The 184,542-nt window shown below is 42.5% G+C and carries 171 protein-coding genes, 1 rRNA gene, 5 pseudogenes and 4 riboswitches (1 of these 181 running past the window's edge); of the genes and pseudogenes, 52 read left to right on the forward strand and 125 right to left on the reverse strand.

All coding sequences use genetic code 11. The features are described from left to right. The 7 genes and pseudogenes from ACIQXR_RS10295 to ACIQXR_RS10325 form a co-directional block, all read left to right on the forward strand. A protein-coding gene (locus ACIQXR_RS10295) for a cation:proton antiporter regulatory subunit (protein ID WP_402871825.1) crosses the window boundary here: on the forward strand, positions 1 to 456 show its 3' portion. Its footprint begins 42 nt before the window's first position; only the last 456 of its 498 coding nucleotides appear in the window; its start codon lies off the left edge, out of view; its stop codon occupies positions 454 to 456. Between the two features lie 6 nt (positions 457 to 462). After that, complete coding sequence (locus ACIQXR_RS10300; RefSeq protein WP_402871828.1) at positions 463 to 1,686, forward strand: cation:proton antiporter; 1,224 nt, start codon at positions 463 to 465, stop codon at positions 1,684 to 1,686. 253 nt (positions 1,687 to 1,939) lie between these two features. Further along, a complete protein-coding gene (locus tag ACIQXR_RS10305; protein ID WP_402871831.1) occupies positions 1,940 to 2,806 on the forward strand; it encodes a YihY/virulence factor BrkB family protein in 867 nt (288 codons plus the stop codon). A gap of 206 nt (positions 2,807 to 3,012) precedes the next feature. Continuing rightward, positions 3,013 to 3,563: pseudogene (locus ACIQXR_RS10310) on the forward strand (IS3 family transposase); the annotation flags it as partial. Positions 3,564 to 3,650: 87 nt separating this feature from the next. Then, on the forward strand, positions 3,651 to 3,824 hold the full coding sequence (locus tag ACIQXR_RS10315) for a nuclear transport factor 2-like protein (protein ID WP_403079921.1): 174 nt from the start codon (positions 3,651 to 3,653) through the stop codon (positions 3,822 to 3,824). 24 nt (positions 3,825 to 3,848) lie between these two features. Then, complete coding sequence (locus ACIQXR_RS10320) at positions 3,849 to 4,046, forward strand: hypothetical protein (protein ID WP_403079922.1); 198 nt, start codon at positions 3,849 to 3,851, stop codon at positions 4,044 to 4,046. A gap of 48 nt (positions 4,047 to 4,094) precedes the next feature. Beyond that, positions 4,095 to 4,973 carry an NmrA family NAD(P)-binding protein gene (locus ACIQXR_RS10325; protein ID WP_403079924.1) on the forward strand — a complete coding sequence of 293 codons (879 nt, stop codon included), beginning with the start codon at positions 4,095 to 4,097 and terminating at the stop codon, positions 4,971 to 4,973. A 76-nt stretch (positions 4,974 to 5,049) separates the two neighbouring features. Here ACIQXR_RS10325 and ACIQXR_RS10330 read toward each other — a convergent pair whose 3' ends face one another. Then, positions 5,050 to 5,664, reverse strand: coding sequence for a TetR/AcrR family transcriptional regulator (locus tag ACIQXR_RS10330; protein WP_402958894.1), 615 nt, complete (start codon positions 5,662 to 5,664; stop codon positions 5,050 to 5,052). Between the two features lie 584 nt (positions 5,665 to 6,248). Continuing rightward, on the reverse strand, positions 6,249 to 6,977 hold the full coding sequence (locus ACIQXR_RS10335; RefSeq protein ID WP_402871841.1) for an SDR family oxidoreductase: 729 nt from the start codon (positions 6,975 to 6,977) through the stop codon (positions 6,249 to 6,251). 198 nt (positions 6,978 to 7,175) lie between these two features. Between ACIQXR_RS10335 and ACIQXR_RS10340 the strand changes: the two genes are divergently transcribed. Then, on the forward strand, positions 7,176 to 7,520 hold the full coding sequence (locus ACIQXR_RS10340) for a winged helix-turn-helix transcriptional regulator (protein WP_402871844.1): 345 nt from the start codon (positions 7,176 to 7,178) through the stop codon (positions 7,518 to 7,520). A 571-nt stretch (positions 7,521 to 8,091) separates the two neighbouring features. Further along, on the forward strand, positions 8,092 to 8,421 hold the full coding sequence (gene csaA, locus ACIQXR_RS10345) for a chaperone CsaA (RefSeq protein WP_402871847.1): 330 nt from the start codon (positions 8,092 to 8,094) through the stop codon (positions 8,419 to 8,421). A gap of 359 nt (positions 8,422 to 8,780) precedes the next feature. On the opposite strand, the pseudogene ACIQXR_RS10350 reads toward csaA, so the two are convergent. Continuing rightward, positions 8,781 to 9,065 (reverse strand): annotated as a pseudogene (locus ACIQXR_RS10350) (IS110 family transposase); the annotation flags it as partial. A 696-nt stretch (positions 9,066 to 9,761) separates the two neighbouring features. Further along, a complete protein-coding gene (locus tag ACIQXR_RS10355; protein WP_403079927.1) occupies positions 9,762 to 10,616 on the reverse strand; it encodes an alpha/beta fold hydrolase in 855 nt (284 codons plus the stop codon). Positions 10,617 to 10,803: 187 nt separating this feature from the next. On the opposite strand from ACIQXR_RS10355, the gene ACIQXR_RS10360 reads away from it, so the two are divergent. Next, positions 10,804 to 11,253: a MarR family winged helix-turn-helix transcriptional regulator gene (locus tag ACIQXR_RS10360; RefSeq protein WP_403079929.1), complete on the forward strand. Its 450-nt coding sequence runs from the start codon at positions 10,804 to 10,806 to the stop codon at positions 11,251 to 11,253. A gap of 167 nt (positions 11,254 to 11,420) precedes the next feature. After that, a complete protein-coding gene (locus ACIQXR_RS10365) occupies positions 11,421 to 12,023 on the forward strand; it encodes a hypothetical protein (protein ID WP_403079932.1) in 603 nt (200 codons plus the stop codon). A 252-nt stretch (positions 12,024 to 12,275) separates the two neighbouring features. On the opposite strand, the gene ACIQXR_RS10370 is transcribed toward ACIQXR_RS10365, so the two are convergent. After that, on the reverse strand, positions 12,276 to 12,581 hold the full coding sequence (locus tag ACIQXR_RS10370) for a hypothetical protein (RefSeq protein ID WP_403079934.1): 306 nt from the start codon (positions 12,579 to 12,581) through the stop codon (positions 12,276 to 12,278). A gap of 59 nt (positions 12,582 to 12,640) precedes the next feature. Here ACIQXR_RS10370 and ACIQXR_RS10375 point away from each other — a divergent pair. Continuing rightward, positions 12,641 to 12,862, forward strand: a pseudogene (locus tag ACIQXR_RS10375) (tyrosine-type recombinase/integrase); the annotation flags it as partial. Here ACIQXR_RS10375 and ACIQXR_RS10380 read toward each other — a convergent pair. From ACIQXR_RS10380 to ACIQXR_RS10410, 7 genes are all read right to left on the reverse strand, one after another. Then, complete coding sequence (locus ACIQXR_RS10380; RefSeq protein WP_403079936.1) at positions 12,863 to 13,030, reverse strand: aspartyl-phosphate phosphatase Spo0E family protein; 168 nt, start codon at positions 13,028 to 13,030, stop codon at positions 12,863 to 12,865. A gap of 320 nt (positions 13,031 to 13,350) precedes the next feature. Further along, on the reverse strand, positions 13,351 to 13,740 hold the full coding sequence (locus ACIQXR_RS10385; protein ID WP_403079938.1) for a YhfM domain-containing protein: 390 nt from the start codon (positions 13,738 to 13,740) through the stop codon (positions 13,351 to 13,353). A 744-nt stretch (positions 13,741 to 14,484) separates the two neighbouring features. Then, complete coding sequence (locus tag ACIQXR_RS10390) at positions 14,485 to 15,459, reverse strand: FecCD family ABC transporter permease (protein WP_402989409.1); 975 nt, start codon at positions 15,457 to 15,459, stop codon at positions 14,485 to 14,487. Positions 15,460 to 15,478: 19 nt separating this feature from the next. Next, on the reverse strand, positions 15,479 to 16,477 hold the full coding sequence (locus ACIQXR_RS10395) for a FecCD family ABC transporter permease (RefSeq protein WP_403079940.1): 999 nt from the start codon (positions 16,475 to 16,477) through the stop codon (positions 15,479 to 15,481). Between the two features lie 11 nt (positions 16,478 to 16,488). Next, positions 16,489 to 17,421, reverse strand: coding sequence for an ABC transporter substrate-binding protein (locus ACIQXR_RS10400; RefSeq protein WP_403079942.1), 933 nt, complete (start codon positions 17,419 to 17,421; stop codon positions 16,489 to 16,491). 2 nt (positions 17,422 to 17,423) lie between these two features. Continuing rightward, a complete protein-coding gene (locus ACIQXR_RS10405; RefSeq protein ID WP_402871873.1) occupies positions 17,424 to 18,212 on the reverse strand; it encodes an ABC transporter ATP-binding protein in 789 nt (262 codons plus the stop codon). 191 nt (positions 18,213 to 18,403) lie between these two features. Then, on the reverse strand, positions 18,404 to 19,573 hold the full coding sequence (locus tag ACIQXR_RS10410; protein ID WP_402958458.1) for a DHH family phosphoesterase: 1,170 nt from the start codon (positions 19,571 to 19,573) through the stop codon (positions 18,404 to 18,406). A gap of 224 nt (positions 19,574 to 19,797) precedes the next feature. Here ACIQXR_RS10410 and ACIQXR_RS10415 point away from each other — a divergent pair, with 224 nt between their 5' ends. Continuing rightward, on the forward strand, positions 19,798 to 21,303 hold the full coding sequence (locus tag ACIQXR_RS10415) for a methyl-accepting chemotaxis protein (protein ID WP_403079945.1): 1,506 nt from the start codon (positions 19,798 to 19,800) through the stop codon (positions 21,301 to 21,303). A gap of 58 nt (positions 21,304 to 21,361) precedes the next feature. On the opposite strand, the gene ribH is transcribed toward ACIQXR_RS10415, so the two are convergent. The 3 genes and pseudogenes from ribH to ribE all read right to left on the reverse strand — a co-directional run bounded on the left by ribH (position 21,362) and on the right by ribE (position 23,155). After that, on the reverse strand, positions 21,362 to 21,832 hold the full coding sequence (ribH, locus tag ACIQXR_RS10420) for a 6,7-dimethyl-8-ribityllumazine synthase (RefSeq protein ID WP_402871881.1): 471 nt from the start codon (positions 21,830 to 21,832) through the stop codon (positions 21,362 to 21,364). 63 nt (positions 21,833 to 21,895) lie between these two features. Continuing rightward, positions 21,896 to 22,498 (reverse strand): annotated as a pseudogene (ribB, locus tag ACIQXR_RS10425) (3,4-dihydroxy-2-butanone-4-phosphate synthase); the annotation flags it as partial. A gap of 18 nt (positions 22,499 to 22,516) precedes the next feature. Beyond that, positions 22,517 to 23,155, reverse strand: a complete 639-nt coding sequence (gene ribE, locus ACIQXR_RS10430; RefSeq protein WP_402989155.1) for a riboflavin synthase — start codon at positions 23,153 to 23,155, stop codon at positions 22,517 to 22,519. 148 nt (positions 23,156 to 23,303) lie between these two features. Further along, a riboswitch (FMN riboswitch) is annotated at positions 23,304 to 23,434 on the reverse strand. A gap of 288 nt (positions 23,435 to 23,722) precedes the next feature. Between ribE and ACIQXR_RS10435 the strand changes: the two genes are divergently transcribed. Beyond that, entirely contained in the window at positions 23,723 to 24,313 is a 591-nt protein-coding gene (locus ACIQXR_RS10435) for a GNAT family N-acetyltransferase (RefSeq protein ID WP_402871885.1), read from the forward strand. A gap of 224 nt (positions 24,314 to 24,537) precedes the next feature. Further along, entirely contained in the window at positions 24,538 to 25,266 is a 729-nt protein-coding gene (locus ACIQXR_RS10440) for a tryptophan-rich sensory protein (RefSeq protein WP_403079948.1), read from the forward strand. Positions 25,267 to 25,292: 26 nt separating this feature from the next. On the opposite strand, the gene megL is transcribed toward ACIQXR_RS10440, so the two are convergent. The 4 genes from megL to putP all read right to left on the reverse strand — a co-directional run bounded on the left by megL (position 25,293) and on the right by putP (position 30,822). Next, the gene (gene megL / locus ACIQXR_RS10445) at positions 25,293 to 26,468 is read right to left on the reverse strand and encodes a methionine gamma-lyase (RefSeq protein WP_402871894.1); all 1,176 of its coding nucleotides are present in this window, start codon (positions 26,466 to 26,468) and stop codon (positions 25,293 to 25,295) included. A gap of 264 nt (positions 26,469 to 26,732) precedes the next feature. Continuing rightward, positions 26,733 to 27,869 carry a DEAD/DEAH box helicase gene (locus tag ACIQXR_RS10450; RefSeq protein WP_402871896.1) on the reverse strand — a complete coding sequence of 379 codons (1,137 nt, stop codon included), beginning with the start codon at positions 27,867 to 27,869 and terminating at the stop codon, positions 26,733 to 26,735. Between the two features lie 51 nt (positions 27,870 to 27,920). Then, positions 27,921 to 29,195, reverse strand: coding sequence for an ATP-binding protein (locus ACIQXR_RS10455; RefSeq protein WP_402871898.1), 1,275 nt, complete (start codon positions 29,193 to 29,195; stop codon positions 27,921 to 27,923). 154 nt (positions 29,196 to 29,349) lie between these two features. Further along, positions 29,350 to 30,822 (reverse strand): sodium/proline symporter PutP, encoded by a 1,473-nt coding sequence (gene putP, locus ACIQXR_RS10460; RefSeq protein WP_402871901.1) that lies wholly within the window; start codon positions 30,820 to 30,822, stop codon positions 29,350 to 29,352. Positions 30,823 to 30,997: 175 nt separating this feature from the next. On the opposite strand from putP, the gene ACIQXR_RS10465 reads away from it, so the two are divergent. Beyond that, positions 30,998 to 33,040: a molybdopterin oxidoreductase family protein gene (locus ACIQXR_RS10465; protein WP_402871904.1), complete on the forward strand. Its 2,043-nt coding sequence runs from the start codon at positions 30,998 to 31,000 to the stop codon at positions 33,038 to 33,040. Between the two features lie 180 nt (positions 33,041 to 33,220). Here the strand turns inward: ACIQXR_RS10465 and ACIQXR_RS10470 are convergent, their stop codons facing one another. The 4 genes from ACIQXR_RS10470 to ACIQXR_RS10485 all read right to left on the reverse strand — a co-directional run bounded on the left by ACIQXR_RS10470 (position 33,221) and on the right by ACIQXR_RS10485 (position 37,867). Beyond that, positions 33,221 to 34,546 carry an aminotransferase family protein gene (locus tag ACIQXR_RS10470; protein ID WP_402871909.1) on the reverse strand — a complete coding sequence of 442 codons (1,326 nt, stop codon included), beginning with the start codon at positions 34,544 to 34,546 and terminating at the stop codon, positions 33,221 to 33,223. Positions 34,547 to 34,940: 394 nt separating this feature from the next. Next, positions 34,941 to 36,374 (reverse strand): NAD(P)H-hydrate dehydratase, encoded by a 1,434-nt coding sequence (locus ACIQXR_RS10475; protein WP_402871913.1) that lies wholly within the window; start codon positions 36,372 to 36,374, stop codon positions 34,941 to 34,943. 37 nt (positions 36,375 to 36,411) lie between these two features. Continuing rightward, complete coding sequence (gene bluB / locus ACIQXR_RS10480; protein WP_402871915.1) at positions 36,412 to 37,053, reverse strand: 5,6-dimethylbenzimidazole synthase; 642 nt, start codon at positions 37,051 to 37,053, stop codon at positions 36,412 to 36,414. 208 nt (positions 37,054 to 37,261) lie between these two features. Continuing rightward, positions 37,262 to 37,867, reverse strand: a complete 606-nt coding sequence (locus ACIQXR_RS10485; RefSeq protein WP_402871917.1) for a uridine kinase family protein — start codon at positions 37,865 to 37,867, stop codon at positions 37,262 to 37,264. An 88-nt stretch (positions 37,868 to 37,955) separates the two neighbouring features. On the opposite strand from ACIQXR_RS10485, the gene ACIQXR_RS10490 reads away from it, so the two are divergent. Then, positions 37,956 to 38,636 carry an HAD-IA family hydrolase gene (locus tag ACIQXR_RS10490; protein ID WP_402958474.1) on the forward strand — a complete coding sequence of 227 codons (681 nt, stop codon included), beginning with the start codon at positions 37,956 to 37,958 and terminating at the stop codon, positions 38,634 to 38,636. Here ACIQXR_RS10490 and dacB read toward each other — a convergent pair. Then, positions 38,619 to 40,040 (reverse strand): D-alanyl-D-alanine carboxypeptidase/D-alanyl-D-alanine endopeptidase, encoded by a 1,422-nt coding sequence (gene dacB / locus ACIQXR_RS10495; protein ID WP_403079950.1) that lies wholly within the window; start codon positions 40,038 to 40,040, stop codon positions 38,619 to 38,621. The two genes, ACIQXR_RS10490 and dacB, sit on opposite strands and share 18 nt — an antisense overlap. A 237-nt stretch (positions 40,041 to 40,277) precedes the next feature. On the opposite strand from dacB, the gene ACIQXR_RS10500 reads away from it, so the two are divergent. After that, positions 40,278 to 40,772, forward strand: coding sequence for a PH domain-containing protein (locus ACIQXR_RS10500; protein WP_402871923.1), 495 nt, complete (start codon positions 40,278 to 40,280; stop codon positions 40,770 to 40,772). Position 40,773: 1 nt separating this feature from the next. Next, positions 40,774 to 42,234, forward strand: a complete 1,461-nt coding sequence (locus tag ACIQXR_RS10505; protein WP_402871926.1) for a PH domain-containing protein — start codon at positions 40,774 to 40,776, stop codon at positions 42,232 to 42,234. Between the two features lie 31 nt (positions 42,235 to 42,265). Here the strand turns inward: ACIQXR_RS10505 and ACIQXR_RS10510 are convergent, their stop codons facing one another. Beyond that, entirely contained in the window at positions 42,266 to 42,937 is a 672-nt protein-coding gene (locus ACIQXR_RS10510) for an aspartate/glutamate racemase family protein (protein ID WP_403079953.1), read from the reverse strand. A gap of 202 nt (positions 42,938 to 43,139) precedes the next feature. Between ACIQXR_RS10510 and ACIQXR_RS10515 the strand changes: the two genes are divergently transcribed. Continuing rightward, on the forward strand, positions 43,140 to 45,131 hold the full coding sequence (locus ACIQXR_RS10515; protein WP_403079955.1) for a methyl-accepting chemotaxis protein: 1,992 nt from the start codon (positions 43,140 to 43,142) through the stop codon (positions 45,129 to 45,131). A 52-nt stretch (positions 45,132 to 45,183) separates the two neighbouring features. Here the strand turns inward: ACIQXR_RS10515 and ACIQXR_RS10520 are convergent, their stop codons facing one another. Beyond that, the gene (locus tag ACIQXR_RS10520; protein ID WP_402871935.1) at positions 45,184 to 45,690 is read right to left on the reverse strand and encodes a YflT domain-containing protein; all 507 of its coding nucleotides are present in this window, start codon (positions 45,688 to 45,690) and stop codon (positions 45,184 to 45,186) included. Positions 45,691 to 45,853: 163 nt separating this feature from the next. On the opposite strand from ACIQXR_RS10520, the gene ACIQXR_RS10525 reads away from it, so the two are divergent. The 5 genes from ACIQXR_RS10525 (at position 45,854) to ACIQXR_RS10545 (ending at position 52,111) form a co-directional block, all read left to right on the forward strand. Further along, the gene (locus ACIQXR_RS10525; RefSeq protein ID WP_403079958.1) at positions 45,854 to 46,921 is read left to right on the forward strand and encodes a M20 family metallopeptidase; all 1,068 of its coding nucleotides are present in this window, start codon (positions 45,854 to 45,856) and stop codon (positions 46,919 to 46,921) included. A gap of 431 nt (positions 46,922 to 47,352) precedes the next feature. Next, positions 47,353 to 47,904 (forward strand): 3D domain-containing protein, encoded by a 552-nt coding sequence (locus ACIQXR_RS10530; RefSeq protein WP_402871940.1) that lies wholly within the window; start codon positions 47,353 to 47,355, stop codon positions 47,902 to 47,904. A 137-nt stretch (positions 47,905 to 48,041) separates the two neighbouring features. Further along, the gene (locus ACIQXR_RS10535) at positions 48,042 to 48,953 is read left to right on the forward strand and encodes a ketopantoate reductase family protein (RefSeq protein ID WP_403079960.1); all 912 of its coding nucleotides are present in this window, start codon (positions 48,042 to 48,044) and stop codon (positions 48,951 to 48,953) included. 186 nt (positions 48,954 to 49,139) lie between these two features. Continuing rightward, positions 49,140 to 50,408 carry a dicarboxylate/amino acid:cation symporter gene (locus ACIQXR_RS10540; RefSeq protein ID WP_402871946.1) on the forward strand — a complete coding sequence of 423 codons (1,269 nt, stop codon included), beginning with the start codon at positions 49,140 to 49,142 and terminating at the stop codon, positions 50,406 to 50,408. Positions 50,409 to 50,692: 284 nt separating this feature from the next. Further along, a complete protein-coding gene (locus tag ACIQXR_RS10545) occupies positions 50,693 to 52,111 on the forward strand; it encodes an NAD-dependent succinate-semialdehyde dehydrogenase (protein ID WP_402871949.1) in 1,419 nt (472 codons plus the stop codon). 56 nt (positions 52,112 to 52,167) lie between these two features. Here the strand turns inward: ACIQXR_RS10545 and ACIQXR_RS10550 are convergent, their stop codons facing one another. From ACIQXR_RS10550 to ACIQXR_RS10585, 8 genes are all read right to left on the reverse strand, one after another. Beyond that, positions 52,168 to 53,274 carry an AI-2E family transporter gene (locus tag ACIQXR_RS10550; RefSeq protein ID WP_402871952.1) on the reverse strand — a complete coding sequence of 369 codons (1,107 nt, stop codon included), beginning with the start codon at positions 53,272 to 53,274 and terminating at the stop codon, positions 52,168 to 52,170. A gap of 361 nt (positions 53,275 to 53,635) precedes the next feature. Then, the gene (gene scpC, locus ACIQXR_RS10555) at positions 53,636 to 55,162 is read right to left on the reverse strand and encodes a succinyl-CoA:acetate CoA-transferase ScpC (protein ID WP_402871954.1); all 1,527 of its coding nucleotides are present in this window, start codon (positions 55,160 to 55,162) and stop codon (positions 53,636 to 53,638) included. A 130-nt stretch (positions 55,163 to 55,292) separates the two neighbouring features. Beyond that, positions 55,293 to 55,943 (reverse strand): LytTR family DNA-binding domain-containing protein, encoded by a 651-nt coding sequence (locus ACIQXR_RS10560; RefSeq protein WP_402871957.1) that lies wholly within the window; start codon positions 55,941 to 55,943, stop codon positions 55,293 to 55,295. Between the two features lie 336 nt (positions 55,944 to 56,279). Then, positions 56,280 to 56,456: a hypothetical protein gene (locus tag ACIQXR_RS10565; protein ID WP_402871960.1), complete on the reverse strand. Its 177-nt coding sequence runs from the start codon at positions 56,454 to 56,456 to the stop codon at positions 56,280 to 56,282. A 24-nt stretch (positions 56,457 to 56,480) separates the two neighbouring features. After that, complete coding sequence (locus ACIQXR_RS10570; protein WP_402871963.1) at positions 56,481 to 56,840, reverse strand: P-II family nitrogen regulator; 360 nt, start codon at positions 56,838 to 56,840, stop codon at positions 56,481 to 56,483. Positions 56,841 to 56,854: 14 nt separating this feature from the next. Then, complete coding sequence (locus ACIQXR_RS10575) at positions 56,855 to 58,069, reverse strand: ammonium transporter (protein WP_402871966.1); 1,215 nt, start codon at positions 58,067 to 58,069, stop codon at positions 56,855 to 56,857. Positions 58,070 to 58,322: 253 nt separating this feature from the next. Beyond that, on the reverse strand, positions 58,323 to 58,526 hold the full coding sequence (locus ACIQXR_RS10580) for a YbdD/YjiX family protein (RefSeq protein WP_402871969.1): 204 nt from the start codon (positions 58,524 to 58,526) through the stop codon (positions 58,323 to 58,325). 19 nt (positions 58,527 to 58,545) lie between these two features. Continuing rightward, a complete protein-coding gene (locus tag ACIQXR_RS10585; RefSeq protein WP_402871971.1) occupies positions 58,546 to 60,594 on the reverse strand; it encodes a carbon starvation CstA family protein in 2,049 nt (682 codons plus the stop codon). Positions 60,595 to 60,936: 342 nt separating this feature from the next. Here ACIQXR_RS10585 and ACIQXR_RS10590 point away from each other — a divergent pair, with 342 nt between their 5' ends. Beyond that, a complete protein-coding gene (locus tag ACIQXR_RS10590; protein ID WP_402871974.1) occupies positions 60,937 to 61,665 on the forward strand; it encodes a MerR family transcriptional regulator in 729 nt (242 codons plus the stop codon). A 57-nt stretch (positions 61,666 to 61,722) separates the two neighbouring features. Here the strand turns inward: ACIQXR_RS10590 and ACIQXR_RS10595 are convergent, their stop codons facing one another. Together ACIQXR_RS10595 and ACIQXR_RS10600 are read right to left on the reverse strand one after the other, a co-directional pair. Then, the gene (locus ACIQXR_RS10595; RefSeq protein ID WP_403079962.1) at positions 61,723 to 63,504 is read right to left on the reverse strand and encodes an ABC transporter ATP-binding protein; all 1,782 of its coding nucleotides are present in this window, start codon (positions 63,502 to 63,504) and stop codon (positions 61,723 to 61,725) included. Further along, on the reverse strand, positions 63,479 to 65,227 hold the full coding sequence (locus ACIQXR_RS10600) for an ABC transporter ATP-binding protein (RefSeq protein WP_403079964.1): 1,749 nt from the start codon (positions 65,225 to 65,227) through the stop codon (positions 63,479 to 63,481). The genes ACIQXR_RS10595 and ACIQXR_RS10600 overlap by 26 nt, the downstream gene beginning before the upstream one ends. A 456-nt stretch (positions 65,228 to 65,683) precedes the next feature. Between ACIQXR_RS10600 and ACIQXR_RS10605 the strand changes: the two genes are divergently transcribed. Then, positions 65,684 to 66,244 (forward strand): nitroreductase family protein, encoded by a 561-nt coding sequence (locus ACIQXR_RS10605; RefSeq protein ID WP_402958494.1) that lies wholly within the window; start codon positions 65,684 to 65,686, stop codon positions 66,242 to 66,244. Between the two features lie 148 nt (positions 66,245 to 66,392). Here the strand turns inward: ACIQXR_RS10605 and fosB are convergent, their stop codons facing one another. Genes fosB through ACIQXR_RS10620 form a run of 3 tightly spaced genes read right to left on the reverse strand, consistent with a single transcriptional unit; the run spans position 66,393 to position 68,532 of the window. Next, positions 66,393 to 66,821, reverse strand: a complete 429-nt coding sequence (fosB, locus tag ACIQXR_RS10610; RefSeq protein WP_403079966.1) for a metallothiol transferase FosB — start codon at positions 66,819 to 66,821, stop codon at positions 66,393 to 66,395. A gap of 28 nt (positions 66,822 to 66,849) precedes the next feature. Continuing rightward, positions 66,850 to 67,821, reverse strand: a complete 972-nt coding sequence (locus ACIQXR_RS10615) for a sensor histidine kinase (protein WP_403079969.1) — start codon at positions 67,819 to 67,821, stop codon at positions 66,850 to 66,852. A 12-nt stretch (positions 67,822 to 67,833) separates the two neighbouring features. Continuing rightward, positions 67,834 to 68,532, reverse strand: a complete 699-nt coding sequence (locus tag ACIQXR_RS10620) for a LytR/AlgR family response regulator transcription factor (protein ID WP_403079971.1) — start codon at positions 68,530 to 68,532, stop codon at positions 67,834 to 67,836. A gap of 161 nt (positions 68,533 to 68,693) precedes the next feature. Here ACIQXR_RS10620 and ACIQXR_RS10625 point away from each other — a divergent pair, with 161 nt between their 5' ends. Both ACIQXR_RS10625 and ACIQXR_RS10630 read left to right on the forward strand, forming a co-directional pair. Continuing rightward, on the forward strand, positions 68,694 to 69,446 hold the full coding sequence (locus ACIQXR_RS10625; RefSeq protein ID WP_402871994.1) for an ATP-binding cassette domain-containing protein: 753 nt from the start codon (positions 68,694 to 68,696) through the stop codon (positions 69,444 to 69,446). Then, positions 69,436 to 70,602 carry an ABC transporter permease gene (locus ACIQXR_RS10630; RefSeq protein ID WP_403079973.1) on the forward strand — a complete coding sequence of 389 codons (1,167 nt, stop codon included), beginning with the start codon at positions 69,436 to 69,438 and terminating at the stop codon, positions 70,600 to 70,602. The genes ACIQXR_RS10625 and ACIQXR_RS10630 overlap by 11 nt, the downstream gene beginning before the upstream one ends. Before the next feature lie 34 nt (positions 70,603 to 70,636). Here ACIQXR_RS10630 and ACIQXR_RS10635 read toward each other — a convergent pair whose 3' ends face one another. From ACIQXR_RS10635 to queF, 7 genes are all read right to left on the reverse strand, one after another. After that, a complete protein-coding gene (locus tag ACIQXR_RS10635) occupies positions 70,637 to 71,785 on the reverse strand; it encodes an ABC transporter permease (RefSeq protein WP_403079975.1) in 1,149 nt (382 codons plus the stop codon). Beyond that, positions 71,782 to 72,975: an ABC transporter permease gene (locus tag ACIQXR_RS10640; protein ID WP_403079978.1), complete on the reverse strand. Its 1,194-nt coding sequence runs from the start codon at positions 72,973 to 72,975 to the stop codon at positions 71,782 to 71,784. The genes ACIQXR_RS10635 and ACIQXR_RS10640 overlap by 4 nt, the downstream gene beginning before the upstream one ends. A 12-nt stretch (positions 72,976 to 72,987) precedes the next feature. After that, positions 72,988 to 73,923, reverse strand: coding sequence for an ABC transporter ATP-binding protein (locus ACIQXR_RS10645; RefSeq protein WP_402958505.1), 936 nt, complete (start codon positions 73,921 to 73,923; stop codon positions 72,988 to 72,990). Between the two features lie 141 nt (positions 73,924 to 74,064). After that, on the reverse strand, positions 74,065 to 74,724 hold the full coding sequence (locus tag ACIQXR_RS10650; RefSeq protein ID WP_402872008.1) for a response regulator: 660 nt from the start codon (positions 74,722 to 74,724) through the stop codon (positions 74,065 to 74,067). Beyond that, the gene (locus tag ACIQXR_RS10655; RefSeq protein ID WP_403079982.1) at positions 74,724 to 75,911 is read right to left on the reverse strand and encodes a histidine kinase; all 1,188 of its coding nucleotides are present in this window, start codon (positions 75,909 to 75,911) and stop codon (positions 74,724 to 74,726) included. The genes ACIQXR_RS10650 and ACIQXR_RS10655 overlap by 1 nt, the downstream gene beginning before the upstream one ends. 123 nt (positions 75,912 to 76,034) lie before the next feature. Next, complete coding sequence (locus ACIQXR_RS10660; protein ID WP_402872014.1) at positions 76,035 to 77,381, reverse strand: aspartate kinase; 1,347 nt, start codon at positions 77,379 to 77,381, stop codon at positions 76,035 to 76,037. 244 nt (positions 77,382 to 77,625) lie between these two features. Next, on the reverse strand, positions 77,626 to 78,123 hold the full coding sequence (gene queF / locus ACIQXR_RS10665; protein ID WP_402872017.1) for a preQ(1) synthase: 498 nt from the start codon (positions 78,121 to 78,123) through the stop codon (positions 77,626 to 77,628). A 267-nt stretch (positions 78,124 to 78,390) separates the two neighbouring features. Here queF and ACIQXR_RS10670 point away from each other — a divergent pair, with 267 nt between their 5' ends. After that, on the forward strand, positions 78,391 to 79,248 hold the full coding sequence (locus tag ACIQXR_RS10670) for an EamA family transporter (protein ID WP_402872020.1): 858 nt from the start codon (positions 78,391 to 78,393) through the stop codon (positions 79,246 to 79,248). 278 nt (positions 79,249 to 79,526) lie between these two features. Next, positions 79,527 to 79,661 carry a BA3454 family stress response protein gene (locus ACIQXR_RS10675; RefSeq protein ID WP_402872021.1) on the forward strand — a complete coding sequence of 45 codons (135 nt, stop codon included), beginning with the start codon at positions 79,527 to 79,529 and terminating at the stop codon, positions 79,659 to 79,661. 156 nt (positions 79,662 to 79,817) lie between these two features. On the opposite strand, the gene qoxD is transcribed toward ACIQXR_RS10675, so the two are convergent. From qoxD to ACIQXR_RS10710, 7 genes are all read right to left on the reverse strand, one after another. Further along, positions 79,818 to 80,102, reverse strand: a complete 285-nt coding sequence (gene qoxD, locus ACIQXR_RS10680) for a cytochrome aa3 quinol oxidase subunit IV (protein WP_402989226.1) — start codon at positions 80,100 to 80,102, stop codon at positions 79,818 to 79,820. Beyond that, the gene (gene qoxC, locus ACIQXR_RS10685; protein WP_402989229.1) at positions 80,102 to 80,698 is read right to left on the reverse strand and encodes a cytochrome aa3 quinol oxidase subunit III; all 597 of its coding nucleotides are present in this window, start codon (positions 80,696 to 80,698) and stop codon (positions 80,102 to 80,104) included. The genes qoxD and qoxC overlap by 1 nt, the downstream gene beginning before the upstream one ends. After that, on the reverse strand, positions 80,698 to 82,644 hold the full coding sequence (gene qoxB, locus ACIQXR_RS10690) for a cytochrome aa3 quinol oxidase subunit I (protein WP_402872029.1): 1,947 nt from the start codon (positions 82,642 to 82,644) through the stop codon (positions 80,698 to 80,700). The genes qoxC and qoxB overlap by 1 nt, the downstream gene beginning before the upstream one ends. A 69-nt stretch (positions 82,645 to 82,713) precedes the next feature. Next, the gene (gene qoxA, locus ACIQXR_RS10695) at positions 82,714 to 83,652 is read right to left on the reverse strand and encodes a cytochrome aa3 quinol oxidase subunit II (protein ID WP_403079985.1); all 939 of its coding nucleotides are present in this window, start codon (positions 83,650 to 83,652) and stop codon (positions 82,714 to 82,716) included. A gap of 597 nt (positions 83,653 to 84,249) precedes the next feature. Next, complete coding sequence (locus ACIQXR_RS10700) at positions 84,250 to 84,549, reverse strand: hypothetical protein (RefSeq protein WP_402872035.1); 300 nt, start codon at positions 84,547 to 84,549, stop codon at positions 84,250 to 84,252. Positions 84,550 to 84,768: 219 nt separating this feature from the next. Continuing rightward, positions 84,769 to 85,980 (reverse strand): S1C family serine protease, encoded by a 1,212-nt coding sequence (locus tag ACIQXR_RS10705; protein ID WP_403079987.1) that lies wholly within the window; start codon positions 85,978 to 85,980, stop codon positions 84,769 to 84,771. 219 nt (positions 85,981 to 86,199) lie between these two features. Beyond that, the gene (locus ACIQXR_RS10710) at positions 86,200 to 86,979 is read right to left on the reverse strand and encodes a COG3014 family protein (RefSeq protein ID WP_403079989.1); all 780 of its coding nucleotides are present in this window, start codon (positions 86,977 to 86,979) and stop codon (positions 86,200 to 86,202) included. A 190-nt stretch (positions 86,980 to 87,169) separates the two neighbouring features. Between ACIQXR_RS10710 and ACIQXR_RS10715 the strand changes: the two genes are divergently transcribed. Together ACIQXR_RS10715 and ACIQXR_RS10720 are read left to right on the forward strand one after the other, a co-directional pair. Continuing rightward, entirely contained in the window at positions 87,170 to 87,526 is a 357-nt protein-coding gene (locus tag ACIQXR_RS10715) for a hydrolase (RefSeq protein WP_403079991.1), read from the forward strand. 66 nt (positions 87,527 to 87,592) lie between these two features. Beyond that, the gene (locus tag ACIQXR_RS10720; RefSeq protein ID WP_402872047.1) at positions 87,593 to 87,973 is read left to right on the forward strand and encodes a hypothetical protein; all 381 of its coding nucleotides are present in this window, start codon (positions 87,593 to 87,595) and stop codon (positions 87,971 to 87,973) included. A 60-nt stretch (positions 87,974 to 88,033) separates the two neighbouring features. Here the strand turns inward: ACIQXR_RS10720 and ACIQXR_RS10725 are convergent, their stop codons facing one another. From ACIQXR_RS10725 to ACIQXR_RS10745, 5 genes are all read right to left on the reverse strand, one after another. Next, on the reverse strand, positions 88,034 to 89,047 hold the full coding sequence (locus ACIQXR_RS10725) for an ABC transporter permease (protein ID WP_402872050.1): 1,014 nt from the start codon (positions 89,045 to 89,047) through the stop codon (positions 88,034 to 88,036). A gap of 1 nt (position 89,048) precedes the next feature. Next, positions 89,049 to 90,551: a sugar ABC transporter ATP-binding protein gene (locus ACIQXR_RS10730; protein WP_402872053.1), complete on the reverse strand. Its 1,503-nt coding sequence runs from the start codon at positions 90,549 to 90,551 to the stop codon at positions 89,049 to 89,051. 67 nt (positions 90,552 to 90,618) lie between these two features. After that, positions 90,619 to 91,734 (reverse strand): sugar ABC transporter substrate-binding protein, encoded by a 1,116-nt coding sequence (locus ACIQXR_RS10735; RefSeq protein ID WP_402872056.1) that lies wholly within the window; start codon positions 91,732 to 91,734, stop codon positions 90,619 to 90,621. Between the two features lie 113 nt (positions 91,735 to 91,847). Further along, positions 91,848 to 91,954, reverse strand: a riboswitch (SAM riboswitch). Positions 91,955 to 92,043: 89 nt separating this feature from the next. Further along, positions 92,044 to 94,785 carry a GTP-binding protein gene (locus ACIQXR_RS10740; RefSeq protein WP_402872059.1) on the reverse strand — a complete coding sequence of 914 codons (2,742 nt, stop codon included), beginning with the start codon at positions 94,783 to 94,785 and terminating at the stop codon, positions 92,044 to 92,046. Between the two features lie 400 nt (positions 94,786 to 95,185). Then, positions 95,186 to 95,359, reverse strand: a complete 174-nt coding sequence (locus tag ACIQXR_RS10745; protein ID WP_402872063.1) for a hypothetical protein — start codon at positions 95,357 to 95,359, stop codon at positions 95,186 to 95,188. A 462-nt stretch (positions 95,360 to 95,821) separates the two neighbouring features. Here ACIQXR_RS10745 and brnQ point away from each other — a divergent pair, with 462 nt between their 5' ends. The 4 genes from brnQ to rluF all read left to right on the forward strand — a co-directional run bounded on the left by brnQ (position 95,822) and on the right by rluF (position 100,083). Next, positions 95,822 to 97,147 (forward strand): branched-chain amino acid transport system II carrier protein, encoded by a 1,326-nt coding sequence (gene brnQ, locus ACIQXR_RS10750; protein ID WP_402872068.1) that lies wholly within the window; start codon positions 95,822 to 95,824, stop codon positions 97,145 to 97,147. A 113-nt stretch (positions 97,148 to 97,260) separates the two neighbouring features. Continuing rightward, on the forward strand, positions 97,261 to 98,193 hold the full coding sequence (locus ACIQXR_RS10755) for an aldo/keto reductase (protein WP_402872073.1): 933 nt from the start codon (positions 97,261 to 97,263) through the stop codon (positions 98,191 to 98,193). Positions 98,194 to 98,394: 201 nt separating this feature from the next. Beyond that, on the forward strand, positions 98,395 to 99,288 hold the full coding sequence (locus tag ACIQXR_RS10760; RefSeq protein WP_402872077.1) for a DMT family transporter: 894 nt from the start codon (positions 98,395 to 98,397) through the stop codon (positions 99,286 to 99,288). Positions 99,289 to 99,375: 87 nt separating this feature from the next. Then, positions 99,376 to 100,083, forward strand: coding sequence for a 23S rRNA pseudouridine(2604) synthase RluF (gene rluF, locus ACIQXR_RS10765; protein WP_402872080.1), 708 nt, complete (start codon positions 99,376 to 99,378; stop codon positions 100,081 to 100,083). Positions 100,084 to 100,283: 200 nt separating this feature from the next. Here rluF and ACIQXR_RS10770 read toward each other — a convergent pair whose 3' ends face one another. The 18 genes from ACIQXR_RS10770 to ACIQXR_RS10855 all read right to left on the reverse strand — a co-directional run bounded on the left by ACIQXR_RS10770 (position 100,284) and on the right by ACIQXR_RS10855 (position 118,831). Next, a complete protein-coding gene (locus ACIQXR_RS10770) occupies positions 100,284 to 101,252 on the reverse strand; it encodes a sugar phosphate isomerase/epimerase family protein (RefSeq protein WP_402872082.1) in 969 nt (322 codons plus the stop codon). A 21-nt stretch (positions 101,253 to 101,273) separates the two neighbouring features. Then, positions 101,274 to 102,314: a Gfo/Idh/MocA family protein gene (locus ACIQXR_RS10775; RefSeq protein ID WP_402872084.1), complete on the reverse strand. Its 1,041-nt coding sequence runs from the start codon at positions 102,312 to 102,314 to the stop codon at positions 101,274 to 101,276. An 18-nt stretch (positions 102,315 to 102,332) separates the two neighbouring features. Then, positions 102,333 to 103,355 (reverse strand): Gfo/Idh/MocA family protein, encoded by a 1,023-nt coding sequence (locus ACIQXR_RS10780; RefSeq protein WP_402872086.1) that lies wholly within the window; start codon positions 103,353 to 103,355, stop codon positions 102,333 to 102,335. An 18-nt stretch (positions 103,356 to 103,373) separates the two neighbouring features. Next, positions 103,374 to 104,096 (reverse strand): ThuA domain-containing protein, encoded by a 723-nt coding sequence (locus tag ACIQXR_RS10785; protein ID WP_402872089.1) that lies wholly within the window; start codon positions 104,094 to 104,096, stop codon positions 103,374 to 103,376. Positions 104,097 to 104,285: 189 nt separating this feature from the next. Beyond that, on the reverse strand, positions 104,286 to 105,329 hold the full coding sequence (locus tag ACIQXR_RS10790; RefSeq protein ID WP_402872092.1) for a LacI family DNA-binding transcriptional regulator: 1,044 nt from the start codon (positions 105,327 to 105,329) through the stop codon (positions 104,286 to 104,288). A gap of 54 nt (positions 105,330 to 105,383) precedes the next feature. Continuing rightward, positions 105,384 to 106,205, reverse strand: coding sequence for a carbohydrate ABC transporter permease (locus ACIQXR_RS10795; protein ID WP_402872094.1), 822 nt, complete (start codon positions 106,203 to 106,205; stop codon positions 105,384 to 105,386). After that, positions 106,202 to 107,062, reverse strand: coding sequence for a carbohydrate ABC transporter permease (locus ACIQXR_RS10800; RefSeq protein WP_402872097.1), 861 nt, complete (start codon positions 107,060 to 107,062; stop codon positions 106,202 to 106,204). The genes ACIQXR_RS10795 and ACIQXR_RS10800 overlap by 4 nt, the downstream gene beginning before the upstream one ends. A gap of 110 nt (positions 107,063 to 107,172) precedes the next feature. Continuing rightward, positions 107,173 to 108,468 (reverse strand): ABC transporter substrate-binding protein, encoded by a 1,296-nt coding sequence (locus tag ACIQXR_RS10805; RefSeq protein WP_402872101.1) that lies wholly within the window; start codon positions 108,466 to 108,468, stop codon positions 107,173 to 107,175. 388 nt (positions 108,469 to 108,856) lie between these two features. Then, positions 108,857 to 109,042, reverse strand: a complete 186-nt coding sequence (locus ACIQXR_RS10810; RefSeq protein ID WP_402872104.1) for a hypothetical protein — start codon at positions 109,040 to 109,042, stop codon at positions 108,857 to 108,859. 197 nt (positions 109,043 to 109,239) lie between these two features. After that, entirely contained in the window at positions 109,240 to 110,079 is an 840-nt protein-coding gene (locus tag ACIQXR_RS10815; RefSeq protein ID WP_402872314.1) for a YitT family protein, read from the reverse strand. Between the two features lie 175 nt (positions 110,080 to 110,254). Next, complete coding sequence (locus ACIQXR_RS10820) at positions 110,255 to 110,932, reverse strand: ABC transporter ATP-binding protein (RefSeq protein ID WP_402872105.1); 678 nt, start codon at positions 110,930 to 110,932, stop codon at positions 110,255 to 110,257. Next, a complete protein-coding gene (locus ACIQXR_RS10825) occupies positions 110,929 to 112,017 on the reverse strand; it encodes an ABC transporter permease (protein ID WP_402872107.1) in 1,089 nt (362 codons plus the stop codon). Before ACIQXR_RS10825 ends, ACIQXR_RS10820 begins: the two co-directional genes overlap by 4 nt. 108 nt (positions 112,018 to 112,125) lie before the next feature. Next, the gene (locus tag ACIQXR_RS10830) at positions 112,126 to 113,505 is read right to left on the reverse strand and encodes a sensor histidine kinase (RefSeq protein ID WP_402872109.1); all 1,380 of its coding nucleotides are present in this window, start codon (positions 113,503 to 113,505) and stop codon (positions 112,126 to 112,128) included. Beyond that, positions 113,505 to 114,176 (reverse strand): response regulator transcription factor, encoded by a 672-nt coding sequence (locus tag ACIQXR_RS10835; protein WP_402872112.1) that lies wholly within the window; start codon positions 114,174 to 114,176, stop codon positions 113,505 to 113,507. The genes ACIQXR_RS10830 and ACIQXR_RS10835 overlap by 1 nt, the downstream gene beginning before the upstream one ends. Positions 114,177 to 114,861: 685 nt before the next feature. Then, positions 114,862 to 115,236, reverse strand: a complete 375-nt coding sequence (locus tag ACIQXR_RS10840; protein ID WP_402872115.1) for an immunity 22 family protein — start codon at positions 115,234 to 115,236, stop codon at positions 114,862 to 114,864. A gap of 12 nt (positions 115,237 to 115,248) precedes the next feature. Next, positions 115,249 to 116,772 (reverse strand): T7SS effector LXG polymorphic toxin, encoded by a 1,524-nt coding sequence (locus tag ACIQXR_RS10845; RefSeq protein ID WP_402872118.1) that lies wholly within the window; start codon positions 116,770 to 116,772, stop codon positions 115,249 to 115,251. After that, a complete protein-coding gene (locus ACIQXR_RS10850) occupies positions 116,769 to 117,056 on the reverse strand; it encodes a YwqI/YxiC family protein (RefSeq protein WP_402872120.1) in 288 nt (95 codons plus the stop codon). Before ACIQXR_RS10850 ends, ACIQXR_RS10845 begins: the two co-directional genes overlap by 4 nt. 368 nt (positions 117,057 to 117,424) lie before the next feature. Then, positions 117,425 to 118,831, reverse strand: a complete 1,407-nt coding sequence (locus tag ACIQXR_RS10855) for a M28 family peptidase (protein WP_402872122.1) — start codon at positions 118,829 to 118,831, stop codon at positions 117,425 to 117,427. 254 nt (positions 118,832 to 119,085) lie between these two features. On the opposite strand from ACIQXR_RS10855, the gene ACIQXR_RS10860 reads away from it, so the two are divergent. Genes ACIQXR_RS10860 through ACIQXR_RS10870 form a run of 3 tightly spaced genes read left to right on the forward strand, consistent with a single transcriptional unit; the run spans position 119,086 to position 123,273 of the window. Continuing rightward, entirely contained in the window at positions 119,086 to 120,234 is a 1,149-nt protein-coding gene (locus tag ACIQXR_RS10860) for an iron-containing alcohol dehydrogenase (protein ID WP_402872125.1), read from the forward strand. 11 nt (positions 120,235 to 120,245) lie between these two features. Then, complete coding sequence (locus tag ACIQXR_RS10865) at positions 120,246 to 121,841, forward strand: sensor histidine kinase (protein ID WP_402872128.1); 1,596 nt, start codon at positions 120,246 to 120,248, stop codon at positions 121,839 to 121,841. A gap of 1 nt (position 121,842) precedes the next feature. Further along, positions 121,843 to 123,273, forward strand: coding sequence for a sigma-54-dependent transcriptional regulator (locus ACIQXR_RS10870; protein WP_402872131.1), 1,431 nt, complete (start codon positions 121,843 to 121,845; stop codon positions 123,271 to 123,273). 52 nt (positions 123,274 to 123,325) lie between these two features. Here ACIQXR_RS10870 and adhP read toward each other — a convergent pair whose 3' ends face one another. Beyond that, positions 123,326 to 124,339, reverse strand: coding sequence for an alcohol dehydrogenase AdhP (gene adhP, locus ACIQXR_RS10875; RefSeq protein WP_402872317.1), 1,014 nt, complete (start codon positions 124,337 to 124,339; stop codon positions 123,326 to 123,328). A gap of 274 nt (positions 124,340 to 124,613) precedes the next feature. Here adhP and ACIQXR_RS10880 point away from each other — a divergent pair, with 274 nt between their 5' ends. After that, positions 124,614 to 124,910: a DUF3892 domain-containing protein gene (locus ACIQXR_RS10880; RefSeq protein WP_402872134.1), complete on the forward strand. Its 297-nt coding sequence runs from the start codon at positions 124,614 to 124,616 to the stop codon at positions 124,908 to 124,910. 158 nt (positions 124,911 to 125,068) lie between these two features. Here ACIQXR_RS10880 and ACIQXR_RS10885 read toward each other — a convergent pair whose 3' ends face one another. Together ACIQXR_RS10885 and ACIQXR_RS10890 are read right to left on the reverse strand one after the other, a co-directional pair. Beyond that, positions 125,069 to 125,884: a hypothetical protein gene (locus ACIQXR_RS10885; RefSeq protein WP_402872137.1), complete on the reverse strand. Its 816-nt coding sequence runs from the start codon at positions 125,882 to 125,884 to the stop codon at positions 125,069 to 125,071. A gap of 159 nt (positions 125,885 to 126,043) precedes the next feature. After that, the gene (locus ACIQXR_RS10890) at positions 126,044 to 126,553 is read right to left on the reverse strand and encodes a YbaK/EbsC family protein (protein ID WP_402872140.1); all 510 of its coding nucleotides are present in this window, start codon (positions 126,551 to 126,553) and stop codon (positions 126,044 to 126,046) included. Positions 126,554 to 126,716: 163 nt separating this feature from the next. Continuing rightward, positions 126,717 to 126,761, forward strand: a riboswitch (PreQ1 riboswitch). Between the two features lie 6 nt (positions 126,762 to 126,767). Here ACIQXR_RS10890 and ACIQXR_RS10895 point away from each other — a divergent pair. From ACIQXR_RS10895 to ACIQXR_RS10915, 5 genes are all read left to right on the forward strand, one after another. Continuing rightward, a complete protein-coding gene (locus ACIQXR_RS10895) occupies positions 126,768 to 127,253 on the forward strand; it encodes a QueT transporter family protein (protein ID WP_402872143.1) in 486 nt (161 codons plus the stop codon). A 112-nt stretch (positions 127,254 to 127,365) separates the two neighbouring features. Further along, positions 127,366 to 128,025 (forward strand): TVP38/TMEM64 family protein, encoded by a 660-nt coding sequence (locus ACIQXR_RS10900; RefSeq protein WP_402872146.1) that lies wholly within the window; start codon positions 127,366 to 127,368, stop codon positions 128,023 to 128,025. A gap of 107 nt (positions 128,026 to 128,132) precedes the next feature. Beyond that, positions 128,133 to 129,764 (forward strand): ATP-binding protein, encoded by a 1,632-nt coding sequence (locus ACIQXR_RS10905; protein WP_402872149.1) that lies wholly within the window; start codon positions 128,133 to 128,135, stop codon positions 129,762 to 129,764. Positions 129,765 to 130,089: 325 nt separating this feature from the next. Further along, a complete protein-coding gene (locus tag ACIQXR_RS10910) occupies positions 130,090 to 131,718 on the forward strand; it encodes a copper resistance protein CopC (RefSeq protein WP_402872152.1) in 1,629 nt (542 codons plus the stop codon). 20 nt (positions 131,719 to 131,738) lie between these two features. Beyond that, positions 131,739 to 132,401: a YcnI family copper-binding membrane protein gene (locus ACIQXR_RS10915; RefSeq protein ID WP_402872155.1), complete on the forward strand. Its 663-nt coding sequence runs from the start codon at positions 131,739 to 131,741 to the stop codon at positions 132,399 to 132,401. A gap of 46 nt (positions 132,402 to 132,447) precedes the next feature. On the opposite strand, the gene ACIQXR_RS10920 is transcribed toward ACIQXR_RS10915, so the two are convergent. The 6 genes from ACIQXR_RS10920 to ACIQXR_RS10945 all read right to left on the reverse strand — a co-directional run bounded on the left by ACIQXR_RS10920 (position 132,448) and on the right by ACIQXR_RS10945 (position 137,640). Beyond that, the gene (locus ACIQXR_RS10920; RefSeq protein ID WP_402872157.1) at positions 132,448 to 133,425 is read right to left on the reverse strand and encodes a S8 family peptidase; all 978 of its coding nucleotides are present in this window, start codon (positions 133,423 to 133,425) and stop codon (positions 132,448 to 132,450) included. Between the two features lie 296 nt (positions 133,426 to 133,721). Then, positions 133,722 to 134,228 carry an SEC-C metal-binding domain-containing protein gene (locus ACIQXR_RS10925; protein ID WP_402872160.1) on the reverse strand — a complete coding sequence of 169 codons (507 nt, stop codon included), beginning with the start codon at positions 134,226 to 134,228 and terminating at the stop codon, positions 133,722 to 133,724. A gap of 181 nt (positions 134,229 to 134,409) precedes the next feature. Next, positions 134,410 to 135,030 (reverse strand): AmiS/UreI family transporter, encoded by a 621-nt coding sequence (locus ACIQXR_RS10930; protein ID WP_402872163.1) that lies wholly within the window; start codon positions 135,028 to 135,030, stop codon positions 134,410 to 134,412. 204 nt (positions 135,031 to 135,234) lie between these two features. Next, a complete protein-coding gene (locus tag ACIQXR_RS10935; protein WP_402872166.1) occupies positions 135,235 to 135,804 on the reverse strand; it encodes a nitroreductase family protein in 570 nt (189 codons plus the stop codon). Between the two features lie 13 nt (positions 135,805 to 135,817). Next, positions 135,818 to 136,990: a toxic anion resistance protein gene (locus tag ACIQXR_RS10940; RefSeq protein WP_402872169.1), complete on the reverse strand. Its 1,173-nt coding sequence runs from the start codon at positions 136,988 to 136,990 to the stop codon at positions 135,818 to 135,820. Continuing rightward, the gene (locus ACIQXR_RS10945) at positions 136,987 to 137,640 is read right to left on the reverse strand and encodes a 5-bromo-4-chloroindolyl phosphate hydrolysis family protein (RefSeq protein ID WP_402872172.1); all 654 of its coding nucleotides are present in this window, start codon (positions 137,638 to 137,640) and stop codon (positions 136,987 to 136,989) included. Before ACIQXR_RS10945 ends, ACIQXR_RS10940 begins: the two co-directional genes overlap by 4 nt. Before the next feature lie 261 nt (positions 137,641 to 137,901). Between ACIQXR_RS10945 and ACIQXR_RS10950 the strand changes: the two genes are divergently transcribed. Continuing rightward, the gene (locus ACIQXR_RS10950; RefSeq protein WP_402872175.1) at positions 137,902 to 138,219 is read left to right on the forward strand and encodes a hypothetical protein; all 318 of its coding nucleotides are present in this window, start codon (positions 137,902 to 137,904) and stop codon (positions 138,217 to 138,219) included. A gap of 33 nt (positions 138,220 to 138,252) precedes the next feature. On the opposite strand, the pseudogene ACIQXR_RS10955 reads toward ACIQXR_RS10950, so the two are convergent. The 8 genes and pseudogenes from ACIQXR_RS10955 to ACIQXR_RS10990 all read right to left on the reverse strand — a co-directional run bounded on the left by ACIQXR_RS10955 (position 138,253) and on the right by ACIQXR_RS10990 (position 147,126). Beyond that, positions 138,253 to 138,683 (reverse strand): annotated as a pseudogene (locus ACIQXR_RS10955) (DUF6933 domain-containing protein). Between the two features lie 165 nt (positions 138,684 to 138,848). Beyond that, positions 138,849 to 139,592 carry an ABC transporter ATP-binding protein gene (locus tag ACIQXR_RS10960; protein ID WP_402872178.1) on the reverse strand — a complete coding sequence of 248 codons (744 nt, stop codon included), beginning with the start codon at positions 139,590 to 139,592 and terminating at the stop codon, positions 138,849 to 138,851. Then, on the reverse strand, positions 139,589 to 140,740 hold the full coding sequence (locus ACIQXR_RS10965; protein WP_402872180.1) for an ABC transporter permease: 1,152 nt from the start codon (positions 140,738 to 140,740) through the stop codon (positions 139,589 to 139,591). Before ACIQXR_RS10965 ends, ACIQXR_RS10960 begins: the two co-directional genes overlap by 4 nt. Then, positions 140,740 to 141,957, reverse strand: coding sequence for an ABC transporter permease (locus ACIQXR_RS10970; RefSeq protein ID WP_402872183.1), 1,218 nt, complete (start codon positions 141,955 to 141,957; stop codon positions 140,740 to 140,742). Before ACIQXR_RS10970 ends, ACIQXR_RS10965 begins: the two co-directional genes overlap by 1 nt. 16 nt (positions 141,958 to 141,973) lie before the next feature. After that, positions 141,974 to 143,851, reverse strand: a complete 1,878-nt coding sequence (locus ACIQXR_RS10975; RefSeq protein ID WP_402872186.1) for a zinc-ribbon domain-containing protein — start codon at positions 143,849 to 143,851, stop codon at positions 141,974 to 141,976. Between the two features lie 332 nt (positions 143,852 to 144,183). Further along, positions 144,184 to 144,411, reverse strand: a complete 228-nt coding sequence (locus ACIQXR_RS10980) for a hypothetical protein (RefSeq protein WP_402989338.1) — start codon at positions 144,409 to 144,411, stop codon at positions 144,184 to 144,186. Positions 144,412 to 144,583: 172 nt separating this feature from the next. Then, positions 144,584 to 145,294 carry a GDSL-type esterase/lipase family protein gene (locus ACIQXR_RS10985; RefSeq protein ID WP_402872192.1) on the reverse strand — a complete coding sequence of 237 codons (711 nt, stop codon included), beginning with the start codon at positions 145,292 to 145,294 and terminating at the stop codon, positions 144,584 to 144,586. Between the two features lie 140 nt (positions 145,295 to 145,434). Next, positions 145,435 to 147,126 (reverse strand): methyl-accepting chemotaxis protein, encoded by a 1,692-nt coding sequence (locus ACIQXR_RS10990; RefSeq protein WP_402872195.1) that lies wholly within the window; start codon positions 147,124 to 147,126, stop codon positions 145,435 to 145,437. 234 nt (positions 147,127 to 147,360) lie between these two features. Here ACIQXR_RS10990 and ACIQXR_RS10995 point away from each other — a divergent pair, with 234 nt between their 5' ends. From ACIQXR_RS10995 to ACIQXR_RS11010, 4 genes are all read left to right on the forward strand, one after another. Next, positions 147,361 to 147,564: a DUF1657 domain-containing protein gene (locus tag ACIQXR_RS10995; RefSeq protein WP_402872198.1), complete on the forward strand. Its 204-nt coding sequence runs from the start codon at positions 147,361 to 147,363 to the stop codon at positions 147,562 to 147,564. Between the two features lie 116 nt (positions 147,565 to 147,680). Then, positions 147,681 to 148,700, forward strand: coding sequence for a stage V sporulation protein AD (gene spoVAD, locus ACIQXR_RS11000; protein WP_402872202.1), 1,020 nt, complete (start codon positions 147,681 to 147,683; stop codon positions 148,698 to 148,700). Between the two features lie 66 nt (positions 148,701 to 148,766). Continuing rightward, a complete protein-coding gene (locus tag ACIQXR_RS11005; RefSeq protein WP_402872205.1) occupies positions 148,767 to 148,973 on the forward strand; it encodes a DUF1657 domain-containing protein in 207 nt (68 codons plus the stop codon). A gap of 29 nt (positions 148,974 to 149,002) precedes the next feature. Beyond that, positions 149,003 to 149,863: a DUF421 domain-containing protein gene (locus tag ACIQXR_RS11010; RefSeq protein WP_402872208.1), complete on the forward strand. Its 861-nt coding sequence runs from the start codon at positions 149,003 to 149,005 to the stop codon at positions 149,861 to 149,863. 26 nt (positions 149,864 to 149,889) lie between these two features. On the opposite strand, the gene ACIQXR_RS11015 is transcribed toward ACIQXR_RS11010, so the two are convergent. The 18 genes from ACIQXR_RS11015 to ACIQXR_RS11100 all read right to left on the reverse strand — a co-directional run bounded on the left by ACIQXR_RS11015 (position 149,890) and on the right by ACIQXR_RS11100 (position 170,452). Beyond that, a complete protein-coding gene (locus ACIQXR_RS11015) occupies positions 149,890 to 150,432 on the reverse strand; it encodes a YitT family protein (RefSeq protein ID WP_403079996.1) in 543 nt (180 codons plus the stop codon). Between the two features lie 171 nt (positions 150,433 to 150,603). Further along, positions 150,604 to 151,974 carry a 23S rRNA (uracil(1939)-C(5))-methyltransferase RlmD gene (gene rlmD, locus ACIQXR_RS11020; RefSeq protein ID WP_402872214.1) on the reverse strand — a complete coding sequence of 457 codons (1,371 nt, stop codon included), beginning with the start codon at positions 151,972 to 151,974 and terminating at the stop codon, positions 150,604 to 150,606. A gap of 446 nt (positions 151,975 to 152,420) precedes the next feature. After that, positions 152,421 to 152,996: a GNAT family N-acetyltransferase gene (locus ACIQXR_RS11025; RefSeq protein WP_402872217.1), complete on the reverse strand. Its 576-nt coding sequence runs from the start codon at positions 152,994 to 152,996 to the stop codon at positions 152,421 to 152,423. Between the two features lie 64 nt (positions 152,997 to 153,060). Further along, positions 153,061 to 153,975: a diacylglycerol kinase gene (locus ACIQXR_RS11030; protein WP_402872220.1), complete on the reverse strand. Its 915-nt coding sequence runs from the start codon at positions 153,973 to 153,975 to the stop codon at positions 153,061 to 153,063. Positions 153,976 to 154,155: 180 nt separating this feature from the next. After that, positions 154,156 to 155,079: a LiaI-LiaF-like domain-containing protein gene (locus ACIQXR_RS11035; RefSeq protein ID WP_402872223.1), complete on the reverse strand. Its 924-nt coding sequence runs from the start codon at positions 155,077 to 155,079 to the stop codon at positions 154,156 to 154,158. Beyond that, positions 155,076 to 156,149, reverse strand: coding sequence for an NINE protein (locus tag ACIQXR_RS11040; RefSeq protein ID WP_402872225.1), 1,074 nt, complete (start codon positions 156,147 to 156,149; stop codon positions 155,076 to 155,078). The genes ACIQXR_RS11035 and ACIQXR_RS11040 overlap by 4 nt, the downstream gene beginning before the upstream one ends. Next, positions 156,142 to 156,606 (reverse strand): anti-sigma factor, encoded by a 465-nt coding sequence (locus ACIQXR_RS11045; RefSeq protein ID WP_402872228.1) that lies wholly within the window; start codon positions 156,604 to 156,606, stop codon positions 156,142 to 156,144. Before ACIQXR_RS11045 ends, ACIQXR_RS11040 begins: the two co-directional genes overlap by 8 nt. After that, a complete protein-coding gene (locus tag ACIQXR_RS11050; RefSeq protein WP_402872231.1) occupies positions 156,603 to 157,145 on the reverse strand; it encodes a sigma-70 family RNA polymerase sigma factor in 543 nt (180 codons plus the stop codon). Before ACIQXR_RS11050 ends, ACIQXR_RS11045 begins: the two co-directional genes overlap by 4 nt. A 146-nt stretch (positions 157,146 to 157,291) precedes the next feature. Next, on the reverse strand, positions 157,292 to 158,719 hold the full coding sequence (gatB, locus tag ACIQXR_RS11055; protein WP_402872234.1) for an Asp-tRNA(Asn)/Glu-tRNA(Gln) amidotransferase subunit GatB: 1,428 nt from the start codon (positions 158,717 to 158,719) through the stop codon (positions 157,292 to 157,294). Between the two features lie 12 nt (positions 158,720 to 158,731). After that, positions 158,732 to 160,192 (reverse strand): Asp-tRNA(Asn)/Glu-tRNA(Gln) amidotransferase subunit GatA, encoded by a 1,461-nt coding sequence (gatA, locus tag ACIQXR_RS11060; protein WP_402872237.1) that lies wholly within the window; start codon positions 160,190 to 160,192, stop codon positions 158,732 to 158,734. A 12-nt stretch (positions 160,193 to 160,204) separates the two neighbouring features. After that, positions 160,205 to 160,495, reverse strand: a complete 291-nt coding sequence (gene gatC / locus ACIQXR_RS11065) for an Asp-tRNA(Asn)/Glu-tRNA(Gln) amidotransferase subunit GatC (RefSeq protein ID WP_402872241.1) — start codon at positions 160,493 to 160,495, stop codon at positions 160,205 to 160,207. A gap of 278 nt (positions 160,496 to 160,773) precedes the next feature. Continuing rightward, positions 160,774 to 161,943 (reverse strand): CamS family sex pheromone protein, encoded by a 1,170-nt coding sequence (locus ACIQXR_RS11070; RefSeq protein WP_402872244.1) that lies wholly within the window; start codon positions 161,941 to 161,943, stop codon positions 160,774 to 160,776. A 12-nt stretch (positions 161,944 to 161,955) separates the two neighbouring features. Beyond that, positions 161,956 to 163,962: an NAD-dependent DNA ligase LigA gene (gene ligA / locus ACIQXR_RS11075; RefSeq protein WP_402872249.1), complete on the reverse strand. Its 2,007-nt coding sequence runs from the start codon at positions 163,960 to 163,962 to the stop codon at positions 161,956 to 161,958. A 100-nt stretch (positions 163,963 to 164,062) separates the two neighbouring features. Then, positions 164,063 to 166,312, reverse strand: coding sequence for a DNA helicase PcrA (pcrA, locus tag ACIQXR_RS11080; protein ID WP_402872252.1), 2,250 nt, complete (start codon positions 166,310 to 166,312; stop codon positions 164,063 to 164,065). Between the two features lie 66 nt (positions 166,313 to 166,378). Then, positions 166,379 to 167,062, reverse strand: coding sequence for a heptaprenylglyceryl phosphate synthase (gene pcrB / locus ACIQXR_RS11085; RefSeq protein WP_402872255.1), 684 nt, complete (start codon positions 167,060 to 167,062; stop codon positions 166,379 to 166,381). A 232-nt stretch (positions 167,063 to 167,294) separates the two neighbouring features. Next, a complete protein-coding gene (locus ACIQXR_RS11090) occupies positions 167,295 to 167,609 on the reverse strand; it encodes a YerC/YecD family TrpR-related protein (protein WP_402872258.1) in 315 nt (104 codons plus the stop codon). Positions 167,610 to 167,621: 12 nt separating this feature from the next. Further along, entirely contained in the window at positions 167,622 to 168,650 is a 1,029-nt protein-coding gene (locus ACIQXR_RS11095) for a DUF3048 domain-containing protein (RefSeq protein WP_402872261.1), read from the reverse strand. A 56-nt stretch (positions 168,651 to 168,706) separates the two neighbouring features. After that, positions 168,707 to 170,452, reverse strand: coding sequence for an adenine deaminase C-terminal domain-containing protein (locus ACIQXR_RS11100; protein ID WP_402872263.1), 1,746 nt, complete (start codon positions 170,450 to 170,452; stop codon positions 168,707 to 168,709). Positions 170,453 to 170,594: 142 nt separating this feature from the next. On the opposite strand from ACIQXR_RS11100, the gene ACIQXR_RS11105 reads away from it, so the two are divergent. Beyond that, positions 170,595 to 170,852, forward strand: a complete 258-nt coding sequence (locus tag ACIQXR_RS11105) for a YgaP-like transmembrane domain (RefSeq protein WP_402872266.1) — start codon at positions 170,595 to 170,597, stop codon at positions 170,850 to 170,852. Between the two features lie 60 nt (positions 170,853 to 170,912). On the opposite strand, the gene purD is transcribed toward ACIQXR_RS11105, so the two are convergent. The 14 genes from purD to rrf form a co-directional block, all read right to left on the reverse strand. Continuing rightward, on the reverse strand, positions 170,913 to 172,172 hold the full coding sequence (gene purD / locus ACIQXR_RS11110; RefSeq protein WP_402872269.1) for a phosphoribosylamine--glycine ligase: 1,260 nt from the start codon (positions 172,170 to 172,172) through the stop codon (positions 170,913 to 170,915). Positions 172,173 to 172,191: 19 nt separating this feature from the next. Continuing rightward, positions 172,192 to 173,727, reverse strand: a complete 1,536-nt coding sequence (gene purH / locus ACIQXR_RS11115) for a bifunctional phosphoribosylaminoimidazolecarboxamide formyltransferase/IMP cyclohydrolase (RefSeq protein WP_402872271.1) — start codon at positions 173,725 to 173,727, stop codon at positions 172,192 to 172,194. Positions 173,728 to 173,745: 18 nt separating this feature from the next. Continuing rightward, the gene (gene purN, locus ACIQXR_RS11120) at positions 173,746 to 174,324 is read right to left on the reverse strand and encodes a phosphoribosylglycinamide formyltransferase (RefSeq protein ID WP_402872273.1); all 579 of its coding nucleotides are present in this window, start codon (positions 174,322 to 174,324) and stop codon (positions 173,746 to 173,748) included. Further along, positions 174,321 to 175,349: a phosphoribosylformylglycinamidine cyclo-ligase gene (gene purM, locus ACIQXR_RS11125; protein ID WP_402872275.1), complete on the reverse strand. Its 1,029-nt coding sequence runs from the start codon at positions 175,347 to 175,349 to the stop codon at positions 174,321 to 174,323. Before purM ends, purN begins: the two co-directional genes overlap by 4 nt. Before the next feature lie 44 nt (positions 175,350 to 175,393). Beyond that, positions 175,394 to 176,809, reverse strand: coding sequence for an amidophosphoribosyltransferase (gene purF / locus ACIQXR_RS11130; RefSeq protein ID WP_402872278.1), 1,416 nt, complete (start codon positions 176,807 to 176,809; stop codon positions 175,394 to 175,396). Continuing rightward, a complete protein-coding gene (gene purL, locus ACIQXR_RS11135; protein ID WP_402872279.1) occupies positions 176,794 to 179,016 on the reverse strand; it encodes a phosphoribosylformylglycinamidine synthase subunit PurL in 2,223 nt (740 codons plus the stop codon). The genes purF and purL overlap by 16 nt, the downstream gene beginning before the upstream one ends. Continuing rightward, the gene (purQ, locus tag ACIQXR_RS11140; protein ID WP_402872282.1) at positions 179,000 to 179,686 is read right to left on the reverse strand and encodes a phosphoribosylformylglycinamidine synthase subunit PurQ; all 687 of its coding nucleotides are present in this window, start codon (positions 179,684 to 179,686) and stop codon (positions 179,000 to 179,002) included. The genes purL and purQ overlap by 17 nt, the downstream gene beginning before the upstream one ends. Then, on the reverse strand, positions 179,683 to 179,937 hold the full coding sequence (purS, locus tag ACIQXR_RS11145; RefSeq protein ID WP_402872285.1) for a phosphoribosylformylglycinamidine synthase subunit PurS: 255 nt from the start codon (positions 179,935 to 179,937) through the stop codon (positions 179,683 to 179,685). The genes purQ and purS overlap by 4 nt, the downstream gene beginning before the upstream one ends. Beyond that, positions 179,930 to 180,649, reverse strand: a complete 720-nt coding sequence (gene purC, locus ACIQXR_RS11150) for a phosphoribosylaminoimidazolesuccinocarboxamide synthase (RefSeq protein WP_402872287.1) — start codon at positions 180,647 to 180,649, stop codon at positions 179,930 to 179,932. The genes purS and purC overlap by 8 nt, the downstream gene beginning before the upstream one ends. A 101-nt stretch (positions 180,650 to 180,750) precedes the next feature. Next, complete coding sequence (purB, locus tag ACIQXR_RS11155; protein WP_402872289.1) at positions 180,751 to 182,043, reverse strand: adenylosuccinate lyase; 1,293 nt, start codon at positions 182,041 to 182,043, stop codon at positions 180,751 to 180,753. Continuing rightward, a complete protein-coding gene (gene purK / locus ACIQXR_RS11160; protein WP_402872291.1) occupies positions 182,040 to 183,197 on the reverse strand; it encodes a 5-(carboxyamino)imidazole ribonucleotide synthase in 1,158 nt (385 codons plus the stop codon). The genes purB and purK overlap by 4 nt, the downstream gene beginning before the upstream one ends. Next, complete coding sequence (gene purE, locus ACIQXR_RS11165; RefSeq protein ID WP_402872294.1) at positions 183,181 to 183,669, reverse strand: 5-(carboxyamino)imidazole ribonucleotide mutase; 489 nt, start codon at positions 183,667 to 183,669, stop codon at positions 183,181 to 183,183. The genes purK and purE overlap by 17 nt, the downstream gene beginning before the upstream one ends. 131 nt (positions 183,670 to 183,800) lie before the next feature. Then, positions 183,801 to 183,902, reverse strand: a riboswitch (purine riboswitch). Between the two features lie 56 nt (positions 183,903 to 183,958). After that, positions 183,959 to 184,177 (reverse strand): NETI motif-containing protein, encoded by a 219-nt coding sequence (locus tag ACIQXR_RS11170; RefSeq protein ID WP_403079998.1) that lies wholly within the window; start codon positions 184,175 to 184,177, stop codon positions 183,959 to 183,961. A 261-nt stretch (positions 184,178 to 184,438) separates the two neighbouring features. Further along, a 5S ribosomal RNA gene (gene rrf / locus ACIQXR_RS11175) occupies positions 184,439 to 184,542 on the reverse strand; the annotation flags it as partial.

Here is a 184,542-nt window from a genome sequence, read left to right on the forward strand (position 1 = left end):
TTCGAGATTATCACGAGAAATGATGAAAAATTAGTGATTGTCATTCACGATGATGGCCGTAGGGAGTTATACCACTTTGATACCGATCATGAGGATGTTATTTCAAGCATCACACTCAATGATCAGGAAGCGCGTCAAATGGCGTCCATCATCGGCGGTATGATTTATAAACCACAGGCACTCGAAACAATCGAAATGTCATTAGGTGACTTGGTCATCGAATGGTTCAAAGTGGAACCAGGTTCCAAAGCGATTAACCAAACGATTGGTGACATTGACATTCGTAACAATTACAACGTGACGGTTATCGCCCATTCGAAAAAAGGGAAAAAACAACTGAATAACCCAGGTCCTGATTCAATCATTGCTGCAGGCGACACGCTGGTCATCTCTGGTGAAAGAAAAGACATCAAAAATCTGATTAGAGAATTACTGACCGACGAAAGGAGTGACTAAGTACATATGGATCACTTAGTCTTCGAAGTAGGAACGGCCCTATTATTGGTTGCAGCCGCAGCTCTCATAGCAGGGAAATTCAAAATATCGAATGTACCCATCTTAATTATCGTCGGCATGTTGGTAGGACCTCATGCCCCGCATTTTGGAATGATCGATTTACGCTTCATCGAAAGTGAAGAGATCATTGCCTTCCTCGGAAGAGTCGGTATTCTTTTCCTTCTATTCTATTTAGGACTTGAATTTTCTGTAAAAAAATTGATGAAATCCGGAAAGAACATCGTGACAGGCGGATCCATCTATATTGTCATAAACGTTGGTTTAGCGATGGCTTATGGTTTCCTCATGGGTCTTCCACTGAAAGAAGTCCTCATTTTAACCGGGATCATCAGCTTTTCATCAAGTGCCATAGTAGCCAAAGTACTTGTTGATTTAAGAAGGACCGGTAATAACGAAACGGAACTTATCCTGGGAATCATCATGTTTGAAGATATATTCCTTGCCGTTTATTTATCCGTCGTATCAGGATTGGTATTAAGCTCATCCGGTTCAGTCTGGGGAACATTATTATCTACGTTTATCGCAATCGGATATATGCTATTATTTTTCGTCATCGCTCGAAAAGCATCCGGTTTCCTCAACAAATTATTCAATATTACCTCTGATGAGATTTTCATCATTGTCGTATTCGCCTTACTGTTCTTTATCGCAGGTTTCTCTGAAACGATTCATGTTGCAGAAGCAATCGGCGCATTACTGCTCGGACTCGTCTTTTCTGAAACGGAACATAGTGACCGCATCGAAAAACTTGTCATTCCTTTCAGGGACTTCTTTGGAGCCATATTCTTCTTCAGCTTTGGATTGAGTATCGATCCGACAACGCTAGGTGGAGCAGTCTGGATGGTACTTGGAGCCGTCATCATTACCATTATCGGTAACTTCGTTGCTGGTATGATTGCTGGACGTAAATCCGGTTTGTCCCATAAAGCCTCAGCCAATATCGGCTTGACGATCGTTTCACGCGGTGAATTCTCCATCATTCTCGCAAACCTAGGCATTGCTGGCGGTTTGATGCCTATCCTAACCCCGTTTGCGGCATTATATGTGCTGACATTAGCGATTCTTGGACCAGTCCTTACGAAAGAATCCAAGCATATATATAATATCCTCAATAAAATCTTCAAATGGACGCCGCCAAAAGTCCAAAAAGAACAACAAAAAGAAGGCTAATCAAAAAGGTCCAGACACCTACGTCTGGACCTTTTTCGATATTCTCTGAGTTTCTTAGATTGATAGCCTGCTATATGTGTCTCCTTCCACCCAGTCATCCCTTCTTATTTTCCATCCCATCGACATGTTGGAAGAGATTTTCGAATAGTAAATGGGTAACTGCTTTACAATATTTCCTCTCAGGAGGGTTAAGGCACCCGATCTGAGGGAAAAGAATCAGATAAACGAAGAAACTTTTCAGGAGTGATGCCGATTGAATAAGTCGATTGATTTTAGCAAGAAACTCATCAAGGAAGTCAAGGAGGATCGTGTCACAGGATTGGCAGCTGAACAAGCATACTATTACCTCCTCGCACTATTCCCTTTGCTCATTTTATTGCTGTCGATTTTGCCATACTTGAACATCGATACGCAAACAGCTTTGGATACGTTAAAGACATTCATGCCATCGGAAACGATGAAAACCATCGAAGAGAATATCATCAAGATATTGAATGAACGGAATGGCGGCTTGCTGACCTTTGGTATCCTTGGTACCATCTGGTCCGCTTCGAATGGAATGAATGCATTTATTCATTCGATGAACATTGCCTATGATGTGGAAGAAACGCGCAGCTTCATCAAGGCTCGCCTCATTTCCATCCTGTTAACATTAGGATTGGTCTTTGCATTTATCGTGATGCTGGTTCTTCCCGTCTTTGGGAAAGTACTCATCGATTTAATGGAACAAGTCGTGTCCCTTCCAGAAGAAACACAAAGTCTATTCAGTATATTGCGATGGGTGATCGCCGTTGCGGTTATCTCTTTCGTGCTAGCCATTCTATACCGTTACGCACCGAATAAGAACTTCCCGTTCAAACACGTCATTCCGGGTGCAATTACGGCCACAATACTCTGGTTTGTCATCTCCATCGGTTTTTCCTTTTATGTCAGCAATTTCGCTAATTATTCGTCCACGTACGGCAGTTTAGGGGGCGTCATCGTTTTAATGTTATGGCTGTACCTGACCGGTTTGATCTTAATGCTCGGCGGCGAAATCAATGCGATTCTACACCGTCAAAATACCACACCTCAAAAGAAGTCTCGAACACTCGTACATCCCGTACCTTTAAAACGATAAAGAAAAAACCAGGTTCCTATAATGGTAGAATGTACCCTATAGAGTAGACACTTAAAAAAAGTCTCTCTGTAGGGTACTTTTATGTATAAAGAAGATACATGGGATTGGAGATACATCAAAATGAGTAACAAGACTTTTACAGAATAAGAAATGAAGGCCTTATCAAAGAATCCTTATGTTAAGGGGATTAGCCGAAAGGGGATTAGATCCGAAGAATAATGAAGAAGTATGGGATTGTCTGCCCCATTAGAAAAGCAAATCCCTATCGGAGAATGATGAAAGCAACCCAAGAACATAGGGTCATGCCAAACCTATTAAAGCGACAATTTAAGCAAGATATCCCCGGAAAAGTACTCCTAACCGATATCATATATTTATTTTACGGAACGGGCCACAAAGCCTATTTATCTACCATTAAAGATGGCTCGACCAATGAAATCTTGGCCTACCACGTATCAGACCAAATCACCATGGATTTAGCTATAGACACCCTTCTGAAGCTAAAGAAGAATCGATGATATAAAAAAGCAGAAAGTGCCTTATTACACTCGGATCAAGGTACCCACTACACACACCCCGACTTTCAAAAGTTAGTGAAGAAATTAGGATTACATCAATCGATGTCTAGACGAGGAAACGGTTGGGATAATGCCCCTCAGGAGGCCTTCTTTGGCCACTTTAAGGATGAAGCTTACATTACTATAGACACCAATGGAACCTAAAAAAGATGACCCCTGTTCGGTCCGAATATATTTGATTGTTCGGTCCGAAAAGTGATATAGTACTCTTAGAAATTCCACCATTTTCCATCCATCCATTCTCTCAAGAAAGCGAGGCAACTGAAATGAGTACCTTGTCTTATGATCAAGTTGAGCAGCTCATTCAACTTTTCTCAGACCGTTATATTCGTAAGGAGTATGCTACATTTCTAGATTTGTTTGCTGCCGATATCGTCTTCGAATTTCCTTATGCCCAGGAAACAAATCCAAAACGACTGGATGGGAAGGCGGTGCTGTAGCAATATCTGGAAGAATTAGAGGATGTGCTTAAAATCACTTCATTCACCACACCGGTCATTCATATAGCAGCCGATGCCCCCGTGTTCTTCGCTCAGTTCAAAGCAAGTGGAAAAATCCTAGTCACAGGCGGATCTTACGAACAAAGCTATATATCCGTAGTCGAAGTTCAGAAGTTCAAAATGGTAGGATTATCCGCTATCAGGACTACTGGAAACCATTAGCAGTCAACTTAAAACATGACATAAATAAGAACTAAAGGAGATAATCGTATGCAAAATCAATCCTCTACTCGTATTCTACTAACCGGAGGACAGGGCAAGACCTCCTCCCGCATTGCACAGTTGCTACAAGATCAAGACTATCTGATTCGGAGAGCCGGACGCAGTTTTCCCAAGCCCGGGGATGAACAAGTCGGTGAACACATACCATTCGACTGGTTCGATGACTCTAACCATGATGACGTCCTGCAGGACGTCCATGCCGTATATTTGGTTGCACCTGCAAGTCTGCATCCTGAAGAAGCCATGATTCCTTTTATCCGCAGAGCACTTGACGCTTCAGTTAGGCGCTTCGTCCTGTTATCCAGTGCCTCGATTCCGGAGGATGGCCCCGTCTTCGGGGGAGTTCACCGTTACCTGCATGACCATGCCCCCGAATGGGCCGTCCTGCGCCCTTCCTATTTCATGCAGAACTTCACGGAGCCCAGCCATGGTCACGGGCACTCCTTACGCCACAGCGGGCACATCTATACTGCTGCAGGAGACGGCAAGGTAGGCTTCGTCGACGCAGATGATATTGCAGCTGTCGGCTTTCATGCCCTGACCGACAAGGAGCCCCATAACCGGGAGCATATCATTACTGGCCCAGAATCCCTCACTTATGATGATGTGGCCGGAGTGATCCGCAGCGTTACCGGCCTGGAAGCCAAGCATATTCGTGTTACACCGGAGCAACTTACAGAGAGGCATAAGGCAGCCGGCTTGCCGGATAACTATGCCGAATACCTAGCCGGAATGGATGTTCGTATTTGTCTCGAAGGAATGGAGAATCAGATAACAGACACGGTATTTCGAGTAGCCGGCCGAGAGCCGCGTTACCTAGAGCAATTCATTTTGCAGCATAAACATGGTTTCCGTCTAATTAACTAAGAGGTACTTTAAGATAAAAGGCTCTCCAGTCATCACCGTTTAAGATGACCATAGGAGAGCCTTTTGATGTCCACATTTATATGAAATCTTTCGCTTGGCTGCCCTGTATAGTCCGAAAGACCGTTAGTACCATATTTGAGATGGCAAACAGCCTCGGCTCATCCATTCCCAACTTGGCTGACGTGATCAGGGCGATTCGCTCATGTACCAGGAACCGGGCCAGATCTCGGATATTCACCTCCGGGCCTATTGCCCCTTCTTTCACCGCGCGTTCCAGCATATTGTAAAAGATTTGCTCCGACAGTTCGGTGTTCGTCTGCAGATAAGCTGCCAGCTCCTCATTGTGAGGCGCCTGCTCAATAGCGCTGCTAATAATGAAGCACTCTAGACGCAGCTCAGGGTCTATAAGGACTTTAACAATTGTAGTAAATACTAGTTCTACCTTGTCAACTACCGTTCCCGGCCCATCGCAAAGTCTCTTCAACTCTTGATTTTTCTGTTCCATATAATGTTGGACAGCTGTAAAAAACAGATCCCATTTCGTTCCATAAGTATCATATATACTTTGGCGGGCAATGCCCAGCCCATTGATTAAATCAGGCAACGAGGTGCCTTCATAGCCACGATTCCCGAAGATATACATGGCTTTATGCAGAATCTCTTTCGTATCAAAGGCCTTCGTTCTTGCCACTGTAAGCGCCCCTTTCCAATTATTCATATAAGTAATTATACTATGCTATGGGCGAACCCGCTTTGACGTATTTCCCCGAAATCCATCCGTTTCTTTAAGAAACCGACCACTTGGGGACTGTTCCACCATATGGTTTATTCGCCCAATTACTCCTGATTCACATATTCCGTATCCGAACCAAAATCTGATACTTGTTGTTGCTAAATAGATAGTCAAAACGCTGAATAGCTTTGGTCAGAACTCCTCACACGGTAGGTCGTCAGGAAAAGTGGATTATGGCGATCTACATGTAACAATTGATTAAAATGAACGTAAATCTTGGGGTCTATAAAGAAAAAAACAAGTATAATAAATCTTAAAGAGAATACGAAAGGGGATTATCAACTCATCTATGAGGTTGAAAAACAAGAGTGTAGGGAAGTGTAAGAAGTAACAGAGTTAGCAGTTATATCCATAGAAAATGGATATAACTGCTAAAATATATAGTAGTATTTCACTCGTGCAGAAAATGGATAAGATAATGTATGAGGAAATATTTTTTATCCAGATGCTTTGGACATTAAAGCTAACTTATTCCTTCAGTTTTACCAAGGCACAACTCCATTGTCATCAAAAAAGCCACCAGTTGGACCATCACTATTTATTGTGGCAAGCTTCACTACAATGGAAGCTGCTTGTTCGACTGAACGATAGCCACTATTACCATTTAAATCGGTAGCTGTAAATCCAGGGCAAACTGAGTTGATTTTAATAGGAGAATTGTTTAATTCTTTAGCAAAGAAAACAGTTAAAGCATTCACAGCCGTTTTGGAGCTATTGTAGGCGAGCGAATTCACATTATAAAATTCCGAAGCTGGGTCTGAATTCAAGGTTAAGGAACCTAATCCGCTGGAAAGATTAACAATTCTTCCAGAAGAAGAATTTCTGAGCAATGGAAGCATTGCTTTAGTAACAGAAAATACGCCGAAAACGTTTGTTTCATATGTGCTCTTTAGAACGGACAGTTCCAGTTCACTTGGAGGTATGTTACCTTCCGAAAACACGCCTGCATTATTAATCAAGATATCAAGCAATCCATATTCTTGTTCAATCCAATCTGCTGCGGAGAGAAGAGAGCTGGGGTTCGTGACATCAAGAAGCACTGTTTTAGCTTTAATTTTCTCCGTTTCCAATAACGTTACGGCCTCATGTCCCTTTTTTTCGTTTCTTGCTCCTATTAAAATCTCATACCCCATGTTTCCCAATTGTCTTGCTGTCTCAAAACCAATACCTTTGTTTCCACCTGTAATTAATACGATCTTGGATTTATTCATAAAATTGCCTCCCTAGTCTATTTTTCTAAAACCTGTACTTACGAGTACATATTTACTTCTTATCTTTGTCCCGGCCTTTTATATGTACATGTAATCATGATATGAACCTCCTTTCATTTTTGATATAATTAATATAATGGAAAAAATTGATAATTGTAAGTAGGCACATTTTTGTAACTTAAAGAATGGAGTGGAAATATGGGATATGGATTAAAAAATTATGGCGATTGTAGTGAAGAGGTTATAAGGGCCTGCCCTGTTGAAATAGTTTTACATATGATAGGAGGCAAATGGAAGGGAATCATTATCGACATTCTATCCAAAAAATCGGTCAGATTTAATGAATTTAGACGCTTAATACCGGGGATTTCACAACGAATGCTGACATTACAGCTCAGGGAACTCGAGGCGGATGGAATTGTGAAGAGGGTGGTAGATGACACTGTGCCACCCAAAACAGAATACTTCCTCACTGAACAAGGAAATAAATTGTCGAGCATCATCGATTCTATAAGAGTATGGGGAAAAGAGTTTCTATCCTAAGTCTGCGATTGGGAAGTCTTAGCGTGTCGTGGATGCTCTTTTTCAATCTCCGGTAAATCAGAACTATGAATCGATAATGACAGAACACGTTTTGGACCGACCGGTTTTAAAACATTGAACTGACTATAAAGGTTGCGCAGTCCGTCTATGCTCCTCTGCCTGTGGGCCAACTGATCCATAACTATTGCTGAAGGAATGAACCATGGTTATGATGAAATGGATTGGACGGCTTTAATCCGTTGTCTGGAGCATTCTTCTTAAAAATTTTATTCGACCCGATTCTCTTGCTGGGCGTGGAATATCCGCGGCTCGAAATCATAGAGTGGGGGCAAAAAAATCGCCGCATACCGGGCGCGTTCGGGTTGTCGGGCACAATTTGAAGAGCGTGAGTGGGCAAGTAGGTTAGTTGCAAACGGAGACGCTGCTTCACGTAAAACGTATATTTTTCAGGGTCCTCCCTTATAAGGGTCCATTTTTTCATGTAACGCATCGCTCATTGATCTGGAGAAAAATGGTATAATATTTATTATTTAAAACAATTTGGTATGAACAATTGAAACGGGGGATTACTGTGACAACAATTGAAGATTTTTTGAAGTTGGACATTCGGGTCGGTACTGTAATAACGGCAGAACCGTTTCCGGAAGCTCGAAAACCTGCATTAAAGTTAGAGATTGATTTTGGCGAGATGGGCATCAAACGCTCTTCCGCTCAAATTACGAGAAGGTATGAACCTCAGCAGCTTATCGGCCGTCAAGTTGCTGCAGTAATAAACTTTCCCGTTCGGCGAATCGCTGGTTTTGAATCAGAAGTATTGGTAATCGGAGGTGTGCCGGAAGAAGGCGATGTCGTGCTTTTAAAACCGGATGAAACTGTCAAAAATGGAACGCCGATTGCCTGATCGGATCTGTATCGCATGCCACGATATTTACTTTGCCGTGGCTTCAATGCCATAAGTAATGGAACCGGTGCAAAAAGCACTAAAGGAAGATCATTTGATAAAGAATAATCGTTCCTAAAACAATTAATAAGAAAATCCTGATAACGGTATTTGCTAAGAAAAGTAGTGGAACAAAACCAGCACGCTGGGGCTAGAACTGATTAACATGAGTTTTTCCGTTTTCTTTTTATGCTAAGAGAAATAGCCAAAATTTTCACAACCCAACGAGTACCTGAATAGCTATTTAACTGATACATACAAAACATACTAACATCAGTAGTACAAACCTAGGCCATGGTTTGTGCTACTTTTTTTTATAGTAGCAGTGAAGAAAAGCTGACCTGCCTCTGGAACCCTTTGTGAGTCCGTATATCATCGTGCTGTCTCATCAGATTACGCAAGTTCAAAAGCTGGATTCCACGCTTTTTATAGGGTTATAAATCCTCTTTATAATATAGCTCGCAGAGAAGGCGGGCATCAGTTATGTCTGCTTTGACTTTGCGTAAACTTGAACTTTTCGCTTTGTAAGAAATGAGTGGATTCATAATGATTAACAGATATCCTCTTTTCTCGAAATACTGAACGATAGGCAGATGATAATGTCCCATAGATGTAGATTTGAAATAAACTTCCGATGTTTATAAAAAAATTCGATAAAAATCCTTTGTTGATATATAGGATATTTTTATTACACAAACGGGCCATTTAATGGAGTAACTTTTTAAGGTAAGCAAATATTAAAGCATAGATAACATTGTGGTGGATTGTACTTAAACTACTAAAGGACAGTCAGTTGAAGAAGATTTTAATGATTAAATATAAGACGAAAAGTTGGAGTGTTAGTAATCTCTGAAAATACGTCATCCTCTTACATTCTTTAATGACCTCTTCTAACGAAACATCCCATTGGGTTTTAAATAAAGATGATAACTTGCTTTTCAATTCTTTATCATTCAAATCCAGAATTTCCATATGTCTATAATCTTTTCTTATTACATCCAGTAAGGGCTCACGCCTCTATCAAGTAATATTAGGTTATAAGTGGCAAGAATTTCGTAAATAACACTACGAATCTCTTCATTTATGTTAGAAATATCTATAAAGCTCATAGAAACAACCAATCTGCTGATTTAATTGCATAATATACAGCGTTAGCAATCATTTGTTGAGTACCTTTATTTTCTTAATACAATATGTAAATAAAAAAGGATAATTAGCCCTCAGAATGGACTAACTATCCTATGATTTAATATCTTAATTTAACAATTGGGTGCCTTCCTTGTTTGCTTTAAGAATAGCAGTTATATAGAATCTGATTCAGTAGTATTCAAGAATTGAATGAGTTCCGCGTTGAACTCCTCGGCATGCGTCACATTAAATCCATGCGGACCACCTTTAATCACCACAAGCTGGCTGTTAGGAATGCGCTCATGTGCCTTCTGGCCACTGATTTCGACCGGAACGATTGCATCCGCATCCCCATGAAGAATAAGTGTCGGCAAGTCGAACTTATCTAGATCACCTCGGAAATCTGTTTGACTAAACGCTGAGATACAGTCAAGCGTGCCCTTTGGAGACGCGAATGCTGCAATGTCACGATTGTATAACCGGAATTCTTCGCTCACTAGATCCGTTCTGTCCCCGGAGGCGAAGAAGTTAGTTGTAAACGTATCGAGGAACGAAAGTCGATCCGCCTTAACCCCATCTTGTAAGCCTTTGATCACTGCATCATCAAATCCTCCATCGGGGTTATCTGTAGCCTTGTAAAGGTATGGTGGAACTGCCCCCGCTAACACAGCCTTCGATACACGATCCGTTCCGTAGGTGCCAATGTAACGAGCCACCTCACCGCCACCCATTGAGAATCCAACCAAAGTCACGTCATGAAGATCAAGATGCTCCAGCAGTTTGTGCAGATCAGCCGCAAACGTATTGTACTCATAACCATTCCAGGGCTGAGAAGAATGTCCGAACCCTCGTCGATCATACGTAATAACTCGGTGACCAGCCTCCACAAGTGCAGGAACTTGTTTTTCCCAAGATCTTCCACTTAGTGGCCAACCATGAATCAACACGACCGGCTTTCCAGATCCTACATCCTCGTAGTGAAGCTCAATAGGTGCACCATTTTCAAATCCAACTGTAATATTACTCATTATAAATTCCTCCATTATCAGTATTTTATATTTTGCAAAATTGTATTTTGCAAAATATAATTTGTGAATTTATCTTAGTCTATTTACAAAATATTGTCAACAATTTAATTTTGCAAAACATTTTTTATTGTCCACGAGTTATGTTAAAATATTAATGAAGAAAATACTGATTATTCGAGGTGCAACCATGGAGACTAACCCGCATAATCTTAACTTAGAGGATCACTTATGTTTCTCGTTGTATGCCTGTTCAAGGGCTATATTACGACTTTATCGCCCTTACCTAGATGAACTTCAACTCACTTACCCTCAATATCTGGTCTTAGTTACGTTGTGGGAGAAGCAACAAAGCACAATTAAAGAGCTAGGTGAAGCGCTTAATCTTGATACCGGTACACTGACTCCTCTACTCAAACGTATGGAAGCTGCCGGTCTCATCGAGCGTCGCCGTGACACAGTGGACGAACGCGTCGTGAACATTCTCATTACTAAAACAGGCAAAGCTCTACAGGAGAAGGCATCGTACGTTCCTCAATCCTTATTCGACGCTTCTGGTATGAGTAAAAAGGAACTGGGTGAAATAAACAAGACAATAATGCGTCTGTTACACCTGCTGAATGTAAAAGACGAGAAATAGATGCATACGAAAAATCCACTCTATTACCTAAGAGTGGATTTTTCGTATGCATCGGTTAATAACTATTCGGGGACCCGTTGTGTTGTAAATAGGTTGGTTATTATTGAAATCCTTGTTGAGCTAAAGCCCCATATTGGACACTGAATATGAATATTGGGGGATTTTTAATGAGTAAAAAATTGATGTATTTAATTAGTTTTGTTTTACTGGTTTCATTTGTATCTTTTGGATTTAATGGTTTTAAAGTTTCAGCTGCAACAAACAATGAAGATACTATGTCTGAAATCGAGGATATTATTGAAAATAACAATTTAGAACTAGTTGATCCTAATTTCATTCCTGAAAATCAAAGATTGAATTTTGATACAATAGAAGAATTTGAAAAATTCATTCAGGAAGATCCAAGTACTTTTGAAGATGAAAATGTTATGATTGAGGATGAAACTAACAAAATTTCTTTATTTGCAACTACCGAGACGTTAACAAATAGTTACGTAGAAAAAAGTGGTTTTGGTAAAATTACATCTTATGTTAGGTTTACAAAAAATAAGTCTACTAAAAAAGTATCTGGCGTGAAGATATGGAGTGAGCAAACAGGCGTTCTCATGGGGATTACATATATTCCTAATGATAATGCTTCTTATTATGAAATGAATTCAACTAAAACAGGTGGAAAAGCTTATGCAAAGGGTTCAAAGTTATATGGAGTAAATGTTGTTGGACAACCTGTTGGTTATCAAAAGTCAGTAACATACACTATTAAATATTAGCATTAAGAAAGGGGAATTAGTATGGGTACCACAGAGTCTAGTATTAATTGGTTTGATACGGTATATCAAATTGGTTTTGTAGCTCTTGTAGTTGCAATAGGATTTCTTATATACAAAATCATCAAAATTAAGAGAATGAATAAGCGTACTAAATATTTTTTTTATTAAAACCTCTTCTCCGGTTTTAGTAACGGTTAGTTTTAAGACAAGGGTGTTCGTGGTGACGCGGAGGTCTAAACTGAGTTTCTTTGTTCACTTTCCGAAAAGTCGAGCAAAGAAGCCCTTTTTTTGTTTATCCAGGTTAGTATCCGGATTTTCATTGGCTGCTGCTATTAATTGTTTAGCTTCCTTTGCTGCCCTATTGGATTCATCCAGTTCTTTATCTCGTTCTATACTTCCTCTAATGCTAGATACTTCACCTTTTATTTGTTGGATACCTGGGATAACAAACTCTTTATTAAAAGTTTCTTGGTTATCCAACTGTTCTTTCATTTGTTTATTTTCTTTCCTAAGTGCCGCCATTTCTTCACGTATGGTTTTTAATTCTTCCGCAATCAATTCCCCGGCTTTCTTTTCTGGTTCTGGCTTAAATGATTCCCCTCCAGTAGCAAAGTACCTATAGGCAGCTAAACAAGGCGGCAGAGTTCGCTGGAGTGGAGCATGTCGGCAATCATACGTTACGGAAAACGTTTGGCTACTGGTTTTACAAAGCAACGAAGGACATTGCCATGTTGCAGCGAATCCTACATCATTCTCACCCTTCTGTCACCCTGCGTTATATCGGCATTACGGAAGAAGAAACGAATAACGTATTGAAAACATTTAGTGTCTTTCACTAATTATTGCTTACTTATTAGAAATTGTTTCAAAATCAACTTGTCCAGCCTTTGACTACATGTCAGTGTTTCCCTATGATTTAGACCTTTTTGAACACCAGTTTCAATAAGGATATTTCTAAGATGTTTTATTTTTAGTTCTAAATCTCTATATAATTTAATTTCGCACAAAGTAAGTTGCTCCTTTATAGTTAAATAGTACCTATTTTAAGAAGTATATTACATTTATGTAATTATATAAACTTGCAAAATAAGGTATTTATTGTGAGTCAGAGTTAGTTCGTGGATAAAATTCAATGCTACTTCAAAAGTAAACAGCTAGTTCACATAAACCTCTATTATCGGTATTATCGAAGAAGAAACGCATAATGTCTTGAGAACCTTTAGTGTCTTTCACTAAGACTCAAATTCATTCATGTTGTTCGTTAACAAAGAAAAAAGGACCACTTTTTGGACCTTTAAGATGTCTCCTTGTTGAACTAACGCCCCCGTTAGTTCAACAAGAGTTCTAATATTTTTTGCGTTTGTTTATCATTTATTTCGTAATAACCATTCTTATTACTACTTAGAAGAGTCTTGTTCTTACCAAATTCTTCGATGACGTCAATAACCTCCGTAGATTTATCTTTGTAGGTTAGTTGAATCTTGTATCTTGGTTCAGTTGCAATTTTGTACTCAGCATTTAGGTGATTTGCTTTATTCAAGATACCTCTAATAGTAGCTATCTCTCCTTTATCAGTTGTAGATTTTCCATCTTCAAATGCTTCATCATATTTTTGTATTGTCATACTTTCAATTTTCGAAAACCCATTATAAAACATATTAAATCCTATAACGAATATAAAAACTAACATTATCAATATCAATATCTTTTTTTTCATATTACTCCCCCCCTCTTTAGAATTGACCTCAACGTTATATTCTATCGTCTTCTACAACTAACCTGCCCCGTTAGTGGAAGAGAGGGCAAAATGACCGTCTAGTTAACATAATTCAACTTATCGGTTTATGTATTCTTGAATTTTAAGGTCATTTATATCGCTGCAATACATTTGCAAGCATGCTTGCAAATGTATTGCACGTAAGGGAAAAGTGTATTACAAATGTATTGCTTGTGTATTGCTTGTGTATTGCAAACGTATTGCACATGCGATTTTCGTGCTATCACGGTTTTGTTAGGCTTTGCCTAACCTAGCACCCTCGGTGATAGCAAAAATCCCTTATGCTCTTCAGTTTTTCTTCAAGGTATCCATCGGAGAGATTACTTTTGAAAAATCACAAAAGCCGTTATCTTTTTAGATACACAATATCTGGATCATGAACGAGCCCAATATCTTCATCCTCCATATCTAACTGTTGAACAATAAAAGAGTCGAGATCCATGCCAGTAAACTTCCCTTTAGTCGATAATTCCTTCATTCTAGATCACAGTTAGCACTTATAGTTGTTCAAATTGAGGAGTTATGCTTAGAGGAATTTCAATACAAATCGTACCAATGGAGCTAAATTTAGAATGACTCCTGCACAATACAGGAGTCATCGTTTAGCTGTTTAAACTATAGGTATTTTTTTAGACTGTCCATTTTATGGGGCACAGTTCATGGAAACCTGGTTTTTTAATCCGATCAAGCTGTCTTCCTTAATAAATATAGGAAGTAAGGAGCTCCGATAATAGCGACGATGATTCCGGCTGGAATGGTTTGTTCACTATAAATGATGCGGCCTATTGTATCAGCGAAAACTAAGATGGCTGCACCAATTATGGGAGATAAGAATAAAAAGCTCTGATGCTTGGAACCGACCAGCTGTTTGGCGATATGAGGAGCAATCAATCCAATGAAACTAATACTCCCAACGACCGAAACCGCCGAGGCCGCTAATGCTACCGCAATGATCAGCAAAAGGGCCCGATCCCGGTTCAGGGAAACGCCCAGCCCTTTCGCCACCGTTTCATTAAGAGCGAGAAGATTCATTGCCTTTTGCTTCCAAAGTAAAAACGGTATCGCCACCAGTAGCCAGGGAAGAAGCGCTAGAATAAAGGGCCAATCGGCTCCCCATATATTCCCTGCAAGCCATTTGGAGATGAATTGGACATCCTCCTGTTTAGCGCCTGAAACCAAGATGATCATTAATCCCGATAATGCCGAGGCAAACCCGACCCCCATCAGCACGAGCTTGATCGGCTGGATACCGTTTTTCCTGTCCAACGTGAAGAGGACGATCAGCCCGGCTGTAATGATCCCACCTAAGAAACCTACTGCCGGTAACTGATAGGTATAGGAGTCTAAATTGGCGTCAACGAACAAGTAAAATAAGGTAATTGCAACCCCTGCTCCAGCATTTATACCGATAATACCTGGATCAGCTAAATCATTTTTGGTCAATGTCTGTAAAATGGCACCAGATAATGCCAGCGACATCCCTGCTAAAGTTAGGACCAGGACGCGAGGAAACCGAACGGAAAAGAGAATGAATTCCTCTTTGAATGTCCCATCCCCCAATATCGTCGGAATGATTTGAGAGATACCGACTGAGGAAGGTCCTAAGCTGATGCCGGCAAGGATACTTATGATCAGTAATAGGGTCGTTAAGCTATACATCCATCGTACATTACTTTTTTTACGCAAAGAAAGTTCGACCTCCTTTCTTTACCAAGACCAGGAAGAATAGGAACCCGATTAATGAGACCAATGCAACAATGGGGATTTCCAATGGAGCAATTACGATTCTACTAATGAAATCTGTTAGAACCATAAAGGATCCGCCGATTATAATCGACATCGGGATGATCAAACGGTAATCCGCCCCCACGATCTTCCGGACGATATGTGGAATGAATAAGCCCACGAACGACAAATTCCCTATCAGGGCTACTGCCGTTCCTGCTAAAACGATGACCACGAACATCAAAATCACTTTGATCTTCTTCGTCTTCTGTCCAAGCCCTTTCGCCACTTCTTCATTTAAGCTAAGGACGGTCAATGGTTTGCTATAGACAGTCGCCAACACTAAACCAAAGATGATGAAGGGGACAATGATCAAAGCATCCCATGTTGTGCTGATCAACCCTCCAGCCGTCCATGTACTGACATTTTTCGATACATTGAAAAGAATGGCTATACCACTTGAAATGGCCTGTAAAAAGAGAGAAACGGCCGCTCCCGCTAAAACGAGCTTTAGCGGAGATAAACCGTTTCTAGACGTGATACCTATTCCAAATACAAGTAGCATACCAATCATTGCACCTATAAAAGAACTGAACATAAGCATTAAGAAGGTGATTCCGGGAATGAAGGCCAATGCCAGGGTAAGAGCTAAAGTAGCACCTGAAGTCAGACCGAGTAGACCCGGATCGGCAAGAGGATTCCTTGTCATCCCTTGCATGATGGCCCCGGCAACTGCCAACGCGGCTCCCACGAAGAATGCTGCGATGACACGAGGAAGACGAATTTCTCTTAGCACATCATAATAGGGTCCACCGCTTCTTCCGATAACAGCTTCATATAAATCTTGAAAACTCGTATTTGCTGCACCATACCCTAACGCCAAGACCACGACCACCATCAAAACAACGAACGATAAAACCATTTTGCTTATAATAGAATAGGAGACTTTCATCGAATCTCCCCTTATTTACCTAGAAAAGATTCTTCGAAGAAGTCTAGTTGTTTATCGAAAGAATGGGCATCGGCGAAATAGAATGCAGAGCCTTCCGCATAAAATACCTTTTTATCTTTAACCGCCGGTATTTTGTTGTACCAAGTTGAGTCCATGAATGAAGTATCTTGTCCTTCTTTCACTAAATTAAGGACTAAATAATCCCCAACATAGTCACCTAATACTTCTTCGGAAATTCCAAAATATCCAGGCTCAAGGGCAACATCTTTAACAGCCTTTGGCATGTTCAATCCCATTTCCTGATACAGGATTTCCGTTCCACGTCCCCAGTTATCGCCAAATAAATAGATTTGCTTATCAGAGTTACCAGCAACCGTTATAGTAGCATCTTCCCCGATTTTATCTTTGATTTTGTCTCCTACTACTTTCGAACGTGCTTGGAAATCTTTAACCCACTTAGTCATTTCCTCTTCTTTATTGACTACTTTACCCACTTCGATACGTTGGTCGATGTAATTCAAAGCACCGTATGTGAAGATTACGGTTGGCGCAATCTCTTGTAATTTTTTAACGTCTTCCACATCATTAGAACCGATGATCAAATCTGGATCAAGTTCAATGATTTTCTCATAATCCGTGCTCGCTACCACTTCAGCATCCGGATATTTTTTGGCGAAATCCGGGTTATCTTTTGACCATGAATCCATTCCGACTACGTTGACACCCATTTCCATTAAATCTCCCACGAATAACGATAAAACGACTACGCGTTTTGGATCGGCGGGAACTTTAACCGTACCGTTTTCCGATTTATAGCTGATCGTACCCGATTTTTTTGCATCATCCTTGCCTTGCGATGTTTCTTTAGTCGATGATTCATCATTTCCACAAGCCGTTAAAATAACCATTAATGCTGCAACTAAGAATAAAAGCCATTTTTTCATGTTCATTCTCCTTTTATTAGATCGTATGTGATGCAAACTGGTTTACCTGTACGGGGGTCTTTACTGATTTCCGCGTCAATTTTAAACACTTTCTTCAGTACATCTGGACTCATCACTTCTTCTGGTGTGCCCGCTTTTATTAAATTCCCACTCTCAAGAGCGATCATGAAATGTGAAAACCGGGCTGCATGATTCAAATCATGTAGAACCATCACAATGGTCCGATTTTCCTTTTCATTCAAGTTCTGCAAAAGCTCCAATACTTCAAGTTGATGGGCCATGTCCAGATAGGTTGTAGGCTCATCCAAAAAAATGATGTCCGTGTTTTGCGCAAGTGCCAAGGCAATCCACACCCGCTGTTTTTGACCTCCGGAAAGTTCATCTACAGAGTTGTGTCTAAATTCATATGTATTAGTAGACTTCATGGCCCAATCAATGATTTCTTTGTCTTCTTTTTTTAGGCCACCGAACCCTGATTGATATGGAAAACGACCATATGAAACCAGTTCCTCGACTAAAAGTCCTACTGCACTATCCTGTGTTTGTGGCAAGATCGACAGTTCCCTCGCCAATTCTTTCGTATTCTTTTTTTGTATTTCTGCTCCATCAAGAAAGACCTGTCCATTTTGATAGGGAATGATTCTTGTTAAAGCTTTTAATAACGTTGATTTTCCACACCCATTAGATCCTATGATTGTAGTAATTTGACCATCGGGAATTTCAATCGTCAAGCCGTTAACGATCACTTTTTTATCGTATCCAACTTCAACGTTACTAACGTTCATTCGCATGTAATCATTACCTCCCCTTTCACGCTGAAATTGATAATCGTTATCAACTACTTAACAATAAGATTATTCAGTATAATCGAATCTTTGTCAAGCGTTTTTAGGAGAAAAGAACTAAGGTACTACCCTCGTTTTTTTCCCTCCATATAACAACTGCAAATAACAGCCGCCCAAATTTGGACAGCTGCATTGCCTTACCCTCTATTCACAAACTCTTCGTATCTTTCATCGTTCGCAAGCCAGGCTACATATTTACGTTTCGTGTATTTTTCCGCTTCCTCGAACGTATCAAACGATTTCTTTATCAGTTTTCCATTCACTTCAATGATCCACTCTTCTTCTTCATCATTTTCATAAATGAAGATATCCTGTTTATCTCTCGTTGAATATAGGCAACCTTCTGGTGAATTCTTCACATTCAATTGGTTCTTATGAGCGTCGCGCTTAATCGGTTCAGAGAAGAATGTCTTCTCGACGAATTGGCTGTATGCTTTTTCCGACATCGTACAACCTGCGGCTTTTTGATGGCCGCCCCCATCATATTTCCCTGCAACCTCAGCTACATCTATCTCATCATGGATGGTGCGGAAACTGATTCTTTTGCTTCCGACCATAAGGATCGCAATATAATCCAGATGGGAAAATTCTTTTGATAGCTCATTACCCAATTCCGAATGGTAAGACTCGGCATGGACCACCCCAACTGTATGAGGACCGACCGTAGCCTGATACACTTCTCTTTTTTTCCTATTTATGTACCGATCCACACGACTCTCTTCCACTCCCAAAAGAGTCTGTTCCACTTCATCAAACGCGAAGTTTTCAGCTGATGAGAGCTTATGTGCAATCTTCGTTTCGAATTCTTCAATCGGAATCATGAAGAATAAGTCATTCAACCGTTTGGCCGTTACATTATTATTGGCCTGCCATTCCCATGTATCATATTGTCGAACCAATTCAACGAATTCAGAGAAAATCCGGGAAGGCTCCAGCCACTTTTGATCCACCGCATATTGATAGAATAAAGAAGTGGCTGCCGTTTGTTTGCCGTCTTCCTGTTCAACCGTAACAGATGCCCAGTCATGTTCATTCAAATGCAGTGCCGACTTATGATGGTCGATTAAAAGTGCATGTCCTCCATCCTCAACGAATTGCGTAATCATTTTTTCATTATCTTCATTTACCGAAAGATCGGTAACAATCAATGTATCCTCGATATTCGCCTGCTCAAGAAATGCTTCGACATTCTGATTAAGGCGGCCGATTGAATTATAGCTAACTACCACGTCTTCCCCGAATGCAAGCTTCGCGACGATTCCGCAGCCGACCCCGTCTAAATCATTATGTGTAAAAAGATAGTACACATAAACCCCTCCTAAAAACTAATATATTTACTTTTCCCTAAGAAATGATTTTCAATTGCAATCTTTACAATTGTAGCATAATCACATCCGACTATTTTAACACGGTTCCACCCAAAACCGCTTTGAACGTAAAAAAAAATCGACCACCTTCAATTTTTTTCTTTATTTTGTAATATTTACATCGTAATATAGATGAGTTACTAAATAGAAATCGAGGTATGACAATGTATCAGTTCAGATCAGATCGTGCATCAAGAGAAATAATAAATAACTCAAGACACTCGGCCATCATCATCTATACACTATTCACGATTGCTGCCGGCCTCCTATTTTCATTCACAGTCGGCATACCGACTCTAAACATTGGAATCATTGCCCTTTTTAGCATCATCCCCGCCGTTGTGGCCTCCATTTTGATCAAGCAAAAAAAATGGACACTCGGGGTGCCCTATCTTATCGGCATCACGATCAACCTTTTATTCGCTTCGATCATCATCCAGTCCAGTAGCCCTTTGTCATTGGTCCTGTTATATCTAGGGCTTCTTTTTGCGTCCATTTATTACGATTATTATCATGTCATCTTGTCGATCGTCCTATATTCAGGGTTCCTGATTTACCTGATTTTATGGTCAGAACCTTTTTCCATGGTTTTATCTGAAAAGGGCGTCACTGTACTTGGTATCATTCTTTTATTTATTTTAACTGCCATTTTATCCGTCTTTTTCAGTTTAATCGGTAGTGCTTCGATTAATGTCGCTTTGGTCGAGCTTGCTAAGAGCCGACAAACGGAAATCAAGACCAAGGATATGCTTGACGAAATCACCAAATCCGTTCATGGATTGACCGACTTTTACAATGAGCTGCAAGCCAATGTCCAAGTCACTGGAAATATCTCCAAGGAAATCACGAATGCCTTTATAGAAGTCACAAGGAATATTGAATCCCAGGCATTAAGCGCCAATGAAGTGAAAGATTCCATCGATTCATTCGATGTAGAAGTTCAACAGGCCACCCTTGCATCCGATAAAATGAAAGTCCATACGGTAGAAAATGAATCAAGCACCAAAGATGGACGTCAGGCGATGATCATCCTTGCCCAAGATATTATATCCGTGGGGGAAAAGGCTAAACAGACCGCCTTCTTAATGGAAGAATTGAATCAACAAAATAAGCAGATCCAAACGATTCTGGCAACAATCGAAGACATCTCGGACCAAACGAACTTAATTTCCTTGAATGCCTCCATCGAGGCGGCACGAGCGGGGGAACATGGGAAGAGCTTTGCCGTGGTTGCGGATGAGATCAGGAAGCTTGCTATAAACAGCCGACAGGCGACCAATCAAATCCAGCAAATCTTACATCATATCTCCATCAAGTCTAATGAGGTGACAGATGGCGTGAATCAGAGCTTGGATGTTGCAGGCATGATAAAGAAAAACTCCGAAGATGTCGAACACGTTTTCAAAGAGATGGAAGGAAACACGCTCCAAGTCATGGAACAATCGATCAAACTTCAAACCATGCTTCAAGCTTTGACGCAAAACTCGAGTACGGCAACGAATGAAGTGACCAATATTGCCAGCATCGTACAGGAAAATGCCGCTTCCCTGGAGGAAGTCGCCGCGAGCGTGGTCGATCAGAATACCCTCATTACCCAAATGGAAAGTAACTTCTCCAGTTTTGAAGACCTTTTAAGAAGCCTGGAAAAGCTGACAGTCAGCGAGAAGTAATTTGTTTGTTCAAGAAGAAAGCCGCGGATGGTTGCCCTTCCGCGGCTTTCTATCTAATTTATTGTTCAATCAGTTTTCCAAGGTTCGCCATTTCTATGGCACTGACCGCTGCTTCATATCCTTTATTTCCCGATTTCGTGCCGGCCCGTTCAATGGCCTGCTCGATATTTTCCGTCGTCAATAATCCGAAGATGACCGGAACGCCGGTATCCAAAGCAACGGAGGCCATTCCTTTCGCTGCTTCATTGCAGACATAATCATAATGCGAAGTAGAACCTCTGATGACCGTCCCTAATCCAATCACTGCGTCGTATTTCCCCGTGTTCACAAGTTTCTTGGCAATGAGCGGCAATTCAAATGCTCCTGGCACCCAAGCGATGTCCACGTCATCCTCGTCAACACCGTGGCGTTTCAGACCATCCAATGCTCCGCCCAATAGCTTGCTTGTAATGAACTCATTGAACCTTCCAACCACGATTCCCACTTTCAGTCCCGATCCGATTAATTGTGCTTCGATAATTTTCCCCATGTCTATTTCCTCCTCATTTTAAAAACATCATGCATTTTGAATGTATACCTGTTCTTGCGATGATTCCTTTTGCTTACGGTATTGTACCAAGTCCGCAATCGTAATGAATTTCAGGTTGAATTTATCCGCAATTAGTTCCAAGTCGGATACACGTGCCATGCTTCCATCTTCATTCATGATTTCACAAATGACACCTGCTGGAGCAGCCCCACATAACTTGGCCAAGTCGACGGAGGCTTCCGTATGTCCCGTGCGGCTTAACACGCCCCCTGCCTTGGCTATCAACGGAAAAGTGTGCCCCGGGCGTTGAAAGTCCTCGGCAACCGAATCTTCCTTCAAAAGCTCAAGGATGGTAATGGACCGCTCGAACGCACTGATTCCGGTAGACGTGCTTTTATGATCGATACTTACGGTGAAGGCCGTCCCATGATGATCGGTGTTATCATTGACCATCGGATGCAAGTTCAGCTTTTTCGCCAACTGTTCGGTAATCGTCGTACAAATCAACCCACGGCCATGCGTCGCCATAAAGTTAATGGCTTCGGGTGTCGCCTTTTCTGCAAGCACCACGAAATCCCCTTCATTTTCGCGGTCTTCATCATCGGAAATGATGATTACTTTCCCAGCTTTCAAATCTTCAATCGCTTCTTCAATGGTATGGAACATCCTGTACACCTCCATTTATTAGAATCCATGCTTAGACAAGAATGCTAAATCCAGTCCTGGTTTTGATTCGCTGTTTTTCATTTGATGTATGATATATTTCCCTAACATGTCGTTTTCAATGTTTACGATATCGCCTGCCGCCTTCCTGCCCAAAATGGTATCCTGATGGGTCAAGGGAATGAGTGATACAGTCAGCAAATTTCCCTCGATGCCGAATATCGTCAAGCTTGTCCCATCGATGGCAACAGATCCTTTTGGCATACAGTATGTACTGAGCCCTTCTTCCAGCTGAATCACATAATAGACGGCATTTTCTTTTCGTTCTTTTTTCATGATGGTGCCCGTTCCATCAATATGACCTGAAACGAAATGGCCGCCGAAACGTCCATTAGCACTCATCGCACGTTCAAGATTCACTTCTGAACCTGGTTTCAATGTCCGGATCGATGAAGCTTTCACCGTTTCCGGCATCACATCGACCGTAAATAAAGTCTGTGTGAAGGAAGTCACCGTCAAACAGACCCCGTTAACGGAAATGCTGTCTCCAAGATGAACATCTTCCAGTACTTTCTTAGAGGAAATGGCCAGTTCCATGCTGCTTCTTCCCTTTTTCATGGAATGAACCGTGCCGATCTCCTCAATGATTCCGGTAAACATAGTTTCTCCCCCTTTTATACACATATAAAAAACCCCTTAGGATTGCCTAAGGAGTTAGCAGGAGAAATGAGTGAAAAAAATGGTATACCTAATAAACCCATCATTTCATATTCTGAAAAAATAGGCGTACGTATACACTTGGATTTCACACGTCCTTCTCCCATCCAGACTGTACTGTCGGCTTTGGATTCTCACCAAATCCTGCCTTTATCAGGCTCGCGGGCTTAGAATTGCTTCATCACCGCCGGTTGGGATTTTCACCCGACCCCGAAGGACTAACTATTTTTTTGAATCTTCTATTATTTTAACACTCTAAAGTACGGATGTAAAACATCTATCCTAAAATGAATCGATAGTTGCAAGCAAATCCTATAAGAAAAGGGAGGAATCCATCCTATGTAAGCGACTATAGCCGTGGTGCTTACATATCAATAGATCCCTGCCATCATACGAATCTCGTATACACGATCCAAGAGAGATGCTAGAATTTTATTCCATTATTTTCTTATTAAATGTACTGAATTATGCTATAATAATTGGAAAATCAAGAATAAATGGGGAATTCAAATGGGAAAGACAAACCTTTTAATGGTTCAGCACAATCATATCGAAAGTGAGCGTATCATCTTACGTCCGGTTTCGCTTGATGATGCTGAGGATATGTATGAATATACATCTGATGAAGAAACGACACGTTACCTTTACGACAAACATAAAGATTTGGACCAGACTAAGAACTTCATAGCGAACTATTTCTTGGAAGAGCCTATCGGCAAATATGCACTCGTGTTAAAGGAAGACAACAAAATGATTGGGGCTATCGAATTCAGAGTGCATGAATCGAACAAATGTGGAGAACTGGGTTATACTTTAAACCGGAATTTCTGGGGTAAAGGCTATATGACCGAAGCGGGAAAATCAATACTGGAATTAGCCTTCAATGTTTTGGATTTGGAGCGAGTATTTGCTGAATGTGATGTGATAAATGCCGCATCCGGGAAAGTATTGGATCGCTTAGGCATGAAGTGTGAAGGGATTCACCGTAAAAGCCACATGACGAAGGGTACATTATTAGACAGCGCCTATTATTCCATATTAAAAGAAGAATATGTAACCCCCGAAAAAAAGGATGAAACGGTTGTTAACGCTAAATCCTAATTTCATTAATTAATTAAACACCTTTAAAGGACCTTGCTGCAATAAAAGTAGCAAGGTCCTTATTTTTTAGACGTGTTGTACCTTTATCCCTTTACAGACAATTGAATACCATCTTTTCTCCACTAAGTAAGAATCCTTCCTTCCGATGTGCTAAAAAAGGTTATCTCTCCAATTTAAAAGGAATAAGATAATATGTCCCAATCTCATTCAAAGGAGGAAGACACATGCTAATTGTTCTTATCAACCTTGTTGCCTATCTGTTCGTCATCACGATGAACTTCCTGGCTAATTACCTTCCCTTCAACGGCCAAACCTCAGGGGAAGTTTCCGGGAAACTGGACGTTCTTTTTACCCCAGCCGGCTATGTATTCTCGATATGGGGATTGATTTATTTTCTTCTTGCCATCTGGGTAGCCAGACAGTTTATGGGGAAACATAAAACAAGTCCCGCATATATGGTCTCTTTCCCATGGTTCGCCTTAAGCTGTATATTTAACGGAGCCTGGCTATTAGCTTGGCATTACGAATTCTTCCTGTTATCCGTCATCATCATCATTACACTTTTATTGACCTTGATTGTCATTTACACAAACATTATAAAAGTGAGGCATGCCTTTCTCGACTTGATGCCCTTTTCCGTCTATCTAGGATGGGTGAGCGTCGCGACCATTGCTAACATTTCCTACTATCTGACCTATATCGGCTGGAATGGTTTCGGGATTTCCGATGTAGCATGGACGATCGCCCTCTTACTCGTAGCCACGGCTCTGGCATTCATCTTTGCCATCAAAAACAAGGACTGGTGCTACCCACTCGTCTTCGTCTGGGCCATCATCGGAATCGGCGTAAGGAACAGCACGCCCCATCCGACAATCACCACCACATCCTATATCCTGGCCACCCTCATCCTCATCCTATCCATAACCGTCCTGATCAGGAACCTCAGGAAATAATTCAGGAAATAAAAGGGGTCAGACCCCTAAAACGCCTGTTCAAGGTCAGACCAGATGTCATGCCAGGATTCTAGGCCGACGGAGAGCCGTATGAGTTGGTCGGTGATGCCCATCTGCGTTCTTGATTCTTTTGGGATGGACGAGTGTGTCATCGTAGCGGGATGCTGGATCAAGGATTCAGCGTCTCCTAGGCTGACCGCGATTTTTATAAGCTTCAAGTTATTGAGGAATCGTTGGGCATCCTGTTTTGTCCCCTCCAGTTCAAAGGAAATCATGCCTCCACCGGATTTCATCTGTTTTTCCATGATCCGATAATCCCCTGATTCTGCGTCGCCTGGATAATAGACGGCCTTAACCCGTTGATGCTGTTTCAGCATGCGAAAGATCTCCGTTGCATTAGAAGCGTGACGATCCATCCTGACTGGCAACGTCTTCAATCCCCGCAACAGCAACCATGCATCAAATGGCGAAATAATCCCTCCGATATCCTTCTGTGTTGTCATGGCCACCTGATTGATAAACTCCTTCTTTCCGACAATCAGACCCGCCACAACGTCCCCATGTCCACAAAGATACTTCGTAGCACTATGAAGGACGACATCACATCCAAATTCCAGTGGCTTCTGTAAATATGGAGTGGAAAACGTATTATCGACCACAACAGGCACATTATTCTCCTTGGCGACTTTCATGACCAATGCTAAATCGATCATTTTCATCGTCGGATTAATCGGCGTCTCAACATAGATGCAGGTCGTATTCGGACGGATCATGCTCCTTAGCTGGTCCTCCGTTTCCATATCGCAAAAATCGTGGGTGATCCGGTATTTTTCCTCCATCAGTTGAAGAAGGCCGAAAGTACATCCATACAACCCTTTTGAACAAACGATATGGTCATCGGCTTTGGTCAAAGCAAAAAGGACCGCAGACACGGCAGCCATCCCTGAACTAAACGCAAGTCCCGCTTCCCCGCCTTCCAAGGCCGCAATCTTCTCTTCCAGCACCCGAACCGTCGGATTTCCCAGCCTCGAGTAAATATATCCATCTTCTAAACCAGCAAACCGGTTTTCCCCTTGTTCGGCCGTATCGAACGTAAATGTCGAGGTTTGAAACAAAGGTGTGGTCAAGCTTCCTAAATGCTCCTTCGAATCATATCCTTCATGAATCACAGCTGTTTCAATATGCTTATATTTCTCTCCCATTCTAACTCCCCCTATCCAAATAGCTATATCTATCATATGTTAAAAAAACATATTTTGGAAGCGTTTTCAATGTAAGTCGCCTGGGCATTCGTACAGGATCAGTCCTGTTGCCCTTGTTAATCATCCACAAAGCTTGTGAAGCGGCCAGTTTTCCTTTAAAAAGCTTGCAATCTATCAAATAGGAACGTCAAATGAGGATAGCCGGATTACGCTACAGAACATAAAAAAAGAGACAGCCTTCATGGCCATCTCCATTCTTCAAGCCTATTCTTCTTCTACGATATTCCCACCATAGAAAGTGACTTTCGTTAAGGGGATTTCAAGTTCGCGAGCCATTTTCTTCAACTCACGCTCTTCTCTTTCCGTCACGATCGAGATGACCGTGCCATCCGCTCCGGCACGTCCCGTTCTACCAGACCGATGAATATATTGGTCAATGTTTTCAGCCATATCAATATGAACGACGGCTGTCAGTCCTTTAATATCAAGTCCACGGGCCGCCACATCGGTTGCAATCAACATCGGTGACTTTCCAGAACGAAGCTTACGCAACGCTTTTTCACGATCGACTTTATTCGACTCCCCGTGAAGTACGCCCATTTCGATGCCTTTAAACTTAAGCTTCTCATGTAACACGCTAAGCTCGGCAATATCGTTCAAAAAGGCCAATGCCTTCACATCTTTCAATCTTGTGATTTTCTCCAAGATTTTGGACTTTTCGCGTCTTTCGACTACAAAATAAAGATGATCGACCTTCGAATCCATTTTTTCACTTTTATCAACCTTGATCAATTCTGGTTCATTCATGAATCCTCGGGCCACTTTTTCCGTTTCTTCGGGAAGGGTCGCCGAGAACACCATGATTTGGCGGTCCTTAAGCGTCGTTTTGATAATATTGTTGATTGTTTGCATATGCTCGGGAATGATCAATTGATCTCCTTCATCGAGTACGATCGTTTTCACTTCATGCATCTTCAACTTCTTTTGGGCAATCAATTCATAGACACGGCCTGGTGTTCCCGCAATCACTTGTGGATGCTTCTTCAGTTTGTCCAACTGACGCTTCACATTGGCACCACCAATGAAGGCTGCTCCAGAAATACCGCTACCTTCCGACCAAATCCGAATCTCTTCATTGATCTGCATCACCAATTCCCGTGATGAAGCCAAGATTAAAGCTTGGGGGGATTTTTTTTCAGGATCTATTTTTTCAAGCAATGGCAGTAAATAAGCAAGTGTCTTTCCCGTCCCCGTTGGAGATTCGGCCATGACGTCTTTTCCTTGTGCAATGACAGGAATCGTTTTCGTTTGTACCGGCGTAAGTTGTGCAAAGCCTGACTTTTTCCAGACTTCCTGGATAAATGGCTTTCTATCGTTCAGTAATACAGGTAATTCGCTCATATCGTTCTCCTTTAATAAAAAAACTTTTCATATCCTTTATAGTACCATTTGTTATAGGGTAGTAGCCAACGGAATCCGAATTGTCACCGTCGTCCCTTTATGTTTCTCACTTTCAAATCGCATCTCACCATTCAATCGATGGACAATTTTCTGACAGATGGTAAGCCCGATTCCCGTTCCCTTTTCTTTTATCGAATAAAACGGTTCACCAATTCGCTCCAACCGCTCCGGCTCCATCCCGATCCCATTATCACTGACCATGACTATAGCATGATCATCGATGATTTGCAGGGATATGTCAATTTTTCCATTCTCACCAACAGCCTCGATGCCATTCTTGATGAGATTGATGAATAGCTGTTTAAGCTCGATCGAATCGGCCATGACTAAAACGGGGTCTGCCCCTTTCACTTCAATGGCCATCTCAATATTGTTCAGGTTCGATTCAGCTTTCATGAGTGTATACACTTGATGCAGGCAGTCCCCAAGGTCCAGCTTACGGAAGGTGACATCCTGTTTCTTGCCAAGGACGAGCAACTCGCTCGAAATGATATTGATGCGTTCAATTTCCTTTAACATGATGTCAGTATGCAACGGGTCGACTTCCTTGGTCATATCCATTAATTGCACGAACCCTTTTAATGATGTTAACGGATTTCTTATTTCATGTGCCACTGCTGCCGAGAGATGCCCGATGACGGAGAGCTTTTCAGACATGACCATCAATTCCTCTTCACGCCGGACCTTGGTAATGTCCCGGACGATGGCATAGATTCCAAGTAACTCCTTGTGGACAATGATGGGCAAAAAGGTGACACGCATGATTCGCTTTTCGTCATCCATCCTCTGGATATTCGTTTCGAAGTGTACAGCTTCTCCCTCCAAAGACTTGATAAAATAATCAGATGCTTTTTCATTTTCGATCAAATCGATGAAGTATCCCGCTTGTTTTGCTTTTAATGCCTCACCTCGGACCCCGAGGAACTTTTCGGCTTTTGGATTAACCGACATGATCCTGCCTTCAAGATCCAATTGTAGAACACTATCTGGATTGTGCTTAAACAAGGATTGATACTGCTCATCCTTCAAGTTGAATTCCTGTTGGGACCGCAACATTTTCCCTGTCCAATACCGGATGATGACATAGAGAATGATCCCGGTTATGAATATATAGATCCACCCCTTCGAATGCTGGAACATCGCATAGGTGTGAACATTCTCTTTTGCGCGGGACATCGAGATGTAATCGGTAACAAAAATCCATAAGGCCCCAATGATCATATATATAATAGCTACTTTACCTGCAATTTTATGTGAATGGTTCATCCCGTATCCTTTATATTTATTTTTTGGCTTATTATTCCCAACTCACTCAAAAAAAAGTCCTCATGCACTACACATAAGGACTTTACAGCTATTGTACCATGTTTTTGCTAATGATTGAAAAGAGAGTGCCATCCATTCAATTGAACAGCGCATTCTATTTAGTTAGGTTTTTAACAGCCTGATCAAAATCTTCGTCTATTTCTTTAGAAGGTTTCGCCGATAACAGACTGAAAATCACGACGGCAAGCGTACCTGCGATAAAGCCAGGTATGATTTCGTAGACTTCCGCGAACTTGTCGATGGATTCCCATACGATCACGGTTACCGTACCGATGATCATTCCAGCCAGGGCTCCCCATTTTGTCATTCTTCTCCAGAAAAGGCTCAGTAATATGACCGGTCCGAATGCCGAGCCGAAACCTGCCCAAGCATACCCAACCAATTTTAAAATGGTCCCGCTCGGGTTGAACGCCAAAACAAGGGCAATCACGGATATCGCCAATACGCCCAACCGTCCAACCAGCACTAATTCCTTATCGGAAGCATTTGGACGAACGAACTGTTTATAGAAGTCATCCGTCAACGCACTTGCCGACACCAATAATTGAGAAGCGATCGTGCTCATGACTGCGGATAGAATCGCCGCCAGCAAGAATCCCGTAATTAGAGACGGGAACAACTCTTTAGAAAGGAGGATGAATACTGATTCTGCATTCGCTTCCCCCAAAGGCGCATTCGCCTTGCTAAAGTAAGAAATCCCGACCAATCCTGTGAACATGGCACCTACAATGGCGAACACCATCCAGCCCATACCGATGCGACGGGCACTTTTCAATTCTTTCACGGAAGATATCGCCATGAATCGGACGATGATATGCGGTTGGCCAAAATAACCAAGTCCCCATGCCAGCAACGAAATGATCCCAATCGTCGACATTCCTTCAAACGCATGCAAAAGGGTCGGATCAATTGATTTTATTTCCGTAAATGTTGGAGTCCAGCCTCCTATATTTACAATGGTGACGACAGGTACTAGAATTAAGGCAATGAACATGATGGTTCCTTGAACAAAATCCGTCCAACTCACGGCAAGGAAGCCACCGAATAACGTGTAAAGAATGACGACACTTGCCGTCAGCCAGATTCCATATCGGTAATCCAGGTTAAAGGCCGTCCGGAAAAGCTCCCCGCCTGCTACCATACCGGAAGAGGTGTAGAAAGTAAAAAAGATTAAAATGACTAAAGCGGATACCACTTTTAAAATTCGGGAGGTATCTTTAAACCGATTCCCCAAATAGTCTGGTATAGTAATAGAATTATTCGCGATCTCCGTATATGTACGAAGCCTTGGCGCCACGAATAACCAGTTTAGATAAGCGCCTACTGACAGACCGATGACGATCCACCCGGCACTTAAGCCATTCAAGTACATGGCTCCAGGAAGGCCCATCAGCAACCATCCGCTCATGTCGGAAGCACCGGCACTTAAAGCGGTTACAGCCGGACCCAAGTTTCTTCCTCCGAGCATGTAATCCGTCAGGTTAGCGGTCCTTCGATAAGCAAGGTACCCGATTAGCAGCATACCTGCCATGTATATGACAATTGAAACGATTGCTCCATATTCCAAAAATTCTTCCTCCATTACTTACGAACCTTTCGATAGAGAAGGCTCATTTTATTAAAATAAGCTTATCAGAAAAAAAAACATAAGTTAAGTAGTTCTTTCTAATACCCAATATATTAAAATATACAATTAATAGACTATTCAAAAAAGCGTTCCAAAAAACAAGGAGGACAAAGTCATGCAACCCTATTTCAAACAACAGGATGGAATCTTCCCATCGGTTTGCTCACTTGATTGCCCCGATCAATGCGGTTTACTCCTTCACAAAAAAGACGGAAAAATCGTGAAAGTCCAGGGGGATCCCAAACACCCGGTCACAAAGGGAAATATCTGCAACAAGGTCCGGAATATGACAGCCCGTCTATATGATCCGCATCGTCTTTCGCAACCGCTTATACGAATCGGTCCAAAAGGAAAAGGGCAATTCGCCCCCATTAGTTGGGACGAAGCGATCGGGATGATCACGTCAAAATGGAAGGCCTTGATAGACCAGCATGGACCGGAATGCATCCTCCCCTACAGTTTTTATGGAAACATGGGAAACCTCAGTGCTGAAGGCATGGATCGTCGCTTCTTCCACAAACTTGGGGCAAGTAGGCTGGAGCGATCCATTTGTAACTCTGCCGGTTCGGTTGGCTACAGTTATACCATGGGCGGTTCGTTCGGAATCGATCCGGAGGAAACAATCGACACAAAGCTTTTCATCATGTGGGGGATTAATGCCGTGAGTACCAATATGCACCAAGTGACAATTGCCCAGCAGGCCCGGAAAAATGGCGCCAAGGTTGTGGTGATCGACGTCCATAAAAACCAGACCGGGAAGTGGGCTGATTGGTTCATCCCCATCCTGCCTGGTACGGATAGTGCACTTGCCCTTGGCATCATGCATATTTTATATGCCGAAAATATGGTCAATCAGCCTTTCCTAGACGCCTATACGGTCGGTTCTGACGAATTGCGTGAGCATGTCCGCCAATATGACCCGGCGACCGTCTCCACGATCACGGGCGTTCCAATCGAAGACCTTTATACATTAGCCCGGATGTATGGACAGACCAAACCATCATTCGTTCGAATCGGTAATGGCCTGCAACATCACGATAACGGCGGAATGGCTGTAAGGACCATCGCCTGCCTTCCCGCCCTTACCGGACAGTGGCTTGTTAAAGGCGGTGGGGCGATGAAAGGGAACTCCGGTTATTTGGCATTTAACAAAGATGCCTTACAACGCCCTGAGCTTTTGCGAAACAAGACTACTCGCATCGTCAACATGAATCAAATCGGAGAAGCCCTTTTAGATAAGGAGAACCCGATTCGTTCCTTATTTGTATACAGCTCCAATCCTGCCCTTGTCGCTCCCAATGCAAACAAGGTTAAGGAAGGACTTATGCAAGAAGACCTATTCACGGTCGTCCATGATTTATTCTTAACTGAAACGGCGCAGTATGCCGACCTGGTCCTTCCCGCCTCTTCATCCTATGAAACGGAGGATTTTTATACTTCCTACTGGCATAATTACATACAAATTCAAAAGCCAGTCATGGAGAAATATGGAGAGTCCAAATCAAATGTGGAATTGTTCAAGCTGTTGGCTGCTAACATGGGATTCGAGGACCAAGCTTTTCAAGACTCTGAGGAAGACATGATCCGTCAAGCACTCGACTTCCCCGAGAATCCTTATTTAGGAAACATCAACTATGAAGCTCTTTCTGAACATCAGTTTGTAAAAGCCGAGATGCGACCACTCTTCCCAGGGAAACTGCCGACACCGAGCGGCAAAATCGAACTCTATTCCGAACGGATGAAACAGCATGGGTACGAACCATTGCCTACCTATACACCCATCGCGAAAGACAGCGACCTGCCGTTCTTATTCATACCGGCGCCGAACCATAATTTCCTGAATTCGACTTTTTCCAATAACGAGAAACATATATCGATGGAAAAAGAACCAAAACTGCATATGAATACGGAAGACGCAGTAAAACGAGGGATAACAGACGGCGATATGGTCCGTATCTGGAATGCACGAGGCGAATGTGTATTAAAAGCCGTCATAGGAGAAAATGTCCTGGCCGGTGTCCTAGTCAGCCAAGGCATATGGCCAAATACACCTGGCAGAAAGCAGCATATCAATGCCCTCACGCCAGACCGGCTCTCCGATATGGGAAATGGTGCCGTCTTCTTTTCCGGCCGTGTTGATGTGGAAAAAGCAGTGTAAATGATGATTTTATTTCTCGCATTCACTCGTTTCCCGGGAAATATCCTCGATTCTTGTAATATATTGACTCAAATTCTGGATTCATTCGCTCCACAAAAAAAGGCTGTTCCCTCTGGGGAAGCAGCCTTTTTCGTGGCATCCGAACCATCCTGTTGTTTCGAATGCCATCCTCTTCACGTCTTATATACCTTCTTTTTCGATAGCCGTAAATGTATCGTCCAAGATTTCGATCAACTTCCCTACCTCTGCTTTAGTGATGATCAAAGGTGGTGCAAACACTAGCGTATCTTGATCGAATGTAACAGATCGGCAGATTAAACCATTTTTAGCGGCCTCCGAAACGATCCGTGGAGCCAAAGGGGTTTCGAATTTTTCCCCCGTTTGTTTGTCTTTGACGATCGATATACCACCAATCAGTCCTAGCGCCCTTACATCCCCGATTATGGAATGTTTAGCTTGAAGCTTGTTAAAGCCTGCAAGCAATTCCACTCCACGTTGTTTCGAGTTTTCAATTAAGTTTTCCCGTTCAATGATTTCGATATTTTTCAACGCAACGGCACAAGCCATCGGATGGCCACTGTAAGTGTAGCCATGTAAAAGCGTCCCTTTAGAAAGGGCTATGAAATCCTGATACATCCTATCATTCAGGACAACACCGCCCAATTGGGCATATCCACTCGTCACGCCTTTGGCAAAGCACATCATGTCTGGTATGACCCCGAAGTGCTCGATTCCGAAATACGCACCCGTTCTGCCAAAACCGGTAATGACTTCGTCCGTCACCAACAAAATGCCGTACTCATCACAAATCTCCCTGACTTCCTTGAAGTAGCCTTCAGGAGGCATATTCACGCCACCAGCCCCTTGTATCGGTTCCGTTATGAAAGCAGCGATAGTTTCCGGTCCTTCCTGTACAATGGTCTTGCGCAATTCCTCAATGGAGGAACCATCCACATAATAGAAATCCGGCGCAAGGGAATTCGTGAAGTCGCGGAAAGGCTTCAATCCCGTGGCACTAGTCGCTCCCATCGCCACCCCGTGATAGGACTTCGAACGGGAAATGATTTTTTGCCGGTTGGGCTGGCCTTTTAAGATCCAATAGTGACGCGCAAGCTTGATCGCCGTATCACTCGATTCCGACCCTCCGGACGTAAAGAACACGGCATTCAAATTTCCGGGTGCGATGGAAGCGATTTTGGCAGCCAACCGAATGGCTGGTTCATTACTGAAGGTGGCAAAATTAGAGGTGAACGCCAATTTCTCCATCTGTTCCTTCGCCACTTTGGCAATTTCGTCCTGCCCATGCCCGATATTCACATTCCAAAGGGAAGACATCCCATCGATAACCGTCCTGCCCATGATGTCCGTTAGGTAAATCCCCTTACCCTCGGTAAAAATGAAACTCGGTCCATCTTGCTGCTGTTGTTCGATCGCTGTTGTCGGATGGATAAAATGCTTTTTATCCCAATCAATCAATTGCTGAATATCCGTCTTTTCTTTCACCATGTAGAAACACCCTTCTCTACTGATATTTTTAATACAGAGATATGTATTCTGTAACAAGATGCATGCCGAGGTACTGTGTTCTAACATAACCTTCAGGAAATAATCAGGAGATAAGTCAACCTCTCTATCTAGTTAATTTTCTGAAATATTTCATTTAACATTGTATTATTCTTGTATTTTTTTTATCCCATAAACTTCGAAAATCTTTAGCCAGGATATCGCTACATGCCATGAAGACCTGCATACCGGGACCCACTAAAAGGCGGGGACACGAGCAAAAAAAAAACTAGCTGCTAAGATGACAGCTAGTTTTTGATTCCCTACCTTTTCATGGTACTTTCTTTTTATTTTATTGTTATCGAGCACTCACTTCATGTCGTCCATCAGCGAGTGCCTATTCGAATTCCTTCAACACATAGGCCAAGTTTTCACTCACATCACTTGCGAGCAGACTGCTCTTCGCCCTCGTTTCACTCCATTGCTCCGCGCTTACCCCGTGACAGTATACAGCATTGGCCACGGCCGCTTTCTTATCTTCATAGAATGAGATAAATGCAAGGATCATCCCAGTCAAGGTATCACCTGTCCCGCCTTTGGCAAGTCCATCATTGCCGGTCGAATTCACCCATACATCGCCATCGGGAAACGCCATCACCGTATTTCTTCCTTTGAGTACAACGGTCACCTTATTCGAGATCGCATATTCAGATGCGAGGCGCAGGCGGTCTTTCTGGATTTCCTTCGTCGGAAGACCCGTCATTTTACTGAACTCACCAGGATGGGGCGTGACGATCGTCATCGCTTCACGCATGGGATAGTCGCGTTTCTTAAGGGCTCCTGCATCGATAATGATCGGCAGGTCCCTTTTCATTACTTCATGTAACGCCCGTTCGATTTTTTCCTCATTATCCAATCCTGGGCCGATTGCCACTCCCCTTATCCCTTTAGGCACCGCTCCAGCCGCTACCTTTTCCAGTCCATCATGTAAAAATGTACATTCCGGCACCCGGCTCGCGATAATTGCTGAAGCGAACCTTGTTGTCGCCACAGTCAGTTTCCCGATTCCACTCCGCATCGCGGCAAGGCTCGCCAGCATGGCACTTCCCGGCATTTCATCCGTACCCGCTATCAACAGTCCCGTCCCGAATGTCCCCTTATGCGAGGCACCATTTCGCTTCGGGAAGCTTGCGGCAACATCCCCTTTGGTCCATACTTGCCAATTGGATGTCTGTGGCAAGCCAATATCGAGCACTTCGGTCTGACCATAATACTCGACACTTCCTTCGAGAAACGCCGATGGTTTGTACCCGTGGAGCGTGAATGTTCGGTCAGCCTTTATAGCCTTTTCCACTTCACCGGTATCCGCCAAAACGCCTGTCGGAATATCGATTGCCATCCGAACGGCCTCTTGCTCATTCATCCAATCAATCAGCTGTTCGATATCATTACGGAGTGGCAACCTCGCTCCGACCCCAAGCAGCGCATCTATCAACACATCATAATCCTCACTGATTTCCGATACCTCAAATCCGCAGTGGAGATAATAGCGGTAGTGGCGCTCTGCAGTCTCAGAAACAGGTTCCCCTAGTGGGATAGCGAGCTCACATATGAAACCATGTTGCTTTAAATAACGGGCGAGAACCACTCCATCTCCGCCATTGTTCCCTTTTCCCGCAAGAATCAAGATTCGCTGCGATTTGCTCACATTTTTGACAATGGCTTCAAATAAAGCCCGTCCCGCATTTTCCATCAGCGTAAACGTTTCAAGTCCATGATCCGCTGCAGTTCGATCGATTCTTTTTATTTCCTCTCCTCGATAGATATACAAAACGAAACACCAGCTTTCTACAAGATCCTTACAAGGTCTAGTTTTGGCCCCACTTATCTTTAAAAATCAAATCATCCATCGACCGTCTCTTTTCCCAATTGGCCGTTTCAAGAATCGGTTTATCGGGATATTGATCGGTATAGCCAACAGACATGAGCGCGACAGGCTCCACGTGTGGAGGGATATCCAAAATGTCCCGGATATCATTCTTCTTGTAAAAACTGACCCAGCCCATCGCCAACCCTTCCGCACAGGCGGCTAACCACATATTCTGAATGGCACAGGCCGTCGATAAAATATCCGTTTCAGGAATGGAGTTGCGTCCAAGCACATGAGATCCACCCCGCGTCGGATCACAGGTCACACAAATCGTATAGGGGGCTTCCTTCAAGCCTTCTACTTTCAAACTAAGAAACTTGTTTTCTTTTTCCCCTTCATAATGAACCGCAAGCGCCCTTCTTTCCTTATCCGCGGCCCAGGCCAACCGCTCTTTAATCTCCTGGTCCGAAACGACAATGAAACTCCAAGGTTGCATGAACCCAACAGACGGTGCATGATGTCCCGCCTCCAAAATCTTATGCAAGGTATCCTTTGAGATGGGATCGGGTAAAAAACTCCGGATATCCCTCCGGCTATAAATCGCTTTATATACACCAGCTTGTTCATCATTAGTAAACATACTTCTCCTCCATTATCTCTATCTCTTAGAGAAATTTATCTAAATATTAATATTCAATATGAATTTTACAGGTAAACCCTTACAATGAAAAGCAGCCTCATCCTTCCTATTCTATGACAAAAACCGGAATCGATGAAGGATAGCTAGGGGAAATGGACGCGGGGTACAAGACCTTCATCCGCGAGAAAGGAAAGGAACGAGACTCTATTCATCTCGTTCCATCCACAATCAGGTTGACCCTATCTCGTGGAAGATGTGCATCGACATAGAGATCTTCATAGACCATCCAGTTATCTTCCCACATGGAACGCATCTCTTCCCCATCACGCTCAATTCCACGGTCTAATCGTTTCTCCCGGGGGCACTCCACCCAAATGGTAAAATTATAGAAGGCAGCCAATTCATAGCGAGTGGAGTATGTGCCTTCAATGATGACAGTCCCACCCACTGGGATGGTATGCCACTCAGCCATTGCATCCGATTCCCAATCATAACGTTGGTAGACCGCTTCTTTCCCTGAGGTAAGCGGTTCCAAAACTTGACTGAAGACACGGGACCAATCGTAGTTCACACCAATCAAATTCCCGACTGGAGGCAACTGGGCCCTTTGAGAAGAAGGAAAATAGAAATCATCCATATGAACAATTGTGACATCCTGACAATGAGCTTTTATATAGGCAGCAAGGGTACTTTTCCCCGAACCACCGCGACCATCTATGGCAACTAAATATGGCCTTCGGTTTCCAGGGGAATTCTGGATTTCAGCAATAAGTTGGGAAATCGTGTGCTGGCCACGAATTGTTGGGAAATTCATCAAACCCCTCCTCTTCCTATATATTTCTCTACACCCTCCCAAGAAACCCTCCTTGGGTGCGCAAAAAAATTGAAAGAAGGTACAAAATATGAATTCCATTCCCTTTGCCGTCATCTTCGACATGGACGGCACCCTGTTTCAAACCAATAGGATTTTAGGTTCATCACTTGAAAGAACGTTCAAAGTCCTTCGGTCAGAAGGAAATTGGCAGGGAGAAGCCCCTCTTGCCACATACCAAAAAATCATGGGGGTTCCACTAAAGGTCGTATGGGAAACCTTATTGCCAAATCACGCCGAGTCTATTCGGAATCAAGCCGACCGACTCTTTCTTGAATGTTTGAATCAAGAGATCAAAGAAGGAAAAGGTCAGCTTTACCCAAACGTCATCGAGACCTTGTCAGTCTTTAAACAACAAGGTATTCCAATATTCATAGCCAGCAACGGACTTGAAAAGTATTTGGAAGAAATCTGTACATATTTTCATCTGCATGAATACCTTACGGACATTTACAGTATCGAAAGGTCATTGAAAGGCTCGAAAACGGATTTAGTTCACATGTTGTTGAGAAACTATAACATTGAAGAAGCCATCCTGGTTGGCGACCGAAAGTCCGATATCGAAGCTGCAAAGGAAAATGGATTAGTGGCCGTCAGCTGTCCATTTGGTTTTGCGACTGTCAATGAATTGGTGGAAGCAGATCTTCTCATCGCGGATTTTTTTGAATTACAAGCATATGTTTTTAAACGAATATCAACGCTCTCTTTCTAACAGATCTTCCTGTTCCGCTAGCCATACCACTATTTTATCTTGGATGTCCCTGATTCCCTTTTCCTCCACGAAGTTGTTCAAAAGAATTGAAAAGATGATGCCTTCCCCACTTTTGGTGGTCACATATCCAGACAAAGTGCTCGTAGCGGAAATCGTCCCCGTTTTAGCGCGGACATTTCCCACGGCCGCCGTCTTTTCCATCCTATTCCTTAATGTACCGCCTATCATCTTTTCTTTAACCCCAGCAACCGGCAGTGCATTGAGATAGGAAGGAAACCATGTTTTTTCCCGAACGGAATAAAGGAGTTTGGTCAATTCGTTCGCTGAGATCAGATTGACCTGGCTAATCCCTGAACCATCCCGCATCATGGTCGATTGCGTGTCCATCCCCATCAGCTCGAGCTTACTTTCTGCTATCTTCAATCCATTCTCCCAACTGCCTTCCCCCTTCGCTGCCTTCCCCATTTCCTTCACCAAAACTTCAGCATGTGTGTTATTGCTCAGTTTCATGAAGGGAACCAGCAATTGTGAAAGGGTCATCGAATCATGGCTGGCAATTTTCCTAGCTTGCGCGGGTGTTTTTCCTTGTTTGGTCGTACCTAACACCTTGATGCCTTGCCGTTCCATCGATTGTTCAAATAATCTTAGGGCATATTTGGTAGGATCAATCACCGCCATATATTCTTTTGTCGGCAAGCCATGTTCCGGCATAGTCCCCGTTACCGTCAAGACATTTCGCTCATGATCGCGTTCGACCTTGATTTTCTGCTTTCTGTCCGGTGCTACGGTTATCGCTTCATTAACGACTGTTACATAGTCCGTTTCCGGTTGCATCGTCACGGTTGCTTTTTTTCCAGCCCTTTTCCCTGGTGATATCTCCAGAAGGACAGTCCCGGTATCATACTCCTCATCGGGTGCGGCGGTTAAGGCTGAAACGGCCGCCCCGTAGTACTCTTGCTCATCACTTCGTATTAAATCAGGCGAATGGCGTTCATCGTCATACCATGTATCATCGCCGATAAGATCTCCATGAACATAGTGGATTCGATGTTGCTTCAACACCTTCGCCAAACCATCAAAGTCCTTTTCAAGAAGGGTTGGGTCTCCTTTTCCCTTCAAATAGACATCCCCCTGAAGGACGTTCGCGACCTGAATGCCTTTTATGTATAGTTCCGTTTGGAAGACATGCTCCTCCCCTAACGTTTCAAGTGCCGCTGCCGCTGTCAGAAGTTTCATGTTCGATGCCGGTCTCATCCTTATATCCGCATCATGCTCATACACCAATTCCCCTGTATCTGCCGAACGGATTGAAATTCCGGCTAAGGCCCCGGTTAAAGCAGGCGACTCATGTACGATACGCTTGATTTCACCAGCCATCGATTCCTCTTCATAAGCAGCCTGCATCGTTTCCCCATTAAAAAAGCACATCAAAAACAGAAAGAAAATAATGTATACTTTCCTTATAAAGGTCAAATCCATTTCACCTACTTTTAAATTTCATTCGCATGTCCCTTCATATCAGGCATACACAGTATTCCGTATTCCAGGAAAGCCTCACCTCAGGGACTTTTTTAGCCCCTAAAGGGAACTTTTACTAAGAATCATCCGTATAAAAGTAATGACACAGTAAGGAGTGAACATATGTATTCAAAGATTCAAGCGCCAACAAAGAAGATTTCGAAAGAATCCATCAAGGTTTGGCGGATGACGGAAACCATCACCAACCTCATTATTCTCGTCATACTCGGCATCTTATTATTCGTTGATACTTATTTTTCCTGGAAAGAGTGGATTGGATGGGTTTTAATCGGACTGACCATCATCGAATGCTTTTCCGCCATTTGGTCCATCATCATCGCCCCCATTTTATTGCAAAAATATTGGCGATATGACGTAAGCGAAGAATTCATCCAAACGAAACATGGGGCGTGGTACGAATCCCATGAACTCATCCCGATGACGAAAGTTCAATCGGTCGAGCTGAACCAGGGGCCGTTTCTACGGAAGTATGGCCTTTATACGATTAGTATCGGAACCATGGGCGACTCACATACCATACCCGCCATTCCGGAGAAAGAGGCGTATGAACTTCGAGATAAAATTGCGCACTACGCCAAGATAAAGGAAGTGGAATGACATGGCGGAACAATCCAAACGGTTACACCCGCTCAAAATCCCATTTGAAATGTGGAATGTGCTGAAGAAGGAATTCTTTTTAATTATCCTCCTTTATGTATTGAATTTTGGTACGGAAAAGGTTTATATGATCGTGCTGCAACTCATCTATCTCTTATACTTCGTATGGAAGGTCATTTCATTGACTTTGAACTGGTTCACCTATACATATCATATAAAAGAAGGAAACATTCAGATCAAGTCCGGGCTTATTTCCAAGTCCTATCGGACAGTTCCGCTTCACAAAATACAAAACGTCCAACGACGGACAACCGTCCTTCATAAGTTTTTCCACTTAACTTCTTTAACGTTCGAAACGGGAATGACTGGTGACCAAGGTTCTGTCTTGTTTGAGGCGATTTCTTTAAAAGAAGCCCAACGACTTGAAACGGAATTTTCCTCACAAGAAATCCCGGCTGTAGAAGAAGATCATCTGGAAGAGGACAGCTTGAAAGAAACGGGTGCTGAACAAACCATACATTTCACACCGACTAAACGGGATGTGTTAAAAGCTTCCTTCACGTCACTAAGCTTCCTGGCCATCATTCCGATTGTCGCTACGATTTATAAAACACTTGATGATTTTTTCAATCTGGAAAATGCCGAAGGGGCTGTGGCATCGTTTTTGAATTCATGGCTAACCATAACCATCGCTCTCATTGTTTTAGTAGGATTAGCTATTGGTTTTGGAATTATTTCCACGTACGTGAAGTATGGGAAGTATGAAATTTCATCGGATGCCAAACGTGTGTATATCAAAAAAGGGGTGCTCGATGAATCTGCCTTTTCAATTCAGAAAGAAAAAGTGCAGGCGGTGGAAATCACCCAATCCCTCATCAAAAGAATGCTTGGATTAGCGGAGGTGAAACTGATAAGCGCGGGAAGTACAGGAGATGAAAAACTGGAAACGAATACGCTCTATCCATTTTTATCGGTTGACCGTGCCCATGCCATAATCGAAGAGATTTTGCCTTCTTACAAGGTGGAACGCTCCATGCACCCCTTATCGAAACAAGCTTTCATCGTGCGAATGCTAAGGCCAAGCTATATCTGGATAGTTGTGACGGTTGCCATTTTTATTTTCAAGCCAGCGATATGGTATATTTCCTTGATTCTTTTCGTACTCATTTATACATCGAGAATCATAGATTACAAAAATGGCCGCTATTTATTACATGACGAATTCATTCAATTTAAATCAGGAAGTTTGGAAACGTCCCTGTTCATCACGAAAAGAAGCAAGGTCATTCAGATTAAAGTCGAACGCTCAAGACTGCAAAAACGCTTTGGGCTCGCATCGATCGAAACCATTAACCGTTCCAAACCGGTACATCATACCAAGCTACAAGATGTTTCCCTTGAATATGCCGACGAGTTTTACACATGGTATATTGATCGCACGAAAAACATTCAAGTCGAATAACCAACCAGAAGAAAGAGTTGACTGCATCCAGTCAGCTCTTTTTTTGTAAGTCTAATTGGCTGACAATGGAGGTCACTACTGTTTTTAATGGATTCATCATTCCATGAGATGTCTGCTGTTCGAATCGCTTGGCTGCATCCACCATTGATAATTGAGCAACAGAAATTGCCTTTTGATCATCTTGAACGAGTTGATGTAAGACCTTGATGATTTCAGCATTGTACTCTTCTTTCAATCCTTTCATGATTAATTCGAAAGTATTTTCCATGATCATAATCTCCAAATCCAAGGATTTTTGATGGATTTCCGCATACTTTTCAAGACGCTCCACGGTACCGTTAACTGTTGCTGGGTTCGTAAAAAGGAGAATCTGAGGTTGAGATAGCGTACAGATGTATTCGAAGTAAGGTTCATCAATTTTAATGATGGGCACGGATGCTACCATACGTTGGTCTTGTAAAAGGGCGATATAGTTCGTGCAAGTAATTAGGATAGCATCCACTTCACATTGAGCGATCCAATCCAGTTGCTCTTTTACTTTTTTCTTTGCTTCTGTTTTATCGTAATTCCCAACAGAAGTCATTCGATACATTATGGAAGAGTCCACAAAATGCATGAGATCGATGTCATAGATTGAAAGAGCTCTTTCAATATATTCTATATTTGAATAATGGGCATGAAGGCATCCTAATCTTTTTTTCAACTCACCATTCCCCCTTCATTATGCTTTCTGATTATTCTACCAGTAAAATTCCTTTCTTGGATAATCTTTTCTTTCCTGTTTCAATCACTTTACCTCCTAATATAAGTCATTCTTATGAATTTTCTAAAAAAACTAAAAGATAGGGAAACTAAGCCGAAATATCTAGAGAACTCATAAGAAGTAGATATAAAGGAGCAAACCTATGAAACGTCTGAAAAACTGGTACTTCAATTCTCTTAAAAAACAAATACTGATACCCTTTTTAGCTTTAATTATTATTAGCGGATTTCTCATATCCTACGTAGCCTATGATCAAAGCATTGAACTAACGACAGATGAACTGAAAAATACGACAGAAGGTCAAGTAAAATCAATGAATGAAGTATCCGATCGCTTCTTCCAAGAAAAGGAAAAGAATTTAGACAGGATAAGCAAAGATATGGCCATGACCACACCCCATTCAGACGCTGATTCCATACTTACCGAGTTTACCAATACCCAAACGACCAATGAAGAGATCATCAGCTTGTACATGGGGACGGAGAAGGAAGGACAGACGATCATCTTCCCTAAAGCCTATTTACCTGGTGACTTTGACCCAAGGCAACAAGATTGGTATCAAGAGGCTTTGAAAGGAAAGAATGAAGTCATATGGACCGAGCCTTATACGGATACTGCGACCAATTCCCTTATCATCACGGCAGCAAAAGCAATCTATGATGGCGATAAATTGGTCGGCGTTCTTGGTGTCGACATCGCGATGGAAACGTTACTGAATACGATCAATCAGACGAAATTCGGGAAAACGGGATATGCCATTCTACTGAATGAGAAAGGGTCTATCCTTGCCCACCCTGATCAATCGAAAATCATGAAGGATCTTTCGGCTCAACCCATTTTTCAGCAAATGAAAGGTGAATCAGGATCTATGATCCTGGATTTTGAGGATAAAAGGCAAATCATCGGATACTCAACCAGTCCTACTACTGGTTGGAAAATAGCTGGAGTCGTGGATAGAGATGAAGTGGTGGACCGTGCAAGCTCTATGGTCATGCACAATATCCTGGCCATGATCGTCACTTTTACTTTGGCTACCATTTTTTCCATCTTCATCACACGTTCTTTGACAAAGCCCATTAAACGCCTTCAAGAATCCATCAAGAAAATGGCTGGCGGTGACTTCGCCTCCACGATTTCCATTTCCAGTGGGGACGAACTCGGCAAGCTTGCAGAAGACACCAACACCTTAGCAGAGAATATGAGTGCCATGCTTAAAAATGTCCATGCCCTTTCCAATAAGGTTGCCGATTCCTCCATGTTGCTCGTTGCCAGTGCCGAAGAGAATTCGGCTGCCGCAAACGAGGTCGCCATGACGATGGAACAAATCGCTTCAGGTGCCATTGATCAGATCGAAGTCGGCCAAGATAACGAAACGGCCATAGAGCTCATGGCCGACAAAATCAACAACCTGGAAAATCAGGCAGAAAAAATGTCGCTTGCCTCCGATGACATGTTCAAGGCATCGGAAAATGGAATGATCACCGTTCAGGGCCTAAAACAACAATTCGATGTTACAGCCCAGATATCCAACCAGATGAGTACAGCCGTAAAATCACTCGATGTTCGATCCCATACGATTAGCGATATCGTCAAAACCATAACAGGGATTGCCGGGCAAACCAATTTACTCGCCTTGAATGCAGCCATCGAGGCAGCCAGGGCAGGCGAGCATGGAAAAGGTTTCGCCGTCGTTGCCGATGAAGTGAAAAAATTGGCCGAACAAACGGAACACTCCTTAAAGGAAATAGCAGAAATCATTTTTGCCATGCAAACTGATACCGCAAATACGGTTAGCTTGATTGATCAGGTCAACCAGAAAATCGATCATCAGAGTACATCCGTCACTGACACCGAAGTGGCCTTTGGCGATATTGCATCAATCATCTCTACCACATTCAGTAACTTTGATGAAATAACAAGTACCATGCACGAAATGATTGCCCAGATTGCCGTGATGTCAGGCAACGCGAAACAATTAAACTCCGTTAGTCAGGAGGCAGCTGCCGGCACAGAAGAAGTGTCCGCTTCAATTGAAGAGACGAATGCCTCCATGGAACAATTAAATGCCCTGGCTGGGGAATTGGACAGCCTATCGCAGGAAATGCATAAGGAGATCCAGAAATTCAGCTACTAAACAAAAGAAAGAGCAGAAGCCAAAAGGCCCTGCTCTTTTTACACGCTCTAAATTAAAGTGGTCTTCTTCTATTCGTAAGCGTTTCATCCGTTTCAGTAATACCTGTGTATGAAGAGTTACCCCTTTTCGCATCGGCATCCACCAATACAAGCAGTTTCCCATTCTTAACATCCGATTCATATTGAGTGGCTTCACGTTCAGGGATACCGAGGCCAATCAATGTACCGGCCAAACCACCTGTACCAGCTCCTACTGCCGCACCAGCTAATGTAGCTGCAATCGGTCCAGCCGCAAGTACCGGTCCGATTCCTGGAATGGCCAAAGCACCGATTCCCGCTAAGAATCCAGCTGTTCCGCCTAGAACTCCACCAGTGGCAGCTCCAGTAGCAAGCCCTTCCTCTACTTTCGTTCCAGTTTCTTTTTTCACCGTTCTAAGTTCTTCTTTATCTTTAGCAACCACCGAAATATCATCTTGAGTATATCCTTGAGCCTGTAATGCCTCAACTGCCTGAATGGCCTCTGATCCAGTATCATAAACTCCAATTATACGTTTATCCATATCTATCATCCTCCTTAAAGAATGTTGTTTGTCGCTCCCTCTTTACATACCCCCGGAATCCAAAGCACTAAACACATTTCCACCGGAAAAGATTTATGGTTCAAGCCCATTTATAAGGGTATATAAAATTATAGTTTGCATACTTATAGGAGGTTTTTTTTTAATGCTTATCGATTTACTGAAAGATTTAGTCTCCATTGACAGTTCCTCCAAAGAAGGGGCCAATGAAGCAGTGGATTTCTGTGCCGGTTGGCTTAAGGGCCAGGGATTGACTGTGGATGTGATTGAAAATAACGGGTACAAAATGCTCGTTAGCGAAATCGGGAGTGGAGAAAAAACATTGATATGGAATGGCCATGTTGATGTAGTGAGCGGGACGCCTAATCAATTCTTCCCCGAGGTGCATGAAGGGAATTTATATGGCCGTGGAACGGCCGATATGAAAGCGGGGGTTGCAGGCATGATGTGCGCCTTCGCCGAATTGAAAGATAGGGACTTAGGGTTGAAAATCCAGCTACAAATCGTTTCCGATGAGGAAATCGGGGGCTTGAACTGCTCCGGCTACCTAGCGAAGCATGGATATCGAGGCGATTTTGTCATCTGTGCAGAACCCACGCAGTTAGGCATCGGCCTACAGGCTAAGGGCTCCCTTCGCCTCGATATCGAAGTTTCCGGTAAATCCGCACATGGAAGCCGTCCATGGGAAGGTGTCAATGCCATCGAAAAGGCCTATGATATCTATACGAAAATCAAGGCCCTTCCTTTCACACGGGAACATACCCCCCTTTACGCTTCCCCCTCTCTCAATCTCGCAAAAATAAAGGGCGGAGATGTGTACAATAAAGTACCGGATGCTTGTTTACTCAGTCTCGATATTCGTTATCTTCCAACCCAGACAATGGAGGAAATCGTCGAGCAAATCGAAACCGTGGTAGGCAAGAACATCCATATTAACATGTATAGTAAACCCGTTAATACGGAGGAAAACGATCCTTACATCACCCTACTCCGTCCGATTATCGAAAAGAACACGAAACAGGAAGCGGTCGTCTTCGGTCAACATGGCTCCGCTGACACCATCTTCTTTGCAGCGTACGGCATCCCAGCCATCGAATTCGGTCCAAAAGGGGAGAATTGGCATGGTGACCGGGAATGCGTCAATCTCGAATCCGTCGAAGTCTATCAAAAAATGCTCGTTGATTTTGCCTCTGAATTCATTTTACAAAAATAAGTATAGAAAGAAGCCGATATGTCCATCTATCGGCTTCTTTTTTTATAGAAGAATCCATCGTGAACGTCACTTCTAACCTCTTAAAACGGAAAATTCTCTTCTTTCCATATAATTGACAGCCTTTTCTTTCAAAAATGACTCGTCATACCCTCTTAAAATGGCAAAACCATAAAGTAGGCTTTTAAGCCCATACTTTTTCCACTTATTTTTCCATATTCATACAAAATACATTATGAAATCAAGTAATCTTCCAAATTTTATAGAAAATTATGAAGTATTTCGTGATAAAAGTTCAAATTAATATCATTCCTTTTACCTAGTTTATTTTTCAATGAAATGTTTTTGTAACACAATTACTATGCCACCGAAACATTATTGTCATATAGACCTGTTATTCTAAGTCTACGCTTTAAAACAAAGGAGAATATTAATTGAAAAAAATACTACTTCCTATTATCACTGCTTTCTTCCTGGTATTTAGTTTTTCCGGAGTTTCATCAGCTGCTACTACTACATATAAAGTTAAAAGTGGTGACACACTATGGGGCATCGCGAGTAAACATAACATAACGGTCAATCAACTAAAGAGTTGGAACAACCTTAAAAAAGATCATATTAAACCAAAACAAGTTTTAAAAGTTAAGAAAACTGCAACGAAGGCAAAACCCAAAGCAAAAAAAGCATCAAAGAAATATAAAACTATCACAGTTAATGCTACAGCCTATACAGCGAACTGCAAAGGGTGCAGCGGGATTACGGCAACTGGCCTTAACCTGAAGAAAAACCCTAAAGTCAAAGCTATTTCTGTCGATCCTAAAGTCATTCCACTAGGAACAAAAGTTCATGTAGAAGGTTACGGAGATGCCGTAGCAGCAGATAAAGGCAGTGCGATTAAAGGAAAAAAAATCGACGTCTTCTATTCTTCTAAAACAAAAGCTCTTAACTGGGGCAGAAAAACAGTAAAAGTGAAAGTCTATCAATAAAAAGTAATCAGCTTGTAACAATTCAGGCTGTTTTTTTTTGCCTTTTTTCTTTTATAGTCATTATTTCACCATTCATATTTACTGAAAATTCAGCTAATGGTATGATTGGTCCATCAATCAGAAGCGAGGTGTACATATTGAAGATAGTCGTTATCGGAGCCGGTGCACTTGGTTCCTATTATGGAGGTAGACTACAGCAAGCAGGACAACAGGTTCAATTCGTCGTCCGTAAAAACCGAGCCCAACAATTGAGAGAGCAAGGGTTGAACATAACAAGCCCTCATGGAAACTATGAGTTTAACGAACTTCAATTCACAGAGGACGTACATGACATACAACAAGTTGACTTGGTCCTCCTAACGGTAAAAGGGTTCCACCTGAGAGGGACGCTGCCTGACTTGAAGGTCCTGGTCGATAAAGGGGCAAAGGTTCTTCCCCTTTTAAATGGACTCGAGCATATCTCCATACTTCAGGATGAACTGGGCGAAGCGAACGTCATAGGGGGAAGTGCCTTCATTATCGCTACCTTAAACGAAAAAGGCCATGTCGTACACTCTAACCGGAACCATGACTTAATTTATGGCCCGCTTCATCCCTCTCAACAAGAGATCTGCGATGAGTTTGAACAAGCAGTTAGTTCAGCCATCATGGGAGCAAGCAGGACAGAAAACATCTTAATTCGTCTATGGATTAAATATATGTTCATTACTGCTTTCTCCGGCGTGACAACAGCATCCAATCTTCCCATAGGGACCATACGCAACTATCCAGAAACGAACCGGGTACTGGAAAAGGCGCTTGTGGAAATGCAGATGCTCGCTAACGCTCATGGCATTGGATTGACGGAAAGGAATGTCGCTCAGGCACTGGAGGACATAGCGGCTTTACCCGACGAAGCTACCTCCTCCATGCATCAGGACCGTCGGAAAAATCAATCCCTTGAAGTCGAGCATTTACAAGGGGGTGCCCTAAGGCTCGCCAAAAATGCCCATATCCAACTTCCTGTGATTGAAACCCTCTACGCACTCATCAAGCCTTTTGAACAATGATTTTTCTTAGGCACCAGTTTTAAAACTGGTGCTTTCTTGTTCCTCCTCTCTTCTCCCTCTCTCTCACTTTCCAAGACCAAAAAGACCAAAAAGAACAATATCACCAAAAGAATATTCTGACTCTTCCTTCTGTTACACTATAGTTAATTAAAGAAAGCGCTATCATATAACAAAGGAGAATACAGTATGAAACTATTAAAAAATCTAACTGTCCAAGTCATCATAGGTATCATTCTCGGTATTACAGTCGGTTTCTTATTCCCTGCTTTCGGTGAACAGCTGAAAATCTTAGCTGATTTGTTTATTAAAATGATAAAAATGGTCATCGCACCCATCATATTCTTAACCGTCGTTATCGGCATTGGCGGCATGGGTGACATGAAGAAAGTGGGTCGTATCGGTGGGAAAGCCCTCCTTTACTTCGAAATCGTTTCCACCGTTGCCCTTGCGATTGGTCTTATCGTGGTCAACCTGTTAGGACCGGGTAAAGGATTTAACATCGATTCAGTGGAAGGCGGAGATGTATCGCAATATACAACCGCTGCTGAGGAAACAGAACACGGTGCCATAGCCTTTATCTCCAATATCATCCCGGACAATGCTGTCGCTGCAATGGCCGGTGGCGACTTGCTTCCTATTCTGTTCTTTGCCGTCTTGTTCGGTATCTCCATGGCAATGATCGGACCAAAAGTACAACCTGTCGTCTCCTTCTTACAACATATAGCGGATATTTTCTTCGGCATCGTTGGGATCATCATGAAGTTTTCACCGCTGGCGGCATTTGGGGCCATGGCCTATACCATCGGTAAGTTCGGGCTTGGTTCTCTAAGTTCTTTAGGACAATTAATGGCTAGTGTATATATTACCATGGCATTATTCATCATCATCGTCCTTGGGGGCATCGCAAAATTCTATGGCTTCAACATATTCAAATTCATCGCTTATTTAAAAGAGGAACTTCTATTGGTATTGGGAACTTCTTCTTCGGAATCCGCATTGCCAAGTGTGATGAAGAAGCTTGAGAATTACGGATGTTCAAAATCCGTGGTCGGGCTGGTCGTACCGACCGGTTATTCCTTTAACCTTGATGGCACATCGATTTACCTGTCAATGGCGGCCATTTTCATCGCCCAAGCTTATGGCGTGGATTTAAGCATCTGGCAGGAAATAACCCTTCTTGGAATCCTGATGCTAACATCTAAAGGGGCTGCAGGTGTAACAGGATCCGGTTTCATCACCCTTGCGGCAACATTGGCTGCTTTCCCGATGATTCCTGTTGAAGGCATGGCACTTCTTTTAGGGGTCGACCGTTTCATGTCGGAAGCTCGTGCCATCACGAACCTGATCGGAAACAGTGTTGCTACAGTTGTCATTTCTAAAACAGAAGGCGAATTTGATCCAACTCATTCAAACTACAACAATTTGGATGAAGTAGCCGCCTCCACAGATCGATGAAGAACGGACACTAAGAAAGAGGATAGATGGGAAGCAGAACTCTCTGCCCGCATCTATCCTCTTTTCCATATGCATTCTTACTTCCTTACTGTCCCTTGAAACACTTCATCACTCCGTTTTATTGTCCCTATTGACTGAACCCACCATCATTTCTAAAAACTTATCAATCATATTCATTTAAGATTTCCCGAAAAGTGTTTATACTTTTATATAGCAGATGATATTAGCTTATAGACATTCACTCTAAATAAAGAACAAAATAATACGAAACGGGAGGTTTTATCATGAAAGATTACGGATTATACATTAATGGGGAATGGTCCGATCACGGACTTGAAAAAATCGAAGTGAAAAACCCGGCAACCGATGAAATTGTCGCCACTGTCCCAAAAGGAGGAGCCACGGAAGCAGCCAAAGCTGCCGATGCAGCTTATGCGGCCTTTACTGATTGGGCTGCCCTCTCGGTTTATGAACGTGCGGATTTGATCTGGAAATGGCATAAATTGATCGACGACAATAAAGAAGAACTAGCTAGAATCATGACAGAGGAACAAGGTAAACCATTGAAAGAAGCCCTTGGGGAAATGAACTATGCGAATGGATTTTTATCCTGGTTTGCCGAAGAAGGAAAACGGGTGTATGGGGAAACGATTCCTGCCTCCACTACGAATAAGCGACTTTTTGTAACCAAACAACCAGTCGGTGTCGTAGCCGTCATTACCCCATGGAATTTCCCGGCGGCGATGATTACGCGAAAAGTGGCACCCGCACTTGCCGTCGGCTGTACGGTTGTCATTAAACCCGCGAATCTGACGCCGATTACAGCTTTGAAAATGGCCGAATTGGCTGAAGAAGCAGGCATTCCAAAAGGTGTCATCAATGTAGTGACAGGTAAATCATCGGAAATCGGCGAAACTTGGCTTCAAGATACCCGGATTCGCAAATTGACCTTCACTGGTTCAACGGAAGTCGGGAAAACTTTAATGAAGGGCTCTGCCGAAACCGTGAAGAAGATATCGCTTGAGCTGGGTGGCCACGCTCCCGCCATCGTTCTGGAAGATGCCGACCTCGATAAAGCCGTTGAGGGCATCATTAGTTCGAAATTCCGGAACGCCGGACAAACATGCGTGTGTTCAAACCGCATTTATGTTCATGAATCCATCCAGGACGTCTTCATCGAGAAGCTTGTTGCCAAAGTGAACGAACTGAAAGTGGGCAACGGTTTGGAAGAAGGCGTCGACATCGGACCTCTTATTGACCAAAGTGCAGTCGAAAAGGTACAAAAGCAAATTGACGAAGCCATCAATAGCGGAGCCAAACTCGAAGCTGGTGGGAAATCGATTGGCGGACTCTTCCTTGAACCGACCATCCTTTCCAACGTCAGCGATAGCATGCTTTGCATGAATGAAGAAACATTCGGACCACTAGCACCGATTGCTTCCTTCAAGACAGATGAAGAAGCGGTACAACGTGCAAACGACTCGATTTTCGGGCTGGCAGCATACGTCTTCACCGAGAACATCTCAAGGGGCATTAAAGTCACCGAAGCCCTGGAATTCGGGATCGTCGGCTTGAACGATGGCCTCCCTTCCGTTCCACAGGCACCATTCGGCGGATTCAAGCAAAGTGGGCTTGGCCGCGAAGGCGGACATCATGGGATTGAAGAGTTTTTAGAGGTCAAATATATTTCACTAGGCCTATAATCAAATATTGGTACAAAAAAAACGGGACCAACTCTCAAAGAGTCGATCCCGTTTTTTCATTCAATTAAATCTTCCCCGAGTTTTTCCTCTTTCCTGATCCTGATGAACTTAACGATATTCAATACAATCGTTTTAATGACGGAATAAGTCGGTACAGCCAGGATCATCCCAATGATGCCTGCGATGTTTCCCGCAACCAATAAAAGGATGATGATGGTTAACGGATGCGTATTTAGCTTTTTCCCGATGACCAGCGGTGAAATGACATTACCGTCCAACTGCTGAACAATCGTGATGACCACTATGACCAAAAGCGCCTGTGTCGGCGAATGAATCAAGGCCACGATCACTGCAGGAGCGGCTCCAATAAATGGGCCGACATAGGGAATGATATTGGTAACGGCACCTATCAATGCAAACAGGAAGGCATAAGGCAAATCAATGATTAAATACCCCACGAACGTCCCAATTCCAACAAATAAGCAGACTAGCATTTGCCCCTGTATGTATGTCGTAAGGGTCTCCCCCGTTTCCTTAAGAACGGATAATGCCGGTTTGTGATAACGGACCGGTACAAATTTCATGATGGAGCTTGGTAGCTTATCGCCATCCTTCAACATATAAAACAGGATGAATGGAACCGTTACGACTACCAACGTTATATTCGTGACAACGCTGAATACAGAAGACAGACTTTTAGTAATATTGCCCGGTAGGTCCGTCAAGTATCTTTGAAGGGAATCTCCCACTTCTTTCAAAGACACATAATCCTGTTCCATCGTCCACATGAACCATCTTGATTTGGATAAATCTTCGATGAACGTTCTGGATTGATTAAAATAATCAGGAAGGTTATTAATCAAATCCGTGACCTGACGTGAAAGGGACGGGCCGACAAGACCGACCAATAAACTTACTAGACCAAGGAATATCACATACAGCAATAAAATCGCCAATCCCCTCGGCACTCTCCTTTTCACGAGCAAATCGACCGTCGGATTGAACAAGAAATAAAGAAAACCGGAAATGAGTATTGGAAAGAACAAAGTTGAAGTGAAAATCACGATTGGTTCAAAAAGAAACGAAATCTTCGTCCCCACATAAAATAACACGGACAATAGCAATAGCTCTAATGTCCAAAAATGCAGTTTAGCCTTGAACAAGTTATCTCCTCCTATATAACTCTTCTTTTTCTAAAGAAAGATGATCCATTATGTATGTAAAATTTTATAATGCTACCTATCATTGATAGAAGTTTACCATACTTCCATTACCACAACGTAAAATTCTGTATAAAATTTATTTCAATGATTCCCAGGATTTACATTGGGAAAAAATCATCCTTCTCAAGGCAGTCTTTTAGAGCGGGAAACCCTTTTATCGGTCAAAACGATCAATATATCGGTCAAACTTGGCTTTTATCTGTCTATTCAACCTATTTATCGGTCAAATCCAGCACTTTATCGGTCAAACCCCATCTCAGCAAACAAAAAAACCCCGCTGCAATGAGCGGGGTCCATCATCTTATTTTTGATCTTGAAGAGTAGCTTCAAGCATTGTACCGTTCTTGGCAAGGTTTGTATACCAAGAGAATGCTTTTTCAAGAACATGCGGTGTTTGGTGTCCACCAGTTAGAGCGACAGCTTCGTTGAAATAATCACGAAGTTGTTGACGGTAATCCGGATGTGCACAGTTTTCAATGATTGCATGTACACGTTCTTTTGGTGCTAGACCGCGTAAATCAGCATAACCTTGTTCTGTAACGATAACATCCACATCATGCTCAGTGTGGTCAACGTGAGATACGAAAGGAACGATACTTGAGATTTTGCCGCCTTTTGCATAGGACTTCGTTACGAAGATACCTAAGCGTGCATTACGAGCATAGTCTCCAGAACCACCGATACCATTCATCATTCTTGTACCAGAAACATGTGTTGAATTTACGTTTCCGTAAATGTCACATTCTAACGCAGTGTTGATAGAAATCAATCCAAGACGACGGATGACTTCCGGATGGTTAGAAATTTCTTGTGGACGAAGAACGAGTTTATCACGATATTTATCAAGTTCGCCATATACTTGCTTACCTTTTTCTTCAGCCAAAGTAATGGAGCAACCTGAAGCGAATTTAACTTTTCCAGCATCGATAAGATCGAATACTGCATCTTGTAACACTTCAGAGTATACTTCTAAATCTTTGAATTCAGAATCAATTAAACCATTCAACACGGCGTTTGCAACGGAACCTACACCTGATTGAAGTGGTGCAAGCGATTCAGTTAAACGACCAGCCTTGATTTCTTCGCGAAGGAAGTTAGTAAGGTGATTGGCCATGACAGCAGTCTCTTCATCAGGAGGCACGATTGTAGAAGGTGCATCCGTAACTGTTGCCACAACAATCCCTTTCACTTTTTCAGGATCAACAGGAATACCGATCGAGCCAATACGATCACTTGCACTCGTCAATGGAATCGGTTGGCGTTCACCTTGTTGAGCTGGTAAATATATATCATGCATGCCTTCTAATCCTTCTGGATGAGACACGTTTAATTCGATGATGACATTCTTCGCTTCTTGTACGAAGATAGCTGAGTTACCTACAGAAGTTGTCGGAATGATTAATCCGTCTTCTGTGATAGCCACTGCTTCGATGATAGCAAAGTCGATTGGTCCAACAATCCCTTGACGAACTAATTCAGCCGTATGAGATAGATGTTGGTCGACATAAGTGATTTCATCAGCATTGATTTTATTACGAATACCTTTATCCGCTTGGAATGGTAAACGTTTATTTATGAGTCCGGCTTCCGCCATATGTTGGTCGACTTCAGGTCCTAATGATGCACCTGTATATACGTCAACTTTGAATTTTTCAGTTTTCGCTCTTTCAACTAGAGCCATTGGAATAACTTTCGCATCACCAGCACGAGTAAATCCACTCATACCTAGTTTCATACCATCTTTAATCCATGAAGCAGCTTCTTCTGCAGTGACAACTTTCCCCTTAAGTTGCTCATTGCGGATTTTTTTGAAAACGCTTTCGTTCATACAAAAGACCCCCATTTTCGCTTTTCTTACACCTAATTTTATCAAGTACGTGTAATTGTCACATTCTTTTATGAATGAAAAGCCTTAAAAGGAGCACAAAACAGCATTTTTATTACACGAAACAGAAACTCTAAAAACCAAGTGCTCTTCGGAACTGGCTTGCGTACGTTTGGCTAACTTGAATTTTCGAATGATCCTTCATCACAAGCAAGAATGTAGAGTGAAAGTCAGGCAAGATTTCCTCAATGAAATGAATGTTGACAATATAGGAACGGTGCACCCGAATAAACATTTCACTTGGTAAAACGAACTCCAATTCACTTAAATTCAATTTATGGAAACCACTCACGCGTTCAGACTGGATCCTTGTCTTCCTATTTTGCGCTTCTAAAAACATGATTTCCTCATAAGGAAGCGGAATCCATCTGTCTTCCGTCTTGACGGTTAAAAAGGAAGTCGGCAACACGAACGGCTTGGAGGGAAGGATGGCTGTCACGGCGCCCATTGGATTTTCACCTTCCAGGATGGGAACGCTCAAACCATAATACGGGACGCCAAATACATCACTTTCAACTTGAACGGCAATTTTCTTCCGGCTCTGCAATGCCTTGAAAGCGGCCGTCCCTTCACTTATTAAATCTCCAGGTTTAATCCCGACATCGATTTGTTTGCTTGGTTGATAATAGATAAACTGCTCAGAATCAGCCACTGCAATCGAAGCGTTTTTTGGAACAAACTCACTAATGATATTTAAAACGGATTTAACCGTAAATTGATCCATTTTTCCCCACCCCATAAAGAACATATTGATTGATTATTTTCACTCTAAAGAAAAAGACTTTCTTCTGATTTTTCCCATATTAATGAAAAATGGAAGTAAATAAGCGAAAATCGTCGAAAAAAGCCAGAAAACAGGATTTAAATTACCTGTCCCATTTCATTATAGTGGGTACTCCCACCAATTTCTATGGTGGAACCAATAAAAAATCCGTCCTTCTATTATAAAATTCACTTCCAGGATATAAACTATTCAAATACGCTTCCGAAAAGGTTTGCCACTATCTCTAAAACACAGGAAAAACCGTTCCTCTTTTTATAGAAGAAACGGCTTCCTAACTTAGACATCTGCTTTTTTAGACGGGGAATTGGTTCGGAGAAGTAAGATTGATTCTAAATTCTTCAATGGTAATTCTAATAAATAAGACCTGTCGGTAGGTTGGTAAATGTTTTCGGATATCAGTTCAGTCACAATCTTTTGCTTTTTCCTGGAAACAATCTCAATCAACTTGCCCATCTGTCCCCTCCTTTAATGTTTTCCTCAGTCGTTCTTTAATGCATCGTGCCCTTCTTTTCCTGTCCGGATATTCACCACATTGGCTAATTCATAGATGAAGATCTTTCCGTCTCCAGGTTTTCCAGTGCTTAAGAATTTCCTGGCAACATCCACTACATCTTGAACGGGGACTTCACATACTACAATCTCTATTTTCATTCGGTCATGTAAGGATATTTCCCGATTTCGGCCTCGATATGTTTCGACATAACTCTTCTGTAGCCCAGTACCTTTCGCATCTGACACCGTGATACCACTGACACCAATCTTCGCCAACTCCTCTTTGAACTGTTCAAACTTGATTGGCCGCGTAATGATTTCGATTTTCGTCAATACCTGAGACATATGAATTCCCTCCTTTAAATTGATTCGTGATAGGCCTTTTCACCGTGGAGTGTAAGATCGAGCCCCGTTGTTTCATCTTCTTCGCTGACACGTAATGGAACGAACAAGCTAATGACTTTTGCGATGATATATGTGACTACAGCCACGAAGATATATGTGGCGATAATCGCTACAACTTGTTTCCAGAGTAGGTTGAAGTCTCCGTAGAACAAACCGTTGGCTCCCCCTTCATTCACCGAAGTAGTCGCGAATAATCCCGTCGCGATTCCACCCCAAGTGCCTCCAATGCCATGTAAGCCGAAAGCATCAAGTGCATCATCATAGCCCAATTTGTTTTTAAGGAAGAATACACCCCAGTAACAAACCGCTCCGCCAATGACCCCAATCAGGATGGAAGATGCTGTCGTCACGAACCCACAGGCTGGTGTAATGGCCACCAATCCAGAAATGGCACCCGATACTGCACCAAGCAAGGTTGCCTTCTTATTTGTCATGTACTCAACGATTAACCAGCCAATGATACCAGCCGCAGCTGCAACAGCCGTATTCACGAAAACATTCATCGCCACTGCATCGATCGTCAAGGCACTGCCGACATTAAAACCGTACCAGCCAAACCAGATCAACGATCCACCAAGGAATGTTAAAGGTAGATTATGCGGGGCACTGTTTCCTGATTCCTTCCTTTTCCCCAACATGATAGCCAACACTAAACCAGCAACACCTGAAGAGATATGAACGACGTTACCGCCGGCGAAATCAAGCGTACCAAGTTCAGCTAACCAGCCGCCTCCCCATACCCAGTGAGCAACGGGTGCGTATACGAATAAAGACCAAAGAATGGTGAAAATTAAGAAAGCGGAAAATTTCATTCGTTCAGCGATCCCGCCTGCGATAATGGAAACGGTCAATACTGCGAATGTCATTTGGAATAGCATGAATAAACTATGAGGAATTGTGTCGCTGTATGGGCCAGGAGCGAAGCCGACATCCTTTAAACCTACCCAATCCAGACCGCCTAGGAGAGTATTTCCTGGTGAGAAGGATAATGAATACCCAACCAGCACCCAAAGAATAGAAATGACAGCGAGTGGCATATAACTATGCATTGCCGTATTGAGGACATTCTTGCTTTTTACCATCCCTCCATAAAATAGGGCAATTCCTGGAGTCATAAGCCAAACCATCATTGTCGCTAAAAACATGAATACCGAATCTGCCATCTGCATTTGTTTTTCCCCCTTAAATTTTTAATATGTTATGTTATATAACATTGTTATGTGATGTAATTTATCATATACTTAATTTTCAAAAAATTCAACCATTTTATTTACTTTTTTTGAAAATTCTATGTAATAAGCACCGGAAAACGAACGGTACGAAATAGATTCTTAGTCCTTTCCTCACATGGTTTCATACTCTTCTTATAAAAATCCGCGCAAAAAAGGGCCCTAATAATAAGGGCCCCTCCTAACTATATGACTAGCAACAGCGTGATACCTTCCCATCCTTAGCGTTATACCTTTCGTCCTGCGCTTCGCAGAAGAACTCTTTCCTTGTCTTAATCGTTTTATCAGGATGTTCCAGCTTCATATGGGCTACATACGTTTCATAACTAGGAACTCCGACAAGTAGACTAATGAATTGCTTTCGGTAGCTAAGAATCCGGGTAATTTTTTTTAACATGGTTTCCTTCCCTCCATTATCACCTTGATATATAAGGAGATTCATGCATGTCAATTTTTTCATTTTTGATGATCTTGATCCATAATCGTACCGCGGAAATCAAGACAGTGATGACCACGATCATAAAGAAGGCACAAAGGGCTGCATCTAAATAATCATTGAAGATAACTCGTTTCATTTCCGCTAAATTCGCCGCCGGAGCAAGGACCTCTCCTGCATCATAGGCAGCCTTGAATTTGTCCTTATGCGCCAAAAAGCCAATTGCAGGGTTTTCGTGGAATAGCTTTTGCCAACCCGCTGTCATCGTCGCAATTAATATAAAGGTCGTCGGTAAAAGTGTGACCCATGTGTACGCTTTCTTGCCCATCTTGAACAAGACGGTCGTACCAAGCAGTAACGCAATCGCGGATAGCATTTGATTCGCAATCCCGAACAATGGCCATAGTGTATTGATTCCTCCAAGCGGATCAATGACCCCCTGGTACAGGAAGTATCCCCACCCTAGAACACAAATGGCTGTCGCGATGATGTTCGGCACCCATTTATTCGTTTGCGCAAATGGTTTATAAAAAGTACCGATAATATCTTGAATCATGAAACGGCCCACCCGGGTACCGGCATCAATCGTCGTCAAGATGAACAGTGCCTCGAATAGTATCGCGAAATGATACCAAAACGCCATCAAGGAAGCACCCCCGACTACTTGTGAGAAAATATGCGCCATCCCAATCGCAAACGTGGGAGCTCCTCCAGTACGGGATAATATCGTTTCCTCCCCAACATCATCGGCAAGGTCCGTAATCATATCAGGCGTCAAGACAAATCCCCAATCAGATATCGTCGTCGCAACCTGAGCCGGCTCCGTCCCAATGACAGCACCCGGACTATTAATGGCAAAGTAAATACCCGGTGTTAATACGCAGGCCGCTACCATCGCCATGATGGCCACGAATGACTCAGTCAGCATGGCTCCATATCCGATTGGACGTGCATGGGATTCACGTTCGATCATCTTAGGCGTCGTACCCGATGAAACGAGCGCATGGAATCCAGACACCGCCCCACATGCAATCGTGATGAATAAAAATGGGAATAGGTTACCCGAGAAAACCGGCCCCGTTCCATCAATGAACTGCGTGACCGCAGGCATTTCAAGATTAGGCATGACGATGAAGATGCCTAGTGCAAGAGCGATGATCGTACCGATTTTCAAGAAGGTACTTAGATAATCCCGCGGAGCCAAAAGCATCCAAACCGGTAGCACAGAAGCAACAAAACCATACACAATCAAGAGGATGGCAATCGTTTCACCTGAGTATGTAAACATGGGAGCCAATGTTGCACTTTCCGCTACAAAACGTCCGAAGTACAAAGCAAGCATCAACAGGATAATCCCGATGATGGATCCTTCCCCGACTCGTCCAGGCCTGATATACCGCATGTAAACACCCATAAGGACGGCAATAGGTATGGTCGAAGCAATCGTGAACATCCCCCAAGGGCTTCCTACCAAGGCCTTCACGACTACTAGCGCAAGCACGGCCAATAAAATGACCATGATGCCAAAAATCCCTAGCATGGCAATGAAACCTGTGACGGGACCGATTTCTTCTTTTATCATTTCACCAAGCGATTTACCATTTCGGCGCATCGATCCGAAGAGAATGACGAAATCCTGTACCGCACCGGCCAAAACGACACCCACCACGAGCCATAGTGTACCCGGCAGATACCCCATCTGTGCCGCTAAGATAGGCCCTACAAGTGGCCCTGCCCCAGCAATCGCTGCAAAATGATGACCAAACAGTACCCATTTATTCGTCGGTACATAGTCTTTTCCATCATTATTCAATTCAGCTGGAGTCTTACGTTTATCATCAAGCTCGAATACTTTCTGTGCGATAAATTTACTATAAAAGCGATAAGCAATCGAATAGACACAGAGAGCAGCCGTAACAATCCACATAGCATTAATGCTTTCCCCGCGATTTAAGGCGACAACACCGAAGCTCACGGCTCCCAACGCAGAGATGATTCCCCAAAGAACAACTGATTTAAGCGCTTTCATTTTTTCATCTCCTACCCCATTGTATTTACTAATTCATTGTGCCTGAACGTTTTCCACAGCCTCCTTAAAACGACTAAACAACGTTAATTTTGTATATATTCTGAATTATATGTCATTTAATGGTTAATAAGCAATAGGTTTTCTTCACTAGCCGAAATTAATAGCAGGGCATATACCGTTTAGATTTTTTCAGACTACCCAGACTTCCTCCCCCTACGTCCAGACTCCATTCTTAACGTTTATTTCCATACTACCTATTTAATTCCTATCGCCTATTCCGCTATAATAAAAAGGAAAGTTTAACCATCACTTAAGCTAGATGAACGAATGGGAGGTATGACAATGGAATTTTTGACCGTTGGACAATTGTCTAAGCGAGCGAATGTGACGATAAGAACCATCCGTTACTATGACCAGATTCAATTATTAACGCCTGAATACAGGCACGCTAATGGCCGTAGATATTACTCGGCCAATGACCTGAAGCGACTTGAGAAAATCTGCCTGCTTAAAGCCCTTTCTTTTTCATTGGACGATATCAAAACCGTATTGAATAAAGAATCCTTCAAAGAATTACTTCTCCAGCACCAACAACAAATACAATCCGATATAAAAGAAGAGGAAAATACATTAAAGAACATCCAGACTTTATTAAACAGTATCGAAATCGAAGGGGAGTTCAATTGGGAGTTACTGCTTCCATTATTCAAAAGAAAAGAGCATAATCGAGGGTCACACTTCAACGAAGAAGAACAGAAAACCATCAATAAACTACCCAAAATGGAACAAAATGATATCAGCATGAAACAATGGATCAATCTCATGAAGAGGATTGAATGGTCCCTTGAAAAGGGCGTTTCCCCCTTATCGGAAGAAGGACGGCTCATTGCTGAAGATTCCCTCCTGCTGTCCGAGTTGGTATTTCAGGGAAACAAAGAGCTTGAGGAGAAATTCTGGGAAATTCGAAAGTCCAAGGAAGGATCCGCTTCCGCAGGTTTGTATCCGATAAACGAAGATGTGCTGACCTTCTTGGATGAGGCAATTGCCTCGGTAACGGAATGTACCCGATAGGTTCCAGTTTTTTGGACTAACTAAAAAAAATGTGCGCCAAGAGGCACACATTTTTTTTCATCCCGTATGATTTCCATTTAAGGAACCGCGATGAAGTTCAGCATAGAAACCTTTTTGCTTCAATAACTCCGAATGGGACCCTTTTTCGATGATTCTCCCCTCATCCAATACCAGTATTTGATCGCTTTGCTGAATCGTATTCAGTCGATGCGCAATGACGAAACTTGTTCGCCCCTTCATCAATCGATGTAACGCCTCCTGTATTTTGATTTCAGTGATTGTATCAATACTGCTTGTCGCCTCATCCAAAATCAAAAGAATCGGATCGGCTAAAATCGCCCTCGCAATTGAAAGGAGCTGTCGTTGCCCCTGGCTGATTCCACTGCCATCTTGGGTCAAAACCGTATCATATTGATTGGGCAGTTTCATGATAAAGGTATGTGCATTGGCAAGTTTGGCCGCTTCCACTACCTCCATATCCATGGCTTCCAAACGGCCATAACGGATATTTTCACGAATTGTTCCTTGAAATAGAAAGGAATCCTGTAAAACGAATCCCATATGTTTACGGAGGCTCGCCCTCGTTACCTGTTGGATATCTTGTCCATCGACCAGGATCCTGCCACTGTTCGGTTCATAAAACCGGGCGAGCAGATTAATAATCGTCGTTTTACCCGCACCGGTCGGACCGACTAATGCAATGGTCTCTCCTTTTTCAGCATGGAAACTAATATCGTTGATTGTTTGATCGTCATCATCATAGGAAAAGGACACCCCTTCGAAATCAACCTCTCCACGGATGTCCCGTAGTTCACCCGCTTCTTTCTCATCCACGCCCTCTTCCTCTTCATCCAGGATCGAGAATACCCGCTCAGCACCAGCGACAGCCGAAAGCAGGGTATTGAACTGGTTAGCCAAGTCATTGAGCGGACGCGTGAATTGCCTGGAATACTCGGTGAAGATGACAATCACGCCAATGGTGACCCCACCCATTCCTTCCAAGGCCAAATAGCCACCGACAGCAGCAATCACGATAAAGCTTAAGTTATTCAATAAATTCATCAGCTTCGGTATCAATCCCGAATAGGATTGAGACCAATAACCGGCTTTTTTCAAGTTCTCACTGCGAGTGATAAAATCTCGAATTACTTTTTCTTCCTGTGAAAAGGCCTTCACGATGCGCTGTCCGGAAATTGTTTCTTCAATGAATCCATTCAATTCACCCAGGTTTTTCTGCTGTTCCTTGAAAAGCCTGCCTGTCCGGTTCGTAATCCATTTCAACCCAAAGAACATAAGCGGGACAATGAAAAGGGTTAGAATCGTCAGTAATGGACTCAAATACAGCATGACAGCCAGTGTCCCGACAAGAGTCAGGACGCTTGAAAAGATTTGAATGACCGAACTGTTCAATGTAGAGCTGACATTTTCAATATCATTCGTGACCCGGCTCATCAGTTCCCCATGCTGGCGACGGTCAAAAAAGGGAATCGGCAGCTGCTGGAGCTTCTTGAACAGCTGGTTGCGCATCAGATAAACCGTATCCTGGGCAATCCCGATCATCCAATAGTTTTGTAGCCACATGGACAGTGAATAGAACACATAAACCGCAAGGAGCCCAAACAGCAGATTGATCAAACCATCGCTGTCCTTCGTGACGATATAATCGTCGATGGCCATTCCTACAAGAAATGGACCAAGCAGTCCTAACACTGAACTGACCAGGACCATGAACAGGACCATGACGAGCATACTTCTATTCGTCGTTAAATAAGGGAGGATCCGTTTGACCGTGCCTGCAGAATTGGACGGCTTTTTAGCGGGAGACGTTTTTCGTTTCATAGGAAATCTCCTCCTCCCCATATTGTGATGCAACGATTTTCCGATAAAGGGCATTCGTTTTACTCAACTCATCATGCTTGCCTTCCGCGAGTACCTCTCCATCTTCAAGCAATAAGATTTTATCGGCTTTCATCGCTGTACTTATTTTTTGCGTAATGATGAGCGTCGTGCACGTATAGGATTCCAATGCCGTAAGCAGCCTACTTTCCGTATTTAGATCCAAGGCGCTTGTGCTGTCATCCAAAAGGAGGATCTTCGGCCTGCGGACCAATGCCCTCGCAACCGATAGCCGTTGCTTTTGCCCACCTGAGAGATTCACTCCTTTTTGTCCTAGCCGCGTTTCATATTGCTTTGGCAGTCTCATTACCGTTTCATGGATTTGGGCATGTTGGGCCGCTATCATGATTTCCTCCAGTGACGCGTCTTCTTTCCCCCAGGCGATATTGGTCTGGATGGACCCGGAAAATAGCATCGCTTCCTGTGGCACGTAGCCAATCCTTTTTCGGAGTGAGTCCAGAGGAATGTCCCTCACATCCTGTCCATCTATCGTGATTGCTCCACTCTCCACTTCGAATAAACGTGGAATGAGCTGAAATAGGGAGGTTTTCCCCGACCCAGTCGCACCGATGATCGCGAGAGTTTGTCCCGCTTCAACGGTGAACTTCAAGTGTTTCAATACCTGTTCATCTCCGCCAGGATAGCGGAATGACACATCCTGGAACTCGATATGCCCCTCTTTGATAAGGTCCCCCCTGCTTTCCACCCTACCTTCATCGAGATCAATGGGCGTCTCGAAAATTTCGGTCACGCGGTCAGCTGACGCTTTTGCTCGGGACAAGACCATGATCAACCAAGAAAAGACCGATAAGGAGCCTGCGATTCTTGTGGCATAATTGACAATCGCCACGACTTCCCCGACCTGGATATCTCCCGTCGAGATAAAGCCGCTACCGAACCATAGGACTACAAGGATTGCCACGTTCATGACCAGCATCAGCACGGGCATCGTCGTTTCAATCAAGCGAAGCGATTGGACGGTCTTCATTTTCAATTCATCGTTTGCCCCGTCAAAACGGCCGATTTCATGATCCTTACGAAGAAATGCTTTGATCAACCTCATCCCAATCAAATTCTCACGCATGACACTATTGACGTTATCCAGCCTTTTTTGGACAAGTCGAAACAGCTTTGCCGCACGTTTCATGACCCATCCCAGGAACAGCACGAGAACGGGAATCGAAATGATCAATACAAGGGATAACTTCAGATTGACCGTTATCGCCATGATTGTGCCCCCAAGGACAATCAACGGTGCCCTTGCCATGATACGCAATCCCATAAATACCGTATTCTGAAGCTGCGTGACATCATTCGTCATCCGGGTGATCAAGGAAGAGGTCGGGATGTTGTTTAAATTGGCAAAAGAAAAGGCCTGGATTTTGCCGAAGAGATTTTTCCTTACTTCATGTCCAAAACTTTGGCTCACATGAGAAGCTGTAAAGGAATTGACGATTCCGCCAAGGAACGAAAATATCGATAGGCCGACCATGATCGCTCCCCACTTTATCACGACGGAAAGGTCTTTTTGTAAAATGCCATCATCAATGATCTTTGCAATGAAGAGTGGCTGTAAAAGTTCAACACCGAGCTCGACTAACATTAAAAATAAAGCAAGAGCGATGAAGAGACGATATGGTTTAAGGAACGAAAACAGTTTTTTCATCTACGACACCCTTCAATCTTCATATGTAGGTAACATTTTTATCTTTTCATTATACATTTTTATACAGATTTAATAAAAGAATTAGCAAGCTTGGTTAGCATTGGAAAAAGTTTTTTAATTTTTTCCGAGATCCTCTTGACAAAAAACAGGAAATAAGAGAAAATTCTAATTGATAATGATTTTCAATTTCATTATCGATCTCTGAAATTTGTTAAGTACTACGATAATTTCTTATCGTACCCATTTGATATTGTACATAGATACAATGTCGCCCCGGTCTCTCTGTGCCTAGTAAAAATTATATGCTTAGTTGCGAATGCAAGTCACTAGAATATTGCCCCCTCTTTATTCAAGTCAGTTTATTCAATTTAAAGCATATTAGGCATCCGGGGTCCTTTTTTTTTCAAAAAAACAATTCCTATACATAGATCATTAAGAATAAGGAGAAATACAAATATGAAACTAGAACAAATCATAAAAGAACGGCGGAGCATCAAACGATTCAAGGACCAACCCGTTCCCCTCGAAACCATTCAATCACTTTTGGAAACTTCCACGTGGGCACCCAATCATAAAATGACCCAACCGTGGCGATTCGTCGTTGTTCACGGAGACAGCCGCGTGAAGCTAGCAGAAGCGACACGGGCCTTTATGGCAGGTAAAGAAAAGGATCCGTCAAAGAAGAAAGAAGCCGGTCAGCGTGGGTACAATAAACTGAACGGCGTTCCGATGTTCGTTGCGGTTATCATGGAGGAAAATCCGAATCTCATGACCCGCGAAGAGGATTATGCAGCCACGAGCGCCTTGATCCAGAATTTCAGTTTACTTGCCTGGGAACAAGGAATCGGCATGATTTGGGAAACGTACGGCATGATCCACAGCCAAGAATTCCGCGAAGCCTTAGGCGTAAAACCCGGGGAGAAAATCGTAGGAAGCCTGCACGTCGGATACCCGGACATGATTCCTACGCCCCGTCCGCGTACACCAATAGATGAACTGCTCACCATAATGGATTGAATCGGGAGGAGCCTCCAAGCTTATTGGAGGCTCCTTTTTCAACCCGTTTTTGTCTTTTATCGGTCAAATTAAGTCCTTTATCGGTCAAACTGGACTTTTTATCAGTCAAGTCGTCCCATTTATCGGTCAATCCCTGCATTATATCGGTCTATTGGAAAAACCTCATATGGGGCTTTTCCTGTTTATAATAATCTAGTCTTTCCTTTAGCGTTCCCGTATGGAATTCGAACTTATGGCCATCCAAGTCAGTAAAATAGATGGATTTATTATCACGCTTATTTCTCTCTCTGCCGCTAAGAGTATTCACCTGTAAACGCTCAAGCCGGTCCTGGATGCCATCAAAATCCTTTTCGGTAATGGAAAATGCGACATGCGTATACGATTCTTTTATTTCGTTTCTCGGAATATCCTTTTCCAGATTAAGAGCCAGCCATATCCCATTCAGGTCGAAGTATGCCGTTTGGTTCCCTTTCACTAACAATTTCGCCCCAAAAACGGCCTGATAGAATTCAATGGACTTCTCTAAATCCGAAACGGAAAATAATAAGTGATTCAATCCTTGAATATGGATGACCATCCTCCTCCCTTTTCTTACATATAACCTCTTACACGATGGCCGGGACCTTGATTTTCAATATAAATTCCTCATTCTTATATGTGAAATCCAAATGGCCTTGATGTTTCTTTACGATATCTGAGATGATTTTCGTTCCCATTCCTTCATGTTCCCCACCCTTCGTCGTTTGGCCATGTTTCTCAAACATTGTATCCAAGATAGGGTGAGGAATCGCCAGACAATGATTGGTGCAAGTCAGAATGTAGACCCCACTTCGTTTGTAAAACTGAAGCGTGACTTGAGCATTATCCCCTTTTTCTTCCTGCCATCCTTTTGCCGCTTCCACTGCATTGGCAAGCACATTCCCAATCAAGGCGACAAGGTCCTGGTCATAAAAAGGGAGGGACGAGAGCGGCACATCGAAGTGATAGGTCATCTGGACCCGTTCTTCCTTGGCCTTACGGAACATTTGATGCAGGATCCCGGCGACGACCCCTTTTTCTCCTTTAATGGATAGATTCGTTTCTTCAAAGCCATCCACCAACTCATTCATATATTCTTTCGCTGCAGCCATCTCGTCCTGCTCCATCATAAACTGCAGCGCTGATACATGTTTCAGGAAATCATGGCGCTGACTGCGGACCACCCGGAACGTTTCATTGACCTGCAGTCGCTCCTTTTCCATTCCTTTTTGCTCTCTTTCTATACGATCCCCCATTCCAGACATATGGAGGCGGACCGTTTCGATTCCTATAAAAGTCGCAGCTAAACCTAAGTACGAAAGGGAGGGTGGCATGGAAAAATAGAGAAGAATGACGACAAGCTGCATGCCCCATAGAGTTCCTTCCATATAGATTCCTAGGGAAGCTTTTTTATATAAGGGGCGGAACTTGAGGTAAAGTCCCATGCCAATCAGACAAATCAGAAGGATGACTATCGAAGGAGAAATCTGCCAAGGTAATAGTCTAATTAGTTCGTAGAGATGCCATACCCCCAATATGGCTATAATGAATGCATGCATAGTTTTCACACCTTAAAAGTATTGGACTTGCAGGAAGTCCACCCTTTCCTTCGTGATCATCGCCTGTTCCTGGATCCCGTCAAAGCTGACGACATACGAGTTTTTGGCGTACAGTGAAAAGTTCTTCACAAAATGAATATTAATGATGAAAGAACGGTGTGAACGGATAAAGTCCCTTTCCCGCAGTTCTCCCTCCAATTCATTCAATGTTTGATAGGTTTTGATAGGACCGTTTTTAGTATGTATGGTCGTTGAACGCCCTGAACGTTCAATGAAAATAATGTCCTTCTTCTGCAAAATATGAATATCATTTTTCTGTTTTATAAACAGCCTTCCCGCCACTTCAGCGGTTCTTGACTTTTCCTGGAACCGTTCGATCGATTTGATGAGCCTGTCCCTCGAATAGGGCTTCATGATGTAGTCATGCACATTGAGTTCGAAGGCATGGACGGCGTACCCACTCGTACCTGTCACGAAGATGACCGCTATGTTCAATGCATGGGAATGGATGATGTCAGCCATTTCATATCCGGATAAATTAGGCATTTCGATATCCGCAATCAGCAAATCTATCGTTTCCTGTTTGATCTGCTCATACGCATATTCAGCGGAATCCGTGGAAAAAACCAATTCGATGCCAGGCATTTGGGCCACGATTCCATTCAACTTATCCAAATCAATCTTCCGGTCATCCACAAGGCCTACCTTCATCTACAACTCTCCTTCTCTGAAATTACCTTTATTTTACCATCAAAATATGGAAAATCGATACTTTCACGACATAAAACGGCACTTTCACGACATAACTACAGATTCCCCTATCCTTTATTTGTATGATTGAGTCAACCAAAAGAAATGTAGGAGGTTAGTAAATGATTGAAATTCATGAAGTTACAAAAACGTTCCAAGATAAAAAAACGTTCATCACCGCCCTTAAACATGTTTCCCTTACCATCGGAAAAGGCCAGATTGTCGGATTACTTGGGGAAAATGGGGCCGGAAAGACCACGCTGTTACGTTCGATTGCCACACTCCTGACACCGACAGAAGGGTCTATCAAAGTGGCCGGATTCGATACATTGGATCATCCCAATGAAATCAAGAAAAAGATCGGTGTCCTGTTCGGTGGGGAAACCGGCCTGTACGACCGCTTAACCACACGTGAAAATCTCGCCTATTTCGCCACTCTGTACGGTTTGAGCAAGCACGAAACTAAGGTGAGGATAGAAGAGCTGGCCGTCATGTTCGGGATGAAGGATTATCTCGATCGTAAAGTCGGTGGATTCTCGAAAGGCATGCGCCAAAAAGTGGCCATATCGCGGACGCTCATCCATGACCCAGAAATCATCCTGTTTGACGAGCCGACGACAGGACTCGATATCACTTCATCGAATGTATTCCGCCAGCTTGTTCTTCGGCTAAAGAATCAAGGCAAAACCATCATATTCTCAAGCCATATCATGGAGGAAGTGACCCTGCTATGCGACTCTGTAGCCATGATGCACAAAGGGGAAATGGTGTATGAAGGCCAGTTAGAATCTCTATATAAGGAAGAGAATAGCCGTGATCTGAATTATATATTCATGTCCAAACTTGTAAGGGGGAATCAGTCTCATGTTTCTTAATATGTATATAAAAGAGTTGAAGGAAGCTTTACGGGACCGCCGGACGCTATTATTAAGTGTATTTCTTCCCATCCTTTTGTTGACGGGACTGACGTTATTTTATGAGAGTATGATGGCAACGGATGAAGAGGAAACCCATACCCTTGCTGTAGATCCATCATTCACGATGGACGCCAAATCACTACTGAAGGACTTCCCTCAAATTGATGTCCAATCGTTCAAGAATCCGACAGACGCTGTCCAAGACGGAAAAGCCGCTGCTGCCCTACAGGTTAGTGATAAGTTCATGGAGCAAATCAAAAAGGGGGAACAAGTCACATTCAGCCTTTCAGGTGACTCCTATAGCCAAGATGGCTCCTTCGTCCTTTCACAGGTCGAGTCAGCCTTAACTCTCTTTGAAAAACAAATCATCCAGGAGCGCTTGCAATCGATCAATGTGGATACTAACATGATCAGTCCGCTAAAGGTCGACTTCAAAGAGGCCGGGATAGATAGCGATAATGGTGCCTCCTTGAGCATACTATCGCTCTTTCTTCCCATGATCATCACGATGGCAATCAGTACGGGTGCCTATCCGCTTGCCTCTGACTTATTTGCCGGGGAAAAAGACCGGAAAACGATGGAAGCTTTACTTATGACACCCGTTAGCCGGGGAAAGATCCTGCTAGCCAAATGGCTGACGATTTCCTCCATCGGGGCACTGGCAGGAATCGTCTCGATCCTTGTCGTCACCTTGGAACTCATGTTTTTAACGGAGGAATTGAAAAAGGGCTTTCATTTCGGTAGTGACCTATGGTTGATTCTTCCTACCGCCCTATTGATCACCATCTTATTTTCTCTATTCGTAGGGGCCCTGCAAATGTCAGCCAGCATCCTATCCAAAACCGTGAAAGAGTCGCAGAACTACCTATCGCCGATTACGATGCTCGGTGTCCTGCCTGTCCTATTCCTAGGAGGCACTGGCCTGCACGAATTGACGACCAAGCATTTCTTGATTCCATTCTTCAATATATTCGCCCTTTTTAAGGAACTGCTTTACGGCGTCATCGACTACCAGAATATCGTACTGACAGCAGGTAGCCTTATCGTCTCCATTGCCATCTTTTTCACTGTATCAAGACTATTATTCTTGAAAGACAAATGGGTATTGAATTAAGTAAAAGACGCGCTGAGCTACCAGCGCGTCTTTCTTATTCAAATCGGATCCTCCGTATGCCCAGTAATAAAAACACGAGTCCGAATAACAGTAAGATAGCGATTGATTCAATAGGGAGGGACCCATTGCCCGCAATATCCGTCAACCCCTTCATGGCCCACCTCTGAGGCAGGAACTCCGCCATCTTCTGCATAAAGGCGGGCTCGATTTCCAGTGGCCAATACACACCGGCAATCATGCAGGTGGAAATGACGACGAGGTTTCCGATTGCAGACTGTTGCTCGACCGTTTTTACAAAGCCCGAAATCATCAGGCCCAGGCCTACAATCGCGAACAACATGGCAGAAACGAGAAGCACCAAATAGATGGGATTTCCCCAGCTAACATCAAAAAAGATAGAAGTCGCCAGCATCAAGATTCCAAATTGAATCCAGCCAATCATGAAGAAGGAAAGTAGGTAACCGAAAGCTATTTCAAAACGTGATGCCGGGGTGGACAGTAAACGGTACCATACGCCGTTACTTCTCGCCTCTAAAATCGTACCCGTGACACTCATCATCGTAATCATCAAAAACATGATGGAAAACCCGGAAGCGCTGCTCGAAAAACCTCCCTGCTCATTAACCTGGCCTCCACCGAGGGTAACCTGTTTCAGACCTGATTCTTCCGTAGCCGATTCCTTTCTCAGCTTTCCATATAGCTTTTTCCAGTCTTCGCCGCTCTGTTCACTCCAAACGAGGGAACCGGCCATTTCGATATTCAGTTTCGAAAGCTTATTTGAAAGATACCCGGTGATCGTTTGGGGCGTGGTGAACTCGGGAATATGTTCAAACCGGACATTGGGCATGCCCCCTTCCAACATTTTGGTTTCGAATCCCTTACCGACATGAATGACTCCGACAATCTTTTTATTATCAAGATCCGTGAGGGTATCCTGGTTAGAACCCTTTTCCAAGGTGAACAGGGCATTCTTCTCATGCAATTCTTCAAATAGCGATTTCGATAACAAGGACTTATCTTCATCCACGAATGTAACCGCTAGCGGATCTCGATCATCCGATCCCATTAAGGTACCGAATAAAAGTGTAAAAATAAGAGGCATAGCAAACATGATAAGATAGCTCTGCCGTTCCTTAAAGACCCGCTGGATTTCAAAGCGGCAGATGTTCCAGATTTTTCTCAAGCATATCTCCCCCTTAAGCGCCAAGCACCAATCAGCATGGATACAAGCCCTATTAGCCCCAAAACCGAAAACGGCAACAACAGTCCACTCCAGCCCACGCCGGACATGATGTCCAAGAAACCGGTCAGTGCCCAATTATTCGGCGTTAGTGCTGCAATTGTTTTAAGCCGCTCAGGAAACGCATAGATTGGTAGCATCGAACCCCCGACGATTGCAAACAGTTGGATGCCGATCCCGCTGATCAAGTCGGCTGTCTTCTCTTTCCTGATGAAGGCGGCCAATAACATGGACAGACCCGCGACGGCGACGGAATACATGAAACCGAACGCCACCACCTGCCCTTGACTTTCTCCCCAATTGACGTTGAAGAAGAGAGAAGTGGCTACGTAAAAGAGCAATAATTGAATGAATGCGAAATAGAGAGTGCCCAAGAACTTCCCGATAAGGATTGAATATTGATTCATCGGGGCACTGTTCAATCTTGCCAGCGTGTCTGTATGACGTTCCTGGATCATGGATTTGGCTCCCAGAGTCACATTAAAAAGCAAAAACATGACCAGCATCGCGGCCGCATAATACTGCATCGACGAAATGGATGTTTCGCCGACCGATTGATTCCCGACTTCCATGTCCACCTTTCCACTTTCCGTCAACTCCATGGATACTCGCTCTGCAGTTTCCTTGCCAGCGCCTTCGCCCGTAGCGACTGCTTGTGTCTGCGTCGCATTTTTCATGACAGCCTCAGATGTCTTTGAAATCGTCTGTACCCGCTCGGTAAAAGAAGAGATGATCGACTCGACGACCGTCGCTTTTAATTGAGTATCTTGATTCGAGTAAAGAACGGCCTCATCAAGGTTTGCACCCCATTCAGCCGGGATAAGGATTCCAACTTCAACTTCCTCCTTTTTCACCATTTCTTTAAGCTTCTCTTCACTGTCTACCGTTTTAAGTGTAAGGAACTCCGTCTTTTCTAAGACATCTTGCTTCAATGCATCGGCCATCGGATCTTTTTTATCCACGTACAGCCCGACCGATGTTTCCTGAAACCCTTCATCTCCACCAAAGATATCCTTCAAAGCCATTCCTAAAATCAACGTCAAGATTAAGGGCATAATCAGCATGGTCATGAAACCTCGCCTGTCCATGGCCCGTATCTTAAAATCCTTCCATGCAATCAGAAAGCTCTTCATTCTCCACCCCTCCTAATCCCGTAGCGATTTCCCCGTCAATTGTAGGAAAAGACTCTCTAAATTCGGTTCCTTCCTTTCAAAGGACAGCACTTTAACAGTGGACTTCACAGCAGAAGCTATAATATCAGAGACGATATTCGGGTGATTGGTCACCATGACTTCTAGTGTGTGTGTTTCTTCATTAATCACGACTCTATCCACATTCTCCAACCCTTCCAATTCCTTAAGCCACATACCATTGAGGGAATCGACCTGTAGTTTGATGAATATTCCCTCCGCCAACGTGTCACATAAGGCTTCTTTCTTGCCGAGCGCAATGATTTTCCCTTCATCGACGATGGCGATCCGGTCGCAAAGGTGCTCGACTTCCTCCATATAGTGACTGGTATAAATCACCGTCATCCCTTCCCTATTCAACCGCTTCACCGTTTCTAGAATATGGTTGCGCGATTGCGGATCGATTCCGACCGTTGGCTCATCCATGATCAGTAGCTCAGGCTCATGCATTAAAGCGGCTCCGATATTCAGCCTCCTTTTCATCCCGCCCGAGAAGGTTTCGACTTTATCTTTGGCCCTATCCAACAACCCGATGATTTCAAGCACAACCCCTGCCCTTTGTTTCCCTTGTGCCCTCGTCAGTCCCTGCATCCTTCCCCAGAACAGTAAATTATCCTGTGCGCTCATCGTCGGGTACAGGGCAATTTCCTGTGGAACGATTCCAATTTTCTTTTTAACGTCCCTTGGCTGTTTTTTCACCGAAAGACCATCGATAAGGATGTCTCCCGAGTCATAAGGCAACAACCCGCAAATCATGGCAATCGTCGTTGACTTACCTGCTCCATTTGGTCCCAACAAACCGAAGGATTCCCCTTTATCCACCGAAAAGGAAACATCCTGTACGGCCACATGCTTCCCGTATGATTTCCTGACCTCTTTCACCTTTAACACGATACATTCCCCCTCGTATGACGCTTCCCCCTAATTCTATGACCAAAGTAAAAAAAAACCATCTGCCTCAAGGAAGAATTCCACAAAAAAAATGACCTTCGTCTATGCCGAAAGTCATCTATCTTGGATGATATGGAAGTTTCACTCTGTAAACGTAGTGACCCCATATCGTACGGCAAAAACGGCAGCCTGGGTGCGGTCACGTAATTCAAGTTTGGAAATGATATTGGAAACATGGTTTTTCACGGTGCCCTCCGTGATGCACAAAGTGGCTGCGATTTCCTTGTTACTTTTTCCATGGCCAAGATCCCGAAGGACATCATATTCCCTGTTTGTTAAATCACCAAGGACAGCAGGCGATTCACTCGCTTTCCTTTCTTTTTCGCTCCTTAACTCTCGAAGCATGTGTATGGTGATTTCCGGGGGCAGCACCACCCCACCTGATTGAACGGTCCTGATGGCATTTGCAATCATGTCCGCTGACATGTCCTTCAGCAAATACCCGCTCGCCCCTTCCTCCAATGCTGAGAAAATGAGGGCACTATCTTGAAACGTTGTAAGCATCAGCACCTTTGTATGGGGAAGTTTTGATGTAATCAACTTTGTCCCTGCCACACCATTCGTCTGTGGCATCCGGATATCCATCAACACAATATCCGGTTTCATTTCCACTGACCGTTCATAAGCCTCCATGCCGTTACTTGCCACGCCAACCACTTCCAGTTCTGGACGCAAATTCAACAAAGCCGCCAAACCGTCACGGATGAGCGGCTGATCATCAACCACCATTACCCTTATCATCACGTTCCTCCTATCGCCCATTTTTTCTCGTTTAACGGGAACTCTGCGGTCATATGGAACCCTTGGGCTTCCTTGCTTCCATATGACAACACCCCACCCATTTCATTAATCCGGTCTTGCATCGTCTTCAACCCGAACCCTGGAATGATAAGGCTTGCACCCTTGCCGTTATCCTGGATCTCAACCCTCACCATTTCCGGAATGCAGACCAGCCTGATTGAACTAACCGTTGCATTTCCATGACGTTTTGCATTGGTTAGACTCTCCTGAATCACACGGATGAGTGTTGGCTGAAGGGTATGGGGAATATGGCTGGAATCCCCCGAAAGTTCTACAGTCGATTTCAGGCCTGTCGATTGGTGAAATTCATTCAGCAACCTATTCACACTTGTCAGGAAAGCCGTCTCGTCTTCATTCAATGCCTGAACGGAATAGCGAACCTCCTCCAAGGCACCCTGGGCCAAATCCTTGCAAATATTCATTGTACCCTTCGCCTTTTCCAAGTCATGGTCGATCAGTTCATAAGCTAGCTCCATCTGCACGAATAAGGCCGTCATCTTATGTCCCACCGTATCATGTATCTCCCTTGCAATCCGGTTTCTCTCTCTGATTTTTGCCGTTTCCTCTGTCTGAAGGGAATATTCCTGCAACCGTTTATGGGCCACAGACAGCTCTTCATGCGCCTCATTCAATTGTAAGTATTGCTCATTCACCACATCACTGGCCTCAGTGAGTTTCCGAATCAAATTGCCGACTACAGACGTAAAGGCGACAAATGAGAAACTCATGAGGTTATCCATGATATCCAGCGTACCTGTTTGTAAATAGGTCGAAACCATAACCAACCCCCATAGGAATACAAAAAACAAGCCAAATATTCTATGTTTCTTAGACTCCGAGACGAGGATAAACACAGTAATCGCAACGACACCGACTAGAATCATATAAAGGGTAGTCTGGGGGAACAAAAATCCATATACAAAACTGAGGATGCCATCGAAATAGACGATTCGGAGATCATGTTGAATTGAATCCTTATAAAAAAGCAAATAATGATTCAGGATAAAACCAATAGCGATCAAGATGAGCAGGCCTTTTACATATGGATTGGAATCCGGAATCCTCCAGTAATACATAAAACTGATCATCAAGAACATGACAATCCGTAGATTGACTAACCACCCCATACCGTCCGCCCTCTTTCCTTCTCTCTTCTACCATCATGCCTAAATTATGGTAGAAAATAAAGAGCTTATTTTTCCGCAAACGAAAAACCCCCCTGTTTTGGAGGGTCTCATATTCTCTTATTCTTAAAAAAACTCATGATATAGCGCCTGGATGGCCGTCTCTTCGCTATGACCCTTCACACCGAACATCATGCTCACTTCGGAAGAACCTTGGTTAATCATTTCAATGTTGACCTTAGCATCGGCCAACGCTTTCGATGCCCTTGCCGTTGTTCCCACATTATGACGCATGCCTTCACCGACGACCATGATCAAGGCCAGATTATGTTCAACAATGACTTGATCGGCATGAAGCTCCTGCTTAATGCGCGAAACAATTTTCGCCTCGGCCTCTTCACTCATTTGATCTTGACGGAGGATGATCGTGACATCATCAATGCCAGATGGGGCATGTTCATAAGATACACCGTAATCTTCAAGAATATGAAGCAATTTACGACCGAATCCAACTTCACGGTTCATCAAGTATTTATTAATGTAAATACTGCAAAACCCTTTGTCACTCGCAATCCCTATGACGGGCCCATTCATATTATCACGGGTACTCACAATCCTTGTCCCCTGTGCACTCGGATTGTTCGTGTTCTGTATATGTACTGGAATACCAGCACGGAATGCAGGGATTAACGCTTCATCGTGAAAGACCGAAAAACCGGCATAAGACAGTTCTCGCATTTCCCGATACGTCAATTCACGTATTCCCTTCGGATTGGACACCACATGTGGATTCACTGCGTACACGGCATCCACGTCCGTAAAGTTCTCATATAAGTCTGCCTTGACGCCATTTGCAAGAATCGAACCCGTAATATCTGATCCGCTCCTTGAAAAGGTTAAAACATCCCCATCCATTGTATATCCGAAGAATCCGGGGAATACCACGATACCCGGCTCCTCACGAAGTGCATATAAACGCTCATATGATTCAGGAAGCACCTGTGTATATCCGCCCTCATCCGTCACAATCAAGCCGGCTTTCATCGGGTCCATATACTGAGCCTCTACCCCACGACTCCGAAAATAGGCTGAAACCAGCTTCGCATTATTATCTTCTCCGCTCGCCTTCAAGGCATCCAAATAACGCTTCGGTTTACTCTGGTCTGCATGCAGCAGGCTATATAAATTGTCACGTATCTCCGCAATGACCTCTCCTGGAATGTCTAACTCCTCAGCAATACTCGCATATCGAGAAACGACATCTTCTATTAAAAGCCCACCATCATCCCCATGCAACTGGCGTTCCGCAGCGGCAATCAGTAAATCCGTCACCTTTATATCATCAGAATTGCGTTTCCCTGGTGCTGAAACAACGATGACTTTTCTCTCTGGATCTGAAACCACAATTTCGAATACCTTCTTCAATTGTTCTCCCGACGCGAGTGAGCTCCCGCCAAACTTTGCTACTTTCATCCCGACAACCCCTATTTTTAGAAATATTCTGTCAAAATCAACTCTCCCTATTATTACGCTTTTTTACGAAACAATCAAGGATTAATTCCATTATATGAGGACATATGTATTTTTGATAAAGACAATTCGAATGAAATTTTCATGATGGTTAAATTGCCTTATCCTATCCGCCCAATTTAAGTTCTACACATAAAAAAGCTTCCCGAAAAATCGAGAAGCTAAATCATTAAAGCCCACATTTCACTTACCGATTATCCACAGTTTCTGGATACAAGTCATGGTTCATCAACCGGTAACTCGCCATTTCTTCAAACTTCGTCCCTGGTTTTCCATAGTTCGTATAAGGATCAATGGAAATGCCACCCCGTGGAGTGAACTTGCCCCAGACCTCAATATACTTCGGATCCATCAATTCGATTAAATCATTCATGATGATATTCATGCAGTCTTCGTGAAAATCTCCATGATTGCGGAAAGAGAACAAATACAATTTCAACGACTTGCTTTCGACCATTTTCACACTCGGAATGTAGCTGATATAGATGGTCGCAAAATCAGGCTGCCCCGTAATCGGACATAAACTCGTAAACTCCGGGCAATTGAACTTGACGAAGTAATCCCTGTTCGGATGCTTATTATCAAAGGACTCCAAAATTTCCGGTGCATAATCAAAGGAATATTGTGTACCCTGGTTTCCTAGTAGGGTGATATCCTTTAATTCTTCTTCTTTTCTTCCAGACATATAAACGTCCTCCTCTTCCACGTATCCAGGGAGGTTCATAATGGGGCCTCTACACAAATAAAAACCATATCTCCTTAAAGATATGGTTGATTCGCAAAATATCAAGCCATAGTTTTTTTAAGAGGGTGATGCTATGAACCTCTCCCGTTTATCGGGAATTCATTTGATTTTATCATGTGTAAATATAGTAGATAAACTCAATTCTGTCAATATCAAACTTTGAAACTTTCTTATCTTAAGCTAGAATATATAAAGAGTTTATCCTAAATGAAGGAAGAGATTACAGCCATGTGGATTTTTGCAGCCCTCATCACCAGTTTTTGTTTCGGCATCAATAACAGCATTTTCAAATGGAGTGGAACAAAAGGCCATTCCAAAATACATATCCAGTTCTTCTTTTATTTTGTTGCTTTCATTCTATCCATTATGTATGGTGTGCTCGTCGATGGGCTGAACCTGAATTGGGTCTCCATCCTGCTAGGTGCGGCAATCGGGGTCCTCAATGCTAATGGGAATATCCAAATGGCAAGTGCCTTTGAAAAAGGCCCGGCAAGCCTGACTTCCCCTTTAATCGCGGCGAATACCATTTTCCCGATTCTCTGTGCAGCGCTCATTTTTCATGAGCACATTTCTCAGTTGCAATGGAGCGGCGTCATCTGTATGTTGCTCGCCACCTTGATCATCCAGTACACGCCAAATGCCAAAGGGAATCATCAGTATGTCCCTTGGATGATGCATACCTTATTTGCCATCTTCTCCTTTGGCGTACTCGGCATCCTGATGACGACAACGACACGCCTTCACCTGAGCTCCCTTGATATTCTGGTATCCATGTACGGAGGAGGAACGGTTTACCTCATGGTCGCGATGGGCATTAAACATGAGAAAATTAAATCTAAAGAAATCAAGATTGGTTCCTGTGTAGGCCTCTTGAGCGTAATCGGATACGGCTGCTATTTCTTCGCCCTGAATACCGGCATAGCAAGCATCATCTTTCCAGTCGTCAGCCTCAACTGCCTGATCGTCGTATTCGCTGGTTGCTACCTATTCAAAGAAAAACTAAAAACCTACCAAATCGCCGGCGTCTTCGCAGCCCTGATTGGAATCATCCTAACCAAAATCTAAAATCAAACCCCATTCCCGAGCCACCTTGGGAAATGGGGTCTGACCCCTTAACCAACAGCCATGACCCCTGTCGTACTAAGCTTATTTCACTTGAATGAATTCTGGGAAATAGGGTCTGACCCCAAAAAGTGTTGACATCTCGTTTGATTTATCAGATAATTATGAATATTAAATATTTTAGAGAGCAGCATAGGCTAAATGTTTGATTGCCCGGTAAGAATGGGTATATAGTAAGTGTGTACTTCGAAGGTACCATGATAAAGAAAGGAAGATGGAAAATGGTTAAAGTTACTGTGAAAGTGGATTACAATGGAAAGTCATATCAAACGAATGTTCTTGCAAAACCAGGTGCTAATGAGCAGGAAATTTTCCAAATGGCACTTCATCAAGTCGAGAAACAATGGAAGGAATAAAAAAGCAGGCATCGCCTTAGATACCTGCTTTTTTTATTGCCTTTTTTTATGCAACTTCCAAAATCCAATCGAATGGATCCCCTTACCCTACCATATGAAATTTCCTCCAACAAAAAAGAGCGCCTTTTGAAGGACGCCCTCTTTTGATAGATTCTCTTACAAGTAACCCCAAGTCATAGCTAGTAAAGTACCGAAGACCGTGAATAATGCAATGAACATACCGTAATAAACGTTTACGTAAATTGCTTTTCCATCTTTCGTTTCACCAGCATGCATGAATACAACAAGTTGAAGACCTGCTTGTATAAATGCAGTAACAAGAAGTACCGTCATACCAACTGGGAATGACATATCAAAGAAGTAAACGGCAAGAGCCACTGCAGTAAGAATCATTGAGAATACAAAACCCATTACTTGTTTTCGTGGGAACAATTCAGACATTATGAGATCATTCCTTTCAGATAGATGAAGCTAAAGATAAAGATCCAAACTACATCCAAGAAATGCCAGTAAAGAGAGAAGATAAACGATTTATTAGCTGTCGCTGGAGTCAATCCGCGCTTTTTAACCTGAAGGATAATGAACGTTCCCCAGAATAGACCAGCGGTTACGTGAGCTCCATGAGTTCCTAATGTTGTCATCAGCATGGCTGTGAAAGCACTAGTTTGTAATCCTGCCCCAATATGAACATAGTGGATAAACTCGTAAACTTCTACGCATAAGAATCCTAGGCCTAGCAGAAGCGTGATAGCAAAGAAAGTTATCATCGCTTTCTGTCTGCCAAGACGCATGGCGTGAATACCAAGACCGATAACAAAACTACTTGTTAAAAGTAAGATTGTTTCAGCTAGAACTGGAGTGATTTCAAAAATCTCCACTCCAGGGCCTCCAGCAGTACGGCCCTGTAATACGAAATATCCAGCAAAAAGTGTAGCGAAAAGCATAATTTCAGCACCAAGGAAAATCCAGAAACCAAATATCTTCAGACTATTCTCTTCAGTACTATATTCAAGTGGCAGCGAGTTATCAATTTTCATTATTTAGCACCTCGCAATTTTGATTCTGTCTCTTCAATTTCTTCAACTGAAATGTAGTGACCATGATCTTCCTCGAATGACCGAAGCGCCATACAAACAAAGATCGCGATTGTAGCAACGATAGCAGGAATCCAAAGTGCAAATATGAATGAGAAGCCCCAAACAAAGAAAATCGCACTCATGATGATCGGCATTCCGCTATTATTAGGCATATGAATTTTTTCATACTTGCCTGGGAATAAGTCATGTCCCTTTTTCTTAGCATCCCAAACAGGTTCAATTGAATTAACCTGTGGTAATACGGCAAAGTTATATTCCGGTGCAGGGTTATGAGTAGACCATTCAAGAGAACGAGCATCCCATGGATCTGAACCGATGTTTCTTGGAGAGTAACGTACACTGTAGTACACGTTATAGACGATTACTACAAAACCTACAGCAAGTCCAGCTGCTCCAATGAAGGAAATCATATTCATCAACCCGAATCCAGTTGATTCAGAATATGTGTACATACGACGTGCTTGACCATCTAATCCACTGAAGAACATTGGCATAAAGGCAACTAATGTACTCATTGTAATGATCCAAGCTGAAATCTTACCAAGCTTTTCATTTAACATGAAACCGAACATTTTTGGCCAGTAGAAATGCAGACCAGCTAGCATCGCGAATACAACACCAGGAATAATAACCATATGGAAATGGGCTACCAAGAACATTGTATTATGGTACTGGTAATCGGCTGCTGACATACCAAGCATTACCCCAGTAACACCACCGATAGTAAAGATCGGTAAGAATAGTACTGAATAAATCATTGGAGTGGTAAATGTAATCTTACCTTTCCAAAGCGTGAACAACCAGTTGAATATCTTAACTCCGGTTGGAACAGCAATCGCCATCGTTGTGATAGAGAAGATACTGTTTGTAAGTGCTCCTTGACCCATAGTAAAGAAGTGATGCACCCATACTAAGAATGAAAGAAGCGAGATAAGAACCATTGAAGCTACCATTGATTTATAACCATATAGGTTACGTTTGGCAAAGGTTGAGATAACCTCACTATAAATACCGAATGCCGGCAAGATTAAGATATAAACCTCAGGATGTCCCCAAACCCAGAAGAAGTTGGCCCAAAGCATATCCATACCGCCACCAGTTGTTGTAAAGAAGTGGGTTCCGAATAATCTATCCATTGTTCCCATGATAAGCAACACTGTTAATACAGGGAAAGCGAAAACAATGATTAAGTTAGTGATTAAAGCTGACCAAGTAAACATTGGCATTTTCATCAATGTAATACCAGGTGCTCTCATTTTCAGGATTGTAGTGATGAAGTTAATACCCGTCATCAATGTACCAAGACCTGAAATCTGAAGAGCGAACATGTAATAATTCGAGCCTACCGACTCACTGAAGTCATTACCTGCCAGTGGGAAATAAGAAGTCCAACCTGCATCAGGAGAACCACCGACTACGAATGAAATGTTTATTAACATCGCACCCATAAAGAATAACCAGAAACTTAATGCATTTAGACGTGGGAATGCTACGTCACGTGCACCGATTTGAAGCGGAACAACGATGTTCATGAACGCCATGATAAATGGCATTGCCATGAATATAATCATTACGACACCATGTGTCGTGAAAATTTCATTATAATGCTGTGCATCTAAAAGAGTGTTATCTGGTACGGCAAGTTGTGCACGCATCATGATAGCATCTGCGCCACCGCGGAAAAGCATGGCTAAAGCAGCAATTATATACATGATACCGATACGTTTATGGTCAACCGTTGTTAACCATTCACGCCAAAGATAACCCCATTTTTTGAAATAGGTCAAACCAGCAATTATGGCAAGCGTAGTAAGACCAATGGCAACCATCGATGCGTAAATCGCAAGACTTGGATGAGGTACGGCAAATCGATCAAAGAATTCCATACTATCGTGACTCCTTTTGGAAATTTATTGTTTACCCTGTAAGGTTAGTTGTATAACTAACCCCACATCTTAATGATTGCTATGTTCTTCGTGTTCTTCGTGTTCTTCGTGTTCTTCGTGCTCTTCGTGTGAATCATGTCCTTCGTGTGAACCTTCGTCTGATCCATGATCATGTCCACCATTTTCACCCTCAGGAGCAGGACTGAATTCTAGATGAGTTCCAGTGTAAGTGGATGTACCAAGATGACCTGGTTCTAATAACTCATCGAATTTATCTTCTGTAAGAGGTTTAGCAGTTTGATGCACTTCATCTACCCATTCATCAAACTCGGCTTCAGGCATTGCTGTAACGTTGAACGTGTTCTCAGCGAATCCTTTACCACTAAAGTTTGCGTTTCTACCCATGTATTCACCTGGTTCGTCAGCTGCTAGGTGCAGAGTGTTAACCATGTCGCTCATTGCGTATTTTTGACCACCAAGTTGTGGAATCCAGAAACTTGTGATTGGTCCATAAGAGTAAAGTTTGAATTCAAGCGGACGGTCTGTTGGAATGTATAAATAGTTAACCGTTTCAATATTTTCTTCTGGATAACTAAAATGCCATTTCCAGTTAGATGTTGAAGCGTAAACAACCAAAGGCTCTTTATCTTCATATCCTTCAGGTGTTGCCTCTACTTTATAGTTACTTTGAGTAGAAACAATAGAAAGGAAACCTACAATTAAAATTGGAACACCAACACAAATTGTCTCTACAAGTTTACTTCCTTCAATATGAGGCGGTTCGTAATCCTTACTTTGTTTAGAAGCTCTGTACTTGACTAACATATAGATTAAAATTCCAAAAACGACTAGAACGATAATCGACATTAATCCAATAGATAACATTATGTCCTTAGCTTGCGTTTCAGCTTGAGGCCCTTTTGGATCTAAGACCATTAATGGTTCGCAGCCTGTTAACACTGTGGCAACAGTAAAAAGGATGGTTAAAAAAGCCCACTTTATTTTCATCGTGCTACCCCTCTCTTAGTATAATATATTTGACATTGGTAATTATTCGGAGAAAACATTTACCAATCTTTAAACCTCTCATTCTCATATCTTAGTTCCAAGTGGAAAAAAAGACAATATGAAATGAAGAATGTCATAAAAAGTTCATTTAAAAACCGTAAATATGTGGTAAATGAGCAGTTATATTGTATTATTTTTTTCTTATGCCCTATAATAAATCCTTATAATGAAAAACGAGACAGCTTCCCAAAGTACAGGATTGTCCCTACCTATGTCTATTTTATTTTATATTAATATAGTGAAATAAACAATTGTAACATTATACATCATGGGGAAATATGCCTCAAAATCACCTCTAATGTTAAATATTTCACAATATGAGTAGGATAATATGTCTAATCTGGTATAAACATCCTTTTTCTTCACTTACTTATTTTATACTGATATAAATTATTGTAAGTGTTTTTCCCTTAGCCATTGTGGAAACTAAAAAATCATACTTTTTTATCATTACCTGCATACGGTTTTTTTAAAGTAAATAAGCGTTTCTTCTATTGAAGAAACGCTCTACTCTCCTAATAAAAAAGAAGAAAGGTGTCAAATTGACACCTTTCTTCTTTTTGTTTTGGACTTGAATTTTATAAGCTTCGTTGTTTCCGGTATAATTCTTTCCCCTTTTTTGGTGTTCGCCGTCATTTCTTCTGCCAAGACAAATAATATACCAACCAAGAAAATACTCGCTGCACTTAACGCTATGGTTATCCCTATTGTTGACAGCACATACCCTCCGTTGTAACCGCTTACAGAAAAACTAATTAAAAACAATATAATTCCGATTGTACATCCTGTGCCTGATACCCATTTCAATGCATCCATGATCTTCTGATTAGCTTCCATCCTGTCAGCTCCTTTTCTTTCTATTTTAACAATTTTCACATTTTTGTCAATATTTCTACTATTTTACATTATAAACACGTTGTTTTCCTTGACAAATCATTTCTCTTTATTGGAAGGGAATATAGATATGTTCCCTCATGGTTATATTATTAGCTATACTAAAAATTCTACTCTAAAAGAAAAGACTTCGGACAGTTTTCAATCCGAAGTCTTTTCCTATTAAGAACCTTTCAAGGTTATCGTCAACGTCTTTTCTTTTGCCCCTCGATAGATCTTGAATATTACCTTGTCACCTATTTTCTTATCTTTGTACAGTTGTTTTCTCAATTCAGCAGCCGTGCCAATCTTGGCGCCATCAATCGCCACGATGACATCCTGTTGCTGGAGACCTGCATCCGCAGCCGCCGAACCTGGTTCTACACTATTGACCATTACCCCGGCTTTTGCAGGCTCAGGCATTTTCTGTAGATAATATTGTGGGAGTTCCTCTGTATTGGTAAGACTGACACCTAAATAGGGTCGCGTAATTTTTCCCTTTTCGATTAGCTCTTTTACTATCGGGATGACCTCGTTACTTGGAATCGCAAAGCCTAAGCCCTCCACTCCACTTTCCGATATTTTCAAGCTATTGATGCCAATCACTTCACCAGCCGTATTGATTAAGGCCCCCCCGCTATTTCCAGGGTTGATGGCCGCATCCGTTTGTAACACATCCAGCTCCCATTCGCCGTCCGAAGTATCAACCGAAATCGCCCTTCCCGTTGCACTAATGATTCCTTGTGTTACTGAGCGCGAAAAATCAAGTCCGAGCGGATTCCCGATGGCCAATACCTCCTCACCTGGTCGAATGCTATCAGAATCACCAATACTGACGGCTTCTGGAGCAATTGAATCATCAATCGTCAACACCGCTAAGTCCGTTAAGGCATCAGCACCGACCACCTCTGCTGTTGCCTTTTTCCCGTCATATAACGATATTTCCACTTCCTTAGCTCCTTCGATTACATGGTTATTCGTGATGATATAGGCTTTGCCATTGTCTTTTTTATAAATGACCCCTGATCCCGTGCCACTTTCCACCGTTTCATTTTCCGTACTTTGCTGCTGGAGGGGATACCGACTTTGTGTTTCTTGAAAGTTGACGACACCTACAATCGATTTTGAAGCTGTTTCAACCATATCAGCCCTCTGATTGGAATCTGTACTCGTCGACAACTTTTGTGGAGTGACTGTTTGCTCTACGGCTGCGGTTTGAGAGGTTTCATTCACGGCTTCTTTCTCGGTATCCCCAAACTCACCCCCGAATACAAATACAGAAGAGGTTACTAAAGAAGCGACCACTCCAGAAACAAGGCCAGTAAACACATGTGACTTTACTTTTTTCGGTTTATCTTTCACCCTGACTTGTCCTTCACCATTATAGTTCTCCATCTTCTTCCCTCCTATTTATGACTTTCACCTGCCTCCATCATAAACAGGAATTATTAAAAAATTCTTAAGAAACCTTGAAAAAATATAAATTTCTTAGATGGACCGATATATTTGCGGCTTGGACCGATAAAACATCCAAATTGACCGATATATTTACGACTTTGACCGATAAACTGCTTACAAACAAAAAAAAGACGCCTCTATTAAAGGCGCCCCTCCTTACATCACTTCATACACTTCTTTTTTCTGCTTATTCACGCCATACCAGCCATACGTGGCAGTATGTCCACCTTCGTTACTATCATTGACGACTTCAAAGACTTGAAAAATATAGTCTCCCTTTTCATCATCGTGATCATATTGGATTTGTAGATGCGGATTATTTTCGGCATCCACATAATCCTTCACCAGCTGCTCCGCTTTCGCTTTTGTAAAGCCTTGGTCCGGGTCCTTCTCCTCTTCAACCGGTCCTTCTTCGGCTGGTTCTTCCTTAGCGGCTTTTTCCTCTTCTTGTGCTTCCTTCGGCGTTTCTGTTTCTACTGCCGGTTTATCTTCAGCTTCCGACTCGGGGATAGCTTCTGATTCCTCCCCCGTTTGGTCATCCGTCGTTTCCTCTAAATCCGTCTCCTCTTCAACTGGTTCTACGTCGGCTTCTTCCGTTTTCACCAACATTTCCGTAGCCTTTTGAACCATCAACTTGCCTTCTTCAAACTTTGCCTTATATGCGGCTGCCTCTTCGAAAAAGACCTGTGCTCCTTCTACATCCTGTTCTTCATATTTTTTCATTCCATCGTAAAGTAGGCCTGATAGCTCCATCAGCTCTTTCGCTTCCGCAGTGGGATCATCTTCATAAGCCAACTCAAATGCTTCATGTGCTTCTAAATAATTCTCTTCCTTTAGTTGGCTTTTCCCCAATTCCATGTTTGAGTCATACATCCTCGTTGCACAACCTGAAACGATAAATACCATCAATAAAATACATACGGATAATTTCTTCATAGTAGCACTCCCCATCCTTGTTAAATGTCCTAAGTTGTCCTATCAATCTCTAAATCTATCTTACCCTATTTCATAAGAAATATCTGACATCTATGTATGAAAGCGACTTTTTTATGGGATATTCATTTTTAGGGTTACTTTTTTACAAATAGTGGTACATCATAATTAAACACTTGAAGGGGTGGTATAAATGAGTCAAGAAAAGCAGACGTATCATGTGGATTTAGTGAGTGGAGATATTCTGGCACAGAAACTAGATGAAAACCCAAGCTTCACCATACAAGCGAATGATGACGAATTAGCCGAGTTAAAGCAATGTTTGGACGATCATCTGAAAGATGATCTTGAAGCTTTTGCCCGTTCTCACGTACCTTATCTTCTCTACCATCATGACCGGGCCAATGATAAATATGATGCGGCCATGAAAAAACTATACCGGATCATACACAGGTTAGGTGACGAGGCCGCCCGGAATCACATTGAGGAGATTGGCATATTGGAGGATAACAAATTCGAGGGAGACAGTGAAATCCAGAAGTTTAAATAAGTACCCTATTAGAACAGGATCTTATATATGAAGATTCTGTTTCTTTTTTCATATAAGGAGGTAGGGATGATAAGAGCGATGAAGTTTGTTCTATTGGCTTGCTCTCTTTGTCTACTGTATGGCTGCATGCAAAATCCATCCAGTAAAAAAACCGTGGAGGAAAGTGAAGCAAGCCCAACAACGGAAGAGTCCTCTGAAAAAAGCGGCCTCGAGCAAGGGGTCAGCCAAGTGGCGGAAGGATATTCACAGGCACCCGGGGAAAACGATGCAATCGGTTCAGATAAAGAAAAAGAAATTTATCTTTACATGAAGTCACTATACAACACCGGAGGACAGAATACCCAAGACGCCATCACGGAAAAGGCGAGTAACAAATTCGAGATTACACAAGAACAGGCCGGTACGATTTATATGCAGTATGAAATGAAGTTATCCAAGCCCAAATGAAAAATTCGCCACACTGAAACAAAAGACCAGCAATCATGGCGACTGCTGGTCCTTAATGTTTCAGTGTTTTTGTTTATAATAGGTCACAGCCAAGGCAAGGGCGAGAACTGCGCCTTTCACGATGTCCATTGCATAATATGGGACCGACATCATGATTAGCCCATTTTGCAGAATTCCAATCAAAACGGCCCCGATGAACGTTCCGAAAGCATTCGGTTTACCTGCTCCTAGAACAGAAGAACCAATGAAGGCCGCCGCCACCGCATCCATTAAATAGGGAGAACCTGAATTGATTTCCGATGTCATGACACGGGAAGCAAGGACGATCCCGCCGATAGCAGCGAACAGCGCCGACAGAAGATAGGCCACTACTTTATATTTATTGACCGAGATTCCCGAAAGTCTAGCCGCCTCCTTATTTCCGCCAATGATGTACATATAACGGCCATGCTTCGTGTAGGTCAAAAAGATATGAGTCGCAACGACAATGACGCCCATGATCAGGATAATCCAAGGCACTTGTCCGATTTTGGCGAAAAATGGGCTGATTAAACCTGTAGCGAATGTTCCATCAGGCATCACCATGTTTTGTGAAACCGTGGCCCCTTTTGTATAAGTAAGGGCAAGCCCTTGAATGATGAACATGGTCGCCAATGTCATCAGCATGTCCGGGATCCTTAACTTTACAATCATGAATGAATTCAATGCGCCCACCACAAGCGAAGCACCAATGGCCGCTATTATCGCAATCAACGTATCCTGGGAAAACCAGACAAACATCGAGATGACGATGGCATTGGCTAATGAGGCAACGGAGCCAACTGACAAATCGAAGCCGTCAACCGTCAAGGAAATCGTGATCCCTATGGCGATGATTGTCACGATGGAGATGGAACGTAAAATGTTAATAAGATTATTCGTTTGAATGAACGATGGATTCGCAATAGCAAAAACGGCAATCAAGATGATGATCGTCAGAATCGTTCCATATTTATAAAAGAATTCGAACAGATCAACTTTTTTCCTGGCTGGCGTTGTTGGTTTCTCTGTAAGAACCGGAATTGGTGTACTCATCCTATTTGCCCCCTGTTGAGTAGAATAGTAGTTCTTCTTCATTTGTCTTGCTTGTCTCTAGCTCCTTGACCATCCTTCCGTCATATAAAACATAGGTCCTGTTTGTGATTCCTATGATTTCGGCCAATTCGGACGATGCATAAATAATCGCTTTCCCCTTTTGGGCTAATTTTGCGATCAGTTCAAAAATATCCTTCTTGGCCCCGACGTCGACGCCTTTTGTCGGCTCATCGAATATGTATACATCCGCATCAGCCAATAACCACTTTCCGATGGCGATCTTTTGCTGATTGCCCCCTGATAGGTTTTCGACCTTCGCTTCCTCTGAAGGAGTTTTGATCCCAAGAGTGGCTATCAGGTCTTTCGCCTTTATCTTTTCTGCCTGGCGATCGACGAAGCTGAATGCCTTACTGAATTTCCCGACACTTGCAGCAGTCAGATTCGTAGTAACAGACTCCTGTACGAGAACGCCTTCTTTCCTCCGTTCTTCGGGGACTAGTGCCAAGCCGCTCTTCACAGCATGATGGGGCGTTTTCAGGCTAAGCTTCCTTCCTTTTAACACAACTTCCCCCGTTATAATGGCCGTATGGCCGAAAAGCGTTTTACAAAGCTCCGTTTTTCCTGCCCCGACAAGACCCGCTAAACCGACTATCTCACCGGCCCTCACATGAAGACTGACATCTTTGACTTTATCGGCATCCGACAGTCGGTTCACTTCAAACATCACCGCACCTATCTCGGCATTCACGACGGGAAACTGTTCTTCCATTGACTTTCCAAGCATCTGCTCAATCACTTCGTTTTGTGTGATATCACTGATTCTACTGCGCCTCACACTCTTCCCATTTCTCATGATTGTAATGTCCTCACACACTTCAAATATCTCGGGTAGACGATGAGAAATGAAAATAATGCCTACACCACGTTGCTTCAGCTCATTCACAATCCGGAATAGTTCCGTTGTTTCCGTATGGCTTAACGGAGCAGTCGGCTCATCGAGAATCAAGAATTTACATGCGGTTGAAACGGCCCTAGCTATCAAGACCATCTGCTTTTCGGCCAACGTAAGGTCCCTTACCAGTTTTTTCGAAGACACATGGATGTTCATTTCTTCCAAGATTTCCGTCGCTTTTCTATGTAATTCCTTCCACTTGATGATTTGTTTTCTCCCCATGTTCTGTACGGATTCATTCAGCATCACGTTCTCCGCAACCGTTAAATAAGGAATGAGGGCCGTATCCACTTCCTGATACACAATTTGAATGCCAGCTTCCTGTGCCGACTTTGGCGAACGGATATCCTGTACCTGGCCATTTAGAAAAATGTCGCCGGTATAATGGACATGAGCTCCTGATAAGACTTTCATTAGCGTCGATTTCCCTGCTCCATTTGCGCCGACCAATGCATGTGCTGTTCCCGACTGTACTGAAAAATCAACTTCACTAAGCGCTTTTACACCTGGAAACTCAATCGATATTTGTTTCATTTCTAGTTGAATGCCCATGTCCAATCCCTCCCATTAAACAGACACTCTCTTCAACTTGAAAGAGAGTGTCTACTGATTCTGATCGTTACTTCTTATAATGTTCTTTCAATACTTTCATCCAGTCTTCTTCAAATTCCGTTGATACTCCCCAGCCTTGAACAATGCCGGATAGATTGGTCATATTGACAGCGTCCTTCGATGATTGAAGCTGTTTTTGAGATATCAATGATGCTTCTAAATCATAGGTTTGCGGCGTTTCTTCCCCCGCTAGTTTTTTCGCTAGCAGTCTCATATTCACTGCACCAATCAACTTCGGATCAACCGCTGCGGTATACGACCATGAGCTTCCTTTTGTTTGAATCTCCTGAAGGTCGGCATTGGACACGTCAATACCATAGATTTTCACTTCATCGCGCCCCGCTTCTTTTATCGCACGAGCTGCTCCGATAGCGAATGCATCCCAGGTTGCGAAAATTGCGTCTATTTTACCTTTTGGATACTTGTTCAACATCGCTGAGACGGCATTTTGCGTCTGGACCGAAGTATCTGAAGATGCCACTCCGAATCTTTCAATTTCATGAATGCCAGGATTTTCTTTCAGCTTTTCTTGATACACGGCATTTCTTCTCACCATAGGAGGGAAACCATCTACCCAAAGGTATGCAATGTTCGCTTCGCCTTTTTGCTCTTCAATCAATTTGTCAAAAGCAAGAGTTGCCAATGCTTCGTCATCTTGTGAGGTTACTGTTACCCCATCAATTTTCGTTAAATCGCCGATGGAATCGAATGTGACTACGCTTTTCCCTGCATCAACCAACTTTTGTACGTCATTCACTGTCGCTGCATCATCACCATGGGAAATGATATAGCCATCATAGTCTTCCTCCAGAGCCTGAGCGATGGCGTCATGGAATTTAGCCGTATCGCCATTGGCCGTAAAAGTATCTACTTGGAAGCCAAGTGCTTCTCCTTCTTCTTGCGCCCCTGCTAAGTATTGGGCCGTGTGATCATCGCCGCCAATTTTACGAATGACTTTAATTTTAGCTCCCTCGCCTTTCGCAAATCGCTCTGGAACATTTTCAAAAGATACCTTTTCCTCTTTTTTCGCTTCCCCTGTACTTTGTCCCGAAGAACACCCCGTCAAAAGCAACGCCGAAGCGATGACTGAAACGAAAGCTCCTTTTAAAATTGATTTTCCCATTTTAATTCCCCCTATTTTTTACATTATTCTTATCTGTTAGCTCGGCATAAACACAAAATAAAAACCTCTCTAAAATAGAGAGGTTTAATCAGCTGGTTTGCAGACTTATCCCTCTCTTATCTGTCAAAACATTTCTGTTTTGCAGGATTTAGCACCAATTCCTAATTGGAACGGTTGCTGGGCATCGTAGGGCCAGTCCCTCCGCCACTCTTGATAAGAGAATATAATGTGTTACGTTTCGTTATGGTAAGTACCACTTTATAGGGATATAGTCATTAAGTCAATAGTTTTTAGAATATTTTAAATGTTTTATTTTCCTTGCAGTTTCGCCAGGCGTCTTTTCTCGATTTTTTCAAGGCGTTCGAATTGGCGCAGTTTCACTTCGAACAGGGTAATCGGATCACGGTAGACTTCAGGATTTTGTCTCATATGTTCCAATGTAGCCTGCTGTTCTTTGATTTCGGCTTTCGTCTGTTCGATATTTTTTTCAAGGATGGCAAATGGACTGCGGTAGAACAGGGATATGTCACGTTCCAAGGATTTTTCGAACAATCCAAACTGAGTAAGGAATCTGTCACTGATCATATCGGCAACATCCTGGAAGTCTTCATTTTCCAAGAACTTCTTATATCGATTGTACATATTCGCTTTATTTTGCGGAATCGCACCAAATAGCTTCCCGGCTCCCTTAAGAATCAACTGAGATGGGGTCCTTCTTAGTAATATGTTTACATTTTCTATTCGGATGCTGCTTGTCATCCGGTCCGCATCACGGCGCCAGTCATCCAAGACCCGGAAGTCCCCGGCCAGTACAATACGTTCTTCTTTGTATAGCTCATTGAAGCCTGCGCTCATCTCATCCATGAACTGTTGGCTTTGCGTGAATTCTAACTCAGATGTAGCAATCCAGTCTTGAAGCGAGCGGAAATACTGCGGCATGATTTTATCGGATATAAATGCCTGGATCCGATCGTTCATTTCCTGATTCAACTGTATATGCACTTGGCTAAAGTCACTATTCTCAGATAATGTTTTAGAGCAATCACGCAGTAATTCAGGAATTCGTGTGGAAAGCTGTTTTTTCACTTCTTCTTTTAATAAGCGATAAGATCTTGTAATGTTTTCGGTTTTTTCTTTTTCCAAATCAGTCAACTGATTCGTAGCGCCATTCAACTTCACTTCCATCTGTTCATTCCAAGAAATCGAATGCTCGCATTTCCGTTCATTCGCTGCCCGTTTTTCTAATAGATAGGATAAAGTTTTACGCGTGAAGGCAAGGAGCTTCTCCGCCCTCATTTCCTTCCAATTGCTATCTTGATAGTTTGCGTGAAGGAAGACGGCTAGATCCTGCAGTTGCTGTTTGCTGTCATAAAGCTTGGAGAAAGCAAATACCTTCGCGTTCGGGAAATAAGCATTCACCTTATCCCATGTTTCATCTTCCATCCTGACTGCCACTTGATCACTATAGATGGTATCCATTTTATTCAGCAAGAAATGAATAGGAAGTTTAGGGGCCATTTGTTGCATTTCCAATAGCAAATCACGTTCACTGCCCGTGAAAGGTGCCCGTGCATCCAGAACGAACATCACTCCATCGCTCTCCAGTAAGTAATTTTGGAAGTCAGGGTCTACGCTTTTCTCTCCATTAAATCCTGGAGTATCCAGTAGACGCAGGCGATTATTTCTCAAATAATCACTGATGAGTGTCACATCGACAATCGTTCCGCGTTGACGACGCGTTTCATCCAACTCCGTTAACTCTTCGACCATTTTACGATCTGTATCGGTAATTTCATAGATTTCCAGGTCATCGCCATCTTTAACGCTCACAAGAGATGAATGGTCTTCCGCTGCAATGCTTTCACCCGCTATCGATTGAATGAAGGATGTCTTGCCATTTCCTGCACTTCCAACAAGAAGCAGATTGAAATTGCTCATATCCTTAATTCCCTCAACCATCCATTTCAGCTTATTGCCGACTAATAGATCATTGCTCTCTGCCCATTGAATGATGGAGTGAATCAGTTTTTCGCCTGCTTCGAGACCGCCTCCCAATCTAGGGGATTTCGCTAACAGACTTTCTGCATCTTGAACAACAAGTGCGCTCACTGTATCTGGGAAAATCTCATTCCAGGAAAGGACAGATGCCGCTGCAAATAACGAAATCTCCCCTTCAGCGATTTTTAACCAATTTTCCAACAGTCTTGGTACGACAGGACTTAACTCTTTGACTAAATGCGTACCTTCTAGTAATCCTGCATAGGCATCGCGATAATAGACGGAAAGCTCATCCCAAACATCCCCGTTGTTCAATTCGATTTCATCGATCAATTTATTGATGACCTTAAGCCATTCAAAGTAAGAATCCGTATATTTATAGTTCTTCCAAAGGGCTACCGTCATTTTCTCAAAACGATCTTGGTCAAGATTATATAAGGATCTAAGCACGTTCGCGAAATAATCCGGAGCCGTCGATTGTGCAACGCCCTGCTGGATGTATGTTTTCAAAACATCGAACCAAGCCATTGACTCCGTACGGATACTTTCGTTGGCCGCTAAAACTATCGCGCTATTCCAATCCTTTTGCGCTTCAAAGAAGGAACGCGCAATTTCCGTGACATTTGGATAATCCGGTTGGAAATCGACTGCTTCCTTCACCACTTTGGATGCCAGATCATTTCTTGTTTCTACTATGTATAGTGAAAACAGTTGCAGAAGGACTTCCGTCTTTAATACAGGTTCGCTCGTATTAATGGCTTTATAAATATCTTCTGCCGTCGAATACATCTCTAGCTCAAAGTAGGCATCAGCAATATTCTTCTTAGCCCATTCAGCAAGATTGCCCTCTATATTCTCCCATTTAAATATGGCCGCCTCAAAGTCATGATGCAGGAAGTACACTTCCCCCTGGGCAAACCTGATTGTGGTTAAATCCGATCTTTCCTTTTTTTGTTCCACGAGAAACATTTCTCCCAAGGCTTGAATCGGATGCTTATTTATGTCATCAATCATCGTTTCATAGAACTTTTTGCCAATCAGCTGTTCTTCCATCGTAATTCCCCCGATATATTTCATATTTTCAAGTAAAGGATCAAATCAATAGGTTCCTTTAGATAAGAAAATGATCTGTCAAAGCTCCAAATTATTATTTTAACAAAACAATATGGTAACAACATGTCATAACTCTTACAAGTTTAAAACAGAAACCGCCGGGCTTGTAATGTTTTTAACAAATCGACTCTCTCCCTTAAAATATGCTTTTATGGATTTCACCAGGATATGAAGCAATGCGAGGGATTTCTCCTATACCATTAAATTACCAGAATCCCCGTTTACACACTACCTTAAAATGGTAAAAATAAAATAATATAAAAAAAGCAGCACCTTTGATCATGAAGGATACTGCTCTCTGATAAGCATTGAACAGTAATTGTCCTTTGACAAATTGGGATTATACCCCTGTGCGCTTACGTTGATTATTGGGCTTTTTAGTTAATTGGCTTTTAAGCGGTTTTGTTTTTTTCACAACACCGGTTTCAAGTTTATCTTTACTTGTTTCAGCTTGCTTTTGCGCCAATTTCTGCTTGACAGCATCCGCCAGGCTCAACTTTTTATTTTCAGACATCATATTGTCTCCTTTAGTGTTCTACTTCTATTATAATATAGATGAAGGTAGAAAGATAATAGGGAGTTTTTACGATTCTTTCGATTGATCATAAACCGTTTTAAACCATACCAGATTCTCTAGGACTAATATCCTGTCCTAAAGAAGACTTCATCCTATTGACTTAGTATACTGAATTTGCTAAATTATCTCTAGATTATAATAGCTCCTTACGATGAAACCTAGGTTTTGATGGGAATCAAAAAAACCAACATGCAAAGCTTAATAATATTGGCTCCGTATGGACCGTACGTTGACTGATTGCCGTGGCTTTTAAAAAAGCGCGGATATGGGTGGTAAAGCGAGCACACAACTCGTCCCTCTAAGTAGGGGCGTTTTTTTATTTTCTTAGTAATACTTTCACATGATCCCGTTAGTCCATTCGGCGAGATTTTCACTAGAACGTAAAAAGGAGACATCATCATGAAAAAAACAGACGTATTATTTATCGGGCTTATGCTTTTCTCCATGTTCTTCGGGGCGGGCAACCTGATTTTCCCTCCATTTTTGGGAGCCTCATCAGGGACTTCCTTCTGGCCGGCCATCGCAGGATTTATCGTCACAGGCGTCGGACTCCCGATTCTAGTTCTGGTCGCCGTTTCCCTCGTCAAAGGCGGGGCAGAAACGATTGGGTCGCGTGTGCACCCAACTTTCAGCAAGATTTTCATGATCGTCATCTATTTAAGCATCGGACCTTTCCTTGCCATACCCAGAAATGCTAACGTCGCCTATGAAATGGGATTCAAACCCTATCTTGGCGACACGATAGGCCAATCGCTCTTTTTATTCCTATTCACGATTGCATTCTTCTTGATTGTTTATGCCATATCGATGAATCCTGAAAAAATGGAGACCATCATGAGCCGTTGGAGCACGCCCACTCTATTAGGGTCTATTGTCATCCTTTGTATCGTTGGCTTTATAAAACTGGATGCACCCTTCCAGGCACCAACAGAGGCGTACGTAACAGGTGCTTTTTCAAAAGGGTTCATTGAAGGTTATAACACGATGGATGCTTTAGCCGCCCTAGCCTTCGGGATTGTCATCCTGACCTCCATCCAAAAGAGAGGGGTATCGGACCGTAAGCAGCTGACTAAGTACACCATAAAGGCTGGAATGGTCACAGCAATCTTCCTATCTCTTGTGTATACATCCTTAGGTTTCATGGGAGCACGCATGGCTGCGAACGGTTCTTATGAAAATGGAACCGATATCCTGACCGCCGCTTCTACCCTATTACTTGGGACAGGCGGGAAAACCCTTTTGGGGATCATCTTCCTATTGGCCTGTATCGCATCCGTAGTAGGATTAACAACAGCCTGTGGACATTATTTTTCCAATCTCATTCCTAAGGCCAGCTACAAAACGGTCGTCCTGCTCATTACGCTAATCGGGTTCACTCTATCCAATCTAGGATTGAATCAAATCTTAAAAGTATCCGTACCTTTCCTAGTGATGGCCTACCCTTTAACAATTGTCCTGGTCGCTTTGACGTTCTTCAGCCGTCACTTTAAGAATCCAAAAAAAGTATACCGGAGCGCTATGATTTTCACCGGTATCTTTGCCCTGATCGATGGACTGAGCGCTTTTGATGTACCATTAGGACTCGTGGAAACATTCACCGAAGCCCTTCCGTTTTCTGAACATGGAATGGAATGGGTCCTACCAGCCTTGGTTGGCACGGTCATTGGCATTATTCTAAGCCAAGCAAGGAAAGCATCACCCACCGAAGACATGGAAACCAAATAAGTGGAGCAGATGAGTCCGTTGATTCATCTGCTTTTTTCTCGCCTTCTATTGCTTATTTTTGGAAATTTCCACCCTATTTTTGTTATGATAAGGATAGAGGAGATGATCAATAAATGTCAAAGCAAACACGTATTGGTAAAACGAATTTGTATGTGAATCAGATTGGTCTTGGTACGAATGCAATTGGTGGACATAACCTATTCCCTAACCTGAATGAAGATACAGGAAGAGATGTCCTGCGGACGGCTCTTGAAGAAGGCATCAACTTTTGGGATACAGCCTACATTTACGGGCCCGGACGCTCGGAGGAACTGATTGGCGAAGTGCTGAAGGATACCGGCAAACGCGAGGAAGTGGTACTCGCTACGAAAGGTGCCCATAAATTTGTGGATGGTAAAATGGTCATTGACAACTCTCCCGCTTTCCTTAGAGAGTCTGTAGAATTCAGTTTAAAGCGGCTCCAGACTGATTATATTGATTTATTTTACATTCATTTCCCTGATGAAGCTACACCAAAGGATGAGGCTGTCGGGGCTTTAAAAGAATTGAAAGATGCCGGAAAAATCAAGGCGATTGGCGTCTCGAATTTTTCGTTCGAGCAATTAAAAGAAGCTAATAAAGACGGCTATGTCGACGTCTTACAATCCGAATATAACCTGTTTAAGCGGGGAGCCGAGCAAGACTTGCTTCCATATACAGCTGAAAATCAAATTTCCTTTGTCCCTTATTTTCCGCTTGCATCCGGCCTGCTTGGTGGCAAATATAATGAAGAATCGAAGTTTGACGACCTGCGAGCTAAAGATCCCCTTTTCCAAGGACAAGCCTATTCCAGCAACTTGCAAAAAGTCGAGGAGCTTCGTGAAATCGCCAACCGAAAAAACGCAGAGGTTGCGGACGTCGCCCTTGCCTGGTATTTAACACGTCATTCCATAGATGTCTTGATACCCGGGTCCAAAAAGCCTGAGCAAGTCTTGCGTAATTTAAAAGCATTGGACGTTGAATTAACCATCGATGATATTGCTGAAATCAGTGCGATTTTCGCTTAAAAGATAAGAGAGAAGCTGTTCAATTTCGATTGAACAGCTTTTTTCTTTATTTCATATTCATGGTCTCCCGCAATGAATGAATAGCATCCCTTCCTGGACAAGAATAATCCCTCAACGTAATCTTCACTATTTATATTGCTTCCCTTTTTCTACATTGGTATATTTATTGAATATTCAATCACTAAAGAAAGAGGCTACCCCATGAAAAAATCTTATATTCTTTTATTTCTTATCTTGGCTAATTTATTCTGGGCAGGTAATTATATTTTCGGCAAATACGTCGTTGCTGAACTTTCGCCGATTCAACTCACGTTTTCACGCTGGCTAATTGCTGTTATCTTATTATTTCCTCTTGCTCATTGGATTGAAAAACCCGATTGGAAAAGTGTATGGAAAGCATGGAAAGTACTATTACTGATGGGCATGCTCGGCATCATCGGCTATAATTTTTTCCTGTATTGGGCTTTGACCTATACGACTTCCATGAATGCCGCTCTCGTTAATTCGATCACCCCTGCGGTCATCGTCCTGTTTTCCGTCTTACTATTAAAAGAGAACATTTCATTCCTACATGTGATTGGCCTTATTCTATCCTTATTCGGAGTATTATTGGTCTTAACGAATGGACATCTTCAGACCATTTTCCATCTTACCTTCAATAAAGGAGATCTGTTGATGATTCTGGCGATACTTGTCTGGACCTTCTATTCACTCATCGCCAAAAAGATAAAAAATATCCCGGCCATATCAGCCACCGCCGTATCCGTTTTACTTGGACTGATTCTGGCTGCTCCGTTCGCCTTTAGTTCGGGGCTGAACCTTGATGTAAGTACTCAAGCGATGGTAGGCATTTTATATATTGGAATCTTTCCATCCGTTGGTTCCTTCATTTTCTGGAACATTTCACTGCGTCATATTGATGCAAGCCAAGCTGGCGTTTACCTTAATCTCATTGTCGTCTTCACTGCGATTCTAAGCTTGATGTTGGGTCAAAACATCACAATAGTCCAAATTCTTGGCGGCCTTCTTGTCTTCTCCGGTGTCTACTTAACCACTAAAAAGAAGAAGGATAATAAAGCTGTGGTTTCTGCTTAAGTAGACATTTTAGCTTTCCCCTTGTTTATCTAGCATGATTTACGTTATCTTTATAGAAGAAAATCTGAATGTAAAGGTGTGCTTTAGTTGAGAATCAATAAATATATTAGTGAATCAGGGATTACTTCGAGACGAGGCGCCGATAAATGGATTGCTGAAGGTCGAGTGACCATAAACGGAGCTGTGGCCGAACTTGGCAGCCAAGCTGAACCGGGCGATGATGTTTGTGTCGATGGCAAACCGATAAAAGTGGAGCAGCAGTATGTATATATTGCACTGAATAAACCCACAGGCATCACAAGCACGACTGAAAAACATATCAAAGGAAACATTGTTGATTTTGTTAATCATCCGCTACGCATTTTCCATGTTGGTCGTCTTGATAAAGACTCAAGCGGTTTGATTCTGCTTACAAATGACGGAGATATCGTAAATGAAATCCTCCGGGCAGAGAACAAGCATGAGAAAGAGTATATTGTCACTGTTGATAAGCCACTTACTGATTCCTTCCTACAAGAGATGTCATCAGGCGTAGAAATTTTGGATACGAAAACACTTCCATGTGAAGTCAAGCCGCTTTCACGCCATACGTTCAACATTACCTTAATGCAAGGGTTGAACCGGCAAATCCGCCGCATGTGTACGGCACTAGGTTATGAAGTCCGTGAACTGCAGCGCGTTCGCATCATGAACATCCACTTGGACAGGTTACCCCTCGGTCAATGGCGCGACCTGACAAAAGAAGAATTAAACGAACTATTTGCAGAATTGAATTACACACCAAGAAAAAGATGAGTGAAGAGGATGCCCCCAGATTTGGGAGCATCTTTTTTTAGCAGCTGCATTCCTTTTATCGGTCAAACTGCGTAATATATCAGTCAATTTCAACATTTTATCGGTCTAGTTGAAGATATATCGGTCTAATCCAGCTTTTTTCGGTCAAAGTCCAATTCGACTCCAAAATAAAAAGCAACCATTAGGCTGCTCATTATCGGTTATACCCACCATAGATCGGTTGGACTTTCGTTGATCAGGACGGTTTTCAAGTTCGTCACGGCTCGTTGGAAACCTTCTTCGATCGACATGAGCGGATCTTCGTGTTCGATGCTGACGACGTAGTCATAGCCATAAGTACGAAGGGCACTCATCATGTCGGACCATTCTTGGAGGCTATGGCCGCAACCTACTGAGCGGAAGTTCCAGGCACGTGTCTGGATGTTGCCGTATGGTTGCATGTCGGTGAGACCGTACATATTGATATTATCTTGGTCCAGATAGGTGTCTTTAGCATGGAAATGATAAATGGCTCCAGCTTTTCCAAGAATTTTAATGGCGCCGACAGGTTCGATTCCCTGCCACCAGAGATGGCTTGGGTCAAGGTTGGCACCGATTGCGTTCGATGTGGCTTCCCGTAACTTCAACAAGGTGTATGGTGTGTGGACGAGAAAACCTCCATGCAGTTCGAGTCCAATTTTAATATGATGTTCATCAGCAAGCGTAGCGATTTTTTTCCAATAGGGAATCAGTTTTTCTTCCCATTGCCATTTCAAGACATCCGCATATTCGTTCGGCCATGGAGCAACCGGCCAATTCGGATATTTGGCACCTTCGTGATCACCTGCGGTACCGGAAAAGGTATTGACGACCGGTACATTCATCAAGGCAGCTAACTTAATGGACTTTACTAGATTTTCATCACTTTCCCTAGCCCAGCTTTCATCTGGGGAAATAGGGTTGCCGTGACAGCTGAACGCACTGATGGCTAGCCCCCTTGATTGGATGGCTTCCATGTAGTTCTGCCGCTTTTCTTCACTCTCCAATAGCTCATCCAGTGGACAATGGGCATTACCTGGGTACCCGCCTGTACCGATTTCCACTGTTTTCAATCCAGAGGCTGCCACATAATCAAGCATTTCCTCAAATGTTTTTTGTCCGAATAGTACTGTAAAAACGCCTAGTTTCACTCGCCTCACCTCACCTTTGCATTAATTGATGCTCATGACTTTTCCGCTTGCGGAACTTTGGTAAATAGCTTCAATGATTTTCGATACTTTCATGGCTTCCGCCGGTTTTACCAGTGGTTCGGCAAAACCAAGGCAACTATCGATAAAGTTCGCCGCCTGTTGAAGATCCGGTGTGTCCTCACCTGGCATCCAAACTGCTTCACTATTCAAAAGCATCCCGTGCTTCGCCTGGTTCAATATGAGCGGGAACACATCTAGACCACCCTGTGTTCCGGATAAACTCAAGACTGTCGCTTCTTCGCGGATATTCGCGGCCCACGACGTTTCAAATAACAAAGAAGCTCCATTTGCAAATTTGATATAAGCTGTTGCATGGTCATCCACTTCAAAAACGGAAGCATCGAAATTGCCCCATAGATTGACTTGATCGACACCCTTACTGACATAATTATATGTCGAACCTACAATTTCGATTGGTTCTGGGTCATCCATCAGCCATAAAGCCAAGTCAAGCAAGTGACAGCCATAATCGATCACACTGCCTCCGCCTTGCAATTCCTTGCTCGTAAATACGCCCCAACCGGGGACTTTCCTTCGTCGAATGGCCTGAACTCGTGCCACGTATGGCTCTCCAATTTCACCTGCTCGAATCATTTTTTTGGCAGCCTGGGCTTCCTTCATGAACCTGTAATGATACGCAATGGAGAGCACTTTTCCAGATAAGTTTGCCGCATCGGTTATTGCCTTACATTCCTCAGTCGTGATGGCCATCGGCTTTTCACATAAAACATGTACACCAGCCTGCAATGCCGCGATGGAAATCTCGGCATGAAACTTGTTCGGTGTGGCTATCGTGACCGCATCCACTTCGGCAAACATATCTTCATAATTGGTAAAAACTTTTTCAATATGATGTTGCCTGGCGACATCTCTCGCCTTCAATTCATCAATATCCTGAATTGCATATAAAACCACTTTATCCTGTAATGTTTGGAAGGCTGGGATATGCCTTTTTTGGGCAATCCCCCCAGCACCGATAATACCCATTTTCAATTTGTACATGATGACTATTAAACCCCTTTATAAGCGGACGATTTGTCTGGATGCATTTGATTCCATTGCGCCGAGAATGACTTTTAGTGATTGTAATCCTTCAATTCCTGTGACAAGAGGCTCTTCATTGTTTACCACACTTTTTATAAAGTGGCTGATTACTCCAGTATCATGCTGTCCGCCAGAGTCATTTGTCTGGATGCCCCCTAATTCGAAGGTTTCGGTCTTCCCATTCTTATGATGGATAATCAGTGAATATTTAGGGTCGTCTTCTAGACGCAATACGGCTTTTTCCGCATAAATGACCGTTGCGTTGTCTTCTTTTGCGTACGACCAGCTTGCCGTCAGGGTACCAATAATACCGCTTCCCGTTCGCAGGATGCAGGCAGCGCTATCATCAACATCCGCCTGTTGCTTTGCACTCGTTTCCACAAAAGCTCCGACTTCCACAAATTCCTCGCCTAACACATATCGCAGTAAATCGGCTTTATGAACACCTAAGTCCCCCATCGCCCCGATGACCGCTTGATCTTTTTTAAAAAACCAGCTGTTCTCCCCATCGACACTCCAAGTTTCAGGTCCTGAATGTCCAAAAGCTGTCCGGAAGCTGTAAATCTTTCCTAATTCCCCACTCTCAATTAGCTTTTTGGCTTTTTGATGTGAAGGGACAAACCGCTGATTATGACCAATCATTAATATCTTGCCGCTTTTTACAGCTGCTTCATTCATTTTTTCCGCATCTTCTAAAGAGGTCGCCATGGGCTTTTCACAAAGAACATGCTTTCCAGCTTCAAGAGCAGCGATCGTGATGGGGGCATGCAGGTAATTCGGTGTACATACACTAACCACGTCAATATCCTTATTCTTTAAGAGTTCTATATAATCAGTATATGCTTTTGCGTCATACCTTTGTGCCGCTGCATTCGCCCTGTCTTGCGCAATATCACAAACGGCTACAATATCGGTTTCCTGATGCGCTTCATATTCCGGAAAATGCCTATTTTTCGCAATGCTCCCACAACCAATGACTCCCACTTGTACTTTGACCATTCTGCTCTCTCCTTCACTTCATCTCTTGGATGAGATATTCTCCAATGGTACCGCTTTTCCATAAACCACATTGTTGTGAGAACGTGGCTTGACCCACTTGACCGCATTCTTTATCACCCGCTGTATCTCTGGGTTATAGTAGGTCGGATACGTTTCATGGCCAGGCCGGAAATAGAATACCCTTCCTTTTCCACGTTGGTACGTGCATCCGCTTCGGAAAACTTCGCCGCCTTCAAACCAGCTCATTAAGAGCAATTGATCTGGTGCGGGTATATCGAAATGCTCCCCGTACATTTCTTCCTTCTCAAGCTCAATATATTCACCGATTCCTTCAACGATGGGGTGAGCGGGATCCACGACCCAGAGCCGTTCCCTTTCATCCGCTACGCGCCATTTCAGATCGCAGGTCGTTCCCATTAATTGTTTGAAGATTTTCGAAAAGTGTCCTGAATGGAGGACGATAAGGCCCATCCCTTCGAGCACCCGCTTATGAACACGTTGGACGATTTCATCCTGCACTTCATCATGTGCAATATGCCCCCACCAGAGGAGTACATCCGTTTCCTTCAGTACCTCTTCCGTCAGACCATGCTCTTTTTCGTCAAGCGTAGCCGTGTTAACCTCAATCTGATCTTCTTGTAAGAACTCGGCAATCGCGCCATGGATCCCATTTGGATAAATCTCTGCTACCTCTGGCTTCGTTTGTTCATGGCGATACTCGTTCCATACCAAAACCTTCATCAGAATCTCCTCCATATGTTTTTTCGGCGACTTCCCCTGCATGTTTAACTAATACCTCTTATTTTGTTACGCAAACGTTTGCGTTAGAAACAATAAAAAAATAATTTTGAATAATAAGATTAAATACATTGGTAATCTATATTGTAAATTTATGTTAGGAAAAATCAAGCTTTAATTGCTAAAACAATTCTACAATTTCTCTGTAATTTCTTTTTCAATAGCGGAATGTGACTCACGCTGTACGATTTTGGTAGGAACCCGGATACTCTTTTCCATCATTTTAGGATCAGCGATTAAATCAAATACGCACTTTGCTGCTTCATAGCCCAGCTGGTACGTATGAATATCGACCGTGGTTAGTGGTGTACTTAAGAATTCGATAAACTCCGAGTGATTAAAGCAGACGACACTTATTTGTTCCGGAACTTTCAACTTCTTTTCCGCTAACACGCCCAATAACAGCACACCCAATAATAGGTCCATGACTATAAATGCCGTTGGTGATTCAGGTAAATTCAGCAGTTCCTCGATGGCTTTTATGCCATCGGCGCGATTCAATGGAATCAGTTTAATACTTTCCTTTGGCACGCTTAACTTTGCCTGTTCCATTGCTTGTCGGAATCCGCTTAAACGCGCCTGGATCACTTCGAATTCAGGACTGCCCCCTAAAAAGGCAATTCGTTGATGACCAAGATTGATGACGAACTCCGATAATTCCTTAGCCGCTTGAACATTGTCGTTATCAATGAAAGTGATGCCACTCATATCCGTCCTTGGCTTCCCTACCAAGACAAATGGGAAGCTTTGTTTCACTAGATAGGGCACCACTTTATCATCCTGCTTCGAATACAAAACAATCATGCCATCCACGCGTCTACCTTGAACCATTTTAACGACATCTTCAAAAATGGCATCCTCGGTTTCCCCAGTCGTTAGCGAAAGGCTATACCCCTCTTTATTACAAAAGTCGCCAATGCCTCGGATCACTTCTGGAAAGAATGGATTGTACAGGGATTCCCTAGCCGAATTTTTCATTACGATTCCAATGGTCTTCGTGGATTTTGTAACCAAATTCCGGGCATTTTCATTCATATGATAGCCCATTTCCTTCAATACCTTCCGTACTTTACGCTTTGTCTTTTCACTAATGGTAGGACTGTTATGAATAACACGCGATACCGTGGATGGAGCGACATTCGCTTTCTTGGCAACGTCTTTGATCGTTACAGACATTTTCATCTACTCCCGTTCATCGCACAGGGCTTATTATTCCCTATATCTAAATAGTTATTTAACTGCACCGTCAGCAATTCCTTTAATAATTTGTCTTTGGGCAAAAAAGTACGCAATGATGACTGGAATGATTGACAAGGTAAGTCCTGCCAAGGCAAGATGCCATTGTTTCGTATATTGACCGAAAAAGAAGAATAATTTAAGTGGAATGGTCTCAGATCCCGCACCCCCGATAACAAGCGATGGCAAAAGGTAATCATTCCAAATCCAGATGACATTCAAGATCCCGACCGTGATTGACATCGGTTTCAATAATGGAAAAATGATATACCAGAATACTTGAAAACGGTTGGCTCCATCGATTTTAGCCGCTTCATCCAGCGTGATGGGGATCCCTTTTAAAGTACCATGATATAGGAATATGGAGAGACTGCATCCAAACCCTAAGTACATGATGATCAATCCGGTGCGATTCAACATACCCATCTGACCAAATTGGGCTACAAGCGGGATCATCACCGATTGGAATGGAATAAGCATGGCTGCCACAAACACGAAGAACAGCAAAGAACTAAATTTACTTTTATTTCGTGATAGCGCGTATGCGGCCATTGCTGAAAAGATAATAATTATCACGACACTGACAACCGATATAAAGATGGAATTGAATAAAGTCCGAAGAAAATCCAATTGTTCGAAGGCCTGAGTGAAATTTTCTAGTGTCCAGGTATCCGGCAAGCCCAATGTGTCAGAGAAAATCTCGCGTTTCATTTTAAAAGCATTTACGATCATTAAATAAAAAGGGGTGAGCCATAACAAGGCCAATACAAACCCGATCAATCCGACCAGCCAAAGCTTCCAATTCTTTCTCATCATAGCTCAACCTCCCTTTTCTTATTGATATATACCTGTGTCAAGGAAACGGCTGCCACAATCACGAAAAAGATCACGGCCTTGGCCTGTGCATAAGCCATATCATTTTCGGTAAACGCCGATTTAACAATGTTCATTGCGACCATTTCTGTTGAATTGTATGGCGCACCGTTCGTCAAAGAAAGGTTTTGATCATATATTTTGAAAGAGTGTGAAAGCGTCAAGAACAAACTAACCGTGAAGGCTGGTGCCACAAGCGGAAAAGTTATATGGCGAAAACGTTGGAAGCTATTGGCCCCATCGATTTTAGCCGCTTCAATCAGGTCTTCAGGAACTGCCTGTAAATAAGCGATATAAATGATCATGATATATCCCGCCATCTGCCAGGACGTTAAAATGATCAATCCCCAAAATCCAGTCTCGGTTGTGGAAAGCCAACCATTAAATGCCTCTATGCCGGTTACATCACCAATGGCACCAAAGACTTTGATGAAGATGAACTGCCAAATGAAACCAAGAATCAATCCACCGATTAAGTTCGGCATAAAGAAAATGGTCCGAAGAAGGTTGCTCGATTTCAGTTTTGAAGTCACGATAAGTGCCAAGCTCAAACCAAGAACGTTTATGACCACAATCGCTGTTACAGAAAATTTGATGGTGAACCAAAATGTATCCAGGAAGCCCTTGTCCGAGAATAGGTTTATATAATTTTTGAGACCCGTGAAATCGGGCGTACCCAAACCGTTCCAATTCGTAAATGAATAATAAAACCCGTAAATGAGCGGCACGATCACGACCAAAATGAGCGCGGCTAGAACAGGTGTCAAGAACAGCCAATATGCAGCATCTCGATTTCGCATTTGAAACCGACCTCCTAATATAGTGTGTAAGTAGCGGATATATTTATAGAACAAACAACCAATCGACACAAGTTAGGCTCGATTGGTTGTTTCCCTATTTAACGGAATGCCTATTTACTGTGGATTTTCTCCCAGTTTTCAATGTTTTGTTTGACGAGTTCATCCCATGTCATTTTACCGGTTACATATTTTTGGACACTTGCACCCAGATCATCGTTCCACCCGACTGGATATCCATTGAACACCCATCCAATGGTATTTCCCTCTTGTGAATACTTATAAATTTCTTTTGATAACGGATCGGCAATTTTTTCAACGTCATACCCTTCATAGGCTGGAATGAATTTAAAATCTTCTAATACAGCTTTTTTACCTGCATCGGATGTATACATCCAGTCTAGGAATTTCCTCGCTTCTTCCTGAACTTTCTCATCCGATTTCTTATTTACTGCCCAATAGTTCGGTACCCCGACCGGCATGGCTGCCGTGTCCCCATTCGGAATAGGGATGATGCCTATGCCATTTTCAGCTAATTCGGGATCCATGTCATACACTGTGTTATACACCCAGTTCCCTTGCTGGATGATTGCAACCTTTTCAAGGGAGAATAACTCTTCTACTTGTTGGGAGTAATCAAGGCTTGCCGTTGGCTGAACAGAATATTTATTTTGAATATCGACCAGTTGTTTGAACTTGTCTCCATCCGAGAACTTGACGGTTTCCGCCTTGCTTGCCGTCAACACGTTTCCATCAAACTCCGGTGCTAAAAAGACATTGGATAAATGGTTTCCCGTTACCCATTTCTCTTTGACCGGATACGCGAATACTGCATCAAGCTTCAATTTGCCTTTCTGTGAATCCAGCTTCTTCACTGCATCCTCTAGAGCTGTATAGCTTGTAAGTTCTTCCGCCTTGATTCCGGCTTCTTTAAAGACCCTTTTGTTATAAATCAGGCCATACCCTTCCTGATTGAATGGAAGCCCAAGAATCTGCCCGTCCTCTTCAACGCCATCCAACGTCCCATCTAGTGCTGCCTCTGCAGCTTTCGTATCCTTCAAATCTGATAATCTATCTTTATATTGTTCCACATCGATCGGTCCGCCAATGTTAAACACCGCTGGTTCCTCACCGGAAGCAAATTTTGCGGTAATGGCTGATTTATAATCATTCCCGCCGCCAACTGTCGATACTTTGATTTTCACATTTGGGTTCTCTTTTTCATACTGCTTGGCCAGAGTCTCAAATTGCGGCTTAAACTCTACTTTAAATTGGAAAATATCCAGCGTCACTTTATCTTTATTATCGGAATCACTGTCCCCGCCAGTAGAAGAAGAGCAACCTGCCAAGACCACACTAAATATCAATAAAATAGAAAAGATTCCCCCATACCATTTTTTACGCTTCATGCCTATCAACTCTCCCTTTTCCGTAAATTCCTATACCTTTTAAGAAAACGTTTGCATAAAGTATGAAAAGTAGATATCTTATAAACTGTCATTTCACTATTCTATTGAAAGATAAACCACCACCTTACAAACCTAATTGTAATCGGTTACATTTCTTTTTCTTTATATTACCACTTAATGACATTACTTACAATTAAATGTATAACTCTACGAATATATTACGTTTCTTCTTCTAAATTATATGATTGAATACCCAAGAATTATTCCTTATCCTGATTATATAATTTGAACGGATATCCATTCTGGGTATTTCTTCATCTTTTTCAACCATTCAGAATGCAAGATGTATTTCATTAGAGAAATGGGAAACCAAAAGGCTTCCCTTCATTCACTTCAAAACCATTTTCACGTTGGATGACCCATACTCTTCCTTCAATTCATAATATTTATCACTTGCTTGTCCAAATTCCTCAAATACACCACTAATAAGTAATTCATCCGTTTCCTTATCCACAACGCTGTACTTAATATTGCTCTTCCCAAACTTTCTGTCATCCACTTTTAAAAGAATCATGCTAAACACCTCCATATATAATGGCTGTATTCCTCATGATGGTTGAATTCTTACTTACATAATATAACAATTTATTCGAAATTCACAGATTTTTTTGTCATTTTCAGGGAAATAAAAAAAGCCCTGCTAGGCCCCTTGAAATAAAGTCCGTTTATTTCCATATAAAAAAGGAGCCCAATCTGGCTCCCAAAATGATTTTACGACTTCGAAATATCCACGAACCCCTCACCAAATACATCCCTTACATCATGTATCGCGATAAAAGCTTGGCTATCGGTAGACTGAACAATTCTCTTTAACTTGACGACCTCTTGTTTACTAATGACAATATATAGAATTTCCTTCGCATCTTTCGTATAGTAGCCATGTCCATCAAAAACCGTGACCCCTCTATCCATTTTAACCGTTACTTGTTTCGCAATGAGATCTGCTTCTTTCGAGATGATGGTGATTGCCTTTTTCGGGTTTACACCCTCAATGATGAACTCCATTACTTTCGTTCCAATATATAGCATAAGGATGGTTAGCATGAGACCTTCCGCACCGATAATGAAATAGGATGAGACGGCCACGATTATATCAAAGAACAATAACCCATAACTTATGCTCCAGCCTAAATATTTATTTGTGATCCGAGCAAGAATGGTAGAACCTGCCGTCGTACCGCCCACCCGAATGATCAAACCAATTCCTACACCAGCAAACACACCGCCAAATATGGCATTGATTACGATTTCATCCGAAGAAACGTTCCAATTCTCCGTTAAATGTAGAAAAAGAGAATGGAAGGTGACGGCAATAATCGTATAAATGGTTGTAATCCTCGATAAAAATTTATATCCGACAATCAGAAGGAATGCATTCATAATGAAACTTACCAGGCCCGGTGACCACTGGAATAAATAGAATAAAATGATGGTAATCCCCGTTACTCCACCTTCACCGAGATCATTGGGAATAACGAAAAGATTGATTGCCAACGCAAAAATGAACGCACCTATAATTATAATGAGAACATCTAAAGAAGTCTTCTTCATCTGTAACTTACCCGCCTTTATATAAACAATTTCCTTGCTATATAGTAACACGTAATTTCTGGATTCCTTCATTGATTTTCTTAATCTGTTAAAATAATTCCCCTCTTAAATGAGGAATGGTAAAAGGCCACTGTACTCCCGCTAAACCGGAATACAGTAGCCTGCATACTACCTTTTATAGAAGAATCTTGCCATCCGTAATGTTGACGACACGGTCACACAAATCTAAAATTCTCTCATCATGCGTCACCATAATGGCTGCCTTGTTTCTTAACTTCACCTCGGTCGCAAGCATTTCCACTACCTCTCGCCCCCGCTTTGAATCAAGGCTTGCAGTGGGTTCATCTGCTAAAATGATGTCTGGATTATTCATCAACGACCGCGCAATGGCTACCCGTTGACGCTCACCGCCTGAAAGCTCTTCTGGCAAATGATTGCACCGATGACTAAGCCCGAGATGACTAAGTAATTCATCAGCTTTTTTCACAGCTTTCTTGTCACGTTGCCCAATCAGTTCTGAAATAAGCAGAAGCTGGTCACGTACGGTAAGGTACGGAACAAGATTGGATGATTGAAAAACAAAGCCAATTTTCTCTAGACGGACACGTGTTAATTTCTTCGGAGAAAATGATGTTATATCCTCATTATTTAAAAGCAAACTACCTTTACTTGGGGAAAGTAAAGCACCTGCTATAGAGAGGAAAGTACTTTTCCCCGAACCTGATGGACCAACAACGGCCACAAACTCACCAGCTTTCACATGAAAGGAAATATCGTCAAGAGCCTTCACCCTGTTCTCACCTTCACCGTAAAACTTACTGACGTGATCAAATGATAGTTTATGATTCATCATGCTACCCTCCCAATGGCTTCAATGGCATCAATTTTTGAGACTCGATATAGTGATAACAAGGAACCCAATACCGAAACAATCAATAAAAGAATCGAATATTGAATGACCAAAGAAGTACTTAATTCAAAAGGCATTCCTTCTGGCATGATGAAAGTGACCCCGTATGTTAGTGTAACACTACTTGCTATACATACCACCGCAAGCATGAACACTTGGCCCACGATACTTTTTGCAAGGTAGCCAGTACTTGCTCCGAGTGCTTTCATGACTCCAAATTGATTCGTCTTCTGTAAAGTGATGACATAGAAGAACACAGCAAGAACAAATGCAGCAATCACAAACAGAAAGGCTATCATCATCGCCAATGTACCTTGTTCTTCTTTAAATCCCGGGATACTTTGAAGCATCTCATCCTTCGTAATGAGTTCCACATCAGACACAGACTTCAACGGACGTACTTGATCCATTTGAACCGCAATTGTGCTAATTGCGTCCGTGTTTTTCAACTGAGGATTAATCCCCTGCCATCCCTTAACGTTCATGTATACAACAGGTGTATGGCTGTAGGATTGATTTTCGGTGAATCCTACGATAGTGAATTTGTTACCGGATAATTCATCTACTACCGTATCCCCTACCTTATAGCCGTCCTCTTTTAAAGAATCATTGGCTACTATTTCGCCTTTCTTCTTATTATCATAGCTTTTCCCTTCCACGATTTTGGGTGCAAGGAACCCATTGGCATCCGTTGCAAAAATCGTGACGTCCGTCTTTTTCGATGTACCTTCTTTATTGAAGGTCAACATCATTTGACCCAGGGCCTCCGCTCCTTCAACACCCGTTGAAGAACGAACCTCACTTAATGTATCCAGCGGAATAGTAGATCGGTTTAGTTTATGCTCCACGTTAGACTCCATCATGAAATAGTCAGCATCCATGCCTTGTATCGATGAAGCATTTTCAGCTGAAAGTCCATTAGCCAATCCAGAAATGATAAAGACCAGCCATGCGACCAAAACCATGATCAACCCGATCAGTAAGTAGCGCACCTTTGAATGTTTCAGCTCACGTATTGCTAAAAACATTTTTTCATCTCCCAATTCTTTTGTTACCGTTTGAACATCCAGTCTCTTATGTTCGTGTGGTATACATTGATTGTAATGAATCAATATGAATGGAAGATGAACAATAGATTACATAAGCGGCAAACGAACGAAGAAAGTAGTCCCTTTACCTAGCTCACTCTGAACCGCAATCGTTCCACCGTGAAGTTCCACCGTCTTTTTCGTAATGGAAAGACCTATGCCACTCCCGTTCTCACTGCGATTACGCATTTTATCAACTTTATAAAACCGTTCAAAAATATGAGGAAGCTCTTCATCAGCTATCCCCATACCGGTGTCTTTAATGATCACTTCGACCATCCGGCCAATTTTTTTGATGCGTATAATGATTGAACCCCCACTTTCAGAGTACTTAATGCTATTCGTTATCAGGTTTGTCCATACTTGAATTAACAGCTTCTCGTCTGCAGAAATCATGGTGGATGGTAGATCCATTTCAATCACCATGTCTTTTTCCCGCCAACTCCATTCCAGCATGAACAGCACTTGCCTTATTTGCTGAGCTAAATCAAAGCTTGTTCGCTGTAGGGGATCGTCTCCTTTATCCAATGAAGCGAGAATCAGAAGCTGCTTACTCATCGCGGACATACGCCGACTCTCCTTTTCAATAATGGACAAGTACTCCTTTCGTTTTTCCTTCGTTAACTCTTCCGATTGCAGGGTTTGGGAGAAGCCCTGGATCGAGGCGAGAGGAGATTGAATTTCATGTGAAACATTGGAAACGAATTCCTGTCTCATGTCTTCCAGACGTTGGATGCTCTGCGTCATTTTCGAAAAATGTTTCGCCAAATCCCCAATTTCATCACCACGGGTAACGTTCAATTCACCACTATAATCCCCGTCAGCAATCCTTTTTGTCGCTTCCGTTAATTTGGTAATAGGCTTAACAAGAAAACGTGTGTTAAAAATAATGAAAAAGAAACTAAGTAAGATCATAAGAACAAGCAAAACGGCCAGGAAAAAACGAATTTCCCCAAACTGCTTTTCAATATCAGGCCGAACGAACAAGGCGTATTTTTCGCCATTCACGTTCAGCGGAACCCCAATACTATTTTCTAATGCATCTTCAAAAAAACCGGTAATGAACAGCCCGTTATTATAGGTTTCAATCCCTTCATAGACTTTCCCGTTCAAGACATCAGCAACCGTATCCCCATCCAAATCCGTTTGATGAAACGGTTTGCCATAAGAAGTAGCCTTACCCTGTTCATTGATTAAGTACAGCTGGTAATGCAATCCTGATACATGGTTTAAATAAGCATCAATATCCTGATCAGGATTTTCCTCATACAAAGAAACGATCTCCCTTGCGACCTTGCTGATTTTCTCTCCATTGTAGGGTTTAAGAACTTGATGGTAGTACACATTAGAAAGTAAAAAAGCGATGACGCTAGCGAGCACCATGATTAAGATCGTTTGGACAACGATTCGAAAATAGAGTGTTTTCACTATTTTTTGACCCCCAGCTTGTATCCCAATCCCCTGACAGTCGTGATGACAAAATCATCCGTACGTCCTGTGAATCGTTCACGTAACCGTTTGATATGAACATCCACCGTCCGGTCATCCCCTTCAAAAGCTCCCCACACAAGTTCGATAAGTTGCTCCCGCGTAAAAACCTGATCGGGAAAACTCCCTAATTGAGCAAGCAGTTCAAACTCCTTAAGCGGAAGAAGCAATGTATTTCCCTGAATTCGGACTTCATAACTTCTTCGGTCGATGATGGTTTGATTTAATGTTATTAACTCAGCATTCATCATACGGTACCGTCGCAAAAGCGCTTTCATTCTAAATAAAAGCTCTTGTGGCTCGAAGGGTTTAACAAGATAATCATCCGTCCCGGCATAGTATCCCTTTTCTTTATCAATGAGCTGATCCTTAGCCGTAAGTAAAATAACCGGTAAATCATATTGATCGCGTATCTCCTTACAAAGATCCAGTCCGTTTTTATAAGGCATCATGATATCCACAACAGCCAGATGAATCCGTTCTTTCTCTAATAATAAGGAAGCCACATTCCCATCCTTCGCTTCGAACACCATGTATCCTTCTTTTTCTAAGTGAAATTTGAGTAACTCTCGAATATGTTGATCATCATCTGCAATTAATATATGTATCAAAGAAACACATCTCCGCTTCTTAATATGAATATCCCTACAATAGCAATATTCGAGCTCTTAAAACAACCCAAGCCTATTTAAAATAAAACAGGTAGAGGGTTTTTATCCCTTCATCAAAACCTATAAAGAAGTGATATATCCTTCTGAAGCTAAAAACCTTGAAGTGTATATTAAACACATATAAACCTAGACCACTTATTCGTCTAGGTTTTATGTTTTGCCTATTAAAATTATTCCTTCCAAATATGTTTTACTTACCTTCGTATTTATTCAATGTCCACAAGTAAGATAAACTAAAAAGTCTGCGGATAACCAAACATCCCTCATCATATTTAGTTAGAAAATTATCCTCTAAATCAGTTGTCCCTTAGGTATAGCTTTGGAGAATAAAATGGTGGTAACTGATGATATTATGGTTATTTACTTAACAAAATTAAGAGTAAATTGGGCATACGTTTAAAAGGTGTTGTACGTACTATATAATTTGTAAAAACATCAAATTTGGGATTGCAAGGGTTATCTCTATTCTGTAAGTAATAAATAGTTCATTCGTCACTAGGTATCTCTTCAAAGAAGAAACCTTGAAAGTCACTTTGCCAATCAAGGTTTCACATAAATTACATTATCTCAGGTATATCAATCTCTTTGCCTGGAGACTTACTAATTAGAACCTTTAAGAGTTCTCTTATTCATAATTAGTAGTAGCAATAAAATCAAAAGCACCAGTTGAACTAATTTCATTGTTATATTCAAAATTATATATTAAAATTATTGCATTATATGATTTCTTTAGGTTTATACTTTTCTGGATTTTTGGGATGACAATTTCTTCATACGAACACCCATCTAATAATGCTGATATATCACTACTACTATTCTTATAGACTGCTTTTTCTATTGTATCCTCATCAGTTTCATCCATATCAATATTAAAATCGATAAAGAATTGGGAAGGGACAGACTCGCCATCCTCATCATACGTTAAATCAACATACTCTCCTATTGGGTCCTCATCGTTAATATTCCCTAACCAAATTGAAACCCATCCTTGTTTTTCCATTATAGTACCCTCCTACTTTAATCTTAGACCTTGTGGTAAAGACGAAACTCCACCCTCTAATCTATAATTAGCCCAATTATTAAGCCGTCTAACAAATGTATTATAGTCGCTAGAAGTATCTATTATTGCTAACAATTCATTATGTGCTTTAGTTGAGCCTAATCCTCCGTGAACACCCTTTGGATTGACAAATTTGACATCGGATATAGCTGTTCTTAAGTCTTTAATCTCTTCAGCACCAATATTCCAACACTTAAATTGCGGAGCTCTTGAAACTAAGTGCCATTCATGTAAACCTCCAGGTTCTCTAAGCTGACGTTCAATTTTCTTTCTAATCTTTTTATCTTTCCAAAGTTCGTCTAGTTCATTACTTGTAAGGGAATTGAAGAATTTATTAAAATTCCCACTCTTTGCAGTTGGTATATCATCAACATTTAATTTGTTTATATCTTTAGCATTATCTATACCCTTACCAGCATCCTTAATCTTAACACCTTTTAGCACATCATGACCCTTATCTAAGACTTTTATGGGTTTAATGAAAGTGAACGCTGCAGCGGTTATTCTTTCATTTGTAGTGGAACCGGGACCAATCATAGTAGCTATATCGCCTAGAAGGAAATCAGTTGCCGCTATGGCATATGGGGCTAGGCCATCCGGAGTTCCTGAACCGTTACCACCAAGTACCTTCCTTTTCCCTTCAAATGTTAAAGCATAGTCCCCAGTATTTGAATCCATTATTGAATCATCGCTTCGATTGCTTTTAATATTCTGTTTGGCCAGCCCTGCATAGATTGCTTCCATTTCCTTCTCGAGCTTCCGCGCTTCGGCCTCTTGTTTCTTGAACTCCCGGTAGCCTTTCATGTTGGCAGCCACTTCGCCCTTCACTTGATAGGCTGCACTCGCTTGAAAGGCGCTTTGGTTGAAGTTCATCGGGGATATGGTACCGTCCTGACTGGTGGCTTCAATGAGGGCCTGCACAAGTCCAATGGCCACTTTTTCCTGACCCTCGCTCACTTCATATTCATCGACCAGCTTACTGTCTACATCCTTCACTTTCTTGATGGTCGTATTCTTTTCTTTTTCGGCTTTTTCCATTTTCTCATGGAAATCTTCTTGTTTGAACACCGTAAGTGGAAGGATATCATCAATGTTTTGAAAAATCTTCTGGAGATCGGTGGACTGCTGGTTCACCATCGATTTGGCATTGGAAAGACCTTGGGTCACTTCCCCCTCTAAAAAGGGGACCTCGACCACGGTTTCACCGGATAGGTCCGCTTCTTCCAATATGGCCGGAATGCCTTTTAGGAAACTGATTTGTGTGGAGAATAATTCGATCCAGGCATTCGCCACGGTGACCTGTGCCCGGTAAAAGTTCTTGATGGCCGTCGCCCCGGCTCCGGCCAATTCTTCATCAAGGTCGACGATTCCCTGGAGTTCCTTTTTAAGCGTTTCGACCTGCCCCTTGAGGTCCTCATATTGCTTGGCCCGTGACTTGACGGCCGACTTCAAAGGCTTAGCTTCGAATATCGTCATAATGGCTGATACCCCTGTGCAATATGGGTGATGGCTTCATCCTGCTCTTTCAGTAAATCCACGTTGGCCCGGGTGTCTTCCAGATTCTTTTTGACGATCGTCAGATATTGATTGAAGGTCTTTTCCAGATTGGTTTCCCGTTCCTCCCATTTCGTTGTGAAGCTCAGATCGTTATTGCCGAGCTGATCGGCCGGCAGTGCCCCCATTGTCGTCCCATCCACGGCCGTTTTCACCTGGCCGAATTGCTTGGTCACGGCGGAATGATTCAGTTTAATCGTCGTCATTTACAACACCAACTTCTTTAAATCGGATATTTCTACATGTATCCTTCTGTTCTAATCGGGTATTCCTCCCATTCATACTATCCATTTCACTAAAGAAAAACGTAGAGTGAACATCACTCCGTCCTTGTACGTATCCCAAAAGAATCACCTCATAAATAATTCCTCGAATAAACAAATGTCATATTTTACATATTTTTCATTATAAGGATTAAAGTCCGAGAGATAAATAGGGATAAATACGCTACTTTGATAGTTCAACAGGAATTTCCTCACAGCAAGTTCGATATGTGACTAAGTCTTTTTACCTCCTTTTTTTAAAATAAATCAAAAGAAGAGGATGCAACCTGCATCCTCTCGGCATTCTTTATTTATCTAATATCCTGTTTGAAGTGTAAATGAGGCATTCTTTGTTTCTTACCTTTTTTATGTTTCGGTTTCGGTTTTTTCTCTTGCACTTTTGCTTGGTCATAGACCGCTGTCCCCGCAATTCGTGCTACATCTTGAAGCTTTTCTTTTGAGATTTTATCAATCGTATCATCTGGGGAATGATACCAAGGCTCTGATGGATTGTGTATGAACAAGGCAGCAGGGATACCTGCTTCAGAGAAGGATACATGGTCACTTCGACCTCCCTCTCCATAAGGGGTAGCTACACCGTTCAGTCTCTTGCTAGAAGCCTGTGCAAGATCCGTTACTAGATTCGGTTCTCCATCGTTCGTCAAGAGAATCAAGTCCCCAGCATCCTTACTACCGACCATATCCAGATTGAAGTTTGCAATACTTCTGTTGATTTCATCTTCTGATAGATTGTCCACATAATCCTGCGAACCTAGCAATCCATTTTCCTCTGCTCCAAAGGTGATGAAGCGAATTTCCGTGTCTGTAGGCAGATCCTTCAGAACACGGGCAAGCTCAAGCGTGACAGAAGTCCCTGATGCATCATCATTTGCACCTGGTGCCCCAGCTACTGAATCATGATGTCCGGTTACATATATGATGTCACTCTTCTTCGCCTTTATATTCTTGGTTGCTTTTTTCGTTGCCACTACATTATAGGACGTTTTTTCTCCCGAAGAAGCACCCTCGATTTTCAAGGAGGCCTTCACCTTTTCTCCATTTTCCAATTTTGCTACGACTGCTTCACCTGCCGTTTTCGTAATTGTGACAGACGGTGCATATTGGTCATTGACTCCTCCGAGTGTCCCGTTTAAATCTCCCTCTGCATTATTGTAAATGATGACTCCCACAGCCCCTTTTTGAGCTGCATTCACTACTTTCTCAGCAAAAGAAAGGCTTCCTCGTTGTATGAGAGCAATCTTTCCGGCAACATTGGCTTGTTCAAGCTCCTCCAACGTTCCTAATCCAGCGTATACCACATCACCTGAAACGTCCCCATTTACGGAATAGGTTAAATGTTTTGGTTGAACTTCCCCATCATATCCGTCGAAAGCCAGTTCCACCTTGTCAGGATCTGTGTAGGATAAGAATTGAAACTCTTCAATATCCGCTTTGTAGCCATATGACTTAAACTGCTTTTTGATGAACTGGACCGCTTTATACTCCGATTCTGTCCCAGCCACGCGAGGTGTTTGAGAGAGGTATTCAATATTCTTGTAGATTTTGTCGACATTGATTCTCTTAACAATTTGCTTATCTGTGGAGGGGGCTTTTTCACTCGGAGATGAATGAGCAGGTGCCGCCAATGCAGTGGTACTACTAACGCCTCCCAACGCTAACGTAGTAGCTAATGTAAGAGATAGAAATGGTTTTTTCATAGATTTCCTCCTAATTTCAATAGATTCTTATAATCCATTGTAAATTATTCAGAATATTTAAAATAGGTATATTCATCCTAATTATCCCATTTCCCCGCTAGTCTATAATACCTTTTATAAGCGTTTACGCTGGGATACGATTTATTTTTTTGTCATCCTATATAAAAATTCTTTCGAACGTACAGGAATTTAGCTTTTTTTCTGGAAAGTAGTACAAAGAGAATACGACTTTAATCAGGGAAGAAGGGGCGAGAATGTCCATTACTAAATTCGTGATGCCTGAAGTGATTTTTGGAAAAGGTTCGATAGAGCAAGCGGGAGAGGCATGCCTACGTTTAGGGGCCAAAAAGGTGCTGATTGTAAGTGACCCTGGTGTAGCCAATGCCGGCTGGCTGGATATCGTCGTAAAATCCTGTCAAGATGCAGGACTTGCCTACGCTTCCTTTATCGATGCAACGACAAATCCTAAAGACCGTGAAATAGAAGCCGGCTGTTTGACGTTTCATAATCATGAGTGTGATGCCATCATAGGGGTTGGCGGAGGAAGTGCGCTGGATGTCGCCAAAGGGGTCGCTTTATTGGCATCAAACGGCGGAGTCACCAGTGATTATGAAGGGGTCGATAAAGTCCATTCGCCTCTTCCACCCATGGTGATGATCATGACCACGGCTGGATCCGGCTCGGAAGTCTCCCAATTTTCGGTGATTGTCGATTCGTTCCGCGAGAAGAAAATGACGATCATCTCAAAGTCGCTCGTACCCGATATTGCCATCATCGATCCGGCTACGTTGACAACTTTGGATCCAGACTTGACTGCGGCAACGGGTATGGACGTTTTGACTCACGCCATTGAAGCCTATGTTTCTATCGCAGCAACACCACTTACTGATGTTCAAGCACAGAACGCCCTCTCCATCGTCTCCCGTTACCTACGCCCTTCTGTTGCATCTAAAAATAATGAAGAAGCAAAAGAGGCGATGGCCATGGCTAGCCTGCAAGCCGGACTTGCCTTTTCCAACGCCATTTTAGGAGCCGCCCATGCGATTTCCCATGCCATCGGCGGAAAGTACCTGCTTCCACATGGGGAAATCAATGCAATCCTTCTCCCCCATGTCATGGATTTCAACCGAATTGCTTCCCCTAGGCGATTCAGCGATATTGCGGAAATCATGGGAATCGACACACGGACCTTAACAGAGCAACAATCAGGCGCCGCCGCTGTTGCCTTCGTTCGGGAGTTATCCCAAGATATAGGCGTGCCTCTAAGTTTAGGGGATGTCGGCATTACTACGGATATGATTGAACTAATAGGCATGACCGCTATTGATGATGCCTGCATGATTACAAATCCTCGTGATATGTCCATAGAACAGATTAAACAATTGCTCCTTACAGCCCTATAGGAGGTGCAACCATGAACAAAAATGAAATGATAGATTTAATGACCGGTGTACGGTCTTCGAAAAAAACATACTACACTGAACTAAAGAAGACCGTCGATGAGTTAAAAAAGAAGAATCTACAACTTGAAATCATGAATGATATTACCAAGAACATGAACGGAGACTTGGATATTCATCTTATTCTTCGAAATGTAGTCGATAAACTAAAACGACTGATCTCATTTGATGACTGTCATTTCATTATTTTATATGAAGAAGATCCGACTATACTCCATATATGCCCTAATGGACCATGCGAGCTTAACATTGAATCCAAAGACCAATTACATTCGATAAAGGAACCGATCCAGATAAACGTCGAGATCCTCCCTGCTTTTCCAGAAAAAGAACAACTTCTGTCCCTTCAGATAGAAACGCTCCTCTTGATTCCTGTGTACGGAAAAAATGAAGAAATCGGGATTTTAACCTTCGGCAGGAAGAATAACACAGCATGGCTCAAAGAGGAGTTAGATTTTCTAAAGCAACTATCCAATCAGCTAGCGCTAACTTTCGAAAATGCTCTGCTCTATATGGAAGTACTTCATTCTAAGCAGGAATGGGAGGATACCTTTAAGGCGGTAGAAGATATGATTGTCGTCTTTGACCGGGAGGGTGGGGTCTACAAATCCAATGATGCAGCCAAGGATTTTTTTGAATTAGAACCTTTGAAAAAGGCCTCTCAAGCTCTCATTCAAGAAACCTTCTCACTTGATAAGCCAGGTTTTCAGGAACTCCTTCTTCAGCAAGGAGCCATAATGGAAATGCACGCCTACCCCATTCAAAACAAGGAACAGCAAGTATACGGTGTTATCGCTTATTATAAAAATGTTACCGAAAGAAGAAAAATGGAAGCTCAATTACTTCATGCCGACAAGCTAGGGGCCATCGGTGAAATGGCAGCGGGAATAGCCCATGAATTGAATAGTCCATTAACCGCCATCATTGGTAACTCTCAGCTTTTATTGAGAAGCACACTTCCGGAACACCATGATTACAACCTGCTAACCGATATCCAAAATTGCGGCGACCGATGCAGGCAAATCGTAAAAAGTCTGCTTACCTTTTCACGGCAGGATGAATACAAGTTCCACTATTATTCTATGAACGAAGCCATCCACCAAGTTTTGAACTTGCTGAAGTTCCAACTCGAGAAGAAACAAATATTCATTCACCTTTCCCTACAGGAAGACCTGCCGTACATCAAGGGCAGCCAACAGCAGATTGAACAGATTATCATCAACTTGTTATTGAATGCCAAGGATGCCTTGAGTGATCTTGATGAATCAGCCCCAAAAACAATCACCATCCAGACCTTTTTAGAAGAGGAATATATGATCGTCCAGGTGGCTGATAATGGGACAGGAATTGAAGCCGAGCGCCTCCCTCTTATTTTCCACCCTTTTCATACGACAAAAGACCGCGACAAGGGGACTGGACTGGGGTTGTCTGTTAGTCTTGGCATCGCGAAAGATCATGGCGGCAAAATTGACGTATGGAGTACGCCAGGCCAAGGAAGTATATTTTCACTGAAGATTCCCCTACCGACAGAAGATGAGAGGAGTGAATAACATGATTCATTTACTTGTAGTGGACGATGAAAAAGAGGTGGGTACCTTTTTATCCCGGCTTTTTACGATGAAAGGATACAACGTACACGTCATACATAGTGGAAAGGACTTTTATGCAATCGATTTTAATCAGGAGCATTATGATGCTGCGATGATTGATTTGAAGCTTCCCGATTGTGACGGCCTTTCCCTTTTACAACATCTCAAACAAAAACAACCTCGTTGCAAGGCACTCATCATGACTGGTTACAGCACAGTCAAGACCGCCGTCCGCGCAATGAAACTTGGCGCAAGTGATTATATGGAAAAACCCTTTGCCGATATTGAGATATTAGAAAAGCAGATTGAAAACCTCCTGAATGAAAACACGGATGTGAATCAGCATTTCTTTCAGAAACTGGCCAGGGACTCCGGTCTCATCGTCGGTGAAAGTGTCATAATGAAAGAACTGACAGAAATGGCGTTCAAAGTCGCTCAAAAATCGGTTAATGTCTTAATAGAAGGGGAAACGGGAACGGGTAAAGAGGTGCTCTCCCGCTTCATTCACTCAGCAAGCCCGCGTAACCACGAGCCCTTTATCGCGATTAATTGTGGAGCTATTTCAGAATCCCTGCTTGAAAGTGAATTATTCGGCCATGAAAAAGGCGCATTCACCGGTGCAACCCAACAACGAAAAGGCTTTTTTGAAATAGCCGGAAATGGAACCCTTTTCCTTGATGAAATTGCTGATGCCAGTCCAGCCATCCAAGTCAAGCTTCTGCGGGTCTTGGAAACTAGGGAATTTATGCGGGTCGGAAGCAGTGGGACATTACGGACCAACGCACGATTGGTAGCTGCCACTAATGAAAATCTTCAGCAAGCAGTAGAAAACAATAAATTTCGGGAGGATCTATTTTACCGCCTGAATGTTGTCACTCTTGAAATACCAGCATTACGTCATAGAAAAGAGGATATCCCTCTCCTTGTCGAGCATCTGGTCGAAAGGAATGGTCAGGCAGATGTATCCTTTTCACAAGAGGCTATTGAAAAATTACAGCTATACGACTGGCCCGGAAATATACGTGAGCTATCTAATACCGTGATGAGAACCTTAACCCTCGCAGATCATGGACAGGATATCACTGCGGAAGATATCGTTCTCCCTACCCATCAGGTCATTTCACCCAAGAAACAAGCTACAATGGATCTTCACTCTCCTGAAAACCCTCTCGAAGAATGGCGGAAGAAACTTGTAGCCGATTTTAATGAAAAAGATGAGCTGACGCTTGAAAACATACTCTTGGAAATCAAACAGTTCGAATCTACCATCGAAAAAGAGCTCGTCCTGCAAACCCTTCAAAAAACGTATGGAAACCGGAATGAAGCCGCCAAGCGCCTACAGATTTCAATGAGGAAATTACGTTATATACTAAATGAAAAAAAACATACCTGACTCTTATATGAACAAGGGTGCCCCCATTAATAGGACACCCTTTCATTTTTTTCTATTCCATTGTTAAAACGATACGACCGTTAATTTCACCCTTTTCCATCATTTTAAACACATCATTGATTTCATCAAGCTGTCTTGTTTCAATATTCGTCCGTACTTTTCCATCTGCCGCAAATTGAAGAGATTCTTGTAAATCTTTTCTTGTACCAACGATTGAACCTCGCACCGTTACCCCATTTAATACCGTATCAAAAATAGGGATAGGAAGTTCATCATTCGGCAATCCGACCACGACGAGTGTTCCGCCTCTTTTGACTGAACTGTAAGCCTGTTCAAATGCTTTTTTCGTTACGGCAACAGAAATAGCTGCTTGTACGCCACCAACTTTATCCTTAATTGCTTGAACGGGGTCGCTCTTCAACCCATTCACTGTATAATCCGCTCCTAGTTCTTTTGCCAGCTCAAGCTTATCATCTTGAATATCGACGGCAATGACATTGAATCCCATCGCCTTCGCATATTGAAGCGCAACATGCCCAAGTCCGCCAATACCATAGATTGCGACCCAGTCCCCTGGTTTTGCTTCTGAAACCTTAAGCGCTTTATACGTCGTCACACCTGCACAGAAAATTGGGGAGACCTCGGCAAAATCTAGCCCTTCCGGAACCTTGACAACATATTTTGCCGGTGCCTTACAATATTCCGCATATCCTCCGTCCACCGAATATCCTGCATTCAGTTGATCCAAGCAGAGCGTTTCACGACCCGTCAAACAGTATTCACAGTCGCCACATGCCGAATAAAGCCATGGAATTCCTACTCGGTCACCGACTTTCAATGTTGTGACGCCCTCTGCTACCTTCTCGATAATCCCTACTCCTTCATGTCCAGGAATAAGCGGGAGCTTTGGCTTCACCGGCCAGTCGCCATGTGCTGCATGTAAATCCGTGTGACATACGCCACATGCCTTAATTTTAACTAGAATCTCACCATACTCTAAATCCGGAATCGGTACATCCTTAATTTCAAGCTCTTGTTTAAATTCATTGACGACCGCTGCCTTCATTGTTTTAACATCCTTCAATGTTTTCGATTCCACCGTACTTGTCCCCTGATTTACATTCATGATTCTATTCCTCCCTTAGGTCCGTGTTTTTCTCACTTCCACTTATTTATAATGCAAGTGCCATGCCAAACAGAAAAGTCCAATCAAGTTAGGTTCAAACGTAAATCCTAGCCGAAAATTCGGCCCATTATGACAGAAATCCGGCTCAATGATGACGAAAACCAGTTCGTATATTGCTGGAAAAATGGTTCACCCTATAAAGAGGAGGTGTACAATGGACACATTTGAAGAAGCCTATGAATCCTACAAACAACAAGGAACGCCACAAGCGAACCAACAAGGTGGGAACGACAAAGAAGAAATTGTCGCCGTACGGAAGAATGAAGAGGATAATATCATCGCCATCAAGACAAATACCGGAAGGGAACTGGACTATCCCACCGCTCTTTCAGAAGCCAAGGCTGGTGCACTCGCAAACGTAGATGTCTTTCATAAATATGGTCGGGACATTTTGCGGAGTGAGCCTGATGGCATTAAAGAAAATAATCTGGATGAACTGCCTGAATTTTAAAGACCGAGAAAAGCTGCCTTCCATTCAGGCAGCTTTTTTCCGCAACAAAAAAAGAACCGCATACTAACAGGTTCTCCTAACGACTTCCTCAAGGTTTTCCTGGATATTGAAAATGGAGCAACCAGCACTCTCCCTTTTTCTCCAATCCTTCTATCTGTTTACCCCCATTCATAATGATAGGACTCAGAGATTTCCAGCAAGCGGCCACAGATTTCGACCACTTCTATGATTTCAATCCAAGACATATCCATCCCAAGTTCATTAGCATGCGAAATCTTATCCCGTAACTTCCTGATGGCATTGGCATCTTTCTTCCCTTTACTTTTGGATGGGATTTGAAAAAATGTTCTCAACTCTTTATCTTTATGAATAATGTCGAATTTATCACTAATTTGTAGACATTCAATTAAATTAATCTCCTCATTTTTCTCCATTCTCCTTTCATATAATTCACTTGCCTTATGTAGACGATCCTCACTAATCATCGGATACCAGCTTTCACCCCCGAATCGATGCATGATAATATCACTAAGTCTCATTTCCAATAAAGTGATATAGCCAAAAATCAGCATCCTGATTGGTGGTTTTTGGAGGTCGGCATGCGTGATTAACTTTTTGATTGAATTATTCTCTAACACGAATACCCTCGTTTTCTTCTTAAAAATGCCTAACAATTGGATCAAGGGCGTTGAATCCGATACAAGTTCCCTTGGGGAAAAGAGCTTCATATAATCCGAAATGTTCCCTTCGCCAAGTTCATGTCTATCGATATAACCAACGATTTCCCCCTGGTCTTTCACGGCCAATGTATCAAAGTGTTTTTCCTCCATTACATTTTTGATATCAATGGCCGATTCATCTTTTCCACAAAACTCAAACTCTTGGGCTATGCTTCTGACCGTGATATTTTCCTCATATAGATTTTTAAGACTGTGATAACTACTATTATTGTTTTTGTACTCTACATTGGACATCCATGACCCTCCATCATTGGCATTCTATCCTAATTCATTAGAACCTAATAACTCCCCACTATCAGAAATAAGTCCACATGAAGTGGACTTTATTCCTTCATTCAAATGATATGTTTCTGCATATCTTCATTCAAATGATATGTTTCTGCATATCTTCATTCAAATGATATGTTTCTGCATATCTTCATTCACTTCTTGCTCCCAGTCCTTGCAAACATCTACCCAGTCCTTTGCTTTTGAGAATTGAAATAAATCCCCGAGTGAAAGTTCAATGGCTGAGTTCGCGCTCCCGCAAGCCGGGAAAACTGTCTCAAACCGTTTCATCGAAACATCCAAGTAAACATCCAGTTCATTTGCCAATCCAAATGGGCAGACACCCCCGATTGCATGTCCGGTCTGTTCAAGAACTTCTTCTGGAGATAACATCCTTGCCTTGAACCCAAACATTTTCCGGAATTTCTTATTATCGACTTTCGCATCTCCAGCGGCCACGACCAAAAGTGCTTGGTCTCCTTCTCCCCTAAATGACAACGTTTTGGCAATGCGCGCGGGTATAACCCCGATTGTCTCCGCAGCTTGGTTTACTGTGGCACTAGATGTTTTGAATTCCATCACATCATGTTCCCTGTTCCATTGTTTAAAGTGGGCCCTAACACTCTCGATTGACATTTACTTTCATCCCTTTCCTTTAACTCTTTTTATGAATCGTACCATTCTTCACTATAGTAAAGCAAAATCTCTTTCCTTTATTCTAAATATTCAATATTTCGCATAAAATCTTGAAATTGACGAAAGAGGCCAAAATACGATACTATTAAACTTCGGGCAAAAGCCTAACGTGGTTCGTAACCATCCCACGATAAAAAACTAGGGAGAGAAAAAAATGAATATTCGTACGCTCGCGATAAATGGTCTATTGGCTGCCATCTATATCGCTGTCTCATTCGTGCTTCAGCCGATTATGTTTGGGGTGCTTCAATTCCGCATTCCCGAAATGTTGAATCATCTTATTGTATTTAATAAGAAATATATATCCGGCATAGTCGTCGGTGTGTTCATATCGAACCTTTTCTTTTCACAGTTAGGGGCATATGACTTGATTTTTGGGGTCGGGCAATCTCTGATAGCCTTATTGCTTGTCATCTTTTCTTCCCGTTTCATAACGGGCATTAAGGGTCGAATGGCCATGACCATCATCATATTCACGGTTACGATGTTCCTAATAGCCATAGAATTGAATCTAGTCTTAGGATTGCCATTCTTAATAAGTTGGGCAACAACAGCAGCCGGGGAATTCCTCGTCCTACTGATCGGGGCACCCATCATTTATATGATGAATAAAAGAATTCAATTTGGAAAGTTGCTTTGAACTCACTGTGCATAAAGTAAAAGAACAATCTATATCCAAAGAGCTGTCTGCTACATGCAGCGGCTCTTTTTTTCAACCATACTCAAAAAAATTGATAAATGGTGGTGACTTTTTGCAGAAAAAAATACTGATGTTACTCGTCCTTCTGATTGTAGTAACATTCATCGGGCTAAATTCAGAATTATTCACGATGATTTGGAATAGCGACTTGGAATCCGTGATATCCATATTGACAGAAAATCTCCTTCTTACCTTTGTAGTGACGTTCGTTTTGATGATCATTCAGAACTCCTTTACTGTCATCCCCCTGATTTTACTTTTAACAATTAATGTAACGATCTTTGGCTTTGCATTCGGGTATCTATGGAGTTGGTTAACAAGCGTGGTCGCGTCAGGAACCATTTTCTACGCTGCCAGGCACTGGTTCCAGTCATTGATTTTAAGAAAGATGGGTACCGACTGGCAGGATTCCGTCAAGGATCATGGGTTTATGTATGTCTTTACCGGTAGAATTTTCCCTTTCATACCGACAAGTTTAATAAACCTTGCAGCTGGAGTTAGTTCCGTCACCTTCAAAGATTTCTTAATGGCAACAGCATTAGGCAATCTCATCTACTTCTTCTTTCTCTCTTTAATTCCATATGGACTTCTTTCCGTAGAGATGAATCAATATACATTGATTGTACTCGGTTTCCTGCTCTTAACCTTTTTCCTTATCTACAAGCGCTTCAAGAAAAAAAAGAACCTATCACTCTTTAAGAAAAACAGGTAACCTTGCTGCCTGTTTTTTTGTGTGGAATCGTATATTTTCAGCCAATAGTTTGTTAAAATGTGTATGTATTTCAGCTTTGAAATGTCGGAGAATTCAGGGAGACCCATATGCCGAGACGTATCATATTAGTAATCTACATTCTTTCTGGAATGACCACATTACTTGTTTTCAATTACTATTTAACGAATTCCTTGAATACTAAAGAGGCGTTCCTTCAACTCCAGCGAGCAGAAGGGTTCATCTTTGTCCTATTAATCGGTTTGATTTTATTTCTCTACTTATCTAAAAGAGAAGAGTTCAAACAACTAAAAGAAGAAGAACAACTTCGAAGTACCCTTATTAACTCAATGGTAGACTTTGTGAATTTTAAGGATGGAGAAGGTAGATGGCTAGAATCGAATACGTTTGGACTTCAGTTATTCCAATTGGAGAGTGTGGACTATAAAGGAAAAAAAGATAGCGAGCTTGCCGAGTACTCCCAATTCTACAGAGATTCATTGATTTACTGTGAAGATTCCGATCAAGAAACATGGGCAATGAAGAAGATTACCCGTTGTGAGGAGAATATTCCACTGCCAAACGGTCATTTTAAGACCTTCGATACCATCAAAGTCCCATTATTTCATGAAGATGGTTCACGAAAAGGGTTAGTAGTCATAGGTAGGGATATTTCAGAAAGAATTACCGCGGAAAGTCAATTGCTTGCTAGTGAACAGCGTTATAAATCTTTGTTTGATCACAACCCTTCCCCCATGTTAATGCTTGATTTGAAAGGAACCATCATAAACGTCAATCCAAGATTTGAAACCGTCACTGGATTTCGTAAAGGTGAGGTTCAAGGGGACCCTTTTATAGATTTGGATTTTTCCGCAGAAGCTAAAGAGCTCATCCAGTCATCCTGTCAATATGTCGTGGAAAATCAAAAGGGGATTAAAAAAGGAAAAGATATAGCGTTTGTTACCAAATACGGGAATTCCATTTTACTTTCTTGTACTTTTGTTCCCATGTTAGTGGGCAAAGAATTAGCCGGTATCATTACGTATGCAAAAGACGTAACACAAATTCGTGAAACAGAAAGACGCTTACGAAAATCCGAGAAACTTTCGATCATCGGTGAACTTGCAGCAAGTGTTGCTCATGAAGTGCGCAATCCTTTAACGTCCTTAAAAGGGTTCGTTCAACTACTGAAAAAAAACGACCAACCCCATGATCAATATTACACCATCATGCTTAGCGAATTAGACCGGATCAACTTAATCGTTAGCGAATTGCTTGTCCTAGCAAAGCCTCAGGAAATCATGTTCAGTCAAAATCAGATCGTAGAATTGATGGATGAAGTCAGAGCCTTGCTTCTTGTAGAAGCCGATTCTTCTTCCGCTCAAATTTCTATCGAGGTAAAAAACGATATACCGCTTATTTTATGCGAAGCAAACCAGCTTAAACAAGTATTCATCAACATGGTCAAAAATGCTCTGGAAGCAACAGCATCCCATATTTCGATAGAAATTGAGCATATTAGCCATTCCATTTCCGTTACAATCAAGGATAATGGCTGTGGAATCGAGAAAGATCGCATGAAACATCTCGGGGAGCCCTTTTTTTCATCTAAAGAAAAAGGGACTGGGCTTGGTCTGACCGTAAGTTGCCGTATTATCGAAGCGCACCAAGGAAAAGTACACTTTAGTAGCAAACTAAACCATGGTACCGAAGTTAAAATTGAATTGCCGATATATAAATAGGATAAGTACTTGTTTACTTGTCCTATTTTGTTGTGTTCGGGATATAAGTAAACGTCCCCATACACACGATTGAACCGGCTAAAATCACCTTCTCGCCTTTTTTATCTTTTTCAACGTACTCCCCCCTACATTTCCTGTAATATGGTAAGGTCAGAGTACCATGGTAAGCTTAATTATTTCTTAATGATGCATAATAGGAAATAGAATAATTAGCTTATAGATCAAGAAAATGTAGAGAGATTCTCTTCATTTTTTCACTGTTATTTCACATTTTCATTTTATACTAGTTCATAGAAGTACTAAGAAAGGTTGCTGGCACAACAAAATGAAGAATTACATATGGCTGTTCGTCAGTCTACTTGCCTTGTTTATCTTACCGGTAACGGCCTTTGGCCATGCATCCGTTTTGAGCTCGAATCCTAGCCCAAATGAGAGCTTGGATACTATACCTGAAAAGATCAGCATTCAATTCAGTGAAACTATACAATCTTCCTTTCACTCACTTGCCATGTACAGCAAAGAGGGGAAGGAGATCCCACTTCAAGATATCCAAGTTTCAGGGAATACCCTTGAAGCTACATGGTCAAGCTCTTTCGATGAAGGGGTTTATATCATTAAATGGAGAGTGGTTTCTAGTGATGGTCACCCCATCAAAGGTACAATTCCCTTTCAATATGGGGAATCCAACATCCCATCCGATCAACTGATCGGCGAAGAACATGCAGGCTTTCCAAGTACAACACAAATAGTCCTGCAAAGCCTTCAATATCTTTGTTTTGCCGCTCTTACTGGTGCACTCTTTTTTTATTTATCATTGGTGAAACGCCCTACTCCTGATCAAATCAGCAATAGGGCCCGACGCTATATCTGGCTATCTTATACCGGACTGGCGATTTCCATTCTATTGAGTCTACCTTTAAAAGTTACGATTGACGCTGATGTAGGTTGGTGGCATGCTTTCAATGGCATCTACCTAAAAGAAGTATTACAGACCACCCAATTCGGAAATATTTGGATGATAGAAATGGTGTTGCTAATTGCCTTACTTGTGGCAATTTTGGCTATATGGAGAAATTACTTCAACAAGGTTTCTCTCCTAACATCCTTTATCCTTATATCTGCCTTGATGGTTTGCAAGGCCTTAATCGGACATACCATGGATACAACTCATCAATACCTGGCTGTATCTATGGATTTTCTCCATGTAATGTCCATGGCATTATGGCTAGGCGGTTTATTGGCTATACTGATAATTCTTCCAAAGTCCTATAATCCGAAGCTGACTGATGTTGATAAAAAAACGTTTTATTGGTCAATCATACAGAAGTTTTCCTCATGGGCCGTTCTCTTTGTGATTGTCCTGATCGTCAGCGGACTTTACAGTAGTTTTCAACATGTCCCAACTCTTCATTCATTGCTAAATACGACATATGGACAATTATTACTCGGAAAAATCGGACTTATGTCCATCATGTTAGGGTTTGGGGCATTTCATTTACTCCGTGGGAAAAGAAAAACGAAGAAGCTGGGCCTCAGTACTGGAATAGAATTCAGCCTGGGAATCATCATTCTCCTTATTGCTGCTCTTTTAACAAATGTTCAGACAGCCAAGTCTTCTCCAGGTCCTGTAGAGAAAACGGAAATGACTGAAAATAATGATCAAGTAACTTTATCGGTGACCCCCAATGAAATCGGTGAGAACCTCATTCAAGTGGAGTTAATAAATAATGAGGGCATCCCTTATACAGATATCGAACAGCTTACAGTGGTCATGGAGCCTTTAGATGAAGACACAGGGGAAGTAAAATTGCACCTTCAGGAAGAAGAAAAGGGTATATTCAAAACCAAGTCGCTTATAACCATGTCAGGAAAATGGAAGATTCAAGTTCATGGTTTAACGAGGGAACTCCACTCTATTGATGCGGATTTTGTAATAGTAGTAGGAAACTCATAATGAGAAGGGAAGAAATAAACATGAAAAATGGTACAAAGCTAATTATCGGTGCATTGGCATCTCTATTCCTCTTTGCTGGATCTGCAAATGCCCATGTTACGGTCAACCCAAGCTCTTCAGCACCTGAAGCTTGGGAAACCTATACACTGAAAGTTCCGGTTGAAAAAGAATCATCTACCACGAAGGTTGCCTTAAAGGTTCCTGAAGGCATCACCTTTTCAAGTTACCAACCAGTCCCCGATTGGAAAGTGACAACGGAAAAGGATAAAAAAGGACATGTAAAAACAGTAACCTGGGAAGCGACTGGTGATGGCATTGCTGCAGGCCAGTTCCAACAATTCACGTTCGTTGCCCAAAATCCAAAGGATGAGGCCGATATCGCTTGGGATGCATTTCAATACTATGCCGATGGGGAGATTGTCGAATGGAGTGGAGAGGAAGGTTCTGACCTACCACACTCCATAACAGAAATTACGGCAGCTTCCAAGAGCAATGAAGATTCATCAGTCCATGAACATGCCGAAGAAGGTGATCACTCTCATTCCGATTCTGTAGACAAATCGAAGGAGTCCACAGACAAAGAAGAGAATAACGATCAAACACTGATCATCATACTTGGCCTTTTATCTTTGATCATCTCGATTATTGCCCTTACGATAGCCGCACGTAAAAATAAGAAGTAATCATTTAAGAAGATGCCCCAAAATCACTTGGGGCATCTTTTACTTATTATTCTACAACCATGCTCTTGCTTGCCTCAATGGTTCTTCTAATTTCATTCTGTGCACTATGCGTGACCATTGATAAATTCAACATTCCATTTCCTTGTGCCTTCTTGCTTATCCCCAAATCTTCCGTATTTTTTACCAGTTGGGCATATAGTTCCGCCTCTGTTAATTTACGACCGAATTCTTTTTCTGAGATGATTTTCAAGAGGGCTGCAGCTCCGCTCACATGTGGTGTAGCCATTGATGTCCCACTGAGCTTAGCATACTTGCTTCCTGGATATGTGGAGAGAATATCGACACCCGGTGCCACTAAGTCAATTTCGTCATTCGTATTCGAAAAATCTGCCAAGTTCCGGCTTAAGTCCACCGCCCCCACTTCCACCACTTCTGAATAAGCTCCTGGATAATCTAACTCATCCGTATCATGGCGGCCATCTCCACCGTTCCCTGCTGCACAAACGACAAGAATATCATTCTGTATCGCTTTTTGTATTAGCTGATGTTCCTTATCATCCGGGGGCCCTCCCAATGAAAGTGAAATGACAGAGACCTTTTCACCCTGCGGCCCTTTCCAATTGATTGCATACTCCAATGCCCCATTGATCCAGTTGATATCTCCCTGGCCCTTTCCATTTAAAGCCTTCAAAGCTAGAATACTCGCTTTCGGTGCCACACCTACTACACCTACATCATTCAGGGTCGCTAAAATCGTACCACTGACATGGGTTCCATGCCCATTATCATCATGGTAATCCCCGGTTTCAGTAAAATCCCTTCCGTCAATGATTCTCTCTTTTAAATCGGGATGTTCCTTATCTATACCAGTGTCAATGACAGCAATGACCACACCTTCACCATAATTGCCTTGTTCCCATATTTCCGGTGCCTTTATAAGCTCCACACCTTCAGGAACTTTCTCATTGGCCTTTTCCATTATTTCTAACACTTTGTAAGGAATTAATCTTTTTTCTTTCGACATTTGATTACCCCTTCCTTCGTCAATAATTTGACTATCCTCGGCGAGGGAGACCTATCCCATCTGGTTGTCGTTAACCATTAAAGAGATAAAAAGAATCTCTTTAACTTATATATACCAGATTTTTGAAAATAAAAAATAGTTTTACATAAAATTCCAACTATTTAACTACCTTTATTTCTCACTGGCCATTTACTTACTTTTTCATTATAGAACATACGTTCTTTAAATACCACTTAAATTTCCCATTTTTTCAATAAAAAAAGGCGACTCCCATTGAAGTCACCTTTTCGATATAGTTAAGCCCTGCCACAGCACTTTTTATATTTTTTCCCGCTGCCGCAAGGACAAGGATCATTCCGACCTATAACAGGTTCTGTATGTACATGTGGCATTTTCGCCGCTTTTGCACTCTCCATAATGATCTGGGTACCCTTTTGCTTCATTTTCTCGTAGCGTTGTTTAAACAGCTCCATTATATCTTTGCTATATTTCAATGTATCTTCGGCGATATCCATTGCCTTTTGTTTGGAAGTATTATAATCCTCTAGAACAAATTGATTATCATGGAAAGAAACACGTATTCCAAAATGTTGCCCCGCTTGCTTATTATCTTTCTTTTCCTCAACGAACTCTAGATAGACTTCTTGGCAATCGCAAGTCTGATGCATGCAATAGTAATCATAAATCCAATACGTTTTATCTTCATACTTACTTTTTAATGCAATGCCGTTTTCAACGCCAAAGACATCCAAATATTTAATCGCTTTTCCATCAATAATTTCAAATGGATCAATCGTTCTCATCTATTAGACACATCCTAATTCATCAAAATTTATTAACCTCATTTATTGTACAACCTAAATCCTAAACCGTCACTTGAAACGAAGCAGACAAAGGCGTATCCCTATTCTTCAACTACAAAAGGTATATATATAAGAGGAGCAGTACCTCCGTTTATGGCAAACGGAGATACTGCTCCATGAGTTATGCTGCTATAGCTTTTGTTTTTTCTTTTTTCTTGTAAAATAATAAATAACCCAGATACCCGATGTAGATAATAGATACAACCAATACAATGGCCCAAGCTTTGTAAATGGTTTGGTTATCAAAGACACCTGTAAGGGTCAATAATGATGGAATAGTCAGTGTAACCCATGATAGTACAAGCGAAATTTTCCCGACGAATTCGGAAATGGGCAACTTCTTACAGTTGGTCAAATAGAACATTCCCCAAAGGAACGACCATAATACCCAGTTCAACCCCTTCACCATGTCACCATATTGAGCAAACTCTACGGTTGCGTACACAACTGACAAAATGGACACCCATAGTGAAAAGTACCCGAGACCGCTTCCATCCATCCCTTTTAGAATGGTTATTCCCAAGTACAAGTAGGTAAAACCAAACAAGAATATCGATGCATGTCCTAAAGACATTGCATTGCTAGGTTCTGAAACAATAATTAAATAAAACGCACCGAGCACCTGAAACGAGCCAACAAATAAATTAAATACCGCAACATTTCTTGCATCGGCTTTTCCTAACGTCATTTTTCCATTTAGGAATAAAGTCGCTCCTGCAAGAAGTAATATAATATTTCCCATATTTAAAAGAATGAACGTGTGTTCACTCTCTATGTCCCTCCTCTTTATTAACTCTGCACAAACAAAAAAGCATCACTTCATTCAACATGCTATTTTACGATCTTTTAGTTTTCTAATATAGTAATTGACCACTACTTTGATAATACCATATGTTTGTGTTTTAAATCTAATTGAAAAAAAAAAAGAAGCGTTTCCGCTTCTTGTTCATACGATCCAAGTCGTCAATTGGTCGATTGGCGTTTTTTTTGCTGGTTTGGGCTCCATATCCGGATACCCCAGATAGATAAAAGCCAGGATTTCCCCTTTGGCCGATAAACCGAAAAATTCCCTCACCTTATCATGATAGGCAATTTTACCGGTTCTCCATACCGCACCCAGCCCCAGCGAGTGTGCCGTTAATAGCATGTTCTGAACAGCACTGTTGACCGCACCATACTCTTCAGTTAGAATGACATTTTTCTTATCGCTAGGCTCAATGCCTACCGCAATGATGACAGGCGCCCTCAGTGGGTTTTTCTTTGCTTTTTCCATTTTGCTTATTAGGCTCTCTGGTGTGTCATCCACATTTTCAAGTTTAGTGATTTCCTCAAAAACCTGACCAAGCTTGTTTCTTCCTTCACCCATCAGCACGAAAAACCGCCAAGGCTCCGTTCTAAAGTGATTAGGTGCATAAGTTCCGGATTCGATAATTTGTTCGATGATTTCTTTGGGCACAGGATCTTGTTTGACCAGCCCAATACTTCTTCTCGTTTTAATGGCTTCAAAAGCATCCATCGTAGATTCCCCCTTATCCTTTTATCTCCAGAAGCTTCTGCTTCAATTCATTTTCCATCACGGCAAGTTCCTGCTCAGCATGACGTCGTTTATGTCTTCCTTCTTCTTGAATTCTAAGCGTTTCTTCAAGAGTGGAAATTAAATTGGCCTGTGTATTCTTAAGCGTTTCAATGTCTACCAGCCCCCGCTCATTTTCCTTGGCGGTTTCGATCGTATTGACTTTCAACATCTCCGAATTCTTCAATAACAGGTCATTCGTCGTTTTGGATACCTGTTTTTGTGCCTCCACGGCATGACGCTGTCTGATTAAAGTCAATGCAATGGCGACTTGGTTCTTCCAAAGTGGGATGGCCGTCATGATGGAGGATTGTATCTTCTCGACAAGTGCCTGATTCGTATTTTGAATCAACCTGATCTGCGGAGCGCTTTGAATTGTGATTTCGCGGCTCAATTTCAGATCATACAGCCTTTTATCGAGTCGTTCAGCAAATTGGCGCATATCGTTGACTTCCTGGAACTTCATCTGGTCATTGCTCATCTCAGCAGATTTCTTAAGCGCAGGAATGGTTTGCTCATATAACTCTTCAAGCTTGATTTCCCCTGCTGCGATATAGACATTCAACGCTTGGAAGTACTCCTTATTCGTTTCATAGAGCTTTTCCAAGATTACAATATCCGATAGGAGTACATTCTTGCTACGATCAAGCTTGACGCTGATTCGGTCGATTTGAGCGCCTGTTTTTTGGTACTTCGAAAGGGCTTCCTGTACCGAGCCTGACAGTTTGCCGAACATTCTAGCGAAGAACGAGGGTTTTTCGGCCTTCAGTTCATCCGGGCTCAATTCGTTTAATTTCTTCATTAGATCACTGATGATGTCGCCTACCTCACCAACATCCTTCTTTTGCACATGCTCAAGCATCGAATTGGAAAAGGACAGTAGCTTTGATTGGGCCGGTGTTCCATACGATATCATGGCCTGATGATTCGTCGGGTCGATCTGTTTCGCAAGCTGATAGGCCTTCTCCCGATTCTCCTCCGGAATCACATCGATGAGTTTGACCGGCTTTGCTTCCTGTTTGGACAATGTTTCTTGCTCCTTCACCTCAGCAAAAGGATTGGCTAAAAGGTCATCCATTAAATTAGAGCTACTGGCATTATTCAACAAATCAGAATCCTTATTATTCATTTTAGCCTCCTGCTTTCCTCTATTTGTGACTCTTTGCGTGTTTTAATGGTTTGTTTCGCAACATCCAATTCAAAATTGAGGGTATCAATATCATCGGAAAGGACTTTATATAAATCTTTTTCTATCGTTTTAGTAAGATCCTTCAACGTCTTTCTAGTTTCGGTCAATGACAGTTCAAGCTCCTTGTTCTTTCTCGGTTGCTGGGCCAGAAAAACATATTTCTCTGCCAATTCCGTTGCGGAATCCAAATGAGAATAATAAAACGATTCAGCTTTATAGAACCTTTTCGGCTCTTTTTTAGTCAGACTATATATTTTCCTGATCATTTTAATCATATCCTTCCTCTGTTTGAAGGAAGAAAGGTGACGCACTGAAATAAGTGCCTTTTGAACCCGCCAGATTTTTGGCTTTGCTTCATCTATATTTTTCTTTATATATTGATATTCTTTCCTTGTAAGTTGATGTTTTTTTAAAAATCGTGAAGTGAAATAAAGTGAACCCAACCAGTAAGTGAGCCCCCCTCCGACCAGTGAAAAGACCACCGAAAGCATGAAGGATTGATCTAAGGCAAATAGGCTGATCAATCCCACCAACAAAGCTATCGGGGCTGCAACCAGCATAGGAACAACATCAGCAAGAAATCGATTCATTAGTATTATCCTCCTGACTTACACTCTTTTCTATATATACGGATGATCGCTACTTTAGTTTCATAACGGAAGAAAGATTTCTTCCTTACCTAAACGATATAGGAACTGGCGGATTTCTGCAAATTTATTGAAATGATTTCTTTTCCTCAAATCAGAAACCTTTCATATGAACATCCCCTAGGCAGCCATCTTTGTCACTTTCTTAACTCCCACATAGACTATTGATATCTGTCTATCCAGATTTTAAAGGAGAGTGAAGTAATGAAGCATCACGGTTTCTATCCGTTGCCCCAACAAAACGGAAATCACCAGTTCCAAGAGCTGGATATCGAGGCCAAGCTCCCCCAAACGCAAACGATTGAAGGAAGAATCCTGGAACTTGAACGTCAAAATGAACGCCAACAGCTGAAGAGAATCAGCCAGGTTCATCACGATGTCTCACGCATAAACGCTGCCGTGGACCAGGTAAACCAGATTGTGAATAGGCTCAGTGAACATGATCAGCAACGAAATAACAAAATCACCAAACATCCATGGGACGACGAAATTATCCCGTTTCGCTATACCGTTGAAGACTAATGCATAAAAACAGCAGGGCCTTGCACCTGCTGTTTACATTTTTTCTAATTGCTCTTTCATTAAGTTTATCGGATAACCTGATAGTTTTAGATGGATGAATCGATTATAGTAATGGTTAATTTCTTGAGTGTCCACTCCCACTATGTCCCTTCCCAACGGGTAGTCATACTGTATGTTTAGAATAACCTCTTTCAAGCAACCTAATGTACTACGATTATTAGTATTAGTTATGATCATTTCTTTGCCATTTTTCAATAGGGATCAATTAACTCAGGGTTGATCTCTTCTGCGAATAAACTTTCCCGTACATGTTGTACCAATAATTGCTTGAAGTTCAGAAAGTCTTTCTTCTTTACTCCCACGATGGTCACACTATAAAGGGTCAGATCATTTATCATCGTAAGACAAGTATATCTGCCAACCTTAAATGAATTGACATGCCATCTATAGAATCCCTCCTCCACGCCTTCCTTAAAATTGACTGCTTATATATCTAAATTTTTGAGAACCTTTTGGGTTGCTCCCACTAAGAACATGCTTCCCTCACCTACCTTAATTGATTTCCGAATCTATTAATCAAACGTTTGATTAATAGATGAAAAGCTGACTATTAGCGCAGGGTATAGCTTTTATGAAACCGTGTCATCCGTCTTCCTTAATAATCGATACACCACTTCTTCTATCCCTATATTGTAATACCCCATTTCCCGGAAGCTCTCGGCCGCTTGCTTCAGAGTCCCGGTAAATTTCATGACCCCTTTTTGCAACACACCAATACGGTCACATAACTTCACGATTTCACTCATATCATGGGTAATGTATACAATTGTCTTTCCTTGCTCTGCCAATCTCTTTACATATTGATTAATTTCAAGCTTGGATTGAAGGTCAATCCCGACAGTTGGTTCGTCCATCAAGAGAATATCCGGATCGTGAATCAGAGAAACGGCAATGTTCAGTTTCCTCTTCATTCCTCCAGAGAGGCTCGATACCCTTTCATCCCACTTATCCTCAAGCTGTACGGCATCACATAGCTCCAGTAGACGTTCTTCCGTTACTTTTCCCTTTACAAACTTACTCCAAAAACGAAGATTTTCTTTGACGGTAAACTCATCCCATAATGCGATATCCTGTGGGACAAAACCAATGAGTTGACGAACTTGCTTCGTTTGCTTTTTTAAATCCAGCCCATTAATCCTGATGTTGCCACTAGAAGGCTGTAATACGGTTGCAAGGATGGAAATGAGTGTTGACTTCCCTGCCCCGTTCGATCCCAAAAGTCCAAAGATTTCTCCTTTTCCTATTTGTAATGACACATCATCAAGTAGCAAGTTATCTCCGTATCTCTTTACGATATTATTAATGATAATCATCTGACGTTCAGCCCCCAATTTGTCGTTTTCCAAAGCAAAGCTATGCAAACTCCCGAAAATAATACGGTCCATCCAATCTCGCTAAATGACGTATACCACGGGTAGGCCGTTACCCATAGAATTTTCTGAGGAAGCCAAAGGGATATAAATTCAAACGTTGGGGAAATATCACCAATCGGAAAAAAACTCCCCCCCGCAATTGCCAGAATGAATGCCATTAATGAACCGGCCACATAATAGCTTCCGAGATGATGCATCCGACTCGCCGTCCACATGCTGATGGAAGTTGTAAAAATGATGAACAGAACCATTCCAAGATATAGAAAAAGTGTAGTTTCCATAAGTTGAAAATAACTTAAAACCATTAAACTGCAAGCAGCTTGAAGAACATGAAAAAGAATATAGGCTCCCGACGTCTGTCTTAAATAAGAGGCGAGTCCTATATTCGTCGTCATTATTCTCGGAAATAAAACGGAGCGTTCCTTCACGACCCAATCCGATGTAATGAAACAGGACAGCATGGTGAAGAAACTCCAAACACCTAGGTAGGAAGTAAATAGAACATCTTTATTTTGTGTTCCCACTATACTATTTTCACTGACATAGTTTATGGTCATCAACGGTTTTGGATCCAACTGATCTTTGGTATATTCGAATGCCTCATTCCACACATCCGCCTTTATGCCTTTTTCTTGTTGATAGAGCTTTTCCACTCGATTGGCAGCTTTGACGGAGCTTGTCACCTTCGTAACCTCACTCGCTACCACTTCACGAACAATACCCGAAGCTATGGAAGTTGGTGAAGTCCACAGCTCGATGCTCTCTTTTCTTTTGTCATCTAATATATGCGCCTGAAACCCTTTCTTTAAGACGAATATACTGTCTACCTCATTACGGGAAAGAAGGGTATCGGCCTCATCGAATGAGGTCTCTTTCACGACGATGCGTTGCTGTAGCTCCATTTGTTTGATGAGGTTTCCCGAAAAATCCGTTTGGTCTTCATCTACGATAGCAATCGGGATGACCAATTCCTTTTGTTGCTTCTCCAGTAACGAACCCACCCCAACAGCGGCCACGATCGGTAGCAGAAACAATAGGAGGGTAATAGGCTTGAACATATGCTTTAGTTTCTCTATCATGACTCCCATTACCTACTCCTCCTTATTTGTAAAATCCCCTTTATGATGAAGATACTGCACAGAGATGAAATGATGAGCCAAGAACCAATTTCGACAGGGGCATAGGCTGCTTCCTCCTGCACCATTGCGAACATGAACTTGAGGACCCATCCATTTAATGAAAATAAATTCAAGATTTGTAACCAATCCGGAAAATATACGACGGGTATAAAATGCTCACCAATGACAGCCCCTAAAAGAATAAGGCCGATACCGGCAAATTGATTAAATCTTTCATTCCGTATCATTGCCTCCATCCAGCTAAAAAAGGTTATAAATACGAAAGCAGCCACGAGTGTACTGCCGATCCATATACTTATCTCCGTCAGTTTAGAGATCCCATTCCATAATAAGTAGAGAAGGGCAATCAGGATGGAACTGACCGAAACCATGATATATGCCGCAAGCATTCTAGATAGGGTGGATTGAAAATGAGAAAAACCCAATCCCAAAAGACGGTTTTCTATGGCTGCACTTTCATTTCTTTTCAGTAATAGAAGCCCTAAAAAGCTCCATATCATGATAAGCAGTATATAAAAAGAGATAGCATAATAATGTAATAGACTTTCCTGAAAAAGATTCTTTTGCTTTTTTTCATCAAAGATTTCCCCACGACTTAGTACATGGAGGGAGAAGGAAAGAACATCCCTTTTGAATTGTTTCTTCTGCATGCCCTCGGAAAACCCCGCCTCTTCCATGAAGTAATCGATTGTATTGATCCCGCCTTGTGCAGCTGAAGTAAAATCAGCCGCACTTTCCATCACATGACGGACAAGCTGGGATTGAAGTGGTCTTTGGCTGTTTCCCGTAACTTTGACGGGTGTATTGATGCCTCGTGCTACGTCACGGCTAAATCCCTTAGGAATGTAAATAACTGCCGCTACCCTATTATTATGGAGGAGTTCATATGCCTTTTGTTGACTGGTATCAACGGTGGTCATGACCCCATTCAAATGCGGGCTATCCGTAAGCTGCTGGATGACCATCTTCGTTTCTACCGTAGGGTCTTCATTTATTACAGCTACCTGAAATGCTTGAACTCGGCTCTCCTCTTTTAAAAAGTGATTCCCAATCACACCCGCACCCAATAAAAAGAAAATAGGAGTCAGCCACAATGCTGCGGCCGATTTCCTATTTTTTAACAGTACCTTTAGATAAAAGGAAGTAAACACAAACATGTTCCTCATATAAAACTCACCCTACTTAAAATGCATCATCAGAATCTTCATCTTCAAAATCATAATAACCATCATAACTCGCTTCATCGCCATAATCGTAATCGAACATATCTTCAGAAATGAGCCCGTATTTCATACCGAGCTCCATAAGATTCGTCCCTACTTCTTGCTGGATTTCATACATCTCATCAGGAGAAATGTCGACAACACTTAATCCCTGACCAGAATCAAGCTTAAAGTCCTGCATATCCACTTTATCTTTCAGCTTCGTCTTGGAATCCAGGTTGATTGTGACGCTTCCCGATTCCGAAGCATCCTCTAGTCCGACTGTCATCTTGAATTTTGAATTAGAATACTCATCCTTTATGTTCAGGTCATTCTTCTGTTCAACCGTTCCCTTCCATGCAGACGGCATATCCGAGAAATCCGCACCATCAAAGTCCAGGTTGAATGTCCTGGTGATATCCTGTTTCCCAGCTTTTTCTTCTTTGATGTCACTCTTCATCGTAAACTTGATTTCATTGGTATCACCAAACTCTTTAAACATAAAGGCTGCCTTGAGATCTTCAGTCCGCTTCTCTTTTTTTGCGGCAGCATCATTCGTGACACTGAACATTACCTCTGTATCCTGATCATTATCAGGTGCTAAATTGATACTGAATTCTTTGAATGCCTGATCATCCCCGTAAGGAATGTTTTTACCTTTCATGACCACATTAACTTGATCAGAGCTATCCCCTATTGATGTCGTTACTTTACGGTCGATGATTCGCTCTTTCTTGTCTATTAATAAAGTGGAGGTAAATCCTTCAGCAAAACGGATATCCTTCAATTCACCCTTAACGTCTTTCAAGCCGTCAACCAATTGGCGTTTCATTGCCTTTGTATCTTGCATCTCTTCATCTACCTGTTCGGTTAAGGCAGCAGCACCCGCCACCTTTTGAGCCCGTTTCACTAGAATATTATGAAGCTCTGTATCTTTAATCATTTCATCCATTAAGTCGTCTATGAATGTTTTAGTTTCAGAAGCGGAAAGTTTCAGAGTGACTTTCCTTACCTTCATGGCATCGCCTTCGTGCTTATATTCCACACCTTTTTCAACCTTGAATTGATCATCATCCAAATTATCCATCAGGAAAGATCCATAGCGTTTTTGTATATGTTTCTGTTCCTTCTCTGTCAGTTTCAAATCCTGCCATTCAAGGTCTGATATTTCCAATGTTTCCGGTCCATCATATAACGGATCCATCATCCGCATGAACTCCCCATATTCATCAAAGTTCAGGAAAAAGAACTTATCATATAACATGGGCACCTTTAGTCCGGCTTGGTCCTTGGATTGGACCATTTCCACATCCATTGCTTTTTCCTTATCAATATTTAATGCGACGGTGTAATGACCCTGATTCGTTTTGGGATCCTGATCCATTTTGGCGGAAATCGATGCCTGGCCCAATAGTTCCTTGACCATCTCGAAGTCTGGATCGCTCCCTAAGGAATCCATGTCGACATCCCCACTTAGTGTCATCTCCGAACGGGAAGGTTGCTGCATCGTTTTCTCTTGGAATTCCAATGAATCACCATGCTGATCCACCCATTGCTCTTTTGCATATTGATACGATTTATATTCAGAAAGTAGATATAATTCTTTTGGGGATTTATGAAGAATAATGGCTGCAGCTGCACTGGAAATAAGGATGATTGTTAAGATTGCCGCAATGATTAGCGTTCTTTTGTTAAATCGCTTCTTAGAGGGCTTTTCCTCAGCTTGCTCCTGCCTCATTTCTGCAGCGGCTATTTCTTTTTCCGTGAGCTGTTCTTCCCCCGGAAGTACCGCACCGCATGAAGGACAAAATTTTGCATCCGCATCCACCGGCTTACCACATGTTTTACAATTTTTCATTTTTCATTTCTCTCTCCCTTATCCTGCTTATGACTCCATAAACTACTAAAACGTTAGTCCTTTATCATCATAAACAACATATTTCTATAATTCTATGTTTTCGACAAAAAAAGACAAATCCTACAGGAATAATAGGCATGAGTACCCATTCGTTTTACGTATCACCCCTTACCTCAATTTTTTCTTATTCCTATTGCTCGGTGTAAATGACACATCGCCTTATCCTATGTACATCCAACCTGACATTATTACTGTAAATGCCGTTTTCGGGTAAACCACCCATATCAAGCCTAAAAAAACGGGAGCACCTTAGCGCTCCCGTTTCTCCTAACTCAGTTTATGAGTTGGGCTAATTTTTCATTTCTTACGTCTTGCTCTTCTTTGGAAGATAAATCATATTTCTTTAGCAGATGGAAAAGTTCATTAAGCATTTCTTGCGTCTGCTCTTTTTCCAGCAACTCCTTCAAAGCTTCGCCTAGCGTTTTTGGCAAGAAATCCTGTTGGCTATTAAGCTTCATCCTGACATCTTGCCTGGTATGGTTAAGATTGCATGCTCCCAATGATCATTCACTCCTTATTTCTTTCATGGCATCATGAAACCCAAGCATACTACCGTTCCCCCCCATTAATCAAACGATTGATTAAATTTTAAAAGGGACCATCCTCTTCTTCATCACAAAAAAAGCCAACATACTAACATGTTGACTTTAACGTCTTTGAAAGGATGACCTTCTACTTCTTTTTAGTTATGCCTTTCCAAAACTCTTTGGCCACGACCTTATACCCGGACTTACTCAGATGGATATCTTGTTTATTCGGAAGATACTCTTTATATTTTTTCCCTATTTGAGTCTCGGTCGATACGTAGGTATCCCCATTTTTCTTTGCTACCGCTTTGATTTGTTCATTTAGACTTTTCAATAGTGGCAAAAGAAGTTCCTGTTGCTCTTTCGGATAGTAGGGGAAGGGATTATAATAACCCATCACATATACCTTGGCCTTTGGGTTCAGTTTATCGATCGTACGGAGAATGCTTTGCAAATTTACACGGACCGTATCGATTGCTTCCTGCGCATTGTAAGGGTCCGTTTTAATTTTGCCTAGGAGATCATTGGCACCAATATCAATGGTGATATGGGTTGCTTCTTTAATTTCCTTTCTGACCTTACTACTTTTAACCAAATCATTCTTCAATTTTTCAGAGGTATACCCAGGTACACCAAAATTATCGAAATCGGCCAGCTTATATTTATTCTTCACAAAAGAATCCGCAATATAATCGGCATATCCATAATCGATGACCCCATCGGGTGTTTGCCCAGCGGCCAACGAATCCCCTAAAGCGACATACTCTACTTTCGCCTGTTTGGCCGTTGCACTGAATGGCGTGGCCACCAATGCCACCGCTAATAACATACTTGCCGCCTTCTTCTTATTATTCATTTCCTCTCCCCTTTTCCTAACCCTTTTTTGTCTCACTACAATAGTTCTTTTTTCCCTGGTAGATTCCTTCTTGTTCAGAAGATAACTTTCTGACAAAAAACCACAAAAAAAGCCCGGTTTCCCGGACATCTCTTGTTTGCTTAAATTTTGAAAGCAACGACCTTCTCTTTCAATTCCTCGGCCATCCTCGCCAGTGATGAAGCAGAGGCGGTGATTTCCTCCATGGAAGCCAGCTGTTCCTCTGAAGCCGAAGCAATTTCGGCCGTACTTGTTACCGATCCTTCCGCAATACGGGTTACTTGCTCAATGGCCGCGCTCACTTGATCTACACTCGCTGCCATTTCCTCCGATACAGCGGATGCCTCTTGTATTTCGGAACTTACCATTTCTATCGACTCTAGGATGGAATCGAATGTTTTCCCAGTCTCCTCGACAAGTTTCATTCCCTCTGTCACTTCCTGGGTGCCATAGTTCATCGTATTGACCACAAGTACCGTATCATCTTGAATATTCTGAATGAGGTCAGCAATCTGCTTAGCTGACTGGCGAGATTGTTCAGCCAATTTCTTGACTTCATCAGCCACGACTGCAAAACCTTTCCCATGTTCACCGGCTCTTGCCGATTCGATAGCCGCGTTCAAGGCTAAGAGATTCGTCTGGTCGGCTATGCCCGTGATCACTTCGATGATCTTGCCAATTTCATTGGATTGATCATTCAGTTTTTTCACCACTTCATTTGATTCGTTTGTGGACGTTGAAATGGATTTCATTTGTTCAATCACTTTGTTAAGATACTCGCTACCGATATTGGCTTGTTTTGCGGCCTCCATTGCCGATTCAGTAACAGCGGAAGTCGTTAAGGCAACTTTCTTGGTACCGATGGCCATGACTTGGACACCCTTTGAACTCTCTTCTACATAGTTATTTTGAGTTTCAGCCCCACCGGCCACTTCTTGTATGGCCGTTACCACCTGTGTTGTCGCAGAATTGGTTTGTTCCGCGCTTGCCATCAGTTCCTCCGAAGAAGCAGCAACTTGATCCGTTGCAACATTCACCGTATTGATCAAACTTCGCAAATTACCTTTCATTTCATTAAAAGAGCTGGCCAATTCACCGATTTCATCCCTATTCTTCACTTTCACATCTTCTATCGTCAAATTTCCGGCTGCAATCTGTTTCGCTGCAGCTGAAACGAGCAGCACAGGTTTTGAGATGCTCCGGTTTATGATTAAAGCAATCGCCACCCCCGTGATAATGGCTAGGACGCTTATAATCAGAATAATCCTTTTCACCCCGTTAACCTGAACGGACAATTCATCACTTTTTTCTAAAAGGGCAGCCTGTTGATAATTAAATGCCTCTTCACTCACTTCATTTAATTTTATTGTAAGGGGAGCTCCTTGATTGTTCATTAAGTCGATGTATCCTTTTTTATCATCTAGATCCTTTAATTCAATTAGCTGTCCGGCCAGCGTTTCATATTCGGTAGCATAGCCATTTAGCTCGTCCAAAATTTCCTTTGCCTCGGGATCTAGACTAAGCCCACTATATGTATCGAAAGCTTGTTTGAAGGAATCCTTCGATTGTTGGAACGCTGATAAATATTTATCCGTATCATTGACTAAGTACCCTCGGAGGGCGATTTGTTCCGTGCGAATCGCGTCGACCATTTTTGTCGAAAGAGAAATCTTTTTGACACGGTCTTCTATGACACTTGAATAACTATCGTCTACACTGTTGAACTGATAAAATGTAATCCCCGTTATGATAGCTAAAAGAGACAATACTCCGCAAAAGCTCCATAGTAATTTTTTCTTTACAGTCATCTTCATCTTTCCATCTCCTACTTAAGTTGCATTTTTCTATTACGCGAGTACGTGATAATGATTGTATCGGTGAGAATGCTGTTAGTTTTAGTTGGTAATTACTTACAGTTGTCTCTTATATATGTGCATCTCCATCTGTCTTCCTACGTCTCGACTCAACTAGAGAAAAAAATGACAGGAATATTAAAAATGATCCTTTACCATTATATAAAGGAAAGTAAATAACAGGAGGTATCATCCATGACAGTAATCAGTGATGTAAAAACAACCTTAGCCGGTCTAAAAAGTGCTCAAGCTAGCTTCGAAACTTTCGCCCTTTCAACAGACAACGAACAAGCGAAGCAACTCTATCAGCAAGCTGCTCAACAAGCACAGGAGATTGTTGACAACATTACTCCACGTATTAATGAAATTGAACAAGAAGAACCACAATATAAGCAATAAAAATATAAAGAGGTTGGTTGAGACAACCAACCTCTTTATATTTCTTGCTAAGACTTGTAATGACTGTCTTCTTTAATCTTATAAAAATCAATTCTCACACATTGGGGTGATTAATAATGCTGACGGGGCATCGCACATGGATCTTTGATCAAAAGCCTGTCATACTCTCCACCGGTACCATCGGTGGACCATTTGAAGCAAAAGGAATGTTAGCAGATGATTTCGATACTCTTCATTCCGACTTATGGTTGAATCAGGATTCCTATGAAAAAGCTCATAAAGTTCTTCTAGAAGAAGCAAATACAAAAGCGATTGAAAAGGCTGGCCTACAAAAAGAACAGATACAGTTCTTCCTTGGGGGTGACCTCATCAATCAAATAACACCGACAAGTTTTGCATGCCGGACGCTTGGTACACCATACCTTGGCTTATTCGGGGCATGCTCAACCTCAATGGAAGGACTCGCTCTTGGTGCCTACTTGATCAACACAAAAGGAGCGGATTATTTATTAACTGGCGCTTCTAGTCACAATGCCGCGGTTGAAAAGCAATTTCGTTACCCAACTGAATACGGCGGTCAAAAACCGCCCACTGCACAATGGACCGTGACAGGTGCAGGAGTCGCTTTATTAAGCAGTTCCGGTAACGGCCCTCAGGTCACATCGGCAACGATCGGGCGTGTCATTGATATGGGATTAATGGACCCTTTTAACATGGGGGGAGCTATGGCCCCAGCTGCTGTTGATACGATTGAAACTCATCTGAGAGAACGGAATCTCGATCCTTCTTATTATGATTTAATCGTGACGGGCGATCTCGGGAAAATCGGGCATGAGGTCTCACTTGAGATATTCAAAAAACACGGTACTCCAATCAAGGAAGAACAGTATGTTGATTGTGGGTTAATGATTTATCGAGATACCCAGCCAGTATTGGCAGGAGCCAGCGGACCCGGATGTTCGGCAACCGTTGTATACGGTCATCTATTAAACCGCATGAAAAAAGGAGAAATCAAGCGGATGCTTGTCGTCGCTACAGGTGCCTTATTATCTCCTCTATCCTTTCAACAAAATGAATCGATTCCATGTATTGCCCATGCCGTTTCGATTGAATATGACGCCCAGCAACAACCATAATTGTTTGGGTTCAGCAGTGAAATTGGAATGGTTAAGTATAAACCAAAAGAATAAGGAGTTTTCAGGATGACAATAGCATCTGATGTTAAACAATGCGCTGCCAGTCTTAGAAGCGTGGAAGCTGGACTATCTAGCCTCGCACTCCGAACTCAGGATGAAGAATCGAAGCGAATCTTACATGAAACGATGATGAAAGTAAATGAAGTGATGGTAGATATTCAAAAGAGGGTCGGAGAGTTAGAGAAAGAAGAACCACAATATAAGGGATTTTAAGACCCCTTATTTACAGGAGGTGCTAAATAATGCCTGATTGGTTACAGGTTGTTTTACGATCCCTATTTTTTTTAGTTGTCCTTTTTTTAATTACCAAATGGCTAGGAAAAAAACAAATATCCCAGCTTTCATTTTTTGAATACGTCACGGGTATAACAATCGGAAACATCGGAGCGGAATTAGCCACAAAGGTAGAAGGAAACATTGTTCACGGTGTCCTCTCCATTCTTGTTTTTGCATTGGCACCTTTCTTAGCTGGACTGATTTCGATGAAAAGTAAAATTTTCCGTGATTTGGTGGAAGGGAAAGCGACGGTGTTTATTAAAGACGGAAAAATCATGGAAGACAATTTAAAAAAAGAAAAGTATACAACTGATGAATTACTATGGTTACTCAGAAGTAAGGACGTCTTTGATATATCCACAGTTGAGTTTGCTTTATTAGAGGCAAATGGTGATTTTTCCGTACTGTTAAAGAAAGAAAATAAACCAATCACACCGAAAGATTTAAACATGAGAGTTGCTTCAGTTAAGGAATCACAGATGGTCATCATGGATGGGAAAATCATGGATGAACCTCTGTCCACCATTGGGCTAAATCGTAACTGGCTCAACACTGAATTAGATAAATTAGGAGTGCTCCTTGAAAATGTCTTTCTTGGAGCAGCAAATTCAAATGGCGAATTAACGGTTGACCTATATGACGATAAACTTAAGGTCCCTTCTCCTCAAGAAAGACCTCTAATGCTCGCGACTTTAAAAAAGTGCCAAGCAGACTTAGAGGTGTTTGCCCTCTCTACTGAATCAAAAGATGCCAAAGCGATGTATAGTAAAAATAGTGAGAAACTGCAAAAAGCCATCGATGAGGTAGCCTTCATTTTGAAAAATTAATTATATTTCTTTAGGCGTAAGAGCATTCATTTTCGTACTTCCATGATGGATGTAATCACACCGATAATGACAATAGTCAGACATGAAAACAGAAAAATCTCTATTCCTAAAATAAATAAACCGGCTGATATGATTGCGGTATCAATGATGATAATGATTAAAGCAATATCCATGGAGGAGGATTTGGCAATGAATTTTGCCAACAAATCCGTTCCTCCACTGCTTGTTTCATATCTGAGCATAAGCCCTATCCCCACCCCGATAATTACCCCACCAACCAATGAACTGGTGAAAATAGAAACCGCAAATTCCCTTTTTAATGGGCTTAACCAATCCATGAAAAGAGAAGTCAATAGTAACCCATGGATGCTGCTATAGAAAAGGGAACGCTCATAACACCAGGCATATGTAAATAAAGGGATGCTAAGAACCAACATCGAAAGCCCTGTCTGAAAGTCAAAGAAGTAATGTAGAACGAGAGCGATCCCGATAATCCCACCATCTATCAAGTGATAAGGGACCAAGAATCCATTTATCCCAACACCAATCAAAAAGCTACCAACAATCACTGCCACTACTTTTTGAAAATTGATAAAACCACCTTGCTCCCTATTCGATATTCCTTAATATATGTCCAAATCTTAAGGACAAGAATGGGTAAATGAAAAAAAATCAAAAAGCAGGACCCTTATTGGATCCTGCTTCGGCATTCATTTTCTATTAAAGACAATTATTCACATTCACTTTAACTCTAATAACACAACATTTTCAACATGCGTAGTCATCGGGAACATATCAACAGGTTGGACATGAACAGCCTTATATCCGCCTTCTTCCAAAATATGAAGATCCCGGGCTAATGTTCCTGGGTTGCAAGATACATAAACGACTTTCTTCGGTTTCATCTCAATAATTGTATTTAGAAGCGTTTCTTCACAGCCCTTGCGCGGTGGGTCCATGACGATGACGTCAGCTGTATTACCTTTTTGATAGTATTCAGCAATCACGCTTCCTGCATCACCAACAACGAATTCGGCATTCGTTATCTCATTCAGTTCTGCATTGCGGCGTGCGTCTTCTATGGCTTCTTCCACCACTTCCACGCCGATGACCTTTTTCGCTTTTTGTGCCAAGAATAAGGAAATGGTACCAATGCCACAATAGGCATCAATCACGGTTTCTTCTCCCGTTAATCCAGCATACTCCAGCGCCTTGTCATAAAGGACTTTCGTTTGGTCCGGGTTGATTTGGTAGAAGGATTTAGCCGAAATCGCAAATTTCACGTCGCCAATCATGTCATAGATTACTTCGTTACCCCAAAGCACGAACATTTTTTCTCCCAAAATGACATTCGTCTTCTTCGTATTCACGTTTTGAACGATTGATTTCACCTGTGGAAGTCGGTCAGTGATTTCCTTCACGATGGTTTCGATGAATGGGATACTCCTGGTCCGTGTAACAAGCACGATCATTAGCTCACCCGTTTGTTTAGCATAACGAGCCATGATGTGACGCAAAACACCTTTATGTGTTTGCTCATTGTAAGCGGGAATTCCCAGATGACTAAAGACTTCCTTCACAACCTGAACAGCTTCGCTAATCACTTCATTCTGAATGATGCTTTCTTTTGTTTCCACAATTTCATGTGTACGTGGTTTAAAGAACCCTGCAATCAGCTTGCCATCTTTCTCCCCGACAGGCACTTGCGCTTTATTACGGTAATGGGTAGGATCTTCCATCCCAATAACCGGATAAACCGTCGCATCCTCAAGTTTTCCAATGCGGGTCATCACGTCACGCACTTGTTTTTCCTTAAACTCCAATTGACCTTCATAACTCATATGTTGCAGTTGACAGCCACCATACTTGTTATAGTCTTCAGTAGGGATCTCCACGCGATATGGACTATTTTCGATAATTTCCATCAAACGTCCGAATCCATATCCTTTATTGGCCTTCAAGACTTTAATTTTTGCTTTTTCACCAGGTAGCGCGTTCTGAACGAAGATCGGATAGCCATCAACTTTAGCTACTCCAGCACCTTCGTGCGTTAAATCTTCGAATAAAACCTCTATAATATCATTCTTATTAACAGGTGTTGTTGTTTTCATATCATCTTCTCTTTTCTTTTTTAAGCTAACCTGTATTTTACCACAAACATAGCCTTGCCACAAAATGACTCACCAATTCACGCTATTCCTCATAAAAATATAGAAAAAGAATTCCTGATTAATTCATCGTTTTGTGCATAAAACGGCGCAGGATCGAGAAAAGTAAGGAAAAGTGAATGAGGTGAAGAAATGGGTTTATTCAGCTCCATATCAGACTGGAACTCAAACAGGCTAGAAAAACATCGAGCAAGCATGGAAGAAAAAGGCCTTTGTCCAGATTGTTACGGTCGGGGATACAGCTCTTTTGTACCGACGGAGTATCATTTTTCAGATATCCACGACTGTCCCGGCTGCAATGGTTCCGGCGCATATGCCGACTGGGCTGCCATGAATGGACAGCAAACATAGAAGGGTCAATCCTTACATCTGCAAGCCTGATCCCCAGTTTATACTGGGGTTTTTTCTAGTTCCTTGACCATATAGGCAAATTCCCCGTCACTAACTCTAATCATCTTCGTCTTTTTGTATCCTAATCGTTTATAAAGACGCCCTGCATCGGGATTAACATCTTCAACAATTAATGAAATACTTGGATATCCCTTCTCTACTCCGAACGCTTCCATTTGATGAATTAAAGATGTCCCAATACCTTTGCCGCGAAAATCGGGATCCACACTTATTGTATCCAAATAGAAGTCTTCCATCTCCGCTTCTTTGTCGATGTTAATGCTTGGGTCATTCTTTTTCCTTCTTAATCGTTCCGCTATCGGTTCATCCAAGGCCACGGCATCTTTTCCATGATAGGCGATGATCAATCCAGCCACTTGCCCATCCTGTTCATACACCAACGTATTTTCATAACTCATTCTGTTTCCACTGCTTCTGAAAAAATCCCCAAGAACAGCAAGTATTTTTTCTTCCTTCGTTTCACCGGTAAGTGTTTCGGCTATTTCCTTGATGGCAAAACGTATTAATATTGCTGCCTTTTCTGCGTCTTCTTTAGTTGCTCTTCTGATAGTCACGTTCCTCAATCTCCTTACTAGAATAAAATGAAAAGGCCACTCAATGTGAAGTGACCTTTATTGATTATTTATTTTCCGGGTCATCCGCCAAAATGCCTTGTGGGATGAAAACATCGAAATGACGATACTGGTTAACGAATTCAGCTGGTGCCATACCACCGAATTCCCCATCTAGATTGAGCATCATTTCTTTTTTTGATGTAATTTTGATTCTATTGGCTTTTACATAGATGACATTTCTATCATGGATATGTTCTCCGCGCATGGCCAACGTAACAATGCGGACGATATCTGCAAGATTTGCTTTTTTCAATATTAGCAGCGTGAACATCCCATCATTGAGCGATGCATCTGGTGCCAATTTTTCAAAACCGCCGACAGAGTTCGTGTTAGCTACTAAAAACAACATGATTTCGCCTTCAAAAAGCTTTCCATCATATTCTATCGACACTTCCGTCGGTTTGATGGAAGGCAACATCTCGATTCCTTTAATATAGTAGGCCAGCTGTCCCAGCATTGTTTTGAGCTTGATTGGTACATCGTAAGTTAATTCGGTCAATCGTCCTCCGCCTGCAATATTGATGAAGTACTTCTCATTCATCTTTCCAATATCAATCGGCATCGTATGCCCATTGGCAATGATATCGGCTGCGCCCTCAATGGATTTCGGTAAATGCAATGCCCGTGCAAAATCATTCGTTGTTCCCGTCGGAATGATTCCTAATTTCGGGCGTTTTTCTGCATCGGCAAGTCCGTTTACAACCTCATAGATTGTACCATCTCCGCCCGCTGCGATAACGATATCATATCCGCGTTCGATGGCAATTTTGGCAGCGTTCGTTGCATCACCAGCACCGGTAGTTGCATGTGTCGAAGCCTCGTATCCAGCTGCCTCTAGCTTGGCAAGCACCGCTGGTAAACTTTTCTTGATGGCTTCCCGTCCTGATGTCGGGTTATAAATTAACCTCGCTCTTTTCATTTCCCATCATCCTTATACGTATTGATTCCATAAGTTACATAATAATCCTTCACTTCACGAAAAGCAATTTCCCTCAAAAAAAAGGACCGTAAGCTGGCCCATCCTTATTTATTCATATCTGCTATCTTATCAGAGAAATTATATAGCTTTTTATGAATTTATTCTAGTATCTAGTCTTAATTAATGATACCGAACGTTCACGTTATAAGAATCTGAAATCGTCAAGGTATGACGTCCTTTGCCAAATTTCAACGTACCATTCTTTACGTCGCTATCTTCATCATCTTCCGTCTTCACGCTGACAGATTTCCAGCTATCTTTTGGCCCTTCCAGCTCTTCGACTCCAAATGCCTGTATCGTTATATCGCTTTTTTCCTGTAGATAGACAGTAAGAGAACCTGCATCATCTACATTCCAATCGTTAACTAGTTCTCTCGGCTTTAAAGTGAGGTCTGTGTCTTTTCCCTCGACTTCCAAAGCCAGGTCGGCAGGTATGATGAGCGTTGCTTCAAGGTTCATCCTATCTCCACCCAGCAGTCCATTTTGAACGGGGAGATCTTTCAAACTGATATAAAGTGTATCGCCTTTCCTTTCCACCATTAGATAGTCTTCAGCCTCTTTTAATAGTGACTCACTATCTTCCATTACACGTTCATCGTACGTGCCAAAAATGGAAACATTCTCATTGCTCCCTCCTTCAACCGTTAGAGGGTAGTATCCCGGATCCAATACGACCCGCTGAATTTCTTTCCCGGCTTTTTCATTGAAGCCAGGCAAATCGACGGTTTTTTCCTCGCTTTTCACCGCTGCCGTCACCTGTTCCATCACGCCGCTTGATGTTAGCAAAAGTAAAGCAATGCCCATCATTCCAAGCAGTCCTACAAAAATGATACTAATAAAATCATATTTTACGAAAGAACTCTCTTTCCTTGAATAATAGATATAAAAGAGGATCTCGCCTCCTAAAATGATGAAAAGAAGCGGCCACCAGGATAAAAGGATCGTCGTCAAACTCATATCTGAAATCTGTGAAAGCAACAAAAGTACGCCTAACCCGATTAGGGCCACACCCATTGACACCGTCCCAACTCTCCATGTTCTCATTTTGTTTCCCCCCTAACTTTCTCTTTCTTACTTCCAGACAGCAATTTGATTCCGCCGCCTATTAATAGGACACATACAATCCCTTTTTGAAAATAATCCCTAAACCAATACTCAAAGTTATCCCCTAGCCATTGCTGTAAATAGGGAGCTGCTGCGGGTACTATGATATTGCTCGCGAAGAAATAAACTCCTATAGCCACCAACCCATATCCGAACCACTTTTGTTGATGGGCAATGCCTGTAATGATTGGCGTGTCCACCAGTGGTCCTTCATCCATTTTGGATGCTTTTTGCAAGCCATCAAAAAAGCTATAAAACCAAATGATAGGAATCAGAAAGAAGAAAAAACCCAATCGAAGTAAATCCAGGATATAGATGGCGAATAAGAATCCCGCCATTAATTGGATTCCACGTTTTTGTAAGCCCAAATATAAGTGGCCTGCACCTGGGAATACAGAGAACAATGTGGCAACCGATTTACTCTTCTTGCCAGATTCCCTTCTCTCTTCCAAATCTTCTAAAACCGAACGATCAACCAGCTCTTCCCCTTTTTGCTTTTTGTTCAGCTGTTGGATGCCATCAAAAAAGCTGTACACCCAAATCACCGGTAAAAGGGCCATGAATATCAACAAGCCATCTATATGGGTCATTGCCGTTATGAATATCACCATAACGCCGAGCCCCAGGAACCCAATCAAAAACGTGAGCCCGCGATTCATGAGACCGAGCTGAAAATGGCCCAGGCCCGGTACGAATGACAGGACGATCACATAGAACCTTTCGGCCTCAGGCTGAACCATGCTACTGCCTTCCGAGCCTGATTTAATGTTTGCCCCTCTTAAAGAAGTGATCACCAAATCAAAAATGCTGATGAGGTACACGAAGACTCCCAAAATCGAAATAGCAAGGAAACCATCATCTTGACTGACCACGGCTAGTAGGATCCCGATAGCCCCCAATCCTACCGTAGCCAAAAAATAAAATAGCCCTTTGAAGATCCTGCCCAAGTAGAAATGGCCGGCCCCGGGGAAAAACGACAATATAAAGGCTAACACCGGACTTTTATTCATTTTTAAACCCCTCCTTATTTTTCTTTTCGATATCATCCATCCAGTTAAATGTTTTATCAATCAGTCCGTCTGTTACCGGCGGCGTTTCTTTTATAGCCCCAGACTCCACATTATCGACGTATTTAGTCAAAGAGTGAAACGCTCCACTCGCCATCAGTAACACAGTAAAGCCTGCGGCAATCAAATAGTGTTTTGTAATGGTCCTCATTGAACGGGTGTTCTTTGTTTCATCCTCTGCGGATGGCACGGTTTTGAGTGCTGCAATCGTGTTCATCACGCTATCCGCGATATCCAGTTCCTCGTTAGGCCGAACACTTTCCTCTCTTTCTAGCGCTTCCATATAATGCGTTAAACAATCGTCACAGGAGTACAGATGATTTTCATATTCTACTTTTAGAGCATCCGGGATTTCATCTGCGATATACGCAGTCCACTCTGTTACAGAAACATGTTTCATGAAAAATCCTCCTCTTTCCAATGTTTTTTCATCCAATTTCTTGCCCGGTACAGCTTTACTTCAACCGATTTCACTTGGATTTGCTGTTCCTCGGCAATTTGTTGATAGGTTTTTTCCTTTATGTAAAAGTCGTGCACCACTTCACGGTATCCAGCTGGAAGGTCATCAAGTTTTTGTAGCACCAGTTTTCTTCTTTCATTCTGGAAGAATAGTGCCTCAACATCTTCGGATAAACCTAGATGCCCCTCTGATGGCTGTTCCTCATGCGATACTTCCTTTTTCCGGTCTCGTTTCCTCTTCAAGTCTATCGCATGATTGACGGCTATTCGCGTCAACCACGTTTTGAACCCTTGATTTTGATATTGGGGAAGAGAAGTGTAGATTTTGATGAAGACTTCCTGTGTGGCATCTTCAGCATCCTTTTGATTGTGCAGGACGGAATAAACCGTCCTGAAAACCGATTCTTTATACATTTCAATCAAAATGCGGAAAGCATGATCATTCCCACTTCTTACCTTCTCCACTAACGCATCTGTCACTTCTCTCCCCCCTTTCATTTAAGCTTTCATGTTATAGACGAGACAAAAAGGAGTTATCCCTACAGATAACTCCTAAATAAATTTTTTTCTGCATGTACTATTCTCCATGAGAAAACCGTACCACCCGGAAGTGATACGGCCATCGATTAGCGTTTATTGATTTCTTCAATCAAGATTTTATTTACAAGTTGTGGATTGGCTTGTCCTTTTGTCGCTTTCATGATTTGTCCGACAAGGAATCCAATAGCTTTTTGTTTACCCGCTTTAAAGTCTTCAATCGATTGAGGGTTATTATTCAAGGCTTCCTCAACAGCTGTCTTTAACGCACCTTCGTCAGAAATCTGGACAAGTCCTTTTTCCTTAACGATAGCTTCAGCGTCACCGCCGTTTTCAATCAATTCCTTGAATACCTTTTTCGCGATTTTAGAAGAAATTGTGCCATCTTTGATAAGTTTGATCATGCCTGCCAATGACTCGGCAGTCAATGCCACATCGTGAAGTTCTTTTCCTTCAGCATTCAAGAATGCAGAAACTTCACCCATGATCCAGTTTGACGCCAGTTTTGCATCCGCACCTGCTGCAACCGATGCTTCAAAGAAATCAGCCATTTCTTTTGTTACGGTAAGAACAGCTGCATCATACTCCGGTAAGCCAAACTCTTCAGCATAACGCTTTTTCCGTGCATCCGGCAGTTCAGGAATTTCCGCAGCAATGCGCGCTTTCCATTCCTCATCGATATGGATCGTCAATAAGTCCGGTTCCGGGAAGTAACGATAATCATCAGAGCCCTCTTTGACACGCATCAGAACCGTTCTGCCAGTAGCCTCATCGAAACGGCGTGTTTCTTGTTCAATGACGCCACCTTCATTCAATATTTCGGCTTGGCGGATTTCCTCATGCTCAAGTCCTTTACGAACGAAGTTGAACGAGTTCAAGTTCTTCAGTTCGGTTTTCGTACCGAATTCCTTTTGACCAACCGGTTTCAAGGAAATGTTCGCGTCACAACGAAGTGAGCCTTCTTCCATTTTACAATCACTGACACCCGTGTATTGTATGATGGATTTCAACTTTTCAAGATAAGCATAGGCCTCTTCTGGAGACGTGATATCCGGCTCGGATACGATTTCAACAAGTGGTGTACCTTGGCGGTTATAGTCACATAGAGAATGGTTGCCTTTATGCGTAAGTTTCCCTGCATCTTCTTCCATATGGATACGGGTAATGCCGATTTTCTTTTTCTTTCCGCCGACTTCGATTTCAATCCATCCATGTTCCCCGATTGGTTGATCAAATTGTGAAATTTGATAGGCTTTCGGATTATCTGGATAAAAATAATTTTTACGGTCGAATTTCGTAATCTCTGCGATTTCACAATTCAGCGCGATGGCTGCCTTCATTGCAAAATCAACAGCCTTTTTATTGACGACTGGCAGCACCCCAGGATAACCAAGATCAATGACAGTCGTATTGCTATTTGGAGAAGCACCGAAATGATTCGGGCTGCTTGAGAAAATTTTTGAATCTGTCTTTAATTCTACGTGTACTTCTAGACCAATTACCGTTTCAAAGTCCATTTATTTCACCCCTTACAGCTTAGGAAATTGTTTATGAAAATCTGTTGCTTGCTCAAAAGCGTGAGCTGCGCGATAAATCGTGCTTTCATCAAAATGTTTCCCGATCATTTGTAGACCAAGTGGTAGACCGTTAGCCGCGAATCCGCATGGTACCGAAATGCCTGGTACACCCGCAAGGTTGACTGGAATCGTCAAAATATCATTCGCATACATCGTTAATGGATCATCGACTTTCTCACCGATTTTGAATGCTGGTGTAGGCGTGGTTGGTCCCACGATGACATCATATTTTTCGAATACATCTTCAAAGTCTTTTTTGATTAATGTACGGACTTTTTGAGCTTTTTTATAATAAGCATCATAATAGCCGGAGCTTAAGGAGAACGTTCCAAGCATGATACGGCGTTTAACTTCATCACCGAAACCTTCCGCACGTGTTTGCTTGTACATTTCGATTAGCGTTTCGGCATTATCCGTACGGTGGCCATAACGAACCCCGTCAAAACGAGAAAGGTTGGCAGACGCTTCAGATGAAGAAAGCAGGTAGTAGGCCGCTAGAGCGTATTTGGAATGCGGCAATGAAACCTCTTCCCATTCTGCTCCAAGTCCTTCTAATACTTTTAAGGCTTCAAGCACGGAGTTGCGTGCCTCTTCCCCAACGCCTTCGCCAAGATATTCCTTTGGCACAGCAATTTTCAATCCTTTAACATCGCCTGTTAATGAATTCACAAAACTTGGCACATCCACGTTAGCCGATGTGGAATCCATTGGATCGACACCAGAAATCGCTTCAAGTAAATATGCATTATCTTCAACCGTTCTTGTAATCGGACCAATTTGGTCTAATGAAGAAGCAAATGCCACAAGCCCAAAACGGGATACCCGTCCATATGTAGGTTTTAAGCCAACGACTCCGCAATAAGCAGCTGGTTGGCGAATCGAACCACCTGTATCCGAACCTAATGAGAACAGGACTTCACCAGCAGCGACAGAGGCAGCTGAACCGCCTGAAGACCCACCTGGTACATAATCCGTATTCCATGGATTGCGAGTCGCCTTATAAGCTGAATTCTCATTTGAAGATCCCATCGCGAATTCATCCATGTTCAACTTACCAATCGTCACTGTTTCAGCACTTTGTAATTTTTGAACGGCAGTCGCATCATATATTGGGTTGAAGTCCTCCAATATTTTACTTGCACATGTAGTCCGTAAATTTTTTGTGACAATATTATCTTTTACACCAATCGGCATACCGAACAAGACGCCTTGACTCTCGCCTTTAGCTAATTGGTCATCCATTTTTTTTGCTTGGTTGCGGGCGTTTTCTTCATCTAATGTTAAAAATGCCTGTACCTTGTCTTCTACCTGTCCGATCCGTTCATACGATTCGTTAACAAGATCAGTAACACTGATTTCTTTATTATGTAAACGTTCATGAAGCTCGGAAACCTTTTGTTCGAACAACGACATCATTGTCCCTCCTTATTCCATTATAGATGGTACGCGGATATAACCATCTTTGCTATCTGGTGCATTCTTGACTACTTCTTCCACCGGTAGTCCTGGTTTCGCTACATCTTCACGCATTACATTTTTCATATCCAAAACGTGAGAAGTCGGTTTTACCTGGTCTGTATCAAGTTCATTCAACTGTTCAGCAAATGAAATCATTTGATCAAGCTGATGTTGGAATTTTTCTGCTTCTTCTTCCGTAATTGCCAAACGTGCCAAATGGGCAACGTGCTTAACTTGGTCCATAGTTATACGTGACATTCTCTTCACCTCCAAAATATCCAAAGCCACTGAATCTAGTCGCTTTTCTCCAGAAAATCATCGTTTAAATCATATCAAACTATTACACAGTAAAGCAACAAGAGTTGCAATGTCGAATTTCAAAATTTTCAAAGGAAAAAGTAGTATTTTCCGGGAAATATGAGAATGCTGTCGGAAATTCCCTGGCGGAATTCCAAGATACCTCGTATCTCTCCAGAACCCCTTACTAATCATGAAAGAAGATGGGGCCATATCAGGCTCCATCTCCTCCTTTTCCTTTATTCGTATATATGCACAGTCGGTTCGTCTTGATTTGCCTGACGGACGATGAGTGCTTCTGGTCCGTTGACCGAAGTAATTGATACTTGCACGGAAATATACTTTGGAAAACGTTCCATCACGAGACCCGCTACATATTGAGTGAAGCCGATAGCTTCGGAATTCCCATAGAATTGAATGGGTATGTCGATGTTCAACTTCTGTAATTGGTTGTCCATATAAAAGGCCCGGCCTATTACGCCATTGAAGTTAGGGAAATACTCTTCGACATCCTCTTTGAAATTGGTGAAGGTGTTGACGTCGTCCCTATATTTTTTTTCTGCTTTTGTCGAAGGGAATAGGTAGTATTTTTCATCTACACTGTTCCATTTCTTGATTTCATTAGAGCTTTTTTCGATATTCGTATAGGATATGAAATTCCCAGGGACGACGGAAGATTTCTCGTTCTGTTCGAAAAGGGCAATCGTAATCGGCACATTCTTTAATTTTTCCGTTTTACGTAATCGTTTCAGGACTTCTTCCGCGATTTGTTCTCCTTCTCTTTTCAGTTCCTTACTATCTATTTTGGTTTCATACGTGGCACCGTATGCTTCTTTTTGATAATAATGAACCGAATTCAAGGCAAGGCCGATGACGACACCGCCAAGGCTGACTTTATTATCTTCCGTTTTCGTCAAGTAATTATGTTCCAGAATATGAGCTAGATAGATTGGGTTTTCTTCATTCCGTTTATCAATGTCGCCCTTACCTGTATCTACAGGGTTCAAGCCTAGATTCTCACTGGCTTTCAAGTCTTTTTCTTTCAACTGGCTTTTTGTGTATTTTCTGTTCAGCCAAGATGAAATCGTCGAACTGTCAAGCATTTGTCCTTCTTGGAACAAATAATCGTCTGGATTAAACTGATTTTGCGCCAATCGCATAAGTCCATTTTCAAATTCTTCTATATCGTATCGAGTGTTTAAATTCGATACAACCAAACCGCGGGCCTTTGATGGCTCAAATGGAAGAATCGTTTGATAATATTCATCCGAAATTTTGTATTTCGGAATGATTGCTGTCTCCTCTTTGTCCTTGGAATCTTTCACTACCTCTTGCTCATCATCGAAACTTGGTGCACAACCAGCAAGCAATAGGATAAGAAGCATTCCCAAAATGGAGTGTTTCCTCATAGCCTACACCTCTTATTTAGTAAATTCCTCGATTAGTCTCTCTTCATCCCACACTAGGACACCTAAGCTCTCTGCCTTTTCAAGCTTTGATCCAGCATCTTCGCCTGCCACAACCAAATCAGTCTTCTTGCTGACACTTCCAGCGACGTTGGCACCTAGTGCTTCTAATTTCTCTTTTGCTTCATTGCGTGTAAGCTGATGTAGTTTCCCGGTCAAAACAACCGTTTTCCCTGCAAATATAGAATCGATTTCTTCCACTGGAATGGCTCTAGCCCCTTTATAGGCCAGATTCACACCCGCTGATTTCAACTCCTCTAGCAACGCATGAACTTCTTCTTGCTCAAAATACGCAACGATTGAATCGGCCATTTTTTCACCGATTTCGTTGATTCCCGTTAATTGTTCGCGGGTTGCCTTGCTCAGGGCATCCATGGTGCCGAACTCCCGTGCTAGCGTCTTCGCGGCTTTCGAACCGACATGTCGGATACCAAGACCGAATAACAACTTTTCAAGTGAATTGCTTTTAGATGCCTCTATTGCTTGAAGCAACTTATTGACGGATTTTTCCCCCATCCGTTCCAATTCAATGACTTGATCATACGTAAGTTTATATATATCGGCTACATCGTGTATCAGTTCTTCCTTGAAAAGCTGGCTGATGACCTTTTCACCCATACTTTCGATATTCATGGCAGTACGTGATACAAAGTGAATTAACCCTTCACGAATCTGAGCGGGACATTTAGGGTTGATGCAACGCAGGGCCACTTCCCCTTCAAGTCTCACAAGCTCACTTTCACATTCAGGGCATTCAGTCGGCATCTGGAATTCTACTTCTTCACCTGTACGGCGTTCCACTAGTACATTGACGACCTCTGGTATAATATCGCCTGCCTTTTTTACGACCACTTGGTCTCCAATCCGAATATCTTTCTCCCGGATTAAATCTTCATTATGTAGTGAAGCCCGTTGAACGGTAGAGCCCGCGACTCTGACAGGATCCAACACAGCCGTTGGCGTCAAAACACCCGTACGACCAACATTCAGTTCAATGGATCGTAGCGTCGTGACCACTTCTTCTGCCGGGAACTTGTAGGCGATTGCCCATCTTGGGCTTTTGGCCGTGAATCCCAATTCATCCTGTTGTTCAAGTGAATCGACTTTTACGACAATCCCATCGATATCATACGCCAAGTTTGGACGCTGTTCTGTCCAATTTTCGATATAGGCGAGTACCTCATCTATATTCGAACAGGTCTTTCGTTCTTTATTCGTCTTAAATCCTAGTTCGTCCAGTAAATCGAGCGCTTCACCATGGGAACCAACCCCAGTTTCTCCTAAATCGGCAATGGCGTAAAGAAAAATGTCCAGATTCCGCTTTGCCGCAAGCTTGGGATCAAGCTGCCTTAAAGAACCAGCTGCTGCATTACGAGGATTCGCAAACGGTTCTTCCCCACGTTCTTCTTTCGCCGCATTCAACCCTTCAAAGGATCTCTTCGGCATGAATGCCTCTCCACGGACTTCGATTCCGATTGGTTTCCTGATCTTCAATGGAATGGATTTGATTGTTTTCAGGTTCTCGGTGATATCTTCACCAATCGTTCCATCCCCCCGGGTCGCCCCTTTTATGAAGTAACCATTTTCATATTGAAGAGTGACGGCCAATCCATCGATTTTCAACTCACATACATAGGAATAATTCTCCCCAACGGCCTGACGGACCTTTCTATCAAAATCACGTAGATCATCTTCATTGAAGGCATTGCCCAAGCTAAGCATGGGTGTTGTGTGCTCCACTTTTTCAAACATATCCAGGATGGCCCCGCCGACACGCTGCGTTGGAGAATCAGGAGTCTTCAACTCGGGGAATTTTTCCTCAAGCTCGATGAGATCGCGTAAAAGTCGGTCATATTCGGCATCCGGCACAGAAGGTTGATCCAGCACATAGTATTCATAACTGTATTGATTTAATAGTGTTTGTAATTCAAGGACACTTTTCTTTGCAGCTTGTATATCCATACATTCAATCCTTTCTAAAGAAACCCGGTCGCCTTCTTTATGAGAAGGCGACGTACATGCAGGTAACTTTATCCTTTGCCAGTAGGCGTATATTCATAGCTTAAACTTTTTCGATTGGTGCAAACTTCGCCAACAAACGCTTGATTCCGGTCGGACTAGGAAATGCGATATCCAATTCTTTTCCTTCGCCTTCCCCTTTTACACTGACTACCGTTCCGACACCCCATTTTTTATGGGAAGCCTTATCACCGACAGCCCAGCCTATTTCTTCACCGCCTGTTGCAGATGGGGCAGAAACAGCACGTCCGAAGCTAGGTGTTTTTCTAGCATGGGTAGGTGCAGTAGAACCTGTCCTCGCCGAAGAACTGAATGAAGTTTGCTTAGACTTGGGAGCGGGTTTCGGTTTTAAATCTTCCAGAAGTTCTGCCGGGATTTCCGAAATGAAACGGGACACTGGATTCATGTTCGTGCGTCCGTAAAGTGTCCGCATTTGGGCATTGCTTAAAAACAATTCGTTTTCAGCCCTTGTAATGCCCACGTAGGCAAGACGGCGTTCTTCTTCCATCTCTTCCTCATCCATGAGGGAGCGGCTATGTGGGAATACCCCTTCTTCAAGCCCAAGTAAAAAGACGACCGGATATTCGAGGCCCTTCGCAGAATGGAGAGTCATCAGCGTTACCGCATCGTTAGCGTCTTCTGGGTTTTCATCTAGTTTATCGATATCGGCCACCAACGCCAAATCCGTTAAAAAGCCCACTAATGATTTATCTTCACTATTACTTTCAAATGCTTTCGTCACGGATAGAAACTCATCAATATTTTCTAGGCGGCTTTGTGATTCAATCGTTTTTTCAGCCCTTAACATTTCACGGTATCCCGTTTTTTCGATGACTTCTTCTACCAATTCCGTAACGGACAAAAATTCCTGCTGATTCGTATAATTCGTAATCAACGTATGGAATTCACGGGCTGCTTTCGTCGCCTTCCCGCTAATCCCGATCATTTCTATCGACTCGAGCGCTTTATAAATGGAAATATCATATTGATTGGCGTAATCCGCCACCTTATCCATCGATGTTGCGCCAATGCCGCGTTTTGGAACATTGATTACACGGCGCAGGCTAATATCATCGTCAGGATTGGCGATGAGCCGTAGATAAGCAAGCAGGTCCTTGATCTCTTTACGATCATAGAACTTGGTGCCGCCGACAATGGCATAGTTGATGTTTGACTTAAGCAGCACTTCCTCCATTACCCGGGACTGTGCGTTTGTCCGATACAGGATTGCTATATCAGAATACTTTCTTTCGCCTTTTAGCGTTAATTCATTTATTTTCCCTGCTACGAATTGTGCTTCACCTTGCTCATTGTCTGCCCTGAAATAAGATAACTTATTACCCGCTACGTTCTCTGTCCATAGATTCTTCGGCTTACGGTTTTGGTTATTATCAATGACCTTATTGGCCGCTTCAAGGATTTTTTTCGTTGAACGGTAATTCTGTTCAAGGAAAATCATCGTAGCATTCGGATAATCCTTTTCAAAAGAAAGGATATTGGCTATATCCGCACCGCGCCACCGATAGATTGACTGATCCGAATCCCCTACAACGCATAGATTACGAAAACGTGAGGCAAGTAGTTTAACAAGCATATATTGGGCACGGTTGGTATCTTGATACTCATCGACATGGATATATTGAAACTTGCGTTGATAGTATTCCAAAACTTCCGGAACTATCTGGAATAATTGGATCGTCATCATGATCAAATCATCAAAATCAAGTGCTGAGTTTTTCCGTAACCTTTTTTGGTATTCCGTATAGACATCCGCCGTGATTTTTGTGAAAAAGTCCGATGCGGTTTTTTGGTATTCTTCCGGACCGACCAATTCATTTTTCGCCGAGCTGATACTTCCAAGGATAGCCCGATAATCATATTTCTTTGGATCCAGATTGCGGTCTTTCAGGATTTGCTTAACGACTGATTGCTGATCTGTCGTGTCTAAAATGGAGAAGTTCCGGTTAAAACCCATCCGGTCGATATCTCTTCGTAAAATCCGGACACACATGGAGTGAAATGTCGAAATCCAAATGTCCTCGGATGCTCCACCTAGAATCGCCCGGATTCTTTCTTTCATTTCTCGGGCCGCTTTGTTGGTAAACGTAATGGCAAGGATATTCCAAGGAGCGATTTCTTTCTCCACCATCAAGTATGCGATCCTATGTGTTAGAACACGGGTCTTTCCACTACCTGCACCAGCCATGATCAATAGTGGGCCATCCGTTGCTTTTACTGCTTTTTGTTGTTGTTCATTCAAACCCGTTAGTAATTTTTCCGCTAAATATTGCATCATTACACCGCCTGTACGAACATTTGTTCTTTTATTATACTACACTTCATTAATCCCATGAACGTTTTATTTAACAGCGGCAACCGTTGCAAGTGCCGCCTTCAAGTCTTCATAAATTACATTTCCAACCACGATTACATCCGCAAACTTGGCCATTTCTTTAGCCTGTTCGACTGATTTAATGCCGCCTCCATAGAATAGCACGCTATTCTCCATGCTCTCTTTAGCAGCCTCCAGCATCCGGACATCTCCATATATACCGCTATACTCCAGATAAAAAATAGGGAGATTGAACATCTTTTCGGCCATCATCGCATAGGCACCCACATCATCCATATCCAATTCAGTGTTGGCATTCGTCAATTGAGCCACCTTGCAATCAGGGTTGAGGATACAATATCCCTCGACAAAAATCTCGTCCCAATTCATTAAATATCCGTATTCCTTGACCGCCTGCTGATGCAATTTCATCATCCAATCAGGATCGGTGCTATTCAGCACACTTGGGATAAAATATAAATCGAACCCCGGCGTCACCGTTTCCACTGACGAAATCTCCATCACGCACGGAACGGTATAGCGCCTGACCCTTGCCATTAAATGAAGCACATTCTCAAGCGTGACTCCGTCCGTGCCGCCGACCATAATGGCATCTGTTCCAGATTCACAAACCTTTTCCAATGCTTCATCGCTTATTTCTTTATTTGGATCGAGTTTGAAAACATGTTTCCACTCGCGAAAATCGTACATAATAATCCTCCATTCACACTTCCCATTAAACCATTATAGCATTAAGATTTTTCATAAAAAAAGAGAAGTGCTGATAAAAAGTTTTCCAAAAAAAACCTATGAATCGAAAACCCACTCTATCGTGGCAACTCCTCTCAAAAAGCTGCCGACCACCTGGATAAACTCAAAATAAAAAACCAAGAAAACGAGTTCCTCGGTTTTTTTCGATTCATCCATTATAGGAAACGTCCCATTACGTTTCAGTTGGTTCCTCTACATCTTCTTTAATGCGATTGATGGCCATGGAATAAGCGTCATTCCCGTAGTTCAAGCAACGTTTGACCCTGGATATCGTAGCCGTGCTGGCTCCGGTTTCCGTTTCAATCTTATGATAAGTTTTACCTTCCTCAAGCATGCGGGCCACTTCAAGACGTTGTGCCAAAGATGATATTTCATTGACGGTGCATAAATCATCAAAAAAGCGATAGCACTCGTCTAAATCGCGCAAAGAAAGAATCGAATTAAACAATTGATCTGTCGCTTTCCCTCTTAACTTATCAATTTGCATACATACTCCCCCTTAATTTTCTTGGGCATCAAATGACACGTTCTTATCTATACCTGGTTGGTTCGGAATTACGTTGACCCAGGTCTTGCCTGTCACCAACCCTACTTCTTTCCCATTAATCACGGGTATAATCCGGTCATCTTTATTCACCCATTCTACTTCATTGATTTTCCCCTTTTGAAGTAGGTAACCTTTTCCGCCGCTTTTCAAATCAATCTTTCGGCGTCCTTTATCGTCAACCACCTGATGAGCAGCCTCAATGATGAATATATTATCTAACAGGACAGGTTTCTTAGATTGATACTCAACCGTTTGCTCACCATTCGAATAACGTGTGTATTTTTCTTCTGCTTTTTCATACTCATAATGAACATTGGATGATGCATCTCCATAGACGACATCGATGTTCAAAGCTGCATCTCCTTGCAGACCTTTTGCCTCTTCCTCCGTCAAGAATGCAAACGGTTCGGGGGCACCAGTCAACTCATAGCCTTTTTCCTTTGCACCTTTTTCAATATTTTCAAAAGAGGTGTAGGAGTTATGTGGGGCTTTTCGGTCTGTAGTCCGCTGAAATAGAGTACCATCATAATATAAGCCATTCAAGTTATCAACATAACCTTTGTCAAGCATCGTCTTTGCCTCCGGGCTATTACCGTGGCATACATAGAGACAGTCCAAGCCTTTGGCAAGTTCGATATAATAATCTCTCGCACTTCTAATCGGACCGATTTGATCTGGGGTCTCACTCTGGAAAACGGCTAACAACCTTGTAATGTCACCCTCCGCCAGCAATTCATAAACGATGTCCGCTTCAGAAAGACCCGATTGGGGACGCGCCTGTGGGTGATTATTGATCATCACCGCTACGGCCCTACGCTTCTTCTCTCCATCTGTGCTTATTCCCGTTAGCGGAAAAACACCTGAAGAACCATCTGTATCTTTCATGACAGATTCGTCTTGCTGGTCTTCCTCTGTCTTATCCTTCGCTGAACAGCCTACTAAAAGTAACATCGCTATCATGATGAAAAGAAACTTTTTCATACACTTTTCACGCTCCTGATTACTCAACCGTGTCGTTTGCTGCGTTCTTTTATATTTTAACGCATTATAGTAGGGAAGAGTATATTTTTATTCATTACATCATATACCCCACGCTGGGTAACCCTGATATACGGTAAATGGGTCGTAGAAAAAAAGGATAGGGTATATACGGGATCAGCGAAGCGATAACCCCGTTCACGCAACAATCTTTTCAATTCATTTTCTTCTATAATTAATTCAGGAACTTCCTTATTGGACATTATCCCTTTTAATGTTAATGGCACCTCATGAATCACTTCTCCTTGCTCTGTCAAAACAATACCGCCGCCGATTTCCTTCAGCCGGTTGAAGGCCAGGTGCATATCCTTCTTACGTTTCCCAATCAAAATGATATCCCCGGTATTCGTATAGGTGGCTGCAAAACCGCATAACTTATCGGCAAACCCCTTCAGTATCGTATTGATCCGCCATTTCCCTTCCTTATCGATGAGCATGAAGAAACACTCATCATCTTGAAAGGTAAGCTCTTCATATCCCACATCGTTTGAAAGGGAATATGGTTTGGTGATCACGTTATTGACCAGCTCTATTCCGAACGGCATCGAGAATTCGAAATCTTCCTTCAAACTAAGGTCCCAGTCCATTTCCAACGGTTTAAAGTCAAAATCGCTCCAGTTGATTTCTTGTGAATCCGGAATGATTTCCCCATCCCGCTTCACCCATTTCCCTTTAGCCATGACAGAAACCGGGGCGGGCTCCTCAATATCAGACAGAAAATTGATATTGGCGACTCTGCCCGTAGCAATATTGCCATGGAGATATTCAATATTATAATAGCGTGCGATATTGATAGTGGCCATATTATAGGCGTCAATGACTGGTACACCCTGTTCGATTGCTATTTTAATCAAGCAATCTATGAATCCCTTTTCATAAAAAGACGGTGGTGAACCATCCGTTGTATAAAAGAACTTATCATATTGATCGATACCCAGTTCATGAATTTCCTGCAATATGTTTGGGAGATCCGGACGGATGGATGAATGCCTTAATGAAACGAAATAGCCTTGAAGTAAGCGCTCCATCACCTCATCACCTGTCATGGCCTCATGGTCACAATCGGCTCCAAATAGTGTCATCTTGGCAAGTGTTTTCTCAGAAGCACCAGGAAAGTGACCCTCTATCTTCTTCCTCATCCGCTTGGCCTCCTGAATCCAATGCAGCATCATGTCATCGCCATCAAGAAGCTTAGGCCACCCCGTCAGTTCACCGCCCTGTAAAACGGCATCATGCTCAAGCCAGGATTTAACCGCTCCATGAGAAAATACGGTATCTTCATCGATCAACTCCGTTTGTCCATCAAAACGGCTCCACCAATACATCGTAACAGGGATGTTACGTAGCTCCTTCAAAAGAGAAAACGCTTTCTTTTTTCCTAATTGCAAAAGGAATGGCAGGTTATCATTGATAAGTGTCGTTGTCCCAAAATGGGATGCATAGCGTGAGAAAGACAGGGGATTATATAATTGAGAAGGGTGTGAATGCGGCTCAATATATCCCGGGACCAGGTACTGATCTGAACAATCAACCATTTCACAGCGGTCTATATTTTCAGGAAGGTTTGTACCGACATAGATAATGCGATCGTCATAAATCCATATATTTGCTTTCACCCATTTTCGTAAAGCCTGGTTTAAATATGTAGCATTTTTCAAAAGAATGTGTGGTGACCTCTTTCCATCCAGCACATCTATATGTTCCCGTAGATGTTTATTTTTCCATCTATAACGTTGTTCCAGCATAAACATCCCTCCATGAATTGTAAGACAAAGGAATTGAAATCCCAATTCAATCCAATTTTATCTTATAGTAACATATTTATTTCATTAACACAGTAAAGTTAACCAGAATACTGTGAAATTTTTGTGAAAGGATGAACTTATCATGAAATTCAAACAAAATATCAGCATAGTCAATGCGCTTATGCGGATTACCTGTGGCTTTACCTTTCTTACCTGGGCCACAGCGAAAATGGTTAAAAAGCCATGGAAAAATCAATCTTACTTAATGGTGGTCATCCTTGCTGCCATGAAAATAGGCGAAGGCATATTGCGCTATTGCCCCGTTGTCGATGTAATGGAAAATGGCCAAGCCATGATGAAGGATAAGCAGAACAGGGATGACCAATCTGATTCGTATTGATTTCATTTTAAAAGAAGCTGACTCGAGATTTGAGCCAGCTTCTTTTTATGGTCAAGGAACCTATTCTATGGCTCGATATCCAATATCCGTACGCCAAAACAGGCCTTCTTTTTCAATATGTTCTACTTCTTTATAGACTTGTCTTTGGGCAGACGCAAGGTCGTTTCCTTTAGCCGCAACAAGCAATACCCTGCCTCCATTGGAAACTAGATCTCCCTCGTCGTTTTTGGCCGTCCCGGCATGGTAAATATGGGTGTCCGGCTGAATCCTATCCAACCCTTTGATGACCGCCCCCTTCGTGTATGCTCCAGGATAGCCTTCTGCAGCCACGACTACACCAAGAACCGCTTCATCATGCCATTCAAGATCTAAATCTTCCCCTGCAAGGACCGCTTCAAGGGTATCGACGAAATCCGTCTTTAAGCGGGGCAATACTACTTGAGTTTCCGGATCCCCAAAACGGGCGTTGAATTCAATCACTTTTGTACCCTTTTCCGTTGCAATTAACCCGGCATATAATATGCCTGTAAATCGGCGATTTTCTGAAATCATCGCATGAACCGTCGGTTGCAGAATGGCATCTACCGCTGCTTGCACCATACTATCGGATATTTGAGGGACGGGGGAGTACGCACCCATTCCACCAGTATTCGGTCCTTTATCACCATTGTACGCACGTTTATGATCCTGTGCGATTACCATTGGATATACTTTATCCCCGTTCACAAAGGCCATCAATGAAAACTCCTCGCCATCCAGGTATTCCTCGATGACAACCTTTGCTGAAGCTTCCCCGAACTTTGCACCGACTAGCATATCATGAATGGCTTCCATTGCCTCCTGCATCGTCATGGCGACTACTACGCCTTTGCCCGCAGCCAGGCCATCAGCCTTGATGACGATGGGAGCGCCCGCTTTTTCGATATATGCCTTTGCCTGCTCATAATCAGAAAACGTCTCATATTCTGCTGTTGGAATATGATAATCCCTCATTAAATTCTTAGCAAATGATTTACTTCCTTCAATGACCGCAGCCCGGCTGTTTGGTCCGAACACCTGCAAGTTTTCTTTCTCAAAGTCATCAGCCAACCCATTAAGTAAAGGCGTTTCCGGTCCAATCACCGTCAAGGCAATCGCATTTTCTTTTGCGAAAGCGACCAATTCTTGATGATTGGTTTCCTCGATTGATATAAGCTCGGCAACATCTTCCATGCCGGGATTCCCTGGCGCCACGAAGACTTTCTTAACCCGTTTGCTTTCAAACAGTTTACGGGCGATAGCGTGCTCCCTGCCTCCACGGCCAATCACTAGTACATTCATTACCGCACCTCATCTTCGATTAATGTTTAAAGTGGCGAACTCCTGTGAATACCATTGCTATTCCATATTCATCGGCTTTATCAATTGAATCTTGGTCTTTCTTCGATCCACCTGGCTGGATGATTGCCGTTACGCCTGCTTTTGCCGCCGCCTCCACGGTATCGTCCATAGGGAAGAAAGCATCCGATGCCAAAGCACTTCCCGCTACTCTTTCACTAGCTTGTTCTAGAGCTATTTTTGCTGCGCCGACACGGTTCATTTGCCCTGCACCCACGCCCAATGTCATCTGATCATTACAAATAACGATGGCATTCGATTTGACATGTTTCACGATTTTCCAACCAAGTTCAAGAGCTTTCCACTCTTCTGCGGTCGGTTCGCGTTTTGTTGCCACTTTTACTTCTGCATCCTTCAAACCGAAAGCATCACGTTCTTGCACGAGTAAACCACCTTCAATTGAAGTCAATTTACGTTCCGGTTTTTTAGCAGCCTGGAAATTAACCGTTAATAGACGAAGGTTCTTCTTACTTGTCAATACATCCAATGCTTCCTTAGAGAATCCTGGAGCGATGATGATTTCAAGGAAAATTTCGTGAAGCTTTTCCGCAGTCGCTTTATCCACTTCACGGTTCAAGGCGATGATGCCACCAAAAATCGAAGTGGAATCCGCTTCATACGCTTTATCGAATGCTTCCAGAATCGTATCACCAACACCGACTCCACAAGGATTCATATGCTTGACGGCCACGGCTGCCGGTTCTTTGAATTCCTTAACGATTTGAAGGGCTGCGTCTGCATCATTGATGTTATTGTATGAAAGCTCTTTTCCGTGCAGTTGTTTTGCTTCCGCAATCGAGAAGGTAGATCCAAGCGGTTTTTTATAGAACGCTGCTTTTTGATGAGGATTTTCCCCATAACGAAGCGACTGTTTCAATTCATAAGTAACAGTAAGTGATTCTGGATTCTCTTCTTCGGCAAGCTCAGTCATATATTCTGAAATCACGGCATCGTATGCCGCTGTATGACGGAAGACTTTAGCTGCCAGACGACGATTCGTCGTTTTTGAGACATCTCCGTTTTCTTTTAGCTCAGCCAATACCGTTGCATAATCCTCGCTATCGACGATAACTGTCACATACTCGTGGTTTTTCGCAGACGAACGTAGCATGGTCGGTCCTCCGATATCGATGTTCTCAATCGCATCTTCCACCGTCACATCCGGTTTCGATATCGTCGATTGGAAAGGATAAAGGTTCACACAGACCAACTGAATCGGTTCAATATGATGCTCTGCTAGTTGAGCTTTATGCCCTTCATCTCCATGCTTGGCTAAGACTGCTGCATGGACATTCGGGTGTAGCGTTTTAACGCGCCCGTCCAGAATTTCCGGGAAACCAGTGATTTCACTGATACCGATAACATCCACGCCATTATCCTGTAATGTTTTACTCGTACCGCCCGTTGAAATGATTTCAAACCCGGCCTCTTTCAACCCTTTGGCAAATTCTACGATACCTGTTTTATCCGATACACTAATTAACGCACGTTTCTTCATGGTATGTTGTTCCCTCCATTATGTATGTTGTTTCTCTTGGCATAGCTGTTGCAAAATTTTTGGATACAGATCATGTTCCAATTCCTGAATTCTTTTTTGGAGGATGTCTTTTGTATCTCCGTTAAGAATGGGGACCGCCTGTTGAGCAATAATCGGTCCTGTATCCATTCCCTCATCGACATAATGAATCGTGACCCCGGTTTCCTTCACTTCAGCCTTAAAAGCCTGGCCAATAGCATCCTTACCTGGAAAGCAAGGCAAAAGAGAAGGGTGAATATTCACAATCCTGTGTGAATACTCCCCTAATAACGTCGATCCTATTAACCGCATATAACCAGCAAGAATAATGAATTCTACGTCATGGACATGAAGTTCATCGAGTATCTCCCGTTCATATCCCGCCTTATTTACGTACTGTTTTGCTGAGAATGAGAATACCGGAATGTTCTCCATTCTAGCCCTCTCAATTACGTAAGCATCCTCACGGTCACAAACAACAAGGCATATATCCGCTTTCAGATTTCCCTCTTTTATTGCATCAGCGATGGCTTGAAAGTTGCTTCCATTACCCGATGCAAAAACAGCAAGGCGTCTCATCGCTTAAAAGACACTCCTTCACCCTCAATAATCGTTCCTATGACAGAAGCCTGTTCACCACAAGACTGTAGATGCGCAATGATCGCAGGAGCATCCGATTTTCTCACGACGGCCGTCATCCCGATGCCCATATTGAATATATTGAACATTTCCTCCTGAACAAGATTTCCTTTTTCCTCAAGGTACGAGAATACTGGGGGAATCGTCCAGCTGCCCAACTCAATTTCAACACCGCAGTTTTCAGGAAGGATACGCGGAATATTTTCGATGAACCCCCCACCTGTAATATGTGCTAGTCCCTTCACTTCAAACTTTTCAAGTGTTGATAATATCGACTGGACATAGATCTTTGTCGGTTTCAACAATTCTTCACCCAATTTGCAACCGAACTCCGGCACGAGTTCCTGTAAATCCATTCCTGCATCTTCAAGAAGGATTTTACGGACAAGTGAATAGCCATTGCTATGGATCCCGCTTGAAGCAAGACCGATGACAACATCACCATTGGATATGCCCTCACCCGTAATTAAGCGTGATTTTTCAACCGCCCCAACAGTGAACCCAGCCACGTCATATTCTTCGATTTCGTACATCCCTGGCATTTCAGCTGTTTCCCCACCGATTAAAGCACAACCCGCTTGCTCACAACCGTCCGCAATCCCTTTAACGATCATTTCAATTCTCTCGGGATCAGCTTTGCCGCAAGCTATGTAATCTAAAAAGTACAACGGCGCAGCCCCTTGTACGACCACATCATTAACGCACATCGCTACACAATCTATTCCAATTGTATCATGTTTATCCATCATGAACGCGAGTAAAAGCTTAGTCCCGACTCCATCCGTTCCTGAGATAAGGACAGGCTCTTTAAGGTGTAACGAAGACAAATCGAACATGCCTCCGAAACCCCCCAATCCGTTCATTACTTCAGGACGAAATGTCCGTTTTACATGTTTCTTCATCCGATTTACCGCTTCGTAGCCCGCTTCAATATCGACGCCAGCCTGCTTATATGCATTAGCCATTTGAAATCCCCCTCCGAAAACCACTCGTTCTTATCGATGCCTGTTTAGCATTTAATTTTTTCCCGTTCATAATCGAAAATTTCCGTTGGATAATTCCCCGTAAAGCATGCTAGACATGAACCGCGTGTTTCTCCAGCAAACGGACGTCCAATCGCTTCGACCATGCCTTCCACACTTAAGAAGGTTAATGAATCGGCTTCAATGATTTCCCGTATTTCCTCTACTGATTTGGAGCTGGCAATCAGTTCATCTTTTTTCGATGTATCAATACCGTAAAAACATGGATTTTTAATTGGAGGCGAACTGATCACAACATGGACCTCTTTCGCCCCTGCATCTTTCAGCATGCGGACAATCCTTCTGCTGGTCGTACCACGTACGATCGAATCGTCCACCATAATCACGCGTTTCCCTTCAACGACGCCTCGTACCGGTGATAACTTCATCTTCACACCCTGTTCGCGAAGGCTTTGTGACGGTTGAATAAATGTCCGTCCGACATAACGGTTCTTAATTAAGCCCATTTCATAAGGGATGCCCGCAGCTTCGGCATAACCAATGGCCGCCGATATGCTTGAATCCGGAACACCCGTGACAACATCCGCTTCGATTTTCGCTTCCTGAGCCATTTGCTTACCAAGGTTTTTCCTGGCTGTATGTACATTAATCCCATCAATATTGCTATCCGGACGGGAAAAATACACATATTCCATCGTACACATGGCTTGTTGACTGGAAAGGGAAAAGTACTCTGAATAGATTCCTTCATCATTGATGACGACAAGCTCGCCTGGTTCGATATCACGGATGAATTCCGCCCCAACGATATCAAGAGCACATGTTTCAGAAGCGGCGTAATACGCATCTCCTATCTTTCCGAGGGAAAGTGGACGGAAACCATGTGGATCCCGCGCTAAAATCATTTGGTTTTCTGTCATGATAACAAATGCGTAGGCACCCTTCAGCATACTTAAGCTATTTTTCACAGAATCCCTTATATCAGAATAACCGGAGCGTTTAATCAAATGTGCAAGGACTTCCGTATCCGACGTCGTTTGAAAAATGCTCCCTTGTCCCTCTAACTGTGCTTTTAACTGGCTGGCATTGACGATATTCCCATTATGGGCAAGTGCCAGCCCCCCTGTATGTGAATTGAACAAGAAAGGCTGGACGTTTTGATATCCACCGCCGCCTGCTGTCGTATAACGGACATGACCTATCGCTGACTTCCCTGTACCGGAAAGTGCCTGCATTTTTTCTGCCGTGAAGATTTCCGTTACAAGACCTTCCCCTTTCGTGATGGACATTTGATTACCGTCCGTCACGACAATGCCTGCTCCCTCTTGGCCCCGATGCTGTAAGCTATGCAGTCCGTAATAGGCAAGCTGTGCTGCATCTTGATGTCCCCAGACTCCTACTACGCCACATTCCTCATTAAGACTTCTTATTTCAGCAAGCATGGAATGGCCCCTTTCCAAGCTGATTGTAATTCCTCAACATTCACTTCAAATACCAGATTATCGCCATCATCCGTCACGATTATTTTTGAATCATTCGTTACTTCCCCTATAAGGATTGCATCTTCAACAATGGATTCAAATGCTGCTTGGTTTTCTGGACTAACGGATAGTAAGAATCGGGATTGCGTTTCACTGAACAACCCGGATACCAATTCGCCGGAAACCTGAACGTTGGCGCCGAGTGTAGTCGGACCGAATAGAGATTCACTTAAGGCAACAGCCAAACCACCCTCTGAAAGATCATGTGCGGAGGCGATATGCCCTGCTCGAATAGCTTCAAGAATTTGTGCTTGCCGTTTTTGTTCAACATGTAAGTCCAATTCCGGTGCAGGTCCAAAGATTTTTCCTTCTACCATTTTTTGAAGTTCACTTCCACCAAATTCAGCTTTCGCTTCCCCGACCACATATATCAAGTCGGATTCATGTTTGAACGTTTGGGTCGTGATATGTTGAAGGTCATGTACAAGACCAACCATCCCAACTACTGGAGTTGGATAAATGGCCTCGCCATTCGTTTCATTATAAAGCGATACATTTCCACCAATGACAGGCGTACTTAAGCTGCGACATGCTTCGCTCATGCCATCAGCGGCTTTTTCCAGTTGCCAAAATATCTCTGGTTTTTCTGGGCTTCCAAAATTCAAGCAATCTGTAATCGCCAAAGGTTCTCCACCCGAACAGACAATGTTACGGGCCGCCTCAGCTACAGCAATCTTACCGCCTGTCTCGGGGTCGAGGTAAATATAGCGGGAGTTACAATCCGTTGTCATTGCAAGAGCTTTATTCGTTCCTCGCACACGTACCACTGCAGCGTCGGAACCAGGTGATACCACTGTATTCGTACGGACCATATAATCATATTGGTCGTAAACCCATTCCTTGCTTGAAATGGTAGGCTGTTGTAATAATGCTATAAGAGTACCCTTATAATCCTTGATAACCGGCACTTTTGCCGTCATGCTTTGGAAGTCGCGGAAATACTGTGGTTCAGCAGATGGCTTGTGATAGATTGGTGCTTCTTCAGCCAATGCATCAACTGGAACTTCCGCAACGATTTCACCTTGATGGGAAAGTGTTAAGTTTTTATCATCCGTTACTTCACCAACAGCAACTGCTTCCAGGTCATACTTCGTAAACAAATTAACGATTTCCTGTTCCCGTCCTTTAGTAACGACGATTAACATCCGTTCTTGTGACTCAGACAGCATCATTTCATACGCAGTCATGCCTGTTTCACGTTGAGGCACTAAATCAAGGTTCATTTTAATCCCTGATCCAGCTTTACTCGCCATCTCAGCCGAAGAGCTAGTAAGCCCCGCTGCGCCCATATCCTGAATGCCGACAAGCGCATCATTATGGATGAGTTCAAGGCAAGCTTCTAACAGTAATTTCTCCATGAATGGATCGCCAACTTGCACGGCTGGTCTTTTCTCTTCTGAAGACTCTGAAAGTTCTTCCGATGCAAATGTAGCTCCATGAATGCCATCACGGCCAGTTTTGGCACCCACGTACATGACCGTATTCCCGACACCATGAGCTTGACCTTTCTTGATATCCTTATGATCAATTAACCCGACGCACATGGCATTGACTAATGGATTTCCCTCATAGGAAGGATCGAATTGAATTTCACCGCCGACAGTGGGAATCCCAATGCAGTTCCCATATCCAGCAATTCCTGCAACCACTTCTTTGAATAAATATTTCACGCGTTCGTTATCCAATTCGCCGAAGCGCAGCGAATTTAACATGGCGATAGGTCGGGCTCCCATGGAGAAGACATCACGGATAATGCCCCCAACGCCTGTAGCTGCTCCTTGATATGGCTCAATGGCCGATGGATGGTTATGGCTTTCAATCTTGAAAACGACGGCCTGATTATCACCGATATCGACGATTCCTGCGCCTTCCCCAGGACCTTGTAATACTTTTTCCCCCGTAATCGGGAATTTTCTTAAGATGGGTTTTGAATTTTTGTAGGAACAATGCTCTGACCACATGACGGAAAACAAACCCGTTTCCGTATAATTCGGCAGTCTGCCTAAGATTTTCTCCACCATGGCGAATTCTTCATCGGATAGCCCCATACTTGCGTATAAACGCTCCGATTTAATTTTATCCGGACTTGGTTCAAGCTGTAACAACATGTGATTCCCTCCAGTTTTTCACGATGGATTGAAAGATCTTTAAGCCGTCTTTACTGCCAAGCAGTGAGTCAACAGCACGTTCGGGATGAGGCATCATTCCGAGGACATTACCTTGTGCATTGGTGATTCCCGCGATTTGTTCTAGGCTACCGTTGGGATTTTCACCCTTATAAGTGAACAGAATGCGGTTATTTTGTTTTAATTCCTCCAGTGTGTCTTTATCACAGTAATAGTTTCCTTCACCATGGGCCACTGGAATGGTGATTGATTCGTTTAATGAATATCCCGTGGTAAACATTGATTCATTATTTTGAACATTCAGCTCTACATTACGACAGATGAATTTCAGACCATCATTACGTCGCATCGCTCCCGGTAACAGCCCTGCTTCAAGCAAAATTTGAAAACCATTGCAGACGCCAAGAACTGGCTTTCCTGCTTGAGCCGCTTTTACGACTTCGGCCATCACATTGGAAAAACGGGCAATCGCTCCTGAACGTAGGTAGTCGCCATAAGAGAATCCGCCTGGAAGCAGGATCCCGTCAAATTTGTCTAGATTATCCGTGGAATGCCATACATACTCCACTTCCTCCCCAAGCGCATCCTGTATCGCATGGTACATGTCGACATCACAATTGGAGCCAGGGAAAACGATCACAGCAAATTTCATTGGGTGACAACCTCCTCCACGTCATAACGGTACGCTTCAATGACTGTATTGGCTAATAGCTTTTCACACATTTCCTTCACCAGTTGATCTAAATCACGGTCGGTGTCTTCAATCGTCAGTTCAATGTATTTCCCGACACGAACATCGCTTACTTCGTTATATGTCAAACTATGAAGGGATTGTTGAACCGCTGTCCCCTGTGGATCCAGTACACTTTCTCGTAGTGTGATATATACCTTAACCTTATACATGTTGAATACCCTCCAACTTTGCTAGAATTTTTCCATATGCATCTGTTAAACTACCTAAATCACGGCGGAATACGTCTTTGTCCAGTTTTTCATTTGTATCTGCATCCCAAAGGCGACAAGTATCCGGTGAAATTTCATCAGCCAATAGGATTTCCCCATCCGATGTCTTGCCAAACTCCAGTTTAAAATCAATCAAGTTAATGCCCATCTCTTGGAAGATGGTTGATAGGACCTTACTGATTTCCCGTGCCTTTTCCTTTAAGATAGCTACATCTTCCTTGCTGGCAAGTTCCAATTCTTCAATATGGTCTTCCGTCAACAGGGGATCGCCGAGTGCGTCGTCTTTATAATAAAATTCAACGAGCGTTTTCTTAAGTGGGTGGCCTTCTTCCATGCCAGTGCGTTTAGAGAAGCTACCGGCAGCCGTGTTTCTAACGACCACTTCAAGAGGTATGATGGAGACCTTTTTAACCAGTTGCTCCCGCTCGGAAAGCTTTTCTATAAAATGAGAAGGAATGTTTTGTTCGGCAAGCTTTGAAAATAGTAAACTAGTAATTTGATTATTCAACTGGCCTTTACCAGCGATTTCTGACTTCTTCTCGCCATTGAAAGCCGTTGCTGAATCTTTGTATTCCACCCATACTATTTCACTGTTGTCCGTTGCATAAATCTGTTTCGCTTTCCCTTCATACAGCAATTCTCGCTTTTCCATCTGTTAAGACCTCCGAATTGTGAATATTATGAATTTTTATTTTATCATTAGGCAAGGAGCAAACGCTTCACCCGACTGGGATTCACGTTTGCAGCCTTGTTTTATAAGCCTAGGCGATCAAAGATCACATCTACGTTTTTCAAATGATGGGTAGGGTCGAAACAGTCATCAAGTTCTTCTTTAGTAAGCAGGCTTGTGATTTTATCATCCTTGTCGATCAGGCTCCTGAATGGGACTTGTTGCTCCCAGGCGTCCATCGCATGTGGCTGAACCGTATCATACGCCTCTTCACGGACAAGACCCTTGTCAATAAGAGCAAGCAACACGCGTTGAGAGAAGATTAATCCAAGAGTACGATCCATGTTACGCTTCATGTTCTCAGGATAGACAGTAAGGTTTTTCACGATGTTACTGAAGCGGTTCAACATATAATTCAAAGCAATCGTTGCATCCGGCAAGATGATTCGTTCAGCAGAAGAGTGGGAGATATCACGTTCGTGCCATAAAGCTACATTCTCATACGCTGTCATCATGTATCCACGGATGACCCGGGCCATTCCTGTCATGTTCTCAGAACCGATAGGATTCCGTTTATGAGGCATTGCCGATGATCCTTTTTGTCCTTTTGCAAAGAATTCTTCCACTTCGCGCGTTTCGCTTTTTTGTAATCCTCGGATTTCCACAGCGAATTTTTCGATGGAAGTTGCAATTAACGCCAATGTACTCATATAGTGTGCATGGCGATCACGTTGCAAGGTTTGCGTTGAAATCGGATCAGCTTCAAGGCCCAGCTTTTCACAGACGAATTGTTCAACGAACGGGTCGATGTTTGCATATGTACCAACAGCACCGGAGATTTTACCTACCTCGATGTTTTTTCGAGCAGCATCAAAACGTTCCACATTCCGTTTCATTTCTTGGTACCAAAGGGCAAGCTTCAAGCCGAAAGTAGTCGGTTCTGCATGCACACCATGTGTACGTCCCATTTGAACGGTATATTTATGTTCTTTCGCTTTGTTTTTCAAGATCTCGACAAAATTATTTAAATCCTTTGAAAGAATATCATTCGCTTGTTTAATCACATAAGAAAGTGCCGTATCAACTACATCCGTTGAAGTCAGACCATAATGCACCCATTTACGTTCTTCACCTAATGTTTCGGAAACCGCACGCGTGAAGGCCACAACATCATGGCGAGTATCTTTTTCAATTTCATTGATGCGCTCTACATCGAATGATGCATTTTCACGAAGGAGCTTCACGTCTTCTTTCGGTATGACACCAAGTTCCGACCATGCTTCACATGCCAAGATTTCTACTTCCAACCATGCATTAAAGCGGTTTTTCTCTGTCCAAATGTTCCCCATTTCAGGGCGGGTATAACGTTCAATCATTTTGCTTCCTCCGTTTCAACCTGTTGATTCCAAATTTTGCTTCGATCACTTTCTAAAAGGGCTTCCTCGAGTGTTGGACGTAAAATGTTAACATGCCCCATTTTCCGTTTTATCTTGGCCTCTCTTTTACCATAAAGATGAATCTTCCAATCTGTAAGCTCCGGAATTTCATGAAGTAATGGCTCCAAGTGTTCACCTAGGACGTTGACCATGACCACCGGTTGCAACAAGGAGGTATTTCCGAGGGGCCAATTACAGACAGCACGGATATGCTGTTCGAATTGGGATGTTGCACATGCTTCCAATGTATAATGACCCGAATTGTGTGGTCTGGGTGCAAGCTCATTGATGATGATTTCATCCTTTGCCGTTAAAAACATCTCCACGGCCAATGTACCGACAAGGTCCAGTTTTTCGGCAAGCTGTCGAGCCTCCACAATGGCCTTTTCTTCAGCACTCTGACTGATGCGAGCGGGAACGATGCTTTTATGCAGTATATTTTCAATATGAATATTTTCTGCAACCGGAAAATGACTTGTTTCACCATTTGCTTTACGCGTCACGACAACCGAGATTTCCTTAACGAAAGGTATCCAAGCTTCTAATACACATACACCTGTTTGGAGCAGGGATTCAGCCTTTTTAATATCAGCTTCCTCATTAATGACTAACTGCCCTTTTCCATCATAACCGCCACGGGTCGTTTTTAACACACTTGGGTACCCTAATTCTTCTATATGTAGGTATATTTCCGAAACATCCTGAATTTCCCGGTACGGGGCAACCGTTGCTCCGGCACCTGCTATGGCTTTCTTTTCAGTAAGCCGATCCTGTGTTTGTTTTAATAATTCCGACCCTTGAGGAAGATAGGCATGCTGTTTCAACCAATCTAGAGCCTTGGAACTGATATTTTCGAACTCATAGGTAATGACGTCACTGACATTTGCCAGCCTTTTCAATGCATCTATGTCATCATATGCCCCAAGGATCTCTATATCTGCCACTTGAGCACAAGGACCATTAGTCGTTGGTTCAAGAACAGCTATCTTAAAGCCTGCTGCCTTAGCCGCTAAGGCCATCATCCTGCCTAACTGTCCACCGCCAATAATTCCAATCGTCTGACCCGGTAAAATGACCTTATTTAAGTTGTTCACTGCTCAATAACACCTTTTCCCTAGTTTCGTCTCGGAGAACCTCTATCCTATCGGCGATTTCTGAATCGAAAGCAGCCAATATCTGCGCCGCAAGCAAACCTGCGTTAATCGCCCCTGCCTTTCCGATGGCTACCGTGGCAACCGGTACCCCGCCTGGCATTTGAACAATTGATAATAATGAATCCAAACCGTTTAAAGCCTTGGATTGGATTGGCACTCCAATCACAGGTACTATTGTTTTAGCTGCCGTCATACCGGGTAGATGAGCAGCTCCACCTGCACCTGCTATTATTACCTTAATCCCGCGCTCTCTTGCACTCTCTGCATATTCAAACAATAAGTCTGGTGTGCGGTGGGCCGAAACGACTCTTTTTTCATAGGGGATTTCGAGTTGTTCCAATGATTCACAAGCATACTTCATCGTTTCCCAATCCGAGACGCTACCCATAATGACCCCGACCTGTGACTTCATAATACTGTCCCTCCCACTTTCCATTCTTTCATCTATAATTTTCAAAAAAAAACGGGCAGACTTCTTCCTCATAGAGAAAGCAATCTGCCCGGAAAAAAGTCTTCACAAAAAAGACTTCGATAGTTTCCGAATAAGTCAGCTACTTTTCTCATAGTCCGATGATTTACGGTCATCAGGTAGAAACTTTTGGGCCATATCCCCAGGATTATATGAGAGGTATTAATATACATTCATCTTACCGTCACGCATTTTCATTGTCAAGACAAAATCGAATATTTTTATAGAATACTTAATGATCGTTCGTGTTTTGCTCCAATAACTTTGCTTCAAATACAATTTTCCTGTTAATTGGTTCATAATGAGCCATTCCATTCGTGATTCTTTCCTCAAAAATGGGTTCTTCCGTTCTCCTCACAGGAAAATACCCTGCAGCCTTTATTCGATCTAGGCATTCATCAATGCTTTCTCCTTCTCTAACTTCAAACTTTTCTTTACCCTTTTTACTCACAGAATCGTTCCTTTCCTGCATTCACTATTTTCATGAATATTTTTGTTCCACCCTTATTAAACAGCTTGCCTATTTTTCTAATTATAAATTCTTTCAGATAGGTTGAACAGCTTATCCAGGGATTTTAATCAAAGATCGACGGAAAGTTGTTTTCAATATCTAACTTGTCCTGTCCTAGCAACAGTGAATGATTTCATTTTATTTTAATGGTACCAGTCTGAAAACAAAAAAAGACCAGCCTAATGGCTGACCTTCGAAATGGCTTGGCGGCGTCCTACTCTCACAGGGGGAAACCCCCAACTACCATCGGCGCTGAAGAGCTTAACTGCCGTGTTCGGAATGGGAACGGGTGTGACCTCTTCGCT

Source organism: Peribacillus sp. NPDC097224 (assembly GCF_044761985.1).
Taxonomy (GTDB): domain Bacteria; phylum Bacillota; class Bacilli; order Bacillales; family DSM-1321; genus Peribacillus.

Bases quoted from the DNA above. Each gene is read 5' to 3' on its own strand.
- ACIQXR_RS10300 (WP_402871828.1), top strand. From the start codon at position 463: ATGGATCACTTAGTCTTCGAAGTAGGAACGGCCCTATTATTGGTTGCA.
- ACIQXR_RS10315 (WP_403079921.1), top strand. From the start codon at position 3,651: ATGAGTACCTTGTCTTATGATCAAGTTGAGCAGCTCATTCAACTTTTC.
- ACIQXR_RS10325 (WP_403079924.1), top strand. From the start codon at position 4,095: ATGCAAAATCAATCCTCTACTCGTATTCTACTAACCGGAGGACAGGGC.
- ACIQXR_RS10335 (WP_402871841.1), bottom strand. From the start codon at position 6,977: ATGAATAAATCCAAGATCGTATTAATTACAGGTGGAAACAAAGGTATT.
- ACIQXR_RS10340 (WP_402871844.1), top strand. From the start codon at position 7,176: ATGGGATATGGATTAAAAAATTATGGCGATTGTAGTGAAGAGGTTATA.
- ACIQXR_RS10355 (WP_403079927.1), bottom strand. From the start codon at position 10,616: ATGAGTAATATTACAGTTGGATTTGAAAATGGTGCACCTATTGAGCTT.
- ACIQXR_RS10360 (WP_403079929.1), top strand. From the start codon at position 10,804: ATGGAGACTAACCCGCATAATCTTAACTTAGAGGATCACTTATGTTTC.
- ACIQXR_RS10365 (WP_403079932.1), top strand. From the start codon at position 11,421: ATGAGTAAAAAATTGATGTATTTAATTAGTTTTGTTTTACTGGTTTCA.
- ACIQXR_RS10385 (WP_403079938.1), bottom strand. From the start codon at position 13,740: ATGAAAAAAAAGATATTGATATTGATAATGTTAGTTTTTATATTCGTT.
- ACIQXR_RS10390 (WP_402989409.1), bottom strand. From the start codon at position 15,459: ATGTATAGCTTAACGACCCTATTACTGATCATAAGTATCCTTGCCGGC.
- ACIQXR_RS10395 (WP_403079940.1), bottom strand. From the start codon at position 16,477: ATGAAAGTCTCCTATTCTATTATAAGCAAAATGGTTTTATCGTTCGTT.
- ACIQXR_RS10400 (WP_403079942.1), bottom strand. From the start codon at position 17,421: ATGAAAAAATGGCTTTTATTCTTAGTTGCAGCATTAATGGTTATTTTA.
- ACIQXR_RS10405 (WP_402871873.1), bottom strand. From the start codon at position 18,212: ATGCGAATGAACGTTAGTAACGTTGAAGTTGGATACGATAAAAAAGTG.
- ACIQXR_RS10415 (WP_403079945.1), top strand. From the start codon at position 19,798: ATGTATCAGTTCAGATCAGATCGTGCATCAAGAGAAATAATAAATAAC.
- ribH (WP_402871881.1), bottom strand. From the start codon at position 21,832: ATGGGGAAAATTATCGAAGCACAATTAATCGGATCGGGACTGAAAGTG.
- ribE (WP_402989155.1), bottom strand. From the start codon at position 23,155: ATGTTTACCGGAATCATTGAGGAGATCGGCACGGTTCATTCCATGAAA.
- ACIQXR_RS10435 (WP_402871885.1), top strand. From the start codon at position 23,723: ATGGGAAAGACAAACCTTTTAATGGTTCAGCACAATCATATCGAAAGT.
- ACIQXR_RS10440 (WP_403079948.1), top strand. From the start codon at position 24,538: ATGCTAATTGTTCTTATCAACCTTGTTGCCTATCTGTTCGTCATCACG.
- megL (WP_402871894.1), bottom strand. From the start codon at position 26,468: ATGGGAGAGAAATATAAGCATATTGAAACAGCTGTGATTCATGAAGGA.
- ACIQXR_RS10450 (WP_402871896.1), bottom strand. From the start codon at position 27,869: ATGAGCGAATTACCTGTATTACTGAACGATAGAAAGCCATTTATCCAG.
- ACIQXR_RS10455 (WP_402871898.1), bottom strand. From the start codon at position 29,195: ATGAACCATTCACATAAAATTGCAGGTAAAGTAGCTATTATATATATG.
- ACIQXR_RS10465 (WP_402871904.1), top strand. From the start codon at position 30,998: ATGCAACCCTATTTCAAACAACAGGATGGAATCTTCCCATCGGTTTGC.
- ACIQXR_RS10470 (WP_402871909.1), bottom strand. From the start codon at position 34,546: ATGGTGAAAGAAAAGACGGATATTCAGCAATTGATTGATTGGGATAAA.
- bluB (WP_402871915.1), bottom strand. From the start codon at position 37,053: ATGTTTACTAATGATGAACAAGCTGGTGTATATAAAGCGATTTATAGC.
- ACIQXR_RS10485 (WP_402871917.1), bottom strand. From the start codon at position 37,867: ATGAATTTCCCAACAATTCGTGGCCAGCACACGATTTCCCAACTTATT.
- ACIQXR_RS10490 (WP_402958474.1), top strand. From the start codon at position 37,956: ATGAATTCCATTCCCTTTGCCGTCATCTTCGACATGGACGGCACCCTG.
- dacB (WP_403079950.1), bottom strand. From the start codon at position 40,040: ATGCAGGCTGCTTATGAAGAGGAATCGATGGCTGGTGAAATCAAGCGT.
- ACIQXR_RS10500 (WP_402871923.1), top strand. From the start codon at position 40,278: ATGTATTCAAAGATTCAAGCGCCAACAAAGAAGATTTCGAAAGAATCC.
- ACIQXR_RS10505 (WP_402871926.1), top strand. From the start codon at position 40,774: ATGGCGGAACAATCCAAACGGTTACACCCGCTCAAAATCCCATTTGAA.
- ACIQXR_RS10515 (WP_403079955.1), top strand. From the start codon at position 43,140: ATGAAACGTCTGAAAAACTGGTACTTCAATTCTCTTAAAAAACAAATA.
- ACIQXR_RS10520 (WP_402871935.1), bottom strand. From the start codon at position 45,690: ATGGATAAACGTATAATTGGAGTTTATGATACTGGATCAGAGGCCATT.
- ACIQXR_RS10525 (WP_403079958.1), top strand. From the start codon at position 45,854: ATGCTTATCGATTTACTGAAAGATTTAGTCTCCATTGACAGTTCCTCC.
- ACIQXR_RS10540 (WP_402871946.1), top strand. From the start codon at position 49,140: ATGAAACTATTAAAAAATCTAACTGTCCAAGTCATCATAGGTATCATT.
- ACIQXR_RS10545 (WP_402871949.1), top strand. From the start codon at position 50,693: ATGAAAGATTACGGATTATACATTAATGGGGAATGGTCCGATCACGGA.
- scpC (WP_402871954.1), bottom strand. From the start codon at position 55,162: ATGAACGAAAGCGTTTTCAAAAAAATCCGCAATGAGCAACTTAAGGGG.
- ACIQXR_RS10560 (WP_402871957.1), bottom strand. From the start codon at position 55,943: ATGGATCAATTTACGGTTAAATCCGTTTTAAATATCATTAGTGAGTTT.
- ACIQXR_RS10565 (WP_402871960.1), bottom strand. From the start codon at position 56,456: ATGGGCAAGTTGATTGAGATTGTTTCCAGGAAAAAGCAAAAGATTGTG.
- ACIQXR_RS10570 (WP_402871963.1), bottom strand. From the start codon at position 56,840: ATGTCTCAGGTATTGACGAAAATCGAAATCATTACGCGGCCAATCAAG.
- ACIQXR_RS10575 (WP_402871966.1), bottom strand. From the start codon at position 58,069: ATGCAGATGGCAGATTCGGTATTCATGTTTTTAGCGACAATGATGGTT.
- ACIQXR_RS10580 (WP_402871969.1), bottom strand. From the start codon at position 58,526: ATGTTAAAAAAAATTACCCGGATTCTTAGCTACCGAAAGCAATTCATT.
- ACIQXR_RS10585 (WP_402871971.1), bottom strand. From the start codon at position 60,594: ATGAAAGCGCTTAAATCAGTTGTTCTTTGGGGAATCATCTCTGCGTTG.
- ACIQXR_RS10590 (WP_402871974.1), top strand. From the start codon at position 60,937: ATGGAATTTTTGACCGTTGGACAATTGTCTAAGCGAGCGAATGTGACG.
- ACIQXR_RS10595 (WP_403079962.1), bottom strand. From the start codon at position 63,504: ATGAAACGAAAAACGTCTCCCGCTAAAAAGCCGTCCAATTCTGCAGGC.
- ACIQXR_RS10600 (WP_403079964.1), bottom strand. From the start codon at position 65,227: ATGAAAAAACTGTTTTCGTTCCTTAAACCATATCGTCTCTTCATCGCT.
- ACIQXR_RS10605 (WP_402958494.1), top strand. From the start codon at position 65,684: ATGAAACTAGAACAAATCATAAAAGAACGGCGGAGCATCAAACGATTC.
- fosB (WP_403079966.1), bottom strand. From the start codon at position 66,821: ATGGTCATCCATATTCAAGGATTGAATCACTTATTATTTTCCGTTTCG.
- ACIQXR_RS10615 (WP_403079969.1), bottom strand. From the start codon at position 67,821: ATGCATGCATTCATTATAGCCATATTGGGGGTATGGCATCTCTACGAA.
- ACIQXR_RS10620 (WP_403079971.1), bottom strand. From the start codon at position 68,532: ATGAAGGTAGGCCTTGTGGATGACCGGAAGATTGATTTGGATAAGTTG.
- ACIQXR_RS10625 (WP_402871994.1), top strand. From the start codon at position 68,694: ATGATTGAAATTCATGAAGTTACAAAAACGTTCCAAGATAAAAAAACG.
- ACIQXR_RS10630 (WP_403079973.1), top strand. From the start codon at position 69,436: ATGTTTCTTAATATGTATATAAAAGAGTTGAAGGAAGCTTTACGGGAC.
- ACIQXR_RS10640 (WP_403079978.1), bottom strand. From the start codon at position 72,975: ATGAAGAGCTTTCTGATTGCATGGAAGGATTTTAAGATACGGGCCATG.
- ACIQXR_RS10650 (WP_402872008.1), bottom strand. From the start codon at position 74,724: ATGATAAGGGTAATGGTGGTTGATGATCAGCCGCTCATCCGTGACGGT.
- ACIQXR_RS10655 (WP_403079982.1), bottom strand. From the start codon at position 75,911: ATGGGGTGGTTAGTCAATCTACGGATTGTCATGTTCTTGATGATCAGT.
- ACIQXR_RS10660 (WP_402872014.1), bottom strand. From the start codon at position 77,381: ATGAAAGTAGCAAAGTTTGGCGGGAGCTCACTCGCGTCGGGAGAACAA.
- queF (WP_402872017.1), bottom strand. From the start codon at position 78,123: ATGTCTGGAAGAAAAGAAGAAGAATTAAAGGATATCACCCTACTAGGA.
- ACIQXR_RS10670 (WP_402872020.1), top strand. From the start codon at position 78,391: ATGAAGGAAGAGATTACAGCCATGTGGATTTTTGCAGCCCTCATCACC.
- ACIQXR_RS10675 (WP_402872021.1), top strand. From the start codon at position 79,527: ATGGTTAAAGTTACTGTGAAAGTGGATTACAATGGAAAGTCATATCAA.
- qoxD (WP_402989226.1), bottom strand. From the start codon at position 80,102: ATGTCTGAATTGTTCCCACGAAAACAAGTAATGGGTTTTGTATTCTCA.
- qoxC (WP_402989229.1), bottom strand. From the start codon at position 80,698: ATGAAAATTGATAACTCGCTGCCACTTGAATATAGTACTGAAGAGAAT.
- qoxB (WP_402872029.1), bottom strand. From the start codon at position 82,644: ATGGAATTCTTTGATCGATTTGCCGTACCTCATCCAAGTCTTGCGATT.
- qoxA (WP_403079985.1), bottom strand. From the start codon at position 83,652: ATGAAAATAAAGTGGGCTTTTTTAACCATCCTTTTTACTGTTGCCACA.
- ACIQXR_RS10700 (WP_402872035.1), bottom strand. From the start codon at position 84,549: ATGGAAGCTAATCAGAAGATCATGGATGCATTGAAATGGGTATCAGGC.
- ACIQXR_RS10705 (WP_403079987.1), bottom strand. From the start codon at position 85,980: ATGGAGAACTATAATGGTGAAGGACAAGTCAGGGTGAAAGATAAACCG.
- ACIQXR_RS10710 (WP_403079989.1), bottom strand. From the start codon at position 86,979: ATGAAGAAATTATCCGTATGTATTTTATTGATGGTATTTATCGTTTCA.
- ACIQXR_RS10715 (WP_403079991.1), top strand. From the start codon at position 87,170: ATGAGTCAAGAAAAGCAGACGTATCATGTGGATTTAGTGAGTGGAGAT.
- ACIQXR_RS10720 (WP_402872047.1), top strand. From the start codon at position 87,593: ATGATAAGAGCGATGAAGTTTGTTCTATTGGCTTGCTCTCTTTGTCTA.
- ACIQXR_RS10725 (WP_402872050.1), bottom strand. From the start codon at position 89,047: ATGAGTACACCAATTCCGGTTCTTACAGAGAAACCAACAACGCCAGCC.
- ACIQXR_RS10730 (WP_402872053.1), bottom strand. From the start codon at position 90,551: ATGGGCATTCAACTAGAAATGAAACAAATATCGATTGAGTTTCCAGGT.
- ACIQXR_RS10735 (WP_402872056.1), bottom strand. From the start codon at position 91,734: ATGGGAAAATCAATTTTAAAAGGAGCTTTCGTTTCAGTCATCGCTTCG.
- ACIQXR_RS10740 (WP_402872059.1), bottom strand. From the start codon at position 94,785: ATGGAAGAACAGCTGATTGGCAAAAAGTTCTATGAAACGATGATTGAT.
- ACIQXR_RS10745 (WP_402872063.1), bottom strand. From the start codon at position 95,359: ATGTCTGAAAATAAAAAGTTGAGCCTGGCGGATGCTGTCAAGCAGAAA.
- brnQ (WP_402872068.1), top strand. From the start codon at position 95,822: ATGAAAAAAACAGACGTATTATTTATCGGGCTTATGCTTTTCTCCATG.
- ACIQXR_RS10755 (WP_402872073.1), top strand. From the start codon at position 97,261: ATGTCAAAGCAAACACGTATTGGTAAAACGAATTTGTATGTGAATCAG.
- ACIQXR_RS10760 (WP_402872077.1), top strand. From the start codon at position 98,395: ATGAAAAAATCTTATATTCTTTTATTTCTTATCTTGGCTAATTTATTC.
- ACIQXR_RS10775 (WP_402872084.1), bottom strand. From the start codon at position 102,314: ATGTACAAATTGAAAATGGGTATTATCGGTGCTGGGGGGATTGCCCAA.
- ACIQXR_RS10780 (WP_402872086.1), bottom strand. From the start codon at position 103,355: ATGGTCAAAGTACAAGTGGGAGTCATTGGTTGTGGGAGCATTGCGAAA.
- ACIQXR_RS10785 (WP_402872089.1), bottom strand. From the start codon at position 104,096: ATGAAGGTTTTGGTATGGAACGAGTATCGCCATGAACAAACGAAGCCA.
- ACIQXR_RS10790 (WP_402872092.1), bottom strand. From the start codon at position 105,329: ATGTCTGTAACGATCAAAGACGTTGCCAAGAAAGCGAATGTCGCTCCA.
- ACIQXR_RS10795 (WP_402872094.1), bottom strand. From the start codon at position 106,205: ATGATGAGAAAGAATTGGAAGCTTTGGCTGGTCGGATTGATCGGGTTT.
- ACIQXR_RS10800 (WP_402872097.1), bottom strand. From the start codon at position 107,062: ATGCGAAATCGAGATGCTGCATATTGGCTGTTCTTGACACCTGTTCTA.
- ACIQXR_RS10805 (WP_402872101.1), bottom strand. From the start codon at position 108,468: ATGAAGCGTAAAAAATGGTATGGGGGAATCTTTTCTATTTTATTGATA.
- ACIQXR_RS10810 (WP_402872104.1), bottom strand. From the start codon at position 109,042: ATGATTCTTTTAAAAGTGGATGACAGAAAGTTTGGGAAGAGCAATATT.
- ACIQXR_RS10815 (WP_402872314.1), bottom strand. From the start codon at position 110,079: ATGAAGAAGACTTCTTTAGATGTTCTCATTATAATTATAGGTGCGTTC.
- ACIQXR_RS10820 (WP_402872105.1), bottom strand. From the start codon at position 110,932: ATGATGAATCATAAACTATCATTTGATCACGTCAGTAAGTTTTACGGT.
- ACIQXR_RS10825 (WP_402872107.1), bottom strand. From the start codon at position 112,017: ATGTTTTTAGCAATACGTGAGCTGAAACATTCAAAGGTGCGCTACTTA.
- ACIQXR_RS10840 (WP_402872115.1), bottom strand. From the start codon at position 115,236: ATGGAAAAACAAGGATGGGTTTCAATTTGGTTAGGGAATATTAACGAT.
- ACIQXR_RS10845 (WP_402872118.1), bottom strand. From the start codon at position 116,772: ATGACGATATTCGAAGCTAAGCCTTTGAAGTCGGCCGTCAAGTCACGG.
- ACIQXR_RS10850 (WP_402872120.1), bottom strand. From the start codon at position 117,056: ATGACGACGATTAAACTGAATCATTCCGCCGTGACCAAGCAATTCGGC.
- ACIQXR_RS10855 (WP_402872122.1), bottom strand. From the start codon at position 118,831: ATGAAAAAACCATTTCTATCTCTTACATTAGCTACTACGTTAGCGTTG.
- ACIQXR_RS10860 (WP_402872125.1), top strand. From the start codon at position 119,086: ATGTCCATTACTAAATTCGTGATGCCTGAAGTGATTTTTGGAAAAGGT.
- ACIQXR_RS10865 (WP_402872128.1), top strand. From the start codon at position 120,246: ATGAACAAAAATGAAATGATAGATTTAATGACCGGTGTACGGTCTTCG.
- ACIQXR_RS10870 (WP_402872131.1), top strand. From the start codon at position 121,843: ATGATTCATTTACTTGTAGTGGACGATGAAAAAGAGGTGGGTACCTTT.
- adhP (WP_402872317.1), bottom strand. From the start codon at position 124,339: ATGAAGGCAGCGGTCGTCAATGAATTTAAACAAGAGCTTGAAATTAAG.
- ACIQXR_RS10880 (WP_402872134.1), top strand. From the start codon at position 124,614: ATGGACACATTTGAAGAAGCCTATGAATCCTACAAACAACAAGGAACG.
- ACIQXR_RS10885 (WP_402872137.1), bottom strand. From the start codon at position 125,884: ATGTCCAATGTAGAGTACAAAAACAATAATAGTAGTTATCACAGTCTT.
- ACIQXR_RS10890 (WP_402872140.1), bottom strand. From the start codon at position 126,553: ATGTCAATCGAGAGTGTTAGGGCCCACTTTAAACAATGGAACAGGGAA.
- ACIQXR_RS10895 (WP_402872143.1), top strand. From the start codon at position 126,768: ATGAATATTCGTACGCTCGCGATAAATGGTCTATTGGCTGCCATCTAT.
- ACIQXR_RS10905 (WP_402872149.1), top strand. From the start codon at position 128,133: ATGCCGAGACGTATCATATTAGTAATCTACATTCTTTCTGGAATGACC.
- ACIQXR_RS10910 (WP_402872152.1), top strand. From the start codon at position 130,090: ATGAAGAATTACATATGGCTGTTCGTCAGTCTACTTGCCTTGTTTATC.
- ACIQXR_RS10915 (WP_402872155.1), top strand. From the start codon at position 131,739: ATGAAAAATGGTACAAAGCTAATTATCGGTGCATTGGCATCTCTATTC.
- ACIQXR_RS10920 (WP_402872157.1), bottom strand. From the start codon at position 133,425: ATGTCGAAAGAAAAAAGATTAATTCCTTACAAAGTGTTAGAAATAATG.
- ACIQXR_RS10925 (WP_402872160.1), bottom strand. From the start codon at position 134,228: ATGAGAACGATTGATCCATTTGAAATTATTGATGGAAAAGCGATTAAA.
- ACIQXR_RS10930 (WP_402872163.1), bottom strand. From the start codon at position 135,030: ATGGGAAATATTATATTACTTCTTGCAGGAGCGACTTTATTCCTAAAT.
- ACIQXR_RS10935 (WP_402872166.1), bottom strand. From the start codon at position 135,804: ATGGATGCTTTTGAAGCCATTAAAACGAGAAGAAGTATTGGGCTGGTC.
- ACIQXR_RS10940 (WP_402872169.1), bottom strand. From the start codon at position 136,990: ATGAATAATAAGGATTCTGATTTGTTGAATAATGCCAGTAGCTCTAAT.
- ACIQXR_RS10945 (WP_402872172.1), bottom strand. From the start codon at position 137,640: ATGAATCGATTTCTTGCTGATGTTGTTCCTATGCTGGTTGCAGCCCCG.
- ACIQXR_RS10950 (WP_402872175.1), top strand. From the start codon at position 137,902: ATGAAGCATCACGGTTTCTATCCGTTGCCCCAACAAAACGGAAATCAC.
- ACIQXR_RS10960 (WP_402872178.1), bottom strand. From the start codon at position 139,592: ATGATTATCATTAATAATATCGTAAAGAGATACGGAGATAACTTGCTA.
- ACIQXR_RS10965 (WP_402872180.1), bottom strand. From the start codon at position 140,740: ATGGGAGTCATGATAGAGAAACTAAAGCATATGTTCAAGCCTATTACC.
- ACIQXR_RS10970 (WP_402872183.1), bottom strand. From the start codon at position 141,957: ATGAGGAACATGTTTGTGTTTACTTCCTTTTATCTAAAGGTACTGTTA.
- ACIQXR_RS10975 (WP_402872186.1), bottom strand. From the start codon at position 143,851: ATGAAAAATTGTAAAACATGTGGTAAGCCGGTGGATGCGGATGCAAAA.
- ACIQXR_RS10985 (WP_402872192.1), bottom strand. From the start codon at position 145,294: ATGAATAATAAGAAGAAGGCGGCAAGTATGTTATTAGCGGTGGCATTG.
- ACIQXR_RS10990 (WP_402872195.1), bottom strand. From the start codon at position 147,126: ATGAAGATGACTGTAAAGAAAAAATTACTATGGAGCTTTTGCGGAGTA.
- ACIQXR_RS10995 (WP_402872198.1), top strand. From the start codon at position 147,361: ATGACAGTAATCAGTGATGTAAAAACAACCTTAGCCGGTCTAAAAAGT.
- spoVAD (WP_402872202.1), top strand. From the start codon at position 147,681: ATGCTGACGGGGCATCGCACATGGATCTTTGATCAAAAGCCTGTCATA.
- ACIQXR_RS11005 (WP_402872205.1), top strand. From the start codon at position 148,767: ATGACAATAGCATCTGATGTTAAACAATGCGCTGCCAGTCTTAGAAGC.
- ACIQXR_RS11010 (WP_402872208.1), top strand. From the start codon at position 149,003: ATGCCTGATTGGTTACAGGTTGTTTTACGATCCCTATTTTTTTTAGTT.
- rlmD (WP_402872214.1), bottom strand. From the start codon at position 151,974: ATGAAAACAACAACACCTGTTAATAAGAATGATATTATAGAGGTTTTA.
- ACIQXR_RS11030 (WP_402872220.1), bottom strand. From the start codon at position 153,975: ATGAAAAGAGCGAGGTTAATTTATAACCCGACATCAGGACGGGAAGCC.
- ACIQXR_RS11035 (WP_402872223.1), bottom strand. From the start codon at position 155,079: ATGAGAACATGGAGAGTTGGGACGGTGTCAATGGGTGTGGCCCTAATC.
- ACIQXR_RS11040 (WP_402872225.1), bottom strand. From the start codon at position 156,149: ATGAATAAAAGTCCGGTGTTAGCCTTTATATTGTCGTTTTTCCCCGGG.
- ACIQXR_RS11045 (WP_402872228.1), bottom strand. From the start codon at position 156,606: ATGAAACATGTTTCTGTAACAGAGTGGACTGCGTATATCGCAGATGAA.
- gatB (WP_402872234.1), bottom strand. From the start codon at position 158,719: ATGGACTTTGAAACGGTAATTGGTCTAGAAGTACACGTAGAATTAAAG.
- gatA (WP_402872237.1), bottom strand. From the start codon at position 160,192: ATGTCGTTGTTCGAACAAAAGGTTTCCGAGCTTCATGAACGTTTACAT.
- gatC (WP_402872241.1), bottom strand. From the start codon at position 160,495: ATGTCACGTATAACTATGGACCAAGTTAAGCACGTTGCCCATTTGGCA.
- ACIQXR_RS11070 (WP_402872244.1), bottom strand. From the start codon at position 161,943: ATGAGGAAACACTCCATTTTGGGAATGCTTCTTATCCTATTGCTTGCT.
- ligA (WP_402872249.1), bottom strand. From the start codon at position 163,962: ATGGATATACAAGCTGCAAAGAAAAGTGTCCTTGAATTACAAACACTA.
- pcrA (WP_402872252.1), bottom strand. From the start codon at position 166,312: ATGCAATATTTAGCGGAAAAATTACTAACGGGTTTGAATGAACAACAA.
- pcrB (WP_402872255.1), bottom strand. From the start codon at position 167,062: ATGTACGATTTTCGCGAGTGGAAACATGTTTTCAAACTCGATCCAAAT.
- ACIQXR_RS11090 (WP_402872258.1), bottom strand. From the start codon at position 167,609: ATGCAAATTGATAAGTTAAGAGGGAAAGCGACAGATCAATTGTTTAAT.
- ACIQXR_RS11095 (WP_402872261.1), bottom strand. From the start codon at position 168,650: ATGAAAAAGTTTCTTTTCATCATGATAGCGATGTTACTTTTAGTAGGC.
- ACIQXR_RS11100 (WP_402872263.1), bottom strand. From the start codon at position 170,452: ATGCTGGAACAACGTTATAGATGGAAAAATAAACATCTACGGGAACAT.
- ACIQXR_RS11105 (WP_402872266.1), top strand. From the start codon at position 170,595: ATGAAATTCAAACAAAATATCAGCATAGTCAATGCGCTTATGCGGATT.
- purD (WP_402872269.1), bottom strand. From the start codon at position 172,172: ATGAATGTACTAGTGATTGGCCGTGGAGGCAGGGAGCACGCTATCGCC.
- purH (WP_402872271.1), bottom strand. From the start codon at position 173,727: ATGAAGAAACGTGCGTTAATTAGTGTATCGGATAAAACAGGTATCGTA.
- purN (WP_402872273.1), bottom strand. From the start codon at position 174,324: ATGAGACGCCTTGCTGTTTTTGCATCGGGTAATGGAAGCAACTTTCAA.
- purM (WP_402872275.1), bottom strand. From the start codon at position 175,349: ATGGCTAATGCATATAAGCAGGCTGGCGTCGATATTGAAGCGGGCTAC.
- purF (WP_402872278.1), bottom strand. From the start codon at position 176,809: ATGCTTGCTGAAATAAGAAGTCTTAATGAGGAATGTGGCGTAGTAGGA.
- purL (WP_402872279.1), bottom strand. From the start codon at position 179,016: ATGTTGTTACAGCTTGAACCAAGTCCGGATAAAATTAAATCGGAGCGT.
- purQ (WP_402872282.1), bottom strand. From the start codon at position 179,686: ATGAAATTTGCTGTGATCGTTTTCCCTGGCTCCAATTGTGATGTCGAC.
- purS (WP_402872285.1), bottom strand. From the start codon at position 179,937: ATGTATAAGGTTAAGGTATATATCACACTACGAGAAAGTGTACTGGAT.
- purC (WP_402872287.1), bottom strand. From the start codon at position 180,649: ATGGAAAAGCGAGAATTGCTGTATGAAGGGAAAGCGAAACAGATTTAT.
- purB (WP_402872289.1), bottom strand. From the start codon at position 182,043: ATGATTGAACGTTATACCCGCCCTGAAATGGGGAACATTTGGACAGAG.
- purE (WP_402872294.1), bottom strand. From the start codon at position 183,669: ATGAAGTCACAGGTCGGGGTCATTATGGGTAGCGTCTCGGATTGGGAA.